Origin of the sequence: Flavobacterium sp. HJSW_4, from assembly GCF_042436695.1 — a bacterium.
Lineage (GTDB): Bacteria > Bacteroidota > Bacteroidia > Flavobacteriales > Flavobacteriaceae > Flavobacterium.
Genome location: NZ_JBHNPP010000002.1, coordinates 1 through 230,686, shown reverse-complemented (window position 1 = coordinate 230,686; position 230,686 = coordinate 1). Strand labels below are relative to the sequence as shown.

Annotated in this window: 193 protein-coding genes and 4 pseudogenes (1 of these 197 cut by a window edge); 110 read left to right on the top strand and 87 right to left on the bottom strand. The window is 37.9% G+C overall.

All coding sequences use genetic code 11. The features are described 5' to 3' along the window. The 17 genes from ACE01P_RS02800 to ACE01P_RS02720 all read left to right on the top strand — a co-directional run. Nucleotides 1-570, top strand: the 3' portion of a protein-coding gene (locus tag ACE01P_RS02800; protein WP_379693871.1) for a superoxide dismutase. 99 nt of this gene lie to the left of the window's left edge; the window shows 570 of its 669 coding nt (coding positions 100-669); its start codon lies off the left edge, out of view; it ends in the stop codon at nucleotides 568-570. Nucleotides 571-588: 18 nt separating this feature from the next. Continuing rightward, nucleotides 589-897, top strand: a complete 309-nt coding sequence (locus ACE01P_RS02795) for a YHS domain-containing protein (protein WP_379693868.1) — start codon at nucleotides 589-591, stop codon at nucleotides 895-897. A gap of 259 nt (nucleotides 898-1,156) precedes the next feature. Continuing rightward, complete coding sequence (locus ACE01P_RS02790) at nucleotides 1,157-1,954, top strand: MbnP family protein (protein WP_379693866.1); 798 nt, start codon at nucleotides 1,157-1,159, stop codon at nucleotides 1,952-1,954. A gap of 4 nt (nucleotides 1,955-1,958) precedes the next feature. Beyond that, nucleotides 1,959-2,981: a cytochrome-c peroxidase gene (locus tag ACE01P_RS02785; protein ID WP_379693863.1), complete on the top strand. Its 1,023-nt coding sequence runs from the start codon at nucleotides 1,959-1,961 to the stop codon at nucleotides 2,979-2,981. Then, nucleotides 2,938-3,273 carry a hypothetical protein gene (locus ACE01P_RS02780; protein WP_379693860.1) on the top strand — a complete coding sequence of 112 codons (336 nt, stop codon included), beginning with the start codon at nucleotides 2,938-2,940 and terminating at the stop codon, nucleotides 3,271-3,273. Before ACE01P_RS02785 ends, ACE01P_RS02780 begins: the two co-directional genes overlap by 44 nt. Next, a complete protein-coding gene (locus tag ACE01P_RS02775; protein WP_379693857.1) occupies nucleotides 3,273-3,632 on the top strand; it encodes a DUF2911 domain-containing protein in 360 nt (119 codons plus the stop codon). Before ACE01P_RS02780 ends, ACE01P_RS02775 begins: the two co-directional genes overlap by 1 nt. Nucleotides 3,633-3,918: 286 nt before the next feature. Further along, nucleotides 3,919-5,361: a c-type cytochrome gene (locus ACE01P_RS02770; RefSeq protein WP_379693855.1), complete on the top strand. Its 1,443-nt coding sequence runs from the start codon at nucleotides 3,919-3,921 to the stop codon at nucleotides 5,359-5,361. 12 nt (nucleotides 5,362-5,373) lie between these two features. Further along, the gene (locus ACE01P_RS02765) at nucleotides 5,374-6,720 is read left to right on the top strand and encodes a c-type cytochrome (protein WP_379693852.1); all 1,347 of its coding nucleotides are present in this window, start codon (nucleotides 5,374-5,376) and stop codon (nucleotides 6,718-6,720) included. Between the two features lie 522 nt (nucleotides 6,721-7,242). After that, nucleotides 7,243-7,977: a methyltransferase family protein gene (locus ACE01P_RS02760; RefSeq protein ID WP_379693849.1), complete on the top strand. Its 735-nt coding sequence runs from the start codon at nucleotides 7,243-7,245 to the stop codon at nucleotides 7,975-7,977. Between the two features lie 185 nt (nucleotides 7,978-8,162). Next, complete coding sequence (locus ACE01P_RS02755) at nucleotides 8,163-9,152, top strand: transporter (RefSeq protein ID WP_379693847.1); 990 nt, start codon at nucleotides 8,163-8,165, stop codon at nucleotides 9,150-9,152. 184 nt (nucleotides 9,153-9,336) lie between these two features. Beyond that, nucleotides 9,337-9,585, top strand: a complete 249-nt coding sequence (locus ACE01P_RS02750; RefSeq protein ID WP_379693845.1) for a hypothetical protein — start codon at nucleotides 9,337-9,339, stop codon at nucleotides 9,583-9,585. A gap of 1,069 nt (nucleotides 9,586-10,654) precedes the next feature. Beyond that, nucleotides 10,655-13,900 (top strand): SusC/RagA family TonB-linked outer membrane protein, encoded by a 3,246-nt coding sequence (locus ACE01P_RS02745; RefSeq protein WP_379693842.1) that lies wholly within the window; start codon nucleotides 10,655-10,657, stop codon nucleotides 13,898-13,900. A gap of 5 nt (nucleotides 13,901-13,905) precedes the next feature. Beyond that, nucleotides 13,906-15,327, top strand: a complete 1,422-nt coding sequence (locus ACE01P_RS02740) for a RagB/SusD family nutrient uptake outer membrane protein (protein ID WP_379693839.1) — start codon at nucleotides 13,906-13,908, stop codon at nucleotides 15,325-15,327. 5 nt (nucleotides 15,328-15,332) lie between these two features. After that, complete coding sequence (locus ACE01P_RS02735) at nucleotides 15,333-17,780, top strand: zinc-dependent metalloprotease (RefSeq protein WP_379693836.1); 2,448 nt, start codon at nucleotides 15,333-15,335, stop codon at nucleotides 17,778-17,780. Between the two features lie 179 nt (nucleotides 17,781-17,959). Continuing rightward, nucleotides 17,960-18,502, top strand: a complete 543-nt coding sequence (locus tag ACE01P_RS02730) for a cysteine hydrolase family protein (RefSeq protein WP_379693833.1) — start codon at nucleotides 17,960-17,962, stop codon at nucleotides 18,500-18,502. Between the two features lie 172 nt (nucleotides 18,503-18,674). Beyond that, the gene (locus ACE01P_RS02725) at nucleotides 18,675-19,547 is read left to right on the top strand and encodes a helix-turn-helix domain-containing protein (RefSeq protein ID WP_379693831.1); all 873 of its coding nucleotides are present in this window, start codon (nucleotides 18,675-18,677) and stop codon (nucleotides 19,545-19,547) included. Nucleotides 19,548-19,663: 116 nt separating this feature from the next. Beyond that, nucleotides 19,664-21,019 (top strand): MATE family efflux transporter, encoded by a 1,356-nt coding sequence (locus ACE01P_RS02720; RefSeq protein WP_379693829.1) that lies wholly within the window; start codon nucleotides 19,664-19,666, stop codon nucleotides 21,017-21,019. Between the two features lie 101 nt (nucleotides 21,020-21,120). On the opposite strand, the gene ACE01P_RS02715 is transcribed toward ACE01P_RS02720, so the two are convergent. Then, a complete protein-coding gene (locus ACE01P_RS02715; RefSeq protein ID WP_379693827.1) occupies nucleotides 21,121-22,017 on the bottom strand; it encodes an SDR family oxidoreductase in 897 nt (298 codons plus the stop codon). 117 nt (nucleotides 22,018-22,134) lie between these two features. Between ACE01P_RS02715 and ACE01P_RS02710 the strand changes: the two genes are divergently transcribed. Continuing rightward, nucleotides 22,135-22,467, top strand: coding sequence for a winged helix-turn-helix transcriptional regulator (locus tag ACE01P_RS02710; protein WP_379693825.1), 333 nt, complete (start codon nucleotides 22,135-22,137; stop codon nucleotides 22,465-22,467). 204 nt (nucleotides 22,468-22,671) lie between these two features. Further along, nucleotides 22,672-23,382 (top strand): DJ-1/PfpI family protein, encoded by a 711-nt coding sequence (locus ACE01P_RS02705; protein WP_379693823.1) that lies wholly within the window; start codon nucleotides 22,672-22,674, stop codon nucleotides 23,380-23,382. Nucleotides 23,383-23,438: 56 nt separating this feature from the next. On the opposite strand, the gene ACE01P_RS02700 is transcribed toward ACE01P_RS02705, so the two are convergent. After that, nucleotides 23,439-24,278 carry a helix-turn-helix domain-containing protein gene (locus ACE01P_RS02700; protein WP_379693821.1) on the bottom strand — a complete coding sequence of 280 codons (840 nt, stop codon included), beginning with the start codon at nucleotides 24,276-24,278 and terminating at the stop codon, nucleotides 23,439-23,441. Between the two features lie 787 nt (nucleotides 24,279-25,065). On the opposite strand from ACE01P_RS02700, the gene ACE01P_RS02695 reads away from it, so the two are divergent. The 4 genes from ACE01P_RS02695 to ACE01P_RS02680 all read left to right on the top strand — a co-directional run bounded on the left by ACE01P_RS02695 (nucleotide 25,066) and on the right by ACE01P_RS02680 (nucleotide 28,071). Beyond that, entirely contained in the window at nucleotides 25,066-25,620 is a 555-nt protein-coding gene (locus tag ACE01P_RS02695) for a helix-turn-helix domain-containing protein (RefSeq protein WP_379693819.1), read from the top strand. Then, nucleotides 25,617-26,873: a tyrosine-type recombinase/integrase gene (locus ACE01P_RS02690; protein ID WP_379693817.1), complete on the top strand. Its 1,257-nt coding sequence runs from the start codon at nucleotides 25,617-25,619 to the stop codon at nucleotides 26,871-26,873. Before ACE01P_RS02695 ends, ACE01P_RS02690 begins: the two co-directional genes overlap by 4 nt. Continuing rightward, complete coding sequence (locus ACE01P_RS02685) at nucleotides 26,873-27,622, top strand: hypothetical protein (protein WP_379693815.1); 750 nt, start codon at nucleotides 26,873-26,875, stop codon at nucleotides 27,620-27,622. The genes ACE01P_RS02690 and ACE01P_RS02685 overlap by 1 nt, the downstream gene beginning before the upstream one ends. 107 nt (nucleotides 27,623-27,729) lie before the next feature. Then, the gene (locus ACE01P_RS02680; protein WP_379693813.1) at nucleotides 27,730-28,071 is read left to right on the top strand and encodes a helix-turn-helix domain-containing protein; all 342 of its coding nucleotides are present in this window, start codon (nucleotides 27,730-27,732) and stop codon (nucleotides 28,069-28,071) included. Between the two features lie 317 nt (nucleotides 28,072-28,388). Here the strand turns inward: ACE01P_RS02680 and ACE01P_RS02675 are convergent, their stop codons facing one another. Both ACE01P_RS02675 and ACE01P_RS02670 read right to left on the bottom strand, forming a co-directional pair. Further along, nucleotides 28,389-30,509 (bottom strand): cation:proton antiporter, encoded by a 2,121-nt coding sequence (locus tag ACE01P_RS02675; RefSeq protein WP_379693811.1) that lies wholly within the window; start codon nucleotides 30,507-30,509, stop codon nucleotides 28,389-28,391. A 3-nt stretch (nucleotides 30,510-30,512) separates the two neighbouring features. Then, nucleotides 30,513-31,097, bottom strand: coding sequence for a hypothetical protein (locus tag ACE01P_RS02670; RefSeq protein ID WP_379693809.1), 585 nt, complete (start codon nucleotides 31,095-31,097; stop codon nucleotides 30,513-30,515). Between the two features lie 785 nt (nucleotides 31,098-31,882). Here ACE01P_RS02670 and ACE01P_RS02665 point away from each other — a divergent pair. Together ACE01P_RS02665 and ACE01P_RS02660 are read left to right on the top strand one after the other, a co-directional pair. Continuing rightward, the gene (locus ACE01P_RS02665) at nucleotides 31,883-33,655 is read left to right on the top strand and encodes a chloride channel protein (RefSeq protein ID WP_379693807.1); all 1,773 of its coding nucleotides are present in this window, start codon (nucleotides 31,883-31,885) and stop codon (nucleotides 33,653-33,655) included. A 75-nt stretch (nucleotides 33,656-33,730) separates the two neighbouring features. Further along, entirely contained in the window at nucleotides 33,731-34,111 is a 381-nt protein-coding gene (locus ACE01P_RS02660; protein WP_379693805.1) for a response regulator, read from the top strand. Between the two features lie 31 nt (nucleotides 34,112-34,142). Here ACE01P_RS02660 and chrA read toward each other — a convergent pair whose 3' ends face one another. The 8 genes from chrA to ACE01P_RS02620 form a co-directional block, all read right to left on the bottom strand. Next, nucleotides 34,143-35,294 carry a chromate efflux transporter gene (gene chrA, locus ACE01P_RS02655; protein WP_379693803.1) on the bottom strand — a complete coding sequence of 384 codons (1,152 nt, stop codon included), beginning with the start codon at nucleotides 35,292-35,294 and terminating at the stop codon, nucleotides 34,143-34,145. Nucleotides 35,295-35,311: 17 nt separating this feature from the next. Beyond that, nucleotides 35,312-35,659: a hypothetical protein gene (locus ACE01P_RS02650; protein WP_379693800.1), complete on the bottom strand. Its 348-nt coding sequence runs from the start codon at nucleotides 35,657-35,659 to the stop codon at nucleotides 35,312-35,314. A 111-nt stretch (nucleotides 35,660-35,770) separates the two neighbouring features. After that, complete coding sequence (locus ACE01P_RS02645) at nucleotides 35,771-36,952, bottom strand: DUF3570 domain-containing protein (protein WP_379693797.1); 1,182 nt, start codon at nucleotides 36,950-36,952, stop codon at nucleotides 35,771-35,773. 17 nt (nucleotides 36,953-36,969) lie between these two features. Further along, nucleotides 36,970-37,203 carry a DUF4266 domain-containing protein gene (locus tag ACE01P_RS02640; RefSeq protein WP_379693795.1) on the bottom strand — a complete coding sequence of 78 codons (234 nt, stop codon included), beginning with the start codon at nucleotides 37,201-37,203 and terminating at the stop codon, nucleotides 36,970-36,972. Then, nucleotides 37,200-38,132 carry an FAD:protein FMN transferase gene (locus ACE01P_RS02635; RefSeq protein ID WP_379693793.1) on the bottom strand — a complete coding sequence of 311 codons (933 nt, stop codon included), beginning with the start codon at nucleotides 38,130-38,132 and terminating at the stop codon, nucleotides 37,200-37,202. The genes ACE01P_RS02640 and ACE01P_RS02635 overlap by 4 nt, the downstream gene beginning before the upstream one ends. 1 nt (nucleotide 38,133) lies before the next feature. Further along, the gene (locus tag ACE01P_RS02630) at nucleotides 38,134-38,574 is read right to left on the bottom strand and encodes a thioredoxin family protein (RefSeq protein ID WP_379693791.1); all 441 of its coding nucleotides are present in this window, start codon (nucleotides 38,572-38,574) and stop codon (nucleotides 38,134-38,136) included. A 103-nt stretch (nucleotides 38,575-38,677) separates the two neighbouring features. Continuing rightward, nucleotides 38,678-39,367, bottom strand: coding sequence for a VIT family protein (locus tag ACE01P_RS02625; RefSeq protein WP_379693789.1), 690 nt, complete (start codon nucleotides 39,365-39,367; stop codon nucleotides 38,678-38,680). A 29-nt stretch (nucleotides 39,368-39,396) separates the two neighbouring features. Then, complete coding sequence (locus ACE01P_RS02620; RefSeq protein WP_379693787.1) at nucleotides 39,397-39,777, bottom strand: hypothetical protein; 381 nt, start codon at nucleotides 39,775-39,777, stop codon at nucleotides 39,397-39,399. A gap of 236 nt (nucleotides 39,778-40,013) precedes the next feature. Between ACE01P_RS02620 and ACE01P_RS02615 the strand changes: the two genes are divergently transcribed. The 7 genes from ACE01P_RS02615 to ACE01P_RS02585 all read left to right on the top strand — a co-directional run bounded on the left by ACE01P_RS02615 (nucleotide 40,014) and on the right by ACE01P_RS02585 (nucleotide 48,042). Beyond that, entirely contained in the window at nucleotides 40,014-40,424 is a 411-nt protein-coding gene (locus tag ACE01P_RS02615; RefSeq protein WP_379693785.1) for a hypothetical protein, read from the top strand. 181 nt (nucleotides 40,425-40,605) lie between these two features. Continuing rightward, on the top strand, nucleotides 40,606-41,232 hold the full coding sequence (locus ACE01P_RS02610) for a Crp/Fnr family transcriptional regulator (protein ID WP_379693782.1): 627 nt from the start codon (nucleotides 40,606-40,608) through the stop codon (nucleotides 41,230-41,232). A 119-nt stretch (nucleotides 41,233-41,351) separates the two neighbouring features. Then, on the top strand, nucleotides 41,352-41,717 hold the full coding sequence (locus ACE01P_RS02605; protein WP_379693780.1) for a helix-turn-helix transcriptional regulator: 366 nt from the start codon (nucleotides 41,352-41,354) through the stop codon (nucleotides 41,715-41,717). Nucleotides 41,718-43,116: 1,399 nt separating this feature from the next. Continuing rightward, nucleotides 43,117-44,625 carry an ATP-binding protein gene (locus ACE01P_RS02600; RefSeq protein WP_379693778.1) on the top strand — a complete coding sequence of 503 codons (1,509 nt, stop codon included), beginning with the start codon at nucleotides 43,117-43,119 and terminating at the stop codon, nucleotides 44,623-44,625. 103 nt (nucleotides 44,626-44,728) lie between these two features. Further along, nucleotides 44,729-44,977, top strand: a complete 249-nt coding sequence (locus tag ACE01P_RS02595; RefSeq protein ID WP_379693776.1) for a hypothetical protein — start codon at nucleotides 44,729-44,731, stop codon at nucleotides 44,975-44,977. 1,023 nt (nucleotides 44,978-46,000) lie between these two features. Further along, a complete protein-coding gene (locus tag ACE01P_RS02590) occupies nucleotides 46,001-46,567 on the top strand; it encodes a TetR/AcrR family transcriptional regulator (RefSeq protein ID WP_379693774.1) in 567 nt (188 codons plus the stop codon). A gap of 38 nt (nucleotides 46,568-46,605) precedes the next feature. Continuing rightward, entirely contained in the window at nucleotides 46,606-48,042 is a 1,437-nt protein-coding gene (locus ACE01P_RS02585) for an MFS transporter (protein WP_379693772.1), read from the top strand. Between the two features lie 1,174 nt (nucleotides 48,043-49,216). On the opposite strand, the gene ACE01P_RS02580 is transcribed toward ACE01P_RS02585, so the two are convergent. Next, nucleotides 49,217-49,564, bottom strand: coding sequence for a DUF6965 family protein (locus ACE01P_RS02580; protein ID WP_379693766.1), 348 nt, complete (start codon nucleotides 49,562-49,564; stop codon nucleotides 49,217-49,219). A gap of 169 nt (nucleotides 49,565-49,733) precedes the next feature. Between ACE01P_RS02580 and ACE01P_RS02575 the strand changes: the two are divergent. Beyond that, a pseudogene (locus ACE01P_RS02575) lies at nucleotides 49,734-50,192 on the top strand (OsmC family protein). Nucleotides 50,193-50,233: 41 nt separating this feature from the next. Here the strand turns inward: ACE01P_RS02575 and ACE01P_RS02570 are convergent. After that, nucleotides 50,234-51,142, bottom strand: a complete 909-nt coding sequence (locus tag ACE01P_RS02570; RefSeq protein WP_379693764.1) for an MBL fold metallo-hydrolase — start codon at nucleotides 51,140-51,142, stop codon at nucleotides 50,234-50,236. Nucleotides 51,143-51,259: 117 nt separating this feature from the next. Here ACE01P_RS02570 and ACE01P_RS02565 point away from each other — a divergent pair, with 117 nt between their 5' ends. Next, complete coding sequence (locus ACE01P_RS02565; RefSeq protein WP_379693762.1) at nucleotides 51,260-52,141, top strand: LysR family transcriptional regulator; 882 nt, start codon at nucleotides 51,260-51,262, stop codon at nucleotides 52,139-52,141. A gap of 1,310 nt (nucleotides 52,142-53,451) precedes the next feature. Here the strand turns inward: ACE01P_RS02565 and ACE01P_RS02560 are convergent. The 3 genes from ACE01P_RS02560 to ACE01P_RS02550 all read right to left on the bottom strand — a co-directional run bounded on the left by ACE01P_RS02560 (nucleotide 53,452) and on the right by ACE01P_RS02550 (nucleotide 54,860). After that, entirely contained in the window at nucleotides 53,452-53,913 is a 462-nt protein-coding gene (locus ACE01P_RS02560; protein WP_379693760.1) for a MarR family winged helix-turn-helix transcriptional regulator, read from the bottom strand. A gap of 6 nt (nucleotides 53,914-53,919) precedes the next feature. Continuing rightward, nucleotides 53,920-54,348, bottom strand: coding sequence for an EVE domain-containing protein (locus tag ACE01P_RS02555; RefSeq protein ID WP_379693757.1), 429 nt, complete (start codon nucleotides 54,346-54,348; stop codon nucleotides 53,920-53,922). A 152-nt stretch (nucleotides 54,349-54,500) separates the two neighbouring features. Beyond that, nucleotides 54,501-54,860 carry a VOC family protein gene (locus tag ACE01P_RS02550; RefSeq protein WP_379693754.1) on the bottom strand — a complete coding sequence of 120 codons (360 nt, stop codon included), beginning with the start codon at nucleotides 54,858-54,860 and terminating at the stop codon, nucleotides 54,501-54,503. A gap of 521 nt (nucleotides 54,861-55,381) precedes the next feature. On the opposite strand from ACE01P_RS02550, the gene ACE01P_RS02545 reads away from it, so the two are divergent. Both ACE01P_RS02545 and trxB read left to right on the top strand, forming a co-directional pair. Further along, nucleotides 55,382-56,872, top strand: coding sequence for an aminotransferase class V-fold PLP-dependent enzyme (locus tag ACE01P_RS02545; RefSeq protein WP_379693751.1), 1,491 nt, complete (start codon nucleotides 55,382-55,384; stop codon nucleotides 56,870-56,872). Nucleotides 56,873-57,589: 717 nt separating this feature from the next. Then, entirely contained in the window at nucleotides 57,590-58,537 is a 948-nt protein-coding gene (gene trxB / locus ACE01P_RS02540; protein ID WP_379693749.1) for a thioredoxin-disulfide reductase, read from the top strand. Between the two features lie 116 nt (nucleotides 58,538-58,653). Here trxB and ACE01P_RS02535 read toward each other — a convergent pair whose 3' ends face one another. Then, nucleotides 58,654-59,301, bottom strand: coding sequence for an NAD(P)-dependent oxidoreductase (locus ACE01P_RS02535; protein ID WP_379693747.1), 648 nt, complete (start codon nucleotides 59,299-59,301; stop codon nucleotides 58,654-58,656). 135 nt (nucleotides 59,302-59,436) lie between these two features. Between ACE01P_RS02535 and ACE01P_RS02530 the strand changes: the two genes are divergently transcribed. Then, nucleotides 59,437-59,793 carry a winged helix-turn-helix transcriptional regulator gene (locus ACE01P_RS02530; protein WP_379693745.1) on the top strand — a complete coding sequence of 119 codons (357 nt, stop codon included), beginning with the start codon at nucleotides 59,437-59,439 and terminating at the stop codon, nucleotides 59,791-59,793. Between the two features lie 776 nt (nucleotides 59,794-60,569). Here the strand turns inward: ACE01P_RS02530 and ACE01P_RS02525 are convergent. From ACE01P_RS02525 to ACE01P_RS02485, 9 genes are all read right to left on the bottom strand, one after another. Further along, nucleotides 60,570-61,778, bottom strand: coding sequence for a pyridoxal-phosphate dependent enzyme (locus ACE01P_RS02525; RefSeq protein WP_379693742.1), 1,209 nt, complete (start codon nucleotides 61,776-61,778; stop codon nucleotides 60,570-60,572). A 53-nt stretch (nucleotides 61,779-61,831) separates the two neighbouring features. Next, complete coding sequence (gene ilvN, locus ACE01P_RS02520; protein ID WP_379693739.1) at nucleotides 61,832-62,338, bottom strand: acetolactate synthase small subunit; 507 nt, start codon at nucleotides 62,336-62,338, stop codon at nucleotides 61,832-61,834. A 571-nt stretch (nucleotides 62,339-62,909) separates the two neighbouring features. Continuing rightward, the gene (locus ACE01P_RS02515) at nucleotides 62,910-63,161 is read right to left on the bottom strand and encodes a hypothetical protein (protein WP_379693737.1); all 252 of its coding nucleotides are present in this window, start codon (nucleotides 63,159-63,161) and stop codon (nucleotides 62,910-62,912) included. Nucleotides 63,162-63,279: 118 nt separating this feature from the next. Then, the gene (locus ACE01P_RS02510; protein ID WP_379693735.1) at nucleotides 63,280-63,498 is read right to left on the bottom strand and encodes a hypothetical protein; all 219 of its coding nucleotides are present in this window, start codon (nucleotides 63,496-63,498) and stop codon (nucleotides 63,280-63,282) included. Between the two features lie 1,099 nt (nucleotides 63,499-64,597). Further along, nucleotides 64,598-65,308 (bottom strand): hypothetical protein, encoded by a 711-nt coding sequence (locus tag ACE01P_RS02505; RefSeq protein ID WP_379693732.1) that lies wholly within the window; start codon nucleotides 65,306-65,308, stop codon nucleotides 64,598-64,600. 170 nt (nucleotides 65,309-65,478) lie between these two features. Next, on the bottom strand, nucleotides 65,479-65,970 hold the full coding sequence (locus ACE01P_RS02500) for a hypothetical protein (protein ID WP_379693730.1): 492 nt from the start codon (nucleotides 65,968-65,970) through the stop codon (nucleotides 65,479-65,481). 9 nt (nucleotides 65,971-65,979) lie between these two features. Further along, entirely contained in the window at nucleotides 65,980-67,155 is a 1,176-nt protein-coding gene (locus ACE01P_RS02495) for an ImmA/IrrE family metallo-endopeptidase (protein WP_379693728.1), read from the bottom strand. Between the two features lie 1,556 nt (nucleotides 67,156-68,711). After that, the gene (locus ACE01P_RS02490) at nucleotides 68,712-68,969 is read right to left on the bottom strand and encodes a response regulator (protein ID WP_379693726.1); all 258 of its coding nucleotides are present in this window, start codon (nucleotides 68,967-68,969) and stop codon (nucleotides 68,712-68,714) included. Next, entirely contained in the window at nucleotides 68,935-69,162 is a 228-nt protein-coding gene (locus tag ACE01P_RS02485; protein ID WP_379694115.1) for a hypothetical protein, read from the bottom strand. Before ACE01P_RS02485 ends, ACE01P_RS02490 begins: the two co-directional genes overlap by 35 nt. A gap of 761 nt (nucleotides 69,163-69,923) precedes the next feature. On the opposite strand from ACE01P_RS02485, the gene ACE01P_RS02480 reads away from it, so the two are divergent. The 3 genes from ACE01P_RS02480 (at nucleotide 69,924) to ACE01P_RS02470 (ending at nucleotide 73,609) form a co-directional block, all read left to right on the top strand. After that, the gene (locus ACE01P_RS02480) at nucleotides 69,924-70,388 is read left to right on the top strand and encodes a response regulator (RefSeq protein ID WP_379693724.1); all 465 of its coding nucleotides are present in this window, start codon (nucleotides 69,924-69,926) and stop codon (nucleotides 70,386-70,388) included. A 115-nt stretch (nucleotides 70,389-70,503) separates the two neighbouring features. Then, nucleotides 70,504-72,771, top strand: a complete 2,268-nt coding sequence (locus ACE01P_RS02475) for an ATP-binding protein (protein WP_379693722.1) — start codon at nucleotides 70,504-70,506, stop codon at nucleotides 72,769-72,771. 397 nt (nucleotides 72,772-73,168) lie between these two features. Next, nucleotides 73,169-73,609: a response regulator gene (locus ACE01P_RS02470; protein WP_379693720.1), complete on the top strand. Its 441-nt coding sequence runs from the start codon at nucleotides 73,169-73,171 to the stop codon at nucleotides 73,607-73,609. Nucleotides 73,610-73,765: 156 nt separating this feature from the next. On the opposite strand, the gene ACE01P_RS02465 is transcribed toward ACE01P_RS02470, so the two are convergent. The 6 genes from ACE01P_RS02465 to ACE01P_RS02440 all read right to left on the bottom strand — a co-directional run bounded on the left by ACE01P_RS02465 (nucleotide 73,766) and on the right by ACE01P_RS02440 (nucleotide 80,646). Further along, nucleotides 73,766-75,259 carry an ATP-binding protein gene (locus tag ACE01P_RS02465; RefSeq protein WP_379693718.1) on the bottom strand — a complete coding sequence of 498 codons (1,494 nt, stop codon included), beginning with the start codon at nucleotides 75,257-75,259 and terminating at the stop codon, nucleotides 73,766-73,768. Nucleotides 75,260-75,278: 19 nt separating this feature from the next. Next, the gene (locus ACE01P_RS02460) at nucleotides 75,279-75,728 is read right to left on the bottom strand and encodes a response regulator (RefSeq protein WP_379693715.1); all 450 of its coding nucleotides are present in this window, start codon (nucleotides 75,726-75,728) and stop codon (nucleotides 75,279-75,281) included. 1,294 nt (nucleotides 75,729-77,022) lie between these two features. Further along, nucleotides 77,023-78,066 carry an alpha/beta hydrolase gene (locus tag ACE01P_RS02455; RefSeq protein ID WP_379693713.1) on the bottom strand — a complete coding sequence of 348 codons (1,044 nt, stop codon included), beginning with the start codon at nucleotides 78,064-78,066 and terminating at the stop codon, nucleotides 77,023-77,025. A gap of 5 nt (nucleotides 78,067-78,071) precedes the next feature. After that, nucleotides 78,072-78,485, bottom strand: a complete 414-nt coding sequence (locus ACE01P_RS02450; RefSeq protein WP_379693710.1) for an OsmC family peroxiredoxin — start codon at nucleotides 78,483-78,485, stop codon at nucleotides 78,072-78,074. 119 nt (nucleotides 78,486-78,604) lie between these two features. Further along, nucleotides 78,605-79,462: a helix-turn-helix domain-containing protein gene (locus ACE01P_RS02445; RefSeq protein WP_379693707.1), complete on the bottom strand. Its 858-nt coding sequence runs from the start codon at nucleotides 79,460-79,462 to the stop codon at nucleotides 78,605-78,607. 203 nt (nucleotides 79,463-79,665) lie between these two features. Next, nucleotides 79,666-80,646 (bottom strand): alpha/beta fold hydrolase, encoded by a 981-nt coding sequence (locus ACE01P_RS02440; RefSeq protein ID WP_379693704.1) that lies wholly within the window; start codon nucleotides 80,644-80,646, stop codon nucleotides 79,666-79,668. Between the two features lie 82 nt (nucleotides 80,647-80,728). Between ACE01P_RS02440 and ACE01P_RS02435 the strand changes: the two genes are divergently transcribed. From ACE01P_RS02435 to ACE01P_RS02410, 6 genes are all read left to right on the top strand, one after another. Next, nucleotides 80,729-81,598 (top strand): LysR family transcriptional regulator, encoded by an 870-nt coding sequence (locus tag ACE01P_RS02435; protein ID WP_379693701.1) that lies wholly within the window; start codon nucleotides 80,729-80,731, stop codon nucleotides 81,596-81,598. Between the two features lie 850 nt (nucleotides 81,599-82,448). Then, the gene (locus ACE01P_RS02430) at nucleotides 82,449-82,862 is read left to right on the top strand and encodes a DUF1348 family protein (RefSeq protein ID WP_379693698.1); all 414 of its coding nucleotides are present in this window, start codon (nucleotides 82,449-82,451) and stop codon (nucleotides 82,860-82,862) included. Nucleotides 82,863-83,009: 147 nt separating this feature from the next. Continuing rightward, nucleotides 83,010-83,507: a DUF1348 family protein gene (locus ACE01P_RS02425; RefSeq protein WP_379693696.1), complete on the top strand. Its 498-nt coding sequence runs from the start codon at nucleotides 83,010-83,012 to the stop codon at nucleotides 83,505-83,507. A 196-nt stretch (nucleotides 83,508-83,703) separates the two neighbouring features. Then, complete coding sequence (locus tag ACE01P_RS02420; RefSeq protein WP_379693694.1) at nucleotides 83,704-84,231, top strand: TetR/AcrR family transcriptional regulator; 528 nt, start codon at nucleotides 83,704-83,706, stop codon at nucleotides 84,229-84,231. A gap of 135 nt (nucleotides 84,232-84,366) precedes the next feature. After that, nucleotides 84,367-84,963 (top strand): hypothetical protein, encoded by a 597-nt coding sequence (locus ACE01P_RS02415; RefSeq protein ID WP_379693691.1) that lies wholly within the window; start codon nucleotides 84,367-84,369, stop codon nucleotides 84,961-84,963. Next, nucleotides 84,956-85,402: a hypothetical protein gene (locus ACE01P_RS02410; protein ID WP_379693688.1), complete on the top strand. Its 447-nt coding sequence runs from the start codon at nucleotides 84,956-84,958 to the stop codon at nucleotides 85,400-85,402. Before ACE01P_RS02415 ends, ACE01P_RS02410 begins: the two co-directional genes overlap by 8 nt. A gap of 502 nt (nucleotides 85,403-85,904) precedes the next feature. Here ACE01P_RS02410 and ACE01P_RS02405 read toward each other — a convergent pair. The 4 genes from ACE01P_RS02405 to ACE01P_RS02390 form a co-directional block, all read right to left on the bottom strand. Continuing rightward, entirely contained in the window at nucleotides 85,905-86,360 is a 456-nt protein-coding gene (locus ACE01P_RS02405) for a VOC family protein (RefSeq protein ID WP_379693685.1), read from the bottom strand. Between the two features lie 19 nt (nucleotides 86,361-86,379). After that, nucleotides 86,380-87,006 carry a DUF6506 family protein gene (locus tag ACE01P_RS02400; protein ID WP_379693683.1) on the bottom strand — a complete coding sequence of 209 codons (627 nt, stop codon included), beginning with the start codon at nucleotides 87,004-87,006 and terminating at the stop codon, nucleotides 86,380-86,382. 70 nt (nucleotides 87,007-87,076) lie between these two features. Then, nucleotides 87,077-87,637, bottom strand: a complete 561-nt coding sequence (locus ACE01P_RS02395) for a Crp/Fnr family transcriptional regulator (RefSeq protein ID WP_379693680.1) — start codon at nucleotides 87,635-87,637, stop codon at nucleotides 87,077-87,079. A gap of 207 nt (nucleotides 87,638-87,844) precedes the next feature. Beyond that, entirely contained in the window at nucleotides 87,845-88,093 is a 249-nt protein-coding gene (locus ACE01P_RS02390; protein ID WP_379693678.1) for a hypothetical protein, read from the bottom strand. Between the two features lie 141 nt (nucleotides 88,094-88,234). On the opposite strand from ACE01P_RS02390, the gene ACE01P_RS02385 reads away from it, so the two are divergent. Further along, nucleotides 88,235-89,272, top strand: coding sequence for an SDR family NAD(P)-dependent oxidoreductase (locus tag ACE01P_RS02385; RefSeq protein WP_379693675.1), 1,038 nt, complete (start codon nucleotides 88,235-88,237; stop codon nucleotides 89,270-89,272). A gap of 59 nt (nucleotides 89,273-89,331) precedes the next feature. After that, on the top strand, nucleotides 89,332-90,162 hold the full coding sequence (locus ACE01P_RS02380; RefSeq protein WP_379693673.1) for a helix-turn-helix domain-containing protein: 831 nt from the start codon (nucleotides 89,332-89,334) through the stop codon (nucleotides 90,160-90,162). 265 nt (nucleotides 90,163-90,427) lie between these two features. Here the strand turns inward: ACE01P_RS02380 and ACE01P_RS02375 are convergent, their stop codons facing one another. The 3 genes from ACE01P_RS02375 to ACE01P_RS02365 form a co-directional block, all read right to left on the bottom strand. Next, nucleotides 90,428-90,772 carry a nuclear transport factor 2 family protein gene (locus tag ACE01P_RS02375; RefSeq protein ID WP_379693671.1) on the bottom strand — a complete coding sequence of 115 codons (345 nt, stop codon included), beginning with the start codon at nucleotides 90,770-90,772 and terminating at the stop codon, nucleotides 90,428-90,430. A gap of 420 nt (nucleotides 90,773-91,192) precedes the next feature. Then, the gene (locus ACE01P_RS02370) at nucleotides 91,193-92,920 is read right to left on the bottom strand and encodes an FAD/NAD(P)-binding protein (RefSeq protein WP_379693669.1); all 1,728 of its coding nucleotides are present in this window, start codon (nucleotides 92,918-92,920) and stop codon (nucleotides 91,193-91,195) included. A gap of 153 nt (nucleotides 92,921-93,073) precedes the next feature. Next, nucleotides 93,074-93,625 carry a TetR/AcrR family transcriptional regulator gene (locus ACE01P_RS02365; protein ID WP_379693667.1) on the bottom strand — a complete coding sequence of 184 codons (552 nt, stop codon included), beginning with the start codon at nucleotides 93,623-93,625 and terminating at the stop codon, nucleotides 93,074-93,076. Between the two features lie 209 nt (nucleotides 93,626-93,834). On the opposite strand from ACE01P_RS02365, the gene ACE01P_RS02360 reads away from it, so the two are divergent. Genes ACE01P_RS02360 through ACE01P_RS02350 form a run of 3 tightly spaced genes read left to right on the top strand, consistent with a single transcriptional unit; the run spans nucleotide 93,835 to nucleotide 95,334 of the window. Further along, nucleotides 93,835-94,920: an NAD-dependent epimerase/dehydratase family protein gene (locus ACE01P_RS02360; protein WP_379693665.1), complete on the top strand. Its 1,086-nt coding sequence runs from the start codon at nucleotides 93,835-93,837 to the stop codon at nucleotides 94,918-94,920. A gap of 13 nt (nucleotides 94,921-94,933) precedes the next feature. Continuing rightward, on the top strand, nucleotides 94,934-95,086 hold the full coding sequence (locus tag ACE01P_RS02355; protein WP_379693663.1) for a hypothetical protein: 153 nt from the start codon (nucleotides 94,934-94,936) through the stop codon (nucleotides 95,084-95,086). Beyond that, nucleotides 95,083-95,334, top strand: coding sequence for a DUF2141 domain-containing protein (locus ACE01P_RS02350; protein WP_379693661.1), 252 nt, complete (start codon nucleotides 95,083-95,085; stop codon nucleotides 95,332-95,334). Before ACE01P_RS02355 ends, ACE01P_RS02350 begins: the two co-directional genes overlap by 4 nt. Here the strand turns inward: ACE01P_RS02350 and ACE01P_RS02345 are convergent. Together ACE01P_RS02345 and ACE01P_RS02340 are read right to left on the bottom strand one after the other, a co-directional pair. Next, nucleotides 95,309-95,794, bottom strand: coding sequence for a response regulator (locus tag ACE01P_RS02345; RefSeq protein WP_379693659.1), 486 nt, complete (start codon nucleotides 95,792-95,794; stop codon nucleotides 95,309-95,311). The two genes, ACE01P_RS02350 and ACE01P_RS02345, sit on opposite strands and share 26 nt — an antisense overlap. Before the next feature lie 314 nt (nucleotides 95,795-96,108). Next, nucleotides 96,109-96,927, bottom strand: coding sequence for a T9SS sorting signal type C domain-containing protein (locus tag ACE01P_RS02340; protein ID WP_379693657.1), 819 nt, complete (start codon nucleotides 96,925-96,927; stop codon nucleotides 96,109-96,111). A gap of 1,514 nt (nucleotides 96,928-98,441) precedes the next feature. Between ACE01P_RS02340 and ACE01P_RS02335 the strand changes: the two genes are divergently transcribed. The 4 genes from ACE01P_RS02335 to ACE01P_RS02320 all read left to right on the top strand — a co-directional run bounded on the left by ACE01P_RS02335 (nucleotide 98,442) and on the right by ACE01P_RS02320 (nucleotide 101,943). Further along, nucleotides 98,442-99,356, top strand: a complete 915-nt coding sequence (locus ACE01P_RS02335) for a phosphotransferase (protein WP_379693655.1) — start codon at nucleotides 98,442-98,444, stop codon at nucleotides 99,354-99,356. A gap of 185 nt (nucleotides 99,357-99,541) precedes the next feature. Beyond that, a complete protein-coding gene (locus ACE01P_RS02330) occupies nucleotides 99,542-99,862 on the top strand; it encodes a helix-turn-helix domain-containing protein (protein ID WP_379693653.1) in 321 nt (106 codons plus the stop codon). Nucleotides 99,863-99,996: 134 nt separating this feature from the next. Continuing rightward, on the top strand, nucleotides 99,997-100,458 hold the full coding sequence (locus tag ACE01P_RS02325) for a GyrI-like domain-containing protein (RefSeq protein WP_379693651.1): 462 nt from the start codon (nucleotides 99,997-99,999) through the stop codon (nucleotides 100,456-100,458). A 441-nt stretch (nucleotides 100,459-100,899) separates the two neighbouring features. Next, nucleotides 100,900-101,943: a serine hydrolase domain-containing protein gene (locus tag ACE01P_RS02320; protein ID WP_379693649.1), complete on the top strand. Its 1,044-nt coding sequence runs from the start codon at nucleotides 100,900-100,902 to the stop codon at nucleotides 101,941-101,943. A gap of 80 nt (nucleotides 101,944-102,023) precedes the next feature. Here the strand turns inward: ACE01P_RS02320 and ACE01P_RS02315 are convergent. Then, nucleotides 102,024-102,314 (bottom strand): annotated as a pseudogene (locus ACE01P_RS02315) (DNA polymerase IV); the annotation flags it as partial. A gap of 424 nt (nucleotides 102,315-102,738) precedes the next feature. Between ACE01P_RS02315 and ACE01P_RS02310 the strand changes: the two are divergent. The 4 genes from ACE01P_RS02310 (at nucleotide 102,739) to ACE01P_RS02295 (ending at nucleotide 107,935) form a co-directional block, all read left to right on the top strand. Continuing rightward, the gene (locus ACE01P_RS02310) at nucleotides 102,739-103,281 is read left to right on the top strand and encodes a response regulator (protein WP_379693647.1); all 543 of its coding nucleotides are present in this window, start codon (nucleotides 102,739-102,741) and stop codon (nucleotides 103,279-103,281) included. 1,143 nt (nucleotides 103,282-104,424) lie between these two features. Beyond that, nucleotides 104,425-105,363: a helix-turn-helix domain-containing protein gene (locus ACE01P_RS02305; protein ID WP_379693645.1), complete on the top strand. Its 939-nt coding sequence runs from the start codon at nucleotides 104,425-104,427 to the stop codon at nucleotides 105,361-105,363. Nucleotides 105,364-105,515: 152 nt separating this feature from the next. After that, entirely contained in the window at nucleotides 105,516-106,994 is a 1,479-nt protein-coding gene (locus ACE01P_RS02300) for a serine hydrolase domain-containing protein (protein ID WP_379693643.1), read from the top strand. A gap of 281 nt (nucleotides 106,995-107,275) precedes the next feature. Then, nucleotides 107,276-107,935, top strand: a complete 660-nt coding sequence (locus tag ACE01P_RS02295; protein ID WP_379693640.1) for an IS1 family transposase — start codon at nucleotides 107,276-107,278, stop codon at nucleotides 107,933-107,935. A 220-nt stretch (nucleotides 107,936-108,155) separates the two neighbouring features. Here ACE01P_RS02295 and arsB read toward each other — a convergent pair whose 3' ends face one another. From arsB to ACE01P_RS02260, 7 genes are all read right to left on the bottom strand, one after another. Then, complete coding sequence (gene arsB / locus ACE01P_RS02290; protein WP_379693638.1) at nucleotides 108,156-109,202, bottom strand: ACR3 family arsenite efflux transporter; 1,047 nt, start codon at nucleotides 109,200-109,202, stop codon at nucleotides 108,156-108,158. Further along, a complete protein-coding gene (locus ACE01P_RS02285) occupies nucleotides 109,199-109,819 on the bottom strand; it encodes a low molecular weight phosphatase family protein (RefSeq protein WP_379693636.1) in 621 nt (206 codons plus the stop codon). Before ACE01P_RS02285 ends, arsB begins: the two co-directional genes overlap by 4 nt. A gap of 16 nt (nucleotides 109,820-109,835) precedes the next feature. Next, on the bottom strand, nucleotides 109,836-110,327 hold the full coding sequence (locus ACE01P_RS02280) for a GNAT family N-acetyltransferase (RefSeq protein ID WP_379693634.1): 492 nt from the start codon (nucleotides 110,325-110,327) through the stop codon (nucleotides 109,836-109,838). A 12-nt stretch (nucleotides 110,328-110,339) separates the two neighbouring features. After that, nucleotides 110,340-110,804, bottom strand: coding sequence for a DUF6428 family protein (locus ACE01P_RS02275; protein ID WP_379693632.1), 465 nt, complete (start codon nucleotides 110,802-110,804; stop codon nucleotides 110,340-110,342). Nucleotides 110,805-110,858: 54 nt separating this feature from the next. After that, nucleotides 110,859-111,185 carry an ArsR/SmtB family transcription factor gene (locus ACE01P_RS02270; RefSeq protein ID WP_379693629.1) on the bottom strand — a complete coding sequence of 109 codons (327 nt, stop codon included), beginning with the start codon at nucleotides 111,183-111,185 and terminating at the stop codon, nucleotides 110,859-110,861. 364 nt (nucleotides 111,186-111,549) lie between these two features. Next, nucleotides 111,550-112,203 (bottom strand): DUF2441 domain-containing protein, encoded by a 654-nt coding sequence (locus ACE01P_RS02265; protein ID WP_379693627.1) that lies wholly within the window; start codon nucleotides 112,201-112,203, stop codon nucleotides 111,550-111,552. Nucleotides 112,204-112,718: 515 nt separating this feature from the next. Then, nucleotides 112,719-113,276: a hypothetical protein gene (locus ACE01P_RS02260; RefSeq protein WP_379693624.1), complete on the bottom strand. Its 558-nt coding sequence runs from the start codon at nucleotides 113,274-113,276 to the stop codon at nucleotides 112,719-112,721. A 445-nt stretch (nucleotides 113,277-113,721) separates the two neighbouring features. On the opposite strand from ACE01P_RS02260, the gene ACE01P_RS02255 reads away from it, so the two are divergent. The 3 genes from ACE01P_RS02255 (at nucleotide 113,722) to xseB (ending at nucleotide 115,785) form a co-directional block, all read left to right on the top strand. After that, the gene (locus tag ACE01P_RS02255) at nucleotides 113,722-114,048 is read left to right on the top strand and encodes a hypothetical protein (RefSeq protein WP_379693622.1); all 327 of its coding nucleotides are present in this window, start codon (nucleotides 113,722-113,724) and stop codon (nucleotides 114,046-114,048) included. A gap of 113 nt (nucleotides 114,049-114,161) precedes the next feature. After that, nucleotides 114,162-115,598 (top strand): exodeoxyribonuclease VII large subunit, encoded by a 1,437-nt coding sequence (gene xseA, locus ACE01P_RS02250; RefSeq protein WP_379693620.1) that lies wholly within the window; start codon nucleotides 114,162-114,164, stop codon nucleotides 115,596-115,598. Further along, on the top strand, nucleotides 115,573-115,785 hold the full coding sequence (gene xseB, locus ACE01P_RS02245; RefSeq protein ID WP_379693618.1) for an exodeoxyribonuclease VII small subunit: 213 nt from the start codon (nucleotides 115,573-115,575) through the stop codon (nucleotides 115,783-115,785). Before xseA ends, xseB begins: the two co-directional genes overlap by 26 nt. A gap of 12 nt (nucleotides 115,786-115,797) precedes the next feature. Here the strand turns inward: xseB and ACE01P_RS02240 are convergent, their stop codons facing one another. The 9 genes and pseudogenes from ACE01P_RS02240 to ACE01P_RS02200 form a co-directional block, all read right to left on the bottom strand. Then, nucleotides 115,798-118,128 carry an ATP-dependent helicase gene (locus ACE01P_RS02240; protein ID WP_379693616.1) on the bottom strand — a complete coding sequence of 777 codons (2,331 nt, stop codon included), beginning with the start codon at nucleotides 118,126-118,128 and terminating at the stop codon, nucleotides 115,798-115,800. A 249-nt stretch (nucleotides 118,129-118,377) separates the two neighbouring features. After that, complete coding sequence (locus ACE01P_RS02235) at nucleotides 118,378-121,434, bottom strand: DNA polymerase III subunit alpha (RefSeq protein ID WP_379693614.1); 3,057 nt, start codon at nucleotides 121,432-121,434, stop codon at nucleotides 118,378-118,380. 3 nt (nucleotides 121,435-121,437) lie between these two features. Beyond that, nucleotides 121,438-122,619, bottom strand: a complete 1,182-nt coding sequence (gene dinB, locus ACE01P_RS02230) for a DNA polymerase IV (RefSeq protein WP_379693612.1) — start codon at nucleotides 122,617-122,619, stop codon at nucleotides 121,438-121,440. A gap of 277 nt (nucleotides 122,620-122,896) precedes the next feature. Continuing rightward, the gene (locus ACE01P_RS02225; RefSeq protein WP_379693609.1) at nucleotides 122,897-123,247 is read right to left on the bottom strand and encodes a hypothetical protein; all 351 of its coding nucleotides are present in this window, start codon (nucleotides 123,245-123,247) and stop codon (nucleotides 122,897-122,899) included. Between the two features lie 802 nt (nucleotides 123,248-124,049). Beyond that, nucleotides 124,050-124,337 (bottom strand): annotated as a pseudogene (locus ACE01P_RS02220) (2Fe-2S iron-sulfur cluster-binding protein); the annotation flags it as partial. 1,156 nt (nucleotides 124,338-125,493) lie between these two features. Beyond that, nucleotides 125,494-126,924 (bottom strand): serine hydrolase, encoded by a 1,431-nt coding sequence (locus ACE01P_RS02215; protein ID WP_379694112.1) that lies wholly within the window; start codon nucleotides 126,922-126,924, stop codon nucleotides 125,494-125,496. Between the two features lie 128 nt (nucleotides 126,925-127,052). Next, entirely contained in the window at nucleotides 127,053-128,189 is a 1,137-nt protein-coding gene (locus ACE01P_RS02210) for a helix-turn-helix domain-containing protein (RefSeq protein ID WP_379693607.1), read from the bottom strand. Between the two features lie 1,393 nt (nucleotides 128,190-129,582). Next, nucleotides 129,583-131,268 (bottom strand): sodium/sugar symporter, encoded by a 1,686-nt coding sequence (locus ACE01P_RS02205; protein ID WP_379693605.1) that lies wholly within the window; start codon nucleotides 131,266-131,268, stop codon nucleotides 129,583-129,585. A 54-nt stretch (nucleotides 131,269-131,322) separates the two neighbouring features. Then, nucleotides 131,323-133,935 carry a glycoside hydrolase family 3 C-terminal domain-containing protein gene (locus ACE01P_RS02200; protein ID WP_379693603.1) on the bottom strand — a complete coding sequence of 871 codons (2,613 nt, stop codon included), beginning with the start codon at nucleotides 133,933-133,935 and terminating at the stop codon, nucleotides 131,323-131,325. A gap of 323 nt (nucleotides 133,936-134,258) precedes the next feature. Here ACE01P_RS02200 and ACE01P_RS02195 point away from each other — a divergent pair, with 323 nt between their 5' ends. The 13 genes from ACE01P_RS02195 (at nucleotide 134,259) to ACE01P_RS02135 (ending at nucleotide 163,092) form a co-directional block, all read left to right on the top strand. Next, on the top strand, nucleotides 134,259-138,593 hold the full coding sequence (locus tag ACE01P_RS02195) for a two-component regulator propeller domain-containing protein (protein WP_379693601.1): 4,335 nt from the start codon (nucleotides 134,259-134,261) through the stop codon (nucleotides 138,591-138,593). Between the two features lie 560 nt (nucleotides 138,594-139,153). Continuing rightward, the gene (locus tag ACE01P_RS02190) at nucleotides 139,154-139,909 is read left to right on the top strand and encodes a hypothetical protein (RefSeq protein WP_379693599.1); all 756 of its coding nucleotides are present in this window, start codon (nucleotides 139,154-139,156) and stop codon (nucleotides 139,907-139,909) included. A 149-nt stretch (nucleotides 139,910-140,058) separates the two neighbouring features. Beyond that, on the top strand, nucleotides 140,059-143,280 hold the full coding sequence (locus ACE01P_RS02185) for a SusC/RagA family TonB-linked outer membrane protein (protein ID WP_379693596.1): 3,222 nt from the start codon (nucleotides 140,059-140,061) through the stop codon (nucleotides 143,278-143,280). A gap of 25 nt (nucleotides 143,281-143,305) precedes the next feature. Next, entirely contained in the window at nucleotides 143,306-145,201 is a 1,896-nt protein-coding gene (locus tag ACE01P_RS02180; protein ID WP_379693593.1) for a RagB/SusD family nutrient uptake outer membrane protein, read from the top strand. 12 nt (nucleotides 145,202-145,213) lie between these two features. Further along, the gene (locus ACE01P_RS02175) at nucleotides 145,214-146,863 is read left to right on the top strand and encodes a DUF5123 domain-containing protein (RefSeq protein WP_379693591.1); all 1,650 of its coding nucleotides are present in this window, start codon (nucleotides 145,214-145,216) and stop codon (nucleotides 146,861-146,863) included. 168 nt (nucleotides 146,864-147,031) lie between these two features. Continuing rightward, complete coding sequence (locus ACE01P_RS02170) at nucleotides 147,032-148,675, top strand: glycoside hydrolase 43 family protein (RefSeq protein WP_379693589.1); 1,644 nt, start codon at nucleotides 147,032-147,034, stop codon at nucleotides 148,673-148,675. A 6-nt stretch (nucleotides 148,676-148,681) separates the two neighbouring features. Beyond that, complete coding sequence (locus tag ACE01P_RS02165; protein WP_379693587.1) at nucleotides 148,682-149,902, top strand: glycoside hydrolase family 105 protein; 1,221 nt, start codon at nucleotides 148,682-148,684, stop codon at nucleotides 149,900-149,902. A gap of 22 nt (nucleotides 149,903-149,924) precedes the next feature. Next, on the top strand, nucleotides 149,925-151,616 hold the full coding sequence (locus tag ACE01P_RS02160; RefSeq protein ID WP_379693585.1) for a glycoside hydrolase family 28 protein: 1,692 nt from the start codon (nucleotides 149,925-149,927) through the stop codon (nucleotides 151,614-151,616). 11 nt (nucleotides 151,617-151,627) lie between these two features. Then, entirely contained in the window at nucleotides 151,628-152,626 is a 999-nt protein-coding gene (locus ACE01P_RS02155; RefSeq protein WP_379693582.1) for a pectinesterase family protein, read from the top strand. Between the two features lie 51 nt (nucleotides 152,627-152,677). Beyond that, nucleotides 152,678-153,670 carry an alpha/beta hydrolase fold domain-containing protein gene (locus ACE01P_RS02150; protein WP_379693580.1) on the top strand — a complete coding sequence of 331 codons (993 nt, stop codon included), beginning with the start codon at nucleotides 152,678-152,680 and terminating at the stop codon, nucleotides 153,668-153,670. Nucleotides 153,671-153,837: 167 nt separating this feature from the next. After that, the gene (locus ACE01P_RS02145; protein ID WP_379693577.1) at nucleotides 153,838-161,121 is read left to right on the top strand and encodes a pectinesterase family protein; all 7,284 of its coding nucleotides are present in this window, start codon (nucleotides 153,838-153,840) and stop codon (nucleotides 161,119-161,121) included. 77 nt (nucleotides 161,122-161,198) lie between these two features. Further along, entirely contained in the window at nucleotides 161,199-161,852 is a 654-nt protein-coding gene (locus tag ACE01P_RS02140; protein WP_379693574.1) for a hypothetical protein, read from the top strand. A 358-nt stretch (nucleotides 161,853-162,210) separates the two neighbouring features. Further along, complete coding sequence (locus tag ACE01P_RS02135) at nucleotides 162,211-163,092, top strand: alpha/beta hydrolase (protein WP_379693571.1); 882 nt, start codon at nucleotides 162,211-162,213, stop codon at nucleotides 163,090-163,092. Between the two features lie 7 nt (nucleotides 163,093-163,099). On the opposite strand, the gene ACE01P_RS02130 is transcribed toward ACE01P_RS02135, so the two are convergent. The 5 genes from ACE01P_RS02130 to ACE01P_RS02110 form a co-directional block, all read right to left on the bottom strand. Beyond that, nucleotides 163,100-164,209, bottom strand: coding sequence for a sensor histidine kinase (locus tag ACE01P_RS02130; protein WP_379693569.1), 1,110 nt, complete (start codon nucleotides 164,207-164,209; stop codon nucleotides 163,100-163,102). Nucleotides 164,210-164,243: 34 nt separating this feature from the next. Next, the gene (locus ACE01P_RS02125; protein WP_379693567.1) at nucleotides 164,244-164,945 is read right to left on the bottom strand and encodes a LytR/AlgR family response regulator transcription factor; all 702 of its coding nucleotides are present in this window, start codon (nucleotides 164,943-164,945) and stop codon (nucleotides 164,244-164,246) included. Nucleotides 164,946-165,070: 125 nt separating this feature from the next. Beyond that, entirely contained in the window at nucleotides 165,071-165,637 is a 567-nt protein-coding gene (locus tag ACE01P_RS02120) for a porin family protein (RefSeq protein ID WP_379693564.1), read from the bottom strand. Between the two features lie 27 nt (nucleotides 165,638-165,664). Beyond that, nucleotides 165,665-166,072 carry a hypothetical protein gene (locus ACE01P_RS02115; protein ID WP_379693561.1) on the bottom strand — a complete coding sequence of 136 codons (408 nt, stop codon included), beginning with the start codon at nucleotides 166,070-166,072 and terminating at the stop codon, nucleotides 165,665-165,667. A gap of 297 nt (nucleotides 166,073-166,369) precedes the next feature. Further along, nucleotides 166,370-167,047, bottom strand: a complete 678-nt coding sequence (locus ACE01P_RS02110) for a hypothetical protein (protein WP_379693558.1) — start codon at nucleotides 167,045-167,047, stop codon at nucleotides 166,370-166,372. Nucleotides 167,048-167,353: 306 nt separating this feature from the next. Between ACE01P_RS02110 and ACE01P_RS02105 the strand changes: the two genes are divergently transcribed. Next, a complete protein-coding gene (locus tag ACE01P_RS02105) occupies nucleotides 167,354-168,040 on the top strand; it encodes a DUF4397 domain-containing protein (protein WP_379693555.1) in 687 nt (228 codons plus the stop codon). Nucleotides 168,041-168,416: 376 nt separating this feature from the next. Here ACE01P_RS02105 and ACE01P_RS02100 read toward each other — a convergent pair whose 3' ends face one another. From ACE01P_RS02100 to ACE01P_RS02060, 9 genes and pseudogenes are all read right to left on the bottom strand, one after another. Next, the gene (locus tag ACE01P_RS02100; protein ID WP_379693553.1) at nucleotides 168,417-168,779 is read right to left on the bottom strand and encodes a DUF6965 family protein; all 363 of its coding nucleotides are present in this window, start codon (nucleotides 168,777-168,779) and stop codon (nucleotides 168,417-168,419) included. Nucleotides 168,780-169,090: 311 nt separating this feature from the next. Continuing rightward, nucleotides 169,091-169,375, bottom strand: coding sequence for a hypothetical protein (locus ACE01P_RS02095; RefSeq protein WP_379693551.1), 285 nt, complete (start codon nucleotides 169,373-169,375; stop codon nucleotides 169,091-169,093). Beyond that, nucleotides 169,375-170,427: a hypothetical protein gene (locus ACE01P_RS02090; protein WP_379693548.1), complete on the bottom strand. Its 1,053-nt coding sequence runs from the start codon at nucleotides 170,425-170,427 to the stop codon at nucleotides 169,375-169,377. Before ACE01P_RS02090 ends, ACE01P_RS02095 begins: the two co-directional genes overlap by 1 nt. Before the next feature lie 28 nt (nucleotides 170,428-170,455). After that, nucleotides 170,456-171,388, bottom strand: coding sequence for a hypothetical protein (locus tag ACE01P_RS02085; RefSeq protein ID WP_379693546.1), 933 nt, complete (start codon nucleotides 171,386-171,388; stop codon nucleotides 170,456-170,458). 104 nt (nucleotides 171,389-171,492) lie between these two features. After that, on the bottom strand, nucleotides 171,493-172,335 hold the full coding sequence (gene traN, locus ACE01P_RS02080; RefSeq protein ID WP_379693544.1) for a conjugative transposon protein TraN: 843 nt from the start codon (nucleotides 172,333-172,335) through the stop codon (nucleotides 171,493-171,495). 11 nt (nucleotides 172,336-172,346) lie between these two features. Beyond that, nucleotides 172,347-173,636, bottom strand: a complete 1,290-nt coding sequence (traM, locus tag ACE01P_RS02075; protein WP_379693542.1) for a conjugative transposon protein TraM — start codon at nucleotides 173,634-173,636, stop codon at nucleotides 172,347-172,349. An 11-nt stretch (nucleotides 173,637-173,647) separates the two neighbouring features. Then, the gene (locus ACE01P_RS02070) at nucleotides 173,648-173,905 is read right to left on the bottom strand and encodes a hypothetical protein (protein WP_379693540.1); all 258 of its coding nucleotides are present in this window, start codon (nucleotides 173,903-173,905) and stop codon (nucleotides 173,648-173,650) included. 5 nt (nucleotides 173,906-173,910) lie between these two features. Continuing rightward, a complete protein-coding gene (gene traK, locus ACE01P_RS02065) occupies nucleotides 173,911-174,519 on the bottom strand; it encodes a conjugative transposon protein TraK (protein ID WP_379693538.1) in 609 nt (202 codons plus the stop codon). Nucleotides 174,520-174,542: 23 nt separating this feature from the next. Then, nucleotides 174,543-175,139 (bottom strand): annotated as a pseudogene (locus tag ACE01P_RS02060) (conjugative transposon protein TraJ); the annotation flags it as partial. Here ACE01P_RS02060 and ACE01P_RS02055 point away from each other — a divergent pair. Beyond that, nucleotides 175,103-175,642 (top strand): alpha/beta hydrolase family protein, encoded by a 540-nt coding sequence (locus ACE01P_RS02055; RefSeq protein WP_379694110.1) that lies wholly within the window; start codon nucleotides 175,103-175,105, stop codon nucleotides 175,640-175,642. The pseudogene ACE01P_RS02060 and the gene ACE01P_RS02055 sit on opposite strands and share 37 nt — an antisense overlap. 57 nt (nucleotides 175,643-175,699) lie before the next feature. On the opposite strand, the gene ACE01P_RS02050 is transcribed toward ACE01P_RS02055, so the two are convergent. The 3 genes from ACE01P_RS02050 to ACE01P_RS02040 all read right to left on the bottom strand — a co-directional run bounded on the left by ACE01P_RS02050 (nucleotide 175,700) and on the right by ACE01P_RS02040 (nucleotide 178,089). Then, nucleotides 175,700-175,966, bottom strand: a complete 267-nt coding sequence (locus ACE01P_RS02050) for a hypothetical protein (RefSeq protein ID WP_379693536.1) — start codon at nucleotides 175,964-175,966, stop codon at nucleotides 175,700-175,702. 89 nt (nucleotides 175,967-176,055) lie between these two features. Beyond that, nucleotides 176,056-177,588: a MauE/DoxX family redox-associated membrane protein gene (locus tag ACE01P_RS02045; RefSeq protein WP_379693534.1), complete on the bottom strand. Its 1,533-nt coding sequence runs from the start codon at nucleotides 177,586-177,588 to the stop codon at nucleotides 176,056-176,058. A 213-nt stretch (nucleotides 177,589-177,801) separates the two neighbouring features. After that, the gene (locus tag ACE01P_RS02040) at nucleotides 177,802-178,089 is read right to left on the bottom strand and encodes a hypothetical protein (protein WP_379693531.1); all 288 of its coding nucleotides are present in this window, start codon (nucleotides 178,087-178,089) and stop codon (nucleotides 177,802-177,804) included. 304 nt (nucleotides 178,090-178,393) lie between these two features. Between ACE01P_RS02040 and ACE01P_RS02035 the strand changes: the two genes are divergently transcribed. The 4 genes from ACE01P_RS02035 (at nucleotide 178,394) to ACE01P_RS02020 (ending at nucleotide 187,532) form a co-directional block, all read left to right on the top strand. After that, a complete protein-coding gene (locus tag ACE01P_RS02035; protein WP_379693528.1) occupies nucleotides 178,394-178,786 on the top strand; it encodes a plasmid mobilization relaxosome protein MobC in 393 nt (130 codons plus the stop codon). Continuing rightward, nucleotides 178,774-180,084 carry a relaxase/mobilization nuclease domain-containing protein gene (locus tag ACE01P_RS02030; RefSeq protein ID WP_379693526.1) on the top strand — a complete coding sequence of 437 codons (1,311 nt, stop codon included), beginning with the start codon at nucleotides 178,774-178,776 and terminating at the stop codon, nucleotides 180,082-180,084. The genes ACE01P_RS02035 and ACE01P_RS02030 overlap by 13 nt, the downstream gene beginning before the upstream one ends. Before the next feature lie 17 nt (nucleotides 180,085-180,101). Further along, nucleotides 180,102-182,087: a conjugal transfer protein MobC gene (mobC, locus tag ACE01P_RS02025; RefSeq protein ID WP_379693523.1), complete on the top strand. Its 1,986-nt coding sequence runs from the start codon at nucleotides 180,102-180,104 to the stop codon at nucleotides 182,085-182,087. Nucleotides 182,088-182,285: 198 nt separating this feature from the next. Further along, nucleotides 182,286-187,532, top strand: a complete 5,247-nt coding sequence (locus tag ACE01P_RS02020) for an ATP-binding protein (RefSeq protein ID WP_379693520.1) — start codon at nucleotides 182,286-182,288, stop codon at nucleotides 187,530-187,532. Between the two features lie 94 nt (nucleotides 187,533-187,626). Here ACE01P_RS02020 and ACE01P_RS02015 read toward each other — a convergent pair whose 3' ends face one another. Then, nucleotides 187,627-188,736, bottom strand: coding sequence for a hypothetical protein (locus ACE01P_RS02015; protein WP_379693518.1), 1,110 nt, complete (start codon nucleotides 188,734-188,736; stop codon nucleotides 187,627-187,629). A gap of 15 nt (nucleotides 188,737-188,751) precedes the next feature. Beyond that, complete coding sequence (locus ACE01P_RS02010; RefSeq protein WP_379693516.1) at nucleotides 188,752-189,903, bottom strand: hypothetical protein; 1,152 nt, start codon at nucleotides 189,901-189,903, stop codon at nucleotides 188,752-188,754. 349 nt (nucleotides 189,904-190,252) lie between these two features. Between ACE01P_RS02010 and ACE01P_RS02005 the strand changes: the two genes are divergently transcribed. From ACE01P_RS02005 to ACE01P_RS01995, 3 genes are all read left to right on the top strand, one after another. Beyond that, nucleotides 190,253-190,822 (top strand): hypothetical protein, encoded by a 570-nt coding sequence (locus tag ACE01P_RS02005; protein ID WP_379693513.1) that lies wholly within the window; start codon nucleotides 190,253-190,255, stop codon nucleotides 190,820-190,822. A gap of 55 nt (nucleotides 190,823-190,877) precedes the next feature. Next, nucleotides 190,878-191,579 carry a hypothetical protein gene (locus tag ACE01P_RS02000; RefSeq protein ID WP_379693511.1) on the top strand — a complete coding sequence of 234 codons (702 nt, stop codon included), beginning with the start codon at nucleotides 190,878-190,880 and terminating at the stop codon, nucleotides 191,577-191,579. Between the two features lie 178 nt (nucleotides 191,580-191,757). After that, nucleotides 191,758-192,588, top strand: coding sequence for a hypothetical protein (locus ACE01P_RS01995; protein ID WP_379693509.1), 831 nt, complete (start codon nucleotides 191,758-191,760; stop codon nucleotides 192,586-192,588). Nucleotides 192,589-192,874: 286 nt separating this feature from the next. Here ACE01P_RS01995 and ACE01P_RS01990 read toward each other — a convergent pair whose 3' ends face one another. Then, complete coding sequence (locus tag ACE01P_RS01990; RefSeq protein WP_379693507.1) at nucleotides 192,875-193,174, bottom strand: hypothetical protein; 300 nt, start codon at nucleotides 193,172-193,174, stop codon at nucleotides 192,875-192,877. Between the two features lie 325 nt (nucleotides 193,175-193,499). Between ACE01P_RS01990 and ACE01P_RS01985 the strand changes: the two genes are divergently transcribed. The 12 genes from ACE01P_RS01985 to ACE01P_RS01930 all read left to right on the top strand — a co-directional run bounded on the left by ACE01P_RS01985 (nucleotide 193,500) and on the right by ACE01P_RS01930 (nucleotide 208,844). Further along, a complete protein-coding gene (locus ACE01P_RS01985; protein WP_379693504.1) occupies nucleotides 193,500-193,889 on the top strand; it encodes a single-stranded DNA-binding protein in 390 nt (129 codons plus the stop codon). Between the two features lie 110 nt (nucleotides 193,890-193,999). Then, nucleotides 194,000-194,284 carry a hypothetical protein gene (locus ACE01P_RS01980; protein WP_379693502.1) on the top strand — a complete coding sequence of 95 codons (285 nt, stop codon included), beginning with the start codon at nucleotides 194,000-194,002 and terminating at the stop codon, nucleotides 194,282-194,284. A 29-nt stretch (nucleotides 194,285-194,313) separates the two neighbouring features. Next, nucleotides 194,314-194,694: a PcfK-like family protein gene (locus tag ACE01P_RS01975; protein WP_379693500.1), complete on the top strand. Its 381-nt coding sequence runs from the start codon at nucleotides 194,314-194,316 to the stop codon at nucleotides 194,692-194,694. Continuing rightward, the gene (locus tag ACE01P_RS01970) at nucleotides 194,691-196,007 is read left to right on the top strand and encodes a PcfJ domain-containing protein (RefSeq protein ID WP_379693498.1); all 1,317 of its coding nucleotides are present in this window, start codon (nucleotides 194,691-194,693) and stop codon (nucleotides 196,005-196,007) included. Before ACE01P_RS01975 ends, ACE01P_RS01970 begins: the two co-directional genes overlap by 4 nt. Nucleotides 196,008-196,233: 226 nt before the next feature. Continuing rightward, nucleotides 196,234-196,704 (top strand): JAB domain-containing protein, encoded by a 471-nt coding sequence (locus ACE01P_RS01965; RefSeq protein WP_379693495.1) that lies wholly within the window; start codon nucleotides 196,234-196,236, stop codon nucleotides 196,702-196,704. Between the two features lie 593 nt (nucleotides 196,705-197,297). Further along, nucleotides 197,298-202,049: a hypothetical protein gene (locus ACE01P_RS01960; protein ID WP_379693491.1), complete on the top strand. Its 4,752-nt coding sequence runs from the start codon at nucleotides 197,298-197,300 to the stop codon at nucleotides 202,047-202,049. Continuing rightward, nucleotides 202,046-203,236, top strand: a complete 1,191-nt coding sequence (locus ACE01P_RS01955) for a hypothetical protein (RefSeq protein ID WP_379693488.1) — start codon at nucleotides 202,046-202,048, stop codon at nucleotides 203,234-203,236. The genes ACE01P_RS01960 and ACE01P_RS01955 overlap by 4 nt, the downstream gene beginning before the upstream one ends. Nucleotides 203,237-203,392: 156 nt before the next feature. Next, the gene (locus ACE01P_RS01950) at nucleotides 203,393-204,379 is read left to right on the top strand and encodes an AAA family ATPase (protein WP_379693486.1); all 987 of its coding nucleotides are present in this window, start codon (nucleotides 203,393-203,395) and stop codon (nucleotides 204,377-204,379) included. Continuing rightward, on the top strand, nucleotides 204,369-206,909 hold the full coding sequence (locus ACE01P_RS01945; RefSeq protein ID WP_379693484.1) for a S8 family peptidase: 2,541 nt from the start codon (nucleotides 204,369-204,371) through the stop codon (nucleotides 206,907-206,909). Before ACE01P_RS01950 ends, ACE01P_RS01945 begins: the two co-directional genes overlap by 11 nt. Nucleotides 206,910-207,440: 531 nt before the next feature. Next, nucleotides 207,441-207,749: a winged helix-turn-helix transcriptional regulator gene (locus ACE01P_RS01940; RefSeq protein WP_379693482.1), complete on the top strand. Its 309-nt coding sequence runs from the start codon at nucleotides 207,441-207,443 to the stop codon at nucleotides 207,747-207,749. A gap of 26 nt (nucleotides 207,750-207,775) precedes the next feature. After that, nucleotides 207,776-208,306, top strand: coding sequence for a Crp/Fnr family transcriptional regulator (locus tag ACE01P_RS01935; RefSeq protein ID WP_379693480.1), 531 nt, complete (start codon nucleotides 207,776-207,778; stop codon nucleotides 208,304-208,306). A 73-nt stretch (nucleotides 208,307-208,379) separates the two neighbouring features. Further along, nucleotides 208,380-208,844, top strand: coding sequence for an HXXEE domain-containing protein (locus tag ACE01P_RS01930; RefSeq protein WP_379693477.1), 465 nt, complete (start codon nucleotides 208,380-208,382; stop codon nucleotides 208,842-208,844). A gap of 686 nt (nucleotides 208,845-209,530) precedes the next feature. On the opposite strand, the gene ACE01P_RS01925 is transcribed toward ACE01P_RS01930, so the two are convergent. After that, the gene (locus tag ACE01P_RS01925) at nucleotides 209,531-209,818 is read right to left on the bottom strand and encodes a hypothetical protein (protein ID WP_379693475.1); all 288 of its coding nucleotides are present in this window, start codon (nucleotides 209,816-209,818) and stop codon (nucleotides 209,531-209,533) included. A gap of 345 nt (nucleotides 209,819-210,163) precedes the next feature. After that, nucleotides 210,164-210,514 carry a hypothetical protein gene (locus tag ACE01P_RS01920; protein WP_379693473.1) on the bottom strand — a complete coding sequence of 117 codons (351 nt, stop codon included), beginning with the start codon at nucleotides 210,512-210,514 and terminating at the stop codon, nucleotides 210,164-210,166. Nucleotides 210,515-210,830: 316 nt separating this feature from the next. On the opposite strand from ACE01P_RS01920, the gene ACE01P_RS01915 reads away from it, so the two are divergent. Continuing rightward, complete coding sequence (locus ACE01P_RS01915; protein WP_379693471.1) at nucleotides 210,831-211,757, top strand: ADP-ribosylglycohydrolase family protein; 927 nt, start codon at nucleotides 210,831-210,833, stop codon at nucleotides 211,755-211,757. Between the two features lie 340 nt (nucleotides 211,758-212,097). Further along, a complete protein-coding gene (locus ACE01P_RS01910; RefSeq protein WP_379693469.1) occupies nucleotides 212,098-213,075 on the top strand; it encodes an AraC family transcriptional regulator in 978 nt (325 codons plus the stop codon). A gap of 18 nt (nucleotides 213,076-213,093) precedes the next feature. Here the strand turns inward: ACE01P_RS01910 and ACE01P_RS01905 are convergent, their stop codons facing one another. The 3 genes from ACE01P_RS01905 to ACE01P_RS01895 all read right to left on the bottom strand — a co-directional run bounded on the left by ACE01P_RS01905 (nucleotide 213,094) and on the right by ACE01P_RS01895 (nucleotide 216,111). Further along, nucleotides 213,094-214,032, bottom strand: coding sequence for a helix-turn-helix domain-containing protein (locus ACE01P_RS01905; RefSeq protein WP_379693467.1), 939 nt, complete (start codon nucleotides 214,030-214,032; stop codon nucleotides 213,094-213,096). A 102-nt stretch (nucleotides 214,033-214,134) separates the two neighbouring features. Beyond that, the gene (locus ACE01P_RS01900; RefSeq protein WP_379693465.1) at nucleotides 214,135-215,061 is read right to left on the bottom strand and encodes a helix-turn-helix domain-containing protein; all 927 of its coding nucleotides are present in this window, start codon (nucleotides 215,059-215,061) and stop codon (nucleotides 214,135-214,137) included. 123 nt (nucleotides 215,062-215,184) lie between these two features. Then, a complete protein-coding gene (locus tag ACE01P_RS01895; RefSeq protein WP_379693463.1) occupies nucleotides 215,185-216,111 on the bottom strand; it encodes a helix-turn-helix domain-containing protein in 927 nt (308 codons plus the stop codon). A 327-nt stretch (nucleotides 216,112-216,438) separates the two neighbouring features. Here ACE01P_RS01895 and ACE01P_RS01890 point away from each other — a divergent pair, with 327 nt between their 5' ends. From ACE01P_RS01890 to ACE01P_RS01870, 5 genes are all read left to right on the top strand, one after another. Further along, a complete protein-coding gene (locus ACE01P_RS01890) occupies nucleotides 216,439-216,849 on the top strand; it encodes a DUF1348 family protein (RefSeq protein WP_379693461.1) in 411 nt (136 codons plus the stop codon). A gap of 42 nt (nucleotides 216,850-216,891) precedes the next feature. After that, nucleotides 216,892-217,761, top strand: a complete 870-nt coding sequence (locus ACE01P_RS01885) for an alpha/beta fold hydrolase (RefSeq protein ID WP_379693459.1) — start codon at nucleotides 216,892-216,894, stop codon at nucleotides 217,759-217,761. 17 nt (nucleotides 217,762-217,778) lie between these two features. Beyond that, the gene (locus ACE01P_RS01880; RefSeq protein WP_379693456.1) at nucleotides 217,779-218,654 is read left to right on the top strand and encodes an alpha/beta fold hydrolase; all 876 of its coding nucleotides are present in this window, start codon (nucleotides 217,779-217,781) and stop codon (nucleotides 218,652-218,654) included. Nucleotides 218,655-218,665: 11 nt separating this feature from the next. Next, on the top strand, nucleotides 218,666-219,427 hold the full coding sequence (locus ACE01P_RS01875; protein WP_379693454.1) for a sulfite exporter TauE/SafE family protein: 762 nt from the start codon (nucleotides 218,666-218,668) through the stop codon (nucleotides 219,425-219,427). Nucleotides 219,428-219,564: 137 nt separating this feature from the next. Further along, nucleotides 219,565-220,548, top strand: coding sequence for a type I glyceraldehyde-3-phosphate dehydrogenase (locus ACE01P_RS01870; protein WP_379693452.1), 984 nt, complete (start codon nucleotides 219,565-219,567; stop codon nucleotides 220,546-220,548). 114 nt (nucleotides 220,549-220,662) lie between these two features. On the opposite strand, the gene ACE01P_RS01865 is transcribed toward ACE01P_RS01870, so the two are convergent. The 3 genes from ACE01P_RS01865 to ACE01P_RS01855 all read right to left on the bottom strand — a co-directional run bounded on the left by ACE01P_RS01865 (nucleotide 220,663) and on the right by ACE01P_RS01855 (nucleotide 223,495). Further along, nucleotides 220,663-221,724 (bottom strand): redoxin domain-containing protein, encoded by a 1,062-nt coding sequence (locus tag ACE01P_RS01865; protein ID WP_379693450.1) that lies wholly within the window; start codon nucleotides 221,722-221,724, stop codon nucleotides 220,663-220,665. Between the two features lie 37 nt (nucleotides 221,725-221,761). After that, complete coding sequence (locus tag ACE01P_RS01860; protein WP_379693448.1) at nucleotides 221,762-222,817, bottom strand: proline iminopeptidase-family hydrolase; 1,056 nt, start codon at nucleotides 222,815-222,817, stop codon at nucleotides 221,762-221,764. Nucleotides 222,818-222,913: 96 nt separating this feature from the next. Beyond that, nucleotides 222,914-223,495 (bottom strand): TetR/AcrR family transcriptional regulator, encoded by a 582-nt coding sequence (locus ACE01P_RS01855; protein ID WP_379693446.1) that lies wholly within the window; start codon nucleotides 223,493-223,495, stop codon nucleotides 222,914-222,916. A gap of 314 nt (nucleotides 223,496-223,809) precedes the next feature. Here ACE01P_RS01855 and ACE01P_RS01850 point away from each other — a divergent pair, with 314 nt between their 5' ends. From ACE01P_RS01850 to ACE01P_RS01820, 7 genes are all read left to right on the top strand, one after another. Then, nucleotides 223,810-224,109, top strand: a complete 300-nt coding sequence (locus tag ACE01P_RS01850; protein ID WP_379693444.1) for a phosphoribosylpyrophosphate synthetase — start codon at nucleotides 223,810-223,812, stop codon at nucleotides 224,107-224,109. Nucleotides 224,110-224,158: 49 nt separating this feature from the next. Beyond that, nucleotides 224,159-224,566 carry a hypothetical protein gene (locus ACE01P_RS01845; protein WP_379693442.1) on the top strand — a complete coding sequence of 136 codons (408 nt, stop codon included), beginning with the start codon at nucleotides 224,159-224,161 and terminating at the stop codon, nucleotides 224,564-224,566. A gap of 105 nt (nucleotides 224,567-224,671) precedes the next feature. Beyond that, a complete protein-coding gene (locus ACE01P_RS01840) occupies nucleotides 224,672-226,021 on the top strand; it encodes an alginate export family protein (RefSeq protein WP_379693440.1) in 1,350 nt (449 codons plus the stop codon). Nucleotides 226,022-226,157: 136 nt separating this feature from the next. Continuing rightward, on the top strand, nucleotides 226,158-226,952 hold the full coding sequence (locus ACE01P_RS01835) for an alpha/beta fold hydrolase (RefSeq protein WP_379693437.1): 795 nt from the start codon (nucleotides 226,158-226,160) through the stop codon (nucleotides 226,950-226,952). Between the two features lie 349 nt (nucleotides 226,953-227,301). After that, nucleotides 227,302-227,991, top strand: coding sequence for an alpha/beta hydrolase (locus ACE01P_RS01830; protein ID WP_379693434.1), 690 nt, complete (start codon nucleotides 227,302-227,304; stop codon nucleotides 227,989-227,991). A 19-nt stretch (nucleotides 227,992-228,010) separates the two neighbouring features. Beyond that, entirely contained in the window at nucleotides 228,011-229,807 is a 1,797-nt protein-coding gene (locus ACE01P_RS01825) for an amidohydrolase (protein WP_379693432.1), read from the top strand. Between the two features lie 46 nt (nucleotides 229,808-229,853). Then, the coding region (locus tag ACE01P_RS01820) for an alpha/beta fold hydrolase (RefSeq protein WP_379693430.1) at nucleotides 229,854-230,686 on the top strand (833 nt) is incomplete at its 3' end.

Here is a 230,686-nt window from a genome sequence, read left to right as displayed (position 1 = left end):
GAACCTTATGTAGATGCCGCAACAATGGAAATTCATTACAGCAAACACCACGCTGGCTATGTAAAAAATTTAAACGACGCACTCAAAGGAACAGCCGAGGAAAAAATGACCCTTGAGCAGCTATTTTCAAAGGTATCAGAATTACCAGCTGCAGTGAGAAATAATGCAGGAGGCCATTTTAATCATGAGATGTTCTGGTCCCTATTGACCCCGGTGAAAAACACAAAACCATCTGCCGATCTGCTCAAAGCAATAACGGACCAAATTGGAAGTCTTGAAAATTTAAAACAGAATTTAAACCAGATTGCACTTTCCCGTTTTGGTTCTGGATGGGTATGGCTTTGTGTGTCTGCCGATAACAAGCTGGAGATAAGTTCCACTGCCAATCAGGACAATCCCTTGATGGCTGACGCAGAAAAGAGAGGCATTCCCATTTTCTGTATCGATATCTGGGAACATGCCTACTACCTGAAATATCAGAACAAACGGGCCGATTATCTGGCGGCAGTTTGGAATGTAATAAACTGGAAAGAAGTTAGCACCCGTTATAATTCGGCTCTCAGAAAATAACCGTCAAATTTTAATACTATGAAAAAAATACTTCTAATATTTTCCATTATAACTCTCCTAAGCTGCAATAAGGAAGTTAAAAAAGCGCACCCTCATGATCATCCGCATTCAATGGAATCCGAAAACATGTATAAAGATCCTAAAAATCCGCTCAATAAATTGGCTTATGCCAGTAAATTGGACTTTACCTGCAACATGGATGTCAGTAAGTACGGAGTTAGTGATACGGTAACTTACAAAGGCAAGTTATACGGTTTTTGTTCGACTGTGTGTAAGGATGACTTCATGAAAAAACCGGATGAATATCTGGCAAAGAATAAAAAGTAATGTCCAAGGGAATGGAGGAAATGACGAAGCTGGAAACTTTCAATTTTCAGCTTCTTATTACTTGGAACTTTGCTTTTTTGCTTTTTAAATAAAAAGACGGTTAGGAATCAAACCAAGGAAAACCATTAGACCTGCTTAAAATGAGAGGGTTTCTTTGGCAGAACGGATAATTAAAAAGTAAAGCAATTAACCCAATTATTCAAGTCCTCTTACTGCAGGATTAAAGTTTAACAATATATTTTTATAACCCAATTAAAAAATGAAAAACCCAATAATAATCTGTTTTTTTGCAATAATTATGATCAATTATGCATCTAATGCACAGAAGAACGACGGTAATCCAGCAAAGTTGACACTGGAATTTAATCATGTCGTAGGTAATAAGCTTTTGAAACTTCAAGATGAATCATATAGTAATGAAGCTGGAGAAAAGTTCAATGTTACAACTTTCAATTATTTTATCAGTAATATAAAACTGCATCAAAAAGATGGGAAAGAATATGTAATTCCACAAGACAGCAATTATTTTCTGGTAAAAGAAAACGATCCTGCCAGCAAGAAGATCAATTTGAATATTCCTAAAGGAAAATACACTGCAGTAACACTTACAGTCGGGGTGGACAGCCTTAGAAACACGATGGATATCAGCCGTCGCACAGGTGCGCTTGATATCTCAGGCGGAATGTTAGAAGGGATGTACTGGACATGGAACAGCGGCTATATATTCATGAAGTTGGAAGGGGATTGTCAGCAAGCAGAACTGGACAGGACCGGACAGCGAAAGTTCCGTTATCATATTGGGGGGTTTGGCGGATATAATAAGCCTTCCATAAATAATATTCGAACAGTTACGATAGACCTTTCCAAAAAAGGAGAAATTAAAGCAAAAGACAATACTGCCACTACGGTTGTTTTAGAGACAGATGTTTTGCGGGTATTTAATGGAAAAACAAAAGTCAGCATAGAAAAGAATCCAGCGGTAATGTTCGGCGATTTTAGCAAACTGATCTCAGAGAATTACACAGAGATGTTTAGTCATATATCAACTAAAAATTGATAGCATGTCTAAGAAGTATTATTTACTGATAATCCTTTTTTCATTTGTGCTTTTGGAGTCATTCAAAGCGTCATTGTTTGAAGGTTTCGAAAAACCCGAAAATTTCCCTGATCCTGTATATGATATTTCTAAAAACCCTGTGACAAAAGAAAGCTTTGAGCTTGGCCGAAAGTTGTTTTATGAAACAGCACTCTCAAGAGATAATACTATTTCATGTGGGTCCTGCCACATACAATCGTCTGCTTTTACCCAGCACGGTCATGACGTAAGCCACGGTATTGAAGATCGTCTGGGAAATAGAAATTCTCCGCCAATAATGAATCTTGCATGGAACAGATCATTCTTCTGGGACGGTGGTGTATTCCACTTGGATATGTTTCCCATAGCACCTATTACAAATCCTGTGGAAATGGATGAGAAAATGGAGAATGTCCTAGCGAAATTACGTTCCAAGAACGACTACCGTCAAAGGTTTAAAGCAGTTTACGGCTCAGATGATATTTCAGGAAATCAGCTTTTTAAAGCCCTTTCACATTTTATGATCATGTGCGTAAGCAGCAATTCCAAATACGACAGTGTAATGCGAAAAACCGGAGTTCGTTTTACAGAGGCCGAAAGCAGGGGGTATAAGATATTTTTGAATAATTGCAGCAGTTGTCATAAAGAACCGCTTTTTACTGACGGATCATTTAGAAATAATGGTTTAGACAACAAATTTAATCCGGATACGGGAAGGCAGAATATTACTCTTGACCCACAGGACAATTTCAAGTTTAAAGTTCCTTCATTGAGAAACTTAACCTACACAGTGCCCTACATGCATGATGGGAGATTTACAAAAATTGACCAGGTCCTGGAGCATTACATCAAGGGGCTTCAAGACAGTCATACCCTTGACCCGCTGCTAAAAAAAAATAAACAACTCGGAATTCCATTAACTCAAGATGAAAGAATAGATCTGAAAGCTTTCCTAAAAACTTTAGATGACAAATATTTTATCACGAGGAAAGATTTATCCGAACAATAACAACATTATGAAAAAAATGAAAATAATAGCAGCTTTCCTTTCTGCGATAATGACAATACTATCCTGTACAACAAAGGATAAGAAAAGTGATGTACAATCCTCAGAACATCAGCATCAGACCGCTGATGCTGATGGGGAACAATATGCCGTACAAGTCAATAATGGTAAAATTGTAAAAGATACGCTCAAGGGCAGCCCCGAGCGTAATGCCATGGGATTTATAGACGGCTGTCACATCCACATAATATATAGTTCGCCTGGAACGAAAGGAAGAGTTATCTGGGGGGATTAGTGCCTTTTGATCATTTGTGGGTAACAGGTGCCCATAAAGCAACGAGGATTAGTTTTAGTAAGGATGTCAATATAAATGGGAAAATTATAAAAAAAGGCGAGTACGCATTTTTTACCATTCCAGGAAAAAAAAGGTGGATACTAATTTTTAATACAAAAGTCGAGCAGCACCTTACTGATGATTACAATCAAAGCGAGGATGTTGTTCGAATTGAAGCAATACCCGAAATTCTGCCTGTCCCGGTTCAAAGGTTAACCTACAAAGTTAAGGAAACTTCAAAGAGCGACGGTATAGTAAGTATGGAGTGGGATTCTTTAAAAATTTCTTTTTCAGTCACTGGAATAGGCGCTAAAATTTGATATCGATTAATAGATCAGCTTCTGCCTGTTCGGGAGAGATCCGTGTTACAGGTTTTACTGCTGATAAAAAAGGGCTTGAAGCAATATCCATGTCTGGATTTTAAAAGCAAGAGTGTATCTAGCAAATAGAAAGTATTGAAAAACAAAATAAGAGGGGATAAAATTCAGTGTAAAAAGTACTGTTAGCGAATCTTTGAGTACCGTTTTTCTAAGTTTCCTGCTTGTTTGTTTTTAGCTATTTCTGGATTACTGAACGAAATTTGCAGAATAACAACAGAATTATTTTATGGATTTCCCAATATTTCATTTAGACTGGCTGAACAATAGGATGCTTATTGCTATCATCGCCATTATACACGTGATGATCAATCACGGTTTAGCTGTGGGTTTTATGCCACTGATAACCTGGCTGGAACAAAAAGGTGTAAAAAACAGCGGCAGGGATCAGATTACCAACATAGATTGGGACAAAAGGGTATATAATATGATGAAAGTCGCTTTTATCATCACTACAACATTAGGGGCAATGACCGGCGTTGGGATATGGTTTTCTGTAGCGCTTGTCAGTCCAACATCAATCGGAAGTTTGATACGTGTTTTTTACTGGGCATGGTTTGTCGAATGGCTTGTTTTTGTAACCGAAGTTATTCTGATTATGATATACTTTCTGACATGGAAAAGCAGTAACACATCGCTGAGGGCTAAGTTACTTCACATTCGTTTTGGATGGTTCCTGAGTCTGTTCTCCTGGATTACCATGGCAATCATTGTTTCAATTTTGAGTTTTATGATGGATCCCGGAAACTGGAACACACACAAGAGCCTGCTTAACGGTTTTACCAACCCAATTTATCTGCCGCAGTTATTGTTCAGGACTCCTACAGCTATGCTTGTGGCGGGCAGTTTTGGAATGATGCTCGTTACCCTGTTCTTTAAAAAAGGAACTGAGTTAAGGCTCAGGGCAGTGAAATACGTTTCAAAATGGATTATTCTCTGGGCGCCGATTTCCCTTGTTGGGGCGGTGATTTATTACAATGCCATTCCAGATGCGATGACAGCCAATATGAGTACTGCCGTGGGCACAATGGATTTCAATAAATACTACGATTTAATGAAGTATTTTATATTGTTTGGAATAACATCGTCTTTAATAATGGCCATTCTGGGTTTGTATAAAGCCAAATGGATTAAAAGTTATTTCGTCCTTTTTCCTGTACTGATGGCTTTTGGTTATCTGGGTTTTTTTGAGAGGGTGCGTGAATTTGTTCGAAAACCTTATGTAATAGGAGGGTACATGTATTCAAACTTATTACTCGAAGAAGATTATCCGGTTTACCAGCAGTTTGGACTTTTGAAAAATGCAACTTATACCACTGTTACAGAGATAACCCCTGAAAATAAAATTGAAGCCGGCAGAAACGTTTTTGCAATTGCCTGCAGCCGCTGCCATACTACTCAGGGAGTCAATAGTGTTGTTGATGTTTTTGAGCGAATGTACGGAATAGGCAAGCCTCTGGATATTAATTCAATGGCTTCCTACATACCCAACATGCACAATGGTCGCACTTACATGCCTCCGTTTCCTGGTAACCAGGAAGAAAGTGAGGCATTGGCAGCCTACATCCGTAACATTCAGGATACAGGAGATGTGCTGGAAGGTGCACAATCAGAAGGGGTAGAGGTGAGTGAACTTCAAGATGCACAGAGAGTTTTAACCAATAAAAAATAATAAAGTTTAAAAATGATCAATTTATATATTGCGTTGCAAAACAACGTTCCGGTTCCAAAAGATATTCCATTGCCGCTGCCAATGCCAGAATGGTTTTTTGTAGTTGTTTTGGTGTTGTCATTTTTGCTCCACATTATTTTTGTAAATCTGATGCTCGGCGGCTCCGTTCTCGCTTTAATCGCTCAGATAAAAGGTCTTAAAAACAAGGAGTATGATATACTTGCCCACGAAATAGCCAAAACTATAACGGTGAACAAAAGTATAGCCGTTGTACTTGGTATTGCGCCTCTGCTCAGTATTAACGTATTGTATACTCTATATTTCTATTCTGCAAATGCGCTTACAGGCCTTATGTGGATAGCGGTTATACCGCTGGTAACTGTGGCATTCCTGTTAACATACCTCCACAAATATACGTGGGAAGCATTGGAGAACCACAAAGCGGTTCACATATCGATTCTGGCTCTCGCGACAGTTATCTTTTTGTTTATTCCTTTCATATTTTTGACCAATATCAATTTAATGCTCTTTCCCGAGAAATGGGCTGTAGTGAAAGGTTTTGTAGATGCACTTTTTCTGCCTAACGTTTTTCCAAGGTATCTGCATTTTATTTTGTCTTCACTGGCTGTTGCAGGTTTATTTCTGTTTTGGTACAACAGCCGAAAGCGTTATCCATTTGAAGAAATATATCAAAAGTTTACCCGATACGATATTCAAAAGAAAGGGTATTCTCTTGCGCTGACAGCTTCGATCTGCCAGTTTATGATTGGTCCGTTAGTCTTGCTGACCCTGCCTTCTAAAGGAATGGGGTGGAACCTGATTTTAATTATTTTCTCTGGGGTTGTCTTTGCCGTTCCTGCTATGTGGATGATTTGGAAAAGACTGACAGGCGAGAAGGAAAATATTGAAAAAGACTTTTATAAAATAGCAATGCTGCTGGGTGTTACTGTTTTGTGCATGGGATCCGGCAGACAGATCTACAGGGCTAATGCTCTGGAAAAACATCAGGAGCTGGTAAAAATTAAAACAGCAGAATTTCAAATTCTGAAAAAAGAAGCCTTAGAAAAAGTAAAAGCGCAGGAAGCAGGAGAAGCATCAGCAGATATGACAGATGCGGAGAAAGGCGAGAAAGTATTCAGCCAGTACTGTGCTTCGTGCCATAAAATAGATGAAAAATTAGTTGGTCCTCCGGTCTTAGAAATGGCCAAAATTTATAAAGGCAATACTGCCGATTTGCAGAACTGGATAAAGAATCCAGGTAAAAAACGTCCGGATTATCCTCAGATGCCGGGTTTTGAATCGCAGCTGGATCAAAAGCAGCTCGATCAGCTGGCAGAGTATATTCTTACTATTAAATAAATTAAAAAACGTTTGGTATGCTGCGTGTATATTACCTTTTCCCTGTACTTGTTTTTATGTTCTTCATAGGGAACTTGTGCAGGGAAAACATGACCGGGAAAGGCGTGAAAAAATACATAGAGAAGAAACTAGAACAGGGAAGTGCGCTTTATCGGTACGAGAGCAAACTTTATAAAAATAATACCGCCCTGAAATGTGGCGACCTTAATTGATTTTTTAACTTAAAATAAAAAAGTATGATCCAAGTTTTTTCCATTATGATTTTAATTTTTGTGCTTCTTGCAATTGTTTTTCTGATAAAAATAAAATTGGTTACACTGCAACTTGTAAAGTCAAAGGAAGTAAATAACAAAGAAAACCCGCTAGAAAAAGATTATCAATTTATAAAGGGACTGTATTAGTTAAAAAGTGTTCCACAAAAAAGGGTCTTTTTTAAATTTTGATAGTTTGGAGTCCTGTTGATGCTGACACACTCAGGGCTTCTTTTTATCAGTATTCAATAATTAAAATTATGGTTCAATAATGGCACTTCACGACCAGTTGGAAAAACAGGGATATAATTTAAGGACTTCAGCAAATGGACTTCCTTTTTTTGTTCTAGTCCTAAGTTATATTTTTATTTTAACATCGGCAGTGTATCCTGAAAATTATTTTTTTCAGGCTTCCGAATATGAAATTATTTATGAATCAGCTTGCCTGCTATTCAGTTTGTCTGGTTATGGTATCCTAATATACACCCACGGTTATACCAACAATGCATCAATGTTAAAAAACACTTCTGTCATTGAAGTTAGCTTTAGTAAAAGTGGAGCGTACTCAGTGGTACGTCATCCAATTAGCAGTGGGATTTTTTTAATGTGGCTAGGTCCTTGCTTTGTAACAGGCAATCTTTTTTTTATTATTTCTTTTATGCTTTTCTGCTGTGTTTTTTTTGAAAGAATTATGTTCTGGGAGGAACTGCAGTTCAAAAAAAAGCTTGGAGTTAAATACTCAATATGGGCTGAACAGGTACCTGCATTGATTCCGAATCTTCACAAATTTAAAAAACCTGATGAGAAATTTAATATAGCAAGGGCTTTTAAAAATAGTACCGGGCAGTTGAGTCTGGTGCTTTTTGCTTTTTTTTTATTTGATGCAATGACTGAAATTTTAGTAGTAAAACCAGATTATAATGATCTCTATTTTATTATGCTTTTAATAGCAACACTCATAACCACCATTGGCAAAATTGAGGATAGATTTAATAAATCAAGTTGATAATTCAAAATATGGCTGTCAAAAAAGTATACACTTTGCGTCCGCCTGCTGCTTAAAGGCTATTGAACAGCAGTTAGTAATACGGTTGCTCTATGATCTGTAAAATATCGCTTATCAAATAATTTATAATGAATAAAATCTATATGAAAACTCAATTTTTTAAATGTTTCAAAATATCAATTTAAATGGACCTTACGAACAAAAGAATTTTTAATTATTATAAATTCAACCAATCTCCGTATCAAAAATCAGTAATTAATTTCTTTACACTTCTAATGTTGTTTTTAACTGCAGCAGTTTCCGCCCAGCATCCGGTACTACCCGCGACCAATCTAGGAACTTCTAACGTTTTTGATGGGTTTGCTGGTAAGCCCGGTTTTGTCTATCAGGGATATGCACAGCTTTTTCAAACACGGAAACTTACCGGGGATCACGGTCAAAACCTGCATTCGGATTTAAAAATCAATTCCTTGGTGCAGCTTAATCAGTTTATCTATCTTACGCCATTAAAAGTTTTCGGAGGAAATCTTTCCTTTACAGTACTCGTACCTGTTGTTCAGCTAAGTTCTTCAAATTCCACAGGCTCTTCTCCGAGTGTAAATCCGGGCGCATTGGGAGATATAACACAAGGAACAGCAGTGCAGTGGTCTGGAAAGAAATTATTTGGAAAGCCGTTTTCTCATCGTGCCGAACTGGCAGTAACATTTCCGTTAGGCTCTTATGATGAAAATTATGCTATAAATGCTTCTGCACGTATTTATACCTTTAGCACCTATCATACTTTTACGCTTATGTTCAGTGATAAGTTCAGTATCAGTTCGCGAAATCAGTTCAATTACAATACACGTATATTGGGAGAACTTGCAAAACCGGGTGCTTTTTACAACGGTAATTATTCTGTGGACTATGCTATTGTACCAGGATTGAGAGTGGCTGCTGTAGGATACTTTTTAGCTCAGCTAAATCAGGATACTTATGATGGCAACAGCAATTATTATCAGGAGCAGGGTATAAGTGATACCAGAGAAAAGGTTTTTGGATATGGTGCGGGTGTAGCTTATTTCGCCAAAAGCGGTACACTGATAGAGTTAAAAACCTTTTTTGAAACCGCTTCAAAAAATCGTGCGGAAGGGTACCGCCCCACATTAAGAATTTTGGTTCCTCTTAATTTGTAGTGTATTGAATATTAGTTGTTTATTTTAGAATGTAAAAAAAATATTAGTAAAAGATTGATTGTAAATGTAACAGGAATCAGTGTTAATAAATTATACTCAAAAGTAATGTTAAAGAAATTTTAGAAGTGGTAATTTTTCTATTTTTATACTTTTATAAAAGGAGTGGTGTTTTAAAAAGGATATAATGGAAAAGGATTTAAAATTGCAGGTACGTAAAGATTTAAGTAACCACCAGCAGCAAAATGTTATTAAATTGAAAGGCAGCCTTATTTCTCGTGGATACACACAAATTATCCATATAGCTGATCAGGATGAGGAATTTCATATTAATTTTTTTGAAACCGCTAAGAACTCTAAAACTGAAGTACAGGAATTCATAAATGCATTTATAAAAAAGGAAAATTTAGAGGATACAGTAAAACTTTTCCAGTAACTGCAGCTAATAATATGGTTGAAAATTTTTAAAATAATCAGTTAAAAGCTTTTTGTATACGGAATGCTCCCCTATTATATTTGACCTGAATGTAAAATGCAGAGAGGGAGCTGTATATGCAGCAATGATGTTGCTTTGAATTCCCAAATCTTTTATTAAATATGGAGGAATTTATCTTTTAATAAAAATATGAATATCGTATTTTTGTGCTCGCTAAAAAAAACGAATAAGTCTTGAAAAAGTACCTGGTCATTTTACTTTCTTTTTTAATTTTTCTACCTTCATTCGGAAGCCTGTTTATATACGCTTCATTTAAATTAAATCAAGATGAAATTGCCAGAACAATCTGCGTGCAGCGCAAGTTGGTGTATAATAGTTGTAATGGCCGATGTGAACTCCAAAAAAGTATAAAAAAATATACTGACAACGAAAAACAAATGCAGGATAGTCTTAAAGAAAAGATGGAACTTGTTTATATCGATAGCAATCCTTTAATTGAATTCGATTTAAATCCTATTATCCAATTAAGCAATAGAATATTTACGGCAGTCAAAGAAAAACCAATTTCAGTTTGCCTCACAACTTTCCGACCTCCTTCTTATTTTATATAATTTTTACTTTCACTTGTATTGTTTTTTTTCATTGCATTCAGCTAATGAAAGGTATTTTTCATGTCTTTATTTAAAAGTTGGGTAGAAACCTTTTTTAAGATTTAAGACCACAAATATCTAAATCGTACGATCTCTAAAACTCCATGTATAAACTTAATTTAACAGTTTACACAGTACTTAATTTATTTAAAATCACTTTTACAGCTACTTCGAAAACCTTTTTTTTGAATTTATGTAAATGATTAGAGCTGCAGCAATTGATAAATAATCAAATGCTTTACTCTCTTATTTTGATTTTTCAATTTAAGTATTAATCAATAATTCAACTTTAGATGTATATACTCTATCCAAAAATAAAAATTCTCTTTACCCATATTTTCTCCTTACGATTTCTTTTTCTTATTTCAATTTTTATAACAGCACCCTCTTTTGCTCAAAGCAGCTATAAGGTGCACGGAATGGTAACTGATACTGAAGGCAGATCAATGTCTGGGGTCACGATTACACAAAAAGGAACGCTCAATAATACCCAAACAGATGATAACGGTCATTTTGTTATTGAAGTAAGCACCGGCCGCAACAGTCTTCAATTCTCTTATATTGGTTTTCAGCAAATGGAGCAAAAGTATACTAAAGAAGATGCAGCTACTATAATAGTAGTTTCGCTGACTCCAGCAATATCGCTATTAAAAGAAGTTGTAGTAACAGGTTATCAAACTCTTGATAGAAGCAGTTCAACAGGAGCAATCACTAAAATTGATGAAAAAACCTTAAATGAAAATATCAATACAAATTTATCAAGTGCGCTCGAAGGTCGCGTAGCGGGGCTTATGTTTCAGAAGAATCCTTTTGGAGCCGCAGCTGATAAGCCGATATTGAGAGGAATTGGAACCTTTTCTTCCTTACAAGTCGGATACAGCCCCCTATTGGTAATAGATGGCTTGCCGACAGAATTGACGCTGGAGGATATCAATCCTTATGATATCGAAAGTGTCAATGTTCTTAAGGATGCCGCAGCGGCTTCTATTTACGGATCGAGAGCCGCAAACGGTATTATTGTTTTGACTACTAAAAAAGGAAGTGGGAATTTAAAAGTGACTATAAATTCAGACTTGTTTATTGCTTCAAAACCAAATCTTAGAGACATGAATTATGCCTCTACAAGTGAGATTATAGATTTTGAACAGGCGGTATATGACAGAGAGAGGGCTAGATTTGCAAACACGGCTTCTATGTTTGCTGTTTACGGAGATCTTGGAAACAGCAGTATGAAATATTACAGTCCGCTTTACCAGCTTAACAGAGGCAGGGAAGAGGGGAAGGTCAGCAATGCAGACTACAACAGTACTGTTGCCCAGTGGAGAAAAAATGATTATAATAAGGAGTATCGCGATAATGTATGGCAGAATGAAATAAGACAGCGTTACAATATTGCATTTTCAGCAGGTAACAGTAAGCAAAATACATATGTTTCACTTAACTATGACCAGGCCAACGGTCGTATTATCAACAATGAAAACCGGGTATTTAATCTTTATTCGAAAAGCAGTTTTCAGGTTAATAAGAGGCTAAGTGCTACTATTGGATTAAATGGAAACTACAGTAATGCTGAGGTTACCGATTCCAGTTTTGGAAATTACGATATACAGAAAAGATATGAACGTATTAATGATCAGAATGGAGATCCTTTTATATCTCCCTTTGTAGGCATAAGCGATGGTTTTACCTCAAGTGGAATTATTAACCCGGCAGCGGCTGCAAAAATTAATAGTTTGAGTGGTTTTAAACCAGTGACTTTTAATGTTGTTGAGGCATTACAGGAAGGTATTGCAAAACAAAATTCGCTAAGTTTAAGAGCCTTCGCAAACTTAAAAGCCAAAATCTGGAGAGGCTTAAGTTTTAGTACTCAATTTCAATACGAAACCAGGAAAAACGAAAATGAGCAATATAATGACATTGACTCTTATAAAATGCGTTATGCCATTAATGCTTTAACAGGTTACAATGCTGCAACTAACGTTTATAACTATGTGGATGGTTTCTCTGCAGGAGGCCGATATAAGCAATTTAGCAGTCAGGCCAGCAATTATTCTTTTCGAAACCAGCTGGATTTCAGTCAGGATTTTGATGGAAGCAGACATGCAGTTACGGCTCTAGTAGGTACCGAAATGAGGGAAACATATGTTCCTAGAACTGTTGAACAGCTGCGATATGGGTATGATCCTGTAACGCTAAACTCTTCGGTAATCAACAGTTTAATCCTCAGTCAGGCTGGAGTTCCAAGTTATATTTACGGAAGTAATAGAACACTGGCGGCAGGATCAAGGTCACAGCAGGAAATTTTACATCGCTATTTTTCGTTTTTTAGTACTTTTGGATATACGTTTTTAGCAAAATATAACCTGACGGGAAGCTACAGGGTCGACAGAGCCGATTTGTTTGGAGTTGATCCCAAGTATAAGAACCGCCCTTTATGGTCTGCTGGTTTAGGGTGGAATTTGAGTAATGAAAATTTCATGAAAGAAATACTTTGGATAAGTGCCTTAAAGCTGAGAGCTACTTATGGTGTCAATGGAAATGTAGACCAGACTACAACACCATATATAACAGCTACGAGAAGAAACGATAACTTATATCAATCTTTGCAGTACATCAACATCACCGCGCAGCCCAATCCATTATTGAGATGGGAAAAAATACAGACGACCAACTTTGGTCTGGATTATGGTTTATTTCAAAATAAATTAAGAGGTAGTGTTGATGCCTACCGTAAATACAGTACCGATCTTTTGGCGACAACAGATTTAGATCCTACCGTCGGAGCGCTTACCAGAAGAATTAACGCCGGAGCTTTACTAAATAAAGGAGTTGAATTCAGTGTGGGTTCTGATTGGTACAGTAACGGAAATTTACGTGTCGGTTCTACTTTAATTTTTGCTTTTAACCAAACCACAGTTAAAAAAGTTACAAGAGCACAATCTAATGCTTCTGTCTATGTAAGTTCACCTATAGATTTCTTTTTAGAAAATGAACGATACAATAGTTTGTATGCTTACAAATATGGGGGAACTACAAATGGTTATCCCTATATTTTGGATGAGAATGGTAATCCATCTGTTACTTTTGATGCCAATGGAAATCCAATATCAACTGCAGTTAAGACAGTTACTAGTCCTGATGCATTGGTTAATATGGGCAGTTTAATACCTACTTATACCGGTTCATTCTCGCAAAGATTCTCGTACAACGGATTCGATCTGAATTTCCTTTTCGTTTTCTCAGGAGGCAATGTGATGCGTAAAGAGATTCTTGATATGAGTTCTGACGCTGTTAATCTTTCTGGTATTGCTGATCGTTACACAGATGCAAATCCAAACGGCAATACACGATTGTATGTAGACTTTGACGAAAGTGTCAGGAATTATGCCGGAACTATAAGCAGTCAATGGAGAAATTCCGATGTAAATGTTGTAGATGGTGATTACATCAAACTGAGAAACATTTCCTTTGGCTATAACCTCCCAAAATCTTTTACCAGTAAAAGCAGGGTTGCATCGGCTAAATTTACTTTTCAGATTAATAATCTTTGGTATTGGAGTGCAGCAGGTAATCGTATTGATCCGGAAGTTTATGCTGCCAATTCAGGGACCCGTAATTTACCATTGCCAAAAACTTTCCTGTTTGGTTTTAATCTTATACTTTAAAAAAAATGAAACATATATATATTATACTGCTATCGATATTATTAACGGTATCATCGTGCGAAGACTACACAGATATTACACCAAAAGGTGCTTTAGTTATCGAAACTGCCGATCAGTTTCATGAAATGGTTTCCTTGCCCAACAGAGGTTATCCGGTCAATAATTTTCAATATTTATCGGATGATCAATGGATCAGAGAAGCCAATGTAATCGGGAGAACTCCCAATATTGATATTATCAATTTTACTTTTGATGAAAATAACGACAGGGTTTCCTTAATGAAAACTTCCAGCTTTTATAACCAGGCTTATACTTACATCAATAGATGGAATACCATTATCTCATTGGTTGATCAGGCCAAAGGACAGCAGGATATTAAACAATTAGCAAAAGCAGAGGCAAAAATTTACAGGGCTTACGATCATTTTTTGTTGGTGAATACTTATGCAAAAGCCTACGATCCGCAAACTGCTGCCAGTGACGGCGGTATTTGTATCATGGATAAATTTGATTTGGAAGCGCAGCCAGAAAAAGCGACTGTATCACAGGTTTATGAATTTATTCAGAAGGATATCGAGCAGGCGATTCCATTTCTTCAGGAAAAACCACTAGATGTTTACCATCCTTCATTGGCATTTGCTTACGCCTTTAAAGCTAAAGTTCATTTGTTTAAGCGCGAAATTGCCCAGGCAAAACAAGCAGCTGAAAAATCATTAAGCCTTAACAATCAGATATTTGATATGGTAGCCTATAAGGTGCAAGGCGGACCAGCTGTATTTGCCGTACCAGCAGCAAATAATGTGGAAGTACTGAGTTATATGTACATGACAGGTTACAATGAAATGAACTTTGCACAAAGCTCTATTATAAGCCCGGAACTAAGAATTTTATTTGGAACTGACGATGCACGATTTAATTTGTTTTTCAATTCAACGAGTGCAACAAATCTTGATCAGGGTTCAAATACTGCATATTGGGCTACTCAATATACTAGATATTTTTATTCTACCGTGGGAATGAAAACCACTGAAGTATATTTGATGTTGGCCGAATGTTATGCAAGAGAGGACAAATTTAATGAAGCTGTGAATGTTTTAAATACGATAAGAGCAAAACGCATTCTATCAGGAACTATAAATTTGCAAGTTCCAACGACCAGAAAAGAAACTATGGAGCTCGTTGTAAACGAACGAAGAAAGGAATTGCTTTTAGGATTTAACCGCTTTTTTGATCTTAAAAGATTAAACAACGAAAGCGAATATGCAAAGACAATAACAAGAATATTTCCATTAGTAAACAAAACTGTTCCTCAAAAAACGTATACGTTGCACCCTAATTCAAGATTGTATATTGTACCGTTTCCTTTATCTGCTTTGGAAAAGAATCCTAAACTTACATTAAACACCAACGAAACAGTTCCATTTTAATTGCAATGAAGAAAATAGTTATATTACTGATCATGCTCTGTGCGATGCAGCAGCATGGTTTTACTCAAAACGCAGAAAAAAAAGCAGACAGTACTAGTGCTCAACCAAAAGGTTTACAGCCTTATGACAAAGTAATTAAAGAAAACGCTAAAACTAAGTCAGGCCTTTTTACGGTGAATCAGGTGGATACAAAATATTACTTTCAAATTCCCGATAGTCTCTTTAACAGATATATGCTTGTGGTGACCCGCTATCTATCGACTCCGGAAGGTATGGGGATTTTTGGTGGTGAGAAAGCCAACGAGCAGACTATTTATTTTGAAAAAGGAGCAAACAATATTGTTTTTTTAAGGTCCCTGCAGTACAGACAAGATGTCCGCAATGCAGAGTCGATGTTGGCAAAAGCATTGGCGGGAAGTAATGAAAATCCAATTGTGACAGCCTTTCCTGTAAAGACAATTAATCCTGTTACAGGAAATGTTGTTATTGATATCACTGACGCTTTTAAGAAAGATAATCCAATGTTTTCGTTAGAGAGTAAAGAAAAAACAGATAAAAAACTAACTTCTTTAGCTGATGATAAATCTTTTGTTGAAGAGATAGATACCTATCCGATTAACATTGAAGTAAAAAGTACTAAAACCTATACACAAGCAACTGCAAGCAGCGGAAGTGTAACCCTGAGATTAAATACCTCAATTGTACTGCTTCCCAAAACGCCAATGCGCAAGCGTTTTGCCGATGAAAGAATAGGGTATTTTGCCACCAAATATGTTTTGTTTGCCGATGAACAGCAGCGCACCCAAACCAAATTTATTATTCAGCGCTATCGTTTAGAGCCTAAAGATAAGGATATTAAGAAATACGATAGCGGCGAATTGGTTGAACCAAAAAAACAAATTGTGTACTACATTGATCCGGCAACTCCAAAAAAATGGAGGCCATATTTAATTCAGGGAATTAACGATTGGCAAAAAGCTTTTGAAGCCGCTGGATTTAAAAATGCTATTGTAGGTAAAGAATGGCCGGAGAATGATTCAACGATGAGTTTGGAAGATGCGAGATATTCGGTAGTACGGTATTACGCCTCAGAAACACCAAATGCTTATGGACCACGTGTGAGCGACCCGAGAAGCGGGGAAATCATCGAAAGTCATGTAGGATGGTATCACAATGTGATGAAATTAGTGAAAAGATGGTATTTGATCCAGGCCGGTCCATTAGATCCACGAGCGAGAAAAATGCACTTGGACGATGAATTAATGGGACAGTTGATTCGATTTGTTTCATCTCATGAAATTGGTCATACGATTGGTTTACGTCATAATATGGGAGCGAGCAGTGCTACCCCGGTAGAAAAATTGAGAGATAAAAAATGGGTTGAAGCAAATGGTCACACCGTTTCCATCATGGATTATGCCCGTTTCAACTACGTGGCCCAACCAGAAGATAGTATTAATTCAAAAGGTATTTATCCTCGTATTGGACCTTATGACAAATGGGCTGTTAAATGGGGATATGGTTATTATTCCAAAACTAAAGATGAGTTTGAAGAAGAAAAAATACTCGCTAAGTTAACAACCGACAGTCTTACAGCAAATCGTAAATTATGGTTTGGAGGCGAAGGTAAAGATGAAGACCCGAGAAGTCAGACTGAAGATCTTGGTGACAATGCGATAGTGGCTAGTGATTACGGAATTAAAAATCTGAAGCGTGTTGTCCCTAAGCTAATTGCGTGGACCTATGAACCAAACGATACCTACGATAATTTATCAGATATGCATAAAGCCGTTGTACGACAATACGGACTGTACTTATATCACGTGCTGAAATATATTGGCAATAATTATGTCACCAAAAGAACTGTTGATGAAAATGGGGTGGTTTATGAGCCTGTTCCCAAAGCAAGAGTAAAAGCAGCTGTTGATTATATAGGAAGACAATTATTTGTGGCTCCTTTGTGGATGTATCCGCAGGAAATTGATCAGTTGATTTCTTTAAAAACAGCAGATGAAATATCCGATCAGCAAAATCAGGTGTTGAATATGCTGTTGAGTTCCGGGATGCTTTACAATATCAGCCTAAAAGCGATGCAGTTTGAAGACGCTTGCACGGTTGCTGAATTTTTGAATGATTTGCAGCAGACGGTATGGATAAAATTCAAGGGTGACGAAAAATTAGATTTTTACAGAAGAGCTTTACAGCGAAGTTATATTGAGAAGCTGAATAGACTTCTTTTGTCAAAAGATCTGGGAACAAAAGCTTTAAATGCAGCACAGCGCAGTGATGTGCGATTGTATGGCAGACAGCATGTATTAAAATTGAAGGCTGCAATACCAGAATTGATTAGTGCTTGCGATGGAATTAATAAGGAACACTTGGAAAATATCTTGGCAGATATTGACGATATGATATACAAATTAGAAAATAAAAACAGCTTTAAGAATGAGTAGTTTATTTTTAGGAGTTAATGCTATGTTACTTGAGAATAATCAGATTAATCGATAATAAATGATCTTACTCCGTTTTAGACTACTTATCAAAATGGTATGTATTATAAATACTTTGGTATCTTATAACTATGGTCCACGTTTTAATTTTGTTATATACAAATATTTAAAATTATAGTAAAATGAAGAAGGCTTTAATCTTAATTGATATACAGAAAGAATATTTTGAAAATGGGGCATTGGAACTTACAAATCCCATTGCAGCCAGTGAGAACGCAAAGAAATTATTGGACCATTTTAGAAAAGAAAACAATACCATTATTCATGTCCAGCATATTTCGGGGGAAGGTGTTCCATTTTTTGTCGATGGAACAAAAGGAGTGGATATTCATGAAAATGTAAAGCCCCTGCCTGGAGAAAAGGTAATTACAAAAAATTTCCCCAATAGTTTTAGAGGAACCGATTTATTGGAATATCTTCAGTCAAAGCAAATAACTCATTTGGTAATTGCGGTAATGATGACCCATATGTGCATTGATGCAGGTACAAGGGCAGCTTTTGACTTTGGATTTGAATGCACTGTAATAGGTGATGCCTGTGCTACGATGGATTTGCAAATAAATGGTCAAAAGGTTAAAGCTGAAGACGTTCATAATGCTTTTTTATCCGCATTAGAATTCTTCTATGCAAAGATTATCACAACACAAGTCTACCTGCATTCATAATAAATGGGGGCGAAACGGATAATCATACATGAGCAGTATTTCCAACTGCTCATTTTTTGGTTTGAAGCAATTTGTAAATGAAATTGTAAATTTGAATTAATTATAGCATTCAATTATCTTTCTAGGAAAGTCAAGCAAACGCATATCAATACGTTAAACAATTAGTAGAAAAATGAAGACAATTAAATTTCATAAAACAGAATGTGGCGTTGAAGTGCTTCTAAATGTACTGCACGGGGATATGCTTAGTGAAAAATATTTGGAGCGTGATACCTACAATACTGACTTTTTTGAAATTTTGCTGTTTAAGACTGCCAATGGCACCCTAATTTTAAATCAGCAGAAAATTAATATAACTGACAACACCGTTGTCTTTATCTCTCCTTTTCAAAAAAGAGAATGGGCTTTGGAAAAAGAGGGACTGGATTTTACAGTGCTGGTTTTTCAGGAAAATTTTCTTAATGACTTTTTCTCAGACAAATTCTTCACCTACCGCCTTCTGTACTTTTATCAGTTAAACTATCCTTTACATTTGACCATCGAAAGGGGGGAGCTTCAAAAATCGCTTGAACAGCTTGCTGAGATTAAGTACGAACTTGCCAATAGCAGAACTGACAGCATTCATATCATAAGATCGCTTACCTACTACCTGCTTTTGAAGTTGAACAGAGTGTACGCAGATGCAAATAAGCTTTCAATTGAAAGAGCAGAAAACAATTTTGCCTACCAGTTCAAGCAGCTGCTGGAAGTACATATTAGGGAGGAGCAACGAATCGATTATTATGCAGGTTTGATGAATGTAAGCAGGATTACAATTAACTCTAGTGTAAAAAAACAGTTTAATGTTACCGCCACAGAGCTCTTAAAACAGAGGCTGCTTTTTGAGATAAAAAATGATCTGATCCATTCTGGAAAAAACATTGCTGAAATTGCCTATGATCTCAATTTTTTAGAACCAGTACACATGATGCGATTTTTTAAGAGCCATACCGGCATTACCAGCGGTCAGTTTCTTTCCGATTATCATAATGGTATCTTCTCATAGTATTTGCATTAACTTAAGATAAAATCAAAACAAAAGATCGGTATGCTTTTGATTGTAACCCATAAAAAGAGGTGCAAAATATTTAAAGTTTTACTTTTGGCAGACAAATTTTCAAAATGGTAAAAAAATACAAATCCAATAAAATATATTACCGTAGTACAATAGCACTTGCAGGTCCTGTTGTAATTTCCCAGCTTGGACACACATTGGTGCAGGCTCTGGACACCGTTATCATCGGGCATTATGCAGGAACAATATCACTTGCGGCTGTCTCGCTGGTGCATTCATTTTTCATGGTGGTTCTAGTCATTGGATTAGGAATAGCATATGGTCTTACGCCTTTGATTGCACAAGAGAACGGAAAATCAAATTTTAAGCAATGTGCTGAGCTGCTCTCCAACAGTTTATGGCTTAATGTAGCAGCTGCAATTTTTCTTTTTCTAACGGTATATTATGGTTCTATGTTTGCAATGCAGCATGCAGATCAGGATCCGAAGGTTGTAGAAACCGCCAGTCCTTATTTGCTTATTTTGAGTTTATCTATTGGACCTCTGATGATATTTCAAACTTTCAAGCAGTTCGCAGAAGGTCTTGGTTTTACAAAACAGGCCATGTCTATAACGATATGGGGAAACGTGCTAAACGTAATTATAGCCGTGGTTCTTGTAAAAGGAATGTTTGGAATTGAGCCAATGGGGGTTCGCGGGGTAGGGATCGCAACACTGATTGACCGGGTTTTAATGATGGTGGTCATGGTGTGGTATGTAAGTAGATCACGTAGCTTCAAGGGGTACATGCAGCATTTTTCTGTTAAGTTTATTGCTGTTTCAAAAATTGTTACACTGGCTAAGATAGGATTGCCAGTGGCCATGCAATATGTTTTTGAAATTGGAGCGTTTGCCGTAGCTGCTTTGATGGCTGGTCACATCGGCGCAATGGAGCAGGCAGCGCATCAGACAGCAATAACCCTCGCGGCAATGACCTACATGATGGCAGGTGGGATTGCGTCGGCCGCAACCATTAAGGTTGGAAATAGTTTTGGAAACCGGAATTTTAAAAGACTTCAAAAGTTTGCGTATGCATCATATCATCTGGTTATCATCTTCATGATGTTCTTTGCTGCAATTTTTACAGTCTTCAATCAATATCTGCCTTACCTGATTACAAATGATGCAAATGTTGTGGCACTCGCTGCGCAGTTGCTGATTATTGCTGCACTATTCCAGCTCTTCGACGGTACGCAGGTGGTGGGACTGGGAACACTAAGGGGAATGGGGGATGTAAACATTCCCACTTTTATCACCTTTATAGCCTATTGGCTTATTGGTCTGCCGGCGGCCTATTTTTTGGGTATTTATTTAGATGCGGGTGTAAATGGAATCTGGTATGGTCTCACCCTGGGGTTATTAACCTCCTCTGGCTTACTATACTTAAGATTCCGCTACGTAATCAGTAAAACCTTGAGGAAATAATCTATTTGATAGAAATTGATTTGGGTAAATGCAACATCAAATAAAATAAAATTAACAAAGCGGTAAAAATGGGATAGACCATTCTTACCGCTTTTTAGCAGTTAGTTATTGAAAAATTCTTTATGCATCTCAACCCATTCTTCCATTGGAGTCATTTTAACAGGCAGCTTTTTCAATACCTCCTGCAAATTGGGATTGAATTTTGTTGGATATTCTGGAAGACTTGCCAGCATCTCATAATACCCTTGCACGCCTCTTGCACTTTCTTCTCCAACTAATAGACTTAATTTGTCTCCAAATTCTTGTGGTGGCATTGCATAGAAATCAACTTTTTCACCCAGACCGATAGAGAACTTTTCTGCAAGGCCATTTCCTCTAAGGTTGTCCAAACCGCTCACAAGAAATGACTGTCCGGATAGCTCGGGTCTATACAGGGCTTCTACTACAAAAGCACTTACATCTCTGGAAGCAATATATCCGATAGGCATATTTTCCGGAGTTGGATAAGCCACTTTTCTCTCGTTTTTTACGTAATCAGTAGTGTAAGGAGCTAAAAGATTTTCCGCATATATCGAAGGCTCAATAATTACATATGATACTCCGCAGTTTTCAAGATATTCCTTAGTGTCCAGTTTCACATCTTCCATAGGAATTCCTATTTTTTGCGGCGCTAAAAAACCGCTGGTGTTCCAAACTATCATCTTTACGCCATTTTCCTTCGCGGCATCTATTACATTTTTGGCAAGTTGAAACCCATCTGCAGGATTTGGCAGAGAAACCGGAATCAAGAGAGAGACTGCATCGATGCCTTTAGTAATTTCTTTCATTGTTTTCAAGTCAGACATATCGCCTAATACTGGGATTGCACCTGCAGATTCTAATTTTGGAAAACTTTTTTCTGAACTTGTTGCGGCGTAAACAATTGCCCCTTTATTTTTTGCTTCTCCAATTACATGGAACTGCTGTGAACCTGTGGCTCCAAATACTAATACTTTCATTTTATTTTTTTTATTAATTGTTTTAATTTTTGGTAAAACTAATTAATAACTTACTTTTGTACAAGTACTTACATTTTAGTTTGGTACTTACCAAATAGTTAGAAATATTGAAAATCAATGGAAAAAAACGTAAAAATAATTAATGCGTGTGATGAAAACTGCCCGGTAAAAAAAGCATTAGGTGTATTGGGAGGAAAATGGACAATGATGATTTTGTATCAGCTTAATACCAGAACAATTAGATATGGGGAACTTAAAAGGGCTGTAGTAGGTATTAGTGAAAAAATGCTGATTCAGGAATTAAATGCGCTTGTAGAAAACAAACTGGTCAATAAAAAGGCTTATCCTGAAATTCCTCCAAGAGTAGAATATTCATTGACAGAATTGGGTTTGAAGACTTTACCAATTATTGATCAAATAGCTGCTTTTGGATTGGAAAATTTGGTTTAATTTTCAGAAGAATCCAGCAAATCCTTTAATCTGTTTTTTGATACTATATAATAAATGTACTTGTGATGACTCAAAGTACAATTAAAGGGGGCAAAAGTGTAATTTTTAAAGATAAGTACGTGTTTATTTTTGCACTGGCGTTAAGATAGCTTAGCCGGCATAAGATATACCGCCAGAATTATCATTACATAAATTAAAATTTACATGAAAATAATACAAATTACCCTGGCAAACCTTTTATTTTTTATTGGTTTACAAAATATAAATGCACAAAGCATTACAAACGATAAATTCAGTTTCGCGAATGATCGAAAGATTAATATCGGTGTTTTGGTGTACGATGGAGTAGAAATAGTGGACACTGGCGGTCCAATAGATGTTTTTGTTAAGGCCAATAACATGACAAATAAATACAGGATCTATACTGTTTCTGCGACTGATAAGAAGCAGGTAGTTATGGATGGAGGTACTATGAATATGGTATCTCAATTTTCCATCTTTGACGCTCCGCAGTCCGACATCCTTATTATCCCAGGAACATCACCTGAAATCGTAGCTACAATATCTAAAGATAAAAAAATGATGGACTGGATTATCAAGCAAAACGAAAAAACTCAAATTACTATGTCTGTTTGTACCGGTGGGCTTATCTTGGCCAATACAGGACTGCTTGATGGACGTTCTGCAACAACGCATCACTGGTCTTTAGATGAGTTGAGATCGCATAAAAAGATAAAGGTGAAGGAAGAAACACGGTTTGTGGCAGATGGGAAATTTTTAACAGGTGCCGGAGTAACTTCTGGAATAGATACAGCACTTGAAGCGATCGAAATTATACATAGCAAAGATTTCGCTGACAACATTGCTCGTGGAATGGTGTACGACCGATACAATGAGATGGAGTTCTTGAAATAAGGAATATTATTTATTAGAAACTGCTAAATAACTACTGGTGAATCAATTATCAGTAGTTATTTTTTTATAGTTAAAGTTTTTTTATGATATTCTTTCGGTGTTTTACCAGAATGTTTCTTGAAGAAACGATTGAAGTAACTGTCAGTTTCAAATCCCAATTGCCAGGCCACTTCCTTGACCGTTAGATTTGACCAATATAGAAGTCTTTTTGCCTCCAGAAGCAACTGTTCCTCAATCAATTGTTTAGGAGTCTTAAATGTTGAAATTTTTACTAACGTTGTCAATACGCGAGTGGTTACATTAAGCGAATCTGCATAGAATTTTACCTGATGCTGCTTTTTGAAATTCTCCTTCAAAAGTAATTTAAACCCATTATATGTTTTTTCTAATTGCTCGTTTTTAGCAGGATATGATTTGGAGAGATCATAACATTGAATAATCAGAACATTCAGCAATGCCTGCAGTAATTCCTGATTATTTTTTTTTGCTGAAAATTCCCTTTTCACAATCTCAACAATCTCATTTAATTGATAAAGTTCAGCTCTTGAAATAGTAATAAAAGGTCTGGAAAAGACTCTGCCAACTTTTTCTATAAACTTCTGATGCTGGCCATTAATGAAATAGTTAGAGAATGCTATCGAAACTATCTTGCAGTCACTCATGTCGGGATGCGTGTGAACCTGATCTATATCCAACATTAAAATTGCAGGAGCAGTAACTTGCTGTTGCTCAAAGTCTGTAATATGTGAAACAGAGCCCTCATATAGAAAGCTGAGGATATAGTAATTGTGGCTGTGGGCAGCCAGATTAGAATGCATGAATTCATGCAGCTCTTCTTTTTCAAGAAAAACAAAATCATTTTGAAGGGTTATGCTGTAATTTGGTATAATATCCATTAGTTTTAAATATCGGATTGGATTTTGTTCTAGCTAGAACTACTAAATTATTGATTATTCTAAAGTTTCTTATGTGCAAATTTAGTACTTCTATTCAAATTAAGTTCATGGTAAAAGCGAACAAGATATGCTTTCATCACTTTCTGTATCGATGCTATTCATTTTAAATTTTTAGAAATGCTTCTGGACTGGATTTTAAACTGCAGGATCATCTGGCTGTAGTAGATGGAATATATGGCTCCGTTGAAAAGGTAGGAGATTTAGTAAATCTCATATATTTAGATACAAAAAGGCGTAAAAGTACGTGCTGCTGTATTTGTAAAAATACAGATATTTGTTTTCTTGTTAAGAATTGTTAAAGAGTGGATTGTTGTGAATTTTTTTTTTAAGTACATAATTCTTATATACTATGTTGCTTTGAAAAAGATTTTATTGCAGTAATTAAATTGACGTTTATAAATTTTAAAAGAAGCTAGTATGTTAATCTCATCAGGAAAGCAGTTTTGCATTATCGGTAATTTATATGATATTGAAAGTAATTCAGTCTCTAAAAAATCTATCTACATTTCAGAGGGTCAAATAAGTACTGATTAACATCGGTTAACAATAAATGTTAAACCGCTGTAAACGTAAAGTTTACAGCGGTTTTCTTTTTTATGCATTTTTGTTTCTGCTGTATTTTAATCGTTTTTTATCATATATGTGTACCACATTTGTACCGGCACTTAAAAGGAGATAAAGTGGCACTTATGTATACTTATGATACCTTAATGAGGGGATAAAGGCGATGAAAAGAATAAATAAACAGTGTCTTAACTGCGGGGAAGAATTTCTGCCTAAGACAGTGGCTTCTGTCTACTGCTCCCAGATATGCAGCAAAAAAGCATACAAAGAGAAGATAAAGCGGCTTAAGAATGAAGCGGAGGTCAAAGCACTAACAGATAAAATACCGGAGAACAGGTCATTTATTTCTGTTCCTGAAGCAGGCATGCTTTTTGGCATTGCCAAAAGAACCCTTTATCGGCTTGTAGACCAGGGGAAAATTCCTTCGGTTAATTTGGGAACCCGCCTTGTTAGGATAGACCGCAGAGTTATGGAAGGGATGTTCGGCCCTGCCCGCAGCCTGCCGGCGGCTGAAAGCGTACCTAAGAAAAAATTATACAGCCTTGAAAGAGAGGACTGCTATTCCATCGGCGAAATAGCTGAAAGGTTTCAAATATCTGAAGGTTCTGTCTACAGCCATATCAGAAAATATTCAATCCCTACCAGACAGATAGGAAAGCACGTATATGCCCCAAAAAGCGAAATTGACAAATTGTATAATGGAAATGATTTTATATGAAGCAATTAGCAAAAACCAAGGTAACTGTTCGTCTTCGAAAAGCGGAAGACCGAAAAGAATGGTATGTTTACATAGAAAGCTACCCTGTTGAGGTTTCCGGAAAGAAAACTCCCCAGAGAATCCGTGAATATTTAAACAGATCCGTAACCACTGTGGAGTGGGACAAGAAAAGAACTGCCCGGACAGATGCAGCGGGTTCAAAGTCCTACAAACCCAAACGCAATGATAACGGAATAATAATGTGCAGAAGCGAAAGTGACCGTGAGATAATGCTCTATGCTGACGGAGTGCGCAAAATCCGGCAAAAAGATTACGATAATATTGATCTGTACAGTGATGCTGAGAACCTTTTGGCTGAACAGAAAGAGAAAGGTAAAGAGGATTTTGTAAAATACCTTGCTGCTGTAGCGGCTAAAAGACATGCCCGAAGTTCAAAATCCATTCAGTTCACTTGGGAGCGTGCTGGAGGATTTTTAAAAAGCTATTCAGCAGGCACCCTGATGTTTTCCCAAATTGACGCCAAAATGGCGGAAGATTTCAAACTGTTTCTGTTGGGCGCTCCGCTCGGTGGTGGCAAAAAAGGAACCCTTTCCCGCAACACTGCGGGAACCTATTTTGCCATATTCAAAGCGGCTTTAAAACAGGCCTTTATCGACGGATATTTAACCGTTGATTTATCTTCAAAAATAAAAGGCATCCCAGAGCAGGAATCAAGACGCGAGTATCTGACCATTAAGGAATTGAATGAATTGGTAACAACGCCCTGCGAAAAAGACATCCTTAAAAGAGCCGCGCTTTTCTCAGCCCTTACAGGTCTGAGGCATTCCGACATTCAGAGGCTCCGCTGGAAAGAGATTAGTTTGCAGGAGGGCATGGTTAAACTGCATTTTACGCAGAAAAAGACAAAGGGTGTCGAATACATGCCTATTTCCCAGCAGGCCTTCCAGCTATGCGGAGAACCGAGGCTTCCAGATCAGCTTGTTTTTGAAGATCTTCCGGACCCGTCGTGGATTTCACGGCCTCTGAAAAAATGGGTCGGATCTTCAGGCATTAAAAAAAATATTACCTTCCACTGCTTCCGCCATACATTTGCAACGCTGCAGCTGGCGAGCGGGACAGACATTTATACGGTCAGCAAGATGCTGGGGCACAGCAACGTAAAAACTACTCAAATCTATGCCAAAGTGGTAGATGAGAAGAAAAATATAGCTTCGCAGGCAATACAATTGGAATCTTTAAAAAACAAGCCGTAATGAAAACAAAATACTTTGAATATATCGCAGTTTATCTGTCTGTTTTATTAGTCTGTGTTTTTGTCGGCATAATAGGAAGACTGGTGCTGCTGGAAAAAGGTGCCGATGAATATACGGCCACCGTTTTCTTTTGGATCAGCACCGGATTTGGTATTTTAATGTTTGCAATTCTAAGTTTATTTCTAAACGAATTGGTGGCCGGCCTGCTGAATCGTTTTTTGAAGGCTAAAAAAAATGGATCTCCTGAAAGCCGGACTGCAGATGAAGACCTGGCAAGAATAAAAGAGGAGCAGGAGAATGCTTTCATTAGGCTCGAATTGTCTGAAAATAAAAATTCAGCCAGAAACATTGCGCAGATCAGGGAGCAGCAGCAAAGTGCAGCCAGAAATCAAAAAGAGGCCAGAATTGATATTGCCATACTTTATGCGCGGCGAGAATTTGTGCTGTATGTCGCGGATGATGATTTGAAGCAATTGGGCAGGAATATAATCATATATGCTGAAGGTATAAATTTCGAAAATATTAAGCCGGTAAAAGTGAAAGGCCTGTCCAGTCTCGATCTGTACCATTTTGGCTGGAATATCTGGAATTTTTTTAAAGTCAGCAGGCAGGACAGAGCCGCTCAATTTTTAAAACTGACTTTTGCCGAAGCTTTAAAAGATGTTGAAGAGAACAGCATTAAAACGCATCTGAAAGACGATGAACAGAAGGGGCTAATAAAGATTATGGAAGATCTTGCAGATTTTTAAATGGCAATAAATATAAAACAATGTGTTTTTGAAGTGTTTCTGCTGTGAAGAAAGACACAGCAGAAACACTTTTTTCATTTGCAGCATAATTATTAAAAACGATAGCTGTGAACCTAAATGAAATCTCTTTTGATAACCTGCCCAAAGCAGTGGCGCACCTAGTGAAAGAAATAGCCGAGATCAAGCTGCTTATCCAGAATGTACAGGTTTATGAATCCAAAGAAAAAAACATTCCTATTGGAATTGAAGAAGCATGCAGGCTTTTAGGAAAAGCAAAGCCCACAATTTACGCCCTTGTAAGACAGAGAAAAATTCCCAGCTATAAATATGGCAAAAAGCTGTACTTTTTTGAAGAGGAACTTTTAGAATGGATATCTAAAGGGAAAAAGAAAACAATGCAGGAAATCGAATCAGAAGCATTGAAGTATAATCATAAACGAAATAAATAGGGGGATAGCGCCCTGCTAGAATACTTAGGTCCCACAATTACATCCTCGAAAATTCATCTATCACAAAGGGAAATAAAGCAATTTCTAGCGTCAGTAGAACAACAGATCTGCCAATGCTTCAATAGGGAAAGTAATCTGACCATTTTTTTATGTAATTTAAAAGTCTTACTGTACTAATGATAAACCATTCTAAAGTTAAGTTTATAATGTAAATTGTTTCGCATTGAAAATTATACGGACAGATTCTGGCAATTCAAGAATGCCGTAATTGGTTTTATGAAACCAAATGCAATTAAAATTATATCGCAAGGTCTGAATTATTTAAAAACTCTGGAAATCATTTTTCCTATTTCAGCAAAGTCATCATGATTGGCTACTGAACGTTTCTCAATAGCGGTTTCATTTAATGCCCTATATGGGTAAATTAAGATGTAATTATTTCTGCTTAGATTTCGGTTGAGGAATTCAGGCACCTCTTTCATCTGCTCGAAATAAGATTTCATCCCTCTGTCGGCCATAAGTATAATTAGGCCTTCATTTTCATCTATTTCCTCAGCAGCTGTCTGCGCCATTTTCCATGTATCAATTAGGTTGAACTTGGCTTCAATATTATTTTTTTCGCAGATTCGTTTTAGAATTCTGGCCGTATTTTCATTGGAATAAAATATCATCTGTGCGCCCGAATTTTTGCTGATGTTCCATACCCTTAACAGGGAATGGAAAAATCCAGGTTCCTTTTCGGCATTTGCAGGTATGAGGACGGTATAACTTTTGACTGTTGCAATTGGCTGCGCCGCATGGTAAATCAGCACATTACTCTGTTTATTCTGAAGATAGCCTTTATATAAGTTGTAGATAAAAGAGGCAGAAAATCCCTTGTCGTTTTCAAGACCCACTACAAGATCGGAAATATGCTGTTCCTTAATCACATTATTGATTCCCGAGACTACATCATGATCGTGTCTTGTAATGGGAATAATTTTTGTATCGGCGGCTGCGCCCATTTTTACAGTCTTATCTAAAAGGATTTCAGCATTTTTGGCTGATGATTCATTTTTCTGTTCACTGATGACATTCAGGGCATAAATGCTGTTATGGTTGGATTTGGTTTTGATCAGCAGACCAAGGTTCACCAATTTTTCAACAGTGCTTTCGTGGTTGATGGCGAGCAGGATTTTATCTTTTTCTTCGCTCTCGCCTGATACGGTATTTTCTTTTTCCTTTTCGGCAATGCGCTGCGCAGAAGCCATAGAGACAAAGGAAGATACGGTGCAGGAAATCAGGATAAGGAGTATGCTTCCGTTCAATACATGTTCATTCAATAATCGTACAGGTTCACCAGCCTCATTTTCGGAGAGTATAATGTTATAGCCCACCATAACAGAAGCTAGTGTAGCAGCGGCAGATGCAGCGCTGAGTCCAAATATTAACTTACCTTCATCATCTGTAAAGCGGAAAGTTTTCTGCGTCGCAACGGCAGCAAGGTATTTTCCCCCAATTGACGCGCCAAGCATCACTGCTGCCACGCCGAGTGTTTCCCAGCTTTTAAAGAAGGCATTAAAGTCTATCAGCATTCCCACGCTGATAAGAAAGAACGGAATGAATATGGCATTGCCGACAAATTCCACGCGGTTCATCAGAGAAGAAGTGTGTGGTATCAGCCTGTTGAGTGCCAATCCGGCAAAGAAGGCGCCGATAATGGCTTCAATGCCTGCGAGTTCAGCCAGAAGCGCGGCCATGTAGATCATAACCAGAACAAAGATATATTGTGATATCTTATCCTGGACATTTTTAAAAAACCAGCGTGCTATAATTGGAAACAGCATTAATACAATAACACCGAAAAGGACCATAGATATAGAGAGCTTGATCCAAAATGATGATCCTACTCCTCCCTGTGACATTCCGACTACTACAGCCAGTATCACTAAAGATAGTACATCGGTTATCATTGTTCCTCCAACTGTGATATTAACAGCCAGATTTCGTGTAATGCCCAGTGAGCTCACCATCGGATATACAATCAATGTGTGGGAGGAAAACAAACTCGCAAAAAGCACGCAGGTAAGCATATTGAAACCCAGTATGTAATAGCCTCCAGCCAACCCGAGCAGAAATGGCACAGCAAAAGTATAGATGGAAAAAGTGATGCTTTTCCACTTATTCTTTTTAAAGTCTCCCATGTTAATCTCCAGTCCGGCAAGGAACATGATATATAATAGCCCTGTTGTTCCAGTAACCACTATGCTGCTGTCTCTGGAGAGAATATGAAAACCATTAGGACCGACTACAGCGCCTGCAATTAAAAGCCCTAAAAGATGGGGGACTTTGATCTTATTGAGCAGGAGCGGGATGCAGAGGATAATGATCAGCTCTAAAAGAAATTTCAATAGAGGATCTTCAATGGGAAAGGTGATATGCTGTATACTTAAAAACATAGCTTATTTTTTTGGGGAAGGGGAAAGCTCAACGGAGAATTTTACCAGACAGCCGTTCTGTCCTGAAAGTGACTGTGTGCCTTTAATCACTTTTTTGCTGAAATTATCTAAAAGTGCGGTAATCTTATTATTTCCTGCAGCGGTGCTGTCTGGTAAATAGATATTTAGTTTGGCTAGTCCGTCATTATATTCGGCCCTATAAATGCGCTTGAGCTTATTATTGTCCATTACTTTAATAATTGGTCCTATGCTGTCATTGGAAAAGATCCATTTTTCAGTTCTCTGGTCGCCTATGACATAAGTTCCGCATGCAGATTCGCGACATACTAATTTACCATTCCAGCTGCCAGTAAGGCTGTCCGGCCAGAATCTTTTAATAGAATCCGTATTTTCCTTTTTCGTTAAAACAGCCAGCTGAAGACTGTCGCGGAGTCTGAGAAGGTTTTTATAGTCTTCTTCCTTTGCTGAAAACTCTTTTTCCTGAAGTATAAGTTTTTTTTCCCTAGCTTCCAGTTCACTTTCTTTTCTGCCGGTGCAGGAAACAAAAAATAGTATGATAAACACAAATGCCGTTTCTGATATTTTCATAATAGGAGATTTAATATTCAAGTTATAAAATTATCCTGATATTAAAAAAGGATAGGGGGGTTAATCGTTCCATTTAACATGTTTCTGCGTTTTTACCTGTTAAAACCCGATAAACCCGAAATTCACTGTCGCTTTATACTTCAAAGACACTTAAAATCATTGCGTTTTACATAAAAGACATTTTTTTTAGCAGAATAGCCTCCGATAAAACCTGTAAAGTTTTGTACATTTGAAGCCTCATATTTATTTCATATAATTATAAATTCAGAATCAAAGGGGATGAAGAGGCTTCTGCTTTTTTACATAGTACTGGCATTTGCGCATTCTTTCTCTGCAGCAGCGGAAGAAAAGAGTTCTCTCCTTATGGAGGCATCTTATGAAGCCCCTTTTCCAAAAGCGGATTCTGAAAGTCTAAAAAATGGAAGCTTTGAGCGATTTTCGTTCCTTAAAAAAGATTCCAATCAGGACGGCTCTTCTGAGTTCCGGTTTAAAAGAAAGGCCACTGAATTAAAATTTGCGGAACTGCCTGCAGCTTACCAGAATAATTTTTGTCTTATAAAACAGTATTCAGGCAGGTATTTTTTTGGGCTTACCAATCTGTATTCCATAAGACTTCACACTTATCTTCACCTTTATCAGCTCTTTTAGGATCTAATGATGGATGCCTGCTATTGCAGGTAATTATTATAAATTTTTTTGTGTCCATGCAGAATTGTGCATACGGGCTAATCTATTCATCAATGTAATGGTTTTATTTGCTATTATTTTTAAATCACTTAAATCTAATGTTTAAGAAAAAACTTCTGCAGCTTGAGGCTCTTCTCATAGTGGGCAGAAAAAAACTTTCCCCAAAGCAGTTTATATTCCTATCAAGCGTTATCGTCGGAATCATGTCGGCCTTTGCCGTGATATTCCTTAAAACTTTTGCCCACTGGGTCTATTCCCTGGCATCTTATGGCAACAGCATTTTGAAGCTCAGCTTCATTAACAGTATTCTCCCCATTGCAGGAATCCTGCTCACCGTGCTGGTGGTAAAAAGGGTTCTGGGAGGCAGCATTGAAAAAGGAACCTCACAGATTCTGCATGCCGTGGCGCGCAAAGCGAGCATCATACCTCCCAAGCAGATGTACGCACAGATCATTACAAGCTCTCTGACCGTCGGACTGGGAGGATCAGCAGGACTGGAGAGTCCGATTGTTGTGACAGGAGCCGCTTTCGGATCCAATTATGCGCAGAAATTCAGGCTCAGCTATAAGGAGAGGACCCTTCTTCTAGGCTGCGGAGTGGCGGCTGGTATAGCGACGGCTTTTAATGCTCCAATTGCAGGAGTGCTTTTTGCCGTGGAGGTGCTTTTGGTGGATGTGGCCATTTCTGCCTTTACGCCAATTATGATAGCGGCGGCGACCGGCACGCTGGTGTCGGCTATCGTACTTAACGAAGATGTTCTGCTTACTTTCAGGCATCAGGAAACATTCGATTATCATAATATACCTTTTTACATGCTGCTCGGTTTTTTTACTGCGCTTGTTTCAGTTTTTTATTCCAGAAATTTTTTAAAGACCGAACATTTTTTTGCAGGCCTGAAGCTGGGAGCGTACAAGAGGGCTTTGGCGGGAGCACTGCTGCTCGGACTGATGATATTTGTATTCCCGACGCTGTTTGGTGAAGGGTATGAAAGCATCAAGACGCTGGCCGACACCAATCCCGGAGAACTGCTGGAAAATACTCTTTTTAAGGATTTCAGCAGCAATGAATGGGTGGTGCTGGCTTTTGTGGGCTTTTCTATGACGCTGAAGGCTTTTGCTTCAGGAATTACCCTTGGCAGCGGCGGAAATGGAGGGAATTTTGCTCCCTCTCTTTTTCTGGGATCTTACGCGGGATATTTCTTCTCCAAACTTTTAAACCTCACAGGGCTGACGGATCTTCCGGTAAGCAACTTTGCCATGGTCGGTATGGCAGGGATTCTGAGCGGACTTTTCCATGCGCCCCTTACAGCCATTTTTCTTATTGCCGAGATTACCGGCGGGTATGATCTTATTATTCCGCTTATGATTGTTGCATCGATCAGCTTTGCGATATCCAAGCGTTTTGAAAAGCATTCTTTGGATGTAAAAGGACTTGTCAAGAAGGGTAACGTCTTTACAAGCAACAAGGATACCAATATTCTCTGGACACTTGAAGTGGACAGCATTATACATGTTGACCAGAAAACGCTGGCAGAAGATGATGGTATGGACAAATTAAGGGATTTGATTACAGAAAGCGATCAGGGGATGTTTGCCGTGACGGGGGATCAGAAACTGGTAGGGGTCATTTATTTTTCCGATGTCCGCGAGATTATCTTTCAGCAGCAGGATACAAGGATGAAAGACATCATGAAATCGTCATGCGAGACGGTGGATTATTCGGATAGTATGGAAACGGTAATGCGACAGCTTGAAAAAGGTGGCAGGTTTTATCTTCCAGTGATCAGGGACGGACTGTATTATGGATATATTGACAAGGGAAGCGCCTTGGAAGCGTACCGTAATCAGCTCAAGGCAATGGTTTTTGACTGATGTTAAAATGTTGGATGCAAAAAGGAAATGGCATTACGTAAGTGCCTGGAGTCAAACTCTTCAAAATTTAGCCTTATGACTTATAAAAAGATATTGCTCGTTGATGATGATGCAGATGATGCGGAAATTTTCATGGATGCCATAAAAGCAATTGATCCTGAAATCCATTGCACGGTTGAAAATAATGCTGCCCAAACCCTGCATAAGCTGCGTAATGGAACAATAATTCCGGAAATTATTTTTCTTGATTACCGTATGCCTCATCTGGACGGACTCGAGTTTCTCAGGTTATTTAGGGAAAATAAAGAGTGGGAAAAAGTCCAGGTGATGATCTATTCAGGGTATTTAGATCCTGTGCTGGAAGATGCAGTGCAAAGATTTGATAAAGTGGATTTTTTCAAAAAAAATGGAAATTACCAGGGTCTCGTGGAAATGTTAAGAGCTGTTATTGGTTAGTAAGTGCGCAGTAATAGTGAGGTATTTCTTCTTATAACAACTTGAGAAGGAAGCCGGCTGCTGAACTTCCTAGAATGATTGCTGCCGTGTTGATTTTCTTTAACTTAAATACGCAAAACATGCTTAAGAAGAGTATAAATACAGTTCTCCAGTCCGAGGCCTCCTGGATTGCCATCTTAAGAAACATCGCAGCTACAAGTGCGGCTGATGCTGCATTTACTGCGTCGAGAAAAACACTGAAACTTTTAGATCTCCGTGCTATTTTCATCAGCGGCATCAGCATTGCTATAAATAGGAAAGAAGGCATAAATACAGCAAGAGTGGAAAAAAAAGCGCCTGGGAATCCGTTGATCTGCCAGCCGATAAAGGTGACCGATGAAAATACAGGTCCCGGGGTAAACTGTCCCACTGCAATGGCATCGGCCAGCTGCAGGGAATTCATAAGCCCCGTTTGCACCAGCTCACGGTCCAAAAGGGCAAACAGTACGTAACCGCTGCCGTACAGGACGGCGCCGATTTTTAGGAAAATAAAAAAAAGCCTGGCATTAAGCGATGATAAAAGCAGATTTCCTGCAGCCGGAATTAATCCAATAGGTGTAATGGCCCCTAATTTTTTTGTACTATTGTTTTTTATGGCGTAAAGCAGATAGGCTGCAATTCCAGAGCCGAACAGCAGATAGATTTCACATATTCCCGAAAGGGAGCCCGAGAACACGGCAAGAGCCGTGAGGGTGAGAAATGTTGATTTTAGGGCATTTTTTGCGATCGGGTATACAGCGCCGGCTATTACTGCGGCAACTGCCGGCTTTATGCCGTAGAGAAAGGGGGTGACCTCGGGGAGCTGTCCGTAGGAGCGGTAGAGCTCGGCAAGAATCCCGGTAATTATAACGGCGGGCATTATAAAGCAGAAGCCGGCGGCTAGAAGGCCTTTTCTGCCGGCCTTGTCATAACCGATGTGTATGGCCATTTCAGTGCTGTTGGGTCCCGGAATAAGGTTGACGGCTCCCAGAAGATCCAGAAAATGCTGCTCGTCCATCCATTTTCTCTCTTCGACTACTTCACGGCGCATCATGGCGATGTGCGCCGCAGGTCCGCCAAAGCCGATCAGCCCCAGTTTTAGAAAAAGTCGGGAGATTTCTTTCACCGGCACGCTGCTGGAAACGGGATGGGTCGAATTATCCATTTGGCGGTTTAAGGATTTCAGGATGGGTTGAATGTGGAGGTCTCTTCAGTATGGTCTGGGCTATACATTTGTTGGAGAAGCTGCAGAAATTCACCGGAGAGGAACAGATCTGCATGGGACATGCATTGCGTCCAGTGGGACATTGACTTTTTGATGTCAAGGTCCTGATTATCTCCGTAGATCAGCACAAGTTCCCTATTTTTGGAGATTTTCAAAACATATTCAAGATCATGGCATCCGATCCAGAAAGCCGCCAGCGGGTCATCCATGTCCCTTATCTGCTCAAACGCTTCGGTAATTTGCTTACTGGTGGCTTTATCTGCCGAGCCTCCCCAGTTTTTTTCCATCCAGAATTCCTTTTTCATGGCATATAAAAATTAAAAAATTAAATGGGTTTTCAAAGCCCGTAAAATGCTCTGCGGGCAAAAGGGGCCTTTCGGCCCCAAGATAGTATTTATCTAATGTCCCGCGCATTTCTACCTGTATTTGATATTGATGCTGATGATATCGGAGGTAAGGTCATTGGATCTGGTGTAGTGCCCGTAACGGATCTCGAGCGTGTTCCAGTGTTTGAGACCAAATATTCCGTCAGGAGGCGTGAACTTGAGCCCCATTCCCAGAAAACTGCTGTTGAACTTCGAGAGGTCATAGTTGCTGGTATAGAATTCATCTGCACCGGTATGCTCCCCGTATGGTTTGAAATACTTGGCGGCGCTCTGGCTGTAATAGCGGTAGAAAGGGCTCACCGAGAAAGCCTGGCTCAGTTTCACGGGGATTTCCAGATCTGCCGTGTGCGCCTTTAGGTTCCAATCATCGGTATAATAGCGGTAATAAGCCCTTATGATGATATTGTCTCCCATAAAATAGCTGGCCCTGATTCCAAGTGGGATCTTAAAGCGGGTATCGGGCATTTTTTCCTGATGCACCGATCCGTCGGCAAAATAAACCCTGTGGAAAGGAAGGCTGAGATAGCCGTTCTGGCTGATCACATCCCCTACAAGCATCACCTGAAGCCTCTGGTTTATGACCTGGGAGTAGCTCAGCGTAGCGGCAAAGGTATTCCGGTTTGCACTTCCGTATCCTTCACCTCCTGTTCGCAGCTCAACGGGTTCTATCAGTTTGAGCTGGTCTATGAAGGTCTGGAATCTGGCTGTAAACTCACCATTGCGGTCTTTGGTCTTCTGCGAGAAGCTGATATTCCCCCCGAAGGACTGGTAGTCGAACTCGGTGGAAGAGGAGACCCCGATGCCAAGGGTGCGCCCTTTCTGCTCATTTTCCCTTAGATAGGTAAGCGATGGATAAAATCGGTTGTCCGATGAGGAGGCCGATGAGTTGGCGCTCAGATCGATCATATCCGATGATGCCGAGCTGTAGTGGTCGATTCCCGCCTCGATATCAAAGGTATGTTTGATGCCGGTCTGTCCGTATTTGACCAGCTTCACATCGATGGTATTTGCGATATCGGTCAGCTTCTGGGTGCCGATTCCGCCTGTTACGGCCGAATGGCCGCCGTTCTGGCTGTAATAGCTCGATACCAGATTCACTTCCTCGATTTTGAGCTTTCTGCTTTTATAGGCTGTGGAATCCGCTGGCACGTCCTGCGCTCTGGATTGGAACAGCGCCATAAGTGCCGCTGCTGTTAAGAATACTCTTTTCATTTTTTAAGGCATAGAGATTAGTTGCAGCCGCAGCCTCCGCCGCTTTTCCCTGCATTGGCACCGGAAGCTCCCTCGCGGTAGGACTGGAAACTCAGTTCGGTCTTCTCTATTTTGCGGTTGGAGAGCACCATTTCCGAATCATTGATTTTTCCTTTCTGGTATTCCTTCACAGAAGTGCAGGAAACTGAAAGGATGCCTGTCAAGAGCGCTATGGCTATGGCAGGCGGATTTTTGGGATTTCGTTTTTTCATTGCAGCCGAATGTTTTTGGATGTGTATATTTTATTGCTGTCGTCTATGATGATGCAGTACAGGTCAGGGATCTGGTCGATCAGAAAAAGCCCTGCCCTTATTCCCATAACCGATATGGGAGTGGCCATGGCATCTGCAAACTCGGCGTTTGGAGCTATGATGGTCACGCTTTTTATTCCGGTTACCGGCAGCCCTGTTTTCGGGTCTATGGTATGGGAGTATTTTTTTCCGCCGATGGTGATGTATTTCTCGTAATTTCCTGATGTGGCTACAGCCCTGTCCGATATGTCCATATAAGAGAATACGGCGCTGGGCGCATCGGGATCGGCCACTCCGATGGTCCATTTTCGCCCATCGGGCTGCAGGCCCCAGGCGCAGAGGTCGCCGCTTGCATTGATGATGCCGCTCTGCACGCCCCTTTCAAGCAGGAGTTTTTTTGCCATTTCTGCGGCATATCCTTTTCCTATTCCGCCAAATCCGATGCGCATCCCTTTTTCTTTTAGAAAAACTGTGGAATTCTCGCTGTCCAGAATGATATTGCGGTAATCTATCAGATGCACCATCTTAAGGGCTGTCCGGGCATCAGGCAGGCTTTTCATCGAGCGGTCGAAATTCCAGAGGCTTTTGTCGATCCCCCCGTAGGAGATGTCAAAGGCGCCCTGAGTAATTTTGGAGATCCCGATGGAACGTTCGATCAGACCGAAAACTTCCTGGTCGACTTTGACGGCGGATATTCCTGCCTGCGAGTTGACCTGATTGGTCTGGCTCTGCCCATCAAAGGTGGTAAGGAGCTTTTCTATGCGCCTGATCTCACCAATTGCGGCCTCGATGTGCCTGTTGGCCGTATCGTGGTCGGCAGCCGTAACTGTGATGGTAAAATTATTTCCCATGAGCCTGAGCGACTGGGAATATTTCTGAATGGCTGCCATCTTATTTTCGGCTGTCGCAGATTGATTTTATCTCGGCCGTCCACTGCTCGGGGGAGCCTTCGGGTTTTCCTTTCCAGGTCTTGATGATTTTTCCCTGCGCGTCAAGCAAAAGGGTCAGTGGGAAACTGCCTTCCTTATTGTATATTTCGGCCAGCGCCTCGTTTCTCTTTACCTGCTCGACAGATGGGATGTTTTTCTTTTTGCGCGGGAAATCGGCATTCACCAAAACAAGGTTTTCACCGGCCATTTGGGCGAAACCCTCATTATCAAGGTAGTCCCTTCTGGTAAGGATGCACGGCCCGCACCAGTCCGATCCTGAAAAATTAAGAAGTATGAGCCTGTGATGCTCTTTCGCCGTTTTTTTGGCGTTGTCAAAATCGGGCTCCCAGCTGATGGCGGCAGGCAGCACTGAAAAGAATAGCAGAAGGGTTAAGAGTTTCATTTTGAGATGCATTTTGTTATACCAAATTAACGTAATAACGATGCAGTTAGTTTTACATCTCACTTAAGATTTGATTAATTTTTCAGGACTGAAAAAACATTGTTCATGCGGTCTGCACGCCGAACAGATAGCCGACAAGAGCGGAGGCGGCCATGGCAAAGGTGCCCCAGATGCAGATGCGCAGCACCGATTTAAGGACGTTGGATCCGCCTGCTTTTGCGGCCATGGTTCCCGAGAGGGCAAGAAAGAGAATGGAGAAGGCATACTGATAGGCGACCATATCTTTGACCGGAGCAAAAAGTGCGGTCAGCAGCGGGAGCATCCCGCCAATAATAAAGGACAGTGCGGAGGCAATCGCTGCTGTGAAGGGATTGGCTTGGGTCATTTCGTTGATGCCCAGTTCGTCCCTTGCATGGCTTTCAAGGGCGTTATGGGAGGTAAGCGCTTGGGCTACCTGAAGGGCCAGCTGGTTATCCAGACCGCGTTTGCGGTAGATTCCGGCGAGTTCTTCAAGTTCCTCTTTAGGGAAATTTTCCAGTTCGGCTTTCTCGCGGGAAAGATCTGATTTTTCGATGTCCTCCTGGGAGCTTACCGATACGTATTCCCCTGCCGCCATGGAGAGCGCTCCGGCTGTGACCCCTGCAGCCGCAGCCAGCAGGATGGGCTCCCTTGAGGCGCTGGCCGCCGCTATGCCGATCACAAGGCTTGCCGTGGAGAGGATTCCGTCATTGGCTCCCAGAACGGCCGCCCTGAGCCAGCCGCTTCTGTTGATGTAGTGGTTCTCTGTTTTCATAAATAACCCCTTTAAAGTTACGTTTTGGGTCAATTCTCGCCAAAAGGCGATCTGACCCCGCCGAAGGTATCTCGCAGCATCTGGCGTATCTGGAACTGGGTCTTATTCTGCGATAAGGCCCTGTATTGTTTAGCATCAAAAATGTGGATCTTTTCCGCATTGGGATTGGTCAGAAAAGAGATTCTTTCGATCGAATAGCGGTATTTTTTGATGGCATTGGAGACATGCCTGTCGGGCACCACGATGAGTATCTCTTCCCATTTCAGATAGTCCTTGGGCACATCGTCTCGCTGGTGCAGACCCAGAAATTCAAAAAAAGCGGTTATTTTCTGGCTGTTTAGCTTATATATCGCCTTGTCTATCCTGGCGAGCTCCGATAATATTTCCTTCTGGTCTTTAAGGGGTGTCATCTGCATGGGAAGTCTTTCTGATTTTTATATAAAATTAAATCAAATTGGGATTCAAAGAAGCTTTATAGTCTGTAGAATGATTCTAAATTTTTCTCAGACCGTTTCCGCTTCGATTAATTGGCGTAAGTTAGCCATGGCAAACTAAATAATCTTTTTCCTGTTATTTTAGCTCCGTTCCTGTTTTTTGGCATGATAGTGCGGATTTGCAGAAAGGCAAAAGGACTAACCGGATCCATATGATGTACCGTATCAATACAAGGATGGCTAATTTTGCCTGTATACCAGATGCAGGAAATATGCTGGTCAACATTACCTGGCACCGCTTCGATGCATCAAGCGGAGCTGTCTGCTGTTTTACTGAAAGCCAGATGGAGCAGTTCAATGCTTTTATGCTGGCCAACGCCTTTAATTTTCCCCAGCCCCACTACATTGAAGCCCTCGCGCATGATTTTGCTTTCCTCCCCAGCGGCGCTGCTATTGCAAAGGAAGTTCCCCATTATCTGATTTTATGCAAAGAACCGTCTAAGATAGAAGGAAATAAACCATATGCCAGAGCTGTGCTTTTCGATGAAAATACGGAAGCGCCCGTTGCCTATGATCTGGATTTTGAAGCGGCAGGAAAAATTGAGATATACAGAAAGCTTTGACTCCAGAAGCTTAAAATTGAAATGGGCAGAGGATATCCTACCATTCTTGACAATAAGGCGGCATCTCTTAATCTGCATTTTCAAAAGAGCCGGCCGGTCTGTTGATTCGGGTCTGATTTTGACAGGTGAAATTTTCTGTGCAATGAAGACGTTATATCTGTAAGCCCAAAATGTAAAAGCTATGAGAGCCAAAAAAATCGAGATATTAAAAAACGAGGGAATTGACAGCATTTACCGTCTTGCCTGCAGGCATGTCGAGATCAGCGGAGCGGAGTGGGAGCAGTGCCGGGGGATGTTCGCCAGCGCTTTTTTTTCCAGAAAGCAGATGCTTGTGAACCGCGGTGAGGTCTGCGGCAAAATCTTTTTTGTTGCCTCGGGGCTTCTGCGCATTTACTTTACGGATGAAAAAGGAGAGGAGAAGACCTTTCATTTCTGCATGGAGAATACTTTCGCTACGGACTATGAAAGCTTTTTGAAAGGCGTGCCTTCGAGTTTTTCCATACAGGCCGTTGAGGATTCTGTTGTGTTGTTGGTGAGCCGCGAGATGCTGGAAAGCCTCTACTCCCTGCTGGGAGAAGGGCAGAAGCTCGGCAGGCTCATTGCGGAGGATTACTTTTTTATTTTAAATGAGAAGATCAAGTCCATTTATGTGAATTCCCCAATGGAGCGCTACAAGGCTATGAATATGCGTTTTCCCAATCTGCTGCAGCGCGTGCCCCAGTACCATATAGCCTCATATCTCAATATCAGCCCCGTGCATCTGAGCCGCCTGAAGCTGGCCGAAAGGGAAAACAGCCCAAACGGTTAACATTTGTTGTTGCAAAGAAGGATTTAATAGCCTTATTTGCATTGCTTCCCTTTGAAGCGAACTGAAATATTTTCCAACATCCGTTTAGAAGGGAATGGTCCAACCCTAAAACAGCATATATGCCCGGCACAATACATCAGAACATAAAAAGCATAAGAGAAATTAAAAACTACACCCAGCAGTACATGTCCGAGAAGCTGGGCATCACGCAGGCCGGATACAGCAAAATAGAGAAAGGGGGTGCGGGGCTGAATTTTGAAAAGCTGGAGGAAATCGCCGCTGTTTTTGAAATGAGCGTACAGGGCGTCATAGCCTTTGAAGCAATGCCGTTTTTCCAGCCTGCCGTTGAGCCGTCCATTGCCCGCAAGCCTGGATTTGATGATCTAGAGAAGCTTTACCGCGATAAGATCGGGCTTTTGGAGAAGCTGCTGCAGATTACAGAAGCAGAGCTTAAAAATTATAAAAGCAGATGCGGGGAGATCTGAATGCATCGGGATTATATGGCTGTAGTCTGCCTAATCCCAGCCTGAAAGGATTTGGGAAAAAGGCATCAGGTCCAGTATGCCGAAGCTGGCTTGAATTAGCAGTCAATAATTTCTTTTAGTGATTTTGTAATGCTCCTTAAATTATTTTGTTTTTCTATACACCACACCGCTTTGCGTTTTTTTGCCGCATTTTCAGCAGCTGCAAAACAATAGGAACTTTACTGAGTCCTTTGATGCTTCGAAGCAGTTCCAGAAATTCGCCTGCTTCAATATGAGACAATTGGTACAGAAAAATCAAGTCAGGAAAAGTATTTGTTCCATTGAGGTTTTTTAAGCGCCTGCAGCTGATGCCATTGGTAATCCTTAGGCAGTAAGCCCGGCAGATTTGAGATTCGGGTCTCTTATCTGCGGGCCTGTCCATAAACATAATCTTCCATTTATGCTTATCTGTATGGGCAGTGTCCCGGAATTGGTTTCCGGGATACCGTATGTAAAGATATAACGCAGATCTGCTTGTTTATTACACAATTTACTTGAAATATTATATTTCATGTATATAATTTCTGGATGCTGGCGTGTTTTTGTACTCTAAATCCTATGTTGAATTTACATAATTCCCATCTTTTAGATGGCAATTGTGTAAAATTTAATGAAATGTTTGTTTTCCGTAGACTGAAGTTTTACCTTCCATTATTATAAGCTCATATCGTATATAATTCCTTTTTACTGATTTACACAGACTATAGCTATGTAGCCCAACGCGGTAGCTTATAGTTTTATGTTTGGCAGGAAACTGTAAATAATGCCTGAATTGGAAAACTCCAAAAAGATTATCTGCCTGACGGACCATCATCCCTATGGCCTTATGCTGCTCCATGAGGCGCATTTGGCTCTTGATGTGCCTTTTGAGGTTCTGCAGCTCTGCAGCGCAGAGTGCTGCTGGAGCATTATTGAAAAGAGACGGAGGCTTTCCCATTATATGTTTATGGATATCTTTCTGCGGGTCATGGATGGATCTGCGTACCTAGAAGCGGTGAGAAAGTACTGAGGTGCTGATCCGAAGATTGACATTTATACCGCTGACAGCAAAAAGGAAAGCCTGGAGAAGTGCTTTGTACTGGGGCGGATTTTTATGCCCTGAAGCCATCGGCTTTCTCCGGCCTTCAAGATATGGCCGCGCTGGTCATGAAGGGAGGCTGGGAAGGTCTGGAGAGGAACAAAAGGGCATCTATTATTCCTTCATTACAGGTCGGATCCCAGTGCCTGCAGGGAGGGTGTTTCCCTGATACATCTGCCCTAATGCTTGTCCGTAGTCGCAATTTTGAAAAAACCAAACCAATTGATATAACAATACTGCCCGTAATCAGCCGTAGATTGCCCGGGTAAAAAAAATGCCGAAATGGAAACAACCTTGCAGCTTTTGAAAGACATAGTGGATCACGCGCCACAGCCCATCGGGGTCTATACCGGAAAGGAACTGAGGATCGAGCTTGCCAATCAGGCAATGGTCCATACCTGGGGCAAAGGGGATGCCGTGATAGGCAGGACCTATTTCGAGGTGGTCCCTGAAATCGGAAAGCAGCAGATTTTCGAAGAAGCCATATGGGCGTACGATACGGGACAGCCTTTCCATGCCAGGGAGAAAAGGGTGGATCTTATAATGGACGGGGAGCTGAAGACCTTCTATTTCAATTACAGCTTTATACCGCTTTTCGATTCCAAGGGAGAGGTATACGGGATCATGAATACCGGTGTGGACCTCACCGATCTTCATCAGGCAAAAGAAACCGCGCAGAGCGCCTCGGAGCAGCTCCAGATGGCTCTGGAGGCATCAGGAATGGGAACCTATGAAATAGACCTGGCTACGGGAAGAATTGCCACATCGGGTAACTTCAGGTCCTTCTGGAATATAGAAGGACCCATTACAAATGAGAAGATAATGGCAAAGCTCCATCCGGATGACATTGCCGTAAGGGAGCAGGCGCACCTTGAGGCGGAGCAGACCGGCCTGATCTCCTATCAGGCAAGGATCCTGAACGAAGACCAGACTATCCGTTGGACCAAGATTGCCGGGAAAATTATAAGGGACCAGAACGGAAAACCGGCCAAGATCACAGGAGTGATAGAGGACATCGGACGCCAGAAAGCCATGGAGGAGCAGCTTAGAAGCCAGGCAGAGCAGAAAACCAAGGAACTGCGCCGCTCCAACGACGAACTGCTTCATTTTGCCAATCTGGTCAGCCATGACCTCAGGGAGCCGGCGCGCAAGATCAGGACTTTTATCAGCCGGACCAGAAACGAGGTGATGGGCACCTTTAATGAGAAAGCCGCATTCTATCTGGATAAGATCGACCACTCGGCCCAGCGCATGCAGAATGTGATAGAAGGGATCCTCGCGTACTCGGGCGCCGAAAAGAAAAAGCAGCCTGTGGAGCTTATCGACCTGGAGCAGGCGCTCGAAGAGATAAAGACCGATCTGGAGCTTGTCATTCAGGAAAAAAATGCAGTTCTTTTAAGCGATGGGCTCCCTTCAATCGAGGGAGGGAGAGTCCTGATCCAGCAGCTTTTATACAACCTTGTGCACAACGCTCTTAAATTCTCCAGAGCCGAGGTGCCTCCAAGGGTCGTGATCACTTCTGATATCCTTGACGGGGCAGAGGACCGTAAGGTGCGGATCTTGATAAAAGACAACGGCATCGGTCTTGAGAATGATTTCAGCGAAAGGATCTTCACCGCCTTTGAGCGCCTGCACTCCAAAGACCAGTACGAGGGCAGCGGACTGGGGCTCTCGCTCTGCCGCAAGATCGCAGAAAGGCATGGGGGAAGCATAACGGCATCCGGGAAGACCGGCGAAGGGTCTGTCTTTACGCTCATACTGCCCTTAAAACAGAAAAAAGATACCATTTAGCGCTGTATTGCACCTGCATACTGTTTTTTAACAGCTGGGATGTTTTCCGGGAAGCTTAAAAAGCCTATATTTGAATAAAACAGAAAGGAGCCGGTAGCTGCACATGGAAAAGACAATAACAATGAAGGTGAGAAAGGATCCGGCCCCGAAAGAGCAGAGGAGCCTTTTGAAGTTAAAAGGGAGCCTGATATCCAAAGGATATACCCAGATCATACACATAGAGGATCTGGATGAGGTGTTCCATCTCAATACTTTTGAAATTCCAGAGCAGATGGGAGATGAGGTGCGCCAGTACATAGCGGCATTTATCGCATCCCAGGAGCTTTCACAGACTATAACCATAACCAACTAAACTAGATTTGTAAGGGCGGAAGCCGGGCGTTTTTTTGGACTGCTGTATTAATGGTTTTAATTAGTATGCCATTAATAAGCAGGCTGCTAATATTATCTTAATTTAATATTACTTTACTTTAATATTATTTTAGGTTTGTATTATTTCTAGGTTTATATTTTTTTTAGAAGCTGTTCCCGCTATCCGTTTCAATCTTCTGCGCCGAACCCCGGCGCAGAAGGATTTCCGATTCTATCGGGGCTAAAAAGCGGATTCCATTTTATAGGATTGATTAACATAAATAACTACGAGTGAAATTTCTTTAAAAAACACTGTACCTTTTGAGGCAGGTTAAGTAATTCGATTTTTCCAAATAGTAAATTTTAATGTTGTTGTTTGTTAAAAAGGAGGATTATCTGCATATTCCATTTTAAGTCTTTTAGAACACTTTATCGTTTACTATAAATCTATCAATGGAATATTTATTTTAAATTCAACACTAGAAACTATAGCATATAAAGCTTTTTCATTTATAAGTCTTGTAGTTGTACCGTCTGGTCTGTATAGTTGAAATTTTTAGCGGTGAGAGCTTAAAACTGGTGAAGACAATAAAGTTTTTTTGTGCAAGGTATACATGATGTATTTGCTGGACTGGATAATTCGGAAAAATGAACATCTTTGGTGTAGTGTTTGGGAGAATTGACCAGACATTGATGCGGGAGTAGTTTTGCCTTTTGCAAAGCTTAGAAATCCTGATCTAGAGGGAGCAACAACAAATGGATCGACATGAGTATTGAATTTTTCCAATGAATTCAACTAACCTAGTCAGTCTTCATATAATGAGGTGTGTTATAAAAATAGCGAAACTAAGCGTGGTCGTTCGCTCGTTGAGTTGCTTTAGATATTGATGGTTTGCCTTTTTCAACAAAATAGCGAAGTGGTTAAAATCCTTTTTCAAAATCGCTGTACACCGTTTTTTATTTTGGTCAAAAAAAATATATAGATCTATCTATTTTTATCGTATTTTTACAAAAAAATAGAAATATGAGCAGGAAATACAGTGTAAAAGAAAGGATACTTGACACGGCATCTAGACTGTTTTATCATCAGGGCTTCAATGCAACAGGAATAAACCAAATAATTGCCGAAGCGGATATTGCCATCGGTTCGCTGTATAAGCATTACAGATCGAAGAACGATCTTCTTTGCCATTATTTGGAAAAGCAGGCAGAGACCTATTTTACTAATCTGGAATTCTGCCTGCAGGACGAGAAAACGCCTGTTCTCAAAATTCTTAAATTGATAGATTACCGTATTAAACTTCAAGAGCAGGCAGATTGTCTAGGTTGTCATTTTATCAAAATCAATGCGGAGATGGGCAGAAAAGATCAGCGTGTAGAACAATTAATAAGCAAGCATAAGCAGCATCAGCGGGATTTTATTGAAAAAATAATTGGTGAAATAGGGGAAATGGAAAATCTTTCAATGAAAAAAGAAATGTTGTCCAATACCATTTTTCTGACCATTGAGGGAGCCGTAGTATCAGCCGGTATCCACGGAAATACGGATGATCTCAAATCTGTCAAGAAATTTATCAAGCAGATTTTCTAATTTTTTTACCTTAAAATAGATAGATTGTTCTATATAATATGAAAATTAAAAACCGTAGACAAGTTTCGTTGCTCATCCTATTGATGGCGCACATGCTCACGATAGTGGATATATTTATTGTAAATATTGCTATCCCTTCTATTCAGGATGGGCTAGATGCTGCCCACGCAGAAGTGCAATTAGTGGTAGCGATGTATATGATCGGATTTGCTTCATTTCTCATCATTGGTGGAAAAGCAGGAGACCATTATGGGAGAAAAAGAATTTTACTTTTAGGCCTGTTCTTTTTTATGCTAAGTTCAGTATGTTGCGGCTTGGCTCAAACGTCTGGACAGCTTATCCTTTCAAGGTTTTTTCAAGGTGTGAGCGCAGGTCTCATGTCCCCACAGGTATTATCCTATATGCAGGTCCTTTTCAAAGACCATAAGGAAAGAACTTATGCCATTGGCTGGTATGGCATTGCCATCGGTATTGGAACAATGTTAGGGCAGTTTCTTGGGGGATTTCTTGTTGAATTGAATCCCATAGTTGTTGACCAATCTTGGCGCTATATCTTTCTGATCAACATTCCTGTCTGTGCCGTAACTATGCTGTTTGCAAATAAATTTCTTCCTCTTTCCAAAGACCGATTTTCATTAAAAATGGATTATTCAAGCGCCTGTCTATTGAGTATAGGACTTGTTACGCTGATTTTATCTCTTACTATTGGATTAGAGCAGGACAGTTGCCTTGTTGGTACACTTTTAACTATTTCATTGGTGCTTCTTTTGTGTTTTTTTGTTAGACAAAAACAAAGGAAAAAGAAGCAAAAAGAACCTTTGCTTGATTTGGCACTTTTTAGGTATGGAAATTTTAAAATGGGTATATTTGCAGTCGCAATTTTTATGCTGATGCTGGACGGTTACTTTTTTGTACTTGCCATCTTTTTACAGGACGGTCTAAGGTTATCACCGATAGAGGCAGGGTACTTCATTGTATTTCAGGGAGGCGGTTTTATCCTTGCTTCATCGTACTCTGCCGGACTAATACTTCGCTTTGGAAAAAATGTGCTGATTGTCGGAACAGCAATGATTATCTGCGCACTAATTTTACAGCTTCTACTCTTTTATTATCAAAATACGGGCATTGCCAACTACGCCGTGATGACGGTACATGGTATCGGTGTTGCTTTGGTATTGCCTTCATTAGCCAATATTGCACTGAAAGGTTTGCCTGAAAATATGATTGGAAACGCTTCGGGTGTTTATTCAACACTACAGCAGCTGTCTGGTGCTTTAGGAATAGCTTTAACAGGTGGGGTATTTTATTATGTTTTAAACGACAACGTGGATTTTACAAATTTCTATAAAGCCTTTACATACGTCATATTAATCCACATATTTTGTCTGATAGTTATATTGTTGATATTAAGCCGACTGCCTCAATCAATATTGCCTCAAAGGGCGGCTAAACATAATAATCAAACGGAAAAGTGATGCAATAAAACACTGGCTCGAGATGTCAATCAACCAAATGGGGATTGAAGAGATATGCGCAGAAGACAAATTTCACAATAGTCTTTTGTTCTACTTTGTTTATCAAAAACGGTACATTACAATCCAATTTTGTATTTCTAATGAATACTCAATTTTTAGTTTTTTTAACACGGAAATAAATCAATTTCTGGCGTTGTTTGAACTACAAGAGGCATTTAAGACTGTATAAGTTTCGAACCTAAACTCTTCAGATCTTGATTTTATTGAATTTCCTGTATTCAAAAATATCATGCGCTACGATTTTGATACAAAATTTGAATTACTGAATAGGTATAAAAAACGGATCTAATTTTTGCAGTCCAAATAATAGCCGCTCCACTTTTAAACCAGAAAATAAATGAAGCTTCTTTGATTTCTATTTTTTTTAGGGACGTAGTTTATATAGCCGTATTCATTTAAATCCTTTATGCACCTGTGATACGTGGCAGGACCGGTTATTTTGGCTATTTTCATAATTTCATGCCTGTAATGAGGGGGGAATGTTATTTTAGGTTTGATATTATTTTTAGGGAGCTTTATCCCGCTATTCGCTGCACACGAGCGGTAGCGAACTGACGAAGTAATCTTTTGCGCCGAACCCCGGCGCAGAAGGATTTCCACTGCTATCGGGGCTAAAAGTTGAAAAGACAATCCTAAATTGTAAAATAGGCCCGGTTGTTATTTGGACGTAAAAACAAATTGAAGCAGTTCAGAGTTTTACAAAGTCAATTTCTATTCTATTTCTGGTGTCCCAATCATGTTAAGTTATCAAAATATAAAGATGGATTTTTAAAGTAGAAGATTGTGAGGGCAAATTAAATTATTGGAAAAAAATTGTTTGCGTTTTGTGGCATACAGTTCCCCCCTTCAAAATGGTACCTGGAAACAGCCTAAGGTGGTCAGAATTTAATTTTTGCGGGATTTAATCTAATCTAATTAGAAATCTGTATGAGGCAGTTATTGTCCAATTTTTTTTTTGTGGCAAAATGATAGTAAGCCCAAAAATCACTGTGCCAAGATTCTCCCGCAAATCTCTCATGGCTGAATGTTGTAACAGTTTTTGATGCAGACAGCTCTGCCGATGAAAAGCAGGGCTGTCGTTCTATAATAAAGCAGGTGAATTTTAAGGTCTTTTTTAGATGGCGGTTTCGTCTTCCGCCTCGGAAATTTCTTCTTGGGAAGCGGTGTCCGTATTGGTCTGCATCGTTGTCTGATCTGCCGCGATTTCTTGCGCAGCATTTTCCTCCAATGCGTTTCCTTGTGCAGGTGCCTGCTCTTTGGAAGTCTTTTTCATCAGGATATAGAAATCCCTCAGATGCCACCATGCCGGACAGCGGTCCACAGGACCGTTATAGTTGCGGATGGTTGTGTAGCAGCTCTTCAGGAAAACCTGCGTATCGGTGATGTTCGCCCACTCGGTCCATTTTACTTCCCTGGGCGGGGGATGGCTTTCAAAATGGCGTTTGATGTCTTCGTAATTCATGGGGCAAATTTAGCGGATTAATTATGGATTTCCGAGGTTTTTTATCACATAAGTATTTAGAAGCAAGTTGATTTAATCTCGCAAAGTCGCGAAGGCACGAAGAAAATTAAAACTCTGCCACTCTGCGAGATTAATTTATTCCAAGCATCGAAAATCTTAACTTAGCGAAATGAAACATTTATTCAAAGCACAATTAAATTGAACTTCCAAACAAAATGAAGATTCTTCAAAAAGATTCTACAGCAAAAGTCATCAAATTCAAATTGAAGGAAAATCAGTTTTAGATATTTCGGCAGCAAAAGCTTTCAAAGGAGATCCAGAATTATAGAATCCCGAAGATTTATTATTAAGCAGTTTGGCTTCCTGCCACATGATGTCGTATTTATATGTCTGCTCTCAAAATGGAATTAAAGTTCTTGAATACTCGGATAATGCCGAAGCAACATTAGAAGTAAATCCAGATGGAAGCAGAGGTTTTACAGAAGTTCGATTAAATCCAAAAGCTACGATTACAAATCCAGATAAAATAGAATTGGCTTTAGAGCTGCATCAAAAAGTAAATAAATTGTGTTTTATTGCTAATTCCTGCAATTTTCCTGTTTTGCATAATGCAAGTTGTATGATATAAGTGGAATAGATTGTTTTTGTATTTATTTTATATTTTTATTGTTAGTTGAAAGGTGTGAAAAAAGCCTTGGGTATCCACTTGAATGTTCCATTGTCATGATTTACATTTCCTAATCCTGGCCAAGGTAGGTGATATGCAAATACAAGCATTTTATTATTGGCCAACATTTCGAGGATATTTTTGCGAGTTTTTACTGCCTGATCAAAATCAGTATCAAATAAAAAACCCCATTCAGGATACTTGAACAAAATCACATCAGAATGAATTACATCTGCAATATGTAAAAAACTTTCATTGTTTGAAAATACGTTTAAAATTAAATGTCCGGGAGTGTGTCCTGGTGCGGAAATTAAACGAATGCAATCAAAAAGTGTAATATCTGAGCTAGTTAATTGAAGTTTAGGTTTTACGATATTTAAAATATCCCTTACCTTATAAATCATGTTTGAAATTAAATTAAAATTATTTCGTAAATAACTTTTGGAGAAATCAGGGTTTTTACAAGTCCAAAAATCATATTCGGTTTGTGCCAAATAAATATTGGCATTAGGAAAAGATATTTTTTTGTTTTTGTTTACTAATCCTGCAATATGATCTAAATGGCAATGAGTTATTATAATATCGGTTACATCAGTATTTTTGAAACCTGCTGTAAATAATGATTGTTGCAAATGTCCAGCAGTTGATTCTTCATCTCCTAAACCGCTATCGATCATAATTAACTGGTTTGCTTTTTTTATAAGGAGTATGTTAATACCTAGATCAACATGTTCAGTATGTCTAAAATTTTGATTAAGCAATTCTTTAATAATTTCAGGTTTGATATCTGGACCAAATATTGGATGTGCTGGTTTCATAATTTGATAACCATCACTTATGATAATTATTTCTAAATCACCCAATTTGAAATGATTGCTAGTTGATTTGTTGCTGTATATCTGTTTTTCCATTTGTCGTTAATTAGGTTTTTATAAAAGCTTATTCTTTCAATTTGGTTCAAAATTATGTCTATTTGTTATATTTGCATAATTCATAATTTTAATGAAATGCATTAATAAAATTAAAGTATGGTTAGGGATTTTCTTGATTTGGATTTATTACACACATTTGTATTGGCTGCAGAATTAAAAAGTTTTACAAAAGCAGCTAACCAAGTTTTTCGTACCCAATCTGCAGTGACTTTACAAATGCAACGATTAGAAGAAATAACAGGTCATAAACTTTTCATGAAAAATGGAAGAACTTGGCGATTAACTAATAGTGGGGATTTATTACTTGGATATGCGAGAGAATTATTAGATATAAATAATAAAGCAATGCTCGCTTTAACAGAGGCATCTACGGTTGGTCAAGTAAGATTGGGAATACGAATTGATTTTTCAGAAAAAGTTCTTACATCTGTATTGGAGCAATTTTCTCTTATTTATCCACAGATACAAATAGAGATAATAGTAGATCGTGAAGAAGTATTGATGCAAAAATTAGATTCTGGAAAATTAGATTTAATTGTAAATTTTGGCAAAAATGTGCCCGATAGTGCTATTCCTGTAGGGCAAGTTTCATTGCGTTGGATAGGTAATGGAAATGAATCTGTCATTTTAGAGCGACCCCTACCTTTGTTATTATTTGATGCTCCTTGTATATTTAGAGAAATCGGAATAGAAGCGCTTCAAAAAGCAAATTTAAGTTGGCGTCCTGTCCTCACTGCTAGTAGTGTAACAGGAATATGGGCAGCAATTCGGGTTGGGCTAGGTATAACAATTCGAACAGAAATAGGACTGCCATTTGACTGTATCGCTTTTCCTTTATCATCAAATTTACCTGTTTTGCCTAAGATATCTATTTTTATTCTGATGCAATCAAATAATTCATCTCTAGTCATAAAAAGTTTGACAACAGTATTACGTAATGCGATAGAAGAACAATTAAGCGAAACGGAGAAAAATTAGAGTATCATAGATCGCCATAGATAATAGATTAGATTGTAAATGCAATTAATTGAATTTATTGTAATTTAGAAAACGGATATAAACCAATTTCTGGCTTCAATGGAACAGCAGGCAACAGTAAAAGTTATAAAGCTTATTTTTTTAATTAAAAAAATAGTATACAGTTTCGAACCTAAGCTCTTTAAGCCTTGATTTTGCCGCAAAATTTAAATTACTAAGTAGGTATAAAAAACGATCTGATTTTTGCATCCCAAAAGATAGCAGCTCCTTTTTTAAACAGGAAAATAAATGACGCTTTTCTGGTTTCTGTTTTTTTAGGGACGTAGTTTATATAGCCGTTTTCATTTAAATCCTTTATGCATCTGTGATGCGTGACAGGGCCGGTTATTTTGGCTGTTTTCATAATTTCATGCCTGTAGTGAGGGGGGAATGTTATTTTAGGTTTATTATTATTTTTAGGAGCTTTATACCGCTATCCGCTGCACACGAGCGGTAGCGAACTGACGAAGTAATCTTTTGCGCCGAACCCCGGCGCAGAAGGATTTCCACTGCTATCGGGGCTAAAAGTTGAAAAGACAATCCTAAATTGTAAAATCGGCCCGGTTGTTATTTGGACGTAAAAACAAATTGAAGCAGTTCAGAGTTTTACAAAGTCAATTTCTATTCTATTTCTGGTGTCCGAATCCTGTTAAGTTATCAAAATATAAAGATGGATTTTTAAAGTAGAAGATTGTGAGGGCAAATTAAATTATTGGAAAAAAATTGTTTGCGTTTTGTGGCATACAGGTCCCCCCCCTTCAAAAAGTAATCTGCCTATTCTTTATTTAATTTAAATGTTTTCTGATTTTGAAGAGGTACGCTCTGGCATAAATATACTTGAACCTGTTTTTTTTGGTATTTATTTTACTGAGTATTTCCTGTTTCAGAATTCGATTTACCACCGTTCTGATACAAAACTTTAATATGAAATATCTATGGAATCGCCTTAGCTTTTTGTGGCGAAAAAGGTAGCAAATCCAAACTGTAGGTGCCACGATTTTGCCGCAAAACTTATAACGGTGAAGTATTTCGTAAGGGTCGTCTTAAATTTTGTGGCATATTTAAAGGCAACTCCAAAATCTGTATAAATCAAAGTTTAATCCAATATTTTTTTAACCGCCTTAGCTTTTAGAGGCAAAAGAGGTATACCATCCAAAATTTTTAAGCCACGATTCTGATATAAAACTTAAACTGATGAACCATCTTTAAAACTAGCATTTGTGACAAAAAAAGGAATATTTTCAATCTGTTTGGGAAAAGAATTTGCTACGCTATAAACTCTTATTTTCATCAATTAGATTTACTACATAAGAGTTGAATGAGGAAAGATTTTTCTCCAGCGGGGAAAAAAAATCAATATCTGCATTTTCAATTTCAATAAGTGCTTTCTGAAGAACGGTTTCACCGCTTCTTGTGAGTTGAATTATTTTTGCTCTTGTATCTTCAGGGTGTTCACGTCTAGTTATAAACTTTTTATCTTCAAGTGTACGAAGAACTTTGGAGACCATCATTCTGTCGGCATTACTCTGATTGGCAATATCAACTTGCGTGACTGGACTGCTTTTTTTTGAAAGCCAGCCTAATGCTGCAAGTAATGCAAACTGTGTTTGTGTCAGATCCAATGGATCCAGAACTTTTTTTTGTTTGCGCTGCCATAACATGGTAAGCTGTCCGAGCAGGTACCCAGGGCTGTCGTTTGGGCTCTTAAAATGGAATTCAATTTCTTTGGCCATATATTTTTAATTCATCATTTGTGCAGATATTTTACTAAAATCCTGCCGGTTAATTTCTAAAATCCCAAACCGGAAAGGGGATCCCCAGTTTTTTTTATCTTCAATAAAATCCAGACTGTCAATTAATGGAAGAATAGAGATGTCATTACTCGGGAAAAAACTGATTTTACGTCTTGAAGGACAAAAATCTTCCGAAACCTGGAACTCAAATATGTCATCGTCCACAACTTTACCCAGAGCTGTAAACTGCTGGCATTTTTCGGGTTTTCCTAAGGTCTGTTTTCCTGAATAATAAATTAAATAGTCCCCTTTTTTCATTCGTTTCAGTGGAGAGGCTTTACCATGGCAGGTCTGCGCGATCTCCTCAAGCACCGCATTTTTTACATGGTCTTTTGAGGCTGAAAGCACCCAATATTTTGTTTCTCTGTCTTTCATTGTAAAATTAATAAAAGCCGGCATTTAGTCACATGATTTTTTTGGTAAAATTTCAATTATTATTTTTCCAAAGGCTGCCTTTAGAAAGCCGGCTGTCTATCTTTAAAGTTAGGTATTTGACTGTATTTTTAGGTTAAGAAAGTTATCTGTTTTTACTTCGCATTTAAGAACGTAAGTTTATAACCGTCAAGATCTTTCACATGAAATGCGCGTCCAAAAGGAGTGTCGATGAGCGGACCTGCAGTAGTGATTCCTCTCGCTTCAAATTTCTCTTTCAATTCATCTACATTTTCCTCTACAGCGAACCAAAGCGCTACGCCGATGCCAAGTTCTCTGCCATCAAGCGGTTCAAGAGGTGTGCGGATTGCAAAGCTTGCTTCGCCTTTGCTGTATTTGAAAATGCATGCCTGCGGGTTGGATTCTCCAATTTCGAAACCTAGTTTGTTTTCGTAAAATTCTTTTGATGTTGCTAAGTCTTGTACTTGGAGTGATGCAAATGTTAACTGTCTCATTTTTTATGATTTTAAATTGTTGTCGCAAATATAATATTCGCGACAACAATTTGCAAATATTTAACCGTCTTTAACTTTTTGAATTCATAAAATTTGTGATTTAGACTCTAAGCATTGGGAAACATCAGGATATCAATAAACTAAAAGAAGCCTTATTACCAAAGGCTATACCCAGATCATGCATATAGAGGACATTGAATAGGGGCACTCCAGGTTTAGTAAGCATTTTTTTGTTTGTTCAGCAATAATAGATGCATCCTCTGGAGTTAATGCTCGAATTCGGAAAACATTATCATTCGACTGTGACAAAACGCACAATAATTATCCATAAGATATTCTACATTCGCTGCTGTCGTTCAGGATCCTAATCTGTCGAATAGTGAGAATCTTTCTTGCATCAGATTGATGATGTCAGCATAATATGCTTGCAGTACGGCTTAGTACAAAAATAGATATAACAAAAGACTATTAGGTTAAGTGATACTTACCTCAATGATAATGTGTTTAAAATAAAAAATGAAATGGAATTTATGTTGAAATCAGGCGAATTAGAAGATTATTTTTTAAAATATAGAGAAAATACAATCGGTAGCAATCACAGTTTCGAAACGATGTACGGTATTCAAAATTTATTATATGCCGACTGGATTGCCAGCGGAAGATTATACGGGCCCATAGAGGATATTATGCTCAGTAAGATCGGACCGATGATCGCCAATACACATTCCTTTTCCAGTCAGACCGGAAAAGCTTCAACATATGCGTACCAATATGCCAGAAAATTAATTAAAGACCATGTAAATGCATCGGAAACAGATTGTCTGGTTGCCACAGGAACTGGAATGACCGCTGCACTGAATAAACTGCAGCGTATTATGGGACTGCGCTCATTGGATAATTTGAACAGTGAAAGACTAAACTCCGAGGATGAAAGGCCTGTTGTTTTTATCACGCACATGGAGCATCATTCCAATCAGGTACCCTGGTACGAAACAAGTGCCGATGTCGTGGTTTTACCGAGCGGCGAAAACAATCTGGTCGATCCGCAGATACTTTCACAAGAAGTGGAAAAATACAGCAGAAGAAGGTTGAAAATCGGTTCATTTACGGCTTGTTCCAATGTCACGGGAATCGTTACACCGTATCACGAACTGGCTAAAATCATGCACCAGAACGGCGGTTACTGCTTTGTTGACTTTGCAGCTTCGGCACCTTATGTCAAAATAGATATGCATCCTGAAAATTCAGAAGAACAATTGGACGCGATTTTCTTTTCTCCACATAAATTTCTTGGAGGGCCGGGAACCTGCGGTATTTTAGTTTTCAACGAAAAACTGTATCAGTCCAAGTTTCCTGATAATCCTGGCGGAGGAAATGTAAAATGTACGGATCCATGGGGAGGATACCATTACAGTGATGGAATTGAAGTAAAAGAAGATGGAGGCACACCCGGATTTCTTCAGGTAATACGAACTGCTTTATGCCTGGAACTGAAAGATGAAATGGGAGTGGAAAACATGAAAAACAGGGAAAAGGAACTTTTAGATCTTTGTTTTTCGGAATTTGATAAAATTGAAGGACTGACCATTCTAGGAGATTTGAAGACGGAAAGAATTGGCTGCGTTTCGTTCATTGTAAAAGATATACATTACAACCTAATGGTAAGGTTGTTGAATGACCGCTTCGGAATCCAGGTTCGTGGAGGCTGGTCGTGCGCAAGTACATATGCACATTTTCTGCTAAATATTGATAGAGATAAATCGAAGGCAATAACCGACGGAATTCTTAAAAAAGACTTATCTGATAAACCGGGATGGGTAAGGGTTTCTCTTCATCCGACAATGACAAACAAGGAGCTAATATTTATTTGTACTGCCATAAGGAATATTGTTTTAAATATAGAAGAATGGCAAAAATTATATCTATACAATCCAATGACCAATGAATTTGACAATCTGATAGTCAATGATACTATAGCGGATGACGTTAGACATTGGTTCAAATTACTGTAGATCAAATTTTATGTGCCGTATATGTTTCGCAAAATAGAAAAACATAAAAAAAAATTGGCATTCAAATTTGATAAATGAATAAAGATATTTTCTTTTAGAAATTTCAATATGGCTACAAGATCAAATTTTGAGAATTGTAGGTTGTGAAAAAAAACTTTTCAATTTTCCATGAATTTTCTTTTGAACAATGATATGGGAATTAAGATCTGCCGTTACGATTTAATTGTAAGAGTAAAAATACAGTTTTAATTCCGTACAGCCATAAGCAGTAGTTCTAATTTCCAAAACTGGAAAAGCAAACCTATACAGAGCAAAATCTTAAAACCACGTTATGAAATATATTGAAAATCTAGTTTTAAAAGTGATTGATGGACAAGAGAACTATCGAAAAATCAATGGAAATTGAACAGCACTGTGACAAATGGCACAAAATGGCTTTTCGATTATCTTTATTTTCGCCTTTAAAGAATGTATAAAGTATTCGGTCCGCAACTACTATTATTTTGGATGGTTAGGAATTATATTGTTGTCGAGTTTTTTTAGGGGAAAAATTTTGTTGGTAAGCAATCTGTCTTGTAATGGCGGTTCTGTCTAATCAATTTAGAAAATGTCTTTCAGGTAATTTTTACTATATTTTATTATAGGGCTAATTATGAAAGTCAAGGAGCTGTGTTGCAGCAGCTCTTTAAAAATTTAATTAAAATATATACATATAAAATGTCAAAGACTATGGAAAAAATAAAATGTCTAATTATAGGTTCGGGTCCTGCAGGTTACACAGCGGCCATCTATGCGGCCAGAGCCAATATGAATCCAGTTTTATATCAGGGAATGCAGCCAGGCGGCCAGTTGACTACTACCAATGAAGTGGAAAATTTTCCAGGATATGTAGATGGTATTACAGGTCCGGAAATGATGATTCAGTTACAGGAACAAGCCAGACGTTTTGGTGCAGATATTCGAGACGGCTGGGCAACCAAAGTTGATTTTTCTGGAGCTATTCATAAAGTTTGGATTAACGATTCTATTGAATTGTATTGTGAAACTGTAATTATATCGACAGGTGCTTCAGCAAAATATTTAGGATTGCCATCAGAGCAGCATTACCTTACTATCGGTGGAGGAGTTTCTGCATGTGCTGTATGTGACGGATTTTTCTACAGAAATCAGGAAGTTGTTATTGTAGGAGCAGGAGACTCTGCTTGTGAGGAAGCGCATTACTTATCAAAACTTTGTAAAAAAGTTACGATGCTGGTTAGAAGCGAAAAATTCAGAGCTTCTAAAATCATGGAAGAGCGTGTTCGCAGAACTGGAAATATAGAGATTTTGATGAACCACGATACAGTTGAAGTTCTTGGAGACAGTCAGGTTGTTTACGGTATTAAGGCATTAAACAAAACAACGGGCGAAGTAATCGAAATTCCAGCTACCGGGTTCTTTGTAGCCATTGGGCATAAGCCAAATACAGATATTTTTAAAGAATACGTCACATTAGACGAGACAGGTTATATAGTAAATACTTCGGGAACATCTAATACGAACGTAGCGGGTGTATTTGTGGCTGGTGATGCCGCAGATCAGGTATACCGTCAGGCAATAACTGCTGCAGGTACTGGATGTATGGCTGCCCTTGATGCTGAAAGATATTTGGCCGCTCGAGATTAATTCTTGCTAATTACTCAAATTAATAGCATAATGGATTATTACATATATGGGTTGGTGATAAAATGTCCGATACTTTTTAGTATCGGACATTTTTTAAATCCAGTAAGAACTTACGTCTAATAAGCCGCTGTGAATTGCTGTTTGGAGTGTTTTTGATTTTCTATTTCATCTGCTATTACAACGGCCAGATCTTCAACAGAAAGCATGCTTATTTTTTCATCGTTAAATACAGGGAAATCTGTTCCTATGCGATATTTTCCTGTTCTTCCAGTTTTGACATGTGGATGCATTTCGAATGGCGGGCAGAAAAATGCCCAGTCCAAATCCGTTTCATTTTTCAGTATGTTTAAATAATCTCTGGATGCTTTTGCACCTGCTCTAAATTCTTCCGGGACTTCTGGCGTATCAACTGCTTGTACACCTTCAGCAACATATAGACTACCTGCACCTCCAATGACAATATAACGCTTAGCACCTGCAAGCTTTACTGCTTCATGAATTGCTTTAGAACCGGCAAGGTAATCATCATACATATTTGGGTTTTCCCAACCTGCATTAAAAGCACTAACCACAATGTCACTGCCTTTTAAAATTTCAGCAAGTTTATTTACTTCTGTAACGTCTGCCGAAACAGTGATTAAATTAGGATTGTCTACTGTTTTTACATTCCTTGAAATTCCTGTAACGCTGTGTTTACGGTTGATTAGTTCGTTTGTGATATTCGTCCCTACGAATCCTGTCGTCCCGATTACTGCTATTTTCATATTTTTATTATTGTTTAAAATTCAATTACAAAAATACGAATTGCAGTTACAATAATTATAGTAGATACCTTTTGGTAACTAGTTACTTTATGGTAATTAGTGTTCTGTTAGGTAATTAGTTATATATTTGTAGTTATGAAAAAGGAAAAATCACAACTCACAGATATTTGCCAGTTACAACTTAAGGGTGTCAAAGATACTCAGGATTTGTTGAGTGGAAAGTGGAAAATGGTTATTGTAGCTGCACTTTTTTACAACGGAAAATTTAGATTTATGGATTTGAGCAGACGTATTGAAGGCATTGCACCAAAGACATTATCAAAGGAACTAAAGGACTTGGAAGTGAACCAACTTGTCACAAGGACTGTAGTAGATACAATGCCTATTACTGTTGAATACGAACTTACGGCGCAAGGTAGAAGTCTCAATAAAGTTGTTGAAGCAATGGGGGAATGGGGAGGCAATTACAGAAAATCAATTTTAAATAAATAGGATAGGCTTTCTGATGTGCATCCATTCTAAAGCAGCATGCGTTGATGTGATAATAATAGCTTTTCCTTTACCAAATTTTTATTCAGTTTTGTAAACCATGAATTGTTGATCTATATGGCATCAAAAAGTTTAAATATTTCAAGGCTTTACACAATTTTATAATGTTTCCCCAAATGCATAGGTCAAAAATGGAGTGAGCTGCAGACTGTAAGATATAAAGCTAATTCACAGCCTTTCTATGTGTTGATCAATAACGAAGAGACCAATCTGGAAGAACCGGTTGGTTATACTCCGGATACTCAGGAATATATGAAATGGCTTAAATCAGGTATTGCCAAATACAAATAAGATGAGCTTTGGACTAATGTTATGGAGTTTAGTTATTTCACTAAGATATGTGATCTATTAAAATGACAAAAAAATATGGTAGGAATGTCCATTTTTGAATACCTTAAATGTTTAACTAAAAATTTATTATTCTTGTAATAATAATATTTTTTGAGGTTACTTATAATTCATTTATTTTTGAAAAGAAACACCTTGTACGAAGGATACTTGGTGTTTCTTTTTTTACTTATGAATATCAACTCTCAAAAACTCACTATAACGAATTTTTACTTTTTTTTAATTATTAGTAAGGTTCAGTAAGTGAAATTAGTAAGTAAGTAAAAAGCTTTTATTCATTTCATTAAAAGTATTAATTATAAATTATTAGAGCTTTCAAAGACATTATGGCTAAATTTAGGGTTGGCAAATACAATTAAAAAACGTAATAATTATGCAACAGTTCTTATGTATTTAATCTTTTTTAACACATTGTATTTCAATGAGGATTCGTTCAAGGCCTTTTTAATTGCGAAAATATTTTCAGCATTTTTAGTCTCTAGCCGGAATATAATTGATTCTGTTGAGCATGATTTGCTTTTGACAGTGTAAAAAAATGTGACAGCGTCATCTTCGGCAAGGATATTATTTATGAAATGTTTTGCACCTTTTATTCCGTTGGGAAATTCTATTCGCAAATAATGAACAAGTCCTAAAAAAAGGCGAGACAACTCCTTGAGCTTATCTTGTTTTTTAAGTTTGTTCAATCCTTCGCTTAAAATGCATACTACATTTTTTCCTTCTAATTGGTCAGCATAAAGGTCGAGTGCTGAAATGCTGAGTGCTCCGGAAACTTTCAGAGTGATTTTGTGATGTTTATGAAGCTCAAGGACACTAGTACATAAATGTCCTTGAGGAATATAAACCCTATCATGTAAATTTTCAATTAGTTGGTGATACAAGGGCGATGTTGCGCCTTCAAGACCAGTAAAATTTAGCGTTTTCTTATCTGGATCAGATTTCAAGTTTTTGACCTCTTCCGGCAGAACAGCTATAATTTTTGTATTAGGGCTAAGTACTTTAAAAACAGCTACGATTCCTGCCGCGAGTCCGCCACCAAGCATTGGCACAAACAAAAAATCAATTGGTGCGTTAGTCTGTTCTAATATTTCAAGGCCGGTCGATGCCTGGCCAGCAATTATTTGAAGGTCATCAAAAGGATGGACAAAAGCTTTTCTATTAAGTGATGAATCACCCATCGCAATCGCCAAGGCGTGTTCTTGTGATTCCCCCGCGCGGATCACCTTAACAAATTCTTTACCTAAAGACTTTATTTTTTCTATTTCTGACACGGATGTCTTGGTAGGGACATAGATTGTACCCTTTACTCTTAATGCATTGCAGCAGTGTGCTACCCCTTGCAGATGACTGCATGCACTTGATGCTATTATTCCATTTTTTTTCTCTGTTGGGCTAAGTGTACTTATTTTAGAGTACGCACCCCTTAGTTTAAAAGAGTGTGTAAGCTGCATATCTTCTCTTTTGAGGCAGATTTCAGCGTTGTACTTTTCTGAAAGGTATCGGCAGGTCTCAAGAGGTGTCTCCACTGTAAATCCTTTCAATTGCCTTTGTGCTTTTGAGGCTGCGCTAAATAAGTTCATAAAATTTCTGTGTTATAAATATTAAACCGACAAGCACGGTACTAAAGGAACTCTCAAAGTTCAATGCTGAACCCAGGGCATGATGATATAAGTGTAATTCTGGGGCCTTTGACAAACTCGGTAAGCCCGAGCGGAGTCAGTTCTTCTACCAGATAGTTTATGTCTTCGACTTGCCCCGTAGCCTGTAGAATCGTGTAATCGCTTCGAATTTCAGAAATTCTTAATTCATTGTCTTCAAGGAGTTTTTCAATTTTCTTTTCAGACATTAAAGCTGCAGTCGATATTTTAATAAGAGCAGTCTGCCTGTAAATGATTTCGTCATCGTGGCTGTAGTAACATTTGTATACCTCTATGATTTTTTCAATCTGTGCCGCTAGGTTTATAACATTGTCCTTTCTTTCATTAACCACAATAGTAATTCTGTAAATTTTTTCGATTTCGCTCTCTGACATATTAAGGCTCAAAACCTTAATTCCTTTTCTTATAAACATTGAGGACAGTTTATTGAGCAGATGAAATTGGCTTTCAGAATAGATGGTAAGTGTATAGTCGTGTTCCATAGTTTTTATTGTTTAGTTGGTAGTAACTTTTAGAGTAAAAAAAAACCTTTCACATTTGATTGAGAAAGGTTTTTATTAAGGCAATATTTTCCTGACTCGTCATGTGATACGAATAATAATAATTGCAATAATGATATTTTTTTTAGCTGTGTTTTTCATATTTTCTAAAATAAAAAAACCTCCTGTATTAAAGGAGGTTTGTAAATTGTATCTTGTACTTATTTATATAACATATCCTTTCATAATTACCGGTTGATAATAATGCTAATAATAATGAATATGTTAATGAAGTGCTTCATGTCTAAATATGCTGATGCAAATATAAAGATGTTTTTTAATCTGCAAAAAAAATATTTTGATCTTTAGAAAAATAATTCCTGTTTGACCCGTGGAGTTCTAAATGAATTTCTCTCTCAAATGATTGTCTCAAATTTGAACAGGACAACATCTTTATTATATAGGCTTGATTTTAAAGAAAAAGATTTACTGTTTATATCAAACTAATAACGATAGTAAATATAAATTCGGGACTGCAAAAATTAAGAATATTTCTACATGCATCCTAGATAGGTCATTTTATCAGGCAGAAGAAAGTTTGTTGTATAATCGTGCCCGCATCCTTTCTCCAGAGTTCCAGCCCCGATACCATAAGCCCCCTCATCACGGGGAATTCAAAGGACTGGTCGGGAGCGGCCAGCATATTGCGGCGCAGTATGGAGAATATCTGGTCGTCGGAAAAGTATGGCGTGAATTTTTTCTGGGTGGAGTACAGCTCCTGCCAGAAGAATTTGAGCGGTCTGCTGTAATATATCTTTCGTGCCATCTGTTTTTTAGATTACTGTAAATGTAGCATTTAAAACGGTTCATCTATCCAGCAGTATAAAAAAAGGCCCGCAAAAATTATGATCTTTTGTGATGTTATTTAAAAGTAGAGAAGTATTTCAGCCGTTTATTTTGTCCATATGGTAGCGGGAGAGCCATTTCTCCATCCTCTGGAGCAGCTGGATCTGCTCAGGGTCGCCCTTCGGGTCTGAAAGCCCTGTTAGGATCCTGGAGTAATGGAATTTTTTGTCCTCAAAGAGGCAGGTGAACCTGGGGTGTTCATTATGGGAGACCAGCCAGCTCCCTTGGGCTGTTTTTTTTATTTCAAACTTCTTCATATCTCATGCGCCGTGGATTCTGCATTGCTTTAATTCTAATGTAAAGCAAATTTACAGGTTTTATTTTTAATGGTGCGGCCTTGATGATAAGCTGGACGGGTTGGAGCGGGCAGCACCGCCAATTGTATTGCTGTTGTTTTAGTTTTAATTTTTTGGAGCTTTTTCTGCTCTGCCTTTAACCCAGGTGGCGGCGGATTGGCGGAGGAATCTAATGTACGGAGCTCTGTGGATTTTTTTTGTCTTGTTTTTCAGGAGCTTTATCCCGCTATCCGCTGCAATCTTTTGCGACGAACCCCGGCGCAAAAGGATTTCCGCTGCTATCGGGGCTAAAAGTTGAATCCATTTTCCTTGATTCTGCCGCAAAATTTGAATTACTGAACAAGTATAAAAACTAATCTGATTTCTGCAGCCCAAAAAATAGCGGCTCCACTTTTACACAGGAAAATAAATGACACTTTTCTGGTTTCTATTTTTTTTAGGGATGTAGTTTATATAGCCGTATTCATTTAAATCCTTTATGCACCTGTGATAGGTGACAGGGCCTGTTATTTTGGCTGTTTTCATAATTTTATGCCTGTAATCAGGGGGGGGCGTTATTTTAGGTTTAATATTATTTTTAGGAGCTTTATCCCGCTATCCGCTGCACACGAGCGGTAGCGAACTGACGAAGTAATCTTTTGCGCCGAACCCCGGCGCAAAAGGATTTCCGCTTCTATCGGGGCTAAAAGTTGAAAAGACAATCCTAAATTGTAAAATCGGCCCGGTTGTTATTTGGCCGTAAAAACAAATTGAAGCAGTTCAGAGTTTTACAAAGTCAATTTCTATTCTATTTCATGTGTCCGAATCCTTTTAAGTTATCAAAAGATAAGGATGGATTTTTAGAGAGAAGATTGTAAGGGTAAATTAAATTATTAGAAAAAAAATGTCTGCGTTTTGTGGCATACAGTTACCCTCCTTCAATAAAAAAACTTGTTATTTGATGTTTATGTTGGGGTATGTTTCCAAACCGTCAAATTAGTACTGCGTCAAAATATAGAAAAAGCTTATTCCATTACACACTTAATCCAAAATTCCTAAAAAAACTATTGGATGTAATTTATTAAATACTCAAATTAGGCATTGTAAAACCTTCGTTTGTGAATTTTTCTCTTATATTTAAAAGTTTTTTTTTGTTAATGGAACTGTCGATATTTTTTTTCTTGTAAAGATTTCCATTACTTAAATCTAATTTTAAACCTGTTTCATAATTGTGAGCATGAGGATTAGAGGGAAACGGGTCGGCATCATTTTTATGGAGTTCCCAAATTTCACCCTTTACCTTAATTTGTTTTTCACGCAAGCTAGATTTAACTCCTTCTGGAAAAATGCCATCATCTTCAAATAATTCAATACTGCCAATTGTATCTGAAAAGTAGTAATCCTTAAATTCATCATATATTTTTAAACCTTTATCTATAATGTACCAAATTACTTGGATGTTTTCTGTATAATTATTTTGTTCTAAAATTGCAAGTCCTAACTGATCAGGAGAAATTGAAATTCCGCGATCCTCGGAAATTCTAGCAGCTACCGTTTTTAGGGTTAATTCAACCCATTCTATTTGCAAATTTGGAAATCTCGTATTTTCGTTTAATTTGAAAATATGTTCTAATTTTACTTGGCGATTATATGCTATTCTACCATACTCTTCGATGAGTTTTCCTAATTCAATCCATTTTGTATTAAAATGTTGCCAATCTTCATCTGTAATGGCATTATGTTTTAGTCGTTCGACTTCTAATGCATGTGATCTAATTTCTTCAAATGTCATATTTGAGAGTTTTTTATAGTTATGGATAAAATTTCGTCCAATAGTTTGTAGTCATACAGACTTGAGATTAAATTAATCTAATGATTTGGCAAATCTTCCAAATATAAAACCAATATCAGGTTTTAAGACTGAATAGCTAATTGCATCGATTGGTTGGTCGCGCTTTTTATTTAGTCTTGATGTCCGTATCCTAATTCCTCATTTTTATCCCAAAATGCTATAAAAAGTTCAGCAGGCGTTCCTTTATTAATTGTCCAGTCTGCAACTATCTTAATAGCCTCTTCCAAATCTTCTACGTAAGCCATTCTGCCATCACTGCCCCTAATTCCTTTTTCATCTTTTTTTGCACCTCGATTAATAAGAATGTTCTTTTCATCATAAACAATTCTTCTTACGTCTTCAAAAGATTTACCCTTTGGTAAGCTGTCTTTTAGAAGTTTTGACAGACCTTGATAATATAGTTGAAACTTTTGAACTGGGTCATCTATTTTCTGTCCAAGCAATTGTTCTGCTTGATTTTCTACAACAAGTTCAGAATCCACATTAATCGAAAGTTGTTCGCCTTTTACTTCTTCAGATTTTTGTAGTATCTCCAACCTTTCTATATCCTCTTGGGAAAGTTTTCGTTCGGCCTTATCTGTATTGTTTTTTTCGTTGCTCATTCGTATGGTTTATACCGTTAGTAATTGTTTTATTTTTATTGCCGTTTCTTTGATAGATTCATTATCCCAATTGGAAACATTCAATTTTTTTGTTATGCCTTTTATGTTTGGGAAATATTCTTTAAAAGCACCCCAATAATCATTTCCTTTTTCAGATTGCCTCCATTGATATTGTGAATAAATTATACAAGGGTGAATTTGGCATTCCTTTGCAAATTTTTCCACCATAAATTTATTATGTATCATCTTTTCAATGTATCTCATTTTTTCGGATGATAATAAATATTCAGAAGCAAATTCATTTGCTTTGTCTTCCTGAATTAAAAACAAATCCGGTTCGCCCGATAAATGATATTTTGTTTTCTCAATTGTTTCCAGATCAAATAAAACGTGGTGAAGCTCGTGAATCAAGGCAAACCAAATTGTAGCATAATTTTTATTGAAATCTGTAATTACGATACAAGGTTTATCATTAATTAAAAACGTTGCTCCACGAATTTGGGTTTTAGGTAAAGATGGCTGGAACACTATTGTAATTCCGATGTTAAACAAGGCTTGGAAAACAGTCAGTAAGCCAGTTTCTGAATTTTGTGTGTAGGGTTTGATTTTAGGAATCAGATCGATAAGATTCTGTCTTTTATATTCATTTGGGTTATCGATTAATTCGAAATATTTGTAGCTGGATTTAATCCAAAAATCTTTCATTTTGTCACTAAATGATTTCTTAGTTCTACTATAAAAAGCTTCGTTTAATTCTCTTTCGTATTCATAAATGCTATTGATATCAAAGAATTTACAAATTCTTTCTTTTAGTATTTCCAAAGAATCATTTTTATTAATAAATCCTAAACTTATTAAAGTTTTAAGGTCAAAGAATTTATTTATAAAGGTGATGTCCATTGAAGATTGAAGTTCTTTTATTTCCTCAACAGGTCTGTCTTTAAAATGCACAATTAAAGCATTATTAAAATCCATTTCTAAAAATTCGGCAAGTTTTAATAGCTTGATAATATCAGTCTGTTTGGAAGTTTTATCAAGAATAGCGTCTAAACTTCTTCTTTCCATTCCTGATAATTTTTCAAATTGAGTTTTAGTTAACCCAGATTCATCAAGTTTTACTTTTAATAATTCTTCAAGAGATGGACCGTTGTATTGGAAGCTTTTATTTAAAATATCGTCTATCATGTTAATTTGAGGTAAATGTACCGCAAATATAGTGAAATGTTTTAAATAAAATTAAAAAATAGAGGTAAATTTACCTTTTATTTATTCTCAAACAATGATAAAAAATAACCGTTTTTGTTTTGGTAATGATTTTTATTTGAAATGATAGCATTTTAGCCAAAAAATATAACATCCATAAAATGGCATTAAGAAGACTTTTTGCAGTTGGCTTTGTGTGATCGAAAGCTTTTTTAATTAATAATAAGAATGTATAATTCATCCCCTAAGCGGACTGCTTTTCTTTCTAACTTCTCTTTGTCCATAGTATCCCAATTTATTCCCTTTTACTTTTTGATCAAAGGCCACTATGCTTTTGTCTTATTTCAGGAGCAAAGGTAACTCAGTGCCCTTTGCCAAAAGCAAGGCAGGGCCCTTCAGGTCTGGCCTGAAAATCTCCACCGCTTCGGGTAGTATTTTCAAGCAGAGCCCTGCTTTTGGCGGAAACTAACCTTTTTATGCTCATGAAACAAAACATAGCATACTGCGGCTCTTTTTGCTGCTTTTACGGATGCTATTTTAGGGAATTCATTATAAAGAGGGCAGAGGCTGAGAAGGTGCTGGATAAGTAATGCCATGAGTTGGCACCGGAATCTAATTTTGCCTGATCACATAATGCTGTATTTTTTGGAGCTTTTTCCCGCTATACGTTACAATCTTTTGTGCCGAGCCCCGGCACAAAAGGATTTCCACTGCACACGAGCAAAGCGAACTGGCGAAAGCAATCGGGGGCTAGAGAAGTTGAATCAGTTTTCCTTGATTTTTCCGCAAAATTTGAATTACCAAATAGGTATAAAAAACGGATCTGATTTTTGCAGTCCAAAAATTAGCAGCTCCACTTTTAGACAATAAAATAAACGACGCTTTTCTGGTTTCTGTTTTTTTTTGGGACGTAGTTTATATAGCCGTATTCATTTAAATCCTTTATGCACCAGTGATACGTGACAAGACCGGTTATTTTGGCTATTTTCATAATTTCATGCCTATAATGAGGAGGGAATGTTATTTTGGGTTTAATATTATTTTTAGGGAGCTTTATCCCGCTATCCGCTGCACACGAGCGGTAGCGAACTGACGAAGTAATCTTTTGCGCCGAACCCCGGCGCAGAAGGATTTCCGCTGCTATCGGGGCTAAAAAAATGCTAACGGCTGTTAACTGCCCACCCATTATCTCATAAAATCCCTGGCTAAATTCCTTGCCATTTTATCAGTAATTTTTGCCCATTGGTTAGGATGGATTATTGCAATTCTTGATGTGTATAACGAAATAGTTTCATCTAATAGACCTTTATCAATAAGTGTTAGACTCTTAAAATTCTCTGTCAAATCTTTAATATACTCGAACCTAGACTTATTAGGTATTGGTTTTACTGAGTATTTCCTATTTTAAAATTCAATGTGCCATGATTCTGCTAAGGAACTTAAAACCTAGAAAAAATCGCAAAAGTTTAAAATTCCTGCCTGACAATGGCTTATGTCTTAGAAAATTTTATCAAATCCAGATTGCTGTCTGAAAAATATCAGATCCTAATGTAAAAATTTTCAAACGACGGCTGCTCACTATGGGTCTGCGACACCAAGAGCATTGCCTTGCGGATCAGCTGGATCAGATGCTGGTAGTCAACTGGTTTTGTGATAAAATAATTGGCACCCATAGCATACATTTTTTGAATGTCCGACGGGCTGCTGCTGGTGCTGAAAATTACTATTATGTGTTTGTTGAGTTCCAATGATGTCCTGATTTTATCTAGACATTCCGCACCTGATAAAATTGGCATGTTCAAGTCTTAAAAAAATCAAATCGGCTTCCGGCTTCGGTGGACCTTTCAAGAGCATCATCAGTTCGGCGCCATCATGGGAAATGGTGAGTTTGACCTCCGGAAAGTTCTCGGAAAAAACTTCGGAGAAAAAATCACAATCGTCCGGATCATCATCCGCGAGTAAGACATGTCTGTATATTTTATGTGCCATAATTGCATCCTATGTTTTTAGAGTATTCCAAAGATATAATTTTGGAAGTCCTTTTGCAAATAGTAAGAAAACGGTGTGTTTTTCTTAACTCATCGTTTTTAATCAGCTTTTGGCAGTTGAAGTCAAATCAGACAATTATACAAATGCATATTTTTAAAAGCTGCTATTTTTTAATGTCAATGTTTTCAGTATTTTAAATGAATTTTTGGTTATGCTTGCATATAGTTATATTGTTAAGATGTTTTTAAAAGCAATTACATATAGTATGTTTTAAATTTACATAATTCCCATGTTAAACATGGGAATTATGTAAAAAATAATAGTATTTTCATTGCAGCGGTCATACTGTCAGCTCCTTCTTGGTGCATAAAATCATGGGAATTTTAACAATATGCAGTCAGATTAAGTTAGTGGGATTTAAATTTTATAAGATAATATATGGATTTTATAAACCCTTCGATTCGATACTTTATAATTTTGCTTACAATGTCTGTTATATAAATTCAGGTTAGAGGTGGAAGGTAATTCCTAGAAGATTGTTTTTTTGGAAGATTGGGATCCTTTAAGAGCCCTTCGCTTTAACTTAATTTCATTTTCGAAAAACAGGATAGTACAGGCATACCAGGAAAACAGACGGTTTCTATTTCTCGGGCATTATTTTTACAAATAAACCCTGCTTTGTATTGCTTTCAATAGACGGTATGCTTAACTTTACTAACATCATTGCAGCTCAAAGAGACTGCAGCACAACATATCATATTATGAATAGAAAAATAATTTTACTGGTTGATGATGACTATGACGATGCGGAATTCTTTAGGTGGGCAATGGAAGGAACAGAAGAAACTTTTTCAGTCAAGTTTGTTGACAGCGGTGATGCCGCGCTGCATTTGCTTTCCGAGTTGGATTCGCTGCCTGATCTGATAATACTCGATGCCGGTATGCCCAAAATGAATGGCTGGGAATTGTTAAAGCATATCAAACTGGATCTGCGCTTTGCAAATGTGCCGATCATAATGATGGCAACTTCTGCGCGTATTCAGGGTATCGAGCAGGCCGATTCGCTAGGAGCCCAAGCATATATAGTTAAACCTTCAGACTTTTACCAGCTAAAATCAATAATGGAGCAGCTTTGTGTGGGCATCCAGACCAATCTCGATGCTACACTTGAAACTCTTCGCTCCACTTTGCCCGAGAGTATCTATACATTTAATCATATACAGTGATAATTTTAAAAAGATTAGCTGTCTTTTTAAAACTGCTTGCAGAGTTTGCTGCTATAAATTGTAAGACAATACATTTTAAGTTCCGATGTTTAATTTTAATGGAGATTGATATTTAATGAAGATTAAAGATATAGTTAACCGCGATCTGGTTACATTGACCAACTGCGACCAGGAGCCTATACATATTCCCGGAAAGATCCAGCCGCATGGTTTTCTGCTTGGGCTCACCAATAATTGGACAATAGACTACTGCACCGAAAATATTTCATATTTCATTAATTTGAGCCACACCGAGGCGTTGGGAAACAGGTTTGAAACGGTTTTTGGAAGTGCAGCTCAGGAGCGTCTTTTCAATTATATCAATTCGGATACCGCGCAGGATGTATTTCCTCTGGAGATTGATCTGCAGGGCAGAAAGTTTCAGGTCAATGTCCACAAAAGCGAGGATACTTATATTCTGGAGGCCGAGCCGCAGTTCGACAAGCAGATCCTGGCTGATGTGTACACGCAGACCATTCAGTTTGTAACCCAGATGAACAGCACCAAATCCCTTAAAGATCTGTGCGCCCTGGTAGCCGAAGGCACCCGTGAGATAACAGGCTATGACCGCGTTATGATTTACCGCTTTGATGAACAGTACAACGGGGAGGTTTATGCCGAAAGCTGCCGTAAGGATCTTGAGCCTTTTTTAGGACTGCATTATCCGCATACCGATATTCCCGTACAGGCAAGGGAATTGTATATCAGGAACCAGCTCAGGCTGATTGTAGATATCAATTACCAGCCCGTTCCAATTTATACCGTAGATGACAAGCAGTATAAGAACCTCGACTTGAGCCTGTCGGTTTTAAGAAGCACATCTCCTATCCATGTGCAGTATCTCAAAAATATGGGGGTTGGCGCCACGCTCACTATTTCCCTTCTCCACCACGACCGCTTGTGGGGACTGATTGCGTGCCATCATTATTCAAAGAAAAATATCTCGCCGGCAGTAAGGCTGGCGGCAAAACTGCAGGGGCAGTTTATCACCTCGCAGATTGATATCAGGGAATCCAATGACGAGAATCTTGATGCCAGAAAGTCAATTGAGGCACTGGAACGCATATCCGCCCTTGATCTTCCGCTGGCTGAGGATTCATTAAAAAGTATCATTGAAATGCCTGAGCTGCTGGCTCTCTGCAATGCTGCAGGTGTTTCGATATTGTTCAGGGACAAGATCTACAAAAATGGCCTTATTCCCGAAGAAGATCAGATAATAGCTTTTGCCGGGCTGGTGGAAAACAGGAAATTCGATGATTTTTACACCACAAGAAAGGTGGGTGATCATTTTCCTGAACTCGAAAGGTCATCCAATTTTGCAGGAGCAGTGTATCATTCCCTTGGAGGCTCAAATCATATCATCTGGTACAGACCTGAAACCATCTCTGAAATCAACTGGGCAGGCGATCCGGAAAAAAGTATCGTCAAGGATGAAAAAGGCCTGCATCCGCGCAATTCATTCAATACATGGAAACAGATTGTCAAGGGGCAGAGCAGCATCTGGAAACAGTACGAATTGAATTCGGCGGCAAAATATGCCCATTCTCTCCATAAATATTTAATGATGGTCCTGTTGAGCGAGGAAGAGGAAAAATACAGGCTTCAAAGCGAAATATTGAGGGAGACCAATTCTGAACTGGAAAACATCAATTGGATCAGTACGCATGACCTGCAGGAGCCCCTGCGCAAAATTCAGATGATTACCTCCAAGCTGCTTGCCGATAAAAAAGACGCACCTGCAGACCCTGAGGTTGATTCGCTGGAACGCGTTTCAAAATCAGCCTCTAGGATGCGCGAGCTGCTGCAGGATATCTCGAAGTACACCCGTATTAAAAATACCAGGGAGGCGGCAGAAAAAATTGATCTAAATCTTATTTATGAATCGGTACTGGAGGAATGTAGCGAGCTTATTGAGGAAAAAAATGCCGTCATTAAATGCGAGAGGCTTCCTGAAGTGAGCGCTATAGGTTTTTTGATGAAGCAGCTTTTCTTGAATGTTATTCAAAATTCCCTGAAATATGCCTCTGATGAACGCTTACCGGTAATAAGAATTACAGCTTCCCAGGAGCCTGTACTAATAAAAGAGCGTTTCAATGTGTACTGCAGCTGGGTCAAATTTACGGATAACGGAATCGGTTTTGACCAGATGTACGCAGATTCTATCTTCAAGGTATTCACGAGGCTGCACAATCAGCAGGAATACAGCGGTTCGGGAATCGGACTGGCATTGTGCAAGAAAATTATGCAGGCACTGGGAGGGACCATTTCAGCTGAAGGTAAAGTCGGAGAGGGTGCTTCGATCACTATTTATTTCCCCTGTGATCCTCTAGATACACTGCTGTGAATCTCCTTTCCAAGATTACGGAATTTCCGTTGATGCAGATAATTCTGATGTGCAGTGCTCGCAGAGTATGTATTTCAGAATTCTGCTGTGGGATTTTAAATGGATTGAGTTTTAATTTTAAAAGATTCTTGTTTGCATCGGGCTGAAAATACCAGAAAATATTTTATATTTCTCATTTTCAGTTCTATAATAATGAGCAGTATATCCAAGCCAGACCATTTGGCACTTGAAGGAAATCCCCGATGCGCTTGTCTGAAATTATTTTGTATCTTTGTATTTATTAACCGGTTTCTCGGATATAATTCGGTGGTTTATCGATTCTTAAAAGCCTCGTCCTATAAAGGCTTTTGCTGATTTTTAGATTCTTGTTTTATGTTTTGGCTGCAATACAGAATTTATGGACAATCAAAAAAATACCCACAAAATATTAATAGTAGATGATGATCAGGATGACAGAGATTTTTTGATCGATGCGCTTCTGGAAATTGATCCCGATATTGTGATAAATGAATTGGCGGATGGAATAAGCCTTATGAACAGTCTTCTTGAAAATTCGGAAAAAATTCCTGATATTATTTTTCTTGATATCAATATGCCGGGCAAAAGTGGTCTGCAGTGCTTGAAGGAAATTAAAATGCACAACGGGAACTTAAAAAATGTAAGAGTCATCATGCTTTCCACCAGCAGTGATCCTTCAGATATTGAAACGGCTCATGAACTTGGGGCGTCGTATTATGCAGTAAAACCCAACTCACTGGGTACTATGAGATCGTTTCTTGAAAAAATCATAAATATGGATTGGAACATACAGAGCCCATATCAGTTTCGTCTTATTTGACAATCGCATTTAGTATCATAAATCTAACAGCTAAAACTACAGCAGCTGTTTTTGATAATTCTAATTCAGCCAAAAGCTGTCCCTGTTTTAATATGGCAGCTGCCGGTTGGTAAATTGTATGAAAATTGCAAGAAGCTTTTTTACCGATAAAAAGATCTAATACAGGACTGTCCTAGGCAGTACCAGTTCAAAAACAGCACCTGGGTCTTCTGATTTGATGTTTTTCATTTCTCCGCCATGTCTCTCTGCAATCTTTTTACACAGTGAAAGTCCAAGACCGGTTCCTTCGTACCGATCTTTGGAGTGCAGCCGCTCAAAAGCATTAAAGATTTTTTCGGAATCTTCCACTGCAATCCCGATGCCATTGTCTGATACTTTGATCCTTAAATGGTCCTCATCTGTACTGCAGTCAATGCTGATTCGAGAATCGAAATTATCTCGGGAAAACTTCAGCGAGTTGGCTATAAGATTGTAAAACAGCTGATGAAACAGAATTTTCGAACCTTTCAGCATTGGCAGTCTGGAATATGTGATAACTGCTTGTTTTTCAAGTATTTTTATTTCAAGATCCTCTTTGATGCTTTCTATAGTATGGTTCAGGTCCACAACTTCCTGCAGATCCGGTGTGCCGGCTGCAGAGTAGTCCAATATGGAATCAATCATCTCTGTCAAGCGTGAAGCGCTTCTGTTTATTTTATGTGCATACTGGCCTATCTTGGGAGCCTGGACAGTAAGTTCTTCTTCAAGTATATTGGAGAACATCAAAATTTTACGTACCGGCTCTTTCAGATCATGGCTTATCACATGACCAAACTGTTTCAGGTCGTCATTGGAGCGTTTTAGCTCTGCGGTGCGCTGCTCAACAAGCTGCAGGAGCTCGTGCGCATTTTTTTTCTGCTGGGTGATATCCTGTGCAATTCCGACAATAATGTTTTCTCTATTGTCGCTTTCTGAAAGCGATCCCGATAATCTTACCCAATACAGCGTATCATTGATCACTACTCTCAGCTCACAATTCAAGCCGTCATTCTCAGCAACCATCTTATAGGCGTTTTCCAGCAGGGATCTGTCCTGGGTATGCACAAGCGAGGTCAGGTCGGAAATGGAAACCTCATCGCTTTTTAATTCGAAAAATTTTAAAAAACGTTTTGTGCCTGTGATGGTGCCCTTGTATGTATCAATCTGGAAAACACCGAGCTGGGCCGATTCAACGGCCAGTCTTAATTTTTTTTCAATTTCAAGGGTCTGTTGTCTGGCTACATTTAATTCAGTCACTTCCGCAGCCGTATTCATCACACCGTAGACTTCTCCCTCTGGACCGAAAATAGGCGTGAAGTTGTAATTGAAATAATGCGGTCTGAGCTCGCCTTCCACAACGATGTCCACTCGGGCATTTTTTGCCTCATAGGGTTTTCCGCTGCGCAGCACCTCACGCAGCTGTTCGAAAATCTGCTGGTTTTCAAGTTCAGGAAGGATCTCTGTATAATTGGTTCCTATGACATCAGGCCCCTTGCCATAGGTTTTGATCATGCACTGGTTGGCCAGTACAATTTTCATTTCATATCCTGTGTATACCCCGATTGGAAAGGGTGCTGTGTCGATAACATCACGTAAAACGTTTTCTCTCACTGATTCTGGAAGATTCATCATACCTGTAAAAAAATAATGACTAAATGGTAATGTAAAAGTTTTCAAAAGCCGGCTGCCTGGTATGATTCTCAGAGACCAATACCATCGCTTTATTGATCAGTTTGGCAAGACTGTGATAGTCGGCAGGTTTTGTGATGAAATAGTTCGCTCCCAGAGCGTACATTTTCTCAATGTCGGCAGAACTGCTGCTGGTGGTGAAAATGATAATGCTGTGATGCTTAAGCTGGTTTGATTCCCTTATGAGTTTCAGACATTCAGGTCCTGATAGTACAGGCATATTGAGATCAAGGAAAATCACATCTGCTGAGGGCTCAGGCGGACCGTCAAGAAGGCTGATCAATTTTGAGCCGTCATATGAAATGGAGAGTTTTAAATCGGGAAACTGCTGGGAAAAAATTTCAGCAAAAAATTCGCAGTCGTCTATATCGTCATCGGCCAGCAGGACGTGCTTGAATAATTTTTGAATCATAATAAAGTACTGCATTTTGGCAGTTATCTCAAAGATACAACGATAATAATCGATTAGCAACGATTAAATGCAGGCAGATCTGCTATGCAATGTTTTTTATTTTTGTATTTTATATGGATGTAAGCTCTGAACAAGCCATTCAGCTGAAGAAAAGAAATTTTTATTAGATCAGCGGTATGGATCTATTTTATTTCATAAAAGATATTCTGTATGTTTTTCTTGTAGGAATTTGGTTTAGTTAAGGAAGGAAAAACAATCGGCTGTGCAGGCTAAATTGTCTAATACAGATGTTACACACTGATTTTTCATTAGAATCTGTGTCTAGGTAAAAAATAAAGCCCGTCAACACTGTAAAGGGGAGACGGGCCTGTCCATAAACATAATCTTCCAAAAAATGTTTATTTTAATGTCTGGGAGTAATCAGTTCCCGCATTAAAAGTATGCTAAATAAATGCAGCATCCTCAAAACTTGAATCTTTTTATGTTGGGAATCGAATGTACGTAACGCCCGGGGAAAAATAAACCAGTTTCTTGCATTGTTGAACAAAGGCAATAGTTAAGACGCTAGCTACTTTCCCAGGCTTTTAAATTTTATAGTTGCGGGATCAGGACTGCAGCCAGCTTAAATAATAATTTAAACGAACAGCCTTATCGTTAGCGGAACCTGATTTGAATGATCTGCAGTGTCAGTGATATTATTGGTGTTTTAGTTTTATTTTATTTTTGTGGAGCTTATTCTCGCTATCCGTTTCACACGAGCGGTAGCGAACTGGCGAAGCAATCTTTTGTGCCGAACCCCGGCACAAAAGGATTTCCGCTGCTATCGGGGCTAAAAATTTGAATCCGTTTTTGGAAATAAGCCAATTCTGAGCTCAATGGAACAAGAGCAATAGTAAAAGTGATAAAGCTCTTTAATTTTAAAAAAAAAAGTTTAATATACTCGAACCTTGATAGGCGATTGTTGTTTTTAATAAGCATTTCGTATTTCAGAATTGAATTTGATGTGCAACGATTGTGACACAAAATTTTGAGAGTTTTTAAAATATTTGAAAATGAAGTAAGAGCAAAGAAAGCCTACAGATCTTACAATCTGTAGGCTCTACCACATTTTTGTGGTTTTTTGAAGATTGAAAAACTTTTGTTTCGGCTCCTTTTACCTTTTGGATTGAGAACGATATACGAAACATAAGGCAGTAAACCCCATATTGCCAGCGTTTTTTATTTTTTCTGGAATGCTGCTTAGAAAAGGCTTAATTAGGATCTATTCAGTTTTATTGTATCAAGGTAAAAGCTATTATTTTTCAATCAGTGCTTTTCTTAGAGCAGTTGCCGCATCCAAAACGGATTGCTGAACAGCAGGGATATGAGCCAAAGGGTTTAGCATTCCATAATCGTGGATAAAACCTTTATATTCTGTTATTGTAGTCGGTACACCTGCATCGTCCAGTTTTCTGCCATAAGCGACGCCCTCGTCGTGCAAAATATCATTTTCAGCAACCTGCACCAAAGCTGGAGGAAGATCTTTAAGCTCTTCTAATGATGCTTGCAGGGGAGAAGCGTATTTATTGTTTCGTTCTTTAGAATCAGGCAGATAGTTATCCCACATCCATTTCATTAATGGTGCTGTCAAGAATCTTTCCTGAGCAAATTTAGTGTATGAGGCTCTGGTGAAATCCGAATCGGTAACCGGCCATAAAAGCAGCTGCTGAACTAGCTTAGGGCCTTTTTTATCTTTCGCCATCAATGCCACAACTGCAGCCATATTTCCGCCGACACTGTTGCCTGCAACTGCAAGCCTGCTGCCGTCTACGCCAATTTCTTTTCCATGTTCAGCTACCCATTTGGTTGCCGCGTATGACTGGTTGATCGCGATAGGAAATCTTGCTTCAGGTGAAGGGGTGTAATCCGGAAAAACTGCTACTGCACCGCTGTTCACCACCAAATCACGCACTAATCTCTTATGGGTTGGATAATCTCCCAAAACCCAGCCGCCGCCATGGAAGAACATAAAGACCGGCAGCCCGGCTTTTGCTCCTTTTGGTTTTATAATGTGAATTTTAACTGTCTGACCGTCTTCTGTTATGGTTCTTTCAGATTCATCAATGTCAGAATAATCAAAGTTAACCGACTTTTGAGCCCCCACCAGCACCTGTCTGGCATCGCTGGGAGATAATGTTTCTAGCGGCTTGCCGCTACCGCTGTTCAATGCTTTTAAAAATTCTCTTGTCTGTTTTCCGATGTTCGGGTCTTGATTTGCAGGAAGAGACTGCGCTGTTATGTTTGAGCTAAAACTTAATAATGATGCTAAAGCTAATATTTTTAAAGAAATGGTTTTCATGATGATTAATTTTGAAGGTTAAGGTCTAGGATAATTTCGAAGTTAAAAGCTGAACTTACAGGACAGGTCTTTTCTGCCTCTTTCGCAATTTTTTCAAACTCTTCAGCTGGGATTCCCTGAACTTTTGCATTCAGGATCAATAGAGACTGAACAATTTTTCCATTGTCAAGTGTGATAATGGATCTTGTCTCCAGATGTTCGGGATAATATCCTGCTTGGGTTAGGTCCAAGCTCAATTTCATGGTGAAGCATCCGGCATGGGCTGCAGCCAGAAGTTCTTCCGGATTGGTTCCGATTCCATCGGCAAAACGGCTGGTGAATGAATATTGAGTCTGGTTTAAAACGGAGCTTTGAGTGGTAAGATGTCCGCTTCCTTCTTTCATCGAGCCGTTCCAAACGGCGGTTGCATTGCGTTTCATAATCTTTATTTTAGATTGTTATATTTTGATGGGACAAAGGTATGCTATCAATACAGTCTGAATAAAGATTAAAAAGTCGATAAAAATTGTACTTTTTTCCTTTTGCAAGGATATTGTGTTTATTTTTTGATTTCTTTTCTGAAAACCGATGGCGTTTTGCCTGATTTCTGCGTAAAGATCCGATTGAAATAGGCTGGGTCTTCATAACCCAGCTCATAAGCAATCTCTTTTATGCTCAAATCGCTGTAGAGCATTAATCTCTTTGCTTCCAGAATTATCCTGTTTTTAATCATTTCATTAGGGTTTTCCATACCAAGCTTATGGAATTTATTGGAAATTGTTTTTGGAGCAAGATTTAAAAGGCCGGCATAATCTGCAACGCTGTGTTTTTGCTTATAATGGATGTCCACTAGTCGGCTGAAATTGCGAAAAAAATCCTGCTCGGCAGTTATGAGATTGGGATGCTGGTTTTTAAGATTCTGCTTTTTCCATTGCCTTGTAGCGCGAATAATGATTTGCTTCAGATAAGTTCGGATCATTTCCTCCGATGAAAGATCCTGAAAAATAAGCTCATCATTGATATTGCCGAATAGTTGGGAAACCGCGTTTAATTCCTCTTCCAAAAGATCAACTTTGGGTATTTCAAAAATATTATTGAACAAAAGACCGTCGCAGGCCACTTCTTCATCGTGGATCTGAATGCAATAAAAATCTCTGTTGTAGTGTATCAGAAATGCATCTTCATTATTTGCAGTCTGAATATCCAGATACTGGTTTGTATTGACAAAAAAAAGTGTAGGACTGGCAGTATGATATAAATTGAAATCTACTGTCAAGGAATAACCGGCAGGAATAAATATGACTTTGATGTAGTGCCGGAAACTTTCACCATTTACAAAATCCAAAGTGTTTGAATTAAAAGAAATAAGGCCTAATTTCTTATGATGTGATTCTAAAATAGGAGTGGAATTGCTCATTTGATAAAAGTTATATTATGCAAGATTACAATTTTTAAGATTTGGTAGCATCAAATTGCAGAGGAAATCTTCAGATTTGTTAGTGTGGGAAACTTTGAATATTTTAATTAAAAAAATACGCATTGATAATAGTATTATCAATGCGTATCTTGAAACAGCTTGGTTGCTATAATGCTTATGCAACATATGTAATTTTTCAGCCTTTAATTGGGAAGAGCATTCAAAAATTTTAAGATTTCATTTCCTATTTCTGCTGCGTGGGTCTCCAATGCAAAATGACCGGTATCATAAAATTTGACTTTTGTTTCTGGTATATCACGTTTAAATGCCTCTGCGCCCTGAGGTAAAAAATAAGGATCTTTATCGCCCCATACAGCTAGAAATTTGGGTTTGTAATTTCTAAAATATTCCTGAAATTTCGGATACATGGCTACATTTGATTTGTAATCTTTTATCAAATCAAGCTGTATTTCAATTGCTCCAGGACGATTTAGAAAGTTCTGATCCATAATGTATGCTTCAGGTGCGATTAATGAAGCGTCTTTGACTCCATGGAAATATTGAAATTTAGTGCCTTCAATAGCAAAACTGCTCCTAAGTGCATCCCTGTTTTCCAGCGTGTCTTCGTTCCAGTATTTTTGAATTGGATTCCATACCGTACTTAATCCTTCCTCGTAGGCATTTCCATTTTGAGAAACGATGCCGGTTATTTTTTCTGGATTTGCGGCAGCAAGGCGGAATCCTACTGGCGCTCCGTAATCAAACACATAAACTGCAAACCTTTTCAGCGCAAGCTGGTCAATAAAACCCTGCATTGTTTTGGCTAGATTGTCAAAAGTATAGCTGTATTGGGTCCTATCTGGCATATCGCTAAAGCCGAAACCCGGCAGATCTGGAGCAATTACATGATATTTTTCGCTCAGTATTGGAATAAGGTTACGAAACATATGGGATGATGTTGGATAACCATGCAGTAATAAGATAATTGGGGCACCGCTCTGACCTGCTTCTCGATAAAAAATGTTTTGACCATTCACTTTAGTATTTTGATAATGAATACTTCTAATTGAAGTGCTTACTTTTTTGTTTGAATTTGTTTTTGATTGTCCCATAATTGAAGAATTCATTGTTACGACAATCAGAATGATTGAGGCTGTCCATTTTATTTTTTTTATTTGATTCATATTCTTTTTTTTTCAAAAGTATAGTATATATTTGATCGTTAAAACGATTTATAATGATATTGTAAATCATAATTAGTGATTAATGAATACCAACGACTTAAAGTTATTTGAAGCAGTTGCTTACTATGGAAGTTTTACGAAAGCCGCAGAAGCTATGTTTACAGTGCAGTCTAACGTTACAGCAAGAATAAAAAACCTGGAGCAGGAGTTTGATACAGAATTGTTTATTCGTTCTAACCGAAAAGTAGAACTAACAGCGGCTGGAGAAACACTGATGCTTTACAGTAAGAAAATCAGCCGTCTGATTGATGAAGCTAAAAGTTCCATAGTGAAGAATGATACGGTGCAGGGGCAGATAAAAATCGGTTCACTGGAAACGATGATGATTATAAAAGGTCCTGAACTTATCAATCATCTGGCAGTTGAATACCCATCTGTTGATTTATTTTTGCAATCCGGTATGAGGGAAAAACTTGTAAACGATGTCATAACGCATAAACTTGATGCGGCTTTTGTTCCTGCTCCTGTGCATATTCCAGAATTGGAGCAGCTTAAAATTAAGGATGAGCAGATTGTTATTGTGGCTCCTGCAGATTGCAAAAGCCTTGAAGATGTACTGCTTAATAATCCGCTGAAGACTATTGTTTTTGACCAAGGCTGCGTGTTTAGAGCAAAACTGGAGGCTTGGCTGCTGAGTAGAGGAATTTTTCAATTTCACAGTACAGTAATGAACTCCGTAGAAGGAGTAATTAATTTTGTGGAATCCGGTATTGGGATCAGTGTGCTTCCTATGGATATAATTTCTAAATTTTACAGCAGTAGATCTATAAAAACATTTGCTCTTCCCCCTGAATTGGGATTAGTGACAACAGTTTTGATTTACAGAAAAGATCTTTCGCCTGCACCAGCATTGGATGCCTTTATAACTCTATGTAAAAATGATACATTTTAGTTTTAAGATATAAATTCAATGCTTACCTACCCAAAAGTCCTTTGCGTAGGTAATCTCTGTTAATTTCCAAACTCCATTGTCCTATTAGTTCGCATCATATAAAAAATGCAAATAAGGGCTTTTCCTTGAGTGATTAGTGGAGATTTCCATCATAACCAAATACTTCTCAGCGCGTATACACTAGCTGTATTTTTTGGTAGTGTAAAGCATTTTATACATTGCTAAAATTCTCTTCTGCCATGAGTGCTTATCATTGCCCAAAATGGAGGGTAAATTTTACTTAAATGGATTTTACAATTGCACTTTAAAATTGTGAGCACTTTCATAAAGCATCAAAAAAACTTTCTTTAAAAGTAATTAATAGGATATCAAATCAGCTTAGAATCATCGAGTACATCTCGAATGAAGAGTAGATTATTGCAAAAGAATGTTATTATGAAAGCTAAAAATTGATAGGCATCTTCCAAGTTTATATTCTCATAAAAGTCTTTAATCATTCATTAATAGAATACGAATTTTCACAAGTCTCAGGCTAAAATTATTTATTGCAATAAAAAATTGAGAGATTAATCTTGTTATTCAATAGAGGGTTTTTTGGAAGTAGTAGAAATTTACTCAATTCTTTTAAATCACATAGCTAAGATGTAAATGATTGTTTATCAATGATTTGCTTGTTTTTTAAAAGTGGTTAGAGACTTGAAATATCAACCAAGAAAAAAAAAAGAAAAATAAAAATAGACAGACAGGTTTGTCTATATTGTATTTTTGTTTTAAGTTTGCCCTGTAGAATCGTAACAGATTTATCAATAAATGAAAACACGCAAATTATTAACAATTTAATTACTGAAAAATGGAACAGAAACATCCACTACCGCCTTTTACATTGGAATCCGCACTACAGAAAATTCAATTTGCTGAAGATGCATGGAATTCTCAGGATCCTGTAAAAATTTCTAAAGCCTACACCATCGACAGCGAATGGAGGAACAGGGATAAGTTTGTCAACGGAAGAGAAGAAATTGTCGAATTTCTTGCCAGCAAATGGACCAAGGAGCTGCATTATAAACTTAAAAAGGAGTATTGGTCTCACACGGACAACCGCATCGCAGTTCGATTTGAATATGAATATATGGACTTGGAGGGTAATTGGTTCAGGGCGTATGGAAATGAAAATTGGGAATTTGACCAGAATGGATTGATGGCTAGGAGATACGCTAGTATTAATGATTTAGCAATCAGCGAAGAAGACAGAAAGTTTAAATAAATGAACTTTATAGAAGTGGAATTGGTAATTAGTAATTATTGAATTTGCTGATTCCGCTTTTATCTATCTACACCATCAGAATCGAGAAGCTTTATTAGGGGGCTTCTAAAGGAATTAATTTTAATATAAAAATAAGAAAAGGGAGTTATGAAAATATTTAAACAGATCATTTTAACAGTTGGATTTCTGACAGCAGGTTTGGCAAGTGCACAAAGTTCCTCGAATACACAAACAGAGAAAAAGTATCCAATACCGCCATTTACCTTGGAAACCGCATTACAGAAAGTGCAATATGCAGAAGATGCCTGGAATTCTAAAGATCCTGTAAAAATTTCTAAAGCCTACACCATTGACAGCGAATGGAGGAATAGAGATAAATTTGTCAACGGAAGGGAAGAGATTGTCAAGTTTCTTTCTGATAAGTGGAAGAAGGAGTTAAATTATAAGCTTAAAAAGGAGTATTGGGCACACACAGACAACCGTATTGCCGTGAGATTCGAATATGAGTATATGGACCAGAAAGGTAATTGGTTTAGGGCATACGGAAATGAAAATTGGGAATTTGATGAGAATGGCCTAATGGCGAAAAGGTATGCCAGCATTAACGATCTGCCAATCAAGGAGAGTGATCGAAAGTTTAAATAACTGAAACTTTATATGAAGTAGAATTAGGTTTGTTTTTACAGCGCCTATTTCTACTTTTTCATGTGCCATACAAAAAGCAAGTAGAGATATGCTTTGTGTTTTAGAACTTTTTGTGAGCTAATTTCAAGGAGTTATAGACAGACAAGTTTGTATGTCTTTAGAATTAGTTATATATTTGTAATCTAAAATTTAGTTTATGATATCTCCAAAAGAAAGAATTATGGATGTGACCATGGTCCTGTTCGCTAGTCAGGGTTATAATTCAACCGGCATTAATCAGATTATTTCCGAAGCAAATGTTGCCAAGGCCAGTTTTTATCAGCATTTTAAATCTAAAGAGGATTTATGTGTCGCGTTCTTAAATGCAAGACATGTCTATTGGTTCAATGAGCTTGATAATTTCATAAGAGATAGAAAAGATATGAAATCAAAGATTCTGTCATCATTTGATTATTTAGTTTACATGAATTCCAAGGAGAACTTCAGAGGCTGCAGCTTCTTGAATATTCTGTCTGAAATTCCGGCTGATAATTTAAAGATATTGAATGTGATTCAGGACCATAAGAAAGACCTTAGAGATTTTTTTTCAAATTTAATAGCTGAAGAGGGGTTGTCAGACCATATTTATATGCTGTTTGAAAGTTCTATCATAGAAAGCCAGATGTTTAAGTCCAACGAGTTGATAGAAAAATCAAAAGTGATTGTCAATAGTCTAATTGGGTAAATCAAAAAAGCCTATCCGCTGTCCGTTTTGTTTTCAAAAAAGTGCAATTGTTAATATGGTTAAGTTTTAACGGGCGCATTGAAAATGAAATTGGAGGCAGTGTCAAAATTCCAGTTCATTCATTAAATATATTAAATGGTGGAAATCAATAAAAATCATCAGCTTGCAAAAAAAAGCAGCTTTGTCCGAAAGACAAGCATTTTAATACTTTTAATTATTCAAATTGCTTTTTTGTCTGCTATTTTTAGGGAGAACTTCCAATCAATGTGGGTATTGCTATCGATAATCGTCATCTGTCCCTTGATACTGGTAACCTATTTGAGGGGACCGATTCATCATTATGATCATCAATATGAACATATACTTGTTGTATCCTGGATTCCTGTAGGGGCAGTATCATCTTTTTATCTTAATCATTATCTGGGTTTGGGCCCTGTGATATCGGCAGCTGCAATTGGAGCTTTGGGATCTTTTGTTCCTGAAATTAATAAGAAGTCTAATTATTTGAAGCAGCTGCCTGCAGTCATTTACTGTGGGGCATTTATCGGAATGTCAAGCACGCGAGTGGCGCCGGATATCTTTTTTATTTTGGCTGCGAGTTTTTTTACAGCCGTATTGATTCTGGTTTCCAAAAGCCTTTTTTCGGGAGTTGGGGGCAAATTAGGCACTCTGGCATTCACAGGCGTGGCAATAACTTCATTTATTTACTATCTTATTTCATATTATGTTTGATGTTTTAGTATTAATCTTAGTCGGTTTCACTGGCGCGGTTATGACTTTTTATGTAAGTGAAGGCAGAAATCAGGGACCAGTTCGTTCCTCTGCGGTTTTATCGCTTGCTGTTGCGCTTATTTTTCATTTTAATACTGTAAATATTGAAGTGCATTTAGCCCAAAATATCCCTTTGGTATTTATCGGATCATCATTTATAGGAATGGTTTCAAGCCGATTGATTTCAAATTATTGGGCGATAGGCGCTGGAGGTATGGTTTTCTGCATCATCTTTCTCAATGCAAGCAGGTTTTTTAATGGTTATGGAGGAGCTTTGGGTACAGCCGCATGTATTTCGCTGCTCACCATATTGAGCATTCCTATCGTTACTAGAAAGCACAGATTAACAAATGGATTTGCTTTATTTAGAAAAACAGTCTTTAGAATAAAAAGGCAATAGGAAAATAAGTGTTTTATAAAAAAAATGGCGCCAATTGAAGACAATTGGCGCCATTTTGGCTTTTGTGACCAGGGACAGGACAAATTTCAACATCATTTTTGGATGATTTGAAGTTATTGGCTTACCATATGTAATGTCTGTCTTCCATTGGCTTAGTGAATTTGGTTTAGATGTCCTGTTGGGGACTGATGTGAAAAATTATAAAAACTCAATTGATTTATGCCAGTAAACTAAAATACAATTCTACAAATATTATTGAGGATTTGAAAAGATTGTTATGCTTAATGTAGAGTTGTCTTTCTTTGGCTCTATTAATTACTTTTATGCGATTTAGGTTTTGTGGCAGAAAAGTAATCCCTTTGAGAATGCGATACCGAAAAATGAAAATAAAATTAAGGGGCATTTGCTCCTTATTTTTTGCAATCTCAATATTTAAAGTAAAAGGCAATTTTTATTTTAAGTATGATAATTTTAGATCAATTAATTTAAGTTGCTTCCCACATTAATCTGCTTTTTCTGCCACATCCCAAATATATCCAAATGGATCTTTGATTCTGGCTTTTAGATCGCCCCAAAACTGCATTTGTGGTTCTGCTAAAATTTGGGCTTCTTTCTCTCTTCTCACAGCTTCGACCAATGTCTTTACATCATCGACGTAAAGGTAAAAAACAAAGGGAGGTATCTGACCGGAAGTAGCTGGTGCAGCTGCGTTGAAATCCCAATTTTCCTTGTTCAGGACAAAATTATTTCCACGGTAACGAATTCTTGCAAATAAGAGCTCACTGTTTTTTTCGTCTTCCAATTCCGAAATGCAGACCATTTCAAATGCTTCGGTATAGAATTCTATCGCTTTGGAAACATCGGGCACACTGATTGTTGCAGTCAGCCAATTCAAACCGTGATGTGGATGTGCACGGTGTTCTACGTTATCAAACCAATTAATTTTCTGCTTTTTCATAGTAGCTTATTTTTATTTATTAGTTATGAATTAATATGCTGGTTTCTTCCAGCGTGAAACTGCCGACTCCAACAGCTGCGCGTCCCGCTGCCGCTTCAATTACTCTGGCCGCACCGGCAGTGGTGAATCCTCCGTACAATTCAATCAGGCCGAAGCCAGATTCTGCCAGTTCGGCAGCAACTTTGCCGCCTGCAGCCTCATCCGGTACGGGAATAAAAGTGGTGTGCTGGAAGCCGAATGCTTTTTCAAATCGGTCAGTATCGGGATTGCTGCCTTTCTCTAAAAAAATGTATGCTTCGCGGGGCGGCTTTTCCTCTTGGTAGGATTTGCTGAATGCGGCTGCCAATAGCAGCGATTCGATTCCGAAGGTAACTGAACTGACTTTTGCTTTGTCTCCAACTGCCTGGAGAATCCTCAATTTCCAGATAATGGGAATGTAGCCGCAGAGTTCTATCAGTTCTGCACCTTCTTCAACAAGTTCGATGGCCGCAGGCAGGGCTTCTGAAGGATTTCCAATAGCAACGATAGTCAAGCGCCCGGATGCATTTTCCCGAACAAATTTAGTTTTACCAAGTTCTGCACCATAGCCTTCATAAATGATAGCTTTGTTGATGATTCTTGTACTTTCTCTTTCCTTGTTTTGCATATCTCAAATATTTAATGATGCAAAGTTCGGATTTAAAGAATGCGCTTTTTTTGATGTAGATCAAAATAGCCTAGCTTTTTCTTATCCGGCTTAAAGTTTCCTGCGTAACGCCGACATAAGATGCGATATGGCCGAGATTTATCCGGCCGATTAAGTTGGGATGTTCTTTGATGAGCGACTGATAGCGTTCCGGTGCGGTTTCTGTGAGCAGTGAGGTGATTCTCTCTTCAAGCACCACACATAATTCTTCTGCAATTTTTCTGCCTACCAGGTTTAGTTCCGGATGCGCTTTGTATAGAATTTCCAAATCGTTAGCGGCTATGGCATAAAGTTCTGATTCTTCTAAAAATTGGATGTTTTCCGGAGAAGGCCTGCTGGTGTACATTGGCATGATGGCTCCGAAAATTTGATTTTCCTGTCCAAACCAGACGTTGACTTCCTTGTCATGGCGATGAATGTATGCTCTGAAAACGCCTTTGCTTACGACAAAATAGCTTGTCAGCAGCTGTCCTTTTTTTAGAAAGTGGCTGTTCTTTTTTTTGTTTATTTTTTTTGTTTTCTGCTCAATGTCATTTTCAGCTTCATGGCTGATTGGGCCGTATTTTTTTAGCTGCTCGATAAGTGGGTTCATCTGTCTTTTAGTTTTTTTTGGAGATTATGTCCGCTATGCGTTCCACCCGAGCGAAGCAGCCTTTTATGCCCAACCCCGGCATAAAGGTGTTTACGCTGCTATTGGGGGTAGAAAGTTAATTGGCTGACTGCTGAATTTTAAAGTGGATTTGGAAGAAATTGAGGTATAGATATCTGAGAAGTAAAATTATCAGATATTGCCTGTTTATCAGCCGGCCAATATCTTTGCTGGAGCAGGCAGTCCCAGTTCTTTTGCAGCAGACCTGATATCCCTGAAAAAGCCGATGCCTTCTAAACTTTTGGTGTAGCAGATAATATCAAACTCATTACTTGAAATCTCTTCTATCCTTACAGCAGTAATTGAAGGTGATTCCAGTTTGAATCTGTAAATGGGTTTCCCTATTATTATATTGCTATAATATCGGCATAGCTGTTCTGCCTGTTTTTCAGTGTACATTATCTGATCTCATTTTATTGCTACAAGATACAAAAATGATCTTTAATAAATGAGGCCTTTAAAACAAAGCAATTCGGACTTTAGAACAAAACCCGCCCACGGAGTGCATTCTACCTTTGTCACAATAAAATTTTAATAAAGATGGAACAAAACAATTACAATGGAGCATTACAAAAACCAGTAGGTTCAGGCTTCAATGCAAAATCGACAGCAAAAGATGTTATCAATGGTATAGACCTAACAGGCAAGACAGCAATTGTGACCGGCGGCGACGGCGGCCTTGGTTTGGAAATCACCAAAGCTTTAACTTCAGCAGGAGCCACCGTTATAGTTGCTTCAAGGGATGCATCAAAAGGCAGACGAAATTTAGAAGGCATTGCAAATGTAGAAACAGAAACATTGAATCTGACAGATCCCACGTCGATCGATGCGTTTGCAGAGAACTTTTTAGAGTCGGGAAAACCTCTTGATATCCTTATCAACAACGCGGGGGTAATGTGGACACCTCTGCAGCGTGATAAGCGCGGTTATGAGGGGCAATTCTCAACGAATCATTTAGGACATTTTCATCTGACAGCCAAACTTTGGAACGCTTTGAAAAAAGCAGATGGCTCAAGGGTCGTGACAGTTTCCTCCTCAGGACACCATTATTCGCCTGTTCTTTTTGATGATGTAAACTATTCGGCAAGAGAGTATGACAAATTTGAAGCTTATGGGCAGTCTAAAACTGCAAATGTGCTTTTTACGGTGGAATTGGATAAAAAGGCAAAACCATTTGGAGTAAGAGCCTATGTCCTTCATCCCGGTTTGATTCTTGAAACCAATCTGGGCAGGCATTTGGCCTTTGAGGATTTTGTTGCATTAGGGATTTTGCATGCTGACGGCACACCAAACCTTGAAGCTGAAGCTGCGATGAAAAACATGCAAAAAAGCAAAGAACAGGGAGCTGCTACAACAGTCTGGGCTGCAACAAGCCCTCAATTGGAAAACATTGGAGGGGTGTATCTAGAAGACGTCGAGATAGCGCAATACGACCAGACCAATTATGAAAATATTGCTGCGGCCTATAGAAACCCCGGCGGATTTGCAGGTGTTGCACCATTTGCCCTAAAGGCGGAGGCGGCACAAAAACTTTGGGCAATAAGCGAAGAATTGACTAATGTGAAATTTGATATTTAAAAGCAGGAAGAAATAAGATTCATTTAACTGGATCTTATTTCTTTTTTTAACTTTACACCATGGCAACAAGACAAATCAATAATTACGCAGAGATTGTTTTCACCTGCAACGGCTCGACGCATCAGAATATAGAAATGATTGCCGAGGAGCATTGCATTGTTCGAATAATTTCAGGTGAATTAAAAGTTATTCAATCAGATAAAACGTATCTTTTAGGAGCGGGAGACACTCTTTTATTTCCAAGGAACCAGCTTTCCACCTTAATTAAATCGGATAAAGACGGCCAGCCTTATCGGGCGATTATAGTAAAACTGGGTCAGGACGTTTTAATGACATTTTACCAGCAAAAGAAACTCCAGACCGCTTTGGTTTCTAAAGCCGATTGCGTCAAGCCATTGCCGGGAAATCCTCTGCTAGATAGTTTTTTTGCTTCGATACTGCCCTATTTCGACCTGAACTACAAATTGCCAGAGGGACTTTCCCAATTGAAAATTCAGGAAGCAATTACGGTTTTGCGCTCCTTGGACAAGGATATTGATAATATCTTATCTGACTTTTCTGAGCCCCACAAAATCAACCTTGTTGAATTTATGGAGCGGAATTATATGTTTAACATGCCTTTGGAAAAATTCGGCTACCTGACAGGCAGAAGCCTGACAACCTTTAAGAGGGATTTTAAGAAAGCATACAATACTACACCGCAAAAATGGATCACCCAAAAACGGCTCGAACTGGCATATTTCCAATTGGCAAAAAAGAACAGGAAACCTATTGATGTATATTGCGAAGTGGGTTTTGAAAATTTGTCACATTTCTCATATGCCTTCAAAAAGCAATTTGGCAAGAGCCCTACAGCGTTTTTAAATAAGGCCGGCAGCATACCCAGTTAAATTTAGGAGTATTAATAAAAAATGGCGCCATTTGGCGTTGAGATTTATTCAGCAAATATTATTTTTAGGAACTCTTCCCCGCTATGCGCCCTACACGAGAGATAGCGGACTGAAGAAGCGATCTTCTGTGCCAAACCCCGGCGCAGAAAGATCTACATTGAACACGAGCGAAGCGGTCTGGTGAAGCCATGGGGGCTGGGAAATTGAATAAGCGTGATGCGTTCTGCCGCAAATGCTGAACTGCCGGATTCTCTTTTAAAATCGCTTAATTTTTTTTTATAACGGTTATCTTATCTATTTTTTCATTATTTATTTCAAAAATAATCGCCTGCTCCATTTTTTCAGCGCTTCCATTGCGCCCATGAATATACTCCTGAACAATAACCTTGTTGTCAAAAGTGATGCTGTTTAGTATCTCAGCTCGAAGATCTGGAGAATTAAGGAACAGCGTATGATACATTTTTTGGCATTCATCTATGCCTTGGATAATTATTCTATTATCTGAAAAATCAACTATTTTAATTTCCTGGCTGAAAAGGGCCATCATGCTCTCGATGTCCCTATTGGTGTAGGCAAGCATCTGTTTTTCTATAATCTGTTCTATTGTCATTTTATTTTGTCTATCAATTTTATCTGTACGCTTTCTGCTTTGCGCCGCCTCCGTATTTAGCCAAATCCACAATATCGAATGTCTTTGACTGCAGGCTTTAAAGAGCTAAAATACAAAAAAAAAGCAGTCTGTATTCTGCATAAATTATTGAGCTGTTAATTCTGCTGGCCAGACAAAGAAATAAATCACTTATCGGCTTCGATAGAACAGGAAATTAATAGGGCCGCATACAGTTTCCAGCCTACACTTGCAAGGCCTTATTTCTGCTGGAATTTTATTTTTTGAAATACCGATTTGCCGCGATTTTGCCACAAAACTTAAAAATGGTTAAGATCTTAAAAACTGCCTTAACTTTGGTTGCAAATTTGGAGGCGGCTCGAATTGTAAATTATCCGCTGTTTCGGTGACTATTTGATATGGCTACAACTCAAAATTTTCTTCCTTAAAAATTTCTTCGGCAATTCTCAGAGAAGCCGCTTCGCAAAAATCAAGGCCGGAATAATCCGGATTAAATCCTCCAATGTAAGGAACAGCCATGATATAAATGTTCTCATTGTAAGATCCATACTGGTCAATGATTTGAAAGTTGTCATTGATTGCAATTCCAGAAACTTGCAGAGAATAGCTGCCATCCGCATTTTTTTCAACAAGCGTGCTTCCCTTTTCCAAAATTGTTTCTGCCGCCTCATTTGATTTAAATTTTAAAGCTGCGGGACTTGCTGCTTTTTGGGAAAGCAATGTTTTAAAAGGAAAATCGCCATAAGATAAATGCGGCTGTCCAACGCAATCTACAAAAGTATCATAATGGTCGGCTTTCTGATTTTGATTTTCATCCAGATACTTGTAAATGATCCCGCCGCCATGCTGGGGTTCAACAGTACTATCCTGATTTACCGCCGTAATATCCAAAACCCCGGCATGATGCAGGGCTAGAAGTTCGCTGCACGATTTTTGAGGCACAAAAGCAATTACAATAGATATCAGAGGCATAAGCACTTTTTGAAGACGCTGCATATCTTCGGCAGAAAGGTATTTCGCTGGGCGGTTCATTGCAAAACTTAAAACCGCCAGCATTTCTTTCCAGTAGATAGATTCCTGTCTTTTAATAGATTTTTCTGCCTGAATATATTCTGCCTTTAAAAGTTGGAAAGCATCCAAACGTTCTCTGAGCTCCATCATTTCTTCCACAAATTCCTCTATAGAAAGGTCTTTGATGCGGCTGTAAAAATCAGGATCTTTTGTGCGGAAGATTTCTGTGAAATTTCTTTTAAAAACAAAATCAAGAGAAAGAAATCCATCATTTTCTTTACGATGCCCGTCTATCTCTTCTCTGGTAAGCAGCGAATCGTGCGATAAGTGGGAATCTTCCAAATGGAACCGAACGGCAGGAAGCATACCGCTTCTGGAATGCATAACCATTCTAAAATCTGGGCAGTCTTCTGCTTTTTCAAAGCTTAACTGTCCGTCATCTTCTTTACTAAATCTACCGTTATTGCGGGCTAGAGTTCTTATTGCATCAATCGCTGTAAGCGAAGATCCTCGTATAGCGATGGCATGATTTAATTTTAATGCCAATTTTGAAGGCGGATATGGAGAATCAAAATATCCTTTTACCTTTCCTTCATATTTTTTGGGCCAGTTATGTCCTGTGCAAATTACGGCATAATCAAATTCTGCTTTTTCATTCTCTGTTACAACACACACTTTCTGTTCTTCTTTATTGCAGATGACATCGGTGACATTTGTGTTATAAAGAATAGTTGTCGTGATTCCTTTTATTGCAGCAATCTGCTGCAGAAGATCGAACTGGGAAGAAAGGTAATGGCCAAATAAAATTCGGGGCAATACTTTGTATTCATTGAAATTGCTAGAATTGATGTTAAATCTTTCCAATAAGTCGGCAGGAGCATTTTTAATCCATTCTTCTATAGAGCTGACAATGTCTGGTATTTCATTGTCAGATACATTTGTAACGTGCTCATCAGTGGCGCCTTCACTGCTGTACGGCATTCCGGCACCAAGCATGCTTTTTTTCTCATAGATGGTGACATCAAGGTCAGTGCTGCCATATTCGACAAGCCTTTTGTAAAGGAAAAGCCCGCTTGGACCGCCTCCTAAAATTGCTATCTTTTTTTTATTTTGCCGCATGTTTGAATTTTAGAGGAAAAGTAATTCGCATTACTAAAACACACCTTACAAAATTTTAGGATTTCTATCTATAATTTTACTGTCAGCATCAGAAATGATTTTTGAAGAAATTTGAGTGGTGAGAACTTCTGTTTTTAGAGAGATCAAAAAAAACTATAATTTATTGAGCCTGTTAACCAGATAACTGATCATTTTTGCAACATCATCGGCAGGAATGGAGAAGTCGTTTTCAATCCAGCTTTTAATTACTGCTATGCTTCCTTTCTCGCCAAATTGATATGCCATTTCAATAAATGGCCGTGTTTCCGGACTAAGCTCTATTTGATTTTCTACGGGAAAATTATTTCTAATGCTGGTCATAATGCGGGCCAGAATGCCGCTTCCATCTGCTTTTGCAAATACAATTTTGCTCATTTCCTTGTCGTTTTCCAGCAATTTGCAGCTCAGAAGAATTACCTCATCCATATTTGCGCTTCTGCTCAGAACGGCCGACAGCCTTTCAAAAATATCTTCTTCCAGTTCGAGCAGTATATCCAGCGGAATTGCATAATGCCGATAAAATGAATTTCGGTTAACATCTGCCGTTTTGCATAATTCAGTAATGGTAATTTCGCTCAGTTCCCGTCCCTGCAGCAAACCGAATAATGCTTCACGCAAAACTTTTTTAGTGTACTGAACTCTTCTGTCTTTTCTTAAATCCATCATAAATTAAATTTTTTACGCTACAAAATGGCTGGTTTTTGTCCGCTAACATACAGAATTCCGAACTTTTGAAACATCAGTCCATTTACTCTTTTATAGCTTTACAAATAATACTTGAAGGTACAAAAAGTTAAATAAAGAACATATTTTATAGTAAAATCAGCTTTAAATCAAAATGGTTAGGTAATAAAGCATCAATAGAGACAAAAATAATGGAAAATGGAATAGTAAAAAAGAGAATATTGCTGACCGGCCCATCAGGAACTGTCGGTTTTGAAGCTTTACAGCATTTGGTGCAGAATCCTGATTATGAAGTGACGGTTTTTGATGTTAAAACCAGAAATTCCATTAAAAAATTGGCGCCGTTTCAATCTCGTGTCGAAATTGTTTACGGCGATATTGGCAATGAAGAAGAAGTTCAGAAAGTTACCCAAAACAAAGATGCAGCTATTCATTTGGCCGCCATTATTCCGCCTCTTGCCGATATAGATCCGCAACTTGCTTATCGAGTTAATGTTCAGGGAACAGAAAATCTTATCCGCGGATTAGAAAAAGGTTCACCTGACTGCCATTTGATATTTAGTTCCAGCGTTTCCGTATATGGCGATCGAATTAATAACCCTGAAATCAAAGTGGCTGATGCGTTGAAACCTAGTCCTGGCGATCAATACGGAGAAACAAAAGTGCTTTGTGAAACGCTGATTCAAAATTCAAATTTGCCGTGGACCATATTCCGTCTGGCCGCCATTATGGGAAATCATAAAATGTCCAAACTAATGTTTCATATGCCGCTCAAGACGCCTATGGAAATCTGTACGCCAAAAGATACGGGCAGAGCTTTTGCCAATGCGGCGGGGCATTTAAAAAAGCTTGAAAATCAGATTTTCAATTTGGGAGGAGGAGAAAGCTGCGTCATTCTGTACGAGACTTTTTTGGACAAAATGTTTGATAGGTTTGGTTTAGGCAGAGCCAATTTTCCTATAGGGGCTTTTGCTGAGAAAAACTTTCATTGCGGAGTCTTAAAAGATGGTGATGTTTTAGATGCTATCATTCATTTTCGAAAACAAAATTTAGAGGATTATTTCGAAATGGTAAGCCAGCAGATCCATCCTCTTCAGAGAAAAATAACGTTTTTTTTCCGAAGTATCATTAAAAAATGGCTTCTCTCAAAATCTGAACCCTACCGCGCATATATAAAAGGAGATGTTAGAGAACTGAATCAGTTTTTTAACCGGTCAGAATGCGAAGCGCACAAGATTTTAATGCAAATTAAAAGAAAGGAAACCTATGAAGTCTGAAAAAATAAGCCTGATGCTCTTGCTAATAGCAAATACGGCTCTTTTTGCACAGAATAATTTAAGTGTTGAAGTGACTGGTCTTGTGCCAGATAAAGGAAATGTCATTTTGGATTATACAACAGGAAAATTGGTTTCCTTGATAATGGATCCGGAATCGCCAATGTGAAAGTAAAAGCTACAGGAGATCGTATTGCTTACACATTTAAATATCTGCCTGATGGCGAGTATGCTGTTGCGGTATATCAGGATGAGAACAGCAATGGAAAATGCGACCGCAATATGATTGGCTATCCAACTGAAGGTTTTGGTTTTTCTAAAAATTACAGGCCAAAATTTTCAGCTCCTAAATTTGATGAGGTAAAAATTGCAGTCTGCCAGTCCGTTAAAACTACCATTGCATTGATCCAGAAGTAATCTGGAAATTCTTTGGACACTCCACAAAATTAGGCGATGCGCATTTTCTGCAGCATTCAGCTGTTACCCTGATTGTATATTGTAATTCTCCAAATTCAGACGGCTTGGCGAAGAATCTCTGTATGGATTTTGAGTAAGCGTCATTTGCATCGCACTGCTCTGCACTTGCAGTAAAAAATAGATAAGGAATGGTTTTTAGACGAATGCTTTCATTCTCGAATACTTGTTTTCTAAGTTCAATACCGCTCAGTTTAGGCATATTGGTGCCAGAGAAAACGATGAACGGTTCATCATAAGTTCCACGCAGATGGTCCAATGCTTCCTGACCGCCGCTGAAAAATATAATTTCATTTTTGCGATTGAGCTCTCTAAAAACTTCACTAAAAATATCCTGATCGTCCTGATCGTCCTCAATGACGATGATTGCACCTTTCTTGTTCACACTATTTTTTTTGGCCATGATCGGCGGCGAATGTTTTGCATGCCAGTTTAAGTCTCACTAATTCAATCATTTTTATGATAATATTGCGCTGAACTTTTCGCAGCGCATATTCTGATCACTTTTAAATTTTTCAGATATGCCCCGATTTCAAAAGCTGAATCCTGTCTGAAGGCGGTATCAATTCTTGATAACTTTAGATGGAAAATCGGAACTGAATTAAGGCGTCTTCCTGCAGCTGCTAATTTTATGGCTCGGATGCAATTTTATTTTTTATGGAAACCGTGCGTAATCCCATTGGCTTCCGCACGGTTTAATATGCCGCTAAATAGAAGCTAAAAAAGCACTTTTCGGGCTATAACGCGGCCATCTTCTAAAGTCGCTTTGACCAGCAGAACCTGAGAATTGGCTTGAATTCCAGCAATCTCCACATATGATTGGCCTCTGTTGCGGCTGCTGAAAAGAAGCTTTCCGTTAATATCAAAAACTGCGGTCTCCCTTAAAAAAGTTTTTTCAGAATTGACAGTGATAACCCTGTCTTTCACTGATACCCAGAAATCAATTCCATGATTCAGTTCATCAAGTCCCAATCTGTCCTCCGAAGCATAGCGGAGCACAAAGCGGCCATTGAAAATGCCGGTATCGGTGTGGAATGTGTAAGGGCTATTTTTCAGATTATGCACAATTCCTGTCTCCTTATCCTGCAGATAGATATCTTTTTGGGCAAGATCGCCGTCAGCATGGTCAATGGAGATGGTAAGATTTCCCTTTATTGCTGATCGGTATCCCAATGGTATCGTATCTGAAGGATTAAAAGGCACTGCACGGGCCTGGATCACTAGTTTTCTGCTTTCATTTATGCTGTAAAAATCTGCGTATTTATTGGCATCCAGAGACGGAGCGTCATAGTTGAAATCAAAACCATTGGTTGCTCCAGCCATATATCCGACCAGCAGCTGTTTGAAAAGCCCTTCCGGATTGGTCAGATTCAGCCATACGCGATGCTTTTGGGTTTCCTGCGGATTTTCAGATTTAAAGTTTGCAAGAGATCCGTATCCAAGAGGGGTGCGGTATAGGAATGGATTAACATTTAAAGATACTGCATACTGCGCAGCTATTATAAAGAGTAGGGCTGATAAGAAAAATTTTTTCATGATTTGATAATTTAAATATTAAAAAAAAGGCTCTCGCCGTGACCTTTCCTAAAAATTTAAATAACAGCATAGAAATTATCAGGCACTGTCAAGTGTCCGGAATTTACTAACCAACAAAATGATTTAAGTAGTTTTATTTCCCTATATCTGCTATTTAAGATTTTAGATTTATCTGACAGTCTTGAGCAATAAAAAAAACGGATGCCTGTTAGCTGCAGTCTATACAATAGCTTAAAGCCTTGAGGGCTTTTTTAAGCATTACATCGATTTTTTTTGCTTTTTGACGATCAAATAGAATATTAAGTTATGAATTTTACCATAAAGTTGAAAACAGCAAATGTATTTTTAACACAATAGATCTGCTTTTTTTATATTTTTCGATTCTAGTGTTAATTTTTTTAAATAACATCTTGTTTATTAGCCTTTTATTTTTTAACAGTGCAGCTGTTACAGCAGAGTTTTACCCAGACGGATTCCGAAACGTAGCAGATATGAAGCTTTTTTAGTTTTGGTAGCCCGCCATTTAGCCTAATATCGGCGGCATTTTGCAGATTTTCATATAATAATTGTATTGCATTAATCAATGCCAGTAATATAAAGGAGCTGTTGCATGATCCAAGTCGCGCATCGATGTCTATAGAAATCAATGTAGGGTGGAGCTGAAGCGATTCGCTGAGAACACTCTTCCGCAATAAAACCCGCCTGGCTGCCGTTTAGCCAGAGGCGCACTGTCCCTAAAGAGAATCTTCCAAAATGTTAATCTGTATGATTGGAGGGGGCAGATTTAGACTATCCGAAGAGACAGCGTGTGCTGATTTAGGCAGGCTTATCAATGATTTCAATTGGAATGATGCGGCTTTAGGGGCTATTGAATTTTGTAGCGAAAATCTTTGTTCTTCATTGGGTATTGTGCTCGGCTCTTCTTTTCCCCCATTTTTAATATGGAGTGATGGGCATCATTTTTTGCAATGGTTCTTTTCGCCCGTTTTAAAAAGAATATTACTGATGCCGACGTTTTAGAAAATCCTATAAAGGAAGTCCTTCACGCGGAATGGAAAACAGCCGATTTGAAATTAAAGAATAATTAATTAGAGATAATTCAATTTAAGCCCGTTACAAAAATACTGGCAATAAGTCGTATAAGATTCGAACATAAGCTCCCGTAACTTTATTTCACTGGATTTCCTGCTTTCAAAAACACTATGCGCCGCGATTCTGCCGCAAAAATTTAATGGCAATATTTAAACATATTTTGAACTGCTATTTTGTTTAAGGAAGCATTCAAGCGCCTAACCAGCTAATCGAAGAATATTGTAATGTTATACAGTGTGCATCTTAATATTTTTTAATAACTCATAATATAAATTTATGTAAATTTGGATAGCTTTGTGCAGTTTGTGCACAGATAAACAATTCTGCCGCAATTTTACCATAGGCCAATGATGCATTTTCCAGTAACAAATTCCAACCTTTCCGCGACACATCTAGGACTGTTCGTGCAGGAAAGATATTCATTGGGTAAAGGAACCAAATGCCAATTAATAAAAGCCGGCATTAACGACACCTATTTGATAAGCAACAGCTTAGACAAATTTGTATTCAGAGTCTATAGCTTAAACTGGCGGACAAAATTAGAAATCGAAGAAGAAATTAAACTGCTAAATGAACTAAAGCAAAATTCCATTTCAATTTCCCATCCGCTATCAGACAATAAAAACAATTACATACAAACATTGAATGCTCCGGAAGGCGACCGGTTTGCAGTGCTTTTTACATTTGCAAGCGGTGAGAAACAGCACATAATTGCAGAAGAGACACATTTTGAGATTGGACAGCTTATGGCCCGAATCCATAAGACAACCAATCATCTGAAGTTGGACCGTATAGACTACTCTCCTGAAGTACTTCTTATTGATTCATTAAAAAAAGTAGCATCATTTTTAACTAATGATACAGAAGAAATGAACTTTATGAAATCAGCGCAAACATATCTATTAAAGGAATTTGAAAATGCAGACATTTCTCAAATTCGGCAGGGGGCTGTTCATCTTGACATCTGGTTTGACAATCTAAACATCGCAAATGATAGCAAAGTAACAATTTTCGACTTTGACTTCTGTGGAAACGGCTGGCTCTGCTTGGATATTGCCTACTATATTTTACAGCTTCACAACGTTGAGAAGTATGAGGCAAAAGATTATCAGCCTAAAGTTGACAGCTTCATTAAAGGGTATGAATCTGTAGCATCAATAAGCGCAGAAGAAAAGCGGCTTATTCCAATGCTTGGGGTAAGCTTGTATTTTTTCTATTTGGGTGTCCAGTGCCAGAGATACGACAATTGGTCTAACTCCTTTTTGAGTGAGAACTATTTGAAAAGATTTATCAACGGGCTTGTTAAAAGATACTATGGCATTTATAAACTTGGATGATAATAAAAACGGTGCCTTACAGCAGCTAGAGCAGATTTGGGCAATTGGCTTAACGGAAAGATGGTTTTGTATGGGATGATTTGCTTCGCCTGTTGGCTATTGCTCGGGTGGCAAATCCGAACAGCGGGATTAATTTATTCCCAAAATCCGCTGCAGCAGCGGGACGTTTTACAGCATTAAAAAAAATGACAGCAGCAGATAAAGAAATACAAGCTGATTACAAAAATCGAATTAACCGGGTTTTTGAGTTTATTGACCAAAACTTCGAATCGGACTTATCGTTAAATGCAGTTTCTCAAACTGCTTTTTTCTCACCATTTCATTTTCATAGAATTTTCAAATTTGCTACTGAAGAAACTCTGCATGAATACGTAAAACGAAGAAGAATAGAAAAATCAGCATCTGATTTGATGCATAAAAACATAGCAGCAGCTGAATTAGCGCATAAATATGGATTTAGTGATAATTCTCCTATTCCAGAGCATTTAAAAAGTATTTTGGAGTAAGCCCGACTGAATTTAAAAAACAGAATCCAAATAGATTTAGCAAGATCCGCCAGCTTAAAAGCAAGAATGGGCAAGAATATCCTGACTATGAAAAATACATTTGCGTCATTAATAATCTTAAAAATTGGATTAAAATGATCGCAAAAATTGAAATTGAAGAAATGCCAAAAATGGATTTGGCCTACGTATCAAGCATTGGTCCGCATAACCTTGAAAATGCCTATTTAAAATTAATGCAATGGGCAGCACCAAAAGGATTAGTTAGCGGCCAAACAAAAATGATAACGGTTTATCACGACTGTTTTAAAGTTACTGAAGCCGGCAAAGTAAGGATGAGTGCTTCGATTTTACTTGGCAAGCCAGCAGAAGCAAATGGAGAAATCGGACTGACAGCAATAGAAGCTGGAAAATTTATCGTTGGAAATTTTGAAATTGGATTAGACGAATTTGAAAAGTCATGGACTGGATTATTTGTCTGGATGAAAGAAAATGGATATAAGAAAGCTGACAGAAAGCCTTTTGAAATTTATTGCAATAATTTTAATGAGCATCCTGAAAAGAAAGCTATTGTTGGCTTTTGCATGCCAATTGAATAAAAAGCGCTGCAGAACAACAGCTAAATGCGATTGTTTGTTTTCGGATACTTTTGAAAATCCCCCGCTATGCCAATGTCTCTGACTCCGCACCCGCAATCTAAATCAAATTTTACTATAAAACAAAAAAGCTCCAGATTTCTCTGAAGCTTTTTATCGTTGTAGCCCTAACGGGGCAATTCTCAAACCATTTTTTGCATGATTTAGACAAAATAAATATCAAGCAATTTTAATTTTTTCTTTTCTTATCACTTTTGATTGTAAATTAGTCAGATTGGCAAGAGTGGAAAATTTTAAACTCACATTAGTGCCAAACGTATCTAACCAACCAAAGCCATTTAATAATTTAATGAAATTAAAATCCTATTTTTGAAAACAAGAAAACGATCATATTCGTCATATATGAGTCAGCCAAAAAAAATATAGACAACAAGAGATTAAATTATGAAATGTAACAAACAACTGCTCTCATTTTCCATTATTCTATTGCTTCTGGCAAATACTGCATTTGCTCAAACTAAACAAATTGACTCTTTAATGAAATTGGCAAATCAGATTGGAATTTTTAATGGAAATGTACTTGTTTCAAAAAATAATAAAATAATATATAATGCATCATTTGGATTTACTGATGCAACTAAAACGAATAAATTAACAACTGACTCCAGATTTAATATTGGCTCAATTACAAAGGAATTCAGTGCGGTTGCTTTAATGCAATTAAAAGAACAAGGCAAGCTGCAAATGAGCGATAAGGTTTCTAAGTTTATTCCAGAATTGCCAAAATGGGCAAATGAAGTTGAAATTAAAGATTTATTGCAATACACAAGCGGAATGCCTAATGTAAATTGGAAAAGCATTAAAAATGACAAAGATATTTTTGATGGTTTAATGCGCATTGATACGCTTGATTTTAAGCCGGGTACAAATTACGATTATAATAATAACAATATATTTTTAAGACAATTTATTGTAGAGCGATTAACAAAAATTTCTTTTAAAGCATATGTAGAAAAATTCATCTTCCAGCCTTGTAGAATGGATTCTGCTGAATTGACCCCTTTAAAAGACGAAGAAAATATAGCCAAAGGATTTAATAATAGTTTAGTTCCAGATAAAGCAGACTTGCCTATAACGGGAGGAACTTACCTAACAGCCATTGATTTATTAAAATGGACAAACTGTCTTCACAACAATAAAATAATTAATAAAAAATCACTTTATGAAATAGGCCAGCAATTTAATTTGCCAGAAACTCAATCAGCATTGGGGCAAGCAAAATTTAAAAACGAAAACCTAATTGAACACTTGCATGATGGAAGAGCTGGAAACTATGAAGCTATTTTGGTTTCAGATATTGATGAAAGTTTTACAATTATTCTATTAGACAATAATTATAATGGAAAAGCTTTTGAAATTTCAGATAAAATTACAGCCATTTTGAAAAACCAAAAATATAACATTCAAAGCAAGACAATTAAAAAATAAAATGGTTTTGATTTGAATAATTTTACTCTTTTTTGAACTAATCCAAGGTAAAGGATCGGTTTGCAAATCCGAAGAAATGGCTTTTCCGCCACAGGCACTTTTTCCTGTATGATTTCGGTAATGTCATGGGAAAGCCTAGAATAAAGCTCTATATCGGCTTTCATGATTTTGACCTGAGGGCAGAGCTTCATGGCCATATGGATGGGCATGGCCGAACGCACGCCGAATTTTCTTGCCTCGCAGAAGCAGGAAGCCACAACGCCCCTGCCGCCGCCGATAATAAGCGGTATGCCGTTAAGCTGCGAATTGGCAAGCCTTTCGCACGATACGAAAAACGTGTTCATGTCGATATGTAAAATTGCCCTTGTCATGTTCTGTTTCTTTTTATACGGATCAAAATTAGTACGGATTCTAACAATTTTTAATTGCTTTTATGTTATAAATGATAACAAAAATGCAAATGCTTATTTTTAGGGAAGTTATGTTGGGGTCGCTTTTCCGGATTCTGGGCTTTATTAGGAGTTTACGCCATGCCGCCTTTTCATGCCCATCAGGGCATAAGCATTGGATTTGTTGTATAATGTCCATATTTGGAAGGCGGCTGCCCAGCATTGGAATAGCGGCTCTTTATTTTCAGTGTTTTAGTTTTTATTGGGGATGATTTTTTTATATTTGCAGCTGTTAACTGTTTCAAATATAAGGGGCTGTGTTTTTTGCCCAGCAGTTTGGATATTTTCCCAGCATGGATTTTCTGCTGATTTTCAATTGCTGTCTAACCGAATAATTCTTTAAGCTATGCCGTATCAGAATAATTCCCATAAACTTATTTATCTGGCTGAGGATAATCAGGATGACAGAAATTTATTTCTGGAAGCCGTCAGGGAGCTCCGCCCTGAAGCTGCCGTGAAGGCATTCGGGGATGGGCAGGAGCTTTTAGAGAATCTTTCCAAAGCCGAGGGGTGCCATCCTGAAATCATTTTCATGGACATTAATATGCCGCGCAAAAATGGCTTTGAAGCCCTTAAAGAGATTAGGGAAGGAGCCGGCCCTTTGAGCGGTGCAAGAATAATCATGCTCTCCACAAGCAGGAGCATGCTGCATATTGAGATGTGCTACCGGCTTGAGGCTGATTTTTATGCTGTCAAACCCGATACGTTTCAGGAGCTTAAAGCGCTGCTTGACGAAGCGCTTGCATTGGATTGGAGCACTGCGGCCAGAAGCAGGGAAGAATTTTTTCTCTCCGGATATATGAAAAAAATAAGGGAGCAGGCAGCCTTGGAGCCTCAAAAAGAGAATTTTCTTTCGGCTATCGAGGCCTGGATGAAGCTGATGCGCTAAACGCCCTGCGCTTCGGCTGGAATTTCTTCCCTTAGAGCTTCTTCATCTTTTGGGCGGCAATTCCCTTTTGGATTTTTTTCATAAGGATGTAAAAATTCCTAAGATGCCACCATACCGGACAGCGGTCTACAGGGCCGTTGGAGTTTCTGATTCCTAATATGGCAGTTCTTTAAAAACTGCCGGGTATCGGAGACGTATGCCAATTGGGGCCATTTCACTTCCTTGGGCGCGGGATTGCTTTCGAAATGGCGTTTGATGTATTCGTAATTCATGGGGAAGAATTAGGAATAAAGGACAGATATTAAAGTTTTTCTTAGCTGAAAAAAAAACTCCGAAATGCAGTGGTACTGCAGGATTTTCTTTTTTTTTAGAAGCTATTCCCGCTATCAGTTCCACCCGAGCGCTAGAGAACTGGCGAAGCAATAGGGGCTAGGGCTGCAGAACTGCTCGTTTATTTAGATAAAGCACTTTGTCTGGCATATTTGGCATCTTATCATTAACTGCTCGTTAACAGTCTCCGGAAAATTAAAATCCTTTCTATTCCAGCAGGCCATAAAAGGAGTTTAAATTCCAGCTTCAGTTGATTGTTTGCTGCTGGACTACTTATTAATGATTTATAATAAAAAAAGGATATATTTGAAAATAAATATTTTGCAATAATTATCGCATGCGTCCGCAATAAATTATAGGTTAGGCGATAATCTGCCGAAAATGGTAAAATTAATCTTTGATTGAAAAAAATGGAAAAGCCCCTTTTTTTAACATCCTGACTTATAGTTTTAAAAGTCCGAAGGGCTTTTCTTGCGGTCTGTCAGGCAATGCAATCGAATATTTAATACCCATTTTGACGTTTTTTGAAAATGCAAAACAGTAAAAATGTGAAAACAATAATATTCCTTATATTCGCCTTTAATAACTATCACCCCATAACACAAGAAAATAATGAATGACAAGATTAATGTATTGCTTATTCTAACTGTAATTTCCTTGTTCATTTCGTTATTTCTGGCTTTTTTTCTGCTCACAGTCAAAACCAAACACAAAACAGGCAATTCTCTTTTTGCTTTTTTTTTAATTCTGACCGCAATAGATTCTAGTTCGCCTCTATTGGAGCTAGCAGCAGCAGGCCCTTCAAATTTGGGGATGTTTAGAACTACGCTCGCTTTTTTGCAATTGCCTGTTTTTTATCTTTATGCGGTTTCTGTTTGTTATTCCGATTTTAGAATTAGGCCAAAATACATCCTGCATCTTCTTCCCTTTATAGTTTCAAATCTGATTTTATTGCCTCGTTTTTATTTGGTCGATGCTGCCGCCAAAATGGATTTTATTCTGAATCGAAAAACTATGATCGAAATGCCATTCAATCATATTCTTATTCATATTCAGATATTTGCATATTTTGCTGCAGTCTTTATGCTGTTGAAAAGAGCAAAGAAATTATATCTCGAAAATTTTGCTGGCGCCAGCATTAATTCTTACAATTGGTTGTTTCAGTTTACAGCTGTGCTGGGCATTTTGTATTCTGTTACACTTTTTAAAAACATTTTTAAGTTTTCCGATTACGATGATGTCTTCGAGTGGTTTAAAATCGGAATCATCTTATTCCAGCTCTTTATTTCATGCTGGTATTTGTATAAAGCCTTGAATCATCCTGGTCTGTTTAGGAATATTGATTCAAACTTAAAATTGGTTTCGGATATTGTTTCAGAAGAAAGGAATGGTTCAATAGTGGCGGCAGATAAACAATGCAATGAAGAATTAGTAAAATTGAAGCGATATATGGCTGAGGAAAAGCCATTTTTAAATCCTTCCCTGACAATTCAGGATGTTTCTGCAGCTCTAGAAATTCCTGTTCGCGATTTGTCGCTTTTAATCAATCACAAATTGGAGCAGCATTTTTACGATTTCGTCAATACGTACCGAATCGAAAATGCGATGGATATTTTGAAGGATGCTGCAAAAAGTAAAGTGACAATTCTTGAAATTTTGTACGAAGTTGGATTTAATTCGAAATCTTCTTTTAATACCGCTTTTAAAAAACATACGGGAAAGACTCCAACTTATTACCGTAAAGGGTTGTAATTCATGCTTTTGAAATTACCCGTACTTTTATTGAGACGACTCGTACTTATTTTTTTCTGGCAAATGCGTTCGAATCTTTTCATTCGGTCGCAGACGGCCGGGTTGCTGCGCATCTTTGTATCGAAATAAATTTTTAACCAAAATACGATACGATGAAAAATATCATTTACATACTGCTTCTTGCAGTAGCAGGCGCAAATTGTCAGACAAGCCATAAAGCATTGGCAAAAAAAACAGATTACAGCTTTCTGACAGACAGCATGAATATTGGGCAGCAATTAGAAAAATATAAACTGCCGGGATTTAGTGTGGTCGTTTTTGAAAACTACAAGATTGTATACTCAAAGCAATTTGGTGTGAAATCAATAAATTCTAAGGAAAAAATTGACCAGAACACAGCTTTTTCCACAGCATCAATTTCAAAACCAATTACGGCGCTTCTTTGTTTTATGCTTGAAGAAAAAGGTCTGCTTAATTTAGACGATCCGATAAATCCTTATTTAAAACGCTGGCATTTGCCCAAAAGCAGATTTACTGACAATAGCATGCCGACTTGGAGGCAATTTCTAAACCATACCGCTGGCGCAAGTCAGGACGGATTTGAAGACCATTATCAAGGAGAAGCAATTCCAACATTAAAGCAAAGCCTTTTAGGGCAGATACCGAGATATGACAAAGAAATAGAATTTTTGTTTGCGCCGGGAACCGGTTGGCAATACAGCGGTGGCGGTTATACAATAATTCAGATGGCATTGGAAGATACGTTTAATAAACCTATGGCAGAGCTTGCAAAAGAATATATTTTTTCGCCCCTTGGCTTGAAAAACACTACAATGGTTCAGCCAAATGAAAAAGGGTTTCTAACAAACGTGGCTCTTGTTCATGATAAAGACGCAAAAGTGATTAGAACAGGTTTGCCAATCACCCCACAAGTTGCGCCGTCAGGAATGTGGTCGACGCCAACTGATTTAGCTGCAATTGCCATTGAAATGCAAAATGCCCTGCGCAATAAAAACAACAAGGTAATTTCCCATAATGTGGCAAAAAAAGTAACAGCAGTAACCGCTTTGAAAAATGCTGTTGGGGGCTGGAGCTACGGATGGCAAAAGTCTTTTGGCTATAATAATTACGACTGGTTTATATGCAACGGTTCCAATACCGGAGTTGGCGGTACTGTTGGCGCTACCATGACAGATGGAAATGGCTTTGCATTTCTTGCCAATGGAGAAAAACCCAATCGTTTTCCTGTAATGAGCCACACTCAAAAAACGATTCTGAAGCTGATGGATTGGAACAATAAAGCAGCTGATGAAAACATTCAGGAAATGCCTTTGTCTGTAAAAGAAAAACTGATTGGTTCTTACGATGATTTTCTTTACGGGCTGGGAGTGGAAACCAAAATACTAGAAAGAAATAACCGCCTTTATGTTGAATCTATGCTATTGGAACATTTTAAAGGGAAAAACGATTATGAATTGCTCTATCTAAAAAACGGATTATTTAAAATTGTGGATTATCCTAACTTGTTGAAATTCGAATTTAATGATGCAAAAGCAGTTTCTGTAACCTTGATAAGGGATAATATGGAGGCTGAAATTGCACTTATCCATAAAGATAAAGCAGCAGATTAAACAAGCAGCGCAATTGGATTCCATTGGTGCTGTTTGCCGTTATGTGCAGGTATGCAGTTTCCAAGCTAATCTTCCTATGCCTTGATTTTGCAGTTTGAAAGTATATGGTAGTGTTACAGATTAGGTGTTTTTATAATTTAACCACTTAACTAACTGAAAAAGAAGATTAAATTTTAATTATTGAATAAAAAAGAGACGACTTGCAGGTCGTCTCTTTCATTTTTTGTCTTTTAATAAACCTTAAAATGCATTTACTTTACCTTAGTGTTTTAAATTAGGTCATGAAAATAAAATGTAATTCTTGCAATGGTAAATGCATAAAAAATGGATTTCAATCTAAAGGAAATCAGCGTTATAAATGTTGTGTCTGTCAAAGAAGACAGCAGATTGATTATAGCTACAACACCTACAAAAGGGATATCAATCAGGAGATAGTGTTGTTCACAAAAGAAGGACTAGGAATAAGAAGCACCGCAAGAATACTGAAAATATCTGCTACGACATTATTGAAAAGAATTATATCAATTGCCAGAAGTATTACCAAATCAATTATCAGCAGAGGCAAAACTTATGAAGTTGATGAGCTGTGCACGTATATCAGACACAAGAAAAATTATATATGGTTGGTTTATGCTCTGGAAAAGAACTCTAAAAATGTGGTAAGTTTTAATGTTGGGAAACGAACTAATAAAACGCTGAATCGTGTTTTGGAAACTCTCAAATTATCTGACGCTAAGAAGATATTTACGGACAGACTTAAAAACTATAGGTATCTGATTGATGAAAAAGTGCATTCTATCAAACGTTTCGGAACAAATCATATTGAAAGGAAGAATCTGACACTCAGAACTCATCTGAAAAGGCTTAACCGTAGGACAATCTGCTTCAGCAAAAGTTTAGTTGTTCTTACTGCTGTTTTGAAGATTTACTTTTGGATTTAAAGAAGGGGAAAGAATTGTGTTACTAAAATTTTGATCTAACAGGATTCGAACCTTTTTGTTTTGCAAATACAGTATTTATGTATTTTGCTAAATGGAAATAAATTTTATCGTGCCATAAAAAAGCCTGAGAAATATATACTTCTCAGGCTTTACATTTTTTCTAGTAGCCCCAACGGGACAATTCTCGAACCATTTTCAAAATGATTAAAAAAAATTAAATTTAAGCCAAGCTTGATTTTTTATAAAATTTTGCTCTTAACCAGAAACTAGTTTTCACTAATAATATTAATGCAGGTACTTCTATTAAGGGACCTATCACACCTACAAATGCCTGCGGAGACTGCAGTCCGAATACAGCTATGGCTACCGCAATTGCCAGTTCGAAATTATTGCCCGTTGCGGTAAAAGCTATTGATATATTCTTTTCGTACGGAATTTCCAAAGATTTATTTAAAAAGAAGCTAATGAAAAACATTGCCATAAAGTAAATCACAAGCGGTACGGCAATCTTTATAACATCCATTGGAAGTTCCACAATTTTATCACCTTTCAAGCTGAACATTAAAACGACCGTAAACAGTAAAGCATATAAGGTAATCGGTGAAATTTTAGCAATAAACTTTCTATTGTACCAGTCCCTTCCTTTTAATTTTACAAGTGAGTAACGGCTCATAAATCCTGCAAGAAAAGGAATTCCCAGATAAATAAGAACACTTTTTGAAACCTCCCATATTGAAACTTGAATATTGAAGTCTGCCAGCCCTAACCTTTGCGGAAGTATATTAATAAACAGCCATACAAAAAAACTATATGTCAGCATCTGGAAAATGCTGTTTAAAGCAACCAATAAAGCTGCGTATTCTCTATTGCCGCCTGCTAAATCATTCCAGACAATAACCATAGCAATGCATCGCGCCAGACCAATTAAAATTAAGCCAGCCATATAATCTGGCTCATCCCTTAAAAACAAGACAGCAAGTGAAAACATTAAAACTGTGCCAATAATCCAGTTTAGAAGAAGCGAAATTCCTATCGCCTTTTTGTTTTTTAAAGCTTGGGGAAGGAGGGTGTAATCTACTTTTGCCAATGGAGGGTACATCATTAGAATAAGCCCAGAAGCTAAAAGAATATTTGTCGACCCTGATGAGAGTGAATTTATTGCATCTGGAAAGGCTGGAAAAAAATGCCCCAGCAGTATGCCTAAGCCCATGGCAAGAAATATCCACAATGTAAGATATCGTTCAAGAAACTTTAATTTTGGCTTCATTGGTTGCAGCTGTTGATTTGTGAAAAGACATAAAACATTTCAGCTGCGATTTCAAGACTTCTTTCTGCATAGATCTTTGTCTGAAGAGGAGTTGAATCCGGTAGTTTAGGATCTTCGTAAGTAATTGGAATCCTTTTTTCTGCTCCTGCAATAAAGGGGCATCCGCCATCTGCCTGCGAGCAGGTCATCACGGTAGCAAAATCCGATGCAGGATTGAAAGGGCTGTCATATTTTTTAGAAAACCCAATTATTGGTAATGCATTGGGGCTGTATTTTACTGCATATATGGAATTGCTGCCTTCATTGATTTTTAAAATTTCAAACCCCTGTCCAGCTAAAGTCTCTGCCACTTTTGGGAAAAGCGCAGTTTCTTCCGTGCCCCCTGAATAGCAGAATACAGCTGGTATTCTGAAATATGAAGCAGCAGTCTGAGCCCAGATCTGAGACAAATGGCTTCTTCTGGAATTATGTGTGCAGATGAAGTTAATATTCGCCTTATCTCCGCTTTTAACCTTATCCTTTATGTATTCGATCAGAGGACTTAAAATCGATTTTCTTTCTTCGCTTATGCCATTAAAGTTTAGATGTTCAATCGTTTTTATTAATTTTAAATGCATGTTTTTTATGTTAAGATTAATCTATTCCTATAATGTTGCTGCGTCGCTCCATTATGACGTTGTCTTTCCACACGCCATTTTTCTTTCCTATTTTCTCACGAAATCCCACAAGCCTGAATCCGCATTTTTCATGCAGTTTAATGCTTCCTAGATTCTCAGAAAATATGCTGGACTGTAAAGTCCAGATTCCATGTTTTTCGCTCTGGCTGATAAGTTCTTTCAGCAGGATGCTTCCAATGCCTTTGCCTCTCTGATCCTCTGCAATATAAATGCTTACTTCTGCCACACCTGCATAGGCACACCTGCCAGATACTGGGGTCAATGCCGTCCATCCTTTCATTATCCCATCTTGAAAGATGCTTATTCTGCAGAAGGGCAGGTGGGAGATGTCCCACTCTTCCCACTGCGGTGAGTCGTTCTGAAAAGTTGCTGAATTTGTTGCTAGACCTTGGCTGTAGATTTCCTTCGCCTGAGAAAAATTTTTATCGGTAATAGTATTGAATTCCATGACAGGAAAAGTTTAACAGCATCCTGATTCAGGAGTGCAGCACGAGTTGTTGGATTCAGTAGGTAAAGTTTTAAATTTTTCCTGCGGTGTGCCGCAGGCCTCATTAGCCAGACACGCGGTTTTCTTATTTTTCAGGATAAAAACTTCTCCATTAAAGTCCAGATCATATTTGCCGATGGTGTCATTCTGGTATTCCACTTCAATTTCTGAGTCTTCAATCCCCAGTTTTTCTTCGGAAAGGTTGATAATATGAAGCAGTTTTGCGGGCTTTAGCCGGTGCTCAAAGTCATCAGCATTCCATAACTGGAAGTTAACCGCTTTTTCATTTCTGATTGTTCCCCCGCAGTCAATGAAGTGTTTGGTTACAATGCCTATCTCCGTAACATGAAAATATTCAGGCACAAATGTGCCGTTTTCCAATTGAAATTCCACATTCTGCAATGTTGGAAGCAACTCTTTAATTTTTGATAGTTTCATAGTTTTTTTATTATTGTTATATAGTAATATTACGATATTTGATAGCAAATTTTTTTAGCAGCATTTTTGATTTGCCACTGTCGAAATTATATTTGCAAAATATTCTTTCAGTAGGCTGAAAGTTTCTTCATTAATGCAGTAGCATATCGAAGTTCCTTCAATACTGCCCTTGATCAGCCCTGCGTTTTTCAGCTCTTTCAAATGTTGGGAAATGGTAGGCTGGGCTAATGGCAGTTCATCTACAATGTCACTGCAGATACAGGCATTGACCTTTAGCAGATATTCTATTATAGCAATTCTTGCAGGATGTCCCAATGCTTTTGCGATTATAGCAATCTTGTTTTGCTGGTCTGTAAAGTGATCTGTTCTTGTTGCTCCCATTTTATTGTATTTTTATATTGCAATATTACGATTAATAGTTTATTGAAAAAAATATTTGATGAAATATTTCGGTTCTTATTATGGAATGCTATCATTTACCAGAACGGGACTCGAACAGATATTGCCTGTAAATGCTGGATTTTTTCTATATTTTAAAAAGTATGATGTCTTTATCGAACCACAAAAAAGCCTGAGAAATATAACTTTCTCAGGCTTTTGATTTTTTTAGTAGCCCCAAAGGGACAATTATCGAACCATTTTCAAAATGATTTGAAAAAAATAAGTTTCAAACAATATTAATTTTTTTTGGTTCGAATCTCGTGACGGGCTCATTTATCAGACCGTTAGGTATAAGGTATAGCTTTTATATTTCAAAAATATTATTAAATTCGTTAATTACTTTAAATCGCCCCTCAAATAAGGTTTCCACTTCACAATTCTTATGCATTTTTCCTTGCCAATATTTATTAGCTAACTTACCATAATCTGAGACATTTAAAGTTTCAGAAATAATCAACGAACCATTACCGCAGTGAATCTTTGCATTATTACCTAAAGTGAGTTCTATTATTTTTTTTCTATTGTTAGGGTAAAGTATTCCAAACCATTTATCTAAATCTTTTTGTTCGCAAAGCCATAAGCAAGTTTTTCTCGACGGGAGATGTGGAAATTTTTCTTTTCTATAATTCTCAAAAATTTCTTCGCGAATCCATTTCAAATATTGTGAAAGTGAAGAATTGAAAACAGATGACAGATGCCCATAAATTGAACTTTTTAAAACATATTGATTTAACAATTCAGGAGAATTGCGATTTAATATTAAAGGCATTGCATTTACTTCGTTTTCTTTTTGTTCAGCGAACTTGAAAAGATCATTATTGCCTATTTTTTCTCCTGTGGATTTAATTAAATCGCGATAATAATTATTAAAGTTTTTTCCATTAATATTAACTGACTCATTTTTGAGCCAAACTTTATTCTTACCATCTAAATTCTGAATATGATAATACCTTTTCAATTTTTATGATCGAGTTTTTAAATTGTATCTAAATTATTTACATGTATAATGAATTATACAAGCCTAATCAAATTGGAGCAAATATATGTGATAATATTGTATTTTTCAGTATTAATGAACTAAGATATGTATGCGATTACGTTATAATAATCTTCAAAAAAAAACTGGTTAGAGACCAGCTCCCGCTATTTAAAAAATATTTAAGATTTTGAAAATTCTTTTCAAGTAAATCTATTAGGTATTCTGTATTTAATATTACTGAGCGGGAACAGGACTCGAACCAATGTTTTTCGCTGATGATATTAAAATGCTGCAGTAAAGCATAATACAGTTTCGAACCTAAGCTCGTTAAGCTTTGATTTTGCTGGGTTTTTACTTTTCTGAAATTGGAAGTGCCACGATTCTGCCACAAAAACAAGATTGATGAAAAAACTCTAAAATTATCTTTAGTTTTTTATGGCAAAAACAGAGATAGCTCCAGTTAAACGGATATTGGCAGGAATTCGAGTGTTCAATCAGTAGGCATTGCTTCCTGAAATGGTCAGAATGTGGGGAGTGCTTATGGAAGGGCAGCAGTGGCCGTCATTTTCGGCATATTCCAGCAGTTCGACATGGATCTGGCCGCCTGTGATCTTGTCAAACTGGAACAGGGTATCGGGCTCGTAGCCGGCAATGGCCCTGACATCAAAACCGCTGTTCTGGTACAGCGCCAGGCCCTGCGCAACAATTGCATTGCCTCCGTCTTTTGGGACAAGGCAGAAATATACCGCAACATCCTCAATGCCGTCTCCGGTAAAATCCCCGGTGTAAGACTTCTGAATGTCAAGGGACGCGTCATGCGAGGCCAGGATTTTAGGGAGGTATTTTCTGAACTGCTTCTCGGCGAGCCTTACAGCATCATTTGTCGTTATTTTTGGCCTGTCTGCCTGCTTTTCCTTCAGGGAAAGCTCTTTCTCCTTCAGCAGGAGCTCCTTCTCCTTGAGCTCCAGTTCTTTTTCTTTGGTCGAGCTGTTGCAGCCGCCTGCCGCTAATGATACTAGGAGCAGCAGAGTGAATTTGATATTTCGGTTCATTTTAATGCATGGGTTATTTTGGTTATGGTTTTGGGTATTGGCAGAGCAATTGCGTTAAAGGCTGTGCGGCACTAAATTAAGCCATTATTTGGATTTGGCAAATCTATAGTAAAAAAATGTTAACGGCTGGCAGGGGTAGTTGGTTACTTAGTTGATTGGTTACTGCCTTAGGGCAGTTTTTTTGTTTTAGCTTTAGGATAGATCGTAGGACAATTTGATTCGCAATGCGCAATAGGATGCTGCTTTTTAGTTTTTTTTGGAGCTTTTCCCGCTATGCGCTGCAATCTTTTGCGCCAAACAACGGCACAAAAGGATTTCCGCTGCTATCGGGGCTAAAAAGATGAATCCATTTTATGTTTTGGTTTTCAGTTTTTCAATAATAATTTCAAAAGGTTTTGGCAAAACTGCATAACAGTTTTTTGTATATTTTCTCAAAATGTTAATTTTGGCGCTGCCATTATCAGGTAACCCGAAAATTTTTAATTTTGATATTAAATCCATACGCCATCAACAGACAAATCTTAACAATGCAAAAATCGGTGCGGCTACAGGTAAAAAAAGATTTGGATCCCAGCAGCAGGTCAATATCATAAAATTAAAAGGAAGCCTCATTTCGAAAGGCTATACTGAGATTATCCATATTCTGGATCAGGACGAGGAATTTCATATCAACACCTTTGAAACGCTGCCTGAACAGCTAAATGAGGTGCAGAAGTATATCAATGCATTTATCAATGCAGAAAACCTGACGGAAACCATTTCTATCAAGTAAAACAAAAAGCGTATTTTTTTTACAGCTCCAGTGCGTTATAGTTTTTAATGTTTTATTGCTACATTAGCTTTCTAGAAAATTTCAGAAAGCCAGATGGCTTGCTGCTTACGACTATGGGACCAGAAAACTTCATCACACTTTCTCAGCTCAACTACCAGATCCACCAGACGATCAGCGACCGTTTCAAAGGCAGCACCTTTTGGGTCGTGGCCGATGTTACCAGTCACAGTTATAAGGCCGATAAGAAGATCCACTATTTCGAGCTGGTGGAGAAAGCGGAGAAAAACAGCGCCATTACGGCAAAGATGATGGGCAAGGCATGGGGTGAAGGAGCTGTGCATCTTTCGGATTTTGAAAAGAAGACGGGGCAGGCCTTCACCAATAACCTGCATGTGCTGGTAAAGGTGAGCGTGGACTATCATCCGCTCTACGGGCTGTCGGTGAATGTGCTGGATATCGATGTGAATTTCACACTCGGGGTTCTGGAGCAGCAGCGCAATGCCACCCTTGCAAGGCTTGTATCTGAAAACGATTTCATCATCAAAACGGCGGAGGGCTATTCTACGCTCAACAGCCGTCTGAAGCTGCCTCTTGCCATACAGAGAGTGGCTGTGATATCGGCAAGCAACTCGGCAGGGAATGAGGATTTCAGACATACCCTTGAGCATAATGATTTCGGCTATGCTTTTCAGATTGACGACTATCATACCATAGTGCAGGGGGACAACAACGCCAAACTGTTCCTGGGCAAGCTCATTGAAGTTTTCAATACAGGAATTCCCTATGACGCCGTTGTCATAACAAGAGGCGGAGGAGCGCAGTCGGATTTCCTGATCTTTGACAACTACCAGATCGGGCGTGCCGTAGCCAAATTTCCAATACCTGTGATAACGGGGATAGGGCACCAGAAAAATGTCAGCATAACGGATCTGATGGCCCATACCAATACCAAAACCCCAACCAAGGCGGCAGAGTTCATTATTGCCCACAACCGCAGTTTTGAAACCGGGCTGCTGTCGCTGCAGCAGCATATTGTGATCAGATCCCAGCAGCTTCTGCTGCGCCATTCCAAAGCGCTCGAAGAGCAGAAGCGGAATATTTCAGCAAATGCAAGGCAGCTTCTCTCCCTGTACAGGCAGCAGCTGGCTTCTGCCAACCAGAGCATCGCAGCAGACGCCAAAGACATACTGCATGAGCATCAGAAAAAGCTTTCGCTGAAAGCCCAGATGGCCGCTCAGGTCTCAAACAGCCTGCTGCGACGCAAGAGAAGCGATATCGAATATCTATCCGAAAACCTAAAGCGCTTTACGTCAGGCTATCTGAAAGGCAAGACGCTTGATCTGGAGCATATGGATAAAAGCATAAAACTGATGTCCCCGCACAATATCCTAAAGAAGGGATATGCGATCGTAAAAGCGAATGGAAAGATTGCAGGGACTGCTGAGAATATAAAAATAGGAGAGGATATTGAAGTGATCCTTCACGATACCCTGCTTAAAAGCACCGTTAAAGAAAAAATACAATATGATGGAAGAGACACTGACTTATGAAGCGGCATGGAATGAGCTTACGGCCATTTCAAAGGAAATAGAAAACGAGACCATTTCGGTGGACGAGCTTGCCGCGAAAGTGAAAAGGGCATCAGAGCTTATTGCCTTCTGCCAGGGCAGGCTCAAGGCTACCGAGACAGAAGTAGGCAGGATTATAGACGGTATGGAGAACCAGAAGGAAGGGTAAAGTTCTGTTCTTTTATTCTGGCCATTTTCCATCAGCAAAACCATTTTTGCCAAGGGACTGGTCCGGATTTTCGTCTTCGAAAATATTAGAGGGCGTATTTGAATGGACAGATTCTACAAAAGGATCGGGAGCGGATTTCAGGCCTTCATGAATGTTCAAGAATTCAGAAGGAGAGACGGAGCCTTCTTCCGCATCAGATGCAGGTTTAAGAAAACGGAATGCGAAATCAATCGGCTTTTCCCTGTCCATTTCATAAAAGTATACGATGTACTGGTTTTTCTCCCTGTCCACAGCCTGAACCTTTCCTTTGTTCCATACGGGATGCATCACCAGATCGCCTTCTTTGAAAGCGGTGTCTTCAGCTCTTGCGGAAGATGCTGCCGTGGCCTGCGATGCCTGAAGTATTTCAGGGGAAAGTTTTCCTTTGCGCACATAAAATTCCTCCTTGATCTCAAAGAGGAACCTTGACGGATATTTGTTCAGGCCGGTTGTGAAATTAAAGCCTTCAGAGTCGGTCATGTAGAACCTTTTCTCGGCGCGGGTAACCGCCACATACATCAGCCTTCTCTCTTCCTCTATGGCGCGCTTTCTCCTTTCCTTTATCGAAAGTGCGCTCGGCAGCACCCCTTCGGTTAAACCGCATAGGAACACATACGGGAATTCCAGCCCTTTGGAGATGTGGATGGTCATCAGGCGCACCTTGTCCTGATTTTCGGTGTCCTTGTCCATATCGGTGTAAAGCGCTATTTCCTGAAGGTATTCGACTATATCCACCGGTCCGTTGTTTTCCTTTTCCAGAAGCATCATCGAGCTTACCAGCTCCTTGATATTCTCGAGCCTGTCCTCATCGCCGTCCTTGCGGTAGAGCTCCGAGAGCCCGCTTTTATCGAGTATGATCTTCACCAGGTCCGAAATGGAATTGCTTTCCGAATCTTTTTTAAGCTCTGCGACCAAAGCCAGAAAATCAGCAGCGCCTTTTTTATTGAGTTCCCTGTCTTCTATATTGTTCTGCAAAGTCTGCAGCAGCGAAAGGTTCTGTTCATTGGCCAGAAGGTTCAGCCTTTCCAGAAACTTCTTTCCAAGCCCCCTTGTCGGATGGTTGAACATGCGAAGGAAAGAGAAGTTGTCTTCCTGTACGATCAGGCGCAGGAAGGAAAGGACATCCTTGATTTCCCTGCGCTCAAAGAAACGCACCCCTCCAAATATGGCATAGGGGATGTTTTCCTTGATCAGGGCCTGCTCGATATTTCTCGAGAGATGGTTGGAGCGGTATAAAATGGTGATATCGGAATAGGCGGCGTTTTCCGTTTTCAGGATTTCCTTGATTTCGCCAGCTACCCATAGCGTTTCCTCAAAATCATTCTTGCCGTGGAAATGCACCACCTCGACGCCTTCGGGATTCTCGGTTATCATATCCTTATCCACTCTGACTTTGTTGTTTTTGATGATATGGTTTCCGACTTTCAGGATGTTGGGAGTCGAGCGGTAGTTCTGGTTCATGATGATGGTCTTCGTATCGGGAAACATCCTGTCGAATTCCACCAGATACTCCGGTTTTGCCCCGCGCCATTCGTAGATCGTCTGGTCGGGATCGCCCACCAGGAACAGATTCTGGTGCACGCGCGAAAGCATTTCCACCAGATGGAACTGGCTGTCGGAGCTGTCTTGGGCCTCATCCACCTGTATGTAGTGCAGCATTTCCTGCCACTTGGCAAGCACATCGGGATTGCTGTCGAGGATGAAAGCCGTAAAATGGATCAGATCGTCAAAGTCCAGCGCGTAGTTGCGCTTCTGCTTGTCGAGATACTTCTGATAGACCTGGCTGGAAAGCGAGTCCTTTTCATCGGCAGTGAAGCTTTTGTTTTCAATCATGTAGCCCAGATAGTCCGAAGTGCTCTTCTGCTTGGAGATGAATCGCAGCACCTGCTTGAAGGTCAGATTCTTTGAGTTGATGTCCAGTTCGGTGAATACATCCCGTAAGACTGTTTTCTGGTCTTCGGCATCCATTATGATGAAATTCTTGGGATAGTGTATTTTATTGATCTCTTCACGCAGAAAGCGTACGCAGAATCCATGGTAGGTGGTGATGAAGCTCACATCATACAGATCGCCGATCAGCGCTTTTACCCTTTTTTTCATCTCCTGCGCGGCCTTGTTAGTGAAGGTAACGCAGAGTATGTTGGAGGAGTTGATGCCCAGCCTGTCGACAATATAGGCAAAACGCGATGTAAGCGCCTTTGTTTTTCCCGATCCTGCTCCTGCAATGACGCGCACGTAGCCTTCCGTGGTTTTGACCGCCAGAAGCTGGTTGGGGTTTAGATTTTCTAAAATCGGATCGGTCATGGTATACAGTTTAAAAGTAAATGCGGAGCGCATTTTGCAAATTTATGGAATTAAATGAAATATGAAGGATTTTAGATACGTCAGAACAGGGAGCTGCGGAGCTCAGGAAAGACAGCAGCTATGGGAATTTTATGATCTCTTTTTTCTCCCGCAAAGAGAGGCTGATTCTAAGCGGCGCTGTACGCACAGTTTTGGGGATCTGATGTTTTCATTAGGTATTGGTGTTTTTTTTATGGGGCAGCAGGCTTCTCAACTCTTCATTTTATGGCGAGGGATATTGATTTCATGCTCCTGAGGATAAGGGGCGCGATGGGTCATGCTGACGTCTTCTTTCAGCCTCTGCTGCATTTTATATTTCCAGTCATTTTCGTGGGAATATCTGGGGTCGGGGATAAAAGGCATTTTTGCCATTTTGATCACCGTAATGGTAGGGAAGTGGTAGTCCACTTCCACATTGCCGAGCAGCAGGTAGCAGCCACCTCCCTGAAAAGGGTATTCCTTGAGGCTTCCCGTGAAGTGGGCCGTATCGAACATTTCGCCTTCAGCATCGATCCAGGTTCCGAAATACATCGCGCCCATCTTGGTAGGCACATGTTTGCGGGAGATCAGATAGGCCAGCATGCGCACCTGTTTTTTGTGGTGGTTCAGCAGGTCCTTTGCCATAACGTCACCCCTGAAGCCGGTCTGCAGCAGATCAAAAGGGGAATAGCTTACAGGAAAACCGATAAACTCGATCTCATCGAATGCATCTTCAAAAGGCGTGCGTTCCAGAACAGGAAATTTAAAATTCCTGACGGGCTCGGCAAGAAGCTTGGGATGCCAGTCTTCAGGCTTGAAATTCACCAGCAGGATGCGCGCGGTGATCAGCAGCTCGTTTTTAGGCTTTCCCGTAAAGCGGAAAGCCCCGATGAATATGAGGATCTGTATCGTTTCAATGCCGATCGGGATGCGGCTGATGAAATTTTCCAGCGAACCGTATTGGCCATTCGCCATTCGCTCTTCTTCGATCAGCAGTGCCGTCTGATGCGCCAGTCCCTGAAGATGCATAAAGCCAAGAAAGATGTCCCTGCCGTAGAGGGCGGTTTCGTATGTGCTTTTATTGACGCACGGATTATGGATGGAAGCCCCCGACATTCGCGCCTCATGGACATAGACTTCCGTCCTGTAGAAGCCTCCCTGGTTGTTGATCACGGCAACCATAAACTCAATGGGATAATGGACTTTAAGGTAAAGGCTCTGATAGCTTTCGACCGCATAGGAAGCCGAATGCGCCTTGCAGAACGAGTATCCCGCAAAGGACTCGATCTGGCGGTAGATTTCCTCACTCAGCTTCAGTGGGTGTCCCTGACGCTGGCAGCATTCAAAGAAATTATCCTTCACTTTCTGCAGCGCAGCCTTGGATCTTCCCTTACCCGACATGGCACGGCGAAGGATGTCGCCGTCCGCGGCAGGAAGGCCTCCGTAATGCAGTGCGATTTTGATGACATCTTCCTGATAGACCATAATGCCGTAGGTTTCCCCGAGCTCCTGCTGGAAGACAGGATGGAAATACTCGAATTTGTCGGGATGGTTGTGGCGGTAGATGTATTCCTTCATCATTCCGGACTGCGCGACACCGGGGCGGATAATGGAGGAGGCCGCAACGAGGGTTTTGTAGTCGCCACATTTAAGACGGCGCAGCAGGCCGCGCATGGCGGGGCTTTCAATATAAAAGCACCCGATGGTTTTTCCGATGGCCAGATACTGGTTGGCGCTGGCTTCGTTTTTTGATATGCCAGTATCTCTGATATTAACGCGGATCCCTCTGTTTTTCTCAATTATCTTTACGCTGTCGTCTATATGTCCAATGCCGCGCTGGCTCAGGATATCGAATTTTTCAAGCCCGATTTCTTCTGCCGTATGCATGTCGAAAAGCACAATTGGAAAACCTTTCGGAGGCATTTCCAATGGCGTATAATTGGTGATGGGCTCTTCCGAGATCAGTATCCCGCAGGAGTGCATGCTGCGCTGGTTGGGAAATTTCTCCAATAGCATGCCGTACTGCTGCACCTGTCTGACCACTTTGCTGGTGGGATGCAGATTCATCGGGTTCTTGGCCAGCAGGTCCAGTTCTTCCTTTGGAAGCCCGAAAACCTTTCCCACTTCACGGAATATCGAACGGAATTTGAATTCCACATTCGTGCCGCAGAAGGCCACATGGTCGGATCCGTAGCGGGAAAATATGTATTCGAGAATGGCGTCACGCTCTTTCCAGGACCAGTCGATATCAAAATCGGGAGGACTCTTGCGGTTGAGGTTCAGGAATCGCTCAAAATAGAGATCAAGCTCCAGCGGACAGATATCGGTAATGCCCAGGCAGTAGGCTATGATGCTGTTGGCTCCGCTTCCCCGTCCGATATGGAGAAATCCCCTGCTGTTGCTGTAGCGGATAATATCCCAGGTGATAAGGAAATAGCCGCTGAATTCAAGCTGGCCTATAACGCGGAGTTCCTTTGCCATGCGGGATTCTGCCTCGGCATTATGATTCCCGTAGCGCCAGACAAGCCCCTGCTGCGCCAGAGTGGAAAGAAGGGACATATCCTCCTTTTTGCTGCCGGTGTAGTATTTTTTGTTTTTGGGAGCCTTGAAATCAAATTCGAAATTGCACTGCTGCACTATTCTTTCCGTATTGGAAATGATTTTGGGATAATTTTCGTAATGGGCCGCAAGCGCATCAGGAGATAGCATCACTTCAGACTCCGTGCAGTAATCCTCAGCGGCAAGCTTTGTCAGGATGATATTGCGGTCGATTGCGCATAATATCCTGTGCAGATTGTATTCTGTCCTTGTACGGATGGTAACCGGATGGAGTACCGCCATTCTGTCGATTTTGTCCTTAAGATCGGATAAAACCAGCTGCTGCAGCTGCTCGGGACGGATCCCGATATATTCATTTGCTTTTAAGACAGGCGGCATGTTTTCCAAAGGATAAATGATAATGGCATTTTCAAAATCAGGTGCATGGGGTGCCATCGCAATATCATGGAAATTGTGCTGGGTCAGCCATCTGTTCATTTCGGCAAGGCCAGCCGCATTCTTTGCCAGTCCGATAAAGCGAAGCTGATGATTCCAGCGGAATTCCATTCCGACAAGAGGTTTTATGCCGGCAGTGCAGCAAAGTTTTATGAACTCATAGATTCCTGTCACGGTATTGATATCGGTCAGCGCCATTGCTTTTACTCCCAGTGAAGATGCCTGCTGCACCAGTTCCTCAACCGAAATGGTGCCGTAGCGCAGGGAGTGGAAGGAGTGGCAGTTGAGAAACATGGTCTATTTTTTTCTTTTTAAGATTTCGTCTTTATTGTTGGGTTTGAATGATGCGCCGGCGCATCGCATCACGGCGTCAAAGCCGTAACGGGTCTTCATGCGGTCCATCGCCTGGTACAGGGCAAGCATTTCCTCGGTGTCATTGAAAAGGTCGATCTGATAGGTTCCCCTGACCAGTCCGCTGAAGCGCACTCCGATAAGGCGGAGCCTCATCCTTCTCTGATAGAGCTTCGTGAAGAGATCGGCCACCGTATGGGTCAGCAGATGGTCCGCCGAGGTGTACTGAACCCTGGACTGTTTGGTTTCGGTATCAAAATTGGCATACCTTATCTTCACGGTCACCGTTGAGGTGAGCCACTGCTCCGCACGGAGCTGGTAGGCCAGCTTTTCCACCATGCCCTGCAGGATCCGGTTCAGCTTCAGGATGTCAATGGTGTCCTGCGAAAAGGTATGCTCGGTGGAAATGGACTTTCTTTCCGTGTAGGGCTCCACGGGATTGTTGTCGATGCCGTTGGCTTTCTTCCAGAGCTCCAGTCCGTTTTTGCCGATCATCTGCTGCAGGGATTCGGCTGGCATTTCGGACAGGGTCTGGATTCTGCGGATGCCGATGCGCGAGAGCAGCTGGAAGGTCTTTTCGCCCACCATCGGAATCTTTCGGATGGAGAGCGGATTCAGGAAAGGCTGCACCATATGCTCTGGGATATCAAGGTTTTGCTTCTGCTTTCCTTCCCCTGTGCCGATTTTCGAAACGGTTTTGTTGACCGAAAGCGCAAAGGTGAGGGGCAGGCCCGTTTCTTTTGTGATGCGCTTGGCGAGCTCGTCGGTCCACTTGTAGCTGCCGTAGAATTTGTCCATACCGGTGATGTCCAGATAGAACTCGTCGATGCTGGCTTTTTCTACCACGGGCGCTTTTTCCTGTATGATTTCGGTAATGTCATGGGAAAGCCTTGAATACAGTTCCATGTCGCCTTTCATGATTTTGGCCTGCGGGCAGAGCTTCATGGCCATATGGATCGGCATGGCGGAACGCACGCCAAATTTTCTGGCCTCATAGGAGCAGGAAGCCACAACGCCCCTGTCGCCGCCTCCGATGATAAGCGGTATGCCGTTAAGTTGCGAGTTGGTGAGCCTTTCGCACGATACGAAAAACGTGTTCATGTCGATGTGTACAATTGCCCTTGTCATGATCTGTTCCTTTTTATATGGATCAAAATTAGTACAGATAATAACAATTTGTGATTTAGTTTATGTTATAAATGATAACAAAATTGAAAAGGGCTTATTTTTCAGCAGGTTTGAAAAGGGGAAAAAAGAGTGCAAAAAAGCTTTATTCAGAATTTACGGTCGGATGGGTTTTTGATGGGTAAGGGTTTGTCTGATCTAGTAGATTCTCCTTTTGACTTCAAAAAAAACAGCCCTGCAAAGTAAAGGCAGGGCTGTTCTGTCATAATAAAGCAAGTGCTTAATTTTGAGTTTTTCGAACTATATGGTCTACGATAAAGAACTTATTTATCGACTTTACATAAATTATATAACAGGTCTGATTGTTTAAATTGTCCTTTTTTACCTTCTCAGCTAAATCCTGCCTGCTCGTATTAATCTTTAAAATTGGTTTTCCCCTGTACGGACTGGCGCTAAAGAATTTGGTCTTTTTGTCCAAAAGAATATTGAAACCCGAGATTTCCTTCTTATTATTAGAAGTTCGATATACAATCTGGTCTGTTTTTTCATTATAGCCAAATACATTCTTTTTTTGCTGTCCAAAGGCTGTAAGGGATATAATTAAAATAGAAATTAGATGTAAAATTTTCATGTTGTAGTTAATTGCAATTAGTATTCGCCGATGCTTTCCAGTTGTTATACGTATCTCTTAAATGCTGCTGCTGCTGAGCAGTTTTCAAATTCCATGCCACTGTTCCTCTAAGCCCTTCCCATGCCATAGCTTCATACTGCTCCTGGGTTAAAGTGCTGTCATACTGTTTTAGGAAGTTGACTATCGTATTGATGTAATGGGCTGCCATCTGCTCATGCTGCATGCCGTTTACCCCGAATCTGGTGTAGTAATCATATAATCCCGGATAATTATGCTGTGTCAGCATCTGATTTAAGATAGTAACGTCGATTTCTCCATTATTATTTGAAAGGCTTAAAAGTTTTCTAAACATTTCTGCATGTATGATTTCATGCATTAGTGTTCTGGCGACATCGATGCCCGGTCTGCCGAGGTTGCTTGTATTAACCGTAATTTCAATCATGTAATTGACAGGCGGGCTTGTCTCTGCATTGATGTGTGCAGGAAGAACTCCTGCTGATAATTTTAGATTGGCAACCGTAAAATTGCCGTCGAAATTTTTCAGGTAGCCTTGGAATATTGGCGAGCCTCCGGCTTTATTGAATGCACCATTCAAGCACGGATCACTTGTAAAGGAACCTGATCTTAGAATTTGGTACAGCGAGGCATTGGAACCGCTTGAGCTGCCGGAGCCGCCGCCTCCCCAGCCATTTCCTCCAGGGTTTCCAACAGTTCCCCAAACGATCGAAGTTCCCGGATTAGTATAGGTGTTGCTGACAATTACTTCATTCAATCTAATTCCCCCTCCACAGTTTGATTTTCCTAAGTTTTCTTCTTGATGGGTAAGGATCGTGCAGTCTGTTCTTGGATATGCGACTGATAGAAGAACAAAACCACAGTCAATTTGTCCGTCGTCTAAAAAAGACTGGTCACTTTGATCTACCTGGCCGGCTTTTAATATTGCAGCGTCAGAAGAACATGCCCCTACACGGCATGAATATGGAAGGTCGATCCCTCTTTCTTCCGCCGCATCCAAGATGTAGACATCATCACCGCATTCAATTTCTTTTTCCCCTTCAGGTGTCAGCAGCTTTACTTTGTAAGTAGCCATTCTTTTGGATGTCGTTGCATTCTTATGTTCATGGGGAGCTTTTAAAAAACTTTTTTCCGAGATGTTTTTTTGCTTATGCTGAAAATATATATATTTATTCAAAACTACATTTATGTCTTCACCATTGATAAAATCCTTAATTGCATTAGTGCGCAGTGTATAGCTGATTTTTTGGTCTGTTTCATCTGTAAATTTTGAACTCAGTTTTTTCCGGCTCGGCTCAAGCATTTTGTAAACTAAGAGCTCGGTGTTCCTTTTCGATATTTTATAGTCTTGTTTTCTGCTTACGCTTAAATCGATAAGATTTTGCTCCTTCTTGCTTAAAATGATTTCGCTGTCTTCAATTACATTTGTTTCGATATTGTCCAAAGCTTTGTTAAAAAGCACTATCGAGTTTCCTAAAGCATGAAGTGTTACCTGATCGGTCTCATTGCTGTTTGAATTTTCTGTGAAAGCTTTTTCGCTTTCACAATTGGTAAATAAAAGCATGGCAAATGCAGGCAGAACAATTTTGAACGCCGATTTTAATTTTTTCATTGTTTTTGGATGAGAAATTTAATTTATAATTTAAAATAAAATATAGGTTTATTCTGTAAAAATATAGTATTGAGTCGATTTTAATATTAAAATAAAATTAGAATTGATGGTTTAATCCTACTTTATTGGCAAGTGCCACATTCTCTGTTTATTACTTCAAAAGCTTCGGTTATAGATCAATAGATCCTATGAATTGCGAGCCGACTTTTATACTGTCAAGTCCGGCAGATACTAGGGTCCAAAGAGCTGCTGGATGTAATATTGCAGATGGGAGCTGGAGAGAAAAGAAGCAAAATTTCGTCTTTCCTGATACTATAGACATAAAAAAAAGCCCCGCATATGAAAAGCAGGGCTGTCCCGTATTAAGTTTGTTTCGTCTCACCTGTAAAACCAAATGATTTTTGGTAGATGATTTTATTTTTTTTTAACAACAAGCACGTTTCCATTGAACAAATCTCTTTCAAAGGATTTTGTCATTAGGGAATCTATTTGATTGATCTGGATGTCTTTTTGTTCTATCGAATTTTGATTTCCATTCTTTGCCTCTTTGAGATTATTTAATTCTTGGGCAGAAAGCGTATTTGTCAATAAAACAGTTATTAATCATAAGAAAAATCGGTTATTCATTGTAATTATTTTTTTGTAAAAAGATTTGATTGATTTTTAAAAGCATTTTTCCGGCATTATCATTTTTCGGATTAAATTCCAAAGATTTTAAATAATTTTTTTTTGATATTTCATATTTCCCAGCGATAAAATAACCTTCACCCAGGCTGTCAAAAGCATCTGCCGAATTCGGATTTTCTTGTACATTGAGTTCAAAAACTTTTACAGCATCATGCAATCTGTCATTTCTAATTAATATATAGCCAATAGAATTAAATGTTTTCTCAAAATTCCATTCTGGATGTTTCTTTTTTAATTCTTTATAAATCTGTTCTGCGTTTTGATTGTTAATTTTCAAAAATTCCGAGGTTATTGATTCCTTTGAAAGCAAATATTCGTCAATGAGATTTTTATCAACCAAACTTGCTATATGGTTGATAATTTGATCTTGAATTGGGGCATATCTATAACCATTGGATAAAACGATAATAGATAACTTGTTGTCTGGAAAATTTCTGTATGCACTTACGTTTCCACCAGAAAAGCCGTAAGAATCGTAATTGTTCACTTTAGTAATATCCCAGCCGTAACAAAAATGATCTTGTTTGTTTTTAAATTCAAACAGTTTCCACATTGATTTTTTGGTCTCAGAATTTAGAAAAACATTATTAGCAAGATTGTTACTCCAATTAATGAAAGTAGGTAATGTAATGTTAATGCCATTCCCTGAATGCGCTCTGAGTCCATCATTTTCAGATGTTTTTTCGTAGAGTTTTGTTTTTGTGTTATAGAAATTTTTTACAACCCTATTTGGAATGTTTTCTGACGAGTTTGACGAAAATAATACCTCGTCTTTTGAACTCGAAAATTGATTTTTGAGAATATAATCTTCAAATGTTTTTCCCGTGATTTTCTCAATAATCATAGTTAAAAGCCAATAATTGGTTTGGTTGTAACTAAATTGATTTCCGGTTTCAAACTCCATTTTCTCTTGAGATAATTTTGCTATTTTCTCACTATCAGTAGCCGTTACCGAAATATCATTGTATTGAATAATATTTGGAATGCCCGATGAATGCGACAGAAGATTTTTAATTTTCACTTCCTGCCATTCTCTCGGAAGATGGTCAAGATATTTTGAAATTTTGTCTTCTAATGATAATTGACCTTTTTCGATGAGCTGGAAAACTCCCACAGTAGAAATCAGTTTTGATGTAGAATAGATTCTGAAAAGCGAATTTTTAGTGACCGAATTATTTTCCTCTAAATTTTCTTTTCCATAATAAGCTTCAAAAATTATTTTTCCGTCCTCTACAACTCCGACTGCCAAACCGGGAATTTCATTTGTCTTAATTGTTTGCCGTAGATAATTATCGATTGATTGTTTTAATTCAACTTTTGAGTTTATCTTTTTTTGACTAAAAGCATTAATAGATAAAAGCATAAAAAATGCAAACAGGAGATTTCTCATAATGGATTTTGATTTTATAATTTGGTGCAAATATGGACAAAATGGCCTTGTTATGCGACCGACTAAAAAAAGTCGAACTCATTTGTTAAGAAAAAAATGAATTAATTTGGATTTTTTCTAAAATCTGTTGGTGTTTTGCCTGTATGCTTTTTAAAAGAGCTGCTAAACGACGATTTGGAATTGAAACCAACTTGGTAGAGAATTTCCAGAATTGTTGGTTCTCTTTGCGGGGAATCTTTTAGAATTTCTTTCGCTTTTTCAATTCGATATTCATTTACAAAATCGAAAAAGTGTTTATCCATATACAAATTAATCAAAGTAGATAAATCTTTAACCGGTATTTTTACCTGCTCAGATAAATCCTGAATAGTTAATGAAGAATCCAGATAAGGTTCTTTTTCAATCATAAACTTTTTCAAAAATTCAATTTGCTTATTTTTTTTGTCATCAATTATAGGCAAAGATTTTTGTTTCGTAACAGATTCTGTAATAGGTTGCAGATGAGAATTCACTCCTCTGAAAAATTCAGGATTGTTTAATGCAACATATAGATACCAACAAGTACAAAATAAAAACGCAACCCCATCAAGAGTTACAATCCATTGTCTGGCTTCTCCCAAACCAAATATTAATGTAATCAGCCATCTTAGAAGTACTATAAAATGTAAGGTATAATATAGAATTGTTATTTTGTAAAGTGAATTGAATACAGAAATATTTGGGTTTGTATAATTCTCAAAATAAACGGTTTTAGACTTTTTAATAACCAGCAATGAAGCAATAAAATAAGCTTGAAATAGAAATTCAAAAAGAAAATAAAAAAATTGCATAATAGGTGCCTGATTCATAGTTTTTATGAAATGCAATTTCATAACGCTATCTTCAAAGTATATCTCCGCCATTAAATACAAATTGAAAGCTGCAAACGGAATAGCGTGCAATACATGTTTCGGTTTTAATCGAAAATTAGAAAAACAAACGGATAATACATAGAGGTAAAACGATGCCGGAACCAAATAGACGATACTCCAACGAAATACCTCGAGATTAATAAAGTTAACTGGAAAGCCGTGCATCAAAAATTTACAGGCATCTACAGCACTTACGAAAAGAAAAAAAGCAAGAAGCCAATTTGAAAGTCTTTGCTTTCTTTTTAATGTCAATAAAAAGAATACAAGAAAAAGCACTATAAAAACGCCGATGTAAGCGGTTATTTCTAAAAAATGACTTCTATCCATATTTGTAAATCAAAACCAAAGGTATTAAAATTTGATGTTTATATATTTAAAAAACTCAGATTAAAATCCATGCCCCAAATTCTTTCTCATTGCTGGCGCAGGCACATTCCTTGCAAACATATTGCACTAAATGGTAAATGATCCTGTAGAGCTTTTTAGGTGAAGAATCCGCATTTTATTGCTCATGTTATATTTATTGCATAAAAAAAGACAGTTCAAGACTTTTTATGAGCGGGAACGGGATCCGAACTAATTGATGAAAAGCTGTAAAACAATAACGTATACAGTTTCGAACCTAAAGCCGGCAAACCTTGATTTTGCTCGGTTTTTACTTTTCTAAAATTGAAAGTGCCACGATTCTGCCACAAAACTCAGATTAATGATTTTTATAGCATTTTTGATTTAGTAATGTTTCGAACTTGTGCTTTTAAGTGTTTTTTTTAACAGATTTTTATGATGTTTATGAAACTAATTGCACCGATTCTGCACCCATGTTCAAATACATCTACTTTAGAATTTTTGTCTTGCAAAATTGTCTTTTAATATACTTGAACCTAGTCTTTTTAGCTATTGATTTTACTGAATGTTTACTATTTCAAAATTTCATGTGCTACAATTCTGCCACAAAACTTTGCATGGTGAAAGATCTTTAAACTCGCCTTAGTTTTCGTAGCAGAAATGGTATCAATCCCTATGCCTTTTTGCAACAAAGTTCGTGCTTTTTAAATTATATTTTTGTGTTTTTTGTCCTGAGTAGTAACCCGTAAAGGACAGATTACAAACCATTTTATGGAGGATTTGAGGAGATTGTCTTACTGGAAGTAGAGGCTGTCCTTCATTGGCTTTATGAATTTGGTTTGGATGTCCTGTCGGGGATTGATTCAAAATATACTTGATTTTCCAAATATTTTTTAATTAAATATTTTCAACTGATAATTATCAAAAATAGACAACTATAAAATTTATGGCAAAAGGTATCAGGTATAATTTAGCAAAGAAAAAAATGGCGACAATTTCCTTAAATTGACGCCATTTGGCTGTAGTGAAATATATGGTGCAAAATTCCAAGGTAATTTATAGATTAGTACTTCAAATAGAAGGTTTTTTGAGCTGCTCTCTAATTAGGGGCTGGATACCCAGTTGGGGATTGATAAAAAAACAGATATTATTCCTCAAATGATTTTTGAATTATTTTATTCCTAAAAAAATCAATATTAAATAACTGCCAGAAATACCTATTTCCAAAAACTTAAGCCAAGTTTTTAGCATTAGGCATTGAAAGTTGCTGTTTTGTTAAAACCTGTCTTAGCTTTCGGCTATCATTGAAGGAACAAACAGCTGCTGTTTATGAAAAACAACAGCTGTAAAGATAGAGAATTGAACTGATAATTTATTACCAGAACTTAACGTAAAGTGCAACGATAATCAATAATGTAATTACGATTAATACTGTTGTCTGTGGCTGTACTTTGAACATTCCAGGTTCTGTCTCGAATGCTTTAGGGTTTACTTTTGATCCAGCGAAACTGATCAGGATCATGGCAATCATTGTAAATAAGAATGATAATCCCATACAGATGTGGAAAGGAATTTCGAAAGCTCCTTTTCCGTTAGAATAAGCTGTATATAAAAGTGTGTCGTTCCCAAATAAAGCTGGAGCGTATTCGTTGAATAAAACTGACAATAAGAATCCTAAGATTACACCAACGATTGCAGCTGTTCCAGTAGTTCTTTTCCAGAACATACCCAAGAAGAACATGGCAAAAACTCCAGGGCTGATGAATCCTGTGTATTTTTGGATGTATGTAAATCCTCCAACACCGCCAATTCCTAAGATGTCATTCCATGTAAATAAAACAGCCAAAAGCATTGCAACGAAAACAGCAATTCTACCAATGTTTACCTGCTGTTTTTCACCAGCTTCTTTTTGAATGTATTTTTTATGAACATCTAATGTATAGATTGTAGAAATACTGTTTACTTTTCCTGCTAAAGATGCTACGATTGCAGCAGTTAGAGCCGCAACAGAAAGTCCTTTTAATCCAGTTGGAAGGAATGTCAAGACAGCAGAATAAGCTCCGTCTTTTCCTCCAACCAATTGAGGCAAGTGTCCGTTTGTATATAAAACGTAAGCAGCAATACCAGGAAGCATTACGATAAGCGGCATTAATAATTTTAACATACCAGCAAATAAAATTCCTGTACGCGCCGTTTGTAAATCTGCTCCAAGCGCTCTTTGCGTAATGTATTGGTTACATCCCCAATAGTTAAGGTTGATGATCCAGATACCAGCAGCGTAAGATAACAATCCTGGGAAAGTTAAATATTTATCGATTTCTAACTGAGAAGATGCAGCAGTCGGTTTTGGAATAATCATTTTGAAATGCTCAGGAGCTTCTTTCATTAAAACTTTGAAACCTGCAATTGCATTTTCGCCAACACCAAAATATTGACCAACAGTTGTAAGAGCGATATAAGAAGTTACCAAACCTCCAATGATTAATACAGCAACCTGAATAACGTCTGTATAAGCCACAACTTTCATTCCTCCAAGAGAAATAAATAAAGCAAAAACAGCCAATCCGATCATGATTGCGTGAAGATATTCTCCTCCGGCAAGACCGTTAATGGCAACAGCTCCTAAGTATAAAATAGAAGTTAAGTTTACAAAAACATATAAAAACAGCCAGAAAACCGCCATAATCAAAGCAGTAGATTCGTTGTAACGTGTTTTTAAGAATTGTGGCATCGTGTAAATCTTATTTTTAAGATATACAGGGATAAACCATACGGCAACAATAATAAGTGCAACGGCAGCAAGCCATTCGTAAGCAGCAACAGCAATTCCTAAGAAGAAACCTTCACCACTCATTCCGATGAATTGTTCTGCAGAGATGTTAGAAGCAATAAGAGAAGCTCCAATTGCCCACCAAGTTAAATTTCCTTCAGCCAAAAAGTAAGCTTTAGCATCTTGTTCGTCTTGTTTACGTTTGCGGTAAACGGTGTAACCGTAGACCGAGACTACGATGAAATAAATAATAAAAACCGCATAGTCTGCGAAAGCGAGGTTTTGATTCATTGTAAAATTTGATTAATAAAAGTGGTTAATAGTTAGTCTTATAGTTGTAAAAAATTATTTCTCAAGCGTAATCATTTTACCTGTAAAGTTGATTCTTCCGTTTTGAATATCACTAGAACCATCTGGCTGTTTTCCGCCAACAGAAATGGTAAACCAACCTGGCTCAACAACACGTTGTTTTTTCTTGTTGATCATAGAAAGCTGTCTTGGCGTAATAGTAAAAGTAACGGTCTTTTTTTCTCCTTTTTTTAGATGGATTCGCTCAAAACCTTCCAATTGGCAAATCGGACGCGGAGTAGAGGCTTTCTCGTCTTTCACATATAACTCAGCCACTTCGTCTCCGTCACGATCTCCAGTATTGGTAATGTCAACAGAAATTTTAAAATCTGCGTCAGAATTAAAGTTTTTTGGAAGCTGTAAATTAGAATATTTAAAAGTCGTATAACTCAAACCAAATCCAAAAGGGTAAAGAGGCGTTTTATGGAAATAGCGGTACGTTCTGCCTTCCATATCATAATTTTCAAATTTAGGAAGCTGATCTACCGATTTATAGTACGTAACCGGAAGTCTTCCCGCCGGATTGTAATCTCCAAAAAGAACATCAGCAATCGCATTTCCGCCCTGCTGGCCAGGATATCCAGCCGTTAAAATAGCTGGCAGATTATCATTTGCCCAATTGACAGAAAGCGCGCTTCCGTTAATTAAAACTAATATTACGGGTTTTCCAGTCGCTTTAACGGCTTTCATAAGCTCTTCTTGATTGGCTGGAAGATCCAGACTTGTTCGGTCTCCGCCATTGAAACCATCCGCTTCCACTTTCATTTCTTCACCTTCCAAACGTTCATTCAGTCCTAAAACTAAAATTACAGCATCGGCTTGATTGGCAGTTTGCACCGCTTCTTGAATTAGGTTTTCTCGAGGTTCTGACCAAAATAATTGTGCAATCGCGTCTCCATAGAAATTCTGGTATTTAACCTCTATTTTGTATTTTTTTCCCGCTTCTAAATCAATTTTCTGCGGACGAAAACGGGGATGATGGTTGTTTTTTCCGCCAGTAGTTTTCCCGCCTTCAATTTCAACGGTCATAAACGGTTTTGACCATTCAGAAATGTTGTAAGTTTCTGATTTAGGAACGCTAAGATATCCTGTCCACTTTACGCTGTAATTGCCCATTTTCAAACGAGAATCTGGCGTATTAATATCCCATTCAAAATCAATATTATCATCAATTCGAGTAAAAAGAGGTTTTCCTTTCCAATCCTTATTATCAAAATATTCACCAATTAAACCTTGCGTTCCGTTTTCGTTTTGAAAATATACTGATGGTATAATATTCATTTTTGGAACTCCTTTTGCTAAATCAGTTCCTTTTGCATATAAAACCTTTGCATTTGGTTCCAATTTGTTTTGAATCCCTTTTAAAACTGTAATCGGATTGCTTGGAACTCCGCTGTAATTTCCCCATAAAGATTGAATATCATCTGCATTTGGCCCAATTACCGCAACTGTTTTGATATTTTTAGAAAGAGGCAAGGTATTGTTTTGGTTTTTTAAAAGAACAATACTTTTTTGGGAAGCTGTTCTGGCAAGAAAATCATTAGCCGCATTATTGTTGGTTGAAAACGGAATTTGGGCATAAGGAACAATCTCGTCTGGATCAAACATTCCTAATTTAAAACGAGCCGTAAATAAACGTTTAACGGCAATATCAATATCGGCTTCTGTAATTAATTTTCGGTCAACAGCTTCTTTCAAAGACTGGAAACTGCTTCCGCATTCCAAATCCAAACCGTTTTTTACCGCCAATGCTGAAGCGCTTGCAGCATCGTTCGTAATTTTATGGTACTTCCAAATATCGGTTACAGCACCACAATCCGATACGATGTAGCCGTTGAATCCCCATGCATTTCTAAGAATATTAAATAGAAACGGACTCGCACTGGCAGATTCTCCTCTAAAGCGGTTATAAGCACCCATTACAGAATAAACATGTCCTTCTTTTACCAAAGTTCTAAAAGCAGGAAGATAGGTTTCGTATAAATCCACATCGCTTGTATTGGCATCAAAAAAATGTCGGGAAGGCTCTGGTCCCGAATGCACAGCATAATGCTTTGCAGTAGCAACCACTTTTAAATACTTGTCATTAGTGCCTTGAAGTCCATTAACATAATTAAGCCCCAATTGGCTCGTCAAGAACGGATCTTCTCCATACGTCTCATGTCCGCGTCCCCAGCGGGGATCACGAAAGATATTTACGTTTGGCGACCAGAATGTCAGTCCCTGGTACATTCCGTGCTGGCCTCTTCTTAAATATTCATGATGTTTGGCACGAGCTTCATCAGAAATGGCAGTGGCAACATCCAATATTAACTGGCGATCCCAAGAAGAAGCAATTGAAATTGATTGCGGAAAAACAGTGGCAAATCCCGCACGTGCGACGCCATGCAATGATTCGTTCCACCAATTGTATTCTGGAACTCCCAAACGGTCGATAGCAGGAGCAGAATCCATTAACTGGTTTATTTTTTCGTCTAATGACATTCTCGACACCAAGTCATTAACACGCTGTTCTGTTGGCAGATTTGAATTTTTGTAAGGTAAATTTTCTTGCGAAAAGGCGGTTAAAGCAAAAAAATGTAATGCAATAACTATGGATTTTCTTTTCATAGGTTTTGGAAAGTGTTAGATTTATTATTTTTCGATTACTGCTTTAAATAAAACAGAAATATGATTTTACAGAGATTAAAAGAGGATAGACTATTAAATTGCTGACTCACAAAATTAGATTTTTATACTTTTAAAGATAGGATAAAATGCTATTTAGAGTATGCTATAAAGCTTATTGCTAATGTTTTATGATTATCAATGAAGTGTCAAAGGGAGACAAATCACTATTTTTAGGGTGCTATTTTGCTGAAATAACGACTTGTCTTAGGTCAGGAAAGGAATTTTGATATTTTTGCAATTCTCCTAATTTTATAAAGTTTGTAATGAAAAGAAATATATTTTTATTCTTTTTTTATTGGATAAGTATTTTGTGTTCAGGTCAGCCTTCCGGTACACTGACTCATTTTGCAAACGATTTAAAGTTAAGGCAATCCCGTATTCTTGATATTCAACAGGATAAAAAGGGATTCATCTGGCTTTCTACGTTCAATGGATTGATTCGTTATGACGGAAGCAATTTTCAGAAATTCAGGGTAAAACAAAACGGATCACTGAATTTAATTTCCAATCGTGTTTTCAAGTTCAGATTTGACAATAGCGACAGAATCTGGATTCAGTCCGAGAAAAATGATATTTATTACTTTGATACCAAACAATTAAGTTTTCATTATCCAATAGAAGAAGGCCCGTTAAAGGCTGGCAATATTGCGTTTGTCGATTTTAAAGTGATGCCTTCTGGAAGAGTTTGGCTTTTTCCCGAAGAGAAAAATTATGTAATCGCTTTTGAAGCCAATAGAAAGATTAGAAAAATAACTTTTGACCCTGCAAAACGCTGTGGGAAAATCAGTGATATTTTTGAAGACAAACAGGGAACGACTTGGTTTTTTACCGAAGCAGGCACTTGCAGATTGAATAAATCTGGAGGAGAGCCGCAGTATTTCTTTTTTAATGGAAAGCCTTGCGTGTACAATACATTTTTAGAAACCAAAGAAGATATAATTTTTGGAGGTAACAAAGGAGAATTGGCACGTTACAACAAAAAAGCAAGTACCTTTTTTGACTTCCCGCTTAATATTAAAGAAGATATCATTTATACCGAACTTGTTGCCAATACTAAAATGCTTATCATAACAGCGGGGCAGGTATTTTATTTTTGTGATCTGAAAACGGGAAAACTAGATTCGTATAGTGGCAAGACCTTAATAGGGTTTCCCAATAAAAAAATCACTTTTTTGGGATCCACACGTTCTAGACAATTTTGGTTTGAATCTAGGGCTGAAGGCGTGTTTCAGTTTGATCTGTTGACCAAAAAGATAAAAAAAATGTCTGTTGATTACAGTGATTCTGCAACTGCTGGAGGAGAAAGAAAAAGTTTTCTGCTTACTTCGCCAAATGGAACAGTTTGGATTCAATCGAGCAATGCGCCGTTTTCGTATTGGGATGAAAAAAATAATAAACTATCTTCTATAATTCGATGCATTAACGAATCCAAAGAATCGGTTTCAGATTTGATGCACACTGCTATGTTTGATAGATTAGGAAATCTTTGGTTTTGCTCCTTCAAACAAGGTTTGGATTTGGTGACTTTCAGCAACAGTAATTTTTCTACCTTAAATCTCGATTCATCAAATGATCATCATAAGCACAATGTGAGAAGTTTGATGAAAGACAATAAAGGAAATCTTTGGGTAGCAAGCCGTAAAGAGAAAATTGCTTTATTTGACAGCCAGAAAAAGAAAATCGGACTTTTGGCTTCTGATGGAACTTTATCAGCAGCTGGTCCTGGCTGGGGAGCTGATATTTACAGTATGCTTGAGGATAATAAGGGCAGAATCTGGGTAGGGACAAGAGGAAACGGTTTATTTTTCTTAGTGCCGACCGATCAGCCTTTTCAGTATAAAGTTACCCATTATAAAAATGACGAAAATAATCTTTACGGAATTAATTCTGATGATATTTTTAAAATTTATCAAGCCGCAAACGGACAGATTTATATTGCAACTTGGGGTGGCGGTGTAAACATTATTCGCGAATCAAATAACGGAATCCAATTTGTCAATTTTAAAAATGAATTAAAAAACTATCCAATAAAAACGGCAGATAAGGTCCGTTCGATTGCAGAAAATAAAGACCATAAAATATTTTTTATTTCATCGTATAAATTATTTTCTTTTTCGGAAGAAACTAAAGCGACAAGCAAAATAAAGTTTAGTGAGTATTCACAGGTTTCGGGCAATGATATTCTGGATATTTTAATTACGGACGATAATCAGATGGCGTTGGCAACCAATGGCATGGGGTTGATTTTGGCCGATTTAGATAAAAAGGGCCAGCTGAACGTGAAATCAATCTGGAACGAAATGGTTTCTTTCCCAGTCGAGGGAGTTGTTTCCATTGCAGAAGACAAAGCAGGAAAAATTTGGCTGATGAGCGACAATCAGATTGTGCGTTTTGATCCAAAGAATAATAGCGCGGAGACTTTTCCAGAATTAAAATCGATTATTGGAACAGAGATATTTTCTGAGGCAACCAAATGCGAACTCTCAAATGGAGAACTCGCCGTAGGATATTCTAATGGCGTAATTTATTTCAAACCAGAAAAAATTAAAGCTTTTTATTTCAAACCTTATTTAGCGATTTCTGGATTTTTGGTAAATAACAAAGACCTGTATGAAATAAATCCGGAAACTCCCAAAAATCCTGATTTGTTACAAGAAGTCACGTTGGAGCACAATCAGAATTTCTTTAAAGTGCAGATTTCAGCCTTGGATTATCTTAAAAGCGAAAATATCGTGTATCGGTATAAACTAGAAGGAATTGATAAACAGTGGAATTACATTAAAAGTGGACAATCTATCAATTATACCAATTTAGGCCGTGGAAGCTATACCCTTCTAATTTCTTCAACAAATGGACATAATTTATGGATGGATAATGAGAGGCAAATTAAAATTACAATTCGCCCGTCGATCTGGGGAACTAATTTTGCCTATTTCTGTTACTTAGTATTGGCTTGCGGCTTGTTTTTCGTTGTCAATAGAGCCATTCTTACCATTCTAAAGCTGCGTGGCGATGTAAAATTGGAGAAACAAATGAGCGAATTAAAGCTGAAATTCTTTACCGATATTTCGCATGAAATCCGTACGCCACTCACCATGATTTCTGCTCCTTTGGAAGTGATGCTTGCCGATGATAATCTAAAAGAAGGAACAAAAGGCCAGCTTCGAATTATAGAAAAAAGCAGTAATAAATTATTGAATTTGGTCAATCAGATTTTAGATTTGAGGCGAGTTCAAGATAAAAAACTTGCTATTCACGAAATCAATCTAGGAGAATTTGTTGCTCAAATGTGTGAAGATTTTGAAGAAATGAGTAATCAGAGCAATATAAATCTTAGTATTGATGTCGCTTCATCAAACCCAAAGATTTGGGCAGATCCTGATAGTTTGGATAAAATTTTAATCAACTTGCTTTCGAATGCCTTTAAATACTGCAGTAAAGGAGATTCGATTGAAGTAAAAGTGGAAGAATCAGAAAAACATGTGTTTTTGACTGTAAGCGATAACGGACCAGGAATTAGTCCGACGCTTCAAAAAAGATTATTTGTCCGTTTTTCAAATTATAATGAAAACTTGTCGAACCCAAGTACAGGTCTTGGATTATCTATTATAAAAGATATTGCAGACAAACACGGAGCGGAAGTTTTGGTAGACAGCACTCAAGGAAAAGGAAGCAGTTTTCAGGTTGCGTTTTTAAAAGGCTATCAGCACTTTAAAAAAGATGTAGATATTTTGTTAGATGAAACGGAAGAGCATTTTTCTAATGAAATGGATCTGGATTTTGAATCTGAACTTGAGGAAGAAATAGCAACACCAGAAGAGATGGGAAGAGAGCAGCCTATTGGACTTGTGGTAGAGGACGATCCTGAATTGCGTGCGTTTATTGTTTCTATTTTGGAAAGCGATTATAAAATTTTTACAGCGGAAAATGGAGAGGAAGGGTATAATAAATCTGAACAAATTTTGCCAGATTTTGTCATTAGCGATATTATGATGCCTCAGAAGGATGGAATTGAAATGCTGAAAGCAATTAGGGATAATTTGTTGATCAGCCACATTCCAGTTATTTTGCTTAGCGCGAAATCATCGATAGAAAGCAAATTGGAAGGATTAGAATACGGAGCAGATGATTACGTTACAAAACCTTTTAATGTCAGTTTGCTAAAAGCGAGAGTGAAAAATGTTTTGGAACAACGAGCCCGTTTGCAGCAATTGTTTTCCAGCGGAAACACAATTGAGATTTTCAAAGAAGAACCGCTGCAAATCTCAAACAAAGACCAGAAATTTATGTTTCAGGTTATCGGATTTGTAAAAGAAAATATGTCTAATTCCGATTTTTCAGTTGACGAACTAGGAAAACTAATGGGCATGTCGCGCGCTAGTTTTTTCAACAAACTCAAAAGCACTACTGGAGCTTCTCCTGTTGTTTTTATTCGTGATATGCGATTAAGCGAAGCAGCGCGACTTTTAAAACAGGATGATTTATTAATAAAAGAAATCTGTTTTGAAGTAGGGTTTAATGATCTGAAATACTTCGGAAAATGCTTCAGATCAAAATACGATCATACGCCGGCTGAATATAGAAGACAATTTCGCTAATAGCAATTAAAATATAAACTGCATTTCTATTGAACGCAAGGTTTCGGGCTTAAGGTGTGTATTATTCTCAAAGTTTAAAAGCACAATCTTATTGAACATCACCCAAGGTTTTCAATCTTGGGTGGCGAAGCATATTTATCCCAATGGTTAATAATCATTGGCTAAAATTTCTTTCCAGCCAATTTCTCCGCAATCCTATTAAGCATAGTCCTAAGTTTGAACCTCGGAGGACGAAAGTAGTAATCAATGATTGATTATGATATCCGTTTTTATTTATGATATTTTTTTTTCATTAAATAAAAAAAGTAAGAAAAATTTAGCGAATTAATGGCGATAGGTGTTAAAATAGCGATTTGTACCGTCCCGAAAAGCAAAAATTACCCCTTTTTGAGATTTGCTATTTCTAGTTTTGCTTCATAATCTTGATTGATTTTTAACTAACTAACTTTAAAACCAAAATTTATGAACCAAACTAACTTTAACATTCAACTTCCAATTTTGGACTGCTGTCCTCAAATGAATCCAAAGAAAAAATTTAATCATTTTTAAGCTTAGCAGATATGAAAATGATTAGAAACCTGATTTTTGGAGCTGGTATATTTTTTCTCTTAAATTCCTGCTCTAACGACGACCTTAAATATGAAAGCCATACAATTAAAAAACTAGATTTTCAGTTAAACGGCGAACCTTGGAATTTAAATGTGGGGATCTCAACCAGACCTCTTTTTGTGTACAAAGAAAATGGAGAATATGCGGCAAATTACAGCTCGCTTTATCCTTTTTCGCTAGACGATGGAAAATACAAATTTGTAGCGACAGATTATCCAGAGCAAATGGTTCCGTCTCCAACGAACCTTAACGAACTGATTGTTCAACAGCCGGCTTTGGCAAATCAGCCAGTAAATTTATCGGATGCAATGCCTTACGCTTCTCCTTTTGATGAGCCGTTAACATTGAATATTACTACCAGAACGGGAATTCTTCGTTTGAAGACGTTAGATATTACCGCCGATAAGAGTTATACCACAATTAAAACTACGGTTTTGGTAAAAAGAAGCGGTTACAAAGTGGTTGACGGAAAGTATATTAAAGAAGACATGTTTGTGACGAGGAGCAAAGCAACCTCGAGCGGCGGAATAAACTACACGGACGACTTTGTTTTATTTCAAACTGGTGAAGAAGCCAATAACGTTCGCGTTAAAATAGAATGTCTGAATCAGAACATGGAAGTGGTGAAGACCAAAGAGCTGCAAACCACTTTTGCCATTGAAGCTAATAAGGTTACGAATGTCGATTTTCTTATAAACGAGCCTTAACAAACTTCTTTTCAAAACAAACCAATACGAAATACGATTTGCCATTATTTGGATTAAAAAATGATATGATAGCCATAAAAGGTTGTTGTTTTAAATTTTTTTAATGAATCCAAAGACCGGCTTATAATCCAATAAAAAATATTCTAGTTATGACTATAAAAAAATATATCTGGAGCATTTTGGCCGTTCTGTTTTTAACAGGGGGTATTTATGCTCAGAAGCGTACAACCGTGAGCGGTTCGGTTAAGGATAACATGGCGGGTATTCCGGGCGCAACAATTATGGTAAAGAATGAAAATACGAATACCGTTACCGATTTTGACGGTAAATTCAGCGTAGCAGTAGCAGATCCGGAAACTGCTGTTCTAATCATCAAATTTGTGGGAATGAATGATGAGATTGTGCCTTTGAAAGGACGTACATCTGGCATTACGGTAACCATGAAAGAATCGAACAGCGAATTGAATGAAGTTGTTGTAATTGGTTATGGTACGCAAAAACGTAAAAACTTAACTGGAGCGGTTGCCAGCATAAAAGGAACCGAATTGGCAAAAGTACCGACATCCAATGTGGCGGAAGCCTTGACGGGAAGACTTCCTGGGGTTCAGGTTACAACTGTTGACGGTTCGCCGGGAGCAGATGTGAAAATTAGAATTCGTGGAGGTGGATCTATTACCGAGGACAACTCGCCATTAATTTTGGTTGACGGCTTTGAGGTGGCCAACTTAAATGATATTCCACCGACAGATATCGAATCTGTAGAGGTTCTGAAAGATGCAGCCTCTACAGCCGTATATGGAGCAAGAGGTGCAAATGGAGTTATTATTGTGACAACTAAAGTTCCTAAAGCAGGAAAAGTGGCGGTAAACATTCACAACTACACGCAAATTAAAACGCTTGCCAACCATTTGGATGTTATGGATCCTTATGAGTTTGTTATGATGCAATATGAATTTGCACGTAAAAGCACTTCTAACCCAACTGGATTTTATAATATGTATGGCAGACCAAGCGAATTTTACATATATAAAGGAAATAAGGGAACAGATTGGCAAAAAGAAATTTTTGGAAGCAATCCTATTGCGAGATATACGGATATCAATGTAAGTGGCGGAAGTGAAAAAACAAAATTCAAATTTACGTTTGTAAACCAAGATCAGCCGGGTGTTTTGCTGGGAACAGGAATGCGTCAGAATTATGTTTACTTAATTTTGAATTCAAAATTAACCGACAATCTTACGTTCGAATACCAAACGCGTTTAACCAATCAAACTATTGAAGGTTCAGGAACAGATGGAGTAAGTTTGCTTAGAGCTTTGCGCGAAGCACCAACGGCAGGGCTAGAAGAGTATATGACTTTACCTGAAGATAATACGTACTTCGATCCCGACGATTATGAGATAAAACCTCGTTTTAATCCATTTGAAGAAGCAGAAAAAAATTACCGCAATCGCACAACAAGGACATTTAATACTACAGGAGCTTTAACATGGACAATCAAAAAAGGATTGACGCTCCGTTCTTCATTTGGCTATGAATATAAATATTCTGAAGATGGGCGTTTCTGGGGTACAGATACTAAAACAGCATTAGAAAACAATAACCTGCCTCTAACGTATTGGTCGATGACCCAATCTCCTCGCTGGCAGTTGAATAACGTATTGAACTACGGTTTTAAATTAAAAGAGCGCCACGATTTCCAATTGATGATCGGACAGGAGATTAAAGATCAGGAAAGCTCAATTAAGTTTTTCCGCACGCGTTATTTCCCTGAAGACATTACTGGAGAAAAGGCTCTAGACAACCTGGCTTTGGGAACCCCTTTTGAAAATGGTTCAAATGCAGAATCTCCAAATAGAATTTCTTCATTCTTTGGAAGGGCCAATTACGGTTATGATGACCGTTATCTTTTTACGTTTACTGTCCGTACCGACGGTTCTACAAAATTTGGTCCAGACAACAGATGGGGAGTTTTTCCTGCGGGAGCTTTTGCATGGAGAGTTTCAAATGAAAGTTTCTTAAAAGACAGCCAGACCGTTTCTAACTTAAAACTTCGTTTGAGTTATGGAGCTTCTGGTAATGATAGAATTAAAGGCGATTTATATGCAAAATATTACGGAGTTTCTAGAGATCGTTCTGTAGGATGGGGAGAAGAAAATCATTACTACTATAATTTTTATAATGACAAATATCTGAACAATCCAAATGTAAAATGGGAAACGACGTATACAGCCAATGTTGGTCTTGATTTTGGCTTTTTCAAAGAAAGGCTTACAGGAACTTTAGATTTTTATCATAATAAAGTAAAAGATTTATTGGTGCCGTCAGATATTGCATCGGTTTCTGGTTTTACAAAAATGATGACCAACGTTGGACAGACTTCTAATAAAGGTGTTGAATTGGCTCTTAACGGAAGTGTGATTAAGAAAAAGGATTTTCAGGTTGATTTGACTTTTAATATTGGCTACAACAAAAACAAAATTGACAAATTGGCGAGCGGAGAGCAGGAATGGATTTTAAGTTCGGGCTGGGCATCAACGCAATTGCTGAATGATGATGACTACCGCGCCTATGTAGGCGGAACAAAAGGCTTGATCTACGGATTTGTAAACGATGGCTTCTATACAATGGATGATTTCGAATCTTTTGATGCTGTAACCAAAACTTGGAAATTAAAAGAAGGTGTTGCCAATTCAAAAAACCTTTCTGGCGATCCGGTTCCAGGAAATGCGAAGTTTAAGAAACTGACTCCTGTTGATCCGTCAGATCCTAATAGTTATGTGATTGGAGATAAGGACAGAAAAGTAATCGGGGATACTAATCCTGATTTTTCTGGAGGTTTTGGTGTTAATGCTATCTGGAAAAATTTTGATTTAACAGCTTTCTTCAACTTCATGTATGGATTTGATGTGTATAATGCCAATAAAATTATGACGACTTCTTTCTATCAGAACAATCAGAATAATTTTAGTATGGACGTGGGATTAAACAACCGCTGGAGAAATTATGATGACATGGGTAACGATCTTCGCTATTCGCCTGAACAGCTGGCAAAACAAAATGAAAATGCTACAATGTGGAATCCAGTATCTCTTGGCCGACCTATTGCAATGTCTTACGCTGTTGAAGACGGGTCTTTCTTAAGATTAAACACGCTGAGCATTGGTTATACTATTCCAAAACAAAACAGTTCAAAAGTAGGATTCAGCAGAATCAGATTGTATGCTACAGGAAGCAACTTGTTTGTTTGGACAAACTATTCTGGATATGATCCAGATATCAATCTGGAAACTGGATTAACACCAAATATTGACTATAACGCTTATCCAAGAACACGTAACTATGCTTTTGGAGTGCAGTTGTCATTTTAATTGAACAATATTAAATCTCATGATGATGAATAAAAAGATAATATTTAGTTTTCTGCTAGTTGTTGCACTGTCCTTTACAGCCTGCGACGAATATCTAGATGTACAGCCTGGATCTGGCTTTACCCAAGCGGAAATTTTTAAATCAGAAAAAGACATTCAATCTGCTGTTGCGGGCGTTTATACGCTCATGCTGACCGATGACGCTTATGCAAACCGTCTTGCTTTTGTTTTTAATACGAATACGGACGTAGAAATGTCGGGTGTTTCAACCAATACAGTAAACGGAAACGGTTCTGATATTGCCTGTTACGATCCAAAACCCTATTGGACTACTTTAAACGGCACTTGGAGCGCAATGTATAAAATTATCAATGCGGCAAATGATGTTATTGAAGGAATTGAAAGCTCTGATTTGTATAAAGCAGATCCTAAAAATGCCCCTTCTAACATTATGCAGATGTATGGAGAAGTAAAAACAATACGTGCCATGGTTTACTTAGACATGATCCGTATTTGGGGAGATGTTGTTTTTCGCACCAAATCTTCAACAGGAGATGAAAATTTTGCCGTTGGAACCACAGACCGAAATGTAATTCTTGAATTTCTAATAGACGATTTGAAGTCGGTTGAGCCTTTTATGAAAAATGCAAACGAATTGGATTATGGAGTGGAACGCGCTTCTAGAAGCTTCAATCAGGGGCTAATAGGACTATTGGCTCTTACAAGAGGAGGGTGGACGCTTCGCCCGGACGAAAACAATCCGGCTAGTATCGGACACATGGAAAGAGGAAAAAATCACGAGCAGTATTATGATATCGCAATCCAATATTTGGATAAGGTAATTCAAGGCAGACAGCATGATTTAAAATTAGGTTTTAAAGAATTCTGGATGAAGCAGAACAATTGGGAAACACCGGTCAATGACGATGTTATTTTCTCAATCCCGATGTTGAAAAACTCCACGGGCGAGTACGGCTATTTTGCCGGAATTCCGATTGCTGAAGGGAATCATCCGTACGGAAGCGCTTCTGGGACTCTTAGTTTATGCGGTGAATACCTTTATTCATTCGACAATAAGGATTTAAGAAGAGATGTTACCTGCGCACCGCTGTCATACGATCAAAATCTAAATCAGGTAATTCGTCTGGACCTGGCTCGTTTGGCTGTTGGTAAATGGTCTAAACTATGGATGAATGATCCACTTGGAAGCACAAGCCAAAAAGGAACGGGAATAAATTATTCTTGGATGCGATTTGCAGATGTGCTGTTAATGTACGCAGAAGCGGTAAACGAACGTTTTGGACCTCGTGAAGATGCTAAGGAATGTTTAAGACGTGTGCGTAGAAGAGCTTTTGCCCAAGCTGATTGGGGAACCAAAGTAGATAATTATGTAATGTCTAAATCATCGCCAGATTTATTCTTTAAGGCTATAATGGATGAGCGCAAATGGGAATTTGGTGGAGAAAGCAAACGTAAATTTGATTTAGCGCGTTGGAATAAATTTAGTGAAGTGGTTTACAATCAGTATTTTAAATTATACAATTGGGGGCGTGTAGCCAATGGAGCTTATGTTCCAGGCATTGACCAAGTTCCTGGAAGCATTTATTATAAAAACATTCCAGATCCAGTTAACTCGGGCAGAACAATTTTAGATATTAAAGGAATTGATGAAATTCTTCAAGCTCGTCCTGCTGGATATACGGAACTTCCCTTTGCGGTAAGCTGGTATTCATTGAATAACGATACGGCAAGTTACGAACCAAGAAACGATATCAAATGGAGTTTCAGAGGATTCATCAACTACAATAACGCTTCATCGGTATCGCCAACAGATCCGCTGCGTTATTTATGTCCTTATCCTTCTAAGGTAATTACAGATCATAGAGGAGCAATTCAAAATTATTATGGATTTAATTTTTAAATCGTACCAAGCATGAAAAACTTTAGAAAAATATTTTATATACTATCTCTTATAGGGTTAATTGCCTGCGGAGAATTGCTGATATCTTGTGAGAACGATGAGTTTAAATATCCGCAAGAGCTAGATTTATTTCAGCCAAAATTTGTCCTTACAGCTCCTTTGGTAAAAGGAAACTCGATTGCTATTGTTTGGTATAAAGTAAATGATGCCGCTTCTTATACAGTTGAGCTGCATTTAGACAATTATTATAAAAGTTTGTACAAATCGTATACTACTACAGACACGCAAATTTTAATGGATGATATTCCCTATAAAACACAGTTCTATATTCGAGTAAGATCGAATCATGCAATTGATGGCCATAATTCGCAATGGTCGTATACGAATGCTTTAACAGAAGAGCGTCCGCCGTTTCAACCTATTTTGCATGAAGTGGAAAAGGTAAACATTACTGAAACGGAAGTTACTGTAAATTGGGATATTTCTTCAGAGAACCCAGTTGACAGTATTTCTGTAGCGCCTGCACAATCGGCAGAGATTCCTGCAATAGGCCGCAAACTTACTTCGGCAGAAATTGCAAAAGGAGAAGCTACTGTTGCTGGCTTGGAAAAAAATACATTGTACAACGTAAATATTTTCGACAACAACAAACCGAGACGTTACGATAAGCCGTACAATCAGGTTTCTTTCCGTTCGGCAGGACCATCAGCTGCAACCATCATTGTTACAAAGGGTATGGATTTAGATGCTTTATTGAGAACAAACAATGATGATCCTACCATTCCAGAAGGAACAGAATATTTCCTTGAAGCAGGTTCGCTGTTTAAAATTACGCCTTTCACAATCTCAAAAGGGTTTAAATTGATTGGAGGAACCCAGGGAGAGCGCCCTCAAATCGAAATGAATGGAAACTGGAACATTGCCGAAGGTTCTTATTTGACGGAATTGGCTTTTGAAAACATACGTTTCTACCAAACTATCGATGCTGGCTATTTCTTTAATAGCGGTACAGCGTGGAAAATAGATAAAATTACCTTCTACAACTGTGTTTTCAATTATTTCAAACGCGGTTTCTGGAGACATCAAGGAAACGGAAAATACAAAGAAATTGGTGAATTAGATATGAGCTATTGTACATTCGATCAAGTGGGAGGACATACAGGCCCTTACGGAACATTTGTTTTTGGTTCTGCCGGAGCAGATAACGTGAAGAAAGCCAAATTCTCAAATTGTACTTTCATGAGAGATTATTATCAGACTACAGATAAGAACAGAAACTTTAAAAACTTGTTTGATTATGGTACATCAGCTTATCCGATTCAGTTGGAATATCAAAATATTACGCTTTATGATTACGCATACAACAGATCATTAATCAATATTCCGAATGCTGTGGGGTCTACTTTGATCTTTAAAAATGTATTAATGGCATCTGCATGCGGTAAAGTAATCCAAGCAATTGCAGCCAATACGCCAACAACGTATGGAAATAATTATACAACTACCGATTATCTGTTAGGCGCCTCTGCGATTCAGGGAACCGAATTAGGTATCAGTGCACAAAATTTGTTTGTTGATCCTGCAAATGGCAATTTGATGATTAAAGATTCAAATTCTCCAATTGTAACCAATAGAGTAGGAGACACAAGATGGTTGCCATAAGTTTAAGTTTTGTTAATTAAGTGGTTTCAGTACTTACATGAAGTATCCTTGTGGTTGAGGATACTTCAATGTACTGTCTTTCGCAGATTAATAGACGAAAATTGAACTTTAAAAATATCACCCTTTTGATGTTTTAAAGAAGCGAATTATTTAATAAAAATCAATACAATGAAATTCAAACAATTACTACTCGCCTTAGGATTATTTTGGTATTTAGGAGCAGGAGCACAAGGCTGGAACGCTGACTTGGGAAACGGAAAATATAAAAACCCAATCTTGCATGTAGATTACTCTGATCCTGATGTTTGCGCTGGAGAAGACGGTTATTACATGACAGCATCTAGTTTTAATAGCACGCCAGGGCTTCCTATACTTCATTCTAAAGATCTTGTAAACTGGGAATTGGTTGGATATGCATTGCAAAATCTATTTCCGATAGAACATTATCGTACGGTTCGTCACGGCGACGGTGTTTGGGCTCCTTCAATTCGTTATCATAACGGAGAATATTTTATTTATTGGGGAGATCCTGATTTTGGAATATTTATGGTTAAAACTAAAAATCCAGCAGGTGTTTGGGAAGAACCGGTTTTGGTAAAAGAAGCAAAAGGAATTATAGATACTTGTCCGTTTTGGGATGAAGACGGAAAAGCTTATTTATCTTATGCTTTCGCAGGAAGCCGCGCTAACGTAAAAACAGTTTTAATGCTTTCTGAAATGGCGCCAGAAGGAACCAAACTAATAGCAAATCCTTCTTTAGTTTTTGATGGACACAACGGGCACACAACAGTTGAAGGCTCAAAAATGTACAAACGCGAAGGTTATTATTGGATTATGGCTCCTGCTGGAGGTGTAAAACCAGGATGGCAATTGGCAATGCGTTCTAAAAATGTTTGGGGACCGTATGAATATAAAGTGGTTTTAAACCAAGGGAATTCACCTGTTAATGGGCCTCATCAAGGCGGATATGTTGAAACGCCAAACGGAGAAGGATGGTTTTTGCATTTTCAAGATCGTTGGGCTTATGGGCGAGTGGTTCATCTGCAGCCTGTGACTTGGAAAGAGGGTTGGCCAATTATGGGGAAAGATTCTAACAAAGACGGAATTGGAGAACCTATTATGGAATGGACCAAACCAAATGTAGGCAAAAATTATCCAGCAACGCCATTAGTTTCTTCTGATGAATTTAATAGCCATCAATACGGATTGCAATGGCAGTGGCAAGCAAATCAAAACCCTGCGGAACATTGGGGCTGGTCATCGGCAAATCTTGGTTTTCTTCGCCTGAATTGTATTCCGAGAAAAGAAGCAAACAAAACCATGTGGATGATGCCGAATCTTTTATTGCAAAAATTTCCAGGCGCCAATTTTACAGCAACAGCAAAATTGACTTTTGAAAATAATCCAGATGCAGGAGTAAGCGGTTCAGGTCTGATTGTTTTTGGCGAAGATTATGCTTATATCGCAATCGAACAGGATAAAATGGGCAATTTGAATTTGGTGCAACGTTCATTAAAAAGCGCTAGAACTTCTAAAGAAGTGGAGAAAGAAATAGCATCAATCCCTGTAAACAAAAAAGAAGTGAGTTTGCGCGCCAAGGTAGAAATGGTTCAGAGCAGAGAGCCTTTTGATGCGAGTGTTACTTTTTACTATAGTTTAGATGGAAAGAATTTCAAAAAGTTAGGCGAATCATTCAAACCTAGCGCTGGAAGATGGGTTGGTGCCAAAATCGGACTTTTTGCAACAGGATCTAAAACTATTAATGACAGCAGTTATACCGATTACGATTGGTTTAGAGTCGAAGAAAATTAAAAGATTATGAGACGTAAAATGACCTATTATTTTCTTGCTTTGTTTGTTTGTCTAACTTCCTTCGGGCAATTAAAACCAACAGATAAAGAGGGAGTAGCGCCAATTGATTGGGCGATAAAAATGGCCGATTCAGATCAGAAACGCGTTCCAAATCCAGTGTTTTTGGATGGTGTGAAATATCCGAAATGGAATTATACCAATGGTTTGGTGGCATTGGCCAATCAGAAATTGTATGATTATACCAAGAATCAAAAATATTGGGATTACGGACTTTCTTATGCCGAACAATTGATTGATAAAGATGGAAATATTCAAGGCGGGTATGAAATCGAGAAATACAGTCTGGATCTAGTCAATTCTGGTAAAATACTTTTTGAGATTTATCAAAAGACTAATGAGCCGCGCTATAAAAAAGCAATGGATGTATTGCATAAACAATTAGAAGGACATCCAAGAAATTCTGACGGTGGTTATTGGCATAAAAAAAGTTATTCGTGGCAAATGTGGCTGGATGGCGTTTATATGGCGGATCCTTTTTCTGCGCAATACGGACAAGTATTTAATGATCCAAAAGCAATTGACGATGCAATTCTGCAAGCAGAACTGATTCAGAAACACACTTTTGATGCAAAAACAGGCCTGAACTTTCACGGTTATGATGAAAAACGTGCACAATTCTGGGCAAACAAAACTACTGGAACTTCATCACATATTTGGGGACGTGCGCAAGGCTGGTATTGCATGGCTTTGGTTGACATATTAGACTTTGTTCCAGAAAGCCATCCTAAGCGAAAGGAGGTAATCCAAATCATTCAAAAGGTTTTTGAAGCTGTCTTAAAAGCGCAAGATTCTAAAACAGGAGTTTGGTGGCAAGTAATGGATCAGCCGGGAAGAAAAGGCAATTATCTGGAATCGACTTGTTCGACGATGTTTGTGTATTCATTTGCAAAAGCCTACAACAAAGGTTATGTTGGCAAACAGTTTCTTAAATCGGCACAAAAAGGTTTTAATGGCATTCAGAAAGAATTTATACAAGAAAATTCAGATGGAACCATTTCGATTACAAAATGCTGTGCCGTTGCCGGATTGGGCGGTAAAAAACCTCAAGACCGAAACGGCTCATTCGAATATTATATTTCAGAGCCTATAAGAGAAAATGATGCAAAAGCAGTTGGACCTTATATTATGGCTGGTATTGAATTACAAAAAGTTCTAGACAAAAAATAATGTTTCAAAATTATAATGAATTATGATAAAAATTAAAAGCACTCTTCTAATAACAGCATTTCTTCTTACGACTTTAACTGGTTTTAGTCAAAAGAAAGGGACTTCAATTGTGGCAGAAAAAAAAGCCATTTCAAGTTTGAAAATTCCTTTTAAAATGCCAGAAGTGCAAATTCCGAAGTTTAAAAACGATACGCTAAATATTGTTGATTTTGGAGCGGTTCCTAATACGGAACAGCTTTGTACAAATGCAATTAATACAGCGATTGAAAAGTGCTTTCAATCGGGTGGCGGAGTGGTGCTAATTCCTGCGGGACTTTGGACAACAGGGCCAATAAAACTGAAAAGCAATGTAAATCTACATACTCAAAATGGTGCTTTTGTTTCTTTCACAAGCGATTTAAAACAATACAAACTGATAGAATCTTATTTTGAAGGAAATAAAGTGATTCGCTGCGAATCGCCTATTATGGGCGTTAATTTAGAAAACATCGCCATTACAGGTCAGGGCATTTTTGACGGTAACGGTGCTGTGTGGAGACCTGTTAAAATCGGAAAAATGACGGCTGGACAATGGAGCGATTTAGTGAATTCTGGTGGTGTTTTGTCTAAAGATGGAAAAATCTGGTATCCTTCAAAAGGCGCTTATGAGGGGAATGAGGAAAGAAGCAAATTGCCTAAAAAGGAAACTGTAGAAAATATGGAACCTTACAAAGAAGCGCTTCGTCCCGTTATGGTAAGTTTGGTCAATTGTAAAAAACTGCTTTTAGATGGCGTTACGTTTCAAAACTCTCCTGCGTGGAATGTTAATCCGTTAATGTGTGAACATCTTACATTACGCAACTTAACGATTCGTAATCCGTGGTATTCTCAAAATGGAGACGGTTTAGATTTAGAATCTTGCAGAATCGGAACGGTAACCAATTGTCGTTTTGATGTTGGAGATGATGCCATTTGTATCAAATCTGGAAAAGATAAAGAAGGAAGAGACCGAGCAAAACCAACAGAATTATTTGTAATTACAGATTGTGTGGTGTATCACGCACACGGAGGTTTTACCATTGGAAGCGAAATGTCAGGCGGCGTTAAAAATATATACGCTAAAAACTTAACCTTTAACGGAACAGATTGCGGACTTCGATTTAAATCGGTTAGAGGTCGTGGCGGAGTGGTAGAAAATATTTGGATGGAAGACATTCGAATGAATAATATTCCAACAGACGCCATCAATTTCAACTTGTATTATTTCGGAAAATCATTATCTGAAGATAAAGAAACGGGCGAAGTAACGGTTGCCAAGGAACCAATCACAGAGGAAACGCCTGCCTTTAAAAATATGTATTTCAAAAACATTTCTGTAAATGGTGCGGCTCAGGCTTTAAAAATTATGGGAATTCCAGAAATGCCAGTTGCTAATATCGAATTTGAAAACATGATTATCCGTTCAGATGTTGGTGTTCAGTTAAATTATGCAAGCAAAATTGCTTTTAAAAACCTTGATTTAAGATTGGATAAACCTGGAATTGCAGTAAGTTTTTCAAACAGCAAAAATGTGAGTTTGGACGGACTTAAATCGACTGGAGAAAATCAGATGTTTTGGGTTGGAGGTTTAGAAACAAAAGATATTTCATTAAAAACCAATGGAAAGAAAATAATTCTGAATAAAGACCTAAAAGTTTTAGAATCCATAAAAGATGAGGTAAAAGTGGTAAACTAAAAAAATACAACATGATACTAATCAAATTTATAGCAGCTTCGATTTTCTTTCTGAATTTTTCATATAAAAATGATTCGATAAAAACTCCAATTAAAGAAATTCCAAAAGAAGTTAAATCTTATGATATCATTGTAGATGCCAATGGAAAAGGAGATTTTAAAACAGTGGAAGAAGCTTTTAATGTTGTGCCTTTATTTAAAACTTCACAAACTAAAATTTTTGTGAAGAACGGTATTTATAAAGAAAAACTAGAATTGGCTTTGAACAAAAACAATGTAACGTTGATTGGAGAAAGCAAAGAAAAAGTAATTCTAACTTATGATGATTATGCTTCAAAATCAAATGGAGCGGGAGGAACAATTGGAACTTCTGGATCAGCAAGTTTTATTGTTACGGGAAATGGTTTTAAAGCGCAGAATATTACGTTTGAAAACTCTTCTGGTCCTGTTGGGCAAGCGGTTGCCGTAAGAATCGATGGAGATAGAATCATTTTTGAAAATTGTAAATTTTTAGGTTTTCAAGATACCTTATATCCGAGAGAAAGTGCCAGCAGACAATATTATAAAAACTGTTATATAGAAGGAACAACAGATTTCATTTTTGGAGGTTCAACCGCGGTTTTTGAGGATTGTGAAATCTTCTCTAAAAAAGGAGGTTCATATATTACTGCTGCCAATACGCCAGAATCGAATCCGTACGGATTTGTATTTCTTAACTGTAAACTAACGTCAAATTCTGGAGACAGCTCTTATTTCTTAGGAAGACCTTGGAGAAATTATGCTAGAACTGTATTTGTGAAATGCGATATGGGTTCTCACATTAAACCGCTTGGCTGGCACAATTGGGGAAAACCAGAAGCAGAAAAAACAGTCTTTTATGCCGAATACCAATCAACAGGAGCAGGAGCAAATACAGCATCTCGTGTCAATTGGTCACATCAGCTTTCTGTAGAACAGTTTAAAAGGAAATATTCGATGAAAGCAATTTTCAATGATTGGAAACCGAATTAAGGTTTTTAGAATTCATCTTTTGGAATTGACAATCAATTTAATAAATAAGGAATGAAGTTTCAAATTAGAAAATTTAAAGCAGTATTTATTTGGGTTTGCATCGTATTTCTTCAAAAGATGAATGCGCAATATCTGGAGGGACTTACTCAAGTTAGGGATACTTCTTTCAATAACAAAAGCGCTTACAAGAAAACGGTAAAGTATTTCCCAAACACGGCTTTGGTTCCCGAAATGCATTTTGATGATGTTGTGCAGAAGAACGATATTGTGTACTGCAGTTACGGTAAACGCAAAATGAAACTCGATGTTTTTTTCAATAATAATAAAAAAGAAAAACAAACAGCCATTATTCTTATTCATGGAGGAGGATGGCGATCTGGAAGCCGAGATCAACACCATCAGATGGCGCAGAAATTAGCAAGTCTGGGTTATGTTTGTTTTACACCAGAATACCGGCTCTCTACAGAAGCGCTTTTTCCGGCAGCGATTTATGATCTCAAAGCTTCGATTCGCTGGGTAAGAGAAAATGCCGAAAAGTATAATGTAAATCCTGATCGAATTGTTTCTCTCGGATTTTCTGCTGGAGGACAATTAGCTGCTTTTATGGGCGTAACGGGAAATATGCCTTTGTTTGAAGGATATATAACCAATTCAAAATCCAAATCTCAAATAAATGCGATAGTTGATATCGACGGAACGTTATCGTTTGCGCATCCCGAAAGCAGTGAAACAAAAGAACCTAAAATTTTTGGCGCAAGTGCGCAGTGGATTGGGTATTCCATGAAAGACAATCCGCAACTTTGGGAAACGGCTTCTCCTTTGTCTTATGCAAACGCTTCAGCTCCGCCGACATTATTTATCAATAGTTCGATCGCCAGAATGCACGCCGGCAGAGATGATTTCATAAAGAATTTAACTGAGAACGGAATCTATTCTGAGGTTCACGAATTTGAAAATTCACCTCATGCTTTTTGTCTTTTCAATCCGTGGTTTGAACCGACAATCCTTTACATAGATCAATTTCTAGGTAAAGTTTTTAACTAAAGCAAAATTATTAAACCTAGAACGAATTGGCTAAACCAGAACTGTTTGATCCGCATCCAAATTTTTTTTTAACGGATAATTAAAATTTATGAACTATCAATAGGATTTGAAAAATAGGAAAAAAACCTTTTGAAATTATTACTAACTAAAACCATATTTAAACCAAAATGAAAAAACAATTTATTTATCTATTCCTCATGCTGTTTACAGTCATGGGGTTTTCTCAGACTATTGAGAAAATTGAAGCTGAAATTTTTAATCAGGCTTCAGGAGCAAGAGCTGAAACGAATGCCGCCCGCTCGGGAGGCGGAAACGTTGGTTACATTAAGAACAATACCTGGATTAAATTCAATGCCGTCAGCTTTACCGAATTTGTCACCCGTTTTGATATCGCGGCAGCAGGAGCGACCGGAGGAACTATCGAATTTAGATTGGGTTCTGCAACGGGAACTTTAATTGGTTCTGCAGCAGTATCAGGAAGTACCAGTTTTACAGATTACAAGAAATTTTCGGCTGCCATTACGCCAACAACAGGTTCGTATGATTTATATCTAGTGTTTCTGGGTCCTGGTACAGGCTATCTGTTTAATGTAGATTATTTCGAGAAAGTAACTGAGAATCCTAATGCTGTGACTTACAATCTGACGACTAGTGTTAATCCAGTTTCAGCAGGAACGATAACACTTAATCCGGCAGGAACAACATTTGCCAAAGGAACCGAAATAAAACTGACGGCCAATAAAAATTTTGGCTATAATTTTAAACAATGGGTAGATGATAAAGGAGCTGTGATATCAACAGCCAATCCGTTCACTTATACTCTCAATGCAGATGCAACGCTTATTGCGCAATATGATGCTGTGGCAACTTACACCTTAAGTGTAAATACAAACGGAGCTTTTGGTTTAGGCGATTACACGATTTCTCCATCAGGAAAAGATGGTGCATTTTCGGTTTATGAAAGCGGAACAAACGTTATGGTTACAGCGGTTGAAAATGATATTGTAAAATTCAGCAATTGGTCGGATGGTTCAACGTCGCTAAGCACTTCTGTAGTAATGAACGAAAATAAAACGGTTACAGGAACTTTTGCCAATCAGACTTTTATTGCAGGATGGACATTCAAAAATGACCAATACGCAAATCCCAGGGTTGCTGAATTGTATTCTAAAGTAGAAAATAGACCGCAGTTATTTGCTTATAATGTAGCAGACAATGTTTTTGCGCCAAATGTAAGACTTCAAAATAGAGGCGGAAAAAGCGGATTCTGTGTGTGGAATACCGAAAGAGGAAATCTCTTTTATTTTATGACTACGCTTTCTACAGTAGGTTATAAAAACATCAATGTGGCTTCGGGTTTATTGGGCTATTATTACGGATGTGATGAATGGACATTTCAATATTCATTAGACGGAATTAACTTTGTCAATGTTTCGGCTTTAACTACAATCAATACCAATACAATTACCAATATTGGCGGAATTCTTCCTGCTGAAGCAGAAGGAAAAGAGAAAATTTATTTAAGATGGTTTCCTAACATTAGCGGACCAAAACATGGATCTGCAAGTGATGTTACGGCTACAATTTTATCAAATTTAATGATCAAAGCCGATGAAGTTTTGGTAACCGATACTGTTGCGCCAGTTTTGGAATCTTCATTTCCTACGGAAGCGTCGAGTTCTGTTGCAGCCAACGGAAGTATTATTTTAAATTATGACGAACAGGTTCGATTCGGAGCAGGAAATGCTGTTTTGAATGGCAAAAGCCTTAGCGCCGAATTTGTAAACAAAACAGTAAAATTCAGCTATTTCGGGTTAGAATACAACAAGCAATATATCTTTACGCTTCCAGCAGGATTTGTAAAAGATCTTTCAGGAAATGATGGGCCAGCGTTGACGTTGTCTTTTAAAACAATGGAAAAGCCAATCCCGACAAAACGTAAATTTGATTTGATTGTTGATGCAGATGCAACTGCCGATCAAATTGCTTCAGGGAAATATGTAAAAACAATAGCAGAAGCTTTTGGTGCTGCGCCTAATAATTCGGCATCAAGATTTTTGGTATTAATTACAAACGGAACTTACAATTTGGGTGGAGACGGAACAAATCCGCAAGATGTGGTTTTAAGGCTTCCATCAGGAAAAAATAATGTTTCGCTGATTGCACAATCCAAAGACAAAGTAATTCTGCAAGGAAATCCAGGATGGGGAATTAAAAACGCTGTTCTTTCTATTGAAGCCAATGATTTGTACATGGAAAATGTCACAATCGAGCATAAAGACGGAATCACAACTTCTGGACAAAGACCAGCTTTGAATCCTGCGGGAGACCGAAATGTTTATAATGGGGTCCGACTTAGAAGTAAACAAGACACACAGGTTACAGGAGGAAAAAGAAGTTTTTACTACAAATCTACAATCGAAGGAGATGTTGATTTTATCTGTGGCGGAGGAACACACTGGTTTGAAGAATGTAAATTGGTTTCTGTTGCTTCAGGTTATATCGTAGCGCCAAATCATGATACGGCTACGCAATACGGTTATATTTTTAATAACAATACGATTAGTGCTTCGACAAGTTATTATTTAGGACGTCCTTGGCAGAATGCACCAAGAGCGGTTTATCTCAACACCAAAATGATGACTGAACCCAATACGGCTGGTTGGGCAAGTATGGGAACAGTGCCAGCGCTTTTTGCCGAGTACAATAGCGTAAACGGAAATGGAATAGCCGTGAATACCGATAACAGAACCAATATATTTACTGTAAACGGTGTAGCGCAGACAGGAAATTATAATCCAGTTTTAACCAAAGCGCAAGCTGACCAATTTACGATAGAAAATGTTTTAAGCGGTACAGACAAATGGGATCCGCGTGTCATTGTAGAACAAGCTGCAAAACCAGCAAATCTTGTAGTTTCAGACAAAAACACTTTAAAATGGGATGAGAATAAATACGCGATGTGTTATGTTATCAGCAAGGACGGTAAAATCGTATCGATTACTACAGAAACAGCTTTTATAGATGCTTCTATTGTTGCAGGAACATATAATTATACCATTCTGGCGGCAAACGAATATGGCGGATTGAGTGACGTAAGCGAAATTAATATGGCTATAAACGGAGGTGCGACTAAATCTTCTATAAGCTATTTAAATTCAATTGATGGAGCAGCTTTATCAGGTTTGATTCCGATAGAATATACTGAAGGTACCGTTCTAAAACTGCCAACTCCAACTTTAACAGGATACACTTTTTACGGATGGTCAGCTTCTGCAACTACAGCAAATGCGCTAACTGAAATTACTGCAACGGCAACTGGAAATCAGACGGTATATGCTTATTGGGGAGTTGGAGGAAACAACAAACCAGATGAAGTAACGCCACCGTCTAATTTTGATTATGAATTTACAGCAGCTGTAAACAAAAGCTGGGATAATGCAGGCAACTTTAACCCAGCTGAAATGCCTATTGCCGGAAAAACGGTTTCGGTTGCTAAAGAAATAGAAACAACGGCAAATGTTTTTTCTGCCGATATGACTCTGTCTGGTGCTGGAACACTTCGTTTAAGAGGCGCACACAAAGCGACAGGAACATTAACTTTTAAGGAAGGAACACGAGTGTATTACAATACGAGTGGAGCGGGCATGGCCTTAGAAGCGCCGATGGTCATTTCTGGTAATGTAAAATTCGAAATGATTTCAGGGATTGCCAGTCAAACCATAATGACTTTAAGCGGACCTGTTTCTGGAAACGGAACAATCTCTCCATTAAATACTGGCCAAGGGGTTAACGCCAATACAGGAACATTGCTTCTAAAAGGAGATAACAGCGAATTTATAGGAACTTGGGATTTGACGCAGAAAAGCACCAAATTTCCAGCATTAAATTATCCAACAGTTATTGAGGGGGCTTCTGCAAATGCTTTTGGCTCTGGAACAATTAATGTGAGTAAAGAGAATTCTGTTATTTTCAGCCATGAACGTGCCGCAGGATCGAACTTGAATTTGAATATTTCAGAGAATGGTAAAGCTTCATTAAATACGGTTTTAAATGTGCAAAAACTTACTATTAACGGAATAGAATTTAAGGAAGGGACCTACGACAAAATGACTAATCCAGAGTTCTTTAGCGGAGAAGGAAAAATCGAAGTCAAAAAAGAAGCAACGGGAGGAGGAACTGAACCAGTTCCTGCATTTCCAGGAGCTGAGGGTTATGGAAAATACGTAACGGGAGGCCGGGGCGGAAAAGTGATTTATGTTACCAATTTAAATGATTCTGGTACAGGTTCCCTTCGTGACGCTATTGGTCAGGCCGGACCTAGAATTGTTGTTTTTAAAGTGTCAGGAAATATTGAATTGAAAAGCGAACTGAATATTACCGACAATATCACCATTGCTGGGCAAACAGCACCAGGAGGCGGAATCACTCTAAAAGATTATAATGTTAAAGTGCGAGGAAATAATGTTATTCTGCGTTATTTGAGATTCAGAATGGGAGATACTCATGATGTCGAAAATGATGCACTTGGAGGACGTTTTCAAAAGAATATAATTGTGGACCACTGTTCTATGAGCTGGTCTACGGATGAATGTGTTTCTTTTTATCAGAATGAAAATTTCACTTTGCAATGGTGCATTATTTCTGAAAGTCTTCGAAATTCTGTTCACGCCAAAGGAGCACACGGATATGGCGGTGTTTGGGGAGGTAAGAATGCTTCCTTTCACCATAATTTGTTAGCGCATCATGATAGCCGAAATCCAAGGTTGGGAGAATATGCGAATGATATTTTTGCTAAAACAGATTTAGTTGATATTCGTAATAACGTAATTTACAATTGGGGCGGAAACAGCTGTTATGGCGGAGATGCGATGAATGTGAATCTGGTAAACAATTATTGGAAACCAGGACCTGGAACTTCAAACTCGACAAAAGAACGCATTCTATCAACAGGAAGAAGTTTAGACACAACTTCGCCATTATACGGAATTTGGGGGAAATATTTTGTTGACGGAAATTTTGTGGTGGGATCGGAAAGAGCAACACAGGATAACTGGACATACGGGGTTTACAGCCAATTTCATGGCAGCCAGCTTCCTGTAAGCGATGCAGATAAAGCCGCATTGAAAATCAGTGCACCCCATGTTTTCGGCGAAATTACAACTCATAGCGCAACAAAAGCATATGAATTGGTTTTGGAAAATGCAGGAGCAAATCTATACAGAGATGCTGTCGATAAGAGAGCGGTAGACGACGCGCGTTCTGGCAAGGCTAGTATTATGAATGGAGGTAACGGAAGCACTAACGGCTATATCGACACGCCTTCAGCAACAGGCGGATGGCCGGTATTGCCTTCTGGAGAAGCTCCTACTGATACAGACGGTGATGGTATGCCTGATAAATGGGAAACAGAAAAGGGATTAAATCCTGCAAGTTCTGCTGACGGTAATTTAAAGACAATTGACGGAAAATATACTAATGTTGAAGTTTACATCAACAGTATTGTAAATCACATTACAGAAAACCAAAACGGAAGTTTAGAGGTATATGTAAATCCGCAGAATTTTGTAGAAAAATACAATGCGGCAGAAAACGGGTCTAAATTTATCATGGCGAGCGGTACATATAGCACGACAACAGATCTAGCGGTTAAAAACCATAAATATGCTTTTGTGCCAGAAGCTGGAACGAAACCTGTTTTTGCAGGATCTTTCGCTTCGGAGAATCCAGAAATTATTTCAGGAAGCTTCAGTTTTGATGGTGTTGATTTTGATTTGACAAATGCTGGAGCAAATCTGCTTAAGTTGAAAAAAGGAGCAAGCGTATCGAGTTTCGAAATTAAAAATGCCACTATAAAAGGAATCAGACAAAGTTTATTAGCAGCTGATGGAGCTAGTGAAAGCCCTATTTCGAAAATTGCTTTAGAAAACTGTATTATTGATGGAAGCGCAGCAACAGGAGGAAGTTTTATTCAGCCTGACTCGCATATTGTAAATTCGATTTCGGTGAAAAATTCTACTGTTTTCAATTACGAAAAAGGGAACAGTTTCTTGATTCTTCAAAATAAAAATGCGACTGTCCAAACAATAAATGTTTCTTTTGAAAGTAATACCATTTACAACTCTGGAAATCAAACCGGAAATGGTTTTGTGTTTGTTGACAACCAGTACAGTGCCGCTTCGACATATTCCTTCAAGAATAATATTATGCAGGACGAAAGAGAAAATGCTAAACCTATTTATCTCTTCAATTCTAATAATGCGGCAGGAGCAGGAAAACTATTGATAGACAGCAACCTTCTTGTTGGTGTTTCTTCGCAATTAGTTAAAGGATCGGTTACGGTGGATGAAACTAATAGTAAGACATTAAGTAATTTGGGAATTTCTGTTTTGGTATATCCGAATCCGCTGCAAGGAAACTTTAGCTTCTCTAAAAATTCACCTTTAGCGAAAGCTTCTTTAGAAGGAGGAGTACTGGGAGATCCAAGATGGTTAAAAGCAGAAGCGAAGTTTTCACAAATAAACTATCTCAATTCTATTGATGGAAAAACCATAACACTTGATCCAATCGAATACATGGAAGGTGCTATTACGAACCTAAAAACACCAAAATTGGAAGGTTATACGTTCTTCGGATGGTCGGCTACAGCGACTGCACCAGGACTGCTGAAAACAATTCCGGCGACAGCGACAGGAAATCAGACTTTTTATGCTTTTTGGGGCGAAGGAGGAAACAACAAACCAGATCCAAGACCAATTGTAAAATCGGGTGTTTCATACGTCAATTCAATTGATGGTAAAGTCATTTCTGATTTAAACCCAATAGAATACACAGAAGGTACAGCGTTGGCATTACCTACACCAGTTTTAAAAGATTTTACTTTTTATGGCTGGTCAGCTTCGGCTACGACACCAAATGATATTAAAGAAATTGCTAGTACGGCTACAGGAAACCAGACCTTTTATGCTTTTTGGGGAGTGGCAGGAAACAATAAGCCAAATGAAGCACCGACTTTTTACAGCATTTCATATTTGAATCTGCCTGCTGGAGTGGTTAATCCAAACAAAACAAGCGCGCAATCAGGCATTGCTTTTACGCTGGAAGAGGCGCAATGCTCGGGATATCGTTTTTTAGGCTGGTATGCTGACGCTTTATATGCAAAAGAAATAACAGGCTTTGGAACTGGGCAGAAAGATAATTTCACGCTTTACGGGCGCTGGAAAAAGCTGGGAGAGTTTTTAGTTTTCCCAACAGTGGCTTCTGGAAAAGTGACCTTAAAATCGAGTACAGACTTTGACCATTTGCTTTTTTTCAGCATGAGCGGACTTATGGTTAAACAGGTTGATGCAATAGGTTCTGAAACTGAGATTCCAATCTCAGATTTACCCTCTGGATCTTATTTCATCAAAAGCCTTAAAACAGGCCAGACGGCTAGAATTATCGTGAAATAAGCTTAATATTCGGAATGGGTTCTACTGCCCATTCCGAATTGCAAAAACCGAATTTTTAAAACTAAAATAATTATGATATGAATAATAATATAAAATTATTGGTATTGGTTTTCATTACAATACTGTCTTCCTGTTCAAATGATGGCGAAAATGATCAAGATGCTACTGCAAATAAAGGATTTTTGAAAATAGGCAGCCAGACTGTAGAATTATCACAAGGATATTTGGAAAATTATGGCATTCGAGTCAATGCCTATAACATTGATTTTTCACTGAGGTCCAAATCAATTTCTGCAGCAGAAGATGGAGCTGTAGTTTACTTTGAGCTGTTTTCTCCTCTTCAGAATAATTTGGCCAAAGGAGATTATAATTATGGTGGTTTTTCTGATGCTGCGGCGTATACTTTTACCAAATGGGGACATTCCCTTTTAGGCAAAAATATCAATACGGCAAAAGGAGCCTTGTCAGTTACTAATGGAGTCAGCATTCGGCCTACTGGAGGCACCTTTAAAGTTACCGAAAACGGAACTAAGTATAAAGTCAGTTTTACTGGAAAAGGCACGGCAACTGTGTTTAAAGACGGTGTTGTTGCTTCAACTCAAAATGATGTTGGTTTCATTATGCAGTATTTTGGAGATGTGAAGAGATCCGAAGGAAAAACATTTGTTTCTACTGCCAAAAAAACAAACTTGGACATTATTGAAAAAAATCATTCTGTTATTTTTAATTGAGTGGGCTAAAAAACAATTGCTGATATAAAAATGGCGCTCAATTGCATTCAATTGGCGCCATTTGGCTTTACTGGCCTGCACTGGATTAATTTCCATAGATTTTATGGAAGGTTTAAAGGGATTGGTCTGCTTCAAGAAGGAGGGCTTATTTCTTCGGATTATATATTGGCTGGGATTTACGGCAGAATTGATCCAATAAGATAGGCATTTCCTAAGTTTTTTTTATTTTGTGCCATGTTTATTTTAATTAAAATGGACATTTTTACGATTCTGAAAGGGAGATGCACTGCAAATCTTATATTATACATGCAGGTTGTCTAATAATGATCGCAGTTGGTATAAAATCTAAAAAAGCTGAATGCCTGAAGAGGTACTTTTGTGGCTTAAAGCCCTAAAAGTGCCAGTGAGAAGCTTATTTTATATTATTTTATTAACCTGCTGTCCTGCAAATTCCCAGGAGCGTTTAATGATTGATTTTTCTGATAAATCTTGTAATAAAGCTATAGATGATAGGATCTCAAATTTATCTTCCTTAACCGATGGGACGTTTGTGGAGAATAATATTAAATGCCCATCTGTAGATTATTTCAAACCCAGCAAACCAAATGGCACGGCAGTGCTTCTTATTCCGGGAGGCGGCCTGTACGCTCTTTTTTCAGATAATGAAGGACTGCAGCTAGCTGAATGGCTGTCATCACAGGGAGTCTCTGTATTCTTGTTCAGACATGTTCTAAAACAAAGTTTGACAAGTAACCCGGCGCAGGACTTATTGAAGCATTTTTCTTTAAAATCAGATTATAGTAAGATCCTTGGCGATCCAGTCTATGCCAGAGCGGTTTTGGATGCCAGATCTGCTATGCAATACATCAAAGAATGCTCGGCAGAAATGGATGTCAGACCGGACAGAATAGGGGTGATGGGCTTTTCAACCGGAGCCGCGATAGCTGCAGAATTATTCATAACGGGCACATCACAAATGCGTCCTGGTTTTTTGATCAGCATGGATGGCTTTACCGCAAGAGACAAGAAAGTGCCGCCATCCGCTTCAGGTCCGGTTTTCCTTGGCAGCATTCTATCCAGCCCTCTTCAGGAAAACGAGCAGAGCATAAAGCTGTATCAGGCTTTTAATGGATCTGACTATAATGTTGAACTTCATATCTATAAAAGCGGTATGGAAGAACAGAAAAGCGACATCGCATGGAAATCAGATGTTATACGCTTTCTTAAGGCATTAAATTAACTAAAATTCATAGTGGCAGCCTTAAAAATGCCGAATATTGGCGGTCTTCTTTGAAACAGTTTAATTCATACCCATCCGCGTACAGCAATTCTAATCTCCGTTTGATATTTACCAATCCTGCACCGCTTGAATTTTTATTGTTAGGCTTGGTTTTTTTGGGCAGCGAATTGACGGCAGTAAAATGAAAGCTGCCCTCTTTCTTTGCCAATCCAATATTTACGTATGAGCCATCATTGGGGTCTGCACTGTGTTTGATGGCGTTCTCCACCAAAACAATTAAAATATTTGGAGGAAGCTTTAATCCTCTTATTTCTTTCTCATCATACTGTATGCAGTAGGTAAAATCATCTCTTCGTATTTTTTCAAGCTCCAGATAGTCGTTCATAAATTTTATTTCTGATGACAGGAATATTTGGCTGCGGTCGGTCTCATAAATCAAATGGCGCAAAAAGTTGCTGAGTTTGACAATTATATAGGATGCTTTTTCAGGTTCGGTTGCAGTGAGCACGTTAATGTTATTGAGCATGTTGAATAAAAAGTGCGGATGCATCTGGCTCCTTAAGGCTGCCAGCTCGCTTTCAACAGCTCTTTCTTCCAGTTCGTTAATTATTGCAATATCCTGCACCCAGCGCTGCATCAGTTTAATGGTAGTGGTTAATAATATAAATGGTGCCAGAAGAAATGTAAGAAACAGAGCAATTGGCACCACTTTATCGGCAGTCAGAATTTCCGATGGATACAATGCCCTGTTCGGCTCGATAATTAAAATCTGAAAAACAGCCAGAATTATAAATCCTATTATGTTTAATGAACCTAAGGAAATAAGATACAGCAAAGCTTTGCCCCTGTAGATGAAATAGGGGGTGAGCCTGTACATGTTGATGTAAAACATCGAAACGATGAAAGCCAGGGCGAGTATCCAGTGGAGATGGTCAAAAAAGCCTGTGAATTCGCCCCATTTCTTTCCTACAGTCAGCAGAAAGAATAAAAATAAAATTCCCAGAATATGCCTGAAAAGCCTATATTTCTTATCGGTAAGCGCTCTAAATAATTTATCTGCCGCGATGGCTTGCGAATTTATGCCGCTGTGCGGATTGCTTTGACTATTATTTTTCATTTTATTCTTTATAATTTAACCGGCTTGGATTTCTTTAATCTCCTAAGAAATGTTTGTGAAATTCAATCTGGTAGGTGCGGCCTATAGGAATTTCGAGATCCTTGATGAAAATCGTGGTCCTGTCAAAAGAATCCACAACATTGATATTTACTACAAATGATTTGCTTACCCTTACAAAAGCATTTGCAGGGAGCTTGCCATGGAGCGACTTAATGTTCATTGCCGTTACAAATTTGCTGTTTTCGGTGTGGATCACAACATAGTCTTTAAGGCCTTCAAGATAAAGGATGTCCTCAAAAAGTACACGGTGGTATCTTCTTTCGGCCTTTATGATGATAAAAGTGTCACTGCTGCTTTCAAAAACGTTTTTATGGGTCTGCAGGAGCTGCTGCTGCACGGCAGCTTTTTGCACTGCCCTGTCAAATCTTTTCTGGGATAATGGCTTTAGCAGATAATCCAGCGCTTCTGTTTCATAGCTGTGCACTGCGTACTGGGGATAGGCGGTTGTAAATATGACCAGGATTTTCTGGTCAAGGCTTTTTGCAAAATCCAAACCATTGTCATCGGGCATTTCAATATCCAGGAAAATCAGATCGACCTCGTTTTCAGCCAAAAAGGCAGCTGCGGCCATTGTGCTGTTAAACGAATTTAAAAGCTGCAGACTGCCATTTTTTACAATCAGCTGGCGCAGTCCTTCCCTTGCCAGGGGCTCATCATCTACAATAATGCATTTCATGTTTTTTGGTTTTGTAAGTGCCTTATCGCTGCAGTCTGTTAAAACTGAAAGATAAGTTGAATATTCAAGCCGTAAAGTTATTGCTAAAATACTTATGATGCGTTTAAAAAGTGCGGCATGCGGCTTTAAAATAAGCGCAGTGCCAGACCTAATTGTATCTGCTGGCTAGAGGAGCGGCTTCCAAAATCGCTTATGTCTGAGAATCCCCAGCAGTATCTGCCGTAAATTATAAGGGGATGAAGATTGATTTCGGCGCCTGCCACAGCAGAAAAGTCTGTTTTTTTAAATAGTTTTTTTCCATTTTCAGTGATGCTTTTTCCGCTGTCGGCAAGGAAACTGAACTGCGGTCCGGCTGTAAAAGTGATAAAGCCTTCATTATTGATTCGAACCAGCACAGGAACACTGATGTAGTTTAATGTTTTATTCCCTTTAAATGCACTGTTTGCCACTTCCGTAAAGCTTTCTTCCACGGCCGTATTGGTCTGGTTAAACAGCACTTCCCCCTGTATGCCGACTGCACTGGAAAGGTCAAAATAGACAAATCCTCCCAGCTGGTACCCGAGTTCGAACTTATCATCGAAAGCTTTCCCATTTATTTTAGTAAGGTTAGCGCCGGCTTTAGCGCCAATATGTATCTGCCCATGCATAATGCTGAGAAGGAAAATGCAGGCAAATGTTAGAATATGTTTCATTTTGTAATGGATATGTATTTTTTTAATTTATATATTTAAAATCTGAAGAGAATAAAACCTCCAGACATTCTCAGACTTGCGCAGAAGAATGTTGTAGAGTCTGATTGATTTGGTCTGCATGCCCCTGTAAAAGGCATGAATAATTGTTTCAGTGCAGGTGAGCAGCACGGCATTTTCATTTAATATGATTTGCTGCTCGATTGCAAATTCGGCATATACTTTCTTGTCGATCTGCTTGATTCTGTAAGCTTCAATTTCCGCTCTGCCTGAAAGCCTGATGCCTTCGGGTTCTATATGCACTACGGCGCCTTCAAGCAGCGAAGCGTAGGAGCAGGGGTTATTATGCAAGCTTTCAAGATCCATAATTAGATTTAAGATTTTTTTATAATCATCCAAAAGAATTGGCGGCTTTGCATGAAGGATGGATTTATTCATACGGTTTGATTTTTGTGTTTTTCCATGAAACGATGCTGCTTGCAGATTCTCTGCACAAAAAGCTGCTTCACATTTTTACATGATCCACAGCCCCTTTAAAATCTAGTTAGTCGCTAGCATTTCGAATTCTTTCATTTCACTGTGGAAGACTTGCAAGCAAGGCAGTAATATTTAGTTTTTCTCTCTCTGCACTTTTCTTCACTGTATCTGTTTTTCTTTCTGGACAACAGCGAGTTAAAACGAAAAGGAAAAGGAGCAATACGGCTAAAATTTTCATCCTTCAATGGATTTCAGTGCTTACTTTGGTGCTTTTATCGAAGTTATTTCTGAAAAGCTTTCCAATTTGTCTTTTGACCTTACTTCTGACCTTACAACTCCCACTTCAGGGTGGTAATATTCAGTCACTTTTGCCTTTATGGGAATTCCGATAAATCCGATCTTAAATTTGAATTCGAAATCATAGATTATTTTAGTGCACAGCCAAGTGCCAGCCTTTGTGGTAATGCTCTGCTGGCCTGAAACTTTTCGGTTGTTGATCTTCAGGCTGATTTTCACGCTTTCCCCTTTTTCATTGGTAGCCGTTGCTTCATAAAAGACATCGGTCTTTAAATCCTGCCCGGCAGCCATGTTTTTTGGGTAAATGATCGCGGCCTCTTTTTTTGTTTTTGCATCATCCACGCCAAGCCCCCATATAACCTGATCTGGCTTGCAGCTATAATGCAGCACCTTGTCTTCTGAAGGCTTGCCTTTCTCAGTTTTCACCGAGTGAAGATCTGATATGATATCGCCAGTATTATTTTTACCCGTCTGGGCAACTGTAATGGACGTTACGCTTTTAACTGCGTTATCAGCTCCGTATTCGGTAGTTTGAATGCTGGCGCCTTTTTTAGTATACAGGGAATTCTGGCATTCCTGCCCGGCAGACTGCAGGGTGATAAAAGAAGAGATAATCAGATAGCAGATTAATTGTTTCATAATTGAAGTTTTTAATTTGATGCAAATTTAGAGAGGCAGGCAGATCATGTTTTTTATTTTATACAACTGTCCAATACTATTATACCAGTGGATCATTTTTGGCTATATCTGTAAAAGGAGACAATTTTTTCTGCGCTGCAGTTTTTGTGATCTGCAATATTTATAGGTTAATTTCTGCATTTGATATCTCGATGAGTGCTGTTGGTATAAATTGTAGAATCTGTCCGCCGCTTTGTTATTTATTTGCACGCGATTAAAACGCACAATCATTAAATAAATCGTAACAAAAACTAAAGACAGAATAGTATGGGCAAAACACTTAAAAACAAATTTGGCACTTGGGCAATCTTGACGGTTCTAATTTTAAGCATGTCTTCCTGCGATGAGAATCAGGTTGACATCTTCGGGGAAGCGAAGGTGAAGATTGTAAATGCCGCGCCCCGATCAAAAACGCAGCAGTTCTTTTTTATAGGAGGGATCATAGCCAAAAACCTCGACTACTCAGAAAGCACCAACTCCTACATTACGGTGAAGTCCGGCGACAAATTGGTGGCTCAGTTTAGGGATCAGCAAGACGGCAATATATTGGCATCCTCAAATATCGATCTGCAGAATAAAGACCGGTATACAATTTATCTGGCCGAGGACAACAGCGGGAGGGAACGCATATATGCGTTCAAGGACGATCTTTCTGCGCCCCAGAACGGCAAGGCAAAAATTAAATTTGTACACCTCTCTGGTTCGGGACCCGGAACTGTATCTTTTTTTAGCGGAAACCAAGCCGCGTCTCTGGCCAGTGTAGGGAGAGCTGATCAGAGCAGGTATTATGAGGTTAATGCCGGCACTATTTCAATTGCTGCAAGGCCAGAAGGGTCAGCTTCTGTTATTGCAGCCCTGAATGGGCTTCAGCTGCAGGAAGGCAGGATTTATACTCTGGTGCTTGCAAGTGCCTACGACAGCGGTTATGACCTTCTTCTGATCAGGCATAATTAGATCTCAGCATTATAACTGTTAATCCATTATTAGACAAAAAAATGCACCTGACTTTGAGGAAATAAACCAATTTTTAGCGTCAATAGAAAAACAAATCTATCAATACTTCAATAAGGAAAGTAATCTGCCTATTCTTTATGTAATTTAAACATTTCTGATTTTGAAGAGGCACACTCTGGCATTAGTATACAGTTTCGAACCTAGGATTCTTAGGCCTTGATTTTGATACATTTCTTGTCTTCAAAAATTGCAAGTGCCAAAATTCTGCCACAAATCTCTAATTGCTGAATGTTATAATAGTTCTTGATGTAAACAGCCCTGCTGATTAAAAGCAGGGCTATTTGGTTATAATAAAGCAGGTGAGTTTTCGGGTATTTTATATGGCTGTTTCGGCTTCGACTTCGGAAATTTCTTCGCTGATGGAAGCATCGGTATCGGTCTGTGACGGGTCCTGTTCTGCAGCAATTTCTCCTGTAGCAATTTCTCCTGCAGGATTTTCTTCCGATTCTTTTCCTTCTGCAGCGGCAGTCTGCTGGGAGGTTTTTTTCATCAGGATATAAAAATCCCTTAGATGCCACCATGCCGGACAGCGGTCAACAGGGCCGTTAAAGTTTCTGATTCCGATATAGCAGCTCTTTAAAAACTGCTGGGTATCGGAGATGTATGCCCATTCGGTCCATTTCACCTCCTTGGGCGGCGGGCTGCTTTCAAAATGGCGTTTGATGTCTTCGTAATTCATGCTGCAAAATTAGATAAAAACAGCGCATAAGGCAAGGCAGTATGGGATGTTTATGCCTTGATGGGACTGGATTTCCGCTGTAATTATTTTCATTTTTTTGAAAGCCAGCGGGTTGCTTTCAGATACTTTTTTGGAGCTCTTCCCGCTATGCGATGCAATCTTCTGCGCCGAACCCCCGAGCAGAAGGATTTCCGCTTCTATCGGGGCTAAAAGTTGAATACGTTTTCCTTGATTTTGCCGCAAAATTTGAATTACTGAATAGGGATAAAAAACGGATCTACTTTTTCAGCCCAAAGATAGCAGCTCCACTTTTACACAGGAAAATAAATGACGCTTTTTTGATTTCTATTTTTTTTTGGGATGTAGTTTATATAGCCGTATTCATTTAAATCCTTTATGCATCTGTGATACGTGACAGGACCGGTTATTTTGGCTATTTTCATAATTTCATGCCTGTAGGCTTTGATAGGATTGATATTGCCTTGATTTGCTCTGAATTGAAGCAGTGCCGCAAAGATCCCAATATGGGTAATGCTGATGCGCTGATCTTTATCTATTGATCTAAAGAATTCCGTTAAAGGATTTAATTGTTCCATCACTGCCTTAATTTAGATTTAGATGCCTGTTTTACAGATTGATTTTTTAAAGCTTGTCTACCATTCTGAATTCGTGAGTCTGGTTTTATTTCTTTTTTCGATGAAGTGATCTGCACTTTTCGAAAATGCAGGTCATAGATATTCAGGGATTTAAACTGCGGATTGGCTTCTATGTATACCTGATTTTCTCGTCCATCTTTAATCAGCACGGCAGATGCTCTGTCACCCTGCCTTAAAGTATTTTTTAGTTTCTCCATTTCATATGCATTGGATATCTCTTTTAAAGGAATGGCCTTTAAAGTCTTTTCCAAATCATAGGCATATTCATTTCGAAATTCTTTTAAGTGATAATTGCCCGAAGCGTCTTTGTCATTAAAGTCGAACTGAAACCATGATTGGCTATGCTCTACAGAACGGCCTGACAATAAATTATAGACTTCATTCAGCTTAAAATTGTTTTCCAGCCCATTTTTAAAGTAATATTCCCTGCTGTACTCTGGAGCAGAATTATTCTGGAGGCTGCTTTTGAATCCATCGAGTTCAAAATGGCCTTCAGCATTTTTTGAAAAGCAGAGCGTATGATCGATCTTTTCTTTTTCATTAATGTAGTAGGATAGGGGCACGCTGAAATTTTCCTGTTCCTTGTCGATAAGATTTTTAATTTTTTCGGATAGATCAGGAAAACCGATACAACGTACTTTCTCGTTGATCGAATTGAAGTTTATCTCGTGTTTTTTTGCATCACTGCGAAGTGAAAGCTGATTTTGTATACTGGTTATTATTTTCCTTAATGTACGTGAAATGAGATTTGGATACAGTTGTTTTGACATCCTATGGATTTCCATTTTAAGGATTCGAAGCGTATGCTGCTCCTCAATATTTTTTGAAGATTTGTATTTTGTACTGATTCTCTCGAACTGCCGCAGTTTCTCAGCCAGTAAAGATTTGTTTTCTGCCGGAGTAACTGAAAACAGTGTGTTGAAACGTTCCTCTCTTGCTTTCCATTGGCTGAATTCCAATTCTACTCTATTTGCGGGAAACTGCGGGTTCATGATCTAATTTTTAATTATTCTAAAATTTCTAAACTGAATTGGACTGCTGTTTTCTTTTTTTGGGTTTGTTAGCGGAAGGGGTTTCGCTGTTCTCGTCAGCAGCCTCGGACTGTTTCTTGTCTGATTGTTTTTCTGAAGTTTTTTCCCCCTCGGATTTTTTCTCTTCTTTGCTTTCCCGATGATTGATGCGCTGGAGGTTTCCGTCATATACATTAAGGGTCTTGAACTGGGGATTTGCCTCTACGAACATTTTGCTTTCCACGCCGCCCACAACAAAAGTCACAGACTGAAGATTTCCTTTTTTAAGGGAATTCATTAGGTCTTCTTTATACTGAGGCGTATTGAGTTCTTTTATGGAGTGTTTTTCAAGGCTTGCTTCCAGATCATAGCCGTAATTCTGATGATAATGGTTGATTTTGAAATTTCCGGAATTTTCTGTCTGTTTAAAATCGAATTTTAACCAGGAATTGTAGCTTTCCCCTTCTTTGGTTTTAAGATCTTTATTTACCGAACGCCCTTCCATCAGATTATAAGCTTCCTTGAGGGTAATGCTTGTGCCGTCATTGTTGATGTAAAAGGTCTGTTGCATACCCGGCTTGTTTTCTTCCTTTTGCAGGTTCACTTGATAGGTATTAAAAAAGTACATATCGGTCTGGTCTGACTTCTTGAAGTTCAGCTCGACCGTTACGGTATCCCTGTTTGGAACGCCATTGTTCATAATGCCGGTGTGCATGATTTTAAAATCCTTATCTCCTTTGAGCATGTTTTCTTTCAATTCGGTATCGAAAGTTTCTCCAAATCCAGTATATTTCAGCTGGTCTTTCAGGTATTTTAAATTAGTCTCATTCATAATGTTTGTATTTAAGTTGTTTTTTGGTAATTCCTTGTTTTCTCCTGCCGGACGGACAAATTCCGTAAGATCAAGTTTCTCATTGCTGTACAGATAAATTCCGCTCTGCATGACTGTCTTTAATTCGTTTCCTCTGCAAAGCTTAACAGGGTTTCTATTTCATTGCTATTTATATTCATAACCTGCTTTTTAAGTTTTCTAGGACGGTGCTGGGACTATGGCAGCGGGATTACTTTATCAGCCAGATTTTTTTTGATGCTGACTTCCAAGTGGCGTCCGCCGCTCTTTTCCAGCAGCTGGAGCGTTAAAAGCTTATTTTCGGGAATCGTAAATTTTTCCAGTGCAAAAACTTTTACCACTTCAGACTTATCAGGAATCACCGCAGAGGATGAAGTGCAATACAGCGGCTGAATCTCTATTTCCTGCGAGGCGGTCCGTTTTGATTTTCGCTGGTCTCTTATGAAAAAATGCAGCTGGTCGATATCATAATTGATTTTTGATTTATTTTCGAATGCAACACGCAGATACAGCACATCCTCATGAATAAATATGCCGCTGACCTCCAGTTTTATCTGAAACTTGGATTTTTTTAAGCCGCCGGTCTTTATTTTTTTTGATAATGCAAGCCAGGAAGACTGTTCGATTTTTTTCTGGTTTTCGTTTCCCGAGGCAAACAGCACTTCCTTACTGGCCGCCGCAGCATTTTCTGCTTTTATATTCAGATCAGGGCAGTCTTCATCGTAATTCAGTACAAATACATATAATTTTGCATCAGATGTGACTACCGTCAGGTTGGTCTGGAAAAAATATTGTCTTGCAGCTTTTACAAGCAGGATATTCTCGACCCCTTTGGCCTTCTGCACCAGCACATCTGCACTCCCTTTATCAATGCTTTTAATCGGGTAGGGAAAAACTATGCTGGTTGTTTTCGAGTAGCCGATCTGAAGATTTTTATATTGGTCTTCATAAAAGGCAGTTTCCCTGCTGTTTGGCTGAGAATAACCGAAAACAGAAACCAGCAGCAGGCTCATTAAAAACAAATAATTGATTCTTTTCATCTTTCTCTATTTTAAGGTTTTAAATTCTTTTGTTTTTCATCATAAAGCAGCACCCGGTATCCTGATTTCACCACAACTTTTATGAGTTTTACTTTCTTGCTCATAAGGCTTTTTGCCGCCTCAATGCCCATTCCAGCAGCCTGTGCTCCCCATGAATCAGTAACCCCGGTAAGCCCGAGTGTCTGAATCGAGCGGTCGGCAGATGCCTTGCCAACGTCCCTGCTGATTGCGCCTGGAATGTATATCCCTTCAATTCCGTCCATATCGTAGACCGAGAGCTGCACCGGAAAAATGGAACCGTGATGCTGGAGGTTTTCTATCTTTATTTCAAGCCTTTCGCCTTTCAATGCCGCCATACCGTATAAAAAAGTATTTTTAGGAATGGTAGTTCCTTGGAGTGTTATATCAGTGCTGAGCCTTAGTTTAATCACCGATCCATTTACAATGGTCTGAGTTTCGTGCACGACGGCCCCAAGTGCATTTTGCGGCTGATCTGGATTCAAATCCTCATCTGCAGTAAAAAAAGCATTCGATTTAAAGCGCTCTGCGGCGGCCGTATTTTCTTGGAGGGAAGTGATATTGTCTGCCTTGCTTTTAAGGTCTACGGAATATGCTTTTCCTTTTTTATCCTCGGAATTCTGTCTTAAGCGTTCCTGTACTCTTGAAGGATGCTGGATATCCAGGATATTTTCCAGCATGCCTCCGAGCTGCTGCAGTTCCGGGTCCGGCGCAGTTTCACCCATTGCAGACATCATCTGTTCTAAGTTTTTAATCTGGGCAGATACTTCATTTGGCGAGCCGTAGTTCTCGAACTCCTTCATATCCTGGCTGTAATTTTTAACCGGTATCGGCTCGCTGATGGTTTTCTGAAGCAGCCGCAGTTTTTCATAGATTTTCTGCTCGTTTCTGTCCTGCGGACTTGCTGCATTCAGACCAGTTCCTTTTTGTGAAAAACGCTGTGATGCAAAATCCAGTTCCGGGAACTCCTTGAAGGATTCTTCCAGAACTTTTTGATTGGAATAGTTGGGATCTTTTTTGATCTGCTCCTGCAGTTTGATGGAATCTGCTGACGCCTTATCATAATAGCTCATTTTATCCAAAGAGGAATCTTCTTTAAAACTTGGAAGCGGCAGTTTAAAATTAAATCCTTTTTTTATTTCATGTTCAGCCGTCGCAGCCTCCATTTGTCCTCCTCCCAGGGTATAAAAAAGAATGGTGATAAAAGGAAGCGTTATGATCGGCATCGCCAGAAGCATTTTTCGTTTTTTTGCTTCTTTGATTGATATTGTTTTCTGTTCCATTTCTCTATTTTTTAATCGATTAGTTTAATTTTTAAGGTCTTTTCCGAACTTCTTGCCTTTTTTGCGCCCTTTTCTGAAAAGGCATTATAAATGTTGTAAAGCAGGTAGGATGCAGATAGCATAACAAATAAGCCGAGAAGAAAAATGAGCTTTCTCTTTGAACACCCTTCAGCGAGGCTGCTCATTTTTTCGGACCATTTTTTTTGGGCAGACAGATAGTGCCGATTGTATGCAAATGGAATTTCACGTTTTTTAAATAGTGATTTCATACCCCTCATTTTCGGTTTTCAACAGTTAAATCTCGGTTTTCGATCGTAGTGAAGCGCTCGATTAAAAAACCATGCGGATTGTTGTCGCTTCTTGATACATTGCGAAGGCTTCCTTCGGTAATCAGGTTTCTTTTCAAAATGCTCGTGGTTCTGATGATGCTCTGCAGCGAGAAGCATTTAAATCGGTAGGGGTAGTCACGAATATCAATAGTTACACTGTCAATCTGGATGGTCTGGCTTATATTGCCTGAAATGATTCCGGAATAGAAGCCGTTTTCCTTCAGGTCATCATAAATTTTTTTGGCACTTTCGTCCGCCAGATAAAGCGCTTTAGTGACATTGGTCCTAATAACCTTATCATCCGGATCCAGGGTGAAGAAAAACTTGTGGAAAGTTTTGATATGGTCCCTTGCCTCAACAGGCACATTATCCTTGCGGTCAGATGCATATGCTTCCAATGCCTTTCCAGCCGCCAGGATGTATACTTTATCCTGCATGCGGCTTACAGTCTGAAAACTTCTGTTTATGGTGTAGCAGCAAATAACAGCGCAGCATATAACAACCAGTAATGTAAATCCTCTCACATATTTAAAAGCGGTGTCTATATTTTTCATTTTGGTAAACATGAGCCGATCATTTAAGTTTGTTTAGAATTTCCTTTGAGCCTGTCGCTCATGTAATTTCCTTTCTCCTCAAAGTAGGGAGCAGAGGAGGAGGAAGCAGACATGCTCTGCGACATCCTTCCAGCGGCATTTCCCATTGAGTCCAGAACCATTGCAGTACCTTGCGATGTTTTGGAAACTGCCGAACTTGCCGAGGTGCTGAATAGGGTTGTGGTTTTGTGGGCCAGGGCTCCGCCTCCTCCAGCATGGACAATGTAATTGGCAACCGAGGGCACAGTGAAGTAACCGATAATGCCGATAATCATAAAAATTAAATAAGACATATCGGTCCTGCTGAAAAAGGTATCTCCGGTAGCCTGAACCTGTGAAAGATCCAGTTTGAGCATCAGCTCCTGAATCTTGCCAATAATGCTTCCAAAAATATTGGCAACCGGCAGCCACAGATAAATATTGATATATCTTGCCAGCCAGACAGTAAGGGTATGCTGGAATCCGTCGAAGACCGCTATTCCGAAAACCAGCGGTCCCAGTATGGAGAGCACAACCAGCTGAAATGTCCTGAGCGTATCAATGCATAAAGCGGCGGCCTCGAACAGAACCCGGAGTACCTCGCTCAACCGGACTGATCGGCCATTCGTTCGGAGGCTATGAATCTTCATACCTGATCACCCAGACCGATCTTTTTGCCGCGGCGGTTTCCGGCAACGGAATTTCTGATTTAGGCACAATGTCTCTGTCTGTCAGCCGAACTTCAGGAAAGCCCGATATGTGGAGGTTTGAAAAAGACATTTGGATGTTAGGAAAAACACTCATGGAAGCTCCGAAACTTTATCAGATTAATTCAGCTGTGTATAATGCGGATAAAGTGAAAACTCCTCTTCTTTTATGGGTTGGTCAAGAAGACCGGCAGGTGGATATGAGACAGAGTATCGAATACTATCTTGCCTTGCGAAGATTGGGCAAGAAAACCATAATGCTACAGTACCCTGAAGAAGACCATGTCCTTTTTAATAAGCAAAACCAGATGGATTTAAGCAGGAGGATAATGCAGTGGTTTAATTATTATTTAAAAGATGATTTTTCGGCGGAGTGGATAAAAAATGGAACTGAATAATCAAAAAAACAATGCAGTTCTTCTGAGAACTGCATTGCTCTTTTAAAAAATTAAACATTAATTCGAGGGTTGATATAACGTAACATTACAGTTTCCTTGTGCATCCTTGCCAAAAGCCTGCTGGCCGTCACTGTGTTTACAGATAACATTTGGATTTGTATCACACTGGACTGCAATATTACAGTCGTCATTTTCATCAAGAACATAACCTAATCTTGGTGTAAGGGTGCTTGATGCTTTCTGCATAGAGGTCGTCACAAACGCCCCTGAGATTCCCAGTACAGCTACTGCCATAGGAATCATTTTTTTAAAATTAGTTTTCATAACTGAAAATATTTAATTAAATATTGGACCTACTTTTTTCTACAGGTTTTCAGTCTCCATTCCTGATATCGGCCGATATATTTTTGATGTCAATTCTCTTTTGATTTTACGGAGTTAATTTCATTTTTTAAAAGATCGCGGAGTCTGTAAATTCCAAGATCAGTACCCATTATAGCGTATAGATATTCTGGTGTTACGATAATAGAACTCAACTTTTTATTGCCAATTTTGTATAGTGAAAAGCTCATGAGATAGGATTTGGTATCTAGGTTGTAAACATCAATTATAAAAGACTGTTCCCAGAGTTTGTCGCTTTCAAAGCGTCCGGAAACTTTAGAGTTGACAAACAATAGGTTTTCACAGACCGCCGTGTAGGCATTTACCGTAATTGCCGGTGCGGACAGCTTTCTTTCTGTATTGTTTTTGAGATGGGCGACCTTTATTTTCGCCTTTGTAGTTGTATCAATTGTGTTTGCTGAATACTCTAGGTTGGCATTGGTGTCAATAGCGATATATTCATTGCGATAATAGTAGGTGTACACAGCTCTGTTGGTTTTTTCATCGAACAGCAGCGTGCCGTCAGTATCAAAAATGCCGTCAATCTGTTTCTGCAAAAGACTGCTGTTATATCTTATTTTAGGGCTTTTCGTTTCATTAAAAATTCCTATAGAATGTTCGGCATTTCTGCCATTGCTTGATCTGAGAATAATTTTTGTTTGATTGATTGGTTCAGCCAGCGTAAAGTAGGGCAGGCCTGTTAATTGTTTCTCTGCTTTCCAGTTAGATTTGGAGCCTGTAAAAACTGCTGGTACTGTTCCGTCCATTAGATAAAATGAAGAATCCCTGATTCTGATCTTTACTGAAGAAAAAAGAGTTTTCTTTGAATCAAGTATTATTTTAATAGACTCTTTATTTTTCGTTTTTTTACCGATAGCAGTAATATGAAGAGGATTGCTGTAATTGCCCAGATATATTTTCTCCCTGTCTGAACCTGCGAAATAATAGGAATTAAATTTGAGGTCAATAATAGTGTCCTGTACTATAGGATGTTTAGGAAAGCGTCTGATAAATGGATTTTCATAACGCATGATTTTTTCTGACGATAGAAACAGAGCAATAATTAGTATTGTACTGAATATTATGTTTGATGAAATGTAAAGCCATCGTTTTTTTCTTCCGGTCTGAATACCGTCTGCAGTTTTTGAAGGAGGAAACATTAATATGGAAGCCAAGGAAAGTCCAACAAAAAACAGATTAAAAATGAGATGGACATTCCAGCTCATTTTTTCTAATATACCTCCACAGGAGCAGGGTACAAAAGAACTGAAGTGGAGCATTATAAAAATATAAGAAGAGAACATTGCCATCAGGCTTAACGAAGCATATAATCCTGTGCTTCTCAATTTGGGAATCATCAGCATTAATGAAATTAATAATTCAATGGCGGGGACCATATAAGCGATCCAAGTGGCATAGGAACTTAACAATGGGGACTGTCCAAGCTGCACCTGAAAATTTTCAAAATCCAGAATCTTGGCAATCGCAGCATAAGTAAATAACAGCACAAATAGCAGTGATGATGTTTCTACAAAGGCATTCTTTAATCTGACCTGTAATTTCATAACTTAAAAATTGCATTTTCTTTTCGGCTTTGAGAATATGGAAAAGAAAAAATGATATGCAAATTTAGAAGCATGATATCATAAAACTGTTATTGAAATCGAGCCAAAAGTTCTGAAAATCAAGCCAGTTTTAATTCTTAGTGCTGTCAAAAAGTGCCCATTAAAATACTTTTATTTGATGGACACTTTAATGCATTTAGAAAGTAGGGATTATTACTTGAATGCCTGGCTTAAAGACTGAAGTTTTTCATTGAGTTCCACCAGACTTGCTTTCTGAAGACATTCCTCTGAGATGTTTTTCAAATCCTTTAAACTTTCTTCTGAAACAATTCCTATAAGATTTGAATCGTCTTTTTCCAGCAGCAGTCCCTGTTCTATAAAATGGCTCAGAAGCAGCACATTTTTGCGTGAAATTTTCAAATCAATCTTCACCGTCTCACTCATGCCAGGGATACTTAGAACTGTATCAAGCACCTTGGCAACATCACTTTTTGTAATCATAATTCCAGCGTTTTAAATTAATATTCGACTGCGATAAAGATACTAAGCATATTTTCGATTCTCATGGACATAATATAACCATGATGGGCTTAATCCAAAGTGCTTAATTAATTTAGCTTGATAATTTAAGTTTGGGTAAGCTCATGGGGATGGATATCTCAAATATCCGAAAGATTGCCTCGTTCCAGCAATCGGCAAGATGTCCGTTTGTTAAACAACCGAATCTTGCTGCCCTTTTACTCGGAACTCGTGGGCAGTGAAACTGCAAGCTTAAAAATCTTTGAAGAAATAATGAAAAAGCTAAATGATGGAAAAAGAAACTTCAAAAAGAACACGGATTGTCGGGCTTCGTTTTACCCCTGAAGAGTATCAGAAAATAGAGCGGAAATGGAAAGCCAGCACCTGCAGAAAACTCAGCGATTACATCCGCATGCATTTATTCAATAAGCCCATTACAGTGAAGTATCGAAATGAATCTCTTGATGAATTTATGGCTGAGGTTATAAAGCTGAAAAACGAACTTCACTCCCTTGGAAATAACTTCAATCAGTCTGTAAAAAAACTGCATACCCTGCGGCAGATTCCGGAGTTTAAATCATGGATTTTAAACTCGGAATTAGAGCGCAAAATGCTTTTGGAGAAGGTGGAGGAAATTAAAATCCATTTCCAGAAAATTACTGAAAAATGGTTACTGTAATTAAAACAGGATCTTCTGTGCATAATATTTTTAACTACAATGAAAATAAAGTGAAAGAAGGAATTGCCCAATGTATCGGAGAAGGAAATTATCCTCTGGAAGCTGCAAAATTAACGGGTACTATGAAGCTTAACAGGCTTCTGAAACAGAATGCGCTTAATGAAAATGTAAAGAGGAACAGTGTGCATATTTCACTGAATTTTGATCCCTCTGAATCTGCATTGCCAAATGAGAAAATGCTTGAAATAGCATCGCAGTATATGCAGAAAATAGGCTTTGGAAACCAGCCGTATCTAATTTACAGGCATTATGATGCAGGACATCCGCATCTGCATCTGGTGTCCATAAAAGTTAGGGAAGACGGCAGTAGGATTGATATGCAGAATATAGGGAGAAACCAGTCTGAGACGGCGCGAAAGGAGATTGAAAAAATGTTCGGTCTGGTTCAGGCTCAGGAAAAGAAAAACACCGGACATGAGCTTATCAAACCTATTCTGCTTTCAAAGATTAAATACGGCAGCACAGAATTAAAAAGAGCTGTACAGTCGGTTCTTGATCATGTGCTTACTGCATATAAATACAAAAGCCTCTCCGAGCTGAACGCAGTGCTGGGGCTGTATAATGTAAAGGCAGACAGGGGAGAGGAAAATTCAAGAATATTCAAAACAAATGGTCTGGTGTACAGAACGCTGGACGAGAATGGAAAACCTGTCGGCGTTCCTTTGAAATCAAGCGGATTTTACAGTAAACCGACTTTAAAGTTTCTGCAGATGAAGTTTCTGCAGAATGCTAAGACGGCATCCCAGATGAAGAGAATTGCCAATGCTGTTGACCTTATACTTTTAGGCAGAAGTGTTTCGCTTTCTGATTTGGAATACAAGCTGAGAAAGGAAGGGATAAACATGGTTTTCAGAAAAAGTGAACAGGGACAGCTTTATGGGATCACTTATGTGGACCACACTTCAAAATGCGTATTCAATGGAAGCGATTTAGGAAAGCCCTATAGCGCTAAATTGATAGAGCAGCGATGCCGTTTATCTTTTGAAATTGAAAAAGAAAAGTCAATTCCAGTTCTGTCCCAGACATCTAAATTTAATACAACTATTGTTCGGGAAAAGAATAATGAAAACTTTTTCAAAGACCTGCAGCAGGATTTGAAATCCCTTGATTTCAAATCTGCTGTTGAAAAGATAATAGAGGTAATAACCAAGGTTGAAAATGATGTTTTTTATGTTCCAAATCAGCTTAAAAAAGCATCAAAAAAGAAAAGAGTAAGAAGACGTTCCTATAATTTATAAATCTAAAGAAAATGGCTATGCAGACAGGAGAGAATGAACAGGCACTTAGAAAAATACTCGATATGACAAGATTAATCAGTGTCATTATATTGGTATTGCATTTTTATTTTTACTGCTATGATGCTTTTGTGCGATGGCATCTTGCAGGTGAAATCATGGAGAAGATAATAAGCAGGATTTCCAAAACTGGACTTTTTGATAATTTTCACAAATCCAAACTTTTTTCACTGCTGCTATTGGCAGTTTCTCTCATTGGTGCGAAAGGAAAAAAAGACCAGAAGATGAATTACAGAACAGCTTTGGTTTGCATTTTCAACGGTCTGTTGGTTTACTTTGCCGCTGCTGCTGTTTTTTATCTTCCCCTTAATGGAGTTTACAAAGCTGGAATCTATATTAGCGTAACATCTCTGGGGTTTTTAATGATGCTTTCAGGAGGAACTTTATTATCCAGAATAATAAGAACAAAATTTCAGAATGGAGATGTTTTTAATAAAGAGAATGAAACTTTTCCTCAGGAAGAAAGGCTTTTGGAAAATGAATACTCCATTAACCTTCCTGCCCGCTATTATTTGAAAAATAAGATCCGAAAAAGCTGGATTAATATTATAAATCCATTTCGGGGACTGCTGGTTTTAGGAAGTCCCGGTTCCGGAAAATCCTATTTTGTCATCAGGCATGTCATAACCCAGCATATACAGAAAGGATTCACCATGTTTGTGTATGATTTCAAGTATGACGATCTCTCCAAAATTGTCTACAATACTTTTGAAAAAAATAAAGGGGCCTATAAAATAATTCCCAAATGCTACTTTATAAATTTTGATAAAATTATGCACAGATGCAACCCTTTAGATCCAAAAGGAATGGAAGATATTACAGACGCATCTGAATCTGCCCGAACTATTTTGATGGGGCTCAACAGGGAATGGATTAGAAAACAGGGAGATTTTTTTGTAGAGTCTCCCATTAATTTTCTTTCCGCTGTTATCTGGTATCTGAGGAAGTATAATGACGGGGAATTCTGCACCTTGCCGCATGTAATTGAGCTCATGCAGATGGACTACGATGATCTTTTCACGCTGCTTCGGACAGAAAAGGAAATTGAGGTGCTTATTAATCCTTTTATCAGTGCTTACCTAAAGGAGGCAAATGACCAGCTGGAGGGCCAGATTGGCACCGCTAAAATTGCCATGGCGCGTTTGTCGTCTCCTCAGCTTTATTACGTGCTGTCAGGTAATGATTTCACTTTAGACATTAATGATCCAGAAGAGCCAAAGATTGTCTGCATGGGAAACAATCCTCAGAAAATACAGATTTATGGAGCAGTTTTATCTCTGTATGTAAACAGGCTGGTAAAGCTGGTAAATAAAAAAGACAGGCTCAAATCCAGCCTGATTTTCGATGAATTTCCCACTATTTATCTCAATAATATGGACAGCCTTATTGCAACAGCAAGAAGCAATAAAGTAGCCACATGTTTAGGCATTCAGGATTTCAGCCAGCTTCGAAAGGACTACGGAAGGGAACAGGCAGATGTAATTATGAATATCACCGGAAATATAATTTCCGGACAGGCAACAGGTGATACCTCCAAGCAGTTATCGGAGCGTTTTGGCAAAATTCTACAGGATAGGGAGAGTCTTTCGATCAACAGCAGTGATACATCAGTGAGTCGTTCCAAACAGTTGGAATCGGCAGTTCCTCCTTCTAAAATTTCAGCACTCAGTTCAGGAGAATTTGTGGGTATGGTAGCAGATAATCCTGACTGTAAAATTGAACTCAAAACTTTTCACAGCGAGATTATTAATGATCATGATTCTTTGAGAAAAGAAGAAGAAAGTTTTAAAGAAATTCCGCTGGTTCGCAGAATTGATGAATCTATGATTCAGCGGAATTATCTGCAGATAAAACAGGACGTACAGGACATAATAGATTCTGAGATGGGAAACCTGCTGAATGATCCCGCTATGCAGCATTTGGTGATTCATAAAAAAGAAAATTAAGTCTGAATGAAATCATTTGATTGTAAATGATTTTTAGCAGTATTGATAAATTGTGGATGTATTTATTGTGATAGATTATGCTTCTTATAGTATTAATTTATTTGTGCTGGTGTTAAAAATATTTGAAGATCATCTAACTTATTTCCATATTTTAGTTCCTGTTTCAATGTACTTGTATTTTCAAGTTAAGATTCAGCTATGACAGATAAAAAGAAAGATAAAATAAGAGAAGTGGCAACACCTAAGCAGACCGGAGGCGGCGGTTTTGTCTTTGAAGATAAGGTTACTGCCTGGTTTTGTGCTCATTTTTTAGCAGATACAATACCTTTAAACAAGAGTTTAGGAAAGATTATTAGGATCGATTTTCAAGTAAGACCGGAAGGATGGCTCTTTGACGATCTTTTGCTGACACAGAAGAATGCTGATGGTGAAACCTGCAGGACAGCGGTATCAGTAAAAAGTAATATCCAGTTTAACAGTAAAGGTCCTATTGATGATCTGCTTTATGATCTTTGGAATCAATATGTTGGTGAACCTCAAAAGGTTTTTGATCCTTCGAAAGACTATCTCTGTATCGTAAATTCAGTAATACCATCATCAATTTCAGGGGATTTAATCGATCTGCTTTCTTGTGCAAAGAAGATGGATTCTGAAGTGTTTTTTGAGCGTGTCACAAATGACAAAGGCGGTTTTTCCATAACGAAACGGAAACTATTCAAAAGCTTTTACTGTCCCGCAGAAATCGCTTCAAAATTTAAGATAGAAGATAAGGATACAGTTACCATGTTAAGCAAGTTGTTTTTCATGGAGTTTGATTTTGAAAAACCAAATTCAAACAGTGAAAATAGTATTATATCGATGGTACGGAATGTTGTAGCCGAGCCGGATGGAAAAATTGAAATCCGGCTGTACGAATCTTTATGTGGTATAGGCAGTGAATTAACTCCCTTTTCCGGCTATCTTGATTACAGAAAATTAATAAATCGATTTGCACCTTTATTCGATTTAAAAGGTTTTCCAAATCACAGCGCTGACTGGCAGAAAATTCATTCACTCAGCAGCAGATCCGTGGCATCTATTCCAGATTTGATAGGAAGGAAAATTAGCCTGCCGAGAACTGATGAATTAAATGACCTTAAAGAAGCGGTTGAAAGTAACCAGGTGCTTTTTGTTATTGGCAGATCTGGCTATGGCAAATCAGTTCTTATTAAGAAATTAATTGAGCGGGAAACAGATATGCATAACAATTTTATCTGGATTGATACCCAATGCCTGAATAGTGGCAGTCTGTCTCAGTATTTTGGGCTGCAGCACAATTTTACTGAGCTTTTAAGCCATATGCATAAATCGTGTTCGTATCTTGTTATAGATGGAATTGACCGTTTTTTTAAGGAAGAAGATCTAAAAAAGATTTACGAGATTCTTACTCAGGTAATTGTTCCTGATTCTGGATGGAAAGTAATTTTCACATGCCAGAATGATGATTACAGTGATGTTATCGAGCGGCTTTACAGAATTAATATTCCGGTGAAATCTGAAACTTATTCCGTTGAGCTGAAAATTATGGATTACAGTCTCTCTATTTGCAGAGAAATTCCCGAACTGTCTAATTTGTTTAAGCATGAACATCTGCATGGAATCTTGAATAACCTGAAATATCTTGATCAGCTGGCGTTTAAATTATCTGCCGGCACAGCAATTCCAGATAAAGATCTGCTGGGAGAAACAACTATCATAGACTGGATATGGAAGGACGAATTTGATGGTACCGGGTCTAGATTTATGCAGTATTACGCTGAAAAACAAGCGCAGTTGTTTTCCGCTGCCGTTCCTGTGTCAGATTTTAATATTTCCGAATTAGAACCTCTGGATAGATTAAAAACGAGGAAAAATATTTACGAGCACGACGATAAATTATATCTGGGTCATGATCTGTTGGGGGATTGGGCAAGATATAAGCTTTTGCGTTCGAGGGATAAAAATATAAAAACGTATCTCAACTCACTGGAGCTGGGATCTCCTTTATGGCGCAAGGCGGTAAGGCTTTACGGCATATACCTGCTTGAGAAAAATGATGGAGGGAATTCATGGAAAGCTTTAATAAAATCCCTTTCAGAACTTGAACCGCGTGAGAAGATTGTCCAGGATCTGTTGCTTGAATCAATATTTTTTTCATCAGATACTTACAAGTATCTCACCATGGTTTACGATTGTTTAAAAGAAGAGGATGGCAAGCTTTTCAATCGATTTATTGGACAGTTTTTGATAAAGGCAACAAAACCAAACCCAAATGTAATGCAGATTGCTAAAGAACAGGGAAAACTGACAGTTGCAGAGGCAGCCTCTTATCATAGAATGCCGGATTTTCTCTACTGGCCGGGGTTAATAGAGTTTTTATTTGAACATAAAAAAGAAGTCATACTTTATTGCAGAAGGAAATTAGCAGTGCTATGCTCAATGTGGCTTGATTACACTGGTTCCCGTTTTCCATACCGCGAAGAAATTTCTGCTGTCGCTTTGGAAAATGCCCTTTGGGTGTTTAATTTCAGTTTAGACGGCGGGTTTGTTAAAGGTGATGCTGATCAGCTGATTTATAAGGCTTTTATGGCAGGCGTGGGCGAGTATCCGGAACCTGTCATTGAGCTGGCTTTAAAATTATGCAAGAGAATAAAAGTAGAAAGACCTCAAAAAAAGCGGGAAGCACAAAATGAAGAATCTCCAGTAAGATCTTTGTTAGCGGCTTCAAAAATAAGGGATAAGATACAGTGGCCCGACGGGCCGTATGAAAATGTTGACAGCGCCTTTGAAAAAGTCTGCCTGAATAAAAATGCATTAGCTCCAATGATTTTGCATTTTCCAGAGAAAGCAATGGAAATTACGCTTGCTTTACTAATTGAAAGACCGACAGAAGTTTCTTTTGATTTTAATTCTTCACATTATAGTTTAGACATAAATGAACCCCATGAATGGTTTCCTCCATTTTACACCAGAGGCCCCTTTATGTCATTTTTCAGGTATCAGCCCTTTACAGGTGTTGCTCTGGTAGTAAAGCTGGTCAATTTTGCTTCTCAGCAGTGGACAAACTCCTATAATCATAAGAAAAGAAGTATCCCGTCTATTAAAGTGAATTATGACGGCCAGGCGAGAAATTATATTGGTGATTATCGCGTTTACTACTGGTTCCGTGATATGACAGGGGCACCTCATCCAATTGTAAGTGCACTGCAGGCTCTTGAAAAATTTCTTATTGATGAGATAGACAAATCTAACGATATTGGCAGTCACGTTGATTTTATTTTAAAGGAGGGTTCATCAGCTGCTTTTCTAGGGGTCTTAAATTCATTAGGAAAATATAAACCTGAATTGTATTTAGGCCCTCTTAACCCTCTGCTTGCTGTAGTAGATTTTTACTTTTTGGAAAAAGATTTGGATTTTCTTGGAAATGAAATAGAAAGCCACCAGATGATAGGTTCAGAAAATTTTGATCCAAGAACCATAAAATTAGTAAAAGAATGGCATAGTATGCCCCAAAGAAAAAGATCAATGGGCGGGGTATGCATAAGTCTGTATCTTGAAAATGAACAGCTAAGGAAGCAGTATGAGAAAATTACTGCGCAATGGACTGTTTTACTTGGCTCTATAGAAGATGACAGGCGCACTTCTGATTATCTTAAGCGCCTGATTTCATTTTTTGATTTTAATAATTATGTTAAACCTGCAGAGGAAGAAAACGACCTTCCGCTTTATAGAGAACCCGAAGCACTGAGTAAAGAACTGCATGCAGCCAGAGCAGATGCTGAGCTGGGACTTGATCTGCTTGCTTTTCCATTTAAAAGTCTGCAGGCCATAAAAAATGAAACCAGGCTGGATGCAGAACAAAGCAAAAGTTTATGGGATACTATTCTCAATATTTCTGAAATACCCGATGATTTTCCATATCATTCTTTTGGAGGCAGCCAACAGTCCGTTCTTGCTGGATGCGCATTTCTTTTTTACAATAAAGAAGCATGGATTGAACAATACCCCGAAATAACAGAGTGGACAGTTTCTTTTATAGAGAATGCTTTGAAGAATTACGAGCCAGGTCCAAATTCTTTTTATCAGACCGATATGGAGGATTCGTGGAGTGCTTTTGCATCAAGGATTCTGTCTGCTGTCTGGAGTGGGGATTTAAACAGCAGGCGCGTGCGCGCTTTAATTGCAGAAATGGTCATAAAATGTCCCTATGATACGCTCAGCATATTGTTTTTTGAAACAGCAAAATACCTCTCATGGTCTGAAGGTAATTTTGTCCAGCTGCAGAATCTGGTGATACTGCTGGCGCAGGCAGCGGATAAGAATTACAGAGCTAATTTACCTGATTATGGAATTGGGAAATCTTCGGATAAAAAAAAGAATTTTGATTATAAGAGCTATGTAGAAAAAGTTAGGGATGAATTCATAACTGGAACTGCTGAAAAGAATCTCATTGACTGGTCAAAAATGCGGGAGGTAAAATCGAAAAATAGCCGCAGCTGGGATTATAACGGAGAAGATTTTGAAAAAAGACCAGGAATAAACAAGGTAATGCTTCATCATGCATTTGCTTTGGTTCCTAATTTGGACGATCTTCCAGAAGAGGACAGCAAGCATCTATGCCAGCTTTGGAAACAGCTCTTGGAGCAGGTGTTATTTGAACGCGGGCCTGTAAAGGAAGTTTTTTCGGACAGAAGCGAATATCCTGATGAATTCGATAGATGGGTTCTTATGAAAATTTCCCGATTGGTTCTGGATGTGGAATTTAATGACAATCTCAATGGGGATGAGTTATGGAAGCCGCTGTTTGTCTATGGACCGCAGATGGCGGATTGGATAGTTGTATTTATGGAAAACTATTTTATAAACAATATAGAACGCGAGGATAAAAGAGAAGATTTTTATAAATGCTGGCTGTCAATGGTGGAATTTGCGGGCACATGCAAAACATGGAAGACAGATCGATATTACCACGGGAAGAACTTTCAGCAGGCACTGCTGAGTATTAACAGTACTATGATAAATTGGTGGAGGAACGATAATTATGCTTTTTTTTATGACAGGGCAGTTTTGGAAGTTATTGAATGGGGGCAGAAACACAGATACGATCAGGATGCGGTTTATAAAATATCAGTTCTTATGAAGACCAAACCGGGATTAAGGTTTATAAAAGAGGGGCTGGGTATAATAAACGGTTATCTCAATCTCAGAAAGATTGGTGATAAAATAGGTACCAGACAAGGTTATGTCAGAAGAGAATTTGAACATGAAAACTATATGGCAGGAACTGTCAGTTTTTTATGGGAAAACAGTTCAGGCCAGATTATAGCGGATAAGGAAGTACTGAAAGCATTTAAAGAAATTGTAATTTACTTGGTTTCAAAGCAGAATCCTATTGGACTGGAACTGCAGGATCGGATAATGATGTAAGATTCATTATGCAGATCAAGCTGCTGTCAGATTTCATGTTGATAATTAATTATTATAATAGTTATTCTGATTCTAAACAGTTCTTGTTGTTTTTTCAAACAATATAGTTTTCAAGTACGGTTTCATTTTTACGATAAAATTCGAGCTTTTCGACTGTATTTCTTTTGATAATTCTAGGATTCAGTTCAATAAAGAGGCTTCCGCCGTCATTAAAATCTTCGGAAACGAGCTGCCATTTAATTTCAATTAGCTGAGGCTCTTCGATGTTTGGTCTAATGCATATTTGATCGGTTTTAATCGAATCTGTCTGAACCAGAATGGTTTGTTTGGGTTCAAATATTCCTTCATTACAGTTATTATAAAATTTTGTATTGTAGGTATAAGGATTTATGTCATAAACGGATTGATTCTTATCTACTGTATCACAAGAAATATAATCACTTAAAAGCTGGAAATAAAGTTTATAGTTTTTAATCGAGGTGTGTCCATTATTCAAAAGTTTGATATAAAAAACACAGGAACTTTTATTATAACCTACTGAATTAATGTAATATCTTACAGGCTGTGGTTCAGTATCAATTTCACGTCTGGTTTGAAAATTTTCTTCTGGAGAATAAGAAATGTCAAAGCTGTATCGGTCAGGGCTTGCTAATTCGTAGCTGATATTGTTTTTAATGAGTTTAGGCTCAAAAGCCAGTTTATCGGTATCACAGCCAAAGGAAACTTTGACAGAATAAAGATTTTTGTAATTCACGCTTTTTACATACCAGTCAAAGGTTTTTTTGTTCTCTTCTATTAAATCTGCAATATCTTCCCAGCAGAAAAGATGAATTTCGAATAAATTAAGCCCTCTGCTTTCTAAATCTTTGATTCTTATATATTCTTCTATTTTTGAATCTTTATTTGCTGTTGTGGCAAAATAGAATTTCTTCAATGACGGTTTAAAGTTTTTCGCTTTCTCAATTTCTGCATCAATCTCCTTTATGGATAGATTTGCATTGCTGTAATCATCTTTGCCTTTGCATTGAATGCCATAGTAATGTTGCTGATGATTTGGGATGCCGAAAATATCAACGCCGTTCTGGTTCTGTCCGTTGCGACCATTTTTCTTTATTTCATCGCATTCCCAGATCTCTCCCCAAAGTTTTTTGCACAAACTTTCAAAGTCCTGCCAGTTCTCCGGCTTTCTTAGTGTTTTCTTCATTAGATGCTTGAATGGTTATTTGGGTGTGTTTATAACATTAATGCTTTTTTTATCCTTAGTTATTATCAGCTCTTTGATTTCAACATTATCTTCTTTAAAATGTTCATCCCTATTAACCTCTATATATTTAATTTCTTCCTCATATTCAGGCTGCAGTTCAACTTCCAGTTTGTCCGATTTGTCAAAATCTCTTGCCAGCAGTTCCCATGAGATTCTCATATACTTCTGTTCAAAATTGGGAATAAACATTATTTCAAAAGTTCTGCTGGACTTCTGAATTAAGGGCTCCTTGTCCAGAGGGTCATATAAAAATTCATTGCTATCTTTATATGCCCATAGTGTCCGGTTATCATATTGCATTTTTCGTGTGGTTTCACTCATTAAAAAATCGACATAAAAACCATCGCTTATTTTCTTTGCCTCATTTATCTTTAGTTTTAAATACCAGTTTTCCAGTGTGACATTTCCAGTATTTTTTACCGTGATTTCTAAAGTGCACCAGCTTTTGTTTATCTCGTTAGATCCATATATCGTAGATATTGGAGCCATCATTTGAAACTGCCTGCTTATAGCGGATATACTTCTGGAAATTTCAAGATCTGGATTAACATATCTGTATTTTGTAATTAACTTTAAAAATTTTGGTTTTATGATGGTCTGGGTTGTGCCATTTTCAAAAGCGACACTGACGTCATATTTTTCTCGAAAGCTGCCATTCCCCAGATACCAATTTAATGTCTCCCGGTTTTCTTCAATGAGATCAACCATGTCTTCCCAGCAGTACAATAAAATTTCAAAAAATCCGTCTGCTTGATTTTTAATATCCTGAAGCCGCACAAACTCTTCTATTTTTGCATCTTTATTTGAACTGGAAGCAATAATGTAAACGCCAAGTTCAGGCTGGAATTTTTTAGCTTTTTCAATTTCCTGAAGTATTTCTTTTTCAGATAATTTTGCATTTGAATAATCATCTTTGCCTTTAGCCTGAATTCCCCAATATTTTATTTCCCCTTTAGGAATCCCGTAAACGTCAACTCCAGCCTGTTCCTGGCCTAAACGACCATTTTTTTTAATTTTATTGGGAATCTGCCAGATTTCCCCCCAGAGTTTTTTACAAAGTGATTCAAAATCCTGCCAGTTTTCCGGTTTTCGTAGTGTTTTTTGCAAAGCTTATTTTTATTTTTCTGTTAAGGTATCAAAGAGGTGTGCTTGAATAATCTGTTAAGCAGATGTATAATTAGTATTGATAGAGCTAAGTTAAAAATAATTTTTCATTCGTTAAGAAGCATGAAATGGAATATTTTGGACATCTAAAATGCTGGAATTGCCCAAAGAAGATCCATTAAAAGACCTATATGGCTGCTTTGTGCAATTTGGGTTTTATTATATGTTATATTGGTTCGCTTTTTCTATATTTGATTTCCGTAGGGTATTATTTTAAATTGCTGTTTGCTTTACTATGAAATGTCTTTGAAGCAGCACTAATTTTAGAACTGATTAGATTAATTTTTTTTTTATGGCTTTTGAATTTGATAAACCTTTAGAGATTATTGTCGGTATGATAACCATTTTGTCAACATTGGTTGGAACGCATATTTGGGCATATAAGTATGGTTTGAAACAATCTGCCAGAGATTTTAAATTGAAATCTATAGAGAATAAATATGTTCTGATTTATGCGCCCTTGCGAAAGCTGCTTCTCAATAAGCATCTGGCGACAGGCATCGCAATTTTATATCCCAGATTCTCGCAGAGGTTTAAAAGGGCAAAGCCTTATTTTATTAGCTTTAATTTTAAAGAGGGACATAAAAAGCTTTTTGATAAATATGGAAATAAACCTGTTACAGAAATTGAGTATGGAGGTTCATTTCCATTGGTGGAAATGCAGGAAATCATTCAGGATAATATTATGTGGGCGGACAAAAAATTAGTAGGGCTGCTGCAGGATGCAGATCGATCAGGATATGAGCAGTATTACTCTCAGGGCCATAAAGATGATACGCTGCTTACAGAAGAGGAAAATCAGCTTTGTGATTATATTTTTGACCAGTACGATAAGCTGAATAAGAAATTTATCAGCCGTTAGTAATCAGGAACGAATCTGTTTTTAATTAAAAAAATACACACTAAAAGTCTGTCTTATGGATATAATTGATATTAGCAGAAATATAATAGACAATATTGAAAAACTGGACGATATAATCGATTCATGTTTTGAGCCGGTTAAAGATTTAACTGATACAGCATCAGATATTTTCGCGCCTGTGAAGGCAGTCAATGCATTGTATACCTTCAATAAAAAGAGAAAATTTAAAAAGTTCCTGAAGTCCTATGCTTTGGGTTTAAATGAGTACGGATCAAATGCGCTCAGTGATGCCGAAAAATTGAAAACATATTTGAAAGAGGAAAAAAACTTTAATTTTTTGACCGATACGATAGAAAATGCAATAAATTCTAAATCAGTATTTGGCTCAATGATATTAGGATATTATGCTGGCCAGATTTTGTCTGAAGCAAAAGCAGTTAGTTATAAAGATTTAATTATTATTGAAGGTATAAAAGAGCTAAATGATATCGAATTATCCTGTTTTGTAAGGATTTATAATAGAGCGGACCTGTCTAAAATGGTTTCTTTCGAGGAACTAAAACTTGGCGGATATGAATTCTTTTCTAAATTGGCCATAGAAAAATTAATTCAGTTGAGATTCATAATTAAAGACCATAATGTTTATCATGGAAGCGGCATGAGTTATAATTTTACATCTACCGATATAGCCGAGGATGTATTTTTTCTTATAAGGGATATTGGAATAAATGATGAATTGATGAATTATCAATATTAGTTTTTTTATTAGCATCTGATTTTTAGCATCATTTAACATATTCTTCGGATGTGATATAAAAATCTATGACAGTCAAGTAAGCATTTATTCTTTGTACGCCTTTAGTTTTTGCCTGCATATCCATTCATGGATTGCCTTGTTATCCCTGTGGCCTTAAATATTATTAACAATAGAAAATATGAATTCAGATTATCAGGATAGAATAGATGCCGCTGAAGAAAGAATCACGGCTATAGAAAAAAGGATTAGATGGTATAGACAGTTTGCAGCTTCTCTTGTAATTGTAGGTTTTACTTCTTTTTTCGTTCTTCAGTACTTGATTATGTCGGGATCAGATGAAAGAAAAAATGTACTGAATATACTTGGGTCGATTTCAGGAGGTGCCGTGTCGTCACTTTTTGCTTTGGCCGGTTTAGTTTTAGTGTATGTTGCATTTTTAGGACAGAAGCAGCAGGTCATATACCAGCAGATTGAAATGATATATAATAAAATCGAACTGGAACTCACAAGGTCTGAAATGCGGAACCAGCAGCTGGAAATGAAAAATCAGAATGATACCATGAAGCTTCAGAAATTTGAAAATCTTTTTTTTCAATTGATTGCAAACTACCAGCATTGCAAGACTTCTTTCTACATAGTTATGGATAGCAACAGGTTTCTGGAATTTAAAGACTCCTATTATGAAAATATAGGGAAAATAGATCACGGCGGCAAAAATGATCTGCTTGTTTCAAAGTTTGCCTACAATGATGCACTGATTGAAAATCCGGCTTTTGAAACCACCTTTTATTACCAGGTAAATTCGATTTTAAAATTTATTTACAGCAGCGATGAAATTATTGATAAAGAACTATATGCCGAAATATTGGATAATTCGCTTTCAAGTGCCGAAAAATTCTGTCTTCTGCTTGTTGCTGAATTAGACGGAGGGATTGTGTCCGAGGATAGAACCTATATTGACCGCAGCCAGATTTTAAAGGGAATGAAGCTTCCTCAAATTGTGAGGTAAACAATCTTTTGCATTTAGGTTGGGGCGGCTTTTATGCTGTTAACTCTTGTTGGTATTTTTTAATTTATGGGCCTGGTGTTTATATTCCTGTATTTGGAGTGCAGCAATTCTGCCGCAGGGGTCTGTGAGCTGAAATACATATAGATATTATTTAGCTTTCTGAGGCAGAATAGGTGCAGGTTGCATTTTATTGTTTTCAGGATTAGTGTCTATGTTTTCCTTCTTGTTTGTACTTTTCTTTACGTACGGGATTTATTTCTAAGGCTTTTCGCATCAGTTCATCTGCTTACATCATGGAAACTTCAATGCCGGGATCTATTGCAGCTATTCGTTTTCTAAGTTCGAAGACAATCTGTTTGGCCTGAGCAGTACTATTTTTTGAAATACTTTCCTTTAAAAGCCATGGATATTTGAAGTTAAGCTTTTTTCCGAGTTCTTTTGCCTGAGCTTCATCCAGCAGTAAATGGTATCCTAATCTGATCTCGGCATTTCGAAATGCAATCAGTCTTTCCTTGGGCTTTATGATATTGAACTCATCACTGTTAAGGTTCTGTTTTTTTATTCTTAGTCTTATCGTTTCTCTCATTTCCCTTCCTGTATAATACAAGCCGGAATTCTGGAATTATAAAGCAAAAAACTGACTGGGGACCTGTTTCTTTTAGTAACCAGTGATAATGGGAATGTCATTCAGTTTTCATTCGAAACGGATAAAAAGGCAGCCAAGTTAGCGTGCACCGGATCCTGCAGGCGCATAACGGCCCTGCCGCCCTTCGGGACTTATAGCCCTCCGTATCCTTGATGCCCGCTTTATTGCTGCTTTCTTTTTTTCCGTTTTTTCTTTTGAAAACAATTGTTGGGAAAGGCAGGGGGAAAGAATTTTAAAAACAGTAATCATTTAAAATTTAGAAATCATGGAAATCACAGGACGATTAACAAGAGATGCAGTTGTTGCCAAAACAGCCAATGACAGGGAGGTGGTAAATTTTTCAATTGCAGTCAACGACAGCTACAAAGCCAAAGGAAGCGCAGAAGCGGTAAAAATAGTAACCTATATCGACTGTTCCTACTGGCTCAGTTCGGGTGTTGCGCAATGGCTTAAAAAAGGCGCAATGGTGGAGCTTTTCGGACGAATAGGAGTGAACGCCTATCTCAATTCGGAGGGCAAGGCTATGGCAAGCCTCACTTTTCACACGAGCAGCATCAAAATACTGGTGTTTGTCTCAGATGCGCAAGCCTTGCAGGGGCAGACAGCTCCTGCTAAAAAGAATAGAAAGGAACAGCCTGACGACCTGCCTTTTTAATTCCAATTAAATGTATAAGCCTAAAGAAACGAGTTATGAAAGCCTTGGAAAAATCAATATACGCCGAGTATGACGTTCACGACGCATTCAAAAAGATAATCCTTTCTGAAATGCAGTCCTATGACGGAACAAAAAAACAGCAGCTTAAAGCATTCCTTGAAGACATGCAGAGAAGCGGATGCATCAGCGGTATGGTAACCCAATTTATCTATCATGCCGACTGCAGGAAATTCTACATCGAGCATTTGGATGATTTGGAAGACATCAGAAAAGAAATGGAAGATTCCCTAGGGGAAGCGGTAAAAGACAGATACAGTCTGCCTCACTACACTTTTATGTGCTGGCTCTGTTTTGAGGAGTACTGTTACGACATCTACAGAACCTCTTTTGAATAATCTTTTTGTACAATCTAAAAACTTCCCTTATGAAAGCTTCAGAAAACTTCAAGACCGCCATAGAAAACTACCTCAATCAGACCGCCCTTGCCGATGCCGTCTTTGCAAAGGACTTCGCCAAGCAGTCCAAAAACTTGGAAAGCTGTTGCAATTATATTTTCGGCGAAGTGAAAAAAACGGGATTGTGCGCCTTTGACAATCAGGAAATCTTTGACATGGCGGTCAAATACTACTCCGATGACAGCATCGGACAGCCTCAGCCTGTAAACTGCAAGGTTGTGGTAAAAGAGCCTGCTGTGGCTGATTTGTTCACTTCCGCTCCCGAAGCTGTGCAGAATACCGCCGTCGTAAAAACGGCGGTCACTGCACCGAAAACCGAATCCAAAAACCCTACACTCTTTGACCTATGATACCGAAAACCATCATCGAAAAACAGATTGTGTCCCTGAGTGTAACACTTTCGCCTTTATCTGAAAAGATGCAGATTTGGGCAGAGAAGAATATTTTCATCAAATGGGGCGTGCTGTCAAGAGTGAAATTCCACTGCCTTGACTGCGCCCATGCCTGGAAGCCTGATGCCAAGAAAGCATCCTGCCAAAAGTATATCAGCTGCACGGCATGCAAGGGCAGGCTGAAAATGCAGCAATGCAATCAGGCGCATTTCAGGGAAATCGAGTACTTCGCCGTTTTGGATGTATGCGGTGGATTTCAGGTGGTGCGCATCGTCTGCTCGCATAAGAATATGAAAAAGAACTTCCTGCCGACCTACTACCACAAGGAAGTGATGCAGCATTGGATAAACGCAAAAGGGGAGGTGCGCACGCTCTCGCTCGGTACGAATGTTTTTTCGCAGGCCTATGATTCATGGAAATACTATTCCCCTTTGGAAATACGCCCTAAAAGTTTTGAGTCTTCCCCAAAATACCGCATCAATCCTTATAAAGTCTATCCGTGTTCAAAAGCGATTTCTATGCTGAAAAGGAACGGCTTCAAAGACAGTTTTTACGGCATAGCGCCTCAGGTGCTTTTTACTGCTCTTCTGAAAGATTCCCATGCTGAAACGCTCCTAAAAACTGGGCAGACCGATTTTCTTGCCCATTATCTCGTGTCGCATTCTCAGCACATCAGGGAGAACTGGCAGGCGGTCAAAACCTGCATTAGGAACAATTACAAGATAAAGGACTTTTCGCTTTGGGAAGATTACATCTACCTGCTCAGATGGTTCAAAAAGGATTTGAACAATGCCGAGATGGTATGCCCCGAAAATTTGGAGGTACAGCACGACAGGCTTGTGGAGAAAAAACGCATCATCCAAAGGCGTAAGCATATAAAAGAACTTCGCGCAGAAATACAGCAGGCGCAGATTGCCTACGAAGAGCAGAAAAAGCAGTTTTTCGGATTGGAGTTCAATAACGAGAATCTTTCCATCTGCGTAATGGAAAGCGTGCATGATTTTCTTGAGCAGGGCGATATGCTCCGCCACTGCGTATTTGCCAACGAATACTACAAAAAGAGAAACTCCCTTATCCTTTCTGCGAAATTTGAAAACAAGCCTGTGGAGACCATAGAAGTGGCGCTTCCCTCTCTTGAAGTTCTACAGTGCAGGGGAGATAAAAACAAGGATTCTCCGCATCACAAGCAGATTTTGAAGCTTCTGAATCAGAACCTCTATCAGATTAAGAAGCGCCTTAAAAGCAAAAAAGAAGAAAGAGCCGAAACTTAGTTTTCGGTTTTTTTGTGCTAAATCGGCGAGCAGACACTTATAGGCGGGGATATCGTCTCAGGGGTTCAGGCTTAATTCCGAAACAAAGTTCGGGAAGGAAACGCGGTTCGCAGAAAAAAATTCCCCCATAAATGCAGGGGAAAAACCTGCTTTATTGCGTTGCTTTTTTCGCTCGCTTTCTCATTCCCGGTTCAGGTTCCATTATTAATCTTAAAACTTGGAAATCATGGAAACTTCAAAAACACTTCAAAACTGGAATCAGGTAGCAGAAATCCAGCTTATCTACAAAACCAAAGTTAAAGCTTCAGAAAGACCCTATATCACATCTTCCAAAACAGTTTACCAATTGGCGGTCCAGTGCTGGAATCCCGATACCATTGAATTTTTCGAGGAGTTCAAGATACTGCTTCTGAATCAGTCCAATAAGGTATTGGGTATGTATGAAGTATCTTCGGGAGGAATCGCCGGCACTTCAGTAGACCTAAGGCTGATTTTTGCAGCTGCCCTTAAAGCAAATGCCGTATCGCTGATCATGATCCACAACCATCCATCAGGACAGGTAAAGCCTTCCGAAGCTGATAAGCAGATAACCAGAAAAGTTAAAGAAGCAGGCAGAATTATGGATGTCATACTGGTAGATCATCTGATCATTACTCCTGAAACTTATTATTCCTTTGTAGATGAAGGAGCTTTATAGCTCCGTGTATTAATAACTTTTAATTTCTAACTAATTCTGATAATAAAAATATTTATTAATGATATTTCATTTTAAATTGGGATAACTTTCTCTGAATTTTAATTGATAATCATGAGCAACTAAAATTATAATTTATGATATTTTAAAGCCTATATTGGCTAGGTTTTCATTACGTATTTTTAGGGTAAAAATGAAGTTTAAACGAGTAGGAATTGATAATGCACGTGATATCTTGCTATGTGACTGTTAATTTTTTGGAGAATATAAAGAGAGTTTTTTTATATCCCTTAATTATTTTATGGTAATGTTTCAAAACCAAACTTCTAGTTTAGATATATAAAATATTTTAATTTGGTACTGGATCGGAATGCACCTATTTTGCGCCTACATTTTAAGTAGTGTTCTCTTAAGTAATATTCACTTACTAATTTTGTAATAGTTTGTTTTTTTATGGGATACATCGCGATTTATTACTGGATTTAAAAGATTTGAATTCAGGTATTTTTACGTATAGTTAACTCAAATTATTAAAATATTTTTAATTTCTAAAAACCGATTCCTAACATATATAAAATAAAGCAATACATATTTAAATGGTTTATAAATTTCCGACCAAGTTTACAGAGGTGCATATTGACGAATTTGTAGACAATGTTTATAGCTCAATTAATAGAAAAGATAAAAGTTTCCTTTTTGATTTAAGCCAAACCCAGTGGATGTCAAATCAAAACTTACTGCTCTTCACAGGTATTTTAAAATATCTATATAATAATAAATTCTCATTCAAAGTACAATTTTTGGAACCAGGAGTCCCTTCAGGTGAAGTTAATGACAGGGTTAAGATTCAAATAGTTCAACTCTGGGAAATATGGAAAATATATTCGGTAATTTCAGATGGGAATTTTGGGCCATATTTTGACATCGATTATGGTTCTGTTAAGAATTTTATTTTAGAGCTAAAATCTAAAAGAAAATACAATGAAACAGATAAAGAGATTTACGATAGGTTTGGTGTAACACCTTTTGTTTCATTGGATCGGATAAAGAATTACAAGGATGAAAAATTAATTGACAGTGAAATTGATCCTATTTATACGCTTAATGAACTAGTTCGTGAAAAATTGAGAAGAGCAAATTGCGATCATCCGTTTGTGAACAAAACACTAAGTAGTATTATCACAAAGGAGCTATATGAGAATTTTTTAGACCATACAAATTTTGCTTTTCAAGATACAGAAAACAAATGGGCATTCATGAGTTTGGCACTAAAACAAGGTCATGTAAAATACAATCCCTCCATTCTAGAGAAAAATTTTCGTGAAGAGGAACTTACTGAAAGTAGAGATTTTTTCATGAAAAACAATCTTTTTAAAAATGAGCATCTTCTTCAGTTTTCGTTTCTGGATTTTGGTGAAGGTATCGCTAGTACTTTAGTAGATCAGTTTAGAATTGACAAACAAGTGCCTGATGAGATTGGGAACGAAGAAGTAGATCATAACGAAATTCTAAAATATGCTTTTGAACATAATAGCTCAAGAACACCCATAAAGAATGTTGATGATACTTTTTTTATTCCCAGAGGACTTTTCGATCTGTTAACAATTGTTAGAAGGTATAGAGGTTTGTTAATATTACGAAGTAACAAGGGAAAGATTTTGTACGATTTTTCAGTTGAGACAAGCATTGATTCTGCAGTAAGATCTTTTGGTGATAAATCAAAACTCTTTCCAGGTACATTTATCACCATTTATCTACCAGCGCTTTTTAGTACTGAGATATTTAATAACTCTGCTATTAAGCCAGATTTTAGTTTTCAGAATAAAAGCATTGATGAGACTAGGTATATAAATTTATATACCCTTTTCCAAAATCTAAATCAAGAAAAAGAATTTATTTATGTAGAACTGATCGAGAATTTAAGGGTGACGCTGGAGAATAAATCGGCAAAATCCTATTTGAACTACATAAGCTTTTTGGGATGTAGAGATGAAAGGCTGATAAAAAAAACTGCTTTTTATTTTCTTACAAGTTATGATATAAATATCAACAACAACATTGTAGTATTTCACCCTCCAGAGCGACATATTTTGCAGGCAATAAATGATGAATTGTTAAGTCTGAGTGAAATTATCAAAAACTTTAAAATTCATCCCATTCCTTTTATCTACGCATCAGATGGGGATGAGTTAGATGTCTTTTGGTTGGGGCTTTATGACCAAGAAGATAAAAACAACCTTACAAAGTATGCATATGAAGGACACCTAAGTCCCAAAAGCGATTTTAGGGACTTCAATAATATTTTAGGCCATCTTCATTATTATGATGAGTACAATAATGTTTACTCACATTTACCACATATTGATTTTATAGACAGCTACTATAATAAGTTCCGTACGATAAATGATCTTTTGGTCCAGGAATTGATTGAGTTTAATAAATGTCTTCGAAATGAGGGATTGTATTTATGCAATGGTAATTATTATCAGGATACCTTTTTGCATCTTACAGATTTACTGAATAATGATGAGGACTGCTTTCAGTTGACTAAAATGCTGTACGATAGAATAGTTAAGGCTAATGAGCATTTAGATGAATTAAATTACATAGCTGTAACTTCCGCTAGTCATAAGATAGTTAAATCTATGATTAAGCAACATCTCATTAAGGCAGAAAATTGTATTTTTTTAGATAACTATTTTTCTTTCGAAAAAGATAAGAAAAATGGAAATTTTAAATCAGCAACAAATTATGTTTTAATAGGTGATGCAATTTCGACTGGTGGAATGACCAGAAGGCTTGAAAAGTTGCTCACTACTGTTGGATCTAAATTAATAACTATTGCTACAATTGCAAATACACTTGATGAGAATTTTGCAAACAGTGCGGATTTTATAAAGGATTTTGGATCCAAGATAGTAGCCTTATATACTTTACCAATCAAAAAGTACAGAAGAGCAGAAATTATGGATAAAGAGAGATTGCGAGAGGTAATCCGCATTAATCCCTACACAAATATCCCTATTACTTTTTCTGATGTGAATACTTTAAAAGAGTCTGTAATATTTAGTACTGAAGAGTTTGTTAATTATCTAGAAGATGACGATATCACGGTTAATTTTAAGGTTTTTAATAATTTAATTCATCCTTACTTTTTTAATTTAAAAAATATTCTTAGCAGAGAAAACACTCATTTGCACCGAGGCAAGCCATCATTTGTGGCTGAAATTTTTGATGTCACATCTCTGAATGTTGCAGTTGATTTAAAAGTGTTCTATCCTAAGAATTCGGATATTTCGCATTTAGATTTTGAACTTTTAAAATCAAAAGTTTTTCAAAACCATGCAGTTAATTTTTTTGAACTGGAAAGATTTAATACTGAAGAAGGATGGAAATTTCCTCATACTACAGAATATTACTCTACAATTGTAGAAGGAAGTAGAATCGTTATTCTTGATGATGGAAGCTGTTCAGGAGACTCATTACTTCAGATGATTAACGAACTATCTTTTTTTAGCCCTTCAAAGATCGATCTTGTTAGTTTAATTGGCAGGGTAGACGACCATAAGCGAGAATTTTTCTCCCGCATAAATTTGTTAAGCACTAAGACTGGAAATGCAGTTAAAGTAAATATTTTTTTTGGAAGCCATTGGCATATTTCGACATTTTATCTCAATAATTCACCATATTCTAAAGAAATAGACTGGCTGAAAGAATTACTTAAGATACAAAACACACCCTTAAATTTACGCCATATAGCACAGGTTATTTTAAGAGACATCAGTCCTCAGAAAGAGAATGAGCTAGATTATAAATACCTTCCAAAAAATAAAGAAAACGGCTCACTGCCTAAAAAAGATATAATTTTAATCCGTAATCAGATAGGTAAAATTACTGGATACCGGTTTTATAGAGAAAGTTTTAACTGGTTCAATTCTTTTATTACAAAGTATGAGGGAAGAGATAAAGCATCCGATAGAACCAGAGAAATAGAGCTTTTATGTATGTGCTTACTTTATGAGCCGTATCTTTATGACAGAATTGCAAATTTGCTGCCTGATGTAAAAGAAAAACTGCAAGAATTTGTTGATACTTTAATTATGGGCCATCCAGTCTCAGGATTAAAAATAGACATGGACAAACATCTTTATTATGATTGGAAGGATAATAAAAGAGATATATTGCATTTGTTCTTTATAGTGTATAAAAATGAAAATCTTCTATGGAAGATGTCGGAAGAAAATCTCTTGAAACTTTTAGAGTTTGCAAGCGGAGCTTTCGTGAAATCTACTGGATTTAATTATATTCTATATAAATTATTAATATATTTTCCGATCAATAAAAGCGAGGTATTGCTTAAGCCGTACTCTGTAGATATATCTGCTTTTTTGCTTAGAATGTTGAAGTCTGATAATTTAGATTTAAAATCTAAATCTGATTTAAATAGATTCTACTCTTTTATAAATACTCTTCCAAAAGCAGATGATTTTAAGTCTCAGTTAAAAGAAATCAGGGATTTGTATTGGGAGCAGGACCAGCCAAGACTGCATGACGATCGAAATTCGTTTAATCATAATATTTCGATGATAATTGTGGCTCTTATGGAAATGAAGAAATCATGCGAGAAGCAGGAAGTCCTTCATGATGAAAAAATTATTTCAATTAAAGACAGTTGGTGGAGTATAAAGTTTGACTTCCTTGATAAAATTATAACGTTTTATAGATCTTTTGATGATTTCTTCAAGCCATATCCTTATTTTCTGATACTTGACAAAATGGAAAAGAAGAGTAATTCACTTCTGCAGATGTATGTTTCAATTGACGAATTTATATTTAATATAAGACAGAGAGGAAATGATCCAAAAAACTATGATTCAACATGCGAGTTTCTGGAAGCAATTCAGATTGGTTTTGGGATTGAGTCAGATTTTAGAAAAATATTTGACACACCTAGTGTAAGTTTTGACAGATTTATAGAAAAATTTATAGCGAAGTTAGAACTTTTGGAAACAGAAATTATAATCGACGATAAAAAAATGGGCGAAAACCATGTTATTAATATACCTGAAGTATACGTGGATAAGCTTATTGTCGATGAGTTATATGATAACTTAAAATTTTATTGCAGCAAAACTGTGCCCGTTAAAATCTCAATTTACAAGGATAGCGACAATTTAATAGTTGATCTAGAAAACTATTTTACTGAAAGTGTGAAGGAATTTAGCAGTAAAGAGGGGCTAAATGGACTTAATTACTTATCAGACGGGACAATTTTTGCTTTTTCGTATAATCACCATGTGGATACAATTAATAATATTTTCAGTCAAACATTAAAATTTAAAATATGAAAGCATCTGACGTTGTTTTACTAGTTTACGATGAGAAAGAACATTTCGAAAAGAATCTTCATTTTCTAGGAGAAACATTATTTAAGGACATAAAACTGGTAGAAAACCTGCAACAATTAGACGATAAAATTTCTAAACTAGATGACAATGCATTTGTCTTTTTGGCTGTACATGCCTTCTTTACGATGGAACAGAAAGGTATTAGAGCTTTTTTAACTTCTGGAATAAAAGAGAAATATCCTCTTTTCGATGAAATGTTTATTTCAGAAGGAAATGGAGTGAAAATAAAAAAAGAACTGCTTGATCACGATATTACGCTCACTAAGAATATAAGCAGGTATCACCATGTTGCAACTTCAATTGATAAAGAATTAGTAAAAGTTTATACAAAAAAGGATATGCTGGAACGCAGAGAGAAACTTGGAACTACAGAAACTGATGTAGCTGCAATAGAATATGTGGTTATCACTGCTCTTGAAGAAGATGAAATGGCTCAAGTTCTTCCTTTGATAAAGAGCGAGGGAAGAATAAAAAATGCAGTTCATAACATAGAATATGGAACTTTTGTGGACAATCCACAAAAAAAGGTGGCTTTTGTATCTCAACATTCCACTGGGATGGTTGATGCATCTATATTAGCGACAGAAATGATTTTAAGGTTTTCTCCTAAGTACATCATTATGACTGGGGTAATGGGGGGGAAGCCGGATGATACAAAAATCGGAGATATTATAGTATCAACAAAAGTATTTACAATCGATAAAGGAAAATTATCAGGATCCGAGTTTAAAAGAGAAATCGAAGCCAGTAATACAGACAGTGCTGCAATATCATTATTTAGGAGACACAAAGAGCAAATTGAAAGGTACATTAAGGATTTAAATGTAACTCGAAATGATAATGTTTCTATACATTTTGAGCCGGTAGCTTGCGTCAGGCAGGTTATAGATGTTGAAGGATACTTCGCCGAAAAAATTTCAGTAAACGATAGAAAGACAATTGGCCTAGAGATGGAGAGCTATGGAATTGCAAGGGCTTGTGAACTTGTCAATGATAAAAGAACAATTCCCCTTATTATAAAGTCAGTAATGGATAATACTGCTCAAAAGACAGATGGAGCAAAAAAGTATGCAGCATGGACAAGTGCAATGTTTCTAAAGTATATTGTAGCCAATGATTTAATATAAAAGTTACGACGAAATATTATTTTGACGGTTTTTCATTATGAAAAGTATTTAAAGTACTTCGCTATGTACTGATTATGTTATTGTTTTTTTGTATATTTATATTAAGGGTTATCATAATAACAAAAAAATATTACCTTCGCAACAACTTAAAAGATTATGGCAGCTGCGGATCAAATAAAATCATTAATCAAATCTTTCGGAGAAGGTGATGAAAGCCGTTTCTTTGCGACTGCTATGCAAATAGCGGCCACTGAAGCGAGGAAAGGTCATTCCAATTTTGCGCAGGAACTGAAAAATGTGATTGATAAAGCGCGAAAAGAGCGTTCACAAGATTTCATTGAAAACAAAGCTATTCCTTTAAATGTTCATAAGAGAGATCTTGAAGAACTTATCGAAGTCTTCCAGCCAAAAATCAAGCTCAGCAGTATGGTCTTGGATCTGCAAACACAGAACAGCCTTAAGAGTGTAATAAAAGAGCAGGAAAAGTGGCAGGTATTAAAGCAGCATAATCTAGAGCCGAAAAGAAAACTTCTTCTCACAGGAGAGCCAGGGACAGGAAAGACAATGACTGCCCAAGCAATTGCAGGAGAATTAGGGCTAATGGTTTATATTATCCGCTTGGATGGTCTTATATCTAAATATTTAGGAGAATCAATTGCTAAACTCAGACTAATATTTGATGCAATGCTTGATCATAGGGCAGTTTATTTATTTGATGAATTTGATTCTATAGGTTCACATAGAAATTTGCAGCATGATGTTGGAGAAATCAAAAGAGTGTTAAACTCATTTCTCATAAATATAGAAAAGGATCCCAGCAACAGTATTATTATCGCTGCGACAAATTTGCCTGAATCATTGGACAGTGCACTTTTTAGAAGGTTCGATGATATAATTGAATATCCACTTCCTGATGAGGAGCATATTGTATCGATAATTAAAAAAAGTCTGCATAATTTTAAATTTAGTAGCAAGGTCAATTTCAAAGAGCTTTCAAAAATTTCTGTGGGACTTAATTATTCTGACATTGTAAAAGCATGCAATGATACTATAAAAGAAATGATTCTCTCCGGTTCGGAGAATTTGCAATTTGAGCTTCTAAAGGATAATCTTAAAAAAAGAAAGATAATAAATGTCAAATAAATCGCATATCAAGCTGGATAGTTACAATGAGAGCAATTCGTTCAGATATGCGGGACCGACTCCTAGAAATCGTAAAGAGAAACAGATCCGCGATAGAAACTATCATGGCAGGATGCTGCTAGATCAAATAAATGCAGTAAGAGAGCATTTCGAACTTAGTGAGGAAGAAATAATTGATCCCACTCTAATCAGAGACGATGTAGTATATGTTCAATTCAGTTCAGATTGGGGCTATAGTCTTGATTTCGATAAATTTGACAAAGACGGCTTAAGGGCCAATAAAAAAATATTCCAGCTTCTTAACACTAGCTGCGAAGAAATCATCGAGGATGGTCAGCGTAAATTTCGATATCATGTGCTGGCAGTAATAAACAGATTAGGAGTTTCGGAATTTGTAGAAAAAATAGAGTCCTTTCTAGTCAAAAATACATTTAGGTTTAATAAAGAAACTAATGAAAGGGAAGCTACTGATGTACCGGCAAATTCTGATCTTCTCAACAATATTGAAATCATTCAAATTGCAACGCTTAAGGCATTCTGGACAGATGAACCAGAAATTCCTTTTCCTTCCGATAATCAGAATGTATGGTGGGAAGTCTGGTTTCGAAAGACCCGTTCCGATTCAGATAATTTATTAAAAGCCTTGTATAATCTGACACTGCATGGCTGCAGGATTGGAGATCAGACTCTTGAGTTGACCGAACATATTGTAAAGTTAGTAAAAGGGACTTCTGCCCAGCTATCAAGGGCGCTTCTTGTCTTAGACAATTTAGCAGAACTAAGAAATCCTCAACAGATTTCAGATTTCATCACCCATAAAGATATTTCACAGGAAAATAAGGTCGAGTACTTAGATGATCTAAAATCCAGGATTGATTCCGAATTTACGCCCGAGAGTGTTCTGATTTGTCTTTTGGACAGCGGAGTTAATAATAAACACCCTTTACTTGTTCCATTTCTTCCCGATTCACATTTATATACCTACAACGATTCTTGGGGGACCGGTGATTCTGAACCGCGTGGAGGCCACGGGACGGGTGTTGCGGGGTTAGCTCTATACGGTGATCTAACAGTTGCACTGTCTCAACCTGAACGAATAAAAATATTTCATGGTTTAGAATCCTATAAGATATATCATCATCGTACTCCAAATGATCCTAAACTATATGGGGCAATTACTCATACTGCGGTAACAACGGGGGTAGCCGACAGGCCAAATAATCCAAGGGTCTACTGCATGACAGTGACGGATAGTAATCTACGCTTTAAAGGACGTCCTTCTGCATGGTCTTCAGCTGTCGATCAAATAATTTTTGGAATCGATGATGAACCACAGCTATTTATTGTTAGCGGAGGTAATGTGTATGGCACAAAGCATGAAGATTATCCAGATCTTAACCACTTGGAGTGTATTCATGACCCTGGCCAGGCATACAATGTGATAACAATAGGGACGTACACACGCAAAGACAAAATTAATGCGGCGACTGGTTTGACAGCGGTGGCACGTTATGGTGCAATGGCTCCAAGTAATCCTACTTCTTTGCTCTTTGATAACAACTACCCTAACAAGCCGGAGCTAGTTTTAGAAGGAGGAAACAGTTCTACAGATGGAGTTTACACATCAGATCATTCAGATTTAAAAATGCTGTCTTTGGATGCTGATCATGATACGGATATTTTTATACCATTCGGTGACACAAGTGGCGCCGCAGCACTAGCCTCGAAGCTGGCAGCTGAAATTAAGATAAATTATCCAAATTACTGGCCTGAGACCATTAGAGCCTTGATGGTACATTCTGGTGAATGGACTTCAGAGATGTTATCTAACAAATCTCTTAGAATGCATAAGAAAAGAGATAAAATAAACCTGTTGCGTACGGTTGGTTATGGAGTTCCTAACCTGCAAAAAGCGCTTTACAGCGCCGAAAATAACCTGACTCTTGTCGCAGAACGTACAATACAGCCCTACAAGAAGGAAGGTGGATCTGGTAAATATAATGATTATCATTTATATACACTTCCTTGGCCAAAAGAGGCACTAGAGGCTCTGGAGCAGCAGATGGCAACATTGAAAATCACTCTTTCATACTATATTGAACCTAACCCAGGAAGCAGAAAATTTGCAAGTCATTACCAATATGCATCTCATCAGTTAGATTTCGAAATTATAAAGCGCTTGGAAACTCTTGAAGAGTTTAAGGCTCGAATCTCAAAACCTGAAGATGAAGATTCTGAAAGCGCAGTAAACAGAAGAGGGGAAAAGTGGACTTTGGGCAGTTCAAGTATTAAAGGCTCAATAAGAAAGGATCTTTTAACATTTACAGGTCGGGAAATGGCAGAACGAAATGTCATCGCAGTTTTTCCTAAGAACGGTTGGTATAAGAATTTAAAAAGACAGAATAAATTCAACCAAAAGGTACGTTACAGTTTGATTATTAGTATAGAAACGGATGCGGAAGAAGTTGATCTATACACGCCTGTACTAACACAAATCTCTGTGAAAAATAAGGTTGAGGCCAGATCTTAATTTTATTTTTGAACCGTGATTCAATGCTCAAATCTTTTGAGTACTTCTAAACATTGGAGCATTTTCTATTCCCGAAGGGATAATAGGTCTTTCAAAGGGCATAATGTCTATGCTGTCAATACTTTCAGCATTAATCTACGAGGCCTTGATAATTTTCAATTCCGTCTTTAGTATGCCTAAATCATAAAATGGTTGCAGCTGCATAGTTTTGTCTATGAAAGCTGGTGTCAAAAGATATTTATTAAAATAACGGTAGAAGTTAATTAAATTCGTAAGATTTGTATTGTCCTTAAGTTGCATGGTGTGCATTTTAACTGTATGGAAAAAAAAAATCCTTCGCAAAATCTTTTTTCATGTCTTTCTTAACCAACATTCTTTATCAACGCGGGAGAAGTAACTCAATTTAAATTAGATTTGTTTTGTACCTTATTTGTACCATTGCCTTGTTAAGTATTGATTTATATAGGTTGTTAATTTTGAAGAAGAAAAATAATCCCGAACCTGAATTGCGGACTTGACCTGATAGGGGAAGTGCTATACGGCAAATGGAAGATACGCCTGCTTTGGTTTATTGATCAAGGGCATAAAAGGCCAAGCGAACTGCAGCGTAAAATCCCTGATGCTTCGCGCAGGGTTTTAAATATGCAGCTGAAGGAACTGGAGGACCATGAATTGGTCTCAAAGGTCATTTATCCTGTTATGCCTCCTAAAGTCGAATACAGTCTGACAGATTTTGGAAAAACATTAATTCCAGTAATTGCTGTGATCGGCAATTGGGGAGATGAACATGAGGCACGTTTACGAAGCTTGATTTTGAAACGTTTAGAATCAAATCATTGATTTATTTGACGAAAAAAGAATGAGTAATGAAATCGCAAGTCGAATCAATACAGAAATTAAAAGAGATATTTGAAAGGCGCGAATTTCCAGCGAAGACATTGCTTGTAAATGAAGGAACTATAGCGCAAAATATTTATTATATTGAAAATGGTGCTGCACGGGTGTGGTTACATCATGAGGGGAAAGAAATTACAATTCAGTTTCTTTTTGAGGGAGGTTTTATAGCTTCTATAGAAAGTATTATTTCTGGAGAGAAAAGCTGGTATACCATAGAAACTATTGAGCCCGTGATCTTATACAGTATAAGTACAGCTGATTTTAAAAAGAAAATGGAGGTGTTGCCACACGTAAGAGAATTTTATTACTGCTACATACAGCAGTCATTATTATCTTATCAGAAACGTATGCTATCACAGATTAAAAATACTCCCGAAGAACGTTACAAGGAAATGCTTCGGGAATTTCCTGAGATTATAAGAAGGATTCCCCAACACTATATTGCTTCTTATTTGGGAATTACTTCTGTTTCATTGAGCAGAATTCGAAACAGAAAGTGATTAATTAACAATTGTTATCGTCTAGGTTTTGATGGTTTTGGAACTTTGCACCAGAACATTAAAGTAAGATAACATGATAACATTTTCAACACTCGCATTTTTATTAGCAGCGGCAGCTATGCTGCATGTAACTGAAGAATTTTTATTTCCAGGAGGTTTTGCTGACTGGTATGCAAGACTCGTTCCTCCTAAAAAAGTTAAAAAAAATAACGGCGGATTTTTGGTCTGGATTAACACTTTTATGATGTGTGCAATTGCCTTTTCGATTCATTTTGGAGATACCAAGCTAGGACACAGTATCTGGTACGACGTGGCCGCAATTCTTATGGCCAATGCCTGTTTTCATATTTGGGGAGTTTTTAAATTAAAAAGTTATTCTCCAGGAATTATAACTGCCGTGCTTTTTTATATTCCGCTTTTTGTAGTTGGCACTATGCAATTAGTCAGTACAGGAATACTTCCTTGGTATAGAGCATTGTTTTCTATTTGTTTAGGAATTGGCTTCCATGTTTTTTCTTTAATTAGACAAGGGAAGTAGTTTAATATTAAAACAATTCACTTTTGAATCATTTGATATATCCGAAACTAAACATCCTAGGCGCTGATATTTTAGGAGATATTTCCTATTTCAAACTAAAAGTTTCAGAAGAAATAAATATTCTTTTAAAAAAAAATCAAAAGAGAAAAACCATAAAAAAAGCTGTACAAAGGCGGTATGCAAAAATGGTGTTTTTTAGGCATGACCAGAAGCCTGTTTAACGCTTGCAACACCATTGTTTAATAAAAGTTTAGGCTTCATCCGTTTATTTTTTCCTTGTGGTGCTGCGTTAGCCATTTCTCCATTTTATGGAGTAACTCGATTTCATTGAAGTTCCCAGATGGATCGGAAAGGCCATCTATGGTTCTTTCATAATTGAACCTGTTGGGCTCGAACAGGCAGGTAAATTTGGGGTGCTCGTGATGTGAAACCATCCATTGGTTTTGGTCTGTTCTTCTGATTTTAAACTTTTTCATTCTGGCAATGCTTATGGCGGCGGTTATTGGGAGAAGATTGGCAACAAAGTTACCAATGCGGCCTATGGATGGCAATACCTGATTTCATGGATATTTAGAGTTCTTTCTTTCGGATGTTTTTATTATGGTTTCGTCCGGCAATAAGATTTGATCCTTGGAACTGTATGCTGTAGAGGATTAAAAATGAATAGTATAAGGATTTATAAAAAACTAATTGCAGTAGACTTTGCTGTCTATGGCCAGAAGGCCTTTTAAAGTGATAAAACTCTCATCGGTAATGCAGTTTAAAAAGACAAGTCCTTCATTGTGCATCTGCATCAACGCTTCTAGCACCGCCGCCTGGTTTCTGTTTTCAAGGGAAACGTGCTCGCCAAATAAATCTTTGATATTCAGGTTAGAACCTGCACGGATTGCCAGTTCTTCCAAAGACACGCTTCCGCTGTACCGTGCCGATAGCAGTTCGAGAATTTTTATAAAAAGGGCGGGCATCGTATCCATGATATGGGACTTTATTAAAATATACGATGATATGGCCTTTTTGGTTTGCAGGAGGCTATAAAAGCTAACGGCAGTTTTTTATTTCAAGTTTATAATCAAGTTGTGAGACCTGCTGGATAAAATAATTTATGGCATCTTCCTTATCCATGCCGCTCATGCCGTATTCAGCAAATTTTCTTTTAAATTGTTCTTTGTTTTTAAAGTTTTTTATTTTGATATTGTCCGGCAGTTGATGATGCTACATATGAAATAGACGCAATTACGGAAAACCGTAAACTTTAGTAATTAGCTTTCTTTATGTTTGTCTGAAACTTAACGATTTACCATGATCAGAAAACTATATTTTTACGCGCTTTTCTTCTTTACAGCACTAGCCGCAAATGCCCAGGACAGTAAGCTGGTGGCAAGTTGTTGCGATTCCAAACCCAAAGTGGAGGGAAGATGTACGGGTAGCGCATATTGTAGCGCATGTTCCAATTGCAGTAGATGTGCGCACTGTTCCAGTGGAGGAAGCTGCGGGGTATGTGCTTCGAATTCGTCGCCTGTTAGATATTCCGCTCCAAGTGCAGCTACTCCTTCTTCTAAAAGCAGGACTGCTAGTCCATCTAAAAAAGCAGAAGTCGTTTCTTTCACTTCCCAGACTTCCGTCAAGTCAAAGACAAAGAAAGCAGCTGTAGTAAAAAAAGCAGCTGTCATCTATCATGCTGAGGATATAGTTGCTGTAAATTCTGAAACACTGAAGCTACATGAAGATCCGGGAAATGAATATGTAGTGATAGAAACTCTTAAAAAGTATGATCTGTTGATGGTTATAGCCATTGACGGAGAGTGGCTGCAGGTAAAGGTAATCGAGTCCGGGAATTTTGGATATGTGAAGGTGGAATATGTGTATAAGATGTGAGGTAATGTAATGTAATAACAGTTTCTGTTTGTATTCATTGACCTAGATTAAGGCCTCCTTAATCCGATATTGCAAGCGTGGGAATGTTGACTATTTAATAAGAAGATAATTATGAATCATATTGAGATTGCATATAGAATTGAAAATGCTAGAAAGGCACTATTAGGTGTATCAATAGGAGATGCATTTGGGGATAGTTTTTTTGGCGATCTTGAGCAGGTTTTAGGGAATATTTATTTAAGGCAAATACCTGAAACTAAATGGGAATTTACTGATGATACTGTAATGTCTATTGCAGTTTTTGAAGAATTGGAAAGAAATGGCGGTATAGACCAGGAGAATTTAATAAAACAGTTTTGTATAAATCACGACTTAGATGCAAATAGAGGTTATGGCGCAACTTTACGAAGACTGCTTAGAGAAGTTCAAAACGGTGAGAGCTGGCAAGAAGTATCAAAAAAAGCATTTGAAGGACAAGGTTCAATGGGAAATGGTGCAGCTATGAGGGTTTGTCCAATTGGTGCTTTCCACTTTGACGATTTTCAAAAAGTGAAGGAATTAGCAGTAAAATCAGCTGAAATTACGCATTCAAATATTGAGGCTATTACAGGTGCTGTTGCAGTTGCAATTGGTACTGCATTGACCGCTAAGATGAAATTTGATAGGAGTATCTTAACTCCGATTGATTTTATAGATAAAATTTTAAACGAATTGCCAGACAGTGATACAAAATCAAAGATATCAAAATCTAAAAGTGTACCTTACAATTATAATATTGAAACTGTGAAAAGTATTTTAGGTAACGGTATAAATATGACTGCCCAAGATACGGTGCCTTTCGCAATTTGGTGTACTGCCTATAATTTACAAAACTTTGAAGAAGGACTTTGGAAAGCTGTATCCATTTTAGGTGACAGAGATACTATTTGTGCAATTGTAGGGGGAATGTCTATACTTTCATCAGAGGATTTAAATATTCCTCAGTTATGGGTAAATTCGGTAGAGAGTTTTGAAAAAAGCGTTTTTAGAAGGAAATAAATAATTCGATTAATAATCACTTAAAGCAAATAAGACTGAAATACATGGCAAAATATGGTTTATTTGAAGAAAATATTGTGATTACCTGATGAGCTGGGAACTGAGTGGGAAGCAATTATAACTTAGCTTGCTGAGACTAACTACCATGAATCAGGTATTTTTTTTTGCATTTGATGTTTGTAAATTTGTAGCTAATGGAAATAATCAAAGTGAAAGATAACAAGTTTGATGAAATTGCTTTTTCTATATTGATTATGAGTGTATTGCTATTTGCGAATCTAAGTTATTTCACTAAATTTATCTAATTATTATTTCTTGATTAAGTTACGAAAATCATTAAATGAAACCAGAACTTACCACTTTAAAAAAATTGCGTGATATGCTCGCGTTTATGAATCTCCCTGTTTATTCTTATTTAGACAGTGATGATTTTGCTATTTTAAAAGTGCATGACATGGGGCTGGAAATGCCTTACATAACCCCAACTTTTAGGCCTGATCATTACACTTTGGTAGTAGTGAAAGAGGGTGAAGGAACTTTTGTGTCGGGTAATGAGGTTTTTAAAGTAAGTTCTGGACATGTATTTATGAAGCGTCCTGACATTTACATTTCCAGTGGATGGACCGAGATGAAGACGGTTTACAATATTAGTTTCAGAAAAGATTTTATTGCAAACTGCTTGCCATTGGGAATAGAGGAATTGCTGGACATGGATAAATCTAATGGAATAAATTATCTTCTTAATGACGAGGAAATTAATCACATGGAAAAGCTGTGTCTGGAATTGTATAGTCAAGCGACTTCTATGGCGCCGATTAAGGATGAAATGATGTCAAATATTCTTATTTATATGCTGCTGCTCATACAAAATCATCAAAATGAAATTAAAACCGCAGTTTTAAATGAGAAGAATGCAGCAATAGTCACTTCATTTCGCAGTAATATGGATAAAAACTTTACTATGCTCATCTCTGGCGAATGCAGTTCAGTTTTCAGGGTAAAGGAACATGCAGAATTATTAAGCATCAGTGAAAACAGCCTGTCCAAAATCATAAGCAGAAGTTCTGGAAAAACAATTAACCAATGGATCAACGAAAAACTCATTGATGAAATAACTTACCTGCTTAAAAATACGGACAAGTCGATGACCGAGATAGCTCAATTGTATGCGTTTAGTGAATTGAAGCAGTTTTATAGTTTTTTCAAAAAGCACACTCAAAAAAGCGCCATTTTGGTACGTAATGATTTTAATTCCTCCCTGAGCGAATACGATCATATTTATAAAGGCAATGTAGTTCCTATCCGGCCAAACTGGTAACTAAAGTAAAAAACGATACTAAGACATACTATTCCTTTTTCGATAGTCGACAGGAGAAAGTCCTGTGTGCTTCTTAAAAAATATGCTGAAATAGGATAAATAAGAGAAACCCAGCATAATAGCAATTTCTTTCATTGAAAAGCGTTGGTCTAAAACTAAAATTTTAGCTGTGCTCAGTGTTTTTTCAGCAATCAATTGCCCTCCTGTTTTTCCTGTTTTTTCTTTTAAAACACTTGAAAGATAATTTTCATGAAGCTGCTGCATTTCTGCATAATCTTTAATATAAAGAATACGATTCACTTTTCCTTTCAGCAATTGTTCATAGTGGTATTCTAGGTTTTGTGTAAAATCTTTAAGAATGTCGGGATTTCGATTTTGAACGGTATGAATTTTATATCCTTCCCAGTACTCCTGTTTAATTTTAAGTAAGAAACGGGTAAGTAAATTAGCGCACATTTTTTTTTGAAATGGAGATTCCATTTGAAGCTGCTGGACAATAAGCAGTAGAATCTTTTTTAATTCCAGTCTAAATTCCATTGTGGTTTGTAATGGAACCTGCCTTTCAAATAAAAGGAACGGAAATGTTTTATAAATTGAAACTCCTGCATATTTTGAAATAAAGTCCTCGGTAAACATTAGTCCGTAAGATTCCTCAACAGAATACCATGTAAGCTGCTGCAACTCTCCAGGTTTATTCACAAAAAACATTCCTGATTTTACAATATACTGCTCCTTGTCTACAGTAATTTTTCCATGAGCATCCATGAGAAATCCTATTGAGAAAAAGGTAGTATGAAAAGGAGGCGTGCTCCATGGAAATGTATGATCGCGATGGAGTATGCGAGAATTCACAAATGAAAATTCGGCATCACCCAGATGTCCATCAGATAATTCATTCCCCATGACTTCCACTGTTTCATAAAAATCGGTGAATTTTGGCTTTTTATCATTTTCCATTTTCTAAAAACTTAAATATTTAATAATTGAGTAAAGATTGCAGAATGTGAAGGTTATCATAAGAAGAAAAGGGAGCGATTTGCCGATAGTTTTTATTGTTTTTTATGAATTAAATTTATTATTTAAAAATTCTTTTCGAATTGCGCCTGGGGCATGTAATGTCTGTGATTTAAAGTACGTGTAAAAATGATTCATGTCTGGAAAACCAAACAATGTTGCGATTTCTTTGATTGATTTGTCTGAATGCTTCAAGAGATAATTAATTTCATCAATAAGTTTCTCATTAATCCAATCATTAATCGTTTTATTTGTTGAATTACTGATTACTTTGCAAAGGTGGTTTTCGTTTAAATTCAGAAGCTTTGCATGCTCTTTGGTACGCATCACAACACTGTTTTTTCCAGTAAGCAGATTATTGAAATTATCATCTAGATTTTGGCGAAAAGCATTAACAATAGACATATTCTTTTCTGTTTTGATATATGGTCTTTCTTTATCTTGCTGCTGTATTGTAAATAGCAGACAAAGGGTAAGATTTGCCAGCATCTCTTCTTTGTAAGGTAAAAAAGAATTATTCTCATCAAAAATTTCAATGAAAGTTTGCTCCAGGTAGAGCATAGTTTCTTTTGATAGCGTTTTTGTACAGCCATTCATTTTGTCTGTGTTCATAATAGAATTGATTCCTTCCGGTAAATATTCTGAAACAAAATCCTTACTGAAACATATATGGTACACTTTGCCGATAACATTCCAGCTGCTCGATAGAAATGAATCTGGGCGAGAAATAAATACATTGCCAGAACGAAGTTCAAAGTTCTCATTTCCTACGATACAAGTTCCAGAACCGTTTGCAACTATGGTGAGATTATAAAAAGAAGGTCGAAAGGTAGGGGATATGCATGGTGTATTGATACTCATCTCATGCAGTTTTAATGCAGCAAAATCTGTATTGTTGCTATAGTTATCCGGCAGCTTCATAAATGCCAGACAATCATCTAGTTTACTTAAAGTGGTTAGCTGTGGTATCATTCTAATTTGCTTATTTGCAATTTCTTACGTTTGAAATTGCGCATTTATTTTTTTCAAAATTGCATAAAAAAATAATATTAAGCAGGCACCATTTTGGACATAAAATTATAAAATTTAAAGATTTTAGTTAAGGTGGAGACTTTTTCGATATCTCGAAGGAGTCATTGTAGTCTGTTTCTTAAAATAGGAATTAAAATAACGACTGCTGCCAAATTGAAAAATAGTAGCAATTTCTGCTATAGGTAGAGCCGTTTCTGTCAGCAGTGTTTTTGCTTCGCTAAGAATCCTGCTGTTAATCCAAGCTGCTGGTGTCCGCCCAGTTTTAGATTTTATCAGTTTAGAGAAATAGTCTTCGTTTAAATACTGCAGATCGGCAAAATCTTTTGGCTTTAGCTCTTTCGGATTGCTCCCCTTCAAAATGTCACTTAGATAGTTGTCCAAGTCTTTATAAAAAGCATTTATAACTAGGGAATTTTTACTTCCTTCGGACATAGTATTTAAATGAGCAGGAAGTGTACTTTTAATTTTCAATAATAAAAACTCAAGAAGATTGCCTATTATATAAGGACGTACTATTGAATTTACCTCGATCTCCTTTGCGATTTCCTCGACAACAGTTTGAATTTCTTTCGCATCAGATGCATTTAATTTCGTATAGATAAAAGCTTCAGAGAGAAGAAAGGGATATTCATTGTATATATCTGAGAAAAAGTAATTGCCTATAAATTTTTCTGTGAAGCAGATGAAACTGGCTTTTTTGACATCGTCTAATAGGTAATTGCGATAATGGCCAGGTGTAGTAACAAAAATGCTGTTTTTCTCTAATTTTAATAGGTCTTCATTATAGCGGTGTGCGGCCGTACCCTCACTTATGAAAAATATTGTAAAAAAATTGGCTCTGTAAATGTCAGGCATTTTGAGCATTTTGTTATTACTCCACTGTGGTGCCTGCTCGATCGTAAACTCCTCGGATACTAAAGATGCTGTAGAAAGTCCTGTCCAATTATAGACATCTCTAATGCTGTCAAATATAGGTATTTGAATATCCATTATTTTTTTCTTTTAAAATTAAAACAATTATATCCAAATCTGATTTTTTTTAACTGTTTAACACTAAATATTTTAAAACTACTTGATTATGATTATAAAGGTTTGGGGGATTGTAGCTTCTTGCAGCAAAAAAATCAGCAGAAAACTCAAATCTTGGATAATTATAATCTTTAGTGAATTTTTCACAGTTAGCAAATCTTTCTACAGCTATAATTTTGCTTCAGATAATTAATAAAGCAGGATAATTAATTTATAACCTGCTGATATATAATTAATTAATTTTTAAGAAAACAAACCTCAATAGTACTAACCTTTAAATACTTAGACATGAAAAAATTTCCAATACCGCCATTTACTTTAGAATCCGCCCTAGAAAAGATACAGTTAGCCGAAGATGGATGGAACAGCCGCGATCCGCAGAGAGTAGCACAGGCTTATACAATAGACAGCGAATGGAGAAATCGCCACCTGTTTATAAACGGCCGTGATGAAATTATTGATTTTCTGTCTCACAAGTGGGAAAGAGAACTTGATTATAAACTAAAAAAGGAATATTGGGCTCATACAGAAAACCGCATTGCTGTGAGATTTGAGTATGAATATCGAGATGTAAACGGCCAGTGGTTTAGAGCGTACGGAAATGAAAATTGGGAATTTGATGAAGATGGATTAATGAGAAGAAGATACGCAAGCATTAATGATCTGCCTATTAAAGAGAGTGAACGAAAGTTTATCTGATTATAAAAACGAAAGAATTAATAACCCTAATAAATTTAAATTATGAAAACAAGTTACCACACAAGAAAAGTGAACGGAGTCGAAATTTTCTACAGAGAAGCAGGAGATAAACAAAAACCGACATTGGTATTGCTTCACGGATACCCGACATCTTCGCACATGTTCCGCAATCTGATAAATTATCTAGCAGATGATTTTCACGTAATTGCGCCAGATTACCCTGGTTACGGAAGAAGCGAGCAGCCGCCAATTGCAGATTTTGACTATACATTTGAAAACACGAGCAACATAGTTAAAACGTTATTGGACGAATTGGAGATAAAAAAATTCAGTCTTTATTTAATGGATTACGGTGCGCCTATCGGTTTTAGAATTGCGAGCAGAAATCCAAGCCAAATAGAAACGCTTATTGTGCAGAACGGATGCGCTTACGAAGAAGGACTGGAAGCTTTCTGGGATCCTTTTAGAGCGTTATGGAAAGACAGAAATGATAAAGAAGCGGCGGCTACGTTAAGCACTTTTCATGCTCCTGACGGCTTGAAGTGGCAATATACGCACAACGTGCCTGATACTTCTGTAGTTTCTCCAGACAATTGGGAAATTGATTTGAGACACTTAGAGCGTCCTGAAAATGGCGACATTCAGTTAGCACTTTTTTATGATTATAGAACTAATGTGCCTTTGTACCCTGAATGGCAGGAATATTTTAGAACATATAATCCTGAAATGCTGATTGTTTACGGAAAAGACGATTATATTTTTCCTGGCGTAGGTGCGGAAGCTTTCAAAAAAGACGTGAAAAATCTTGAATTTCATTTGTTTCCGACAGGACATTTTGCATTGGAAAGTTTTGGAGATGAAATTTCAGAACTTATAAAAGATTTCCTTACTAGAAAAACAGGTAAAAATTAATCATTTAAAACAGATAAATGGCTAATAAATCGATCACGGAGCAAGTAAATGCAGTTGCTTACAAAAGCATTTATGTAAATGATATCGAAATTTTTTACCGAGAAGCGGGTGAGGAGGGGAAACCAAATCTTCTGCTGCTTCACGGATATCCATCGTCATCGCATATGTTTCGGAATGTAATTCCGATGCTTTCAGGGCAATTTCATATTCTTGCTCCCGATTTACCTGGCTTTGGTTTTAGCGCTGTTCCAGAAAAAGACAAGTTTGCCTATACTTTTGAAAATTTCGCTCAAATCATAACAGGATTCTTAGAGAAACTGAACATTACAAAAACGAGTTTTTACCTTTTTGATTATGGTGCGCCAATTCTCATGCATGTAATTACAAAAAGCAGTATAGCAGTCGAAATGCTCATTTTTCAGAATGGAAACATTTATGAAGAAGGTCTCGGAAAGGGAATTAAAAACATGATGTTTCTCTTTAATAATGAAAACAGTGCAAAATTGGAAAAGCTGGTTGAATTCGATTATATAAAATGGGAATATCTTACAGGCGTTTCCAATTTGTTTAAAATTGCTCCAGAATCTTATTACTTAGATCAATTTTTAATGCAGAGAACAGGTTTAAAAGAAATTCATTTGGCTATAAAGAAAGACTACGTAAATAATCTTGCTTTTTATAAAGTCTGGCAGGAAAAACTGAAAGAATCGCAATTTCCGACATTAATCGTTTGGGGGGAAAATGATGAAGTGTTTCTAAAGGAAGGAGCGATTGAAATTCATAATGCTCTGCCAAGTTCAAAGCTCATTTTTTATCCTACAGGCCACTTTGCCTTAGAAGAATTTGGAGTAGAGATTGCTGGAGCAATAATCGATTATTATAACTCACTGTAAAAACACTGGAAATGGAAAATTATCTTCAATTTGGATTATTATTTTTAGCGGCTATAGTGGGCGGAGCTGTGAATGCTTTTGCCGGTGGGGGCGGATTTATCGTTTTTCCGAGTTTAGTTTTAAATGGAGTTACATCCATCCGGGCTAATGCGATGACTTGCGTTTCCATGTGGTTTGGAAATGTTGCCAGTGTCAAGGCATTCAAAAACGACATTCACATCCAGTCAAAAGATTTGAAAATAATTCTACTGATTAGCGGAATCGGAGGATTATGCGGTGCAACGGTAATGGTCATAACAGACCCCGAACTTTTTAAATCTCTGGTTCCTTATTTTCACCTGATATCGTGGGGAACATTTGCCTTTAGCAAACCCATATTGGCTTATTTTCAAAAAATTACATCTGGAAGCGGGCATTTTGAATATTCGCACGGCAAGTTGCTGCCCTTGTTTCTGATTAACTTTTACGGAGGGTATTTTAATGCAGGAATAGGAATCATGATTCTTACTCTTTTTACCCTTTACGGAATGAAAGATCTAAATGAAATGAATGGTTTAAAAGTATTGATGGTTACCGTAAATAACGGAATTGCGGCGCTCTGTTTTATATTTTCGGGTTTAATTGACTGGAAAATAACTATTGTGCTGACAATTGGAGGAATCATTGGAGGTTATTATGGAGCTGTATTTTCAAGACATATGAATCAGGAACTGGTCAGGAAATTAATAATTATAGTCGGAGGTATAATAGCGGTGTATTTTTTTGCAATGTAATAGCATTCACTTGCAATTAATAATTGAAATAAAAATATAAGTGTTACTAAATGAGGTTGTTATGATTTTTTTGTCCAGAAAATCTCTATCTTTAAGCTCAATCATAAAAAAATATTAATAACTATTAAAATTTGGAAATGAAAAAAATTGCAATCAATGGCTTTGGCCGAATCGGAAGAGCTGCTCTTAAAATTATTTTAGAAACTCCTGGGCTTGAAGTGGTAGGGATTAATGATTTAATGAGCATCGAAAATGCAGTTTACCTTTTAAAATATGACAGTATCTACGGCAGATTTGAAAAAAAGGTAAGTATAGACGGAAACTCAATTGTAGTTGATGGTAAATCAATTCGCTATACCGCAATAAAAGATCCTGCAGAATTACCTTGGAAAGAACTAGATGTTGAGGTGGCAATAGAAAGCACAGGATTTTTCACCAATAAAGCTGATGCGGAAAAGCACATTGCAGCAGGCGCTAAATTTGTAGTGATCTCAGGTCCGACAAAAGATACTCCGACAATCGTGCATGGTGTGAATACCGAAGAAGGTAAAGTTTCTATCTTTTCTTGCGCAAGCTGTACAACCAATAACATTGGACCAATTATAGAAATAATCGGAAGAAGAATTGGGATAAAAAAAGCCATTCTTAACACGACACACGCTTATACAGCATCTCAGACCTTGGTAGACGCGCCGTCAAAAAAAGAACCTCGTATGGGGCGCGGTGCTGCAATAAATTCAGCGCCTGCAGCGACGGGAGCGGCAATTGCAGTTACAAAAGCTCTTCCTGAATATGCGGGGAAATTTGATGGTATTGCGGTCAGAGTTCCGGTGCCAATTGGTTCGATATCCGATATTACATTTGTTACAGAGCGTCCAACCACTGCTGAAGAAATAAATGCTGTTCTAACAGAGGAAGCACAAACTGATAGGTATAAAAAAGTAGTTGATGTAAGCGATGAACCTTTGGTTTCTTCAGATATGATCAAAAGTACTTTTGCAGCAACTGTAGATCTTGAAATGACCCGAGTAGTTGACGGTGACCTTGTGAAAGTTATGGCATGGTATGACAACGAATGGGGATTTACAAACCAGATGATCAGACAGATTCAAGAATTGTAAAAAGAAATAATCTTACTTTATTAAAAAAGCAAACCTCCGAAATTTCAAATTTTGGAGGTTTTGCATTTATAATCCATTCTGTTTTAAGCTTGCTTTTTCAGCTGCCAAGTATCTTTAACTTTTGTTTTTTAGGGAGTCCGATACCGTTTTTCTGATTTCTTCTGCACTAAGATTAACGCCTATTATTATACCTTTTTCATCAAGCAGATAATTGTAAGGAATGTTGTCTATGCCCATTTTATTTTCCATTTTTTGATCCTGATCCAATAAATTTGCCCAGTTTAACTGATCTTTCGCTATAGCAGCAAGCCACTGCTTTTTATTTTTGTCCCTTGAAATTCCGATTATTTCAAAATCATCAGATGCAAACTGCTGTTTTAAACCAATCAATTCTGGATTTTTTTTCCTGCAAGGCGCGCACCAAGAAGCCCAGAAATCAATAAGAACTTTTTTTCCTTTATATTTTTCAAGGCCGACTAAATTGCCATTCTGATCTGGAAGTTTAAAGTCTAAAAAAGGTTTTCCAACAGCGTAAGTGTCAAATTTCTCAATTCCTCTTTTGTACAATTTAAGGTATTGGCTGTCTTGCCTTAGAATATCTAAAATTGAATATAATCCAGTAAGCTGCTGTTTGTCCAAAATCGGATTTATAAGTGCAAGCTCTGCCAATATTGCCCCGCTGAAAGGATGCGAACGATGACTATTAAAAAACACAGTTAATTTTTGATATAATAATTTATTAAAATCTTTTTTGCCTGCATTTGCCTGATAAAAATTTAAATATTCCTTCTGCAATTCTGATGAATACGATCCTTTAACGGAGTCAATATGCATAGTCTGTATAGATTTTCCATCTTTAAGAGCTTTATCAACACTAATACTAATATTTATAGCACTGTTTTCCAGATAAAATTGTGGGGCATTGACAGCAGATGGAAGATATATTTTTGCAACAACAGTATCTTTTGTAAAGCCTTTAAATTCAAATTGTTTATTTTCAATCTTTACGCTATCTTCTATGTCGCCGTAATATAAATACGCAAAGTTGTCAGTGATTTCACCTTTTACATTTCCTTTTATTGTAAAGGTTTTGATTGTTGGATCTGAAGTATTTTGGCCGTAGAGCGAAGCATTCAAGGTAGCTAACAGCAATAGTAATTTTATACTTTTTATCATTTCTAAATGTATGGGGGCGGTGAATACTATGAAGTTTTTATAATTTTTTAGCTGCCTTGTTATCAGTGTCTTTTATAAATTTAATCAGACCATTCATGTACGTCTGCTGGTCATCGTACATGCTCATATGACTACCTTTATCACAATACAAATACGTTCCGTTTTGAACCTCTTTTGCGATCCACTCCATATGTTTTGGATCCATGGTATCATATTTCGCGCCTATTGATAAGGTAGGTACGGTGATTTTTGAAATTTGATTTTTGACATCCCATGTTTCAAGCTTGCCAGAAAGGCCAAATTCGCTCGGTCCCTGCATCGTCACATATAATGATTCATTAATTTTTCCAAATGAACGGCTAAGAGGCTCGGGCCACTCGCTAATATCCATTCTTATAATATGTTTTGCATAGAAATTCGGCAGCAGCAATTCCATGTATTTTGGATTTTTATAATCCTTATTTTTTTCAATTTCTCTTAGCTGAGATAAAACGGCAGGATCCATCTGCTTGGCCAGAACTTCAGAATAATTGCTGTAGTCAATCGCACTCATCATCATATTCGAAATAATTAAACCTTTTAAATGCTCCTGATGTTTTAAGGCGTATTCGGCAGCTAGAATACCACCCCAAGAATGCCCTAACAGATAAAAATTGTCTTTGTCAAGATTTAAAGCTTTGCGAACCTGTTCAACTTCATCCACAAAACGTGGAAGATCCCAAAATGAAGGATCATTCGGGTTCTCAGAATTACCAGTACCCAGCTGATCGTAATAAATAAATTCAATTCCTTCTGCAGGAAAAAAACTCTCCAGGCATTCAAAATATTCATGGGTAGCTCCTGGACCTCCGTTAAGCAGCAATACTTTAATTTTTGGATTATTACCTACAGTTTTTGTCCATACCTTAAATTTGCCCTTTGGAGTATTAATTTCTACCATTTTAACCCCGCCTGTCTTAATGCCTTTGGAGTCGTCCTTGAAATAAGCAATTTGTTCTGTGCTAGAGCTTTGGGCCTGATTCTCTTTCGTATTGCAGGCGTTTAAAAAAAGCATTGTAAAAAACAGTAAAATAACTCTGCTGTAAATAATCATAAATGTTGTTTTAAATTAGTAATCAGTTATATATGCTTAAAATCGTTTGAAAATTAATTTTGTGTTGAATGATACAAAAATGGATAAAAAAAAGGCTTAGCTAATTATGCTAAGCTGCATTTCTATCTGAGTTTTGAGTATCGCATTATCTGGATACATTCTCCTTAACACATTTAGTCCGCTCCAAAATGTTACGAGATATCTCGCAAGAATATCCGGATGGGTGTTATTCTTTAATCTGCCTTCTTTCTGTGCTTTTTCAATAGCCCAAGCATACATCTGTTCCATTTCTTTTAATACATTCAACGCATCATCTTGGAATTTCTGATCGACAAAACTCATTTCAATAATAGTGTTTACAATCAGGCATCCCATTAAATGGCTGTTTGTTTCGGCTTCGGCCAGAGATCGAAAAAAATCTTTTATCAGATCGATCGGCGATTCGCTCTGCTGTAATTGCTGTTTAAAATCATTTAAATCATTTCGTCGCAGTTGAAGCGCTTTAGAAAAAAGCTCTTTTTTTCCGCCTTTGAAAGTATTGTAAAAACTTCCGCTTCCAATCTGCATCGCCTCCAGAAGATCTTCGAGTGATGTGGGAGTAAAGCCTTTTTCCCAAAACAGAATCTGGGCTTTTTTTAAAAGTTCTTCTTCGTTGAATATCGATGGTCTGCCTCGCATTTTATTTCTGTAGTATTTAATACAAAATTAAATGTTTTATTTCAAATTCAAAAAAAATATTTTTTCAAACATAAAATTAATCGTGTATTCCCAAATCTTTAATATTTATAATTCTTCACAACTTTTCCATAGGATTTAATGCTGATAATCGAATTAATTTTGTTCTAACGAAAAGAAAATCTGTTGATTACAATTAATAAAAGTGAAAGTTTACAGATTAAGGAATATTAAAAAGTGTAAAAACATAGGACAGAAAAGACGATTGTAAAATCTGAATATCTGCAAATGTTAACCAACTAAAATAAACTAAGAAAATGACAAATTACGATACACTAACAGAGGCAATTAATACCAAACAAGCTGAAGGATATACGTTTGATTTTAATCTCAGCAACTCGACATTAAACTGTAAAACGTTAAATAAAACATTTGAAGCAAATGAGTTCCATGTGGATGCCTTCTATCGATTTGAAGGGGATTCGAATCCAGATGATTCATCAATACTTTACGCTATTCGCACGCAAAGCGGTGTTAAAGGATTATTGGTGGATGCTTACGGAGCTTACAGTGATAATTTGAATGCGGCAATGATTCAGAAACTGCAAATGCGATAAGCATTTCTAGATGTTAAATTAAAAAGGTAACTAATCAAAAATAATAAATATGGATTTAACTATAAATTATATGTCTTTGGAAAATGAATTCGGGAGCGAATTACACACAGGCATTTATCCAGTTAAAGAACAGGAAATAGCCATTCAGACCAATTATGAGGAAACAAATAATATCATACTTAGAAAAGTGATTGAAAATTATGATTACAATTTCCAAATTTCAGAAGAAGGTCATTGTATTGTTTCATTAGACCGGGAAATTGAAAATTTAGACGGTATAGAAAACACCGTTTTTTCTGGAGGTTCGTTTCTATTAGGACACACCATCCGAGAAGATCAGAATACTAATCTTTTAAAAGTAAAGTCCCAATTTTCATTTTTGGATTTGAAAAATATTAAATCACGAATAGCAGCATTTTTTAGTTTTAAAAAGATGGCTATTGAACCTGAATTTTAAGTAAGAAGATGTAAATGAATGTCTGAAATACAATTTCTAATGTTAGGAACTGAAGCTGATTTAAGCTTTTATTATCTGAAGTTGCATTAAAATAAATTATAAAGAGTGAAAAAGTATTTTTTAATTATTATGGCAACATTCCATTCCGCTTTTTATCCGCAACAGATAAATGAATTCAAGTTTTTGAGGTATAATGATATCATTTCAATCGACAGTACAAATCAAAATTTATATTATAAAGCCAAACAAGTTAGAATATCTAAAAATCCTCAGGCATTTCTTTTTTTTGGAGCCGAAAATAGGACTCAATATCAATATTTTGAAAATGAAAATTGGGATGAAAACTTGAAGGATAATAATGGTTTTATACTTAACAGGGCTCTTTTGTACAGCGATTTGAAAATAGGAAAATCATTTCGGGTTTTTAGCCAGTTGCAAAGCAGTGTTACGATTAGCAGAATAGATCCGAATCCGATTGAAGAAAATCCATTAGATCTGCATCAGCTGTTTATTGATGTTAATTTGAAAAGGCTGAGCTTTAGGATAGGAAGACAGGAATTGTATTATGGATCGCAAAGACTGATTTCAGTTCGAGAAGGACCAAACAGCAGACAGGCATTTGATGCGGTGAAGATTACTTTTAAAAGGAACAATTTTTCTGCGGATGCTTTTTACAGTTATTATGTGAAAAATAGGTTTGGAAATTTCAATGATAAAATTGACGAGAATACTACACTTTTTGGTGGCTATGCGGTTTTAAAAGAAATTAAATTTTTAAATAATTTAGAAATATATGTCCTTAATATTCAAAAAGACAAAAGCACATTCAATACATTTTCAGGAGCAGAAAATAGAAATACTGCAGGTTTTAGAGTTTTTGGGAATCAATCCAATTGGTTTTATGACATCGAAGGCGCTTATCAATTTGGAAGATTTGAAAGGAAAAATATTAAGGCATGGACATTTTCAGTCAATAATTATTTTAGTTGCAATATAAACAAGTCGATACAAAAAATAGGTCTAAAAGCAGAGTATATCTCAGGTGACAGAATTGAGACCGATAGATCATTAGAAACATTTAATCCGCTTTTTCCGCGAGGAGCTTATTTTGGTTTAGCTTCTTTAATCGGGCCTTCCAACTTAATTGATATCCATCCATTTCTGGAATGCCAATTAACACGAAAACTATTTTTTAATGTGGATTATGATGTGTTTTGGAGAGCTTCATCAAGCGATGCTATTTACCAGCCCAACGTTTCAGTATTATTTGACAGCTCTGGTTCAAATTCAAAAAAAATCGGGAATCAGCTGGGAGCTTCATTTAATTATGAATTTAATAAGCATCTGATTTTTACCATTGAAGGAACATGGTTTCAAAGCGGAAATTTTATTAAGGATGTGAGTAATGGAAAAGACATCCTGTTTACCGCAGCAACTCTGACTTTAATCTTGTAAAGCTGGCTATTCTGTTAGAAATTAATTCTTCGCAGCATTTGATTTTTGAATTGATAGCTATAGAGCGTTATATAATTCATTTCATAAAAGAATCACGAATAAATGAGCATTTAATTTAACTATAAAAATTTTTAAAATGAGAAAATCAATTACAACAGCAGCAATTATTTTAATGACTGCTATCGGAGCACCACTTCAGGCTAGTACCGCTAATACAAGCACAATTGTTATTGTACATGGAGCATGGTCATCGGCTAAAGACTTCAAAGATGTTGAAGCGGCACTAAAAAAGAGTGGTAATGAAGTTATAACAGTCAATCTGCCGGGGCATGGAGACGATCAGACGCCTGTTTCATCCTTAACCCTGCAAGGATATGTTGACACAGTCAAAAAAGCTATTGGAACAAGGAAAAACGTAACACTTGTTGGCCACAGTTTTGGAGGAATGGTAGTGAGCGAAACCGCAGAGCAAATACCAGGACAGATTAAAAAACTGATTTACCTTTGCGCTTTTCTGCCAAGTAATGGAGAAAGTCTTTTCTCTATTTCAGCTGCAGATAAGGAAACTCACATAGGGCAATACATTCAGCCAGATGAAAAAGCAGGGGTAGTCGGAATTGCTAAGAATGGTATTTTAGATTTCTTTGCAGCAGACGCGCCAAATAAAACAGCTGAAAGGCTTGTTGCTAATTTTAAACCTGAACCATTAGGACCTTTGGCATCACCAGTTACACTAACTGCAGCTAATTTTGGAAAGATAAATAAGGTGTATATTTTTACGGAATACGATCATGCAATAGGGTTGACACTGCAAAAAAGCATGGCAAAAGGCGCTAATGTAACCAGAACATATTCTTTGCCAACCAGCCATACGCCTTTCTTTTCACAGCCGGCTGTAGTGGCATCCATTTTAAGTGAGGAGGCAAAATAAAATTAAAGTGACTATCAAACTTCTGCTAGTTTTATTAATGATTAGCGGAAGTTTTTTACACTGCATTGTCAAGTCTCTCAGCTTGTTTTAATGTGATTAATCACCTTGGTTTAATCAAATCTTAGTTTTTTATAATTTATGGTGAATTATTCACAGAAAAGAAGCTCTTCCTAGGATGTAATTTTGCTTCAACAAACAATAAAATCCGTTTGTGAAGCTTGATGAATCTCAAATGTTTTCAGCAGAAAAGCAAACCATTCTTGAACTTCAGAGTAAGTAGACAGATACTTTTTCGAAGCCCTTAAACGACATGAAAAATAGGGCATTTAATTTCTAAAATAATAACAGCATGAGTAAAATTAAAAATATAGTCCTTGTTCACGGTGCATTTGCTGATGGTTCGGGATGGCGAGGGATATATGAAATTCTCAAAGCTAACGGATATAATGTAACAGTCGTACATAATCCATTAACGTCGCTAGAGGATGGAGTTCAGGCGGTAAATATCGCTTTAGACAAAATTGGACAAAGTATTGTTCTTGTGGGACATTCCTATGGCGGGGTAATTATTACTGAGGCTGGAAACCATCAGAATGTGGAAGCGTTAGTGTACGTGGCTGCATTTCAGCCAGGAGATGGTGAAACAGCATTGCAATGGTTGCAGACCGCTCCGGCAGCACCAGAAAATGGAGTCTTGCCCGCAGATGAAAATGGTATTATTTATTATGATAAAGATAAATATCATATGGGAATTTGTGCTGATTTAAGCCCAGAAGACGCTGACTTCATGTGTGCTTCACAAGGCGCTTTTTATGCTAAAGGTTTTGTAACGTCAATTAAAAAAGCGGCATGGAAATCAAAACCTTCTTATGCTGTAATTGCAACTGAGGACAAGAGCATTCCACCCGAAATTCAGGAAGCAATGTACAAACGCTCCAAAACAGCTGCTACTTATATAAAAGGAAGCCACGCGGTTTACATATCCCAACCTGAAGCTGTAGCAGATGTAATTATTGCAGCTTCTGTACACGCATTATAATATTAAAAAAAAGGAAAAAATGAGAAAAATTTTATTTTCAGTATTTATCATAATACTATTTATTTCCTGTCAAAAGGAGAAAAAAGAAAATGCGATTGCCGCAGATTTAATTGTGACAAATGGCAAAATAGCCATTATGGATAAGAACAGCACAATTACGGAAGCGATAGCGGTTAGAAAAGGGAAGGTATTGGCATTTGGAACGAATGAAGAAATACTAAAACTAAAAGGAGAACAGACAAAAGTTATTGATGCTAATGGAAGAACAGTGATTCCTGGACTGAATGATTCTCATTTGCACCTTACCAGAGGCGGGCGTTTTTACAATGCCGAACTGAGATGGGATGGTGTCAAGTCTTTAAAAAAAGCATTGCAAATGCTAAAAGAACAGGCCGCGAGAACTCCAAAAGGACAGTGGGTAAGAGTGGTAGGAGGCTGGAGTCCTTTTCAGTTTGAAGAAAAAAGATTTCCTACTGTTCAGGAAATTAATGAGGCAACAGGAGATGTTCCTGCCTTTGTATTATTTCTTTACAGCAGAGCATGGATGAATAAAAGCGGTTTGAAAGTCCTTAAAATAGATGAAAATACAAAACCGCCTGAAGGAAGTTCGTATGAAAAAGGTCCGGACGGTAAGTTGACTGGAGTATTTCTGGCAGAACCAAATCCGACGATACTCTATGCTGGTATCGGTGCACTACCTGCTATGACCGAGGAGCAAATGGCTAATTCTACCAGACAATTTTACAGAGAATTGAATCGCTTGGGAATTACAAGCGGTATTGATGCTGGCGGCGGCGGACATGTATTTCCGAAAGATTATGGTGCGACAAAAGTTCTTGCAGATGAGGGAAAGATGCCCATAAGATTGTCATATTATTTATTTCCTCAAAATAAAGGAAGTGAATTTGAAGAGTTTCAAAATTGGATAGCAACAAATAAAGTGGGGCAAAACGGAGAAATTCATTTGGATCATGGCTATGAATTAGAAGGAGGAGGAGAATTCCTGACATGGAGTGCAGGTGATTTTGAAAATTTCTTGGCACCGCAGCCTATGCTGGAGGATCGACCTTCGTGGAGAAATGATATTAAAAAAGTGATCCGTCTGCATGTTGACAGCGGATGGCCGTTCAGAATACATGCTACTTATGGCGAAACCATTGCTAATTTATTGGATGTTATCGAAGAGGTCAATAAAGAAACGAATGGGAAATTAGCAAAGCAGAGATGGCTGTTTGATCACGCGGAAACAGTTACCGAGCCGCAGCTTAAGAGGATTAAAGCTCTTAACGGTGGAGTTGCGATTCAATCCAGAATGGCATACGCGGGAGAATATTTTGTTGATAGGTACGGAGCGGCAAAGGCTAGATATGCTCCTCCCTTAAAATTAATGATCAAAATGGGAATTCCCGTAGGAGCAGGAACCGATGGAACCAGAGTTGGCAGCTACAATCCGTGGCCTGCTTTATATTGGATGGTTTCTGGTAAAACTGTGGGCGGTAAACAATTAAGCGCTCCTGATAACCTGCTTACCCGTCAAGAAGCTTTATTTCTCTACACAAAAGGCAGCGCTTGGGTATCCAAAGAAGAAAATGTGAAAGGTACTTTAGAAAAAGGAATGTTTGCAGATTTTGTGCTATTGTCGGATGATTATTTCAGCATACCAGAAAACAAAATTAAAGATATCTCGGCCGTATTAACAGTAGTAGGAGGCAATGTGGTTTTTGGAGATAAAGAATTTTCAAAATTGGGAGCTGCATCAGAAAAAGCAATTCCAGAATGGTCACCGGTCAAATTTTATGGCGGTTATCAGAAATAAGACTGCTGTAAATCAAAATTAAACGCGTCTAAATTAATATCATAAAATGAAAACAAAAATTATCCTATTGATGCTGGCGATAGTGAGCGTCAATCAATTTAAGTCGTATGGCAATTTTTCTGCGGAGCAAAATGAAACGGTAGAAAGTAATATTATTTACAATCCTGTTCAATACAAAACGGTGCTTGTTGACGATTTAAAAATATTTTACCGAGAAGCAGGTGAAACAACAAAACCAACGATTATCCTATTGCATGGATTTCCATCATCTTCTCATATGTATAGAAACTTGATTACTGAACTGGCAGGCAATTATCATGTAATAGCTCCCGATTATCCAGGTTTTGGGCAGAGCAGTGCTCCAACTCCAGAGAAGTATCAATATACATTTGATAACTTATCAGTTACGATAGAGCACTTTATAGATAAATTGAAAATTAAAAAAGCAAGTTTTTATATTCAGGATTATGGAGGACCTGTCGGTTTGAGGATAGCAACGAGAAGACCTGAACTGATTCAATCTTTTATAATTCAAAATGCAAATGCTTACGTTGAAGGCTTAGGTGAAATTCTAAAACCTCTTACAGCATACATCCAAAATCAAAACACAGAAACTGAAAAGGCAGCACGTTTTTTCCTAACACTTGATGCTACAAAATGGCAGTATCTAACAGGAGCTGAAAATCCAGAAAATGTAGCGCCAGAGAGCTATATCGTTGATCAGTACTATTTAGACAGAGCAGGAAATGATCTTATACAGCTGGCACTTTTTCGCGATTACGGATCCAATATCGCACTATATGAAAAATGGCATCAGTATTTTGCTAAATATCAGCCGCCTATGCTGATTGTTTGGGGTAAAAATGACCAGTTTTTTAC

Coding starts and splice junctions, on each gene's coding strand:
- ACE01P_RS02795 (WP_379693868.1), top strand. CDS start 589: ATGAAAAAAATACTTCTAATATTTTCCATTATAACTCTCCTAAGCTGC.
- ACE01P_RS02790 (WP_379693866.1), top strand. CDS start 1,157: ATGAAAAACCCAATAATAATCTGTTTTTTTGCAATAATTATGATCAAT.
- ACE01P_RS02785 (WP_379693863.1), top strand. CDS start 1,959: ATGTCTAAGAAGTATTATTTACTGATAATCCTTTTTTCATTTGTGCTT.
- ACE01P_RS02780 (WP_379693860.1), top strand. CDS start 2,938: ATGACAAATATTTTATCACGAGGAAAGATTTATCCGAACAATAACAAC.
- ACE01P_RS02770 (WP_379693855.1), top strand. CDS start 3,919: ATGGATTTCCCAATATTTCATTTAGACTGGCTGAACAATAGGATGCTT.
- ACE01P_RS02765 (WP_379693852.1), top strand. CDS start 5,374: ATGATCAATTTATATATTGCGTTGCAAAACAACGTTCCGGTTCCAAAA.
- ACE01P_RS02760 (WP_379693849.1), top strand. CDS start 7,243: ATGGCACTTCACGACCAGTTGGAAAAACAGGGATATAATTTAAGGACT.
- ACE01P_RS02755 (WP_379693847.1), top strand. CDS start 8,163: ATGGACCTTACGAACAAAAGAATTTTTAATTATTATAAATTCAACCAA.
- ACE01P_RS02750 (WP_379693845.1), top strand. CDS start 9,337: ATGGAAAAGGATTTAAAATTGCAGGTACGTAAAGATTTAAGTAACCAC.
- ACE01P_RS02745 (WP_379693842.1), top strand. CDS start 10,655: ATGGTAACTGATACTGAAGGCAGATCAATGTCTGGGGTCACGATTACA.
- ACE01P_RS02740 (WP_379693839.1), top strand. CDS start 13,906: ATGAAACATATATATATTATACTGCTATCGATATTATTAACGGTATCA.
- ACE01P_RS02735 (WP_379693836.1), top strand. CDS start 15,333: ATGAAGAAAATAGTTATATTACTGATCATGCTCTGTGCGATGCAGCAG.
- ACE01P_RS02730 (WP_379693833.1), top strand. CDS start 17,960: ATGAAGAAGGCTTTAATCTTAATTGATATACAGAAAGAATATTTTGAA.
- ACE01P_RS02725 (WP_379693831.1), top strand. CDS start 18,675: ATGAAGACAATTAAATTTCATAAAACAGAATGTGGCGTTGAAGTGCTT.
- ACE01P_RS02720 (WP_379693829.1), top strand. CDS start 19,664: ATGGTAAAAAAATACAAATCCAATAAAATATATTACCGTAGTACAATA.
- ACE01P_RS02715 (WP_379693827.1), bottom strand. CDS start 22,017: ATGAAAGTATTAGTATTTGGAGCCACAGGTTCACAGCAGTTCCATGTA.
- ACE01P_RS02710 (WP_379693825.1), top strand. CDS start 22,135: ATGGAAAAAAACGTAAAAATAATTAATGCGTGTGATGAAAACTGCCCG.
- ACE01P_RS02705 (WP_379693823.1), top strand. CDS start 22,672: ATGAAAATAATACAAATTACCCTGGCAAACCTTTTATTTTTTATTGGT.
- ACE01P_RS02700 (WP_379693821.1), bottom strand. CDS start 24,278: ATGGATATTATACCAAATTACAGCATAACCCTTCAAAATGATTTTGTT.
- ACE01P_RS02695 (WP_379693819.1), top strand. CDS start 25,066: ATGAAAAGAATAAATAAACAGTGTCTTAACTGCGGGGAAGAATTTCTG.
- ACE01P_RS02690 (WP_379693817.1), top strand. CDS start 25,617: ATGAAGCAATTAGCAAAAACCAAGGTAACTGTTCGTCTTCGAAAAGCG.
- ACE01P_RS02685 (WP_379693815.1), top strand. CDS start 26,873: ATGAAAACAAAATACTTTGAATATATCGCAGTTTATCTGTCTGTTTTA.
- ACE01P_RS02675 (WP_379693811.1), bottom strand. CDS start 30,509: ATGTTTTTAAGTATACAGCATATCACCTTTCCCATTGAAGATCCTCTA.
- ACE01P_RS02670 (WP_379693809.1), bottom strand. CDS start 31,097: ATGAAAATATCAGAAACGGCATTTGTGTTTATCATACTATTTTTTGTT.
- ACE01P_RS02665 (WP_379693807.1), top strand. CDS start 31,883: ATGTTTAAGAAAAAACTTCTGCAGCTTGAGGCTCTTCTCATAGTGGGC.
- ACE01P_RS02660 (WP_379693805.1), top strand. CDS start 33,731: ATGACTTATAAAAAGATATTGCTCGTTGATGATGATGCAGATGATGCG.
- chrA (WP_379693803.1), bottom strand. CDS start 35,294: ATGGATAATTCGACCCATCCCGTTTCCAGCAGCGTGCCGGTGAAAGAA.
- ACE01P_RS02650 (WP_379693800.1), bottom strand. CDS start 35,659: ATGAAAAAGGAATTCTGGATGGAAAAAAACTGGGGAGGCTCGGCAGAT.
- ACE01P_RS02645 (WP_379693797.1), bottom strand. CDS start 36,952: ATGAAAAGAGTATTCTTAACAGCAGCGGCACTTATGGCGCTGTTCCAA.
- ACE01P_RS02640 (WP_379693795.1), bottom strand. CDS start 37,203: ATGAAAAAACGAAATCCCAAAAATCCGCCTGCCATAGCCATAGCGCTC.
- ACE01P_RS02635 (WP_379693793.1), bottom strand. CDS start 38,132: ATGGCAGCCATTCAGAAATATTCCCAGTCGCTCAGGCTCATGGGAAAT.
- ACE01P_RS02630 (WP_379693791.1), bottom strand. CDS start 38,574: ATGAAACTCTTAACCCTTCTGCTATTCTTTTCAGTGCTGCCTGCCGCC.
- ACE01P_RS02625 (WP_379693789.1), bottom strand. CDS start 39,367: ATGAAAACAGAGAACCACTACATCAACAGAAGCGGCTGGCTCAGGGCG.
- ACE01P_RS02620 (WP_379693787.1), bottom strand. CDS start 39,777: ATGACACCCCTTAAAGACCAGAAGGAAATATTATCGGAGCTCGCCAGG.
- ACE01P_RS02615 (WP_379693785.1), top strand. CDS start 40,014: ATGATGTACCGTATCAATACAAGGATGGCTAATTTTGCCTGTATACCA.
- ACE01P_RS02610 (WP_379693782.1), top strand. CDS start 40,606: ATGAGAGCCAAAAAAATCGAGATATTAAAAAACGAGGGAATTGACAGC.
- ACE01P_RS02605 (WP_379693780.1), top strand. CDS start 41,352: ATGCCCGGCACAATACATCAGAACATAAAAAGCATAAGAGAAATTAAA.
- ACE01P_RS02600 (WP_379693778.1), top strand. CDS start 43,117: ATGGAAACAACCTTGCAGCTTTTGAAAGACATAGTGGATCACGCGCCA.
- ACE01P_RS02595 (WP_379693776.1), top strand. CDS start 44,729: ATGGAAAAGACAATAACAATGAAGGTGAGAAAGGATCCGGCCCCGAAA.
- ACE01P_RS02590 (WP_379693774.1), top strand. CDS start 46,001: ATGAGCAGGAAATACAGTGTAAAAGAAAGGATACTTGACACGGCATCT.
- ACE01P_RS02585 (WP_379693772.1), top strand. CDS start 46,606: ATGAAAATTAAAAACCGTAGACAAGTTTCGTTGCTCATCCTATTGATG.
- ACE01P_RS02580 (WP_379693766.1), bottom strand. CDS start 49,564: ATGAATTACGAAGACATCAAACGCCATTTTGAAAGCCATCCCCCGCCC.
- ACE01P_RS02570 (WP_379693764.1), bottom strand. CDS start 51,142: ATGGAAAAACAGATATACAGCAACAAATCAACTAGCAATCATTTCAAA.
- ACE01P_RS02565 (WP_379693762.1), top strand. CDS start 51,260: ATGGTTAGGGATTTTCTTGATTTGGATTTATTACACACATTTGTATTG.
- ACE01P_RS02560 (WP_379693760.1), bottom strand. CDS start 53,913: ATGGCCAAAGAAATTGAATTCCATTTTAAGAGCCCAAACGACAGCCCT.
- ACE01P_RS02555 (WP_379693757.1), bottom strand. CDS start 54,348: ATGAAAGACAGAGAAACAAAATATTGGGTGCTTTCAGCCTCAAAAGAC.
- ACE01P_RS02550 (WP_379693754.1), bottom strand. CDS start 54,860: ATGAGACAGTTAACATTTGCATCACTCCAAGTACAAGACTTAGCAACA.
- ACE01P_RS02545 (WP_379693751.1), top strand. CDS start 55,382: ATGGAATTTATGTTGAAATCAGGCGAATTAGAAGATTATTTTTTAAAA.
- trxB (WP_379693749.1), top strand. CDS start 57,590: ATGTCAAAGACTATGGAAAAAATAAAATGTCTAATTATAGGTTCGGGT.
- ACE01P_RS02535 (WP_379693747.1), bottom strand. CDS start 59,301: ATGAAAATAGCAGTAATCGGGACGACAGGATTCGTAGGGACGAATATC.
- ACE01P_RS02530 (WP_379693745.1), top strand. CDS start 59,437: ATGAAAAAGGAAAAATCACAACTCACAGATATTTGCCAGTTACAACTT.
- ACE01P_RS02525 (WP_379693742.1), bottom strand. CDS start 61,778: ATGAACTTATTTAGCGCAGCCTCAAAAGCACAAAGGCAATTGAAAGGA.
- ilvN (WP_379693739.1), bottom strand. CDS start 62,338: ATGGAACACGACTATACACTTACCATCTATTCTGAAAGCCAATTTCAT.
- ACE01P_RS02515 (WP_379693737.1), bottom strand. CDS start 63,161: ATGGCACGAAAGATATATTACAGCAGACCGCTCAAATTCTTCTGGCAG.
- ACE01P_RS02510 (WP_379693735.1), bottom strand. CDS start 63,498: ATGAAGAAGTTTGAAATAAAAAAAACAGCCCAAGGGAGCTGGCTGGTC.
- ACE01P_RS02505 (WP_379693732.1), bottom strand. CDS start 65,308: ATGACATTTGAAGAAATTAGATCACATGCATTAGAAGTCGAACGACTA.
- ACE01P_RS02500 (WP_379693730.1), bottom strand. CDS start 65,970: ATGAGCAACGAAAAAAACAATACAGATAAGGCCGAACGAAAACTTTCC.
- ACE01P_RS02495 (WP_379693728.1), bottom strand. CDS start 67,155: ATGATAGACGATATTTTAAATAAAAGCTTCCAATACAACGGTCCATCT.
- ACE01P_RS02490 (WP_379693726.1), bottom strand. CDS start 68,969: ATGCCAATTTTATCAGGTGCGGAATGTCTAGATAAAATCAGGACATCA.
- ACE01P_RS02485 (WP_379694115.1), bottom strand. CDS start 69,162: ATGGCACATAAAATATACAGACATGTCTTACTCGCGGATGATGATCCG.
- ACE01P_RS02480 (WP_379693724.1), top strand. CDS start 69,924: ATGAATAGAAAAATAATTTTACTGGTTGATGATGACTATGACGATGCG.
- ACE01P_RS02475 (WP_379693722.1), top strand. CDS start 70,504: ATGAAGATTAAAGATATAGTTAACCGCGATCTGGTTACATTGACCAAC.
- ACE01P_RS02470 (WP_379693720.1), top strand. CDS start 73,169: ATGGACAATCAAAAAAATACCCACAAAATATTAATAGTAGATGATGAT.
- ACE01P_RS02465 (WP_379693718.1), bottom strand. CDS start 75,259: ATGATGAATCTTCCAGAATCAGTGAGAGAAAACGTTTTACGTGATGTT.
- ACE01P_RS02460 (WP_379693715.1), bottom strand. CDS start 75,728: ATGATTCAAAAATTATTCAAGCACGTCCTGCTGGCCGATGACGATATA.
- ACE01P_RS02455 (WP_379693713.1), bottom strand. CDS start 78,066: ATGAAAACCATTTCTTTAAAAATATTAGCTTTAGCATCATTATTAAGT.
- ACE01P_RS02450 (WP_379693710.1), bottom strand. CDS start 78,485: ATGAAACGCAATGCAACCGCCGTTTGGAACGGCTCGATGAAAGAAGGA.
- ACE01P_RS02445 (WP_379693707.1), bottom strand. CDS start 79,462: ATGAGCAATTCCACTCCTATTTTAGAATCACATCATAAGAAATTAGGC.
- ACE01P_RS02440 (WP_379693704.1), bottom strand. CDS start 80,646: ATGAATCAAATAAAAAAAATAAAATGGACAGCCTCAATCATTCTGATT.
- ACE01P_RS02435 (WP_379693701.1), top strand. CDS start 80,729: ATGAATACCAACGACTTAAAGTTATTTGAAGCAGTTGCTTACTATGGA.
- ACE01P_RS02430 (WP_379693698.1), top strand. CDS start 82,449: ATGGAACAGAAACATCCACTACCGCCTTTTACATTGGAATCCGCACTA.
- ACE01P_RS02425 (WP_379693696.1), top strand. CDS start 83,010: ATGAAAATATTTAAACAGATCATTTTAACAGTTGGATTTCTGACAGCA.
- ACE01P_RS02420 (WP_379693694.1), top strand. CDS start 83,704: ATGATATCTCCAAAAGAAAGAATTATGGATGTGACCATGGTCCTGTTC.
- ACE01P_RS02415 (WP_379693691.1), top strand. CDS start 84,367: ATGGTGGAAATCAATAAAAATCATCAGCTTGCAAAAAAAAGCAGCTTT.
- ACE01P_RS02410 (WP_379693688.1), top strand. CDS start 84,956: ATGTTTGATGTTTTAGTATTAATCTTAGTCGGTTTCACTGGCGCGGTT.
- ACE01P_RS02405 (WP_379693685.1), bottom strand. CDS start 86,360: ATGAAAAAGCAGAAAATTAATTGGTTTGATAACGTAGAACACCGTGCA.
- ACE01P_RS02400 (WP_379693683.1), bottom strand. CDS start 87,006: ATGCAAAACAAGGAAAGAGAAAGTACAAGAATCATCAACAAAGCTATC.
- ACE01P_RS02395 (WP_379693680.1), bottom strand. CDS start 87,637: ATGAACCCACTTATCGAGCAGCTAAAAAAATACGGCCCAATCAGCCAT.
- ACE01P_RS02390 (WP_379693678.1), bottom strand. CDS start 88,093: ATGTACACTGAAAAACAGGCAGAACAGCTATGCCGATATTATAGCAAT.
- ACE01P_RS02385 (WP_379693675.1), top strand. CDS start 88,235: ATGGAACAAAACAATTACAATGGAGCATTACAAAAACCAGTAGGTTCA.
- ACE01P_RS02380 (WP_379693673.1), top strand. CDS start 89,332: ATGGCAACAAGACAAATCAATAATTACGCAGAGATTGTTTTCACCTGC.
- ACE01P_RS02375 (WP_379693671.1), bottom strand. CDS start 90,772: ATGACAATAGAACAGATTATAGAAAAACAGATGCTTGCCTACACCAAT.
- ACE01P_RS02370 (WP_379693669.1), bottom strand. CDS start 92,920: ATGCGGCAAAATAAAAAAAAGATAGCAATTTTAGGAGGCGGTCCAAGC.
- ACE01P_RS02365 (WP_379693667.1), bottom strand. CDS start 93,625: ATGATGGATTTAAGAAAAGACAGAAGAGTTCAGTACACTAAAAAAGTT.
- ACE01P_RS02360 (WP_379693665.1), top strand. CDS start 93,835: ATGGAAAATGGAATAGTAAAAAAGAGAATATTGCTGACCGGCCCATCA.
- ACE01P_RS02355 (WP_379693663.1), top strand. CDS start 94,934: ATGCTCTTGCTAATAGCAAATACGGCTCTTTTTGCACAGAATAATTTA.
- ACE01P_RS02345 (WP_379693659.1), bottom strand. CDS start 95,794: ATGGCCAAAAAAAATAGTGTGAACAAGAAAGGTGCAATCATCGTCATT.
- ACE01P_RS02340 (WP_379693657.1), bottom strand. CDS start 96,927: ATGAAAAAATTTTTCTTATCAGCCCTACTCTTTATAATAGCTGCGCAG.
- ACE01P_RS02330 (WP_379693653.1), top strand. CDS start 99,542: ATGACAGCAGCAGATAAAGAAATACAAGCTGATTACAAAAATCGAATT.
- ACE01P_RS02325 (WP_379693651.1), top strand. CDS start 99,997: ATGATCGCAAAAATTGAAATTGAAGAAATGCCAAAAATGGATTTGGCC.
- ACE01P_RS02320 (WP_379693649.1), top strand. CDS start 100,900: ATGAAATGTAACAAACAACTGCTCTCATTTTCCATTATTCTATTGCTT.
- ACE01P_RS02310 (WP_379693647.1), top strand. CDS start 102,739: ATGCCGTATCAGAATAATTCCCATAAACTTATTTATCTGGCTGAGGAT.
- ACE01P_RS02305 (WP_379693645.1), top strand. CDS start 104,425: ATGTTTAGAACTACGCTCGCTTTTTTGCAATTGCCTGTTTTTTATCTT.
- ACE01P_RS02300 (WP_379693643.1), top strand. CDS start 105,516: ATGAAAAATATCATTTACATACTGCTTCTTGCAGTAGCAGGCGCAAAT.
- ACE01P_RS02295 (WP_379693640.1), top strand. CDS start 107,276: ATGAAAATAAAATGTAATTCTTGCAATGGTAAATGCATAAAAAATGGA.
- arsB (WP_379693638.1), bottom strand. CDS start 109,202: ATGAAGCCAAAATTAAAGTTTCTTGAACGATATCTTACATTGTGGATA.
- ACE01P_RS02285 (WP_379693636.1), bottom strand. CDS start 109,819: ATGCATTTAAAATTAATAAAAACGATTGAACATCTAAACTTTAATGGC.
- ACE01P_RS02280 (WP_379693634.1), bottom strand. CDS start 110,327: ATGGAATTCAATACTATTACCGATAAAAATTTTTCTCAGGCGAAGGAA.
- ACE01P_RS02275 (WP_379693632.1), bottom strand. CDS start 110,804: ATGAAACTATCAAAAATTAAAGAGTTGCTTCCAACATTGCAGAATGTG.
- ACE01P_RS02270 (WP_379693629.1), bottom strand. CDS start 111,185: ATGGGAGCAACAAGAACAGATCACTTTACAGACCAGCAAAACAAGATT.
- ACE01P_RS02260 (WP_379693624.1), bottom strand. CDS start 113,276: ATGAACCGAAATATCAAATTCACTCTGCTGCTCCTAGTATCATTAGCG.
- xseA (WP_379693620.1), top strand. CDS start 114,162: ATGGGACCAGAAAACTTCATCACACTTTCTCAGCTCAACTACCAGATC.
- xseB (WP_379693618.1), top strand. CDS start 115,573: ATGATGGAAGAGACACTGACTTATGAAGCGGCATGGAATGAGCTTACG.
- ACE01P_RS02240 (WP_379693616.1), bottom strand. CDS start 118,128: ATGACCGATCCGATTTTAGAAAATCTAAACCCCAACCAGCTTCTGGCG.
- ACE01P_RS02235 (WP_379693614.1), bottom strand. CDS start 121,434: ATGTTTCTCAACTGCCACTCCTTCCACTCCCTGCGCTACGGCACCATT.
- dinB (WP_379693612.1), bottom strand. CDS start 122,619: ATGACAAGGGCAATTGTACACATCGACATGAACACGTTTTTCGTATCG.
- ACE01P_RS02225 (WP_379693609.1), bottom strand. CDS start 123,247: ATGAAAATTTTACATCTAATTTCTATTTTAATTATATCCCTTACAGCC.
- ACE01P_RS02215 (WP_379694112.1), bottom strand. CDS start 126,924: ATGCTTTTATCTATTAATGCTTTTAGTCAAAAAAAGATAAACTCAAAA.
- ACE01P_RS02210 (WP_379693607.1), bottom strand. CDS start 128,189: ATGGATAGAAGTCATTTTTTAGAAATAACCGCTTACATCGGCGTTTTT.
- ACE01P_RS02205 (WP_379693605.1), bottom strand. CDS start 131,268: ATGAATCAAAACCTCGCTTTCGCAGACTATGCGGTTTTTATTATTTAT.
- ACE01P_RS02200 (WP_379693603.1), bottom strand. CDS start 133,935: ATGAAAAGAAAATCCATAGTTATTGCATTACATTTTTTTGCTTTAACC.
- ACE01P_RS02195 (WP_379693601.1), top strand. CDS start 134,259: ATGAAAAGAAATATATTTTTATTCTTTTTTTATTGGATAAGTATTTTG.
- ACE01P_RS02190 (WP_379693599.1), top strand. CDS start 139,154: ATGAAAATGATTAGAAACCTGATTTTTGGAGCTGGTATATTTTTTCTC.
- ACE01P_RS02185 (WP_379693596.1), top strand. CDS start 140,059: ATGACTATAAAAAAATATATCTGGAGCATTTTGGCCGTTCTGTTTTTA.
- ACE01P_RS02180 (WP_379693593.1), top strand. CDS start 143,306: ATGAATAAAAAGATAATATTTAGTTTTCTGCTAGTTGTTGCACTGTCC.
- ACE01P_RS02175 (WP_379693591.1), top strand. CDS start 145,214: ATGAAAAACTTTAGAAAAATATTTTATATACTATCTCTTATAGGGTTA.
- ACE01P_RS02170 (WP_379693589.1), top strand. CDS start 147,032: ATGAAATTCAAACAATTACTACTCGCCTTAGGATTATTTTGGTATTTA.
- ACE01P_RS02165 (WP_379693587.1), top strand. CDS start 148,682: ATGAGACGTAAAATGACCTATTATTTTCTTGCTTTGTTTGTTTGTCTA.
- ACE01P_RS02160 (WP_379693585.1), top strand. CDS start 149,925: ATGATAAAAATTAAAAGCACTCTTCTAATAACAGCATTTCTTCTTACG.
- ACE01P_RS02155 (WP_379693582.1), top strand. CDS start 151,628: ATGATACTAATCAAATTTATAGCAGCTTCGATTTTCTTTCTGAATTTT.
- ACE01P_RS02150 (WP_379693580.1), top strand. CDS start 152,678: ATGAAGTTTCAAATTAGAAAATTTAAAGCAGTATTTATTTGGGTTTGC.
- ACE01P_RS02145 (WP_379693577.1), top strand. CDS start 153,838: ATGAAAAAACAATTTATTTATCTATTCCTCATGCTGTTTACAGTCATG.
- ACE01P_RS02140 (WP_379693574.1), top strand. CDS start 161,199: ATGAATAATAATATAAAATTATTGGTATTGGTTTTCATTACAATACTG.
- ACE01P_RS02135 (WP_379693571.1), top strand. CDS start 162,211: ATGCCTGAAGAGGTACTTTTGTGGCTTAAAGCCCTAAAAGTGCCAGTG.
- ACE01P_RS02130 (WP_379693569.1), bottom strand. CDS start 164,209: ATGAAAAATAATAGTCAAAGCAATCCGCACAGCGGCATAAATTCGCAA.
- ACE01P_RS02125 (WP_379693567.1), bottom strand. CDS start 164,945: ATGAAATGCATTATTGTAGATGATGAGCCCCTGGCAAGGGAAGGACTG.
- ACE01P_RS02120 (WP_379693564.1), bottom strand. CDS start 165,637: ATGAAACATATTCTAACATTTGCCTGCATTTTCCTTCTCAGCATTATG.
- ACE01P_RS02115 (WP_379693561.1), bottom strand. CDS start 166,072: ATGAATAAATCCATCCTTCATGCAAAGCCGCCAATTCTTTTGGATGAT.
- ACE01P_RS02110 (WP_379693558.1), bottom strand. CDS start 167,047: ATGAAACAATTAATCTGCTATCTGATTATCTCTTCTTTTATCACCCTG.
- ACE01P_RS02105 (WP_379693555.1), top strand. CDS start 167,354: ATGGGCAAAACACTTAAAAACAAATTTGGCACTTGGGCAATCTTGACG.
- ACE01P_RS02100 (WP_379693553.1), bottom strand. CDS start 168,779: ATGAATTACGAAGACATCAAACGCCATTTTGAAAGCAGCCCGCCGCCC.
- ACE01P_RS02095 (WP_379693551.1), bottom strand. CDS start 169,375: ATGGAACAATTAAATCCTTTAACGGAATTCTTTAGATCAATAGATAAA.
- ACE01P_RS02090 (WP_379693548.1), bottom strand. CDS start 170,427: ATGAACCCGCAGTTTCCCGCAAATAGAGTAGAATTGGAATTCAGCCAA.
- ACE01P_RS02085 (WP_379693546.1), bottom strand. CDS start 171,388: ATGCAGAGCGGAATTTATCTGTACAGCAATGAGAAACTTGATCTTACG.
- traN (WP_379693544.1), bottom strand. CDS start 172,335: ATGAAAAGAATCAATTATTTGTTTTTAATGAGCCTGCTGCTGGTTTCT.
- traM (WP_379693542.1), bottom strand. CDS start 173,636: ATGGAACAGAAAACAATATCAATCAAAGAAGCAAAAAAACGAAAAATG.
- ACE01P_RS02070 (WP_379693540.1), bottom strand. CDS start 173,905: ATGAAATCACTATTTAAAAAACGTGAAATTCCATTTGCATACAATCGG.
- traK (WP_379693538.1), bottom strand. CDS start 174,519: ATGAAAAATATAGACACCGCTTTTAAATATGTGAGAGGATTTACATTA.
- ACE01P_RS02050 (WP_379693536.1), bottom strand. CDS start 175,966: ATGAAAACTAATTTTAAAAAAATGATTCCTATGGCAGTAGCTGTACTG.
- ACE01P_RS02045 (WP_379693534.1), bottom strand. CDS start 177,588: ATGAAATTACAGGTCAGATTAAAGAATGCCTTTGTAGAAACATCATCA.
- ACE01P_RS02040 (WP_379693531.1), bottom strand. CDS start 178,089: ATGATTACAAAAAGTGATGTTGCCAAGGTGCTTGATACAGTTCTAAGT.
- ACE01P_RS02035 (WP_379693528.1), top strand. CDS start 178,394: ATGATGGAAAAAGAAACTTCAAAAAGAACACGGATTGTCGGGCTTCGT.
- ACE01P_RS02030 (WP_379693526.1), top strand. CDS start 178,774: ATGGTTACTGTAATTAAAACAGGATCTTCTGTGCATAATATTTTTAAC.
- mobC (WP_379693523.1), top strand. CDS start 180,102: ATGCAGACAGGAGAGAATGAACAGGCACTTAGAAAAATACTCGATATG.
- ACE01P_RS02020 (WP_379693520.1), top strand. CDS start 182,286: ATGACAGATAAAAAGAAAGATAAAATAAGAGAAGTGGCAACACCTAAG.
- ACE01P_RS02015 (WP_379693518.1), bottom strand. CDS start 188,736: ATGAAGAAAACACTAAGAAAGCCGGAGAACTGGCAGGACTTTGAAAGT.
- ACE01P_RS02005 (WP_379693513.1), top strand. CDS start 190,253: ATGGCTTTTGAATTTGATAAACCTTTAGAGATTATTGTCGGTATGATA.
- ACE01P_RS02000 (WP_379693511.1), top strand. CDS start 190,878: ATGGATATAATTGATATTAGCAGAAATATAATAGACAATATTGAAAAA.
- ACE01P_RS01995 (WP_379693509.1), top strand. CDS start 191,758: ATGAATTCAGATTATCAGGATAGAATAGATGCCGCTGAAGAAAGAATC.
- ACE01P_RS01990 (WP_379693507.1), bottom strand. CDS start 193,174: ATGAGAGAAACGATAAGACTAAGAATAAAAAAACAGAACCTTAACAGT.
- ACE01P_RS01985 (WP_379693504.1), top strand. CDS start 193,500: ATGGAAATCACAGGACGATTAACAAGAGATGCAGTTGTTGCCAAAACA.
- ACE01P_RS01980 (WP_379693502.1), top strand. CDS start 194,000: ATGCAGTCCTATGACGGAACAAAAAAACAGCAGCTTAAAGCATTCCTT.
- ACE01P_RS01975 (WP_379693500.1), top strand. CDS start 194,314: ATGAAAGCTTCAGAAAACTTCAAGACCGCCATAGAAAACTACCTCAAT.
- ACE01P_RS01970 (WP_379693498.1), top strand. CDS start 194,691: ATGATACCGAAAACCATCATCGAAAAACAGATTGTGTCCCTGAGTGTA.
- ACE01P_RS01965 (WP_379693495.1), top strand. CDS start 196,234: ATGGAAACTTCAAAAACACTTCAAAACTGGAATCAGGTAGCAGAAATC.
- ACE01P_RS01960 (WP_379693491.1), top strand. CDS start 197,298: ATGGTTTATAAATTTCCGACCAAGTTTACAGAGGTGCATATTGACGAA.
- ACE01P_RS01955 (WP_379693488.1), top strand. CDS start 202,046: ATGAAAGCATCTGACGTTGTTTTACTAGTTTACGATGAGAAAGAACAT.
- ACE01P_RS01950 (WP_379693486.1), top strand. CDS start 203,393: ATGGCAGCTGCGGATCAAATAAAATCATTAATCAAATCTTTCGGAGAA.
- ACE01P_RS01945 (WP_379693484.1), top strand. CDS start 204,369: ATGTCAAATAAATCGCATATCAAGCTGGATAGTTACAATGAGAGCAAT.
- ACE01P_RS01935 (WP_379693480.1), top strand. CDS start 207,776: ATGAAATCGCAAGTCGAATCAATACAGAAATTAAAAGAGATATTTGAA.
- ACE01P_RS01930 (WP_379693477.1), top strand. CDS start 208,380: ATGATAACATTTTCAACACTCGCATTTTTATTAGCAGCGGCAGCTATG.
- ACE01P_RS01925 (WP_379693475.1), bottom strand. CDS start 209,818: ATGGATACGATGCCCGCCCTTTTTATAAAAATTCTCGAACTGCTATCG.
- ACE01P_RS01920 (WP_379693473.1), bottom strand. CDS start 210,514: ATGACAGCTGCTTTTTTTACTACAGCTGCTTTCTTTGTCTTTGACTTG.
- ACE01P_RS01915 (WP_379693471.1), top strand. CDS start 210,831: ATGAATCATATTGAGATTGCATATAGAATTGAAAATGCTAGAAAGGCA.
- ACE01P_RS01910 (WP_379693469.1), top strand. CDS start 212,098: ATGAAACCAGAACTTACCACTTTAAAAAAATTGCGTGATATGCTCGCG.
- ACE01P_RS01905 (WP_379693467.1), bottom strand. CDS start 214,032: ATGGAAAATGATAAAAAGCCAAAATTCACCGATTTTTATGAAACAGTG.
- ACE01P_RS01900 (WP_379693465.1), bottom strand. CDS start 215,061: ATGATACCACAGCTAACCACTTTAAGTAAACTAGATGATTGTCTGGCA.
- ACE01P_RS01895 (WP_379693463.1), bottom strand. CDS start 216,111: ATGGATATTCAAATACCTATATTTGACAGCATTAGAGATGTCTATAAT.
- ACE01P_RS01890 (WP_379693461.1), top strand. CDS start 216,439: ATGAAAAAATTTCCAATACCGCCATTTACTTTAGAATCCGCCCTAGAA.
- ACE01P_RS01885 (WP_379693459.1), top strand. CDS start 216,892: ATGAAAACAAGTTACCACACAAGAAAAGTGAACGGAGTCGAAATTTTC.
- ACE01P_RS01880 (WP_379693456.1), top strand. CDS start 217,779: ATGGCTAATAAATCGATCACGGAGCAAGTAAATGCAGTTGCTTACAAA.
- ACE01P_RS01875 (WP_379693454.1), top strand. CDS start 218,666: ATGGAAAATTATCTTCAATTTGGATTATTATTTTTAGCGGCTATAGTG.
- ACE01P_RS01870 (WP_379693452.1), top strand. CDS start 219,565: ATGAAAAAAATTGCAATCAATGGCTTTGGCCGAATCGGAAGAGCTGCT.
- ACE01P_RS01865 (WP_379693450.1), bottom strand. CDS start 221,724: ATGATAAAAAGTATAAAATTACTATTGCTGTTAGCTACCTTGAATGCT.
- ACE01P_RS01860 (WP_379693448.1), bottom strand. CDS start 222,817: ATGATTATTTACAGCAGAGTTATTTTACTGTTTTTTACAATGCTTTTT.
- ACE01P_RS01855 (WP_379693446.1), bottom strand. CDS start 223,495: ATGCGAGGCAGACCATCGATATTCAACGAAGAAGAACTTTTAAAAAAA.
- ACE01P_RS01850 (WP_379693444.1), top strand. CDS start 223,810: ATGACAAATTACGATACACTAACAGAGGCAATTAATACCAAACAAGCT.
- ACE01P_RS01845 (WP_379693442.1), top strand. CDS start 224,159: ATGGATTTAACTATAAATTATATGTCTTTGGAAAATGAATTCGGGAGC.
- ACE01P_RS01835 (WP_379693437.1), top strand. CDS start 226,158: ATGAGAAAATCAATTACAACAGCAGCAATTATTTTAATGACTGCTATC.
- ACE01P_RS01830 (WP_379693434.1), top strand. CDS start 227,302: ATGAGTAAAATTAAAAATATAGTCCTTGTTCACGGTGCATTTGCTGAT.
- ACE01P_RS01825 (WP_379693432.1), top strand. CDS start 228,011: ATGAGAAAAATTTTATTTTCAGTATTTATCATAATACTATTTATTTCC.